The organism is Polynucleobacter sp. MWH-Creno-3A4, assembly GCF_018881885.1.
GTDB lineage: Bacteria > Pseudomonadota > Gammaproteobacteria > Burkholderiales > Burkholderiaceae > Polynucleobacter.
In genome coordinates this window covers 57,672-219,753 of sequence record NZ_JACXSA010000002.1, presented here as the reverse complement: position 1 = coordinate 219,753, position 162,082 = coordinate 57,672, and the positions used below count along the sequence as shown (strand labels likewise).

Below are 162,082 nucleotides of genomic sequence, written 5' to 3'. Positions count from 1 at the left end.
TTTAGTATATAAATCAAGGACTTATGGTCCTTTTTTTATTTCTGTACTATCCTATAGCCCATAAAAATCATATTAAAACTCATTAATTACCGATCCATTTGTTAAGAAACTTATATGGATTAATATAGAAGTGTCTAATCTTGGGTAATACAGTTCATTTATTTTTATGGGTTATTAGGAGGCAATTTCATGATGTGGCTTATACGCAATTCTATTATCGGATCTATTCTGACACTGTGTTTTGGTCAGGATTGGATTGAAAAAAAACCAAAATTAGTAATTTTTGTAAAAATATTCTTTTACGTTATTTATGCTCTAGTTATTTTTTCATTATTTTCCGCTATCTTTAATTAGTTTTTAGGGCGAAAAATTGAAGGTAGGTATGTTTATTTTTATTGCAAGAATATTTTTAGCCTCATTATTTTTAGTATCAAATGTTCATGCGGAGGAATCAGCCCCCAGAGAGCTAAAAGTCCAATTACCTTGGATGCATAATAGTCAATTTACTGGCATGTATGTTGCAGAGTTCCGTAAGCATTTTGAAAATAAAGGCCTTAAGGTTAATTTAATAGAAGGTGGGCCGAATAAGGATTCTGCAACTGAATTGGCTAAAGGAAACGTCGACATATCTATAAATGGCCTTGGCGGCTCCTGGAAGGCAACAAGCAAGGATAATGAGTTAACAAATGTGGCTCAAATCATTACGGGGTCTGCTTTTGTAGTTGTTTGTAGAATCAGCTCTGGAGTCTACGGGCCAAAAGATATTGAGGGAAAAAATATCGGAGTCTGGTCTGAAGATGATAAATTTATTGTTAAGGAGATGATTAAAAAAATTCATCTTCCTTTGGATTCAGTTAATTTTATTCCGCAAAAACCAGATGGTATAGACCTTGTAAATAGAAATGCTGCATGTGTAACAGCTATGGTCTTCGATGAATACTTGAGTATTATCGAGAAAGGCGTTCCATACAGCGATCTTATAGTTATTGATCCAGTATCAATGAAAATACCGTACTTGCTTGATGGTGTTTATGTTAGAACCTCCGACCTAAATTCAGAATCTTTTCGAAATAGCCTTGTTGGCTTTCTTCGCGCCCTTCGGGATGGATGGCGCGAAACCAGAATCGCTCCAACCCTATCCCTTGAGGCGGTAAAAGCTAAATCTTCTAACTTTGACAAGGAGCATGAATTAAAGGGTCTAGAGGCGATGCTGACGATCATTCCAAGTGATCCAAAAAAATTTGGATTATTGGATATAGAGACTTTTGAGGCAGAGTCAGAGCGCTATATAAGAGAAGATAAAAATGGCTTCACACCAAACAATATTTGGACGCATCAAATATGGAATCAACTTCAGGCCGAGGATGGAAACTATCATTTTTTAACTGTTGCAACCAAGTACTATGTTGATCACATATCACATTTATTAATTTTTAAAATATTAGTCTTCTTTGGTGTATTTACTTATGCCCTTTCAGGCGTTCTTGAGGCCGTTAATAGAAATTATGATTTGTGGGGGCGGCTTGTGTTGGCCTTTTTGTCTGGGATTGGTGGAGGAACGATCCGTGATTTGATTATTGGGGGCGACAGGCTGCCTTTTTACTATGTCAAGGATTTCCGTTATCCATTGGGGATTCTAATAGTTGTTTTGGTTACATCTTTGGTCGTTGGAATATATCCCAATGCCTATAAGAGTGAGGCTTTTAAGAAAGTAAAGAAATATTCAGATGTATTTGGATTTTCTGCTTTAGCCGTAGCTGGAACAATATACGCGGTAACATCTGATATGCCTTGGTTTTGGGCTCCAGTTCTCGGCGCACTTACTTGTGCTGGGGGAGGGGTCTTGCGCGATATCGTTATAAATCAGGAGCCCATGACCTTTAAAGGAGTAATTTATGAGGAGACCGCTATCATTGGCGGCTTCTTCATTATCGGTGGACTCTTGGTTGCAAATAATTTTGAACACAGTGCTTTACCTGAATATTTAGTAATATTTTCAGGCATGGTTTTAATTGTTGCATTGCGTTTACTTGTTTATCGCTACCATCTCAGCTACCCAAAGTTTTTGGGGGGAAGAGAAGGGGATGCACATTAATTTTATTTTATATTTTGTGAATTTTTATAGTTTGAGGTCATATGAAATACTGCACAAATTGCGGCCATGAAATTTTGTCGGAGGCAAAATTTTGCATGGGGTGTGGGGTCCCTATTGCCAGCCCTTCCAACAGTGTTCGCCCAAAATCTGTAATGGAAATAGATCCTCAGTTGCCTAAAAAAGGTGGGCTGTTCTCATCATATACAGAGCAAAGCTTAATAAATGATGAAATTATTATATATAGGGCAAAATTGCACTGGGTCATTTATTTAAATGCCTTTTTAATTTTTGTGGCTTCAATTTTTTGTCTTGGCCTAAGTGAAGAGGGCGATGATATTTACGATAATTTAGGTACATCGCTTCTAATCTACACTTTTATTTCTGCGGTTATTACTTTTATCGTCGTCAGAACATCAGAGTTTTTTGTCACAAATATGCGCGTTATTTGCAAAGTTGGATTTATACGACGAAAATCAGTCGAGTTATTTTTAGTTAAGGTTGAAAGCATCTCAGTAGATCAATCAATTCTCGGCCGCATTCTTGGTTACGGATCAGTCACGATTACTGGCACTGGCAATACTCATGACCCATTTAAGATGATTAGCGCCCCCCTAGACTTCAAGCGATATGTTCAAGACCAGGTTGCTAGGCATAATTAGATATCCCATCTGCTACAAAACCCCTTCTTTTTGATAATCAATAATTATTTTTATTTGTTTAAGTCCTAACTGGATGATGCTTATTACCGCAATCCAGGCGATCACTCCTAAGGCAATGTCCTTGATCATAAATTCCATAAAATCCAGATCCCATAGGAAGTGAAGGCCAATAGATAGTAAAAGCAAGCGCATTGGATTTCTGGAGTTTACGGAATAATCTTTTAATTTCCTTTTTTCGCGCATCATCCAAAAAGCTGCTGCCGCGATTGCAGTCCAAAGGATATGTGCAAAGGGTGATAAAAAGCCACGCAAAAAAAGATTGAGAAACATCATTCCGAAATTAAGTGTTTCAGGGTGCTTCAAATCATAGAGGGCATTAAACGCATATCCTGCAGATTCGAACGCTGCAAAACCAGCCCCAACAGCAGCACCGAGCAACAATGCGTTAAGTAAGTAAGGGTATCGCTTTTGGCCCATTTTTTTCATAATAAAAAGTACGCCTGCGAATTTGCCTAATTCTTCAATTATTCCTACGCCAAGTGGGCCCAATAGACCATCTAAACCGGTAATCAGGTAGAGTGCTAAAGTGAATAATATTGCAACAGCCCCGCCAATAAAAACAGCATAAATTGTTTTATATATTGAGATATTTTTGGGTGTATTAAGCTCGAAAAAAAATACAACCATTGAAATTGGTACTGCAAAACTACCTATCATTATTAAGGCTGGTATTAGATTTAAATTTTCAGTGATGTTCCACAAAAACAAAAAAATCATAAATGCAGTTACATAAATAAATAAAAATTTACTAAACATCCAGGGGTGAGGAAGAATTGTCATCGATTCTTCAAGGTGCGGTGTTGTGCTAATGGTTCCCACAGACAAGGCGCTTTCCACCTCATCCTGACTATGCCTTTTGAGAGCATTTGAAAAAAGTTCTTTTATTGAGAATGACTGTATATCGTCAAGCTCTAACTTATTTGTTACTCCGTGGGTGAGCTTACCGACAAAAGTCGTATTTTTTTGAGAGACTCGTATTTCAATTTTATTGCCGCAATTGCCGCAATAACTTTCCTTGATCTGGATTTCGAGCCCGCAATTTTCACAAAAACTCATCAATACACCATTTCATATTCAATTAATCATTTTTTGTGCTTTTATTATGGCCCATTATTAAGGAAATAAATTTCCCCAATCTTTACATTTCACCTATTTCTGGGCCCATAAATCCCCATTTTTGTCCCTTTTATTGCTGTTTTTGGCTATTTGTTGCATTGCCGCAAATAAATGTTGCAGCACAACATATTCTTTTATACAATGGTGCATCGCAACAAATTTTGTACCTCTACTTAAATAAAGGAATCATCATGTTTCAAAATCAATTAAACGATCAAATCGCTCAAGCTCAAGCTAAAGCTGTTGAAAACGCTAAACATTTGGCTCAAGTAGCTGTTGAAAGCGCACAAGAGTTGGCAGAAATCAACCAAGCTGCTGCTAAAGATGCTTTGGCTGCTGCTCAAGATGCAAGCACACAATTGTTAGCTATCAAAGATCCACAGCAATTGACTAAGTTGGCTCAGCCAGAAGTTGCTCAAGAAGCTGCTAAGTACGCTGCTGCTTACCAAGCTAAAGTAAACAAAGTAGTTCGCAATGGCAATAAAGAAGTTGCTCAAGTAGTTGACTCATCTATTGATGATGCACGTGACGACTTAGTGAAGTTCGTTAACGAAGCTACTAAAACAGCTCCTGCTGGTGCTGAAGCTTTTGTATCTGCATTCAAAACTGCATTCGATGCTTCTATTCAACAATTTGATCAAGTTCGCGCATCTGCATCTGATGCATTCGTAAACTTTGAAAAGAGTGTTGATGCTGCATTGTCAAACATTCAAGGTCAATACGCTGCTAAGTCTTCTAAGAAGGCTCCAAAGTTAGCTGCTGAATAAGCTAGTTCGACTGGTATTACCAAAGCCGCCTCCGGGCGGCTTTTTTCATTTCTATTCCCGCTAATTCTCTAATTTCTTGGCCTTAGCCAGATCTAGGGTTATTCCTAATACTATACTTCACAACTTCACAACTTCTGTGGTATAGTCTTTTTACTGGGGGAAGAAATGAAAAGACAAGTACCAAAAACACATCAAGCCTTAGATTGGGTAGGGAAGGGCATGAGTCCTGCTCAGGCAGCAAGAAAGATGGAGATTTCAGAATCCAGTGTGTATGCCGCTCTCAGAAAATCGCGAGCAAAAGAAGTCGGATGCTGTCCAACCTGTGGTCACAAAATTAGGAATTAAGATGAAAAAGTACATATTGGCCGTTGTATCAATTTCTGTTGCAGCAATTGCGTACGCAAATACCGTGACGGATTCTTCTGCACTCGTAAATCAGCAGTGCAAGATTTCTGCTGAGGCGGTATCGACTCTGAAGGGATTGCGTTATGGCAACACTTCAATTCGCAAGGATGTAGCAAGCCTGATTAATCATCATTTAAAGACTCAAGAGAATCGTGACTTGGCGCAAAAGACCTTGAATCTGATGGTGGATGACAAAACAACCGACGTTGCTGCCCTAGAGAATAAGTACTGTTCTTGACGTTTTCTTGGTATTCGTGAGGTGACTCTGACTGCACAATGTCCTGATTGCGGTAATGCGCGTGGATTGTTCAATCATTGCCCGCATTGTGGCTCTGAGATTCAGCCCGATCTCAGTACGGATGTTGTCGAAATCAATATCAAACAGGGTGCCCCAACGGTAGAGGAGGCTCTAGAGCTCTTAACCGAGCACCTACGTCAATGCTCAGAACTTGGTATTAAGGCGATCGTCCTTATTCATGGTTATGGATCCAGTGGAGAGGGTGGCCGGATTAAATGGGCTATTCAGGATGCCCTGGAGAGTAATCGCTATGCAGACCGCGTAACAGAGTATTTCTTTGGGGAAAGGGTGGCTTATGGCACTGACTCCTATCATGCGCTCCTCAAGCGCCGACCTGGCCTAAAACAATATCTCAAGCGCTTCAAGGAGGGTAATACCGGAATGACTGTTTTATTGTTAGGCACGTCACATAGAAATGCTTAGAATAGGTATATATCCATTCAACGAGTATCCAAATGAGTGCTAAAAAGCCAGAACATCACGTAACAGAAGAGGCAGTGAGTCCCGCTGCAGATCAACTGATTGTTGAATTTAAATCCCTCATGGCTGATGCAGAAGCTCTGATACATGCAACTGAAGGTCATGCTGATGGCACACTTAGTTCCATTCGATCAAAAGCACTAGAGACCCTTACTAACGCTAAAGAGAGTCTCTCAGGTATCGAAGGTCAATTAAGCGATAAGGCTAAAGAAGCAGCAGCTAGTGCAGATGATTTTGTACACCGTAAGCCCTGGGAGGCAGTTGGGGTTGCTGCAGGGCTAGGTCTATTAATTGGCCTGCTGATTCATCGTCGCTAAACCAATATGTCCCAAGAAAACCTACTTTCATCTATTAAGAATCTTGCGGCCACTGGCGCATCCATTGCCCAGACTCGACTCGAGCTGCTATCTGTTGATGTGCAAATTGCCCGAAACAAATTCATTAGCCTGTTGGTGATGATTGTGTGCGCTTTATTCTTCCTTTTCTTCGGCTTAGTCATGTTGGCGCTATTTATCGTAATCTACAGCTGGGAGTCTGATCGAATGACTGCCCTCGGCTTGCTTACTGGCGCCTTTATATCCATCGGACTGATCTTGGCAGCCTTAATTACACAATCTTTGCGCACGATGCCCAAGTTATTTGAAGCCTCTATTGCTGAATTGGCTAAGGATCGTGAGGCTCTCTCAAGATGAGTGAGCAGTTAAAAGTGCTAGAGTTGCGCCGCCATCAACTGATGCTGCAGGCTAATAAAGAGCGTAAGGAATTTGGTGAACATTTTGAGCCCTGGGAAAAGCCGCTCTCATGGGCCGATAAGGGTGTTGATGCCATTCAATTTCTGAAAAGTAATCCGATTCTTTGGACTAGTGCATTTGCAGCGCTGGCCCATTACAAACCCAAGTTGGCTGGCAAGGTAATCGCAGTGGGTTGGGGTGCAGTCAAACTGCTCAAGGGTGCAAAGAAGCTTATTTAAGTTCAGCAGGGATCATTCTGTTAACTTGTCAGCACCGATTTGTTACTGATGCCATTTTGGTCAAGTAGTTGTTTCCCATTTAAAAAGCTAATTTCAAGCAAGGTAATTGCGCCACCAACTTGAAATCCTGCACTACGCAATAACTTATCTGCTGCAATGATCGTGCCACCTGTGGCCAGAACATCATCAATAATTAAGACTTTTGCATTAGCAGGTAGGGTGGATTGCTGAATTTCTAGCGAATCAGAACCATACTCCAGGCCATAGAATTCTTTATGGCTTGCCAGGGGGAGCTTATTGGGTTTTCTGGCTAAAGCCAAGCCTTTGTTGGTGACATGCGCTAAGGCTGAGCCAAAAATAAAGCCACGGGATTCAATACCCAAAATATGGGTGTAATCAAAGCCTTGTGCAAGCCCTGCCATTTGGGCAATCGCATTTTGGAAAGCTGCTGGATTAGCTAATAAGGGGGAGATATCTCGAAACATAATTCCCGGTTTTGGGAAGTCAGGCACTCCGGGTAGATAATCTAATAAATTCATGAATGGCAGATATGAAAACAGAATTACTTATTATCACAGCATTAGAATCCGAGCTCAATTCGGATGCTCTTCCAGCAGGCCTAGAGATTATTTACTCTGGAGTTGGAAAAATTAATGCGGCATTGATGACTGCTAAGGCGATTCATCAATTTAATCCAAGCAAAATCATCAATTTTGGTACTGTCGGAAAGATTAACCCCCAGCTCGATGATTTGGTCAGTATCGGAAAAGTGATTCAACGTGACATGATGGCAGAACCTCTAGCGCCGCGCGGGGAAACACCATTCTGTAATCGACCTTCAGAATACCTTTCTACTGGAGAGTATGTATGTGGATCGGGCGACAGCTTTGTTACAGGCAAAGATCCTTGGTTACTTAGCCAGGGAGTGGATGTGGTGGACATGGAGTTATTTGCGATAGCCTACGTTGCCAATCACCACCAGATTCCATGGCACTCCTATAAGTATATTTCTGATGATGCGAATGAGAACTCAGGTGATGTCTGGCATCAAAAGGTAAATCATGGTCAAGAATTATTCTTAAATCAACTCAAGCAAATGTTAAGTTAAGAAGCGAATGGCTGAGATATCTAAGCCCTGGTTAAAGCACTACCCAGAAGGCGTTCCACATGAGATCGCACCGCTAGAACATACTTCGCTGATAGACTTCCTCGATCAATGTCTTGAGCGTTTTAGTAAACGCAAAGCCGTTGAGGCGATGGGTAATTTTTTCTCATACCGAGAGCTCGATAAACTTTCAAAAGACTTTGCCTCGTATCTGCAAACGCTTCACCTAGAAAAGGGTGCAAGGGTGGCATTGATGTACCCCAATGTCATTGAGTATCTGGTTGCCATGATTGGCACACTGCGGGCAGGTTATGTAGTCGTGAATATCAACCCGCTGTACACGGCACGAGAACTTGAAGCTCAGCTAGAAGATAGTGGGGCAGCAGTTCTAGTAATGATGGAGAACTTTGCGCACGTTTATCAACAAATCAAGCCATTAGCTTGCATTCAGAAGGTGATTGTCAGTAGCCCAGGGGACTTAATGGGTTTCAAAGGGCATTTGATTAATTGGATTGCAAGAGACATCAAGAAGCTGATTCCCCCTTGGGAATTTACGCATATTGCATTTAAAGAGGCTCTCAAAACCGGCAGCCAGCATCATTTTATACGGCCCTCTATTGACTTAGATGACATTGCCTTTTTGCAATACACCGGGGGCACGACAGGCACTTCAAAGGGTGCCATCTTGCTTCACAGAAATGTTTTATCCAATGTGATGCAGATAGAGGCTTGGCTTGATCCAGCACTTAAACAAAAACCAGAACAGCAGTTAGTCTTTCTGTGTGCATTACCGATGACCCATATTTTTGCGCTCACTGCATGCGCTATGCTGGGTATTACTAAAGGTGGCTTGCTGGTTTTAGTGTCTAATCCACGCGACATTACTGGCTTTATCAAATTGCTTATCAAGCATCCGAATATTAATATCTTCCCCGGGGTCAATACACTATTTCATGCGTTGATACATCGACCAGAATTTAAGAAGGTCAAGCTACCCCATCTATTAGTCACGATCGGCGGCGGTATGGCTGTGCATCAAAAAACAGCTGATCATTGGCAGGCTCTAACAGGAGTACCCATTGCACAAGGCTACGGCCTCTCAGAAACCTCTCCTGTAGTGTGCGTGAACACGCCTTTGGAGAAGCATTTCACTGGGCATATTGGCATGCCCTTACCCAGTACACAGCTTGCCATTTTGGATGATGACGGAGTTGAGCTCCCACAAGGCGCTCCTGGTGAAATTGCTATTAAAGGCCCTCAAGTGATGGCTGGTTATTGGCATAAGCCCGATGAGACTAAGCACTGCATGACGGCAGATGGATTCTTTAAGTCTGGTGATATTGGACTCATTAGCCCTGAAGGCTACGTCGAAATTGTTGATCGTAAGAAAGACATGATTGTGGTGGCTGGATATAAGGTGTTTCCAAACGATGTGGAGGATCACCTAGTACAAATGAATGGCATTAAAGAGTGCGCTGTGATCGGCGTACCGCATCGCAAATTGGGCGAGATTGTCAAAGCTTATGTGGTGAGAGATAACCACCATCTGACGGAAGCCGATATCTTGCAATACTGCAAAGAGCATATGACGAGCTACAAACGACCCAGAAAAGTGGTCTTCATTAATGAGCTACCAAAATCCATCGTGGGTAAGATCTTGCGCCGAGAGCTTAGAGATCAATAATTCGTGTTCTTAATCCCAACGATATTGCCAAGATACGCCAAGTGCGTTGTAGCTAGTATTGGTATTTGAGTAAACCCCAGTGCTGCCGGTTAAGCGAATTGAGTTATGTTGATTAATGGGATAGGAGAAGGTGCTCCCAAAGCGCCAGTTTTCTTGTGCGCTTCCTGCTGGTAAACCATTGACATATTTTTGCCCCCCAAAGAAGTAGGTGGCATCGCCAGAAATCCAAGCGGTATTGGGAAAGTAATAAATCACATGGGTTTCAGTGGAATAGACTGGATTCTGGGAAAGAGTGTTGCTCCCCAGATAGTTTGTATTGCTCGTAAAAATGGAAGCCATGCCGGCTAATTCAAAACGCCATGGACCGACTGCTTGTGATGCTCCAATGCCAGGCTGTATGACGGAACGATTTCCACCAACATTGACTATCTGATTATTGTTGTACTTCCCCCAAGGAATCGTTGCCGCCAAACTAGCGCCAATAATGAGGTCTTGTTGATAGTTTTTGAAATCATTGAGTGAGAGCGCGGGTGCACCATATAAATTGACTGAGGCCTTGATGACGGGGTCTGAAAGGCCTTCGGCAGACGCATTGATTGCTTGGCCACTGATAGTACCGGTACCCGATAACTCTGAGTAGGGAAGTACAAGGGTCAACCTTCCTGATTGACCGGCAACGTCAATCACATGGGTAAGACTGACTGCTTCAGTGGTTAATGTATAGGAGCCGCTTTTTGCTTGGGCAATGCCGCCAGTGATAAAGCTCATTCCAATGGGAGCATTGGAATACGCACGCGCTTCGATTTCTTGAGCCTGGGAGGAGGTGGATGCTAATCCAATGGCGCAGACCCAAAAAAGATTTCTGAGTAACACGCTAAGGCAGTGCCCCCTAAAAAAACTAATGCTCAACAGATTTCTTTTTACCAAACAAAATGCTCACAGTTGCATTCGAACCTAGAGCCATCTTCATGCCGATGAAAACCAAATATGGCCATACGATCAGCCAATAGACAATAGACATGGCCAATACTTTTAAAGGGTTTCTTTCTCCAAATGCGGAGAGAGAATTAAAAAAGCTCTTACCATGAAATAGACCCTCAACACCAGCTTCAACATAGTTCAGAGCGAGTACCACAATGATGTACAGAAGCGACTCGTAAAATAGCGACTTAATAATGCCATTCGATTTAGTAATGTTGATTGGAAATATGGCTTGTGCAATCAACATAAATTTGGCACAGAGGCCAGCTTTAATCATTGCAATGCCAAAAATGGAGAGTGGTATCGGGCGCTCATCTAGCGTTGTAGCGCCTAAGAAAGCAAGTGCACAAAACCAGGCACCGAAATATAAGGTGAGCGCTAAAGCCTGCTTTGCTTCATTCTCAATCTTCTGTTTGAAGCCTTCAGAATGGCCTGGAGCAGTGCTAGGTGTATTCATAATTAGGCGTTACAGCAAGATTCGCCGCTAGAGCAGGAGGAGCTTACTTCAATAGGAGCAGGCTCTTGGGTGTAGCGTGCAATAAAGGCATGCTTGCTTTTAAGTGGAAGCTTGATCCACACAAAGTGACCAGATCCCGGTGCAACATCAATCGGCTCACCATTGAGATTCCACATGGCGTCTAAGACAATATCTTGATTTCCTTGTGGTTCGATGATTTCGAGTTTGTCACCAATCGCAAAGCGATTTTTGACATCAACTTTGACGCGACCTGTAGCATCAACTTCCAGAGTCTCGCCAACATAGAGGCTTCTACCGGAGAGAGAGTGGCCTCTCATATAGAGCTGGTAATCCTTATCGTGGTGACGCTCATAAAAACCATCGGTGTAACCACGATTAGCTAGACCTTCAAGGTTACCAAGCAGGGTGGTATTAAACGGTTTGCCAGCAACCGCATCATCAATCGCTGAGCGATACGCTTGGCATGTACGAGAGACGTAATAAGGTGACTTGGTGCGACCCTCAATCTTGAAAGAGTCCACACCCATTTTGGTGAGTCGCTCGATATGTTCCACCGCACGCAAATCTTTTGAGTTCATGATGTAAGTGCCATGCTCATCTTCTTCCATTGGCATCAATTCATCAGGCCTTCTGGCTTCTTGAAGTAGCACGACATCACCACTGCTATTTTGCTGCCCAGGCTTCACCTTGTAGTCCCAGCGACAAGCATTGGTGCAAGCACCCTGGTTGGAGTCGCGATGCGACATATAGCCCGATAAGAGGCAGCGGCCAGAGTAGGCAATACATAAGGCCCCATGCACAAATACCTCAAGTTCCATCTCAGGGCAGTCTTGACGAACTTCTTCGATCTCATCAAAAGATAGCTCGCGAGACAAGATGACGCGACTAATTCCAACTGAGCGCCAGAACTTAGCAGATGCACCATTGACAGTATTCGCTTGTACCGATAAATGAATAGGCATATCAGGCCAAGCTTCTCTCGCCATCATGATCAAACCAGGGTCAGACATGATAAGCGCATCGGGTTTTAGTGCAACGACTGGCGACATATCCTTGATATAGGTGCGCGTCTTTGCGCCATGCGGCAATAAGTTAGAAACCAGGTAAAACTTTTTCCCCAATTCATGGGCGGTATCGATGCCTTGTTTGAGCACTTCGATCTTGCCAAAGTCATTATTACGAACCCGCAAGGAATAACGTGGCTGACCAGCATAAATTGCATCTGCTCCGAATTCAAAAGCGGTGCGCAGCATAGCTAGGCTGCCGGCCGGTGCTAAAAGTTCTGGGGTCTTATTCATGGGCTCTATTTTAGTGTGGGGAGGTACTTTCGGGTTGGCTTCAAGTATCAAAGTGTCACAAAAAGAAAAAACCACCTAAAAAGGTGGTTTTCAATGTTTGGCTCCTCGACCTGGGCTCGAACCAGGGACCTACGGATTAACAGTCCGGCGCTCTACCGACTGAGCTATCGAGGAATAAGCCGATATTATAGCAAGATGCGCTCACCTCATCCCACATCCGTACAGATCCCCAAAGTACTGACTATTGCTGGCTCGGACAGTGGCGGCGGGGCAGGCTTACAGGCTGACCTCAAGGTCATTACGGCTCTGGGCGGATTTGGCATGTCGGTGATTACTGCCATTACGGCACAAAATACGCTGGGCGTGACACGGATTCAGGATGTGGATTTGGATGTTGTTGAAGCACAAATGGATGCGGTTTTATTGGACATCGGCGCAGATATTGTCAAGATTGGGATGTTGGCTAGCCCAGAAATCGTGCACACTGTCGCTCAATCTTTACGTCGCCATGGCATCAAACGCATTGTGCTTGACCCTGTATTGCGCGCTACTTCAGGTGCAAGTTTGGGTGGTGATGACACAGCACAAGCGATGATTGCTGAGTTATTTCCGATGGCAACACTGATCACTCCCAATATGGATGAGGCTGCTTTGTTATTAGGTCACGATATTACTGGAGCGAATGATTTCCAATTGGCCGCACAAGAATTACTCGAGATGGGGCCACAAGCGGTGTTGATCAAAGGCGGACATCTGGATGCAACGCATACTCAAATCACAGATTTTCTGTTGTGGAAAACGCTTGAAGATGGACTCGAAGTCATACAATCGAAGGCGTTCAAACACAATCGCGTTGATACACTCAATACCCATGGCACAGGTTGTTCTCTAGCTTCAGCGATTGCAACCTATTTAGCTGATGGTCATGATTTAAGTCATGCAGTGGCAAAGGCGATAGCTTATGTGGAAGCAGGTTTGGAGGCAGGTCGTTTCTTAAGTATTGGCGAGGGTCCAGGACCCCTGTGGCATATGCACGATTTCTACCCAACAGCCTTGCCTGGAGAACCCAAGTCTTAGTTGCGCATTAATTCTTGTAAGTGTTTGACTGCCGCTTTTGGATCTTTAGCTTCAGTGATTGCTCTGACCACTGCGATAGAGCCAACCCCACTTTTGGCTACTGCACGAATACTATCTTTATCAATGCCACCGATGGCGACTAGTGGATAGTGGCTCATGAGTTTGGCATATTGATATAAACGACCTAAGCCTTGTGGGGCAGTGGCCATCTTCTTCAAATTCGTAGGGAAGATTGCGCCCATGGCAATATAGCTCGGGCAAAAACGGTCGGCATAAGTCATCTCAGCATAACCATGCGTGCTCAAGCCTAGCCTTAATCCTGCAGACCGAATTTCTGCAAGGTCAGCTGTCGCTAAATCTTCTTGACCTAAGTGAAGGCCGTAGGCTCCAGCATCAATCGCTTCATCCCAATAGTCATTGATGAATAGCAGGGTCTTGCTTCCCTCAACGGCTTTCACCGCTTCCCGAATTTGCTTGCGGATTTTGGATTTGTCATCTGACTTATAGCGTAACTGTACGGTTGGTAGTTCTGCTTCGACCATGCGCTTGACCCAATCTGCATCAGGCATCACACCATACAAGCCTAAACGCTTGGGACATTCTGCAAAGGCATTGGGGTTCATATTGCGAGTCCATGGCAGTAAATCAAAATGCTCTGGACGATTAGGCCACTTCAGAGCATTAAATCCACCATCACCTTGGGCCATACGTGACCAAGCTTTACCTAGGGTCTTTGCATCAGATTCAATAAACCCCATCTCAATGGCAGCCAGAGCACCAGCGAGCTCGTAATGATCGGCTGCCGCTTCATTATCAACTCTTGGGGGCGGTCTATCTAGAGTAAACCGAGGAATCGGCAGACATAAATCATCATTGCGATGGGCAGCAACAATTTGATCGGCAAGATCGCGAATGAGGCTCATGAGATCAATCTATCGAATGGGGTGAAGTCTGATGCCAAAACGGCGTTCCTACCAGAGGAGTGCTAGCTTGAGCAGACGCTTGTGGTTTCATGGCGCCAGATAGATATGCTGCTCTACCTGCATCAACCGCCATTGCAAACGCTTTTGCCATTACTACAGGATCATCTGCCAGAGCCACAGCCGTATTTAATAAGACGCCATCAAAGCCCCATTCCATGACTGCACAGGCGTGTGATGGCAGTCCTAGACCAGCATCTACAAGTAGCGGAACTCCAAGACGATCGCGCAAGAGTTTCATAGCATAGGGATTCAAAGGCCCTTGGCCAGTACCAATGGGTGCGGCCCATGGCATCACTGCCTGACATCCCACATCGACTAAGCGCTGGCACAAAATGAGATCTTCAGTGCAATAAGGCAAAACCTTGAAACCATCTTTAATTAAAGTCTCCGCAGTTTGGACTAAGCGTAAAGTATCTGGTTGTAAGGTGTAATCGTCACCAATCAGCTCTAACTTAATCCAATCGGTCTCAAATACTTCACGGGCCATCTGCGCAGTTGTAATCACTTCTTGAGGGCTGTGACAACCTGCAGTATTAGGCAAAACAGGTACGGCCATCTTTTTCAAGAGATCCCAAAAGCCACTGTGTGCCTCAGTTGTAGAGCTACCTTGCCGACGCAAGCTCACGGTAATCATCGCTGGATTGGATGCTGAGACAGCGTTCTCCAATACTTGCGGTGAAGGGTAGCGGGACGTACCCAGCAACAAACGACTCGCAAAGCGCTCGCCGTAAAGAATCAAGGAGTCAGTCTCATTGGGATGATTGGATAAAGTTGCTGTCATCAGTTAACCACCAGTAACCGGGGCGATGACTTCAATGTGATCATTCTCATTGAGTGCAAATTCTGCATGCTGAGTCTTGGGAACAAAATGTAAATTGACGGCCACAGCGTAGGGTGGCTTAGCATCAATAAGCGCTAAGGCATCTGAGATCATGCTTCTTTGAGGAAGCTCATATTCCGTTTGATTGACGATTACACGCATACAGCCACTTTCTCTTGCTTGGATTGATAAATCACGCGCAAACCCAACTCTGTTGCGGTATGGCTATCACCTAAAGCAAGAAGCTCTAAGGTGCAATCTAAGATGGCTGGCGAAATCATAAAACCATGACGATATAAGCCGTTGATCATGATCAAATCAGCAAGCCCTGTATCTTTACGAGATTGAATCTCTGGAAGATTATTTTTCAAGGTAGGACGGCATTGAGTCGCCATCTCTAAAATGCGGGCTTCAGCAAATCCACTGTGAACGGTATAGACAGCGCTGAGTAATTCCATGGCCGAGCGCACACTCATCTCTGAACGATCATCAGACTCGATTTCAGTAGCCCCAACGACATAAATATCATTTTCCTTGGGGGCGATATAGATAGGGTAGCGCGGGTGGATAAGGCGGGTTGGCCTTCTCAACTTGACCTCGGGAGCATGCAAGCGAATCACTTCACCCCGTACCCCTCTCAGACTATTGCTTGAATTTACCCAGGCTTCTTTTGCACCTGTGCCGCGACAATCAATCACGGCTCGAAATGAAATATCTTTGCGCAGATCTTCTGGATCAATAGTGGTATTCCAATGGCACTGAACATGCAAATTTTCTAACTCAATGCGTAGTGCATTTAATAGCTGTCGATTATCGAGTTGACCTTCATCAGGTAAATACAAACCCTGTTTAAATCGATTGGCAACACCAGGCTCAAGATTATGGACTGCAGCAGCATCCAGTTTTACGACTGACTTTAGTTGTGCATTGTTGCGACAATTTTTTTCAAGATGGGCCGTAAATCGCTCAGCCTCACTGGCATCTTGATGATGCCAAAGGATTAATGTGCCGTCTTGTTGAAAAAATACGGGAGTTGAGAGCTGTTCAATCAATTCTTTCCAGCGCGGCAGACTATGAATCCCCATGCGCACTACAGAATCTTCGGTAATTGCCGATTCTGCCAGCGGAGCCAGCATGGCTGCGGCAATACGAGCAGCTGACCCGCTCGCATCGCTACTACCTTGCTCAAAAAGATCAATCTGAGCACCTTTCTGAGCAAGAGCAACTGCCAGTAGACGGCCCATTAGACCGCCACCGACAATGGCGTACTTGCTGTTCGAAAAGGTTGCGCTATTCACAATCAACACCAACTCGTTTATTGATAAATCTCGCTGCCACGCTTACGAAACTCGATAGACTTTTCTTCCATCGCTTTCACCACTTCTTTCGGATTACCATCCGCATCTAAAGTTGCAGCATAGTCACGCACTTCTTGGGTGATCTTCATCGAGCAGAACTTCGGTCCGCACATTGAGCAGAAGTGCGCAATCTTGGCGCCTTCTGCTGGCAAAGTAGCGTCGTGATATTCCCGGGCACGTTCAGGATCTAAGCCCAAATTAAATTGGTCTTCCCAGCGGAACTCAAAACGGGCTTTGGAAAGAGCGTTATCACGTACCTGTGCACCCGGCAAACCTTTGGCCAAGTCAGCGCCATGCGCTGCAATCTTGTAAGTAATGATGCCTTCACGGACGTCTTCCTTGTCCGGCAAACCCAAATGTTCCTTAGGGGTGACATAGCACAGCATGGCAGTGCCATACCAACCAATTTGGGCTGCACCAATACCGCTGGTAATGTGATCGTAACCAGGGGCAATGTCTGTAATCAATGGTCCAAGGGTATAAAAGGGAGCTTCCAAACAATGCTTGAGCTCTTCAGTCATATTCTCTTCAATACGCTGCATAGGAACGTGACCAGGACCTTCAATCATCACCTGAACATCGTGTTTCCAAGCTTTAGCAGTCAATTCACCTAAGGTGTGGAGTTCACCAAATTGAGCGGCATCATTCGAATCGGCAATACATCCTGGACGCAATCCATCACCTAAGCTGAAGGACACGTCGTAGGCTTTCATGATCTCGCAGATTTCATCAAACTTGGTGTAGAGGAAGTTTTCCTTATGGTGCGCTAAACACCATTTGGCCATGATGGATCCACCACGAGAAACAATCCCGGTGATACGATCTGCAGTCAGTGGCACATAGCGCAATAGGACGCCTGCGTGAATGGTGAAATAATCCACACCTTGTTCGGCTTGCTCTACTAAAGTATCGCGGAACATTTCCCAAGTCAGGTCTTCAGCAATACCACCGGTTTTATCCAGCGCCTGATAAATAGGAACGGTACCAATTGGAACTGGTGAATTACGAATAATCCACTCACGGGTTTCATGAATATGTTTACCAGTAGAAAGATCCATGATGGTGTCTGCACCCCAACGAATCGACCACACCATCTTTTCCACTTCTTCATTAATCGAGGAGGTAACAGCAGAGTTACCCAAATTGCCGTTAATCTTTACGCGGAAGTTACGACCAATAATCATCGGCTCTAATTCTGGGTGATTGATATTGGCAGGAATAATGGCGCGTCCTGCAGCAATTTCAGAGCATACAAATTCACCAGTAACCTGCTCTGGTAGGTTGGCGCCATAGGACTTGCCGGGATGTTGCTTGAGGAGCTGTTTGTAAGCAGGGTCTTTACGCAGTTGCTCAAGGCCCATGGATTCACGTAGGGCAACGTATTCCATTTCTGGAGTCACAATGCCTTTGCGGGCGTAGTACATTTGACTGACATTGTTGCCCGCTTTAGCAACTCGCGGTGCACTAATATGGGCAAAGCGGAGATTCTGGGTGGTTTCATCTTTAGATCGTGCAACGCCATACTCAGAGCTAGGGCCTGCAAGTTGCATCGTATCGTTGCGTTCTGCAATCCAAGCATCCCGTAATCTTGGCAAACCTTTTTCAAGATTGATCACAATTTCAGGATCACTGTAAGGACCTGACGTGTCATAGACCGGCACAGGAGGATTAGGCATCAACTCCTCACCAACGCGCGTTGGCAATTGCTCAATCATGCGTACGGGCGCTTTGATATCAGGACGTGAACCTTGTAAATAGGTTTTAGTCGAAGCGGGGTAGGCGAACTTTTGACCAAAGTCGCGCTCCAAACTTTTTAAGCTTGGAATTTCATGTTTGACATTTTTATTTGTAGGGTTGCTATTGCTCATGTCCATCTCCGAAAGTTTTAGATGGACGAAACCGGGTGTCGGTCTGATGTAACTCCCCACGCCAGCATTACCTGGATCGGGTTAGAGGGTCTTTCTCAGCGCCTCCAAGCAGCTTCTGCTCAAAAGGGCACCCCTGTTTCATCCTTAATTAGGATTTAACCACGAATTCTGAATTTGGCGCATGACTTCGATCAAGCAGGGCAAAGCCCCTCAGGAAGAGTCAATAAACCTATTTATTGCGCCGCAAAATAAAATCAGCAGTCACAAAAGCGGCATCGCTAGTAAATTCATCGGCCAGAATGCGGGCAGCAGCCTCAGCAAAAGAGATTTCAATAAAGCCGCTGACCTCACCATCATGATTGGTTGGGACAAAATTCTCTGGCAATTCTAGGTCGTAAACAAACAATTGCTCATCATGAAAGCCTCGACCAGGGATTGGTCTTCGCATATGGATTTTGCCCACTGGCTCAACTTGCTCGGCAATATGCAATGGCACTCCTGCCTCTTCCCATAATTCACGTTTCGCACAAACCCATGGGGTTTCATCAGCCGAGATACCGCCAGCTGCAACATTGTCTAGTTGCCCTGGATCAGTCGACTTCGACTCACTACGCCGTCCCAACCAAATGGAGTCAGACTTGGTATAGCCGTTAATGTGCGTTGCCATACTCCGAAATCCAAATGTGCGAAAGGCTGCACGCTCCAGATGGAAGAGTTGATGTCCGTTTTGATCAAGCAAAGCAAATTCTTCGTTGCGCCATCCCGGAATGTAACCGCCTAAACGCATTCTCTCGGCCAATTGATGCAAGCTGATTGAGAGATCATTTGGGCCACTCCCTTCAACCGTCATGCGATCGTTACCTATCGAAATGTGTGCAATCGGGTCATTGCGTAAGGATTCTTGCAGATAGGGAATAAATTCTGGATTTAAGTGACCAATGAGCAGGTCGACCTCGGTACCGCGCGAAAGGTAGAAGGGTAAAAATTCCGATGGGGCAGAGCGAGCCGTGTTTTGGAGCATTTCCTCTAGGGCTGCGAGTGTGCTGGTTGAGAGGCTGGTCATGTGCGCAAGTTTAAGTGAACTTGCTGAACTTAGGGTTTTTGTCAATGATTTCCGACAGAAAATTTCAAGAAGCCATTCAATAAAAATGGCTACGCATCTGCAGCAATTAAAAACACAATTCTTGCTAATTATTTAAGCAAGCCAGGTCACTCCATACAAATCTACGACTTACGAAAACTTTTAAGGATTTATCCACATTGCCTGTGGATAAGTTTTGGTGATTTTGTGGTCCCGCCGACAGGAATCGAACCTGTATCCCACGCTTAGGAGGCATGTGCACTATCCATTGTGCTACGGCGAGTCTAAATAAAAATAAAAGTGTGTTAAAGAAAATGTACAAGCACTACCAACCGCATAATGCCCACACTTGATTGGTAATCGCCAGCATCATATCTGGTGCATAGTACGCAGAAAATATCAGTAGCAAGACAAATAAGGCAAAACTATAAAACACCCAGCGCCATAAAGAAAAGCTTTTTCTCATGCGTGGACTGTTCTCGTGATGGCGCGCTCTTGAACAGGTAGGTTTACCAAGAATGCAAAGACGCCAAGGCCAATAGCAATTTCCCAAACGATCAAATAGGAGCCAGTCCGATCAAATAGGTAACCCCCCAAAAATGCACCACAGAAGCTACCCAGTTGATGCGAAAAGAATATTAAGCCCGAAAGCATCGTGAGGTACTTCACACCAAAGATTTGCGCCACAATGCCGTTTGTTAGGGGAATGGTGGAAAGCCATAGAAAGCCCATGATGGCGGCAAATACATAGGTGCTTAATGGGCTAGGTGGCAGCCAAATAAATGCAGCAATCGCTATAGAGCGGCCAATATATATCCCTGATAGTAAATAGCGTTTTGGAAAGCGCTGACCAAAGATGCCCGCGCTGTAGGTGCCAAAGATATTGAATAGACCAATTAAGGCAAGTGCAGTTGTTGCTACAGCAGGCGCACCCACAGCTGGGTAGTTCGCTGAAAGATCTTTGAGATAGGGTGCTAAATGTACGGCAATGAATACCACCTGAAAGCCACACACAAAATATCCTAAAGTGAGTAGACGAAAACTGGGGTTGCGCAATGCCTCTGCTAAGGCCTGCTGTATTGTTTGATCACCAAGTTGATGGTTGTGGACAAAGTTTTTCTCCCGCAACATAAATGCAGTGGGAATCATGAGACTTGCCATCAGCGCTAATAACAATAGTGCGTCTTGAGCACCAAAGTTACTCAGTAAACCTTGCTCAGCTGGAATCATTAAGAATTGACCAAATGAACCTGCGGCCGCTGCAATGCCCATGGCCCAAACGCGTTTATCAGCTGAAACATTGCGACCCAAAATTCCATAAACAACGCTGTAAGTGGTGGCGGTTTGGGCTAATCCAATCAGCAAACCACCGGCAAGCGTAAAGTTCAAGGCGTCAGTAGAGATCGCCATGCCAGCTAAGCCCAGCGCATAGAGAACACCACCAGCCACCATGATTTTGAAAGCGCCATAGCGATCTGCCAAGGCGCCGGTGATTGGTTGAACTGCTCCCCAAATCAGGTTTTGCAGTGCAATGGTGAGCGCAAAGGTTTCTCGACCCCAGCCGTTGGTCATCGTAATGGGCAAATTAAATAGGCCAAAACCATGGCGTATACCCATCGATAGCGTCACCATCAAGCCGCCATAAATGAGGACTTGTTTCATGGACAGGGATGGTTTTGAGATTGAGTTAGTCATGTTCTAAATCACCCCTTTCGCACGCAATGCATCAATTGCATCACGATCTAGATTGAGGTGATCCATCAAGATTTCCTCGGTGTGCTGTCCAAGCAATGGTGGTGCTAAGCGGACTTCCGTTGGTGTTTTAGAGAATTTCATCGGACTGGTAACCAACTTCAGATCCCCAATGGTTGGATGCATCACCTGTTGCAGAATATTTCTGGCAAGAATTTGTTCGTTTTCAAATACTTCTTTGACATTATTAATGGGGCCACAAGGAACCTTGGCTTGTTCCAATATAGAAATCCATTGGGCTTTAGTTTTTTGGCGAGTCATCTGCTCAAGCAAGGGGACGAGTTGATGGCGATGTTGCACCCGTAGCGGATTTGTGATGAAGAGAGGGTCTTCTGCTAAGTGCGCTTGGCCACCAACAGTCACAAATTGACGGTATTGGCTATCGTTGCCTGCTGCCACAATGATCCAACCATCAGACGTTGGAAAAGTTTGATAGGGAACAATGACAGGAGATGTATTGCCTAAGCGCTTCGGTAGTTGATCTGCAGTCAGGTATGCGCTGGCTACGTTCGCCATCATTGCTACCTGGGTATCGAGCAAAGCCATATCGATAGATTGACCTTCTCCCGTGTGATCGCGATGCACTATGGCTGCAAGAATCGCGGTAGTAGCATACATTCCTGTAAACAGATCGGCGATAGCAACACCAGATTTTTGTGGACTACTGCCAGGAATATCTTCAGCTTCTCCGGTAATGCTCATGATGCCGCCCATACCCTGAGTGATGAAGTCGTATCCAGGACGTTGTGCATACGGTCCGGTTTGACCAAAACCGGTAATTGAGCAAAAGATTAGATTGGGTTTAATCTTTTTGAGACTTTCATAGTCCAAGCCATACTTTACTAAGTCACCAACCTTAAAGTTTTCCAGCACAACGTCAGACTCAAGCACTAGTTGACGAATAATTTCTTGACCTTCGGTAGAACTGATATCTAAGGTGATAGATCGTTTATTACGATTGCTCGAAATAAAGTAGGTAGATTCGGTAGTCTCCTGACCGCTGTCATTTTTAGCAAAAGGAGGTCCCCAGCTACGTGTTTCATCTCCGCTGCCTGGGCGTTCGACTTTAATGACGTCAGCACCCAAATCAGCCAAATTTTGTCCACACCACGGCCCCGCAAGTACCCGGCTTAGGTCTAAAACACGAATATGACTTAAGGCTCCCATGACCTGATTTTGGCATGGATGGCAGGGGATTACGTGAAATTTCGGCTTAGACTTCAGACATGGCTACAATTTCCGCGCATGGCTACTCGTAAAACTTCCGAATACAGTGAATCGTCAATTCAGGTCCTAAAAGGCCTAGAACCAGTCCGTCAACGGCCTGGGATGTACACCCGAACTGATAACCCCTTACATATCATCCAAGAGGTTTTGGATAACGCTTCGGACGAAGCATTGGGTGGTTTCGGTAAGCACATCACTGTCACGATGCATGCCGATGGCAGTGTTAGCGTAGAAGATGATGGCCGCGGTATTCCAGTGGGAATGCACCCGACTGAAAAACTACCCGTAGTGGAGATTGTGTTTACCCAGCTCCATGCTGGCGGTAAGTTTGAAAAAGGCAGTGGTGGAGCTTATGCCTTTTCAGGTGGTTTGCATGGTGTTGGTGTCTCCGTCACTAATGCATTGTCGAAACGATTAGAAGTGACTGTCTGGCGCGATGGTCAAGTTTCAACTCTGACATTTGCAGATGGCAAAGTCATTGAAAAACTTAAGTCTTCTGCCTCTGGCAAAGACGATAAGTCACACGGTACGCGAGTACGTGCGTGGCCAGATGGCAAGTATTTTGATAGCGCCACTATTCCAATGCCGGAATTGATTCGTCTATTACGCTCCAAGGCAGTTTTATTGCCAGGCGTCAAAGTCACCCTGATCCAAGAAAAAACTGGTGATAGTCAAACTTGGCAATATGCCCAAGGTTTGCGTGGCTATTTGAATGAAGCCATTGCACAAGCGGGCCATGGCCCCGAAGTCATTCCCCCATTTGAGGGTGAGCAATATGCCAGCGGGACTGGCGATGATGATTCTTTTGCGGAAGGCGAAGGCGCTGCATGGGTAGTGTGCTGGACTGAAGATGGCGCACCCGTCCGTGAAAGTTACGTCAATTTGATCCCAACACCAGCTGGCGGTACTCATGAGAGCGGATTACGCGAAGGCCTCTTTAATGCCGTGAAAAGCTTTATTGAAATGCACGCCTTACAACCGAAGGGTGTGAAGTTGATGCCGGAAGATGTTTTTGCAAGAGCATCCTTTATTTTGTCGGCTAAAGTGTTGGATCCGCAATTTCAGGGACAGATTAAAGAGCGCTTAAATTCTCGTGATGCTGTGCGCTTAGTTTCCGGCTATGCAAAATCTGCTCTAGAGCTGTGGCTAAATCAACATGTCGATTACGGTCGCAAGTTAGCAGATCTCGTGATCAAGCAAGCCCAAGCACGAACCAGGGCAGGGCAAAAAGTTGAGAAGAAGAAGTCTTCTGGCGTAGCTGTGCTGCCCGGCAAACTCACTGATTGTGAAAGCCAAGATATCTCGATGAATGAGATTTTCTTAGTGGAGGGTGATTCTGCGGGTGGTTCAGCCAAAATGGGGCGCAATAAGGAGTACCAGGCAATCTTGCCATTGCGCGGCAAGGTGCTCAATACTTGGGAAGCCGAGCGAGATCGCCTCTTTGCGAACAATGAAGTCCATGATATTGCCGTTGCCATTGGCGTTGATCCCCATGGTCTCAATGATGATCCTGACCTCTCAAACTTGCGTTACGGCAAGGTGTGCATTCTTTCTGATGCGGACGTTGATGGTGCCCATATTCAGGTACTCCTCCTCACGCTGTTCTATAAGCATTTCCCAAAATTAATTGATTTAGGTCACGTCTATATTTCAAGACCACCACTCTTTCGGGTAGATGCACCTGCACGCGGTAAAAAGCCAGCACAGAAGATCTATGCGCTGGACGCTAGTGAGTTGCAAGCGATTGAAGATAAGCTACGCAAAGATGGCGTGAAAGAGTCTGCCTGGCAAATTTCTCGTTTCAAAGGTTTGGGCGAGATGAGTGCTGAACAATTATGGGACACCACATTAAACCCCGATACCCGTCGTCTCTTGCCAGTTACTTTAGGCTCTTGGACCGAGGATGAGACTTTTAAAACGATGGACATGCTAATGGGCAAATCCGAATCTAGTGCAAGACGCGATTGGCTTGAAGAGCGCGGCAATGAAGTCGAGGCAGATATTTAATGGCAATCAAGAAAACCCCCGGCAAGAATCTCACCACAGAACAAGCCGATTTATTCTCCAGTCCCATTGAAATGGATATTGTTGAAGTGCAAGAGGCACCTTCAAGCAAAATATCCTCCGATTCAAAAGGCGGCAATGGTCCTAAAGATCCCCATGATCCAAAGACTATTGATCTGAATGAAGATAACAAAGATAGTTTGACGCTAGCGGTCTATGCTGAGCGCGCGTATTTAGATTACGCCATTAGCGTTGTCAAAGGCCGTGCTCTGCCTGAGGTTGCCGATGGTCAAAAGCCAGTTCAGCGCCGCATTTTGTTCTCGATGAGTGAGATGGGTTTGCGTGCTGACGCTAAACCGGTCAAGAGTGCGCGAGTCGTTGGAGATGTACTCGGTAAGTTTCATCCGCACGGCGACCAATCCGCATACGATGCATTAGTTCGTTTAGCCCAAAGCTTCTCATTGCGTTATCCACTCATTGATGGCCAAGGAAACTTTGGATCGCGTGATGGTGATGGTGCGGCAGCAATGCGCTACACCGAAGCTCGCCTAACCAAAATTGCAGGTTTGCTGTTAAGTGAAATTGACGAAGGAACAGTGGATTTCGCCGCAAACTACGACGGTTCTTTCCAAGAACCCAAGTTATTGCCAGCACGATTGCCATTTGTTTTACTCAATGGTGCCTCTGGTATTGCAGTGGGTATGGCTACAGAGATTCCATCCCATAACCTTCGTGAAGTTGCCTCTGCTGCGATTGCCTTAATGAAGTCGCCTAAGTTATCTACAGCGGATTTGCTAGCCATCATGCCTGGGCCAGATTATCCAGGCGGTGGACAGATTATTTCCTCAGGCGCTGAGATTGCACAGATCTATGAGACAGGTCGTGGCAGCATTAAAGTGCGCGCTCGTTGGTCAGTAGAAGAGTTGGCCCGTGGTCAATGGCAAATAGTAGTAAACGAATTACCACCAGCTACTTCATCGCAGCGGGTTCTGCAAGAGATTGAGGAAATTACCAATCCAAAAGTGAAGGTTGGTAAAAAGACTCTGACTCCGGAACAAAACAATCTCAAGTCAACTATTTTGAATGTGCTTGATGGCGTTCGCGATGAATCTAGCAAGGATGCTGCGGTTCGTTTGGTATTTGAGCCCAAGAGTAAAAATATTGATGTGAATGAGTTTGTCAACCTCTTATTGGCTCATACCTCACTGGAATGCAATGCGCCAATGAATTTGGTGATGATTGGTAACGATGGTCGCCCGCGACAAAAGGGTCTCAAAGAGATTTTGACTGAGTGGGTAGAGTTCAGGGTTGCTACTGTCACGCGTCGTACCCAATACCGTTTGGGTAAAGTCAAAGACCGCATGCATATTTTAGAAGGGCGTTTAACCGTGCTTCTGAATATTGATAAGGTCATTAAGATCATCCGTAATAGTGATGAGCCCAAAGCTGATCTGATCAAAGAATTTAAACTGAGTGATCGTCAGGCAGAAGACATCTTGGATATTCGCTTGCGTCAGCTGGCCCGTCTTGAAGGTATCAAGATTGAGCAAGAGCTGAAAGAGCTGAAGGCTGAACGTGATGATTTAGAAGGCCTCTTGCAAAGCGACGCAGTACTGCGCAAGCGTATTGTGAAAGAGATTGAATCTGATATGAAGGATTTTGGTGATGAGCGCCGGACCCTCATTCAGGAAGATAAGCGTGCTGTTGCAGAAACCAAAGTCATCGATGAGCCCGTCACAGTGATCGTTTCGCAAAAAGGCTGGGTTCGTGTGCGCCAGGGTCATGAGCACGATCAGACGCAATTCGCCTTTAAAGCTGGTGATGCCATGTATGCCACCTTCGAGGTCCGTACGGTAGATGTCATACAGGGCTTTGGTAGTGATGGTCGTGTGTATACCGTCCCTGTGAGCGAGCTCCCTGGAGCCCGCGGTGATGGTTCGCCATTAACGAGTTTCGTGAACTTAGCCCCTGGCTCACAAATGGTTGCTTACTATGCTGGTCAGATGGATGACTTGGTTTTGTTATCGACTAAAGCGGGTTACGGATTCCTGGCCAATGTCGCAGATATGAGTACCCGCAATAAGGCCGGTAAATCATTCATCAGCGTTGATGCCAAGCATCCAGGTGATGCACCACTGGGCGCCGCCAAGGTGCAAGTGGGCATGAAACAAGTCGCTTGTTTATCTGCGGCGTCTAAATTACTCGTCTTCCCATTGGATGAACTCAAACGTTTACCAACTGGTGGTAAAGGAGTGATTTTGATGGGGCTAGACGATCAAGAATCTCTAGCAAGCGCGATTGCAGTTGGCCCAGATGGCGCTACTTATTCTGGTGCTGGACGCGCTGGTAAGCCCACTGAATTAAGTCTGGATGCTAAGACGCTGAAATCGTTTGCTGGTAATCGAGCTCGTAAAGGACACTTTGTTGAGCCGCGTCTCAAAGACGGCAAACTAACAGCAAACTAAGTTTTCTGAGGAACGCTGATGCCGTATTTCACGGCAATGACTTCTGCCAGAATCGATACAGCGATTTCTGGTGGAGTGAGGGCGCCAATATAAAGTCCAACCGGGCCATATAGTCGATCAAGCTGTTCTGGTGAAAGGTCAAACTCTAAAAGACGCTCTTTGCGTTTTTGAGTATTCTTGCGACTCCCTAAGGCGCCTACATAAAAGGCCGGTGAACGTAGGGCCTCCAGTAAAGCCATATCATCCAGCTTGGGATCATGGGTTAATGCTACGATAGCCGTATGAGAATCTACCCCGATCTCTAGCAATACATCATCTGGCATCCCCTTGATAAAAGTAACGTCACTGCGATTGAGTCCTTCGGCATATTCTTCACGTGGATCAATCACGACGACATCAAAGTCTGATGCAAGCGCAAAATCTGCGGTGTACTGTGACAGTTGCCCGGCGCCAATAATCACCATGCGCCAGCGTGGTCCATAGCTAGTGGTAATCTCATTTTCAGTGCAGATAAATTCATCATGGCGTGATCCGCTCTCGAGGGTGGATTTACCGGTACTTAAATTGACGGTGCGACGGGTGATTTGATGCGCAGATATTTGCTCAAGCAATTTCTCTAAAACAGCCAGCTCTGGTTTTGGTTCGACGAGAAGGCGGAGAGTTCCGCCACACGGTAAGCCAAAGCGAGCTGCTTCTTGTTGACTCACGCCGTAGACCACCATCTGAGGAACATCGCGATTCAAAATTTCCGATTGCACGCGACGGATTAAGTCATCCTCCACACATCCTCCGGAAACGGAGCCTGCTACTTGCCCATCTTCGCGAATAGCTAACCATGAGCCAACGGGGCGGGGTGCCGATCCCCAAGTTTGGACAATGGTCGCAATGGCTACCGGGTGTCCAGACTTAAGCCAAGAGACGGCAGATTGGAGAACGCTAAGGTCGGTACTATTCATGCAAAAGTTCGTCTTTTATTGTTTATTGTTCTAGATTCCTATTTATTATCACTCTAATGACTTCTTTGGGTAAGCCAACACACTCTGTTCCATTGCGTTTAGCTGTTCTCCTTCTGGCAGCGGGAGAGGGAAGTCGCCTGGGTTCGATACCCAAAGGATTGCTGAAAAAAGATGGTCAATCCTTATTGAGGCGCTTCTTTCAGGCCATCAAACCATTTTCCCTTGCTGAGTTTTTGGTAATTACAGGATTTCATGCACCAGCTATTGAATCGGAGTTGGCCTTACTCCAGAATGAAATGAATCTTCATGCATCGGTCATTCGCAATTCACATCCACAGCAAGGCCAATCATCTTCGGTCCGCTTGGGTATTGAATCCCTTCGTGGCGACTACGATGCTTTGCTGATTGCCCTATCTGATCAGCCTGAAATTTCTAATACTGATATCACTGCATTACTGAATCAATTTGAAGGCCGTGATGTAGGGAGCGAAATTATTTTGCCGATCATCGACGGGCAACGTGGCAACCCAGTAGTGTTTTCTAGGAAAGCAATTGGGGAGATATTGGCCGTACCAGGCATGGTCTGCCGAGCCTATATGGATGCACATCCAGAACTAGTTCAAGCCTTTGAAACTCATCGAGCGGCTTATATTTTGGATGTCGATACAGAGGCCGACATCCAAAAACTGAACTTACAGTGCCCTTAAATTTCTGCGATTAATTCAATTTCAACACAGGCACCAAGGGGAATTTGGGCTACCCCAAATGCACTCCGAGCATGTTTGCCTGCATCGCCAAATACTTCAAAGAGCAATTCTGAGCAGCCATTGATGACTAAATGTTGTTCTGTGTAATCAGCGGTAGAGTTCACTAAGCCCATGACTTTGACAATGCGCTTAACTTTATCCAATGATCCCAAGTGATTTTGCAAGGTAGCCATCAAATCAATCGCAATGGATCTCGCGGCAGATTTGCCCGTTTCGGTATCCATATTCTCTCCAAGTTTTCCAACCCATACCTTGCCATCTTTCTTGGCGATATGACCAGACAGAAAAACAGTGTTCCCAGAAGTTGCGGCCATGACGTAGGAAGCAGCAGGAGGGCCTGGAGGGGGTAAGTCAATTCCCAGGGATTTGAGGCGGTCAAGAATGGCGTTGCTCATGATTTTGTGTCCAGATTGGGTAGATCTTGAATCTTACTGGGAAGCGGTTTTCTTCTCTATTTTTTAGTGTTTTCTTGGATTTTTGCCCCAGAAATCCCTAAAGAATGGTGAAGGAACGGTCTCTCCGCTATACTCTTGCAAATTGATTTAAATCAAACTCATTAATAATGATTTCTATGAAAAAACTAACAATTCTTCCTCGATTGCTTATTGCTGGTTTGGCTTTTGCTGCTGTTGCTGCTCAAGCTGATGAGGTGAAGGGCAGTGCTGCTGCTGGTAATGCCAAGGTTTGGCTTTGCACTGGTTGCCACTCCATTCCAGACTATCGTGCTGACTATCCTTTGGTTTACAGAGTGCCAATGCTCGGCGGACAAAACGCTGGTTACATTGCTACAGCATTGGCTGAATACAAGAAGGGTGAGAGAAAACATCCAACGATGCGTTCCATCGCTACAAGCTTGTCAGACCAAGACATGGCTGATATCGGCGAATACTATGCTGCGCAAACTGCCAGCTCACCTAACAACCCATTGAAGTGATATTTAGAGGCATTTTTATGAAAGTCGCACTAGTTACTGCAGTATTGCTATCGAGCATTGGTTTGACGAATGTTGCCATTGCTGCCAATGCAGATAAAGGTCAAGCCCTAGTTGAGAAAGCCAATTGTGCTTCTTGTCATGGCGCTGGTCTGAATGCACCAATTTTGCCTATCTACCCTAAGCTTGCAGGTCAGTATCCAGATTACCTGTATTACGCCCTGAAGGCTTATAAGGTTGGAAATGCCAACGCTCAATTTGGTCGCAATAATGCGGTAATGGGCTCCCAGGTACAGGCATTCTCTGATGCGGACATGCAAGATATCGCCGCATATATTTCTTCGTTGCCTGGAAATTTCGTGATTAAGAAATAAGCACGACAAACCATCTTGATTCAAAGGCTTAGATTAATACTCTAAGCCTTTGTTTTTTATAGGTTTATACCTTATCGTAAAGCCTCTAGGCCTCTGGAAAAGTGCTTCCGCATGGCGGCTTCCGCTGCTAACTCATCACGCTTGAGGATGGCCCTGAGAATCTCACGATGCTCTAGCAGTGAGCTTTGCAGTCTTCCAGTACTCGTTAATGAGTCTTTCCGATGGAGTTTGAGAACTTTTCGTAAGTCTGCAATCACGCCATTCATCCAGCGATTACCTGCAATTTCTTGGATTAGCTCATGAAATTTGCCATTAATTTCAAAAAATTGCTCGATATCACGGTCAGCAGCTGCCTTTTCAAGACGATGGTGCAAATGATCGAGTAGGTTGAGCTGATCCTCGCTTGCTTTTGTAGCAGCCTCGCGAGCGGTTTGGCACTCTAAAAGCGATAGGACAGTGAAAATTTGCTCCAAATCCTCTCGATTGACTTCAGTAACGTAGGCTCCACGACGCATCTTCATCGTGATTAAGCCTTCAGAAGCGAGTACCTTAATGGCTTCTCGCATTGGTGTACGGCTAATGCCAAACTGCTCAGCCAAAGCTTGCTCATCTAGCCAGCTGCCTGGAGCTAGTTGTTTGCTAAAGATTTGCTCCCGTAGCCGGTCAGCCACATCTTCATAAAGGGGTCTGTTAATAAGTTTTGTATTCATAATTATGAATACATGATAGCTAGACAAATGAGCAATAGTCAAGCAAAATTGCGAAATTCGCTAGGAATGCAACAACCCACACCAGGAGTGTTTTGTGAGTTCAGATAACAACAGTTCATCAAAAAATCCATGGCCTGCAGTACCAGATAGCAATTTGGAAGCCTGGAAAAAATCTGCGCAGAAATCTGCGCCCAATGGTGATATCAACAGCTTAGGCTGGAACACCCCAGATGGCATCAAGCTGAAAGCCTTGTATACGTCGGCTGATACTGAGGGTCTGAATTACACGGATACATTGCCAGGATTTGAGCCGTTTGTGCGCGGCCCACAGGCGACGATGTATTCAGTGCGCCCTTGGACGATTCGTCAGTACGCAGGTTTTTCAACGGCACAAGAATCCAATGCGTTTTATCGCAAAGCGCTAGCAGCTGGTGGTCAAGGTGTTTCCGTCGCATTTGACTTAGCAACACATCGCGGCTACGACTCTGATCATCCTCGTGTAACGGGTGATGTGGGTAAAGCAGGTGTAGCGATTGATTCAGTAGAAGACATGAAAATTCTGTTTGATGGCATTCCATTGGACAAAGTTTCTGTTTCTATGACCATGAATGGTGCGGTACTTCCAGTGCTCGCAGGTTACATCGTTGCAGGTGAAGAGCAGGGTGTGAAGCAGGAGCAACTTTCAGGAACTATTCAGAACGATATTCTGAAAGAGTTCATGGTGCGTAACACCTATATTTACCCGCCAGAGCCCTCGATGCGCATTATTGGCGACATCATTGAGTACACCGCAAAACACATGCCCAAATTCAACTCGATTTCGATTTCGGGTTACCACATGCAAGAGGCTGGTGCTAACCAAGTATTGGAATTGGCCTTCACCTTGGCTGATGGTAAGGAGTATGTAAAAACTGCTTTAGCTAAAGGATTGGATGTCGATGGCTTTGCTGGTCGCTTGTCGTTCTTCTTTGCGATTGGTATGAACTTCTATTTAGAGGTCGCAAAATTACGGGCCGCCAGATTATTGTGGTGGCGCATCATGAAGTCATTTGAGCCAAAGAACCCAAAATCGTTGATGTTGCGTACCCATTGCCAAACATCTGGTTGGTCACTAACTGAGCAAGATCCCTATAACAACGTGGTGAGAACAACCGTCGAGGCAATGGCTGCTGTATTTGGTGGCACACAGTCATTACATACGAATTCATTTGATGAGGCAATTGCTTTACCTTCGGAATTCTCTAGCCGCATTGCACGTAATACTCAATTAATTCTTCAAGAAGAAACCCATATCACGAGTGTTATTGATCCTTGGGCTGGCTCTTACATGATGGAGAACCTGACACAGGAAATGGCTGATAAAGCTTGGGAAATCATTCAAGAAGTCGATGCAATGGGCGGCATGACTAAGGCGGTTGAAAGCGGTTGGGCCAAATTGAAGATTGAGGCTGCTGCTGCTGAAAAACAAGCCAAGATCGATTCGGGCTCCGATGTCATTGTGGGTGTCAATAAATACAAACTCGCAAAAGAAGATCTGGTCGATGTCTTGATGATCGATAACGATCGCGTCCGTGACGGTCAGGTTGCTCTTCTTCAAGAGATCAGAGCAAAACGAGATACTAAAAAAGTAGAAGCCGCATTAGATGCACTCACCAAAGCAGCCGAAAGCAATACCGGCAATCTGTTGGAATTAGCTGTGCATGCGATTCGCTTGCGCGCCACGGTTGGTGAGGTTTCTGATGCATTAGAAAAAGTTTACGGGCGCCATCGCGCCGATACTCAAAAGGTGACCGGTGTGTATGCAGCTGCCTATGACTCAGCCGAAGGTTGGGAAAAACTCAAAGAAGAAATTGCGGACTTTGCAAAAGACTTTGGTCGACGCCCACGCGTGATGATTGCCAAGTTAGGTCAAGATGGTCATGACCGAGGCGCTAAAGTCGTAGCAACTGCTTATGCGGACTTAGGCTTTGACGTAGACATTGGACCTTTGTTCCAAACCCCCGAAGAGTGCGCACGCCAAGCTATTGAAAATGACGTGCATGCATTAGGGGTTTCAACTTTGGCTGCAGGCCATAAAACTTTAGTGCCTGCCATCATTGCGGAATTGAAGAAACAAGGATCAGATGACATCATTGTGTTCGTTGGTGGTGTGATTCCACGACAAGACTACGAGTTCCTCTATGAGGCTGGAGTCAAAGGAATCTATGGCCCAGGCACACCGATTCCGGCTTCTGCCAAGGATGTGCTTGAGCAAATCCGCAAATCTGTAAAACCAACTTAATTGCAGATTGCAAAGCATGCTGGAAGCTGCTGACCAGGATTTAGTCAAAGATCTTACGGGTGCACCATCGCCTCAACAGCGTCGTGCATTAGCGAAGATCATTACCTTGCTGGAATCCACTCGGCTAGATCATCGCAAGCGTGCAGACGACGTTCTCAATACCTTGCTGCCAAAGACAGGAAAATCATTTCGCCTTGGGATTTCTGGAGTGCCGGGCGTTGGTAAATCCACGCTCATTGAAACTCTTGGTTTATATCTGATTGAAAAGGGTCATCGTGTTGCTGTCATGGCAATTGACCCATCTTCAAGTCTTTCTGGCGGCTCAATCTTGGGTGATAAAACCCGCATGGAGCGACTCTCAGTCTTAGAAGATGCATTCATTCGACCCAGTCCGTCTTCCGGCACCCTAGGTGGCGTTGCCGAAAAAACTCGCGAAGCGATGCTAGTTGCGGAAGCCGCAGGTTTTGACATCATCATCGTCGAGACTGTTGGCGTGGGTCAAAGTGAAATTGCTGTGGCTGGTATGACCGACATGTTCCTTTTATTGCAATTGCCTAATGCAGGCGATGATCTTCAAGCGATTAAAAAAGGCGTTATGGAAATTGCAGATCTGATTGCAATTAACAAGGTCGACATTGATCCAGATGCAGCGATGCGAGCGCAATTATTTATTACTAGCTCACTCCGCTTACTGGGCTTTCAAGGCAATCCAGACCATGCTTCCCATCACCAAGAATTTTGGCATCCTACCGTCATTACCCTCAGCGCCCTCGAAGGCAAGGGCGTACCTGAGCTGTGGGACAAGGTGAGCCATTTTGAAAAATTACAAAGAGCGAATGGCAAGTTTGAGAGTCGTCGCAAGCAACAAGCTGGTGCATGGATGTGGGATCGCATTGATGCAGGATTAAAAACGGCGTTTCGAAATAATCCAGCAGTCCAGGAGTTATTACCAATCTTAAGTGCACAAGTAAATCAAGGAACTATGGCAGCTTCAGTAGCAGCAAGACGCCTATTGGAGTCCATGGGACATGAATTTTTCTAAGGAGTAGGAAATGAAGGACATCATTCAACAACTAGAAGCTAAGCGCGAACTTGCCCGATTAGGTGGTGGGCAAAAGCGCATTGCGGCTCAACACTCGAAAGGCAAATTGACAGCCCGTGAGCGCATTGAGTTGTTGCTAGATGCTGGCACATTTGAAGAGTGGGATATGTTTGTAGAGCATCGCTGCCACGACTTTGGGATGGCTGAGCAAACTGTTCCAGGTGATGGTGTTGTGACTGGTTATGGAATGATCAACGGCCGCTTGGTGTTTGTGTTCTCCCAGGACTTTACTGTGTTGGGCGGCTCTCTATCAGAAGCCCATGCAGAAAAGATCTGCAAAATCATGGATCAGGCCCTAAAGGTCGGCGCTCCAGTTATTGGATTAAATGACTCTGGTGGTGCTCGTATTCAAGAGGGTGTTGCATCTTTGGGCGGCTATGCAGAAATTTTCCAACGTAACGTGACTGCCTCTGGCGTGATCCCACAGATTTCCTTAATCATGGGACCATCTGCGGGTGGTGCTGTCTATTCACCAGCGTTAACCGACTTCATCTTCATGGTCAAAGATAGTTCCTATATGTTCGTGACTGGTCCAGAGGTTGTCAAAACAGTGACCCATGAAGACGTTACCGCTGAGGAGTTAGGTGGTGCAGTAACGCACTCCACCGTTTCCGGAGTCTGTGATTTAGCGTTTGAGAACGATGTTGATGCCATCATGATGCTGCGTCGCTTCTTTAATTACCTACCGCTTTCGAACCGCGAGAAACCACCGCTCATCAAAGGCGCTAATCGCACAGAAGAGCCCGATTTCTCTTTAGATACCTTAGTGCCATCCAACCCAAATCAGCCTTATGACATGAAAGAGTTGATTGAAAAGATTGTGGACGATGGTGAGTTCTTTGAATTGCAGCCTGACTATGCCAAGAATATTGTGATTGGCTTTGCTCGGATGGAAGGTCGCTCCATTGGTATTGTGGCGAACCAACCATTGGTGTTAGCTGGTTGCTTAGATATCAAGGCCTCCATTAAGGCAGCCCGTTTTGTGCGTTTTTGCGATGCTTTCAATATTCCCGTAGTCACTTTGGTTGACGTTCCAGGATTTATGCCAGGAACTGCTCAAGAGTACGGCGGCATCATTAAACATGGCGCTAAGTTGTTATATGCCTATGCCGATTGCACAGTACCGAAGGTCACTTTGATCACTCGTAAAGCGTATGGTGGTGCCTATGATGTGATGGCATCTAAGCATCTTCGAGGAGATGTGAACTTTGCCTGGCCTTCAGCTGAGATCGCCGTGATGGGTCCTAAAGGCGCAGTAGAAATTATCTTCCGCGAAGAAAAATCTGATCCTGAAAAAATTACTGCCCGTGAAGCAGAGTACAAATCTAAGTTTGCGAATCCATTTGTAGCAGGGCGTCGTGGTTACATCGATGATGTCATCTTGCCGCATGAAACACGTAAACGCATTGCCCGCTCATTGGCAATGTTGAAAGACAAAGACTTGAAGAATCCTGCCCGTAAACACGGCAATATTCCTCTGTAAAGGCGCAAACCCATAATGACTACCACTATGTTTAAGAAAATACTCATTGCTAACCGCGGCGAGATTGCTTGCCGTGTTATGAAAACCGCTAAAAAGATGGGCATCAAGACGGTTGCTGTTTATTCCGAGGCGGACAAAGAAGCGCGTCACGTACAAATGGCTGATGAGGCTGTTTGCATTGGGCTGGCGCCATCAAGGGAATCCTACTTGGTGATGGATCGGATTATTCAAGCTTGTAAAGACACTGGGGCTCAAGCAGTCCACCCTGGATACGGCTTTTTATCTGAAAACGAGCAGTTTGCAAAACGCTGTGAAGAAGAGGGCATTGTCTTTATTGGTCCTAAATATCAGTCGATTGCAGCCATGGGCGACAAAATTGCTTCTAAGAAATTGGCATTAGAGGCAAAAGTGAATACGATCCCTGGCCATAACGAGGCGATCGCCACAACTGAAGAAGCCGTGAAGATTGCTCAAGGCATTGGCTATCCCGTCATGATCAAAGCTTCTGCTGGCGGCGGCGGCAAAGGTTTGCGGGTTGCATTTAATGATAAAGAAGCTGCAGAAGGATTTGTAGCTTGTAAAACAGAAGCTATGAATAGCTTTGGTGATGACCGCATCTTCATCGAAAAGTTTGTTGAAGGCCCACGCCATATTGAAATTCAGGTGTTAGGGGACTCACATGGCAATGTGGTGTACCTCAATGAACGGGATTGCTCGATCCAACGTCGCCATCAAAAGGTGATTGAAGAGGCACCATCCCCATTTATCGATCCCGCCACCCGCAAAGCCATGGGTGAACAAGCAGTTGCCTTGGCAAAAGCCGTGAATTATCAATCTGCGGGTACTGTTGAATTCGTTGTGGGCAAAGATAAGTCCTTCTACTTTCTGGAGATGAATACCCGCTTACAAGTTGAGCATCCCGTAACTGAATCCATTACAGGTTTAGATCTAGTTGAGCAAATGATTCGCGTTGCGGCTGGCGAAAAACTGGCCTTTCAGCAATCTGATGTGAAGCTGGATGGATGGTCTATGGAGTGCCGTATTAATGCGGATGATCCCTTCCGCAACTTCTTGCCATCAACCGGACGTTTAGTGAAGTATCGCCCTCCAGAGTCTGTTCATGGTGTGCGCGTTGACACTGGCGTCTATGAGGGCGGGGAGATTCCGATGTTTTACGACTCCATGATTGCCAAATTGATCGTGCATGGTAAGGATCGCTCTGAGGCAATTGAAAAAATGCGCTCTGCATTAAATGATTTTGTAATTCGGGGTATTCATTCGAATATTCCGTTTCAGGCAGCGTTGTTGCAGCACCCCCGATTCGTCAATGGCGATTTCACTACGGGATTTATTGCTGAAGAATACCCGGAGGGCTTTAAAAAGGATTCAGTTCAACCTGTAGATCCAAAACGTCTCGCTGCTTTAGCGGCATTCATGCGTTATCGCTACCTTGAGCACATCAAGATGATTGATGGTCAATTGGCTGGTCATGAGATGGTGATTGCTAAGAAGTTTGTAGTGGTTACGGGTAAAAAATCGGGCTCTATGAATGACCCCTATGAAGTGCCGGTGCGTATTGAGCTCAAGGATGGCATTTACTCTGTATACATTGACGAAGCAGATGGCGTAAGCCGTTATGACATTGAGAGCAATTGGCGCCCCGGTCAAATTTGCTTGCATGCCACGATTAATCGCAGCAGCAAAGTGACAGCCCAAGTTGAACGAAAAGGCGTGAAGTTCTATTTGGTTCTCGATGGCGCGCAATATGAGTGTATGGTTCTAAGCCCGTTGGGTGCAGAGTTACAACGCCGTATGCCAGTTAAATTGCCACCAGATACCTCAAAATTAGTGATGTCACCAATGCCAGGATTACTTACTAAGATTGCGGTAAAGGTGGGCGAAGCGGTGACTGCTGGGCAAAAATTGGCATCCATCGAGGCAATGAAGATGGAAAACACCTTATCAGCAATACAAGATGGGGTTGTTGCAGAAATTTGTGCCAATGAGGGCGATAGTCTGGCGGTAGATCAATTGATCATTCGCTTCGAATAATTAAAAGGGTTAAAGATGTCTGCTAAGCCATTTAAGATTTTAGGAATTCAGCAAATCGCTATTGGTGGTGAGAGTAAAGAGCGTCTCAAAACGCTTTGGGTTGATCTCTTAGGTTTTGAATATAAAAGCACCTTCGTTTCTGAACGCGAAAACGTGGATGAAGATATCTGTGCAATTGGTAAAGGGCCTCATGAGATTGAGCTTGATTTAATGCAACCGTTTGATGTTGAAAAAAAGCCTGCAGTTCACCAAACCCCCTTAAATCACATAGGCTTATGGGTGGATGATCTTCCCAAGGCGGTAGAGTGGCTAGCAGCTAATGGTTTGCGCTTTGCCCCTGGCGGTATACGCAAGGGTGCTGCTGGCTTTGATATCACTTTTGTACACCCCAAAGGCAACGATGAGTTCCCAATTAGCGGCGAGGGCGTACTAATCGAGCTTGTTCAGGCGCCAGCGGAAGTCATTGCACAATTGAGTTCATAATTTGGACTTGTAAATCACCAAATAAGGCTTAAAGTGGCAAATATACTGGCCATCGACACCTCAACAGCATGGTGTTCGGTGGCTTTATCTTTAGATGGGCAAGCTCCTATACTGCGACACGAATCCGTGTCTGCAGGCGCTAGCCAACTCATCTTGCCTTGGGTTGAGGAGCTCCTTCATTCTTCAAATTCCTCCTTAAAAGCGCTTGATGCGATCGCAGTTGGTATTGGGCCTGGCGCATTTACGGGTGTCAGGCTGGCAGTTGCCACAGCACAAGGCCTAGGAATTTCTCATGCCTTAGCCATACTCCCCGTGATCAGTCTAGATGCAATTGCTGCACAGTTGGTCAGGACTACGACCTTTAAAAAAAGGGCAGCAAATTATTTTGCAATTGCTATTGATGCACGTATGGATGAAATCTATTGGGCCAAGTATGAGCGACCCGTCAACGATTCTGACTTAGCAAAACGGCTCGGCGATATTCACTTGTGTAAGCCAGAGGATATCGATCTACATGAGATTCAATTTTTAGCTGGTAGCGCTCTCAATGCTTACGGTTCAAGAATATTTACCAATGCACCAGCCCCATTTTCTGAGACAGCGCTTGATCGTGAAATTCAATTGAGCGCATTAGGCCTGCTAGATTGTGGGCAGCAGATGCTACTTGCTGGACGACAGTGCGATGTGCGTGATCTTGAGCCTTTGTATGTGCGAGATAAAGTAGCTTTCACTACCTTAGAGCGCCAAGCAGCAGTTAAACCATGAATAAGGGCGTTGCTGAACTATCCTTTATGCCAATGCAGGCACAAGATTTGGATGCAGTTTTAGCAATCGAATCTGTCTCGCATATCCATCCTTGGACTCAAGGCAACTTTGCGGATTCATTAGCTGCTGGTCATTGGGCCTATTGCATACGACCAGAACTTGCACAAGCGATCCAGGGATCTTATCTTGACCCAGAAATTCTTTGGGCCTACTGCATCTTATTTCCTGCTGTCGATGAATTACATCTTCTCAACATTACAGTCTCACCCAAATTGCGCCAATTCGGCTTGGGTTCGAGAATCATGGCTGCTATTGAAGGTGTGGCCGCCCAGCAAAACTTTCCGAGAATCATTTTGGAGGTAAGGCCCTCCAACATCGCAGCTGTCTCGCTTTATCAAAAATTGGGTTACGAGCAAATTGGACTTAGAAAGGGCTACTATCCCGCCGATAGCCAAACTGGCAGCCGAGAAGATGCCTTGGTGATGGCTAAATCGATTAAGCTAGATCTATGAACAATACAAATTCTGCCTTTCTGAAAGAAATGGGTATTAGTGAATGGGTTTCCAGAGATGGTGGCCATGAGCAGCCACAGGCTGAGATTGCACAAGTTTCTGAGAGCTCCCCTCGGTCCCATTGGTGGTTTTTTGGTAGCAAACCTCAAGGCGAAGCAGAAATCTTGTTCCAGAATATCCTGCGTGTTTTAGCATTAAATACGCAGGAATGGTCCTGGAAAAATCCTGCGGACAAGGTCAGTGAGCTATCCGCTCCCGACAATGGTTTACCTTTAGTAGCAATTGCTTTTGGTGGTCCAGCAGCTCAAAAAATCACTGGTGAGCGAGATCCATTGCCGCAATTGCGTGAAACTGTTTTAGCGCTCAATAACGGGGCTGATGACGAGATACCGGTTATTGCAACATTGGATTTGAACCAGCTGGTTTCACAGCCCAAAGATAAGGCACTGCTTTGGCAGGATCTTCTGCTCGCTAAATCAGTGCTGCAGAATATCTAATAAAGCCTTAGAAGATTAATGTTTATGCTCGCCGATAAGGTGCATAGAGTCATACTGAGCTTGATTTCTAGCGTGGCGCTTAATGACAAGCCACATGAGTACGCTGACAACTAAGCCAAAACCAATAATGACAAACGGTACTGGAATATCGAGCCAAATTAATAGAGAGTACATTGCCAACATCATCAAGACAGAGATATTCTCATTAAAGTTTTGTACGGCAATCGAATGACCTGCAGACATGAGTACATGACCGCGATGTTGTAAAAGGGCATTCATAGGCACTACAAAGTAGCCTGCCAACCAACCTACTGCAACCAACAAGAAGTAAGCGGGCAACAAATTCAAATTGACTTTTAGCGCACCAATGGTAAACAGCGTTGTATCGGGGAGCATGTCTGAGTTATACAAAGCCATCACGCAAACTAAGAGACCCATTGCAATACCGTATGGCAAAACATTGAGTGACTTACGCAAAGGCACACGCCAGGCAGCCCAAACTGCCCCACCTGCAACACCCACAGCAGAGATTGCTTGCAAAATTGCACCTTGGGAGAGGTTCATGTGCAAAGCTACTTGAGCCCACTTAATGACAATAAATTGCAAGGTAGCACCAGCGCCCCAGAATAAGGTGGTGACAGCCAATGAGATCTGGCCAAGGCGATCATCCCAAAGTGTTTTAAAGCAAACTGAAAAGTCTTTAATGAGTTCGATAGGATTTGCTCGTTGGGCAACATAGCGAGCTCCGGTATCTGGGATCTTCAAGTTAATCAGTGCGGCAACAACATAAATTCCCATGATGATCAGGATGGCAGATTCAGCAGGGGTATCAATGCCTGTATCAATGGTTGGAAAGTCAATCGATAACAGGCTTTGAGAAACTGTACTGCTGATTAAAACGCCACCTAAAACGGTGCCTAAAATGATTGAGCCTACAGTGAGACCCTCAATCCAACCATTCGCGGCAACCAATTTTTCAGGTGGAAGCAATTCAGTCAAAATGCCGTACTTTGCAGGTGAATAAGCAGCGGCCCCTAAACCGACAATGGCATAAGCCAATAATGGGTGGCTACCAAAGAGCATGACCACACAACCAACAAATTTAATCGTGTTGGTGATGAACATGACATTACCCTTAGGGCGGGAATCGGCAAAGGCGCCTACAAAAGCGGCAAGTACTACATAGGACAATACGAAGAATAATTTGAGTAAAGGGGTCATCCAGGCCGGAGCGTGGAGCTGGGCCAATAGGGCAATAGCTGCAATCAGCAGGGCGTTATCAGCAAGCGACGAAAAAAATTGCGCCGCCATAATGATGTAAAAGCTACGGTTCATTCGTACAATCTAGTCATTCATTCAATTAAAACACGAAAGGGGAGGTGAAGATGGCCAGCACAGCTAATAGCTTGATAAATAGGCCCATTTTGGCATCTATTCACACCGAGGCCTTTCGGCATAATTTAAGCAGAGTTCGGGAGTTAGCTCCAGAGTCCAAGATTTGGTCGGTGATTAAATCGAGGGCCTATGGCCATTCTTTTGAGGCGGCATTGCAGGGACTAGATTCCACCGATGGCTTTGCCCTACTCAATATTCAAAATGCAGTGCGTTTGCGTGAATCTGGCTGGCAGGGTCGTATTTTGCTTTTAGAGGGCTTATTTCATGAAAAGGAATTGGCACTTGCTGAAAAGCTGGCCTGTGATCTAGTGGTTCATTGTGAAGCTCAAGTGCGTTGGTTGGAAGAATATCAAGGCCATAAACCTTTTCATGTTTTCCTAAAAATGAATAGCGGCATGAACCGACTGGGCTTTAAACCTGCTGCTTATCGAGTTGTATTTCATCGGCTTCACGCCATTGGATGCAAGATGCATCACATGACCCATTTTGCCAATGCCGACCAGATTGATCGTCAACCAACCGTAGATGGACAGTTAGAAGTTTTTAATAAAGCGATTGAGGGTTTAGAGGCCCCAACATCCTTAGCTAATTCAGCAGCGATTCTTTGGCATCGCAATGCCTTGGGCGATTGGGTCAGACCTGGAATCATGCTCTACGGCGCTTCACCCACAGGTTTGCATGCCGATATTGAACATTCTCATCTCCAGGCGGTAATGCACTTACATAGTGAAATTATTGACATTCAGGATCTGCAAAAAGGTGATCGTGTGGGTTATGGTGGTCGATATGAAGCTCCAGAACCGATGAAAGTTGGCGTGATCGCATGTGGCTATGCCGATGGTTATCCTCGTCATGCAAAGGATGGCACCCCAGTTTGGGTGAGTGATGGTACTCAGAATGGTGGGGTGATTTGTCCCATTGTTGGTCGTGTATCGATGGATATGCTCACCATTGATTTGCGCAATGCACCCTTTGCTCAGATCAGCAGCCGCGTTGAACTATGGGGGAATCAAGTCCCAGTGGATGACGTTGCTCAGATGAGTGACACCATTGGCTATGAGTTACTGTGCGCTGTAGCGCCCAGAGTCCCCGTCATCATTAAATAAATTAAATACCATTAGGCAAATAAAAACCCCATTCAATTTGAATGGGGTTTAGTTTTTGATGAGCAACTGTTTTACTTATTCCAGAACTGCCACCATCTGCGTTCTTTCTTGACACGCTGTCCAGTCTCTAGCATTTGGCTATCTGGGAAGTTGAGCTTAAAGACTCGGAGAGTGTCGTTGGCCAAATCCGTCATGCCCAATTTTTCATAGGACTTGTACAAAATATAGAGGGCTTCTTCAACTGCTGGTGCACGATCGTAATCACGGATAACGAGCTGCGCACGGTTCGCTGAAGCTAGATAAGCCCCGCGTTGATAGTAGTAGCGTGCCACGATGACATCAGCCTCAGCCAGTGAATTCACAATGTAGCGCATCCGATCTAAGGAGTCAGGAGCGTATTTACTATCTGGGAAGCGCTCCACTACTACCTTAAAGGATTCAAAGGCATCTTTAGCGGCTTGCGGGTCACGCTCACTTAAGTCTTGGCCAGTAAATTTACCCAGCCAGCCCAAGTCATCGTTAAAGGTAATCAAGCCTTTAAGGTAATAGGCGTAATCTAAATTGGGACTGCCTTGATGCAATTTGATAAAGCGATCGATGGCTACCAATGCTTGAGCTTGCTCTTGTGCTTTCCAATAGCAATAAGCAGCATTGATTTGCGCTTGTTGCGAGTAAGGGCCAAATGGGAAACGGGCTTCGAGCTTATCGAAGTATTTACCGCATTTAGCAAAGTCGGCTTCGTTTAATTTATCGGTCGCCTCAGAGTAGAGCTTGGTTTCTGACCAGATATCGGTATCGTCTTTTTGACCATCGCTACCAGCACAGCCAGTGAGCAGCACTAATACAGCGATCGCGGCGAAAAGGAGGGCGCCCAGACTAAAACGGGGAAAAGTCGCTTGCTTTTTTAGAATTGATGGACCAGCAAGCCTTAAACTGGCATCTGATAGTGCGTCGGACAAAACTGAAAGGCTCTTTAAGCGTGGCATTGCCGCAAACTCCTAATTCGAATCCTGTCGATTATATCGATGAAGAGGATTTCATATCCCTAGAAATACCTTTGGAGATGGCGGGTGAACGCCTTGACAAGGTTTTGGCAGGGTCTTTACCGGATTACTCCCGTAATCGTCTCAAGTCTTGGGTCGAGGCAGGGGCAGTCATGGTTGATGGAAAAGTCACAAAAGCCCGGTATTTACTGCGTGGAGGTGAAAGCATCAAGGTATTTCCTCAAGAAATGCCTGAGCAATTTGCTTTCAGCCCAGAAAATATCCCACTAGACGTCGTTTATGAAGATGAGTCGATCATTGTGATCAATAAGCCACCTGGTCTTGTGGTCCATCCTGCAGCTGGCAATTGGACCGGAACGCTACTAAATGGACTCTTATTTCGTTATCCAGAACTGAAGACCTTGCCTAGAGCTGGCATTGTCCATCGTTTAGATAAAGACACTTCAGGATTAATGGTGGTCGCGCGGACTGCCTTGGCCCAAACTTCATTAGTTAGACAGCTTCAGGAAAGAACGGTTGGGCGTCGCTATTTGGCTTGGGTATGGGGGGATGCTCCAAGTCAGGGCAAAGTCTTAGCTTCCGTAGGTAGAGATCAGCGTGATCGCCTCAGAATGGCGGCAGGGAGTGCACAGGGAAAACCGGCAGCTACGCTTTACCGTCGTCTTGCAAAAGGGCTTTTTCAGGAACAGCCAGTGGCACTGCTGGAGTGCCGCTTAGAAACAGGCCGCACCCATCAAATCCGAGTCCACTTGGAATCTTTAGGTTTCCCATTGCTAGGTGATCCCGTTTATCGTAAAAAGACACCTGGAGCTGCTAAGTTATTACCATTTGAGCGACAGGCCTTACATGCTTTTGCTTTGAGTTTGCAGCACCCCGTATCACTAGAGTGGATGACTTGGTTTCGAATGCCCCCTCAAGATTTAATGGATTTGTTGCCGCAAGTCACCATGAGTACAGATGATTTGCCTAAAGAAGAAGCTTTACTCGCATCTTTGCAGAACGAACACAAAGCATGAGTTTTATCAAACCACAATGGCCAGCACCAGCCAATATTCAAACACTAGTAAGCACCAGAAGTGGTGGCATTAGTAATGCGCCCTATGAAACCCTCAATTTGGGTACGCATGTTGGGGATCAGCCCGCAAGAGTGTTGGGGAATCGTCAAATCCTCAGAAAGCATTTACCCCAAGAGCCACTTTGGTTAAATCAAACTCATAGCACCGCAGTCAGTACACCCAGTAGTCGAGCTCAATCACCTAATCAGCCTTTTGAGGCGGATGCCGCAGTAACGAATATTCCGGATGAAGTGCTGGTGATTATGACGGCTGACTGCTTACCTGTTTTGTTCACGAATGCGAATGGATCCATGATTGGTGCTGCTCACGCAGGCTGGCGAGGCTTGCTAGAAGGCGTCTTAGAAGAAACCGTTGGCGCAATGCTCAATCTTGAAATGGGTTCTCGCCCTCAAGATTTAGTGGCATGGCTGGGACCTGCAATTGGCCCTGAATCCTTTGAAGTGGGAGTAGAGGTGCTTGAGCGCTTTCAATCAACTGGGCTACATGATGTCACCCAGTCTTTTATGCCAATTGAAAATAAGCCTGATCAGTATTTGGCGAACATCTATCAACTGGCACGAGATCGTCTAGAAGCTTTAGGTGTGAACGCAATCTTTGGCGGTGATTTATGCACCGTGAAGGACCAGGAACGTTTTTTCTCTTATCGCCGGGATGGAGTAACAGGTCGTTTTACATCCCTGATCTGGATTACTCAATAAGCAATGTCTTCGGGTAATCACTAGCATATTCTGAAGGCTAGGGTTATTGCGTATAACGTTATCAGCACTATAGCTCGAGAATGTCCTTAATTAATTGAAGAGACTACTATGTTTGCAGGCATGAATACGGGTGCAACGCCATCTTTGGCGGCGCACCATATGGCACTGATTCCTCAAGAGCGTTTAGCGGAAATCCAAAAGGAATATTTCGCAGAACTAGCGCATATCGCTACCAATCCAGAAGCCATCGAAGTCAAAGACCGGCGTTTTGCTGGGAAAGCTTGGCATTCTTCTTGGAGCAAGGTGATTGCAGCTACTTACTTGCTCAATTCAAAGCATTTGTTGTCTTTGGCAAAAGCGGTAGAAACCGATGAAAAGACAAAGCAGAAGATTTTGTTCACCACTGAACAGATGATTGATGCACTCTCACCATCAAACTTTATTGCAACAAACCCAGAAGTTCTTGAAAACATTATTAGCACCCAAGGACAATCCATCCAAAAAGGGATTGTGAATTTGCTGGCTGATATGAAAAAGGGTAAGGTCTCACAAACCGATGAAAGCGCTTTTGAAGTTGGTAAAAATATTGCGACAACGGAAGGCTACGTAGTCTTCCGGAACGAGTTGTTCGAGCTCATTCAGTACGCGCCACTGACAGATACAGTCTTCGAGCGCCCCTATTTAATGGTGCCCCCTTGTATTAATAAGTATTACATTTTGGATTTGCAACCAGACAATTCTGTAGTGCGTCATATGGTTGCCCAAGGCCATACTGTGTTCTTGGTTTCTTGGAAGAATCCCGATGCATCCATGGCGCAGGTTAGCTGGGAAGATTATGTTGGTGATGGCGTCATTAAAGCGATTGAGGTAGTTCAAGAAATCAGCAAAGCAAAGCAAATTAATCTTTTAGGATTCTGTGTAGGCGGGACTCTCACTGCCTCTGCTCTTGCTGTGCTGGCAGCACGTAATGAACATCCAGCGGCAAGCCTTACCTTATTCACGACTTTATTAGACTTCACTAATACCGGTATCTTAGATGTCTTCATCGATGAAGGTATGGTCGAGATGCGTGAAAACACTATTGGTGGAAAAAACGGTAAGTGCGGCATGATGTCCGGCCTAGACCTCGGTAATACGTTTTCATTCTTACGCCCCAATGATTTGGTTTGGAACTATGTAGTCGAAAATTATCTGAAGGGTAATTCTCCTCCGCCATTTGATTTGCTTTACTGGAACGGTGACTCAACCAATCTTCCTGGCAATATGTACTGCTGGTACCTACGCCATACCTATTTACAGAATGACTTGGTCAAACCAGGAAAGCTCACGCTTTGTGGGGAAAAGATTGACCTTGGCAAAATAAAATGTCCAGCCTATTTATATGCCTCTCATGAAGACCATATCGTTCCTTGGCAATCGGCTTATGAGTCTACAGAGATTCTGAAAGGTAAAAATCGTTTCGTGCTGGGTGCCTCAGGACACATTGCTGGAGTCATTAATCCGCCAGCAAAGAACAAGCGTTATTACTTTGAAAATAATAAGCTTGCGGAAACCGCAGAAGCTTGGCTTGAAGGCGCAAAACAAATACCAGGCAGTTGGTGGCCTAACTACACCAAATGGCTTGAGCAATTTGGTGGAGAGCGCAAACCAGCCAGTACGACATTTGGTAGCGCGAAATACAAAAAGTTGGAAGCAGCGCCTGGCGTATACGTGAAAGAAAAAGCAGCGCCAGCAATTTAATTCCAGATACAACTAACGAAGCTTATTTAAAGGGGAAAAGAATGTCTCAAAAAGTCGCATACGTAACTGGTGGTATGGGTGGTATCGGTACCGCTATTTGCCAACGCTTGGCAAAAGATGGCTTCAAGGTGATCGCTGGCTGTGGTCCGAACTCACCGCGCAAGGATCGTTGGATTGGAGAGCAAAAGGCTTTGGGTTATGACTTTATTGCTTCCGAAGGCAATGTTTCCGATTGGGACAGTACTGTTGCGGCCTTTGAGAAGGTGAAAGCTGAAGTTGGACGTGTAGATGTACTTGTGAATAACGCTGGTATTACTCGCGACAGTGTATTTCGCAAAATGACTCCAGATGCTTGGAAGGCTGTGATCGACACTAACTTAAATTCCTTATTTAATGTCACCAAGCAGGTAATTGACGGTATGGTGGATAACAACTGGGGCCGCATCATCAATATTTCCTCTGTGAATGGTCAAAAAGGTCAGTTCGGTCAAGCAAACTATTCCACTGCAAAAGCCGGTTTGCACGGCTTTACGATGGCATTGGCTCAAGAAGTGGCCACCAAGGGCGTGACGGTGAACACGGTTTCTCCTGGCTACATCGGTACGGATATGGTGAGAGCGATTCGAGAGGATGTGCTTGAAAAGATTGTTGCTGGTATACCTGTGAAACGTTTGGGTACACCCGAAGAGATCGCTTCTATTTGTTGTTGGATTGCCTCCGAAGATGGTGGCTATGCAACTGGAGCTGACTTCTCGTTAAACGGTGGTATCCATACGGGTTAATGCTGCACCGCAATATTTGCTGGGTACATGAAACACGCGACATAACGTATTTACCTTTCTAGCAAACTAGAGATAAACTACGTTGATGTTGCGTTGCAGTAAAGAGTAAGGAAAATAATGGTTACCCGTACAAAGCGAGCCGGTCAAGATCGACTCATCAAGAAGTATCCGAATCGTCGTCTGTATGACACGCAAACAAGCACCTATGTGACTCTGTCTGACATCAAAGGCTTAGTCATGGCCAATGAAGTCTTTAAGGTGGTTGATGCAAAGACCGATGAGGATTTGACACGCAACATCTTGCTCCAAATTATTCTTGAGGAAGAGGCTGGCGGTGCCCCAGTATTTTCCTCCCAAATGCTTTCTCAAATCATTCGCTTCTATGGCAACTCCATGCAGGGCTTGATGGGTAACTATCTTGAGAAGACCATGCAATCTTTTGTTGATATCCACAATAAATTGGGCGATCAAACAAAGGGTCTTGGTGCTGGCAGCACACCAGAAGCTTGGTCACAAATGCTGAATCTTCAAAATCCTCTCATGCAAGGCTTGATGGGAAATTACATGGAGCAAAGCAAGGACCTATTTGTGAAGATGCAAGAGCAGATGCAAGGCTCACATAATATGTTCGGCTCATTTCCATTTACACCGCAGCCCAATAAAACCGACAAAGAATAGTTGTGGCTGGAAAAATCGGATTTGTCTCCTTAGGGTGCCCTAAGGCCTTAGTAGATTCCGAACTCATTCTCACGCAATTGAGTGCGGAAGGTTACTTAACTGCAAAAGATTATTCTGGCGCAGATTTGGTTGTGGTGAACACTTGTGGCTTTATCGACTCCGCCGTAGAAGAAAGCCTCTCAGCCATTGGTGAGGCACTCGCTGAAAATGGCAAGGTGATTGTGACGGGTTGTTTAGGTGCTCGCAAGAATGCTGATGGTAGCGACCTCATTCAAAGCATTCATCCCAAAGTACTCGCCGTTACAGGCCCACATGCTACTGATGAAGTCATGCAGGCGATTCACTTGCACTTGCCTAAACCTCACGACCCCTTTACTGATTTGCTGCCGCCCACGGGTGTCAAACTGACACCTAAGCATTACGCTTATCTGAAAATTTCTGAGGGTTGCAACCATCGCTGTACTTTCTGCATTATTCCAAACATGCGGGGTGATCTTGTATCTCGGCCTATTGGTGAAGTCTTATTAGAGGCAAAACGATTATTTGAGTCTGGTGTAAAAGAGCTATTAGTCGTATCTCAAGACACTAGTGCTTATGGCGTAGACATCCAATACCGTACTGGGTTTTGGGATGGCAAGCCTGTGAAGACTCGGATGTTTGATTTGGTAAATGCCTTAAATCAAATCGCCCGCGAGCATCAAGCATGGGTGAGGTTGCACTATGTCTATCCCTATCCTCATGTCGATGACATCCTACCGTTGATGGCTGAGTTTTCTGAGTATGGTTATGGGGTCTTGCCTTATTTGGATATTCCCCTGCAGCATGCACATCCAGACGTTCTCAAAAGAATGAAACGTCCTGCCAGTGGTGAAAAAAATCTTGAGCGGATTTTGGCTTGGCGTGCCGCCTGTCCAGACTTAGTCATCCGCAGTACTTTTATTGCCGGTTTTCCGGGTGAGACTCAAGAAGAGTTTGAGTATTTACTCAACTTTTTAGATGAAGCGCAAATTGATCGAGCAGGTTGCTTTGCCTACTCACCAGTTGAGGGTGCCACCGCAAATCAATTAGAGAGCCCCGTTCCTGAGCAGTTACGTGAAGAACGCCGTGCCCAATTTATGGCAAAAGCTGAAGAAATCTCGATTAAACGATTATCCAAAAAGGTTGGAAAACGCATTCAGGTTTTGATCGATAAAGTAGATGAGTCCGGCGGAATTGGCAGAAGCATTGGGGATGCCCCCGAAATTGATGGTTTAGTGCGGGTTTTACCCCCAAATAAGCCTTCAAAACGCTATAGAACAGGAGAAATCATCCGTGTAACGGTGATTAGCTCACAAGGGCATGACCTAATAGCCGAAACTTGACTTATGCAATAAAAATGGAAGTCGTATGATTAAACAGGCCTAATTTGGGCTTAGCTAAGGGGATAGATATGAGTCGTGATGTCGTTGTCTTAAGTGCAGTTCGTTCCGCAATTGGCACCTTTAATGGGTCCCTCAGTAGCTTTGAGCCTTCTGAGCTTGGTGGCATTGTCATGAAAGAGGCGGTTGCTCGTTCAGGTGTAGATCCTGCGCTGATTAATTATGTGACTGTTGGCAATACGATCCCAACAGATAGCCGTTATGCCTATGTAGCACGCGTTGCTGCAATTCAGGCTGGCTTACCAATGGAATCTGTAGCGATGGCTTTGAATCGTTTGTGTAGCTCTGGTTTGCAAGCCATTGTGACAACTGCACAGCAAATCATGCTCGGTGATTGTGATTATGGTGTCGGCGGTGGCGTTGAAGTAATGTCACGCGGCATGTATGGATCTCCTGCAATGCGCAGTGGTGCACGTATGGGCGATACCAAAATGATTGACTTAATGGTGGGCGTGCTGACTGACCCATTTGGTGTTGGTCATATGGGAGTTACTGCGGAAAACTTGGTTGAGAAGTGGAAGTTAACCCGTGAAGAGCAAGATGCTTTAGCGGTTGAGTCACATCGCCGCGCTGCTAATGCGATTAAGGAAGGTCGCTTTAAGTCACAAATCGTTCCAATTACCGTCAAGACTCGTAAGGGTGATGTGGTGTTTGATACGGATGAGCATTGCAAGCCAGATACCACCATGGAAACTTTGGGCAAGATGAAAGCCGTTTTCAAAAAAGAGGGCGGCTCAGTGACTGCAGGTAACGCCTCTGGTATTAATGATGGCGCAGCATTCTTTGTATTGGCTGATGCAGAAACTGCGAAGAAGGCTGGTCATAAACCAATCGCTCGCTTAGTTTCATACGCAGTAGCTGGTGTACCGAATCACATCATGGGCGAAGGTCCAATTCCTGCGACTAAATTGGCTTTAGAACGTGCTGGTTTGAAGTTGGAACAAATGGATGTGATTGAGTCTAACGAAGCCTTTGCTGCACAAGCCTTAGCAGTGACTAAAGGTTTGGGTTTAGATCCAGCAAAAACCAACGTGAATGGTGGTGCAATTGCTTTGGGCCACCCAATTGGATGCTCAGGTGCTGCGATTGCAACTAAAGCCGTGCACGAACTCCAACGCGTTCAAGGTAAATACGCTTTGGTAACGATGTGTATTGGTGGCGGCCAAGGTATTGCAACTATTTTTGAGCGCCTCTAACTAGAACAGCATTAAGGCAGCATCCAAGCCGACGTGGTCAAAAGCTGCGTCGGCTTTTTCTTTCACGATTGGTTTTGCTTGGTAGGCAACGCTAATCCCTGAACCATTCATCATCAATAAATCATTGGCTCCATCGCCCATGGCAATCGCATTGGCTTTAGAGCATCCTAATTCAAGACAGGCTTGATCGAGATAGGCTGCTTTTGCGGCACCATCCACAATCTCGCCCAGCACTTTGCCAGTTAACTTGCCATCAATGATTTCTAGAGTGTTGGCTTGAGCTTGGTGAAAACCAAGTTGCTTGCGTAATTTTTCTGTGAAAAAGGTAAATCCACCAGAAACGAGCAAGGTATAGAGCCCGCGCGCATTAGCACCAGTCAGAAGCTCGGTAGCGCCAGGATTGGCCTGCAATCTTTCGCGATAAACAGCCTCAAGGCAATCAGCTGATACACCTTCAAGCAGACCAACACGTCGACGCAAACTTTCTTTAAAGTCTTTAATTTCACCGCGCATCGTCGCTTCAGTGATTTGCGCTACTGCAGATTTTTTGCCGGTAAAGTCTGCGATTTCATCAATACACTCAATATTGATGAGTGTGGAATCCATATCCATTGCAAGCACTTGAATGTCAGCAGGGTACTTACTTAAAAAACATAGATCCGTATTAAATCTTGCTGCAATGCTGCGCAGCGCTTCTCTTTGTGGAACTTCCAGGAGATCCCGGTATTCCCAGCGCTCCATAAAATAGGGGCCACTGGAAATCTCTCCACCTAAGGAATGAAAGCTTTTGCCATATTGAATGGCCTGGTCTTTGATTTCAAAGACCAGCTTCTCCGCAATGGGGGCTCTTGAGAGGGCTACGATTGTGAACTGAGGCATAGCATCAATCATAATAGGGAATGCTAAGAGGCTTTCGCAGGGCTGAGCATGGCAGATTCATTTAGGCGACGCAGTACTAGGCGAATAGCATCTAAGCGCTGCTCCAGCTTTTCAAATTCTCGATCTTTTTGAGGTAGGATCTTCAGCTTATCTTGCCCGTTGAGCTGAATATGCTTCGAACTCTGAATTAATTGAATAATTTTGAGTGGATCAATTGGCGGATTTGGAATGAATTGAATCTGAATGGAGACCGAAGAGGCGTCAATCTTCTTAATACCAAAGCCCGTCATTTCGAGGCGCAGGCGATGGGTCTCATAGAAAGATTTCGCTTGATCTGGCAAGTCGCCGAAACGATCAACCAATTCTTCCCGTAAGCCCATTAATTCTGAAAAGTCATTGCATCCCGCAAAGCGTTTGTAGAGTGAGAGTCGTTCATGAACGTCAGGGCAATAATCCTCCGGAAGGAGAGCGGGGACGCCCAAATTCACATCGGTCGTTGCTTGGAGAGGCGAGAGCAAATCTGGCTCTTTGCCGCTGCGTAGTGCTTTGACTGCGCGATTAAGCATTTCCGTATATAACTGAAATCCAATTTCATGGATCTCCCCAGATTGTTTATCGCCCAATACCTCACCGGCACCACGAATCTCTAGATCGTGCATCGCCAAGTAAAAACCAGAGCCCAGTTCTTCCATGGCTTGAATCGCGTTTAAGCGCAATTGAGCTTGCTTGCTTAAGGCCTGAGGATCTGGAACGAGGAGATAAGCATACGCTTGGTGATGGGAGCGCCCAACCCGTCCGCGTAATTGATGGAGCTGTGCCAAGCCAAACTTATCAGCACGATGCATGATGATCGTATTAGCAGTTGGTACATCAATACCGGTTTCAATAATCGTCGTGCAGAGCAAGATATTTGTCCGTTGTGTAACAAAATCACGCATGACGGATTCCAACTCGCGTTCATGCATTTGGCCATGGGCAACGCTAATGCGGGCCTCGGGTATCAGTTCTTGAAGTGCATGTTTACGGTTCTGAATGGTTTCTACTTCATTGTGTAGAAAATAGACTTGGCCGCCACGTTTGATTTCTCGCAACACGGCTTCTCGGATCACGCCGTCACCTTCGCGTCGTACAAAGGTCTTAATAGCAAGGCGCTTCTGTGGCGCTGTGGCGATGATGGAGAACTCGCGTAAGCCCTCCATGGCCATGCCGAGGGTTCTGGGGATTGGCGTAGCGGTAAGAGTAAGGATATCAACTTCCGCTCTTAGTGCCTTCAAGGCATCTTTTTGACGAACACCAAAGCGATGTTCTTCATCAACAATAACTAAGCCCAGATTGGCGAACTGAGTTTCTTTAGATAGTAATTTATGGGTGCCGATAATAATATCAGCCTCACCTTTAGCGATTGCTTCAAGAGCAGCATTGATTTCTTTGCTCGTTTTAAAGCGTGAGAGCTCAACGATGCGAACGGGCCAATCGGCAAAGCGATCTTTCCAGGTGGCGACGTGTTGTTCAGCCAGCAAGGTGGTAGGAGCCAAAATAGCGACTTGTTTGCCACCCATTACCGCAACAAAACTTGCTCTCAACGCAACTTCTGTTTTGCCAAAGCCAACGTCGCCACAGACCAAGCGATCCATCGGCGTACCACTAGTCATATCACCAATGACTGCTGCAATAGCATTCGCTTGATCCGGCGTTTCTTCGAAGCCAAAGCTTTCCGCAAAAGCAGCGTAATCATGCGCTGAAAATTCAAAGGCATGACCTTTCCGAATTGCGCGTGCTGCATAGAGGCCCAATAGCTCTGCAGCTGTATCGCGAATCTGTTGAGCAGCCTTGCGTTTGGCTTTGTCCCACTGGCCCGATCCTAGCTGATGCAATGGGGCAGAATCAGGGTCGGATCCTGCATAGCGTGTCACCATTTGCAATTGCTGCACGGGAACGTATAAGGTTGCATCCCCGGCATATTGAAGATGTAGAAACTCTTCAAATATCGGCACTTCCTTAGGTGGAGCTAAATTCAGAAGCACTAAACCTTGATAACGGCCAATGCCATGTTCGGCATGTACAACTGGATCCCCGATCTTTAGTTCCGAGAGGTCCTTAAAGAGCATGTCGGGATCGGTATTCTCTGTCCCTTTAGTTTTGCGTCTTTGCCGAGCCGTTGAGGTAAATAGTTCTGCCTCGGTAACGATAATGAGATTATGGGCGGGCCAAGCAAAACCATTAAATAGGGGTGCTGTTGTCAGGCCAAAGCGAGAGTCACTCTTAATGAAATCAGCAATGCTCTCAAAATTGGCTGGCTTTAATGGATAAAGCGCTTTGCCATCTTGGCCGGTAACAAAATTGCTTTCTTCTAGCAATTGGCGAATGGATTCTTTACGTCCAGCACTATCAGTGCAAATGAGAAGGCGGTAGCTTGTATTGGCGAGCAAAGAACGCAAGCGTGACAATGGATCGGCATCTCGCCTGTGGACTGCAATATCGGGGACGGGTAAAAATTCCGAGCTATCGGAGAGTTCTTTTTCTAAAGCTAAACGGGCATGGGGTTTAATGCTGGTAAAAAACTCATCGACGTTGAGAAATAGTTCTTGAGGCGGAAGAACTGGTCGATCAAGATCATGCTTAAGAAATTCGTAGCGTGAGAGCGTATCTTTCCAAAAACTCCGAATGGATTCATCTATATCGCCTGTGCTCACAATCCAAACGGGATCACCCGATCTAGGGAAATAATCGAAGACGCTTGACTGTTCTGAAAAGAACATCGGCAGGTATGACTCAATACCGGCGCTAGGTATACCAAGATTGGCATCTTTATAAATAGAGCATCGGGTGGGATCGCCTTCAAAAACTTCTCGCCACCGACCCCTAAAAGCAGTGCGTGCTTCATCATTGAATGGAAATTCATGACCCGGGAGGAGGCGTACCTCTTTCACTGGGTAAAGGCTGCGCTGCGTATCGGGATCAAATGAGCGAATTTGTTCTATCTCATCACCAAATAAATCTAGGCGGTAGGGCAGGCTAGACCCCATAGGAAACAAATCAATTAAGCCGCCGCGAATGCTATATTCACCGGGGCGCATGACAGCACTCACGGGGTCATATCCTGCTTGTTGAAGTTGGAGCTTCAGGGCTGCTTCATTAAGCTTATCGCCTTGGCGGAAGAAAAATGTATGTCCGGATAGAAAGCTAGGTGGTCCCAGTCGTTGCAATGCAGTGCTGACAGGTACTAAAACAATATCGCAGCTGCCATTGAGTAACTCATATAGAGTCGCTAATCGTTCAGATACCAAATCTTGGTGTGGTGAAAAATGATCGTAGGGGAGAATTTCCCAATCGGGCAGAAGACGGGTTTTGAGTAAGGGTGCAAAAGCCGGAATCTCTTCGAGCAGTCTTTGGGCCTCTTGCGCTTGAGCACAAAAGATCACCATGACAGAAAAATCTTTACGGTAACGTAGGGCGGTTTCGGCAATGAGGGCTGCATCTGCAGACCCAATCAGCCCTGAAAAGGTAAAGCGCTGCCCAGCCCGTGGAGCGGGTATGGGGGGTACTGGATTTAATGCATCAGACATCTGCGCTCATTATAGAATCAGGCATGAGCTCAGGAAATCAATCTTTGAAGAAATGCCATGCTCTCCTGCCTACTGCGGGAACGGGATCTCGTCTTGGCGGTGAATTGCCTAAGCAATTCCAGGAATTGGCGGGAAAACCGATGCTCGCCTATGCGCTTGATGCATTTCTCCAATCGCCACATATTGAGTCGATTTGGATTGGGGTTTCGCCTGCATTTATCGACAATCCTATTCTGAAGACTTTTAACAGTAGCGCTAAACCGATTCATTTTTTACCTACAGGTGGACCGACTAGGCAGGAAACCGTCAGAAATACTCTGGCTGCTTTGCTCAAAAATGGCATTGCAGCCGACGACTGGGTTCTAGTACATGATGCTGCAAGGCCAGGTATTACACCAGCCCTCATTGAGAAATTAATTCTTGCGGTGCAAGCTTCTGACATTGGTGGCTTATTAGCAATGCGTTTGGCTGACACTTTGAAGCAAGCAGATTTAGATTCTGTGATCGCTGGCAACATCCCCCACGTTGAAAAAACGATTCCACGTGAACATCTTTGGCAAGCGCAAACTCCCCAGATGTTTGGTCTTGCCAAGTTGCACTCAGCCCTAGAGAATGCGATTCGATTGGAGGCCGACGTCACAGATGAAGCCAGTGCCATGGAGTTATCTGGTGTGAAGCCTTTCCTAATCGAGGGTGCTACGCGTAACTTTAAGGTTACGCATCCCGCGGATTGGGAATTGATGCAATTGCTATTACGTACTAGTGCTAAGTAAAGATACTAAAGATACCTATGACACAAACTCATTCTCACGTTCCACAATTTCGTATTGGCCAGGGGTATGACGTTCATGCATTGGTGGCAGAACGCAAACTCATTTTGGCTGGTGTTCACGTGCCTTACGAAAAGGGTTTACTAGGGCACTCTGATGCAGACGCATTACTGCATGCACTAACTGATGCATTGTTAGGCGCTGCTGGCTTAAATGATATTGGTCAATTATTTCCCGATACCGATCCAGAGTTCAAAGACATGGATAGTCGAATATTGCTTCGGGCAGCTCTGCAAAAGGTTCAAGCTGCTGGATTCCAAGTCGGTAATGTGGACGCCACCATCATCTGTCAAAAGCCGAAATTGGCTGGATTTTTGCCCGAAATGGTCAGAAATATCGCCGCCGACCTCTTGGTAACACCAAGCCACGTGAATCTAAAAGCCAAAACCAATGAATCCCTGGGCCATTTAGGTAGGGGTGAGGGCATTGCAGTGCATGCCGTAGCTTTGCTCTACAAGGCCTAAAAGCGCCTCAAAACCCCAAGCATTGTAGAATTACGGTCTTTAGAGTGAAGTTTAAGCTTGGCAGTGTTTGCGGATATTCGCGAGGATGGCGAAATTGGTAGACGCACCAGGTTTAGGTCCTGACGCCAGAAATGGTGTGGGGGTTCGAGTCCCCCTCCTCGCACCACAAGATTGCTACTTGGCTTGGACTTCACATATCCTGATTTCAATTAAGAGACGAGAGTAGCTGTGCAGATAGAAAATTTAGGTTCCTTAGACCGCAAAATGACTTTGGAATTCGCGCGCGCCGATTTGGCAAAAGAGCGTGAAGCCCGTTTGGCAAAAGTTGGTAAGACCATGAAGATGGCCGGCTTCCGTCCTGGCAAGGTGCCTAAAAATATCGTTGAGAAACAATATGGCATGCAAGTAGACTTCGAACTTCAGTTCGATAAAGCCTCAGAGTTGTTTTATGAGCAAAGCAAAAAAGAAGGCATCGCATTAGCAGGCCAGCCACGTCTTGAGCCAAAGAGCGAACTAGATGCAGACAAGATTGTGTTTGACGCTTTCTTTGAAGTGTTGCCAGAAGTCAAGTTGGGCGATTTCTCAAAAGCAGAAGTGACTCAATACACGACAGAAATTGGTGATGCTGAAATCGACCGTGCCATTGATGTATTGCGTAAACAGCAGGTTCACTATCACCCACGTGGTGAGGCCGGCCATCATGGCGATGGTGGCGCTAACACTGCTGCACAAAACGGCGATCAGGTGATCATTGATTTTGTTGGCAAGATTGATGACGTTGAATTTACAGGCGGGAAAGCAGAGAACTTTGAGTATGTATTAGGCGAAGGTCGTATGTTGCCAGAGTTCGAGGCGGCTACTTTAGGTCTCAAAGCAGGCGAGAGCAAATCATTCCCATTAAGTTTTCCTGCCGATTACCACGGTAAAGATGTTGCAGGTAAAACTGCTGAGTTCACTATTACCGTAAAGTCTGTCAATTGGCCGCACATGCCAGTTGTGGATGATGCATTTGCTTTATCCATGGGCGTTACTGAAGGTGGCGTTGCAAAGATGCGCGCTGAAGTAAAAGAGAATTTAGATCGCGAAGTGAAACGTCGCATTACTTCTTTGTTAAAAAATGATGTAATGGAAAAGCTCAATACATTATGTGAGCTTGATGTTCCTAAGTCACTAGTAGCTTCTGAGCAAGAGCGTTTGGTTGAGGGTGCTCGTCAAGACCTCATGCAACGTGGCGTACCCAATGCAAAAGATGCTCCAATTCCTGCGGAGTTATTTGCTGAGCAGGCCTTAAAGCGGGTTCGCTTAGGTTTGATTTTGGGTGATTTAGTGAAGAAGCAAAATTTGGCTGCTACTGCAGATCAAATTAAGGCTGAAATCGATGAACAGGCAGCCACTTATGAAGACCCTAAAGAAGTCGTTCGTTGGTTCTACAGCAATCCAAGCCGTCTCAAGGATATTGAGAATTTAGTACTTGAGGACAATGTGATTAAGCATTTCACCTCACTGGCTAAAGTAAACGACAAAGCTGTGACCTTCGAAGAGCTAAGCAAGCTAAACTAAGATCACTATCAATTCATCAAGAAAAGGGCCTTGCGCAATGAGTCAGAACCATTTTCAGTCTGAAGACCTAGAGCCAAAAGGTTTAGGTTTGGTCCCAATGGTGATTGAAACCTCTGGTAGAGGTGAGCGTGCTTACGATATCTATTCTCGACTTTTAAGAGAACGCGTAGTTTTCTTGGTTGGCGAAGTAAACGATCAAACTGCCAACTTGGTGATTGCACAGTTGCTTTTCTTGGAGAGCGAAAATCCTGATAAAGAAATTTCTCTCTACATCAACTCACCTGGTGGTTCAGTGTCTGCTGGTTTAGCCATTTACGACACTATGCAATTCATCAAGCCACATGTCAGCACCTTGTGTATGGGCATGGCTGCAAGTATGGGCGCATTCTTGTTATGTGCTGGCGAAAAAGGGAAGCGCTACGCCTTGCCAAATTCTCGTGTGATGATTCATCAGCCATTAGGTGGTGCACGTGGTCAAGCATCGGATATCGAAATCCAGGCAAGAGAAATTTTGTACCTCCGCGAGCGCCTGAATAAGATCTTGGCCGATCGCACTGGCCAGTCTATCGAAACGATTGCCAAAGACACTGATCGCGATAACTTCATGTCTGCAGACCAAGCTCGTGAATATGGCTTAATCGATAAAGTTATTGATAAGCGTCCTTAAGACAAGTCGAGATCATTTTGAGCGATAACAATACCAACGCCACATCCGAAAAAGTGTTGTATTGCTCTTTCTGCGGCAAAAGTCAGCATGAAGTGAAGAAGCTGATTGCTGGTCCATCCGTTTTCATTTGTGATGAGTGCATCGACCTTTGCACTGACATTATTCAAGAAGAAATTGCTAAGCTGCCAAAAGGAGAGGGCGACGATGCTTTGCCAACTCCCCACCAAATCCGTGAGAATTTAGATCAGTACGTCATTGGTCAGGATCATGCCAAGAAGACTCTAGCAGTGGCGGTTTACAACCACTACAAACGCTTGCAATACCTACCTAAGCCTAAAAAAGAGAAGGTAGATAAAGATGGCAAGCCAGTAGAGGCGGCTGATAAGAAAGAATCAAAGTTGCCTGCGAAGGCGATGGTTGATGGTGTTGAGTTAGCCAAAAGCAATATTTTGCTTATCGGCCCAACCGGTTCAGGAAAGACGCTTTTAGCGCAGACTCTAGCGCGTATGCTGGATGTTCCATTTGTAATGGCTGATGCAACCACGCTAACTGAGGCTGGCTATGTTGGTGAAGACGTAGAAAATATCATTCAAAAGTTATTGCAAGCCTGTGATTACAACGTTGAAAAAGCGCAGCGCGGTATTGTTTACATTGATGAGATTGATAAGATCTCGCGTAAATCTGACAATCCTTCCATCACACGCGATGTCTCGGGTGAGGGTGTACAGCAAGCACTGCTGAAACTCGTTGAGGGTACTATGGCTTCTGTACCTCCTCAGGGCGGTCGCAAGCATCCCAATCAGGATTTTTTACAGGTTGATACAACTAATATCCTGTTCATTTGTGGTGGCGCATTTGATGGTCTAGAAAAAGTCATTCAACAGCGCACTGCTAAGACTGGAATCGGATTTAATGCTTCAGTTCCCGGCAAAGATGATCGTGGTGTCAGTGATCTGTTAATCGAAGTTGAGCCAGAAGATTTGATTAAATTTGGCTTAATTCCAGAGTTGATTGGCCGTTTGCCGGTAGTGGCAACCTTGGCCCAGTTAGATGAAGAGGCTTTAATTCAAATTCTGACTGAGCCTAAGAATGCGCTGGTCAAACAATATCAAGCCTTACTGACGATGGAAGGTGCTGAGCTAGAGGTTCGTCATGCTGCCCTGGCCGCCATCGCCAAGAAGGCGATTGCCCGTAAAACCGGTGCCCGTGGTCTCAGATCTATCCTTGAGGGCTCCCTCATGGACGTGATGTATGACCTCCCATCTCTGCAAAATGTTCAGAAGGTAGTGATCGACGACAGTAGCATTGCTGAAGGCGGAAAACCCTTGCTAGTCTATAAACAAGATCTAGAACATGCAGATTTGAGCAAAAAAGCCTGATTTCATTGGTTTTTTTGTTAATTTAGGGGCATTTTTGCCCCTTTTTTGTACTTTCCCCCCTTGAATTTTTCAAAATGCTACACATATAGGTAGTATGCTACTTATGAATAATGTCTCTATTTAGTGGTTTGTTATATCTAGAGACTTTTGAGGATTGATTACTTTGGAGGATTTGCCTTATGCCTGGCCACTTATTACTACCCTCTGAACCCATTCAACTACCTTTACTCCCTTTGCGGGATGTAGTTGTGTTCCCTCATATGGTGATCCCTTTATTTGTGGGCCGCCCTAAATCGATCAAAGCGCTTGAAGCTGCGATGGAAACTGGCAAGAATGTATTGCTAGTTGCTCAAAAAACTGCCGCTAAGGATGAGCCAGGCATTGAAGACTTGTACGAAGTTGGTTGTATTGCCAATATTTTGCAAATGCTCAAACTTCCTGATGGCACAGTCAAAGTTTTAGTTGAAGGTGTACAGCGTGCTGAAGTGAGTCAAATTGAAGACAGCATGGGCTACTTCAATTGCGAAGCTACGCCGACTGCCATGGATTCAATCGATGCTCATGAGACAGAGGCTTTGCGCCGTGCCATCATGGCTCAGTTTGATCAATACGTTAAATTAAATAAAAAAGTTCCGCAAGAAATATTGTCTTCATTGGGCGGTATCGATGACCCAAGCCGTTTGGCTGATACCATCTGCGCGCATTTGCCAGTCAAGCTAGAGCAGAAACAACGTTTGCTTGAAATGAATGATGTTGTACAGCGCTTGGAAAGTTTGCTTGCTGATCTTGAAAGTGAAATTGATATTTTGCAAGTAGAGAAACGTATTCGTGGTCGCGTTAAACGTCAGATGGAAAAGAGTCAGCGCGAGTACTACCTGAACGAGCAAGTCAAAGCTATCCAAAAGGAATTGGGCGAGGGTGAAGAGGGTGCCGATCTTGAGGAGCTGGAGAAGCGTATCAAGAGTGCGCGTATGCCTAAGGAGGCTCTCAAGAAAGCCGAATCCGAGTTGAAGAAACTGAAGCTGATGTCGCCAATGTCTGCTGAAGCAACGGTGATTCGTAACTTCATTGATACCTTAGTCAATCTTCCTTGGAAGAAAAAAACCAAGATCAATAATGATCTCACCAATGCCGAGAAAGTATTGGATGAGGATCACTACGGTCTAGATAAAGTCAAAGAACGCATTTTGGAATATCTCGCTGTTCAACAACGAGTAGATCGTGTAAAGGCGCCAATTCTTTGTTTAGTTGGCCCTCCCGGTGTTGGCAAAACCTCTTTAGGTCAATCCATTGCGCGGGCCACCAATCGTAAGTTTGTGCGCATGGCTTTGGGTGGTGTGCGTGACGAGTCTGAGATTCGTGGTCACCGCCGTACCTATATTGGATCCATGCCAGGCAAGATTTTGACTAGCTTGACAAAAGTTGGCGTACGTAATCCTTTGTTCCTGTTGGACGAAGTGGACAAGATGGGTATGGACTTCCGCGGTGATCCTGCCAGTGCATTACTGGAGGTATTGGATCCTGAGCAAAACCACACTTTCCAGGATCACTATGTTGAAGTCGACTTTGATCTCTCGGATGTGATGTTTGTTGCCACTTCAAATTCCTTGAATATTCCCGGCCCACTCCTGGATCGTCTTGAGATTATCCGTTTGGCTGGATATACCGAAGATGAGAAGACTAGTATTGCTGTCAATTATTTAATTCCTAAACAAATCAAAAATAATGGCTTGCAAAAAGGTGAGCTCAAGATTGAAGAGGGTGCGGTCCGCAATATCATTCGCTACTACACCCGTGAGGCTGGTGTTCGCTCTTTAGAAAGAGAAATCAGCAAGATCTGCCGTAAAGTAGTCAAACTCTTGCTCTTGAAGAAAGAGTCTGCACCTGTTGTGGTGAGCGCTGACAATCTTGATAAGTTTTTATCCGTACGCATGTACGACTTTGGTTTGGCTGGTAAAGAGAATCAAGTTGGACAGGTAACTGGTTTGGCTTGGACCGAAGTTGGCGGCGATCTTCTGACAATTGAAGCAGCGGTTATGCCTGGAAAAGGTGTTATTACCCGCACTGGCTCGATCGGTGATGTTATGAAAGAGTCTGTTGAGGCTGCACGCACCGTGGTTCGCTCCAGAGCTAGTCGTTTAGGCATCACGGATGAAGCATTTGAGAAGAAGGATATCCACCTTCACTTCCCTGATGGTGCTACACCAAAAGATGGTCCTTCCGCGGGCATTGCCATTACCACTGCGCTCGTTTCAGTCTTTACCGGCATTCCGATTCGCTCTGATGTTGCGATGACCGGTGAGATTACTTTGCGCGGAGAAGTGCTACCAATCGGCGGTCTAAAAGAAAAGCTACTCGCTGCTCATCGTGGTGGTATCAAGCTTGCTTTGATTCCAGAAGAGAACGTCAAGGATCTGATTGATATTCCCGATAACGTCAAGAATGCCATTGAGATTGTTCCAGTGCGTTGGATTGATAAGGTATTGGAGCTTGCCCTCGAGAGAATGCCGCAAGCCTTACCGGAACCAACTCCCGAAGAGCTGGCCAAAAAGGCTTCTGAGGCTAGTAAGGTGAAGGAAAAAGCGACTTCTGCAGAGGTTCTGAAGCACTAATAAAAGAGGGTATTTCCATCATTTTTGGCGGCTTAAAAGGGCTAGATTTGATGGAAAACCGTTATTTTTCGGGCTTTTAAGGTACAATCTCAGCTGTAATATTTTGGGGCGCTTAGCTCAGTTGGTAGAGCGTCTGCCTTACACGCAGAATGTCGGGAGTTCGAGCCTCTCAGCGCCCACCAAAATTTTTACGCATTCCTTTGCCTGTTTCAAGGCGTTCAAGCCCTCAGATCCTGCCGCCTAGTACACTCACATGGTTGAAATTTATTACTAGCGATCTAATTCATGTTTGATATTGTCCGTAAGCACCAAAAGCTTTTGCAGCTCGTATTGATGCTGTTCATTGTTCCGTCGTTTGCCATGTTCGGAATCTCCAGCTATTCCAGCTTTATGGACAAAGAAACGGACCTAGTTAAAGTAGATGGTCGGCCAATTACCGCGCAAGAAGTTGACAATGCAGCGAAGCGTCAAGCAGAGCGTGTTGGTGGTAATCCCCAAATCGCCCAAAGCCTCCAATTTCGGCAGGCAATCTTAAATGAGTTATTGCAACAACGTATTCTAGGTTTTGCCGTGAATCAATTGCGTCTGCAGGTCGGCAAGGAAGCTTTGATAAAGAGCTTGCAAAACATTCCGCAAATTCGGGCTTTGTATAGACCTGATGGCAGCTTTGATGATGCCCGCTTTAAACAACTCTTGGCAAGCAATGGCTTAAATGAAGAGCAGTTTTATGCCAGCCAAGCGTTTGATATCAAGATTGGTCAGCTGGTCAATTCAGTAGCGCGCACTGAACTTCCCAATCCAAAGTTATCCGAAATTATTTCTACTTTGTATGAAACTGAGCGCCAGGTACAAACATTGTCGTTTGAGGCCAAGAATTACTTATCTAAGGTGAATCCAACGCCAGAGGAGTTACAGGCTTTTTATACCGCCAATACCAAACTCTTTGAAAGCCCTGAATATATCGATATTGAGTACATCGTTCTCAGGGCTGACCCCAAAGAAGATGCAAAGGTCTTTAGTGAGAAAGCAGATCAATTTGCTAACCTGACCTATGACCAGGCTGATAGCCTTAAACCTGCGGCTGATAAGTTGAAGCTGGGCATTCAAACCCAAAAGGGGATTACCCGCTCTGGCGCAGCTGGCCTTTCTAAAGACCATCCTCTAGCCAATCCTAAAGTGGTACAAGCTTTATTTGGCGATGATGCCGTTAAAAATAAACGCAATATTGAAGCGATCCAAGTATCACCAGGTGTTTTGGTCTCGGCTAGAGTAGTTGTTTTCCATCCTGCCCAAACTTTGCCATACAAAGAGGTTGCTGCAGAAGTGAAGCGTCAAGTTAGTCAACGTGCTGCGGAAAAACTTGCTGTTGCATCAGCGGCAGAGCGTTATGCTCAGTTGCAAAAGGATCCCAAGAACGCAACTGGTTTTGCTAATCCAATTTGGGTGTCTCGCAATAAACCTGCAAACTTAGTTGGCGCTGCATTAGATGATGTCATGTCGGCAAATCCTGATCAATTACCTGCATATGTTTCAGTCAATACACCTGGTGTTGGTACAACCTTGTATCGCGTAGATCAAGTTCGTCAACCCGCTGGTGCAGATGCAAAGGTGCACAAAGCTCAAGCCCAGCAAATTCAAGCCCTTGCTGCTCAGGCTGAGTTTGCAGGTTTCATGGCTTACTGGCGCGATACCGCTAAAGTAAAGACAATCAATCCATTAAGGCCGCCATCCACTGGGGCGGGTAGCTAAAACTTTAGCGTTGATGGAGCAGTGATTGATATGGGGCCATTGCGCCCCATACGTTTTTGTAGAGCAGGATCTGGGCTTTTTCATTCGGGTGAATATTGTCTGCCTGAAATAAATCCCTTTGTGTCGCAACCCCAGCCAAAAAGAATGGAATAAGTTCAATATTTTCTTGAGCGGCTAAACGCGGATAAATATCTTTAAATTTCCTTGCATAGTCTTGTCCATAATTTGGTGGTATTTGCATCCCAAATAACATAACCCGTGCGCCAGATAATTTACTAAGCGCTATCATTTTACGAAGATTCGACTCGGTCTGAGTAATGGAGAGCCCGCGTAATGCATCATTTGCCCCCAATTCAATCATGACAATGCCCGGCTTCTCTTGAGTCAATAATTTGGGAAGCCTACTTAGGCCTCCGGCAGTAGTCTCGCCACTAATGCTGGCATTAAAGATGCTCCACGGGCTGCCTTGATCTTGTAGCTGACGCTCTAATATTTTTGCCCAACCAGATCCTCTTTGCAGGCCATATTCGGCTGAGAGGCTATCTCCCATCAGCAATATCGTAGGATTTGCCTTTGCCAGTGTGATGAAAGAAATTAACAGGCAAAATAAGGCCATTGCTATGACATTTTTCACCAGGGTCGACTGAATATTTTGATTCATCTAATACATTGCCTTCAGGCTAGTGTGCTGCCTTATATCGGTTTAACTCCATGGACATTCCAATGAGTGTGCTTAATGCCCATCAATTAAATAAAACGGTCACAGCGAGTGATGGTGTCTTATCTATTTTGCACGACATTTCCTTTTCAATTGAGCAGGGCGAAAGCGTGGCAATTACTGGTAGTTCTGGATCCGGTAAGAGTACTTTATTGAGTCTGTTAGCAGGGCTCGACCTCCCAAGTTCTGGATCCGTCTCTTTGATGGGCCAGGACTTATCTAATCTTAATGAGGATGGCAGGGCAAGCTTAAGGGCCAAGCATGTAGGTTTTGTATTTCAATCTTTCCAGTTGCTATCCCATTTAACAGCCTTAGAGAACGTCATGCTGCCTGCGGAGCTTGCTGGGCTTGCCAATGCAAAACAGGGGGCTCAGTCCTGGCTCGACCGAGTGGGATTGTCAGCACGTTTAAAACACTTTCCTAAAACACTGTCCGGTGGTGAGCAACAGCGTGTGGCTTTGGCTCGTGCATTTATGACAAAACCAGCCATCCTTTTTGCTGACGAACCCACGGGTAGCCTAGACGAGGCTAGTGGAAAACAGGTCATCGAGCTGCTTTTTGAGCTAAATGAAGCCAATCATTCGACCTTAATTTTGGTCACCCACGACCCAGCCTTGGCCAGCCGGTGCCAACGTCAATTACAGCTTCAAGGCGGCAGATTACTGTAGGTAAAACCTTATAATCTAGGGATGTCTTTTTTCCAATTTTTACCCGGCGCCGATGCGCTTTCCCCATTCCGCCAGCAGCGCCTTTTAGCCACTTTATCCTCTCAAGGTATTGAGCTGAAGTCCATTGAAGCGCGGTATCTGCATTTCATATGGTCCGAGGAATCACTTAAGCCCCAGACTCAGGATGTTTTGGCCAGCCTGCTGACCTACGGGGAACCTTTTATCTCCAAGATTGCATCTGGTAAATCTTGGTTTGGAAAAAGATCCGAACAAGATCAAGCAGCGATTGTGATTCCACGCTTCGGAACCGTTTCACCTTGGGCTAGTAAAGCAACTGATATTGCCCAGCAATGCGGCATTCCTGTTTTACGTATTGAGCGCGGTGTGGAGTTTTTCTGGAAAAGTAAAAAAGCTTTAAGTGCAGATCAAGAGCAAGTAGTAATTGCTGCAATTCATGATCGCATGACAGAGACAGTCATAGAGTCAACCGATGAGGCCAATGCCCTCTATCAAACCTTAGCGGATCGTCCTTTAAGCCGTATTCCAGTACTGACCGAGGGGCGGACTGCCTTGGATAAGGCCAATCAAAGCTTAGGTTTGGCTCTATCTGATGATGAGATTGATTATCTGACTGAAAACTTTATTCGTCTTCAGCGAAATCCAAGCGATGTTGAGCTCATGATGTTTGCGCAGGCCAATAGTGAGCATTGCCGTCACAAGATATTTAATTCCAGCTGGACCATTGACGGTGACGATCAAGAACGCTCATTGTTTGCCATGATTCGTAACACCCATCAGCTTCAACCTGAGGGAACTATTGTTGCGTATTCAGATAACTCCGCGGTGATGGTAGGTTGTGAAGCAGAGACTTGGGTTCCTCAAGGCGAGAATCACCGTTACGAAAAAGATACTCGTTTAGTTCATACCTTGATGAAGGTGGAGACCCATAACCATCCAACCGCGATAGCGCCATTTCCTGGCGCTTCTACAGGCGCTGGAGGCGAGATTCGGGATGAAGGTGCCACTGGTGTGGGCGGCCGTCCTAAAGCAGGCTTAACAGGCTTTTCTGTATCAAATCTCAATATTCCGGGTACCGATTTACCTTGGGAAGCGGAGAAGTATGGAAAACCTGATCGGATAGCAACCCCTTTGCAAATCATGATTGAAGGTCCCCTTGGTGGAGCAGCCTTTAACAATGAGTTTGGCCGCCCAATTCTTGGCGGGTACTTTCGCGTCTTTGAGCAAACCTTAGATGGCACACGTCGTGGTTATCACAAGCCTATTATGATTGCCGGCGGTATTGGCAGTATTGATTCGACTCATACTGAAAAGAAGTCTATTCAAGCAGGTCATTTACTAATTCAACTCGGCGGCCCTGGTATGCGTATTGGTATGGGCGGTGCAACTGGTAGCTCTGTTGCTACTGGGACCAATACAGCGGATCTGGATTTTGATTCTGTGCAACGAGGTAACCCAGAAATGGAACGTCGTGCTCAAGAGGTTATCAACGCTTGTCGTGCAATGGGCGACAATAACCCGATTGTTTCGATCCATGATGTTGGTGCGGGCGGTCTATCGAATGCATTCCCTGAACTAGCAGATGGTGCTGGCTTAGGCGCCAAATTTAAATTACGTAACGTTCCACTTGAAGAGAGTGGCATGAGTCCAGCTGAGATTTGGTGTAATGAATCTCAAGAACGCTATGTACTTGCAATAGATGCAAAGGACTTGGATTTATTTAAAGCCCTATGTGAGCGGGAACGCTGCCCATTTGCAGTAGTGGGTGAAGCCACCGCTGAGCGTCAATTGCAACTCAGCGATTCAAAACAAGCGGCAGATTCTGATGAGTCTATGCCAATCGATATGCCAATGGAGGTATTACTTGGTAAGCCTCCTCGTATGCATCGCGATGTGCAACGCGTAGCACAACAATTTACAGAATTAAATGTTACCGATGTCGATCTACCTAATTCCATTGCCTGGGTTTTACAGCAACCAACGGTTGCAAGCAAATCATTCTTAATTACGATTGGTGATCGAACAGTTGGCGGCTTAAATGCACGCGATCAATTTGTTGGTCCTTGGCAAGTGCCAGTGGCCGACTGTGCCGTTACTCTGATGGACTATAAAGGCTATCGCGGTGAAGCCATGAGCATGGGGGAGCGAACCCCAGTAGCAGTGATTGATGCTCCTGCAGCAGCGCGAATGGCTGTGGGTGAGGCCATTACTAATATCCTCGCTGCAGATATACGTTGCCTAGAAGATGTGAAATTGTCTGCCAACTGGATGGCTGCCTGTGGTGCCCCAGGTGAAGATGCAAAACTCTACGACTCAGTAAAAACAGTTGGCATGGAATTATGTCCTGCGCTTGGTATTTCGATACCGGTGGGTAAAGATTCATTGTCAATGTCGACAGCTTGGCAGGATGGCAATGATTCTAAGAAGGTAGTTGCCCCAGTGTCCTTAATCATTTCAGCCTTTGCTGGAGTGCAGGATGCACGTAAAACCCTAACTCCTGAATTAAAGCTCGCAGATCAGGGCGGTGTACTGGATACTGAATTGATTCTTATTGATCTAGGACGCGGCAAGAATCGAATGGCTGGCAGTATTTTGGCGCAAGTTCTAAACCAGTCCGGCAAAGACGCTCCCAATTTAGATCATCCGGAAGATTTGAAGAATTTAGCTGCAGCGATTATTGAACTGCGCAAAGAGGACAAGCTTTTGGCCTACCACGATCGCTCCGACGGTGGATTGTTGGCCTGTGTTGCAGAAATGGCCTTTGCGTCGCACTCTGGTGTCTCTATCAATGTAGACATGATTGCAGTAGATGCTGGCCAAGAACCCGATCATGGCGATGCTAAGAATTGGGCGCAACAAGTATCAGGACGTCGTCACGAACAAACTATGCGTGCCTTATTCAATGAAGAACTTGGTGCCGTCATTCAGGTGCGTCGGGAAGATCGTGATGCAGTGTTTGCGGTACTGCGTAAACTGGGTCTAAGTGCCTTTAGCCATGTAATTGGTAAACCGAATAAGAATGGTCGGATTGAGATCTGGCGTGATGCTAAAAATATCTTTGCGGAACCTCGTGAAATTTTGCAAAAGATGTGGACCAATACAAGCTATCAAATTGCACGCTTACGAGACAATCCTGCCTGTGCCGACAGTGAATTTGCTCTCTTAGACAATATTGCTGATACTGGCATCTTTCCAAAGCTGACCTTTGATGTATCTGAGGATATCGCCGCCCCATATATTCAGAAGAATGCCCGTCCTAAAGTGGCTATCTTGCGAGAGCAGGGCGTGAACTCTCATGTAGAGATGGCCTATGCCGTAAATTGGGCAGGATTTGATAGCTATGACGTGCATATGTCAGATCTTCTGACTGGTAAGGCCAAGCTAGAGGACTTTAGGGGTTTGATAGCTTGCGGCGGTTTTAGTTATGGTGACGTTCTCGGTGCAGGTGAAGGCTGGGCAAAAACTATTCTGTTCAATCAGCAACTACGCGATCAATTCTCCACATTCTTCAATCGCCAAGATAGCTTTGCTCTGGGTGTTTGCAATGGTTGCCAAATGATGAGTAATCTCGCTGGAATTATTCCGGGCGCTCAAACTTGGCCGAAATTTACCCGGAATCAATCAGAACAATATGAAGCGCGTTTGGTCATGGCTGAAGTACTCGCCTCACCATCGATTTTCACTCAAGGTATGGAGGGTAGTCAGTTGCCTATCGCAATTGCACACGGCGAGGGCTTTGCAAATTTCAGTCATCAAGGTGACCTTGAGCAATTAAAAAAGCAGGGACTAGCCAGCTTACGTTTTGTTGATCATCTGGGCAATCCGACCGAAACTTACCCCCTAAATCCCAATGGATCTCCTGGTGGTCTAACTGGAGTTACCACGCCAGACGGTCGCTTTACCGTGATGATGCCCCATCCAGAGCGCGTATTTCGTGCTGTGCAGATGAGTTGGTGTCCACCGGAATGGTTGAAAACACCGGATGGTGCAAGCCCATGGATGCGTTTATTCCGTAATGCTCGCCATTGGGCGAATTAATCGCATGTTGCAACAAGAGATGGAGCCGGTCACTTTTTCAGAAAGCGGTGGGATTCGTTATCTACATTTCGGTAGTGAATTAATTCAAGGGGCGATGCGAATTCGTGACCCCAATGAAATTTATCTCGAATATAACCAACAAATGATGGCCTGGCTCCTGTTCTTGGAGACAAAACCAGGCATGCGAGTAGCACAACTAGGGCTTGGTACAGGTGCCCTCACCAAATTTACCCACCAATATTGCCCAGCAGTGAAATCCACGGTGGTGGAATTAAATCCTGCTGTCATTGTTTCTGCCAGAACCATGTTTTCTGTTCCTGATGATGATCGTAGACTTGAGACTCTTCAGGCTGATGCAAAACAATTTGTAAAAAATCGTCAGTATCGCAATGCATTTGATGCTGTGCAGGTTGATCTCTATGACGCCATCTGTGATGGCCCCGCAGCAAGTACCCTGGAGTTTTATAAGGGCTGTTATGAGATTCTTAGAAGTCCGGGAGTCTTGACGGTTAATTTGTTTTCTCGGCACAAAAGCTTTGACATCAATCTTCAGAATATCTGCGAGGCTTTTGATAATCGCGTGCTCCTGTTTCCAGAATCACACGATTGCAACGTTGTTGCCATCGCCTTTAAGGGGCCTCATCTCGAGGCGGAGTGGCTGGACGTCTCTGCTCGCGCGAAGTTAATCAGAGAGCAGACTGATTTGCCAACTAATAAATGGGTAGCAGGCATTAGTCGTGAAAACGCACGACAAGAATCTAAATTGTCTATCTAGTTATAGATAATAAAAAAGGCGATCCGAAGACCGCCTTTAGCTCAACTAAGAGAATTCTCTTACACAGTCACAGTATCAGCGACATCGCTAAATGATTTGATTTTGTCAAAGTTCATATAGCGATACACTTCAGCAGACTTCGCATTCAGTGACTCTACTTGCTCGAGGTATTCCTTCGGAGTAGGCAAGCGACCCAAGAGTGCAGCGACTGAAGCCAACTCAGCAGAAGCCAAGTACACCCGAGTATCAATACCTAAACGATTTGGGAAGTTGCGTGTAGAGGTGGATACTGCAGTAGAACCTTTGCGGATCTGCGCTTGGTTACCCATACAGAGTGAGCAGCCCGGTGTTTCCATACGTGCACCAGTGCGACCCAAAATGCCGTAGTAGCCTTCTTCTGTCAGAATCATTTGATCCATCTTGGTTGGAGGTGCGATCCACAAACGGGTAGGGATATCTGACTTACCTTCAAGCACCTTACCAGCAGCACGGAAGTGACCGATATTAGTCATACAGGAGCCAATGAAAACCTCATCAATTTTGTCGCCAGCAACTTCTGAGAGGAACTTCACATCATCTGGATCGTTAGGGCAGGCCAAGATTGGCTCTTTAATATCGCTCATATCGATTTCGATGATTTCAGCGTAATCTGCATTCGCATCCGCCTTGAGTAACTCAGGTTTAGCAATCCAAGCTTCCATGGCCTTAATACGGCGACCTAAAGTACGCTTATCTTCATAACCATTAGCAATCATCCACTTCATGAGGGTGATATTGGATCGCATGTATTCAATGATCGGCTCTTTGTTCAACTGAATAGCGCAACCACCAGCAGAACGTTCAGCAGATGCATCCGATAGCTCAAATGCTTGCTCAACTTTCAACTCTGGCAGACCTTCAATTTCTAATATACGTCCAGAGAAAATGTTTTTCTTGCCTTGCTTTTCAACAGTGAGCAGACCCTTTTTGATTGCATACAAAGGAATCGCATTAACCAGGTCACGCAAAGTGATGCCAGGCTGCATTTTTCCTTTGAAGCGCACCAAGACAGACTCAGGCATGTCTAAAGGCATCACGCCTGTTGCAGCAGCAAATGCAACTAAGCCAGAACCCGCAGGAAATGAAATCCCAATTGGGAAGCGAGTATGGCTATCACCGCCTGTGCCACAGGTGTCAGGAAGCAATAAGCGATTCAACCAGCTGTGGATCACACCGTCACCTGGACGCAATGCAACACCGCCACGATTTGTCATGAAGGCTGGCAATTCATGGTGGGTGCGAATATCTACTGGCTTTGGGTAAGCAGAGGTATGGCAGAAAGACTGCATAACGAGGTCTGCAGAAAAGCCTAAACAAGCCAAATCTTTTAACTCATCACGTGTCATTGGACCAGTTGTATCTTGAGATCCAACAGTAGTCATATGTGGCTCGCAATAAGTGCCGGGGCGAACACCTTGGCCTTCTGGCAAACCACAGGCACGACCAACCATCTTCTGTGCCAAGCTAAAGCCCTTCTTGTTATCAGGCGGGCTAACTGGTACACGGAATACGGTAGAGGTTGGCAAGCCAAGGGCTGCACGTGCTTTAGCAGTTAAACCACGACCAACGATCAAAGGAATACGACCGCCAGCGCGAACTTCATCCAAAATCACTGGAGACTTTAGAGAGAAGGAGGCAATTTCTTTGCCATCTTTAAATGCCTTGCCTTCATAAGGGCGCAACTCAATTACATCGCCCATATTCATTTGGTTTACATCAAGCTCAATTGGTAGAGCACCAGCATCTTCCATAGTATTGAAGAAAATTGGAGCAATTTTGGTGCCCAAGCAAACGCCGCCATAGCGCTTATTAGGAACGAATGGAATATCTTCACCAGTCCACCACAACACGGAGTTCGTTGCTGATTTTCTTGAAGAGCCTGTACCGACAACGTCTCCAACGTAAGCAATTTGGTTGCCTTTTTTCTGTAACTCGGCGATTTGCTTCATAGGGCCGCGCACACCGGGCTCATCTGGATCGATGCCAGGACGGGGATTCTTGAGCATGACAGTTGCATGCAAAGGAATGTCTGGACGACTCCAAGCATCAGGGGCTGGAGACAAGTCATCTGTATTTGTCTCGCCTGTTACTTTGAATACTGTTAACTTCATACTTTCTGGAACAGCCGGACGGCTAGTAAACCATTCTGCATCCGCCCAACTCTGTAATACAGACTTTGCGTTTGCATTGCCTTTTTCAGCCATTTCTTGAACGTCATGGAAGTAGTCAAACATCAGCAGGGTTTTCTTCAAAGCTTCTGCTGCAGCAGAACCGCACTCGGAATCGCTCAATAGTTCAACGAGTGGCTTAATGTTGTAACCACCCAGCATGGTTCCCAATAACTCAGTGGCTTTAACGCGGGAAATTAATGGGGATTTTTCTGTGCCCTTGGCAACTGCATCCAAGAATTCCGCTTTTACCTTGGCAGCCTCATCAACACCTGCAGGTACGCGGTTGGTGATGAGTTCAACCAGTTCAGCTTCTTTGCCGGCTGGCGGGTTTACTAGCAGTTTTACTAGTTCAGCAGTTTGATCTTTGCTTAATGGGAGGGCTGGAATACCGAGAGCGGCGCGTTCAGCAACTTGGGCGTTATAGGCTTCTAACATGATGTTTCCTATGAGGTAAAAGTGGTCAATAGATAGGCCAAAAGGGAATTCTCTCCCGTTTTGATGATTATAGTTGGTAAATCAAGTCTTATATAAGAGTTTAAACCCTATAAATTTGGGTTGAAAAGGGGTAAAAAGCAGGTATTTAGACCACTTGCTCCTCTTTTAAGGCCCAAACTAAGGCCAGCACCCAGCCGATTAAAGACCAGCCTAAAAACAGATTTAAGGCAAATATTGCCCCTGTATTAGCCCGTTTCTTATTGAAAGCAATCGCAAATGGGAGGAAATAGAAGAGGGAAAGGACACTAATAAGGATGGCAAAGAGGAGGCGCATGGGATTATTTTGTATCTAAAGAGTACATATTTGAAGGATAAGCTATAGATATAAGCGGATATGAAATTTTCTAGATATCGATCGCTATCGTTATAATTACTTTTTCCAACAGAGCTTAAGCGATGACTAAATACGTTTTTGTCACTGGTGGTGTGGTTTCTTCTTTAGGGAAAGGAATCGCAGCTGCCTCGCTTGCCGCGATTCTTGAATCCCGCGGCCTGAAAGTCACCCTCCTAAAATTAGACCCATACATCAACGTTGATCCAGGAACAATGAGTCCGCTTCAGCATGGCGAAGTCTTCGTCACTGAAGACGGAGCAGAAACCGATTTGGACCTGGGTCACTATGAGCGCTTCGTATCCGCAAAGATGCGTAAGAGCAATAACTTCACTACAGGCCAGATTTATGAGTCTGTTATTAGTAAAGAGCGTCGCGGTGAATACCTCGGAAAAACTGTTCAAGTTATTCCACACATTACCAATGAAATTCAAGCTTTTGTTGAGCGTGGCGCAAAAGCAAGTCATGACGGCCAAGCCGATGTAGCTATTTGTGAGATTGGTGGGACCGTTGGCGATATTGAATCCCTCCCATTCCTAGAGGCCGCAAGGCAGATGAGCCTGCGCTTGCCGGTTCACAGCTGTGCTTTTGTGCACTTAACCTTAGTGCCTTATATCAGCAGTGCCGGTGAATTAAAGACTAAGCCAACTCAACACTCTGTCCAAAAATTGCGTGAGATTGGCATCATGCCGACGGTTTTACTATGTCGCGCTGATCGTCCTATCCCTGAAGATGAACGTGCCAAAATTTCCTTGTTCTCCAATGTGCGTGAAGAGGCTGTGATATCCGTTTGGGATGTCGACACGATCTATAAGATTCCAGAAATGTTGCATGCCCAAGGCATGGATGATTTGATTTGCCGAGAGCTCGATTTAAAAGCCAAGCCAGCAGATCTTGCGGTATGGGCACATCTTGTTTATGAGATGGCTAACCCACAGCATGAAGTGACTATTGGTATGGTTGGCAAATATGTGGAGCTGACTGAATCCTATAAGTCTTTGATTGAAGCCTTGCGCCATGCTGGCATCCATACTCACACTAAAGTGAACATTAATTACATTGATTCAGAAGTAATTGAAAAAGATGGTGTGGATTGCTTAAAAGAACTGGATGCGATTTTAGTTCCTGGGGGCTTTGGTAAGCGCGGGACAGAAGGTAAGATTTCAGCGATTCGCTATGCACGTGAGAATAATGTTCCCTATCTCGGGATTTGCTTAGGCATGCAGTTAGCTGTCATTGAATTTGCTCGACACGTTGCCAATATTGCTCAGGCTAATAGTACCGAGTTTGATCCCTCTGCTGAACATCCAGTGGTTGCACTGATTACAGAATGGATGGATAGAGAAGGGCGTGTTGAGAAACGCACCAATGAATCTGATCTTGGTGGCACCATGCGTTTGGGCTCACAACGCTGCCCAGTCAAGGCGGGTACCTTGGCACATCGCATCTATGGTGCAGAAGTAAATGAACGTCATCGTCACCGCTATGAAGTGAACAATACGTATGTTCCGAAGCTAGAGCAGGCTGGCATGGTGATTTCAGCTAGAACCCCCAATGAGTCATTGCCTGAAATGATGGAATTACCTGAAGCTATGCATCCTTGGTTCTTCGGCGTGCAATTCCACCCAGAATTCACATCAACACCACGCGATGGACACCCTTTGTTCTCAGCCTTTATCAGTGCCGCTTTGGAACATCAACAAGCCGCTTTAAAACAGCCTGCTTAAGGGGGAATTGATGAGCACATTTAAGTTATGTGGTTTCGATGTAGGACTACAACATCGCTTTTTCTTGATTGCTGGCACTTGTGTCATCGAGTCTGAACAATCAGCCATTGATGTCGCTGGTCAATTAAAAGAAATGACTAGCGCACTGAATATCCCATTTATTTATAAATCCTCATTTGATAAAGCCAATCGCTCCTCTGGTACTTCATACCGTGGCCTTGGGATGGAAAAAGGCTTGGAGATTTTGGCTAAGGTTAAAAAAGAACTTGCTGTACCCATTCTCACGGATGTACACGACATAAGTGAGATTGCAGAAGTTGCTAAAGTGGTTGACGTAATTCAGACCCCAGCTTTTTTATGCAGACAAACGGACTTCATTCGCGCCTGTGCGCAGAGCGGTAAGCCAGTGAATTTCAAAAAGGGCCAGTTTCTCTCACCGCACGAAATGCTCAATGTAATAGAAAAAGCGCGTGCTGCTGCAAAAGAAGTAAACCTGCCTGATCAATTTATGGTGTGCGAGCGTGGCGCTTCATTTGGTTATAACAATCTTGTCTCAGATATGCGCAGCCTTGCTATTCTGCGAGAGTCAGGTGCGCCAGTAGTATTTGATGCTACCCATTCTGTTCAGTTACCCGGTGGTCAAGGTACAGCCAGTGGCGGCCAAAGAGAATTTGTACCAGTCTTGGCCAGGGCGGCTGTGGCGGTTGGAGTGAGTGGCCTTTTTATGGAAACCCATCCAGACCCAGCTAAAGCATTATCTGACGGACCTAATGCAGTGCCATTGCATCGCATGAAAGATTTATTAGAGTCGCTGGTTTCTATTGATACCGTGATTAAATCAAGCGGATCATTTTTAGAAGATAGCTTTAAATAACCCATTACATATTGTTTTAAGGAGAGGTGCATGAGCGCCATTGTTGACATCATCGGTAGAGAAGTTTTGGATTCACGCGGTAACCCGACAGTGGAATGCGATGTTTTACTGGAGTCTGGTGTGATGGGGAGAGCAGCAGTGCCCTCCGGCGCCTCTACCGGATCTCGTGAAGCAATTGAATTACGTGATGGCGACAAGTCTCGCTATTTAGGTAAAGGCGTTTTAAAAGCCGTTCAAAATATCAATGTAGAAATTGCAGAAACTATTTTGGGTCTAGATGCTAGTGAACAGGCTTTCTTAGATCACACCCTGATTGAGCTAGATGGCACTCATAACAAAGCGCGGCTTGGTGCCAATGCCACTCTGGCAGTTTCCATGGCAGTGGCAAGAGCGGCTGCTGAAGAGGCAGGCTTACCCCTGTACCGATATTTTGGCGGCTCAGGCGGTATGCAATTACCAGTCCCCATGATGAATATCGTCAACGGTGGAGCGCATGCTAACAACAGTCTTGATATTCAAGAATTTATGATCATGCCTGTTGGTGCAGAAAATTTCCGAGATGCGCTACGCTGTGGCGCTGAGATTTTCCATGAACTCAAAAAGATTTTGGCTGCGCAAGGTATGCCCACGACCGTGGGTGATGAGGGTGGCTTTGCTCCAAACTTTAAGAGCAATCATGAGTGTCTGCAAACTATCATGAAAGCCATTGAGGGCGCAGGATATCAAGCAGGTGAGGACGTCTTACTTGCTTTGGATTGTGCCGCTAGTGAATTTTATAAAGATGGTAAGTACCATTTATCGGGTGAAGGCCTCCAACTTTCTTCTAGCGAGTTCGCGGACTATCTGGGTAACTTGGCAGATCAATTCCCAATCGTCTCCATTGAAGATGGCATGCACGAAGGTGATTGGGATGGATGGGCAGACATTACTCGCAAGCTTGGTAAGAAAATTCAACTGGTTGGTGATGATCTTTTTGTTACCAATACGCGCATTCTTAAAGAAGGTATCGAAAAAGGGATTGCCAATTCGATCTTAATTAAGATCAATCAAATTGGTACTCTGACAGAGACCTTTGCTGCCATTGAGATGGCTAAGCGTGCTAACTACACCTCGGTTATTTCTCATCGCTCTGGTGAAACTGAAGACAGTACTATTGCTGATATCGCGGTGGGTACAAACGCAGGTCAAATCAAGACTGGATCATTGTCACGCTCCGATCGGATTGCCAAGTACAACCAGCTCCTGCGTATCGAAGAAGATTTAGGTGATGTTGCAAGCTATCCAGGCAAGTCTGTTTTTTATAACCTAAAGCGCTAAGCACTTTTCAATATGCGTATTGTTATCTACTCTATGCTGGTATTACTCATCGTAATCCAGTACCCACTGTGGTTGGGTAAGGGTGGATGGCTTAAGGTATACGAGATGGAAAAGCAGGTTGAACTGCAACAAGCAAAAAATAGTTTGCTGGCACTGCGTAACGCCAAACTTGCTGGGGATGTAAAAGATTTAAAGGATGGCACGCGGGCTATCGAAGAGCGTGCAAGAGCCGAGCATGGCCTGATTAAAGAGGGTGAATTCTTTGTCCAGATTCTTCCTGCTGATAAGGCTTCTGCAGTTCCTATCGATGACGGCCTTAAGTCTGTAGCGAACCCAAAGCAATAAGCTCGAACCCTAGTGGCCACTAGATGGTGGCCTGGTGGCATCACTGAGTAAGCTGGTTTTAAACACTTGCAGGCAATCTACTGCATCAAAGCGGTAAGGCTTCGCACAAAACTCACAGATTGTCTCAACACAGCCTTGCTCAGCCAGAATGCTTTTTACCTCTTCCTCGCCAAGCATACGCAATACGTCAGCAACTTTCGTGCGTGAGCAACGACAAGAGAATCGAATTTGGCGAGGTGGAAAACTTCTAACGCCATTTTCGGCAGACTCTTCTAGAAACAAGCGACGGAGAATCACATCGGGTGTTAAGGTGAGCAGTTCCTCATCAGTAATGGTTTCGCCCAATGTTTGAATACGAGACCAACCTTCGGCTGCCGATTGTGGGTCAAGATGCGCATGACCACCAGAGTCTGGGAGTCTTTGCAACAGTAAGCCGCCAACATGACTATCGTTTGAAGCTAGCCAAATGCGGGTCTCTAACTGCTCAGAATTCTGCATATACAGCCCAATGGCCTCTGCAGCACTGGAAACAGGTGTGATTGAGCCATTACGCTCATCTTGAAGGGCCACGATGCCTTGATAGGGGGCTTGCCCTGGTTCCCGATCAGAGGGATCCAAGGTGATAACCAGTCTGCCAGAGTGACTCGCATCTAGAAGCTCACCAAGGCTAGCCTGATCTGAAATTTCGCTTGGATCGACCGAGAGCTTTACCGTGGCACGCATGGATAAGTCTGACTTGCATTCCACCACCAACAATTGAATAGGACCCTTACTTTGAGCTTGAATAATGAGGGTGCCATCAAACTTGAGGCTAGCGCTCAGAAGGGTGGCTGCACCAACAAAATCACCCAGGATGCGACGAACTGCAGGAGGGTCATCACGACGCTCTAAGACAGCCTGCCAAGCGGTACTAATGGACACGATTTCCCCACGTACTGGGGCGCCATCACAGACAAAAACAAGTAATTCATTCATATTGCAAAGTATCCACGTTTTTCTATTTTGCCGTCAATCTGCGCGACCTGAGATAATGCCATTTATGCATATTCGTACTCGTTTTGCCCCCAGTCCCACGGGCTTTATTCATTTGGGAAATCTGCGTAGCGCGCTCTACCCATGGGCTTTTGCACGCCATAATCAAGGCGACTTTATTTTGCGCATTGAAGATACCGATCAGGAGCGCTCTACTCAAGAAGCGGTAGATGTCATTATTGAAGGCATGTCTTGGTTGGGTCTTGATATTGACGAGGGTCCGATCTATCAAATGCAACGCATTGATCGCTACCGTGAGCTTGTTAAACAACTTTTGGACTCTGGTTTTGCTTATCCCTGCTACATGAGCGAGGATGAACTCAATCGCTTGCGCGATCAACAGATGGCCAATAAAGAGAAGCCACGTTACAACGGACTTTGGAGACCAGAGCCTGGCAAAAATTTGCCGCCTATTCCTGAGGGCGTAGAGCCGGTGGTTCGTTTTAAAAATCCACTTGGCGGTTCAGTGATTTGGGATGATGCCGTCAAAGGCAAAATTGAAATCAGCAATGATGAGCTGGACGATCTGGTGATATCGCGTCCAGATGGCACGCCGACTTATAACTTTTGCGTGGTCGTTGACGACCTCGATATGAAGATTACCCATGTGATTCGCGGTGACGACCACGTGAATAACACACCAAGACAGATCAACATCCTTAAGGCTCTCGGCGGAACGCCTCCTATATACGCCCACTTGCCAACAGTATTGAATGACTCCGGCGAGAAAATGAGCAAGCGCAATGGTGCGATGAGTGTTCGAGACTATCAAAAAGCGGGTTACTTACCAGAAGCCATTTTGAATTATTTGGCACGTCTTGGTTGGTCCCATGGGGATGCAGAAGTATTTACTAAGCAGCAATTTGTAGATTGGTTTGACTTAGAGAGCTTAGGCCGTTCGCCTGCACAACACAATCCTGAAAAGTTGCTTTGGTTAAATCACCAATATATTCAACAAGCAGATCCAAAGGTATTGGCTGAAGCAACTAAACCCTTTGCGCATCAAATTGGCATCGATACTGAAAGTGGACCCGATTTTGTTCAAGTAGTGGGTTTACTGAAAGATCGGGCCAATACATTGATCGAGATTGCTGAAGGCGCCAAACTATTTTATTTGCCAGCTCCCAATCATTCTATTCAGGAGATTGAGAAAAATATTCCTGCAGATATCATTCCAGCACTGAAAGATTTCATAGAGGTTTTAGCGCAAACAGAACCTTCAAAAGAGGCTTATGGGGCTGCTATTAAACAGGTTCTTGCAAAACACGGCATCAAAATGCCAGCCCTGGCAATGCCAGTTCGATACGCTTTATTCGCCACCACCCAAACCCCTGCAATTGATTCTGTCTTGCTTGTCTTGGGACGTGATGAAGCAATTAAAAGGCTATCCAAGGTAGTCCAGTAGGCAATTTGCGTATCAGGCCAAAAATAGGCTAAAATCTTGGATTGTTTTGAGTGTCTTGCGGTTTTATTGTGGGATTTCGGGGGTATAGCTCAGCTGGGAGAGCGCTTGCATGGCATGCAAGAGGTCAGCGGTTCGATCCCGCTTATCTCCACCAAGCATTCAAAATAGCCGTATTTTTAGTAGTCCAGGTCCCCATCGTCTAGAGGCCTAGGACATCACCCTTTCACGGTGAGTACGGGGGTTCGAATCCCCCTGGGGACGCCAAATTTTTGGTAGTTGTACTAAGCAGTTGTTGTAATTTGGAGCGGTAGTTCAGTTGGTTAGAATATCTGCCTGTCACGCAGAGGGTCGCGGGTTCGAGTCCCGTCCGTTCCGCCAAGACATTTAAAAGCCCCTTATTGAAGGGGCTTTTTTATTTAATGGCTCTGTCTTATTTGTAGTGAGGTTTAGGTGCTTGTTTATAAAGCGGCATCACAGCCGGCATGAGTTCTGTTAACTGTTCAATTCTCGTTTCACCGGAGGGATGGGTCGACAGAAACTCTGGGGGATTCTTTCCTTCTGTGGCTTTGAGCATTTTCTTCCAAACAATAATGGCTGCCTCGGGGTTGTATCCTGCTCTTGCTGCCAGTTCAAGACCGATAGCATCTGCTTCAGATTCATTTTGTCTGGAGTTGGGTAGCACTAGTGCGTATTGGGCAACTTGATTAGCAGCGCCCGCTATAGCCCCATAACCGGTGGCTGAGACAACATTAAGGGCTACGTTTTGAGCTACTGCTTGCGAAATTCTTTCTCTGCCATGTTCACGCAAGGCATGGGCAATCTCATGTCCCATGATGGCAGCAATCTCATCATCAGTTAAATTGAGCTGTTCAATCAAACCAGTATAAAAAGTGATCTTTCCACCTGGAGCACAAGTCGCATTTAGTATCGGAGCATTAATCAAGCTAAGCTGCCAATTCCATTGGCGAGTGTCATCGCGAAATATTTCCGTTTGAATAATCAAGCGATTAGAAATATATTTCAAGCGATCATACGTGGGCCCAGATGTAATGAGAATATTCTTTTCTCGCGCCTTTTGGTTTTGTTCGTTAAAGCTTGAGGCCGATATGCGGTCTACCTCGGCAGAGGAAACCAGCATGAACTGTGATCGATTGACACCTACTGCCCCTGATCTTGTGGTGTTAGCACAAGCCAGGAGTAGGGTGCAAAGAGCTATGAGAAATGCTAAGCGAATACTAAAAAACTGAAATTGCATTCACCAATCATTATTTCTTGGGTGTTGTGATGGATGCCGCCATTGCGTCGTAGTAGATGACTTTTACCTGCTCACCAACGTTAACGTCTTTTAACAGCTCAGGATTCTTAACAGTCACTGTGGTTACTTTGCCGCTTGGTCCCTTCACTGAAACCAGCTTCTTTTCACGATCCACAGAAATAATGTCGGCAATGATAGTTGTCTTATTAGCAATCTTTTCAGATGGCATTTCATTGGCTTTTGATTGAGTTACTGTGCTGGTCTCAACTTTGCTGCGAATGCCATCACTTTTGGTTTTGATTAGCTCGATCGCTACAGCCAATTCATAGGTGACATTCACACGATCACCTTTTTTGATTTGATCAAAATTCGTAATTTCAGGTCCAGCAACAAACTTAGAAGTACCTTCTTTGTTTTTAAAGGTTAGGGTTCTGGTTTTCTTGTCAATCTTAACCACTTCGCCTTCATAAAGCTGATAGCGGTTTTCTACAGCAGCGGCATCAATCACCATCGGTTTTTGTGATGCAGAATCGGCTGGGGTAGTTTGGGCAAAAGCCAATAATGGAGCGGCTAATAGAGCTGCCAAAACCATGGAAACGGGGGTTAATTTGATATTCATTATTTTCCTTAATTAATTATCAATCCTATCTGTGATATTAGCTCACTTTTATTAATTTTCATCCCAAAAGGGGGCGTTTGGCGCCAAGGACGCATCTCCCCATCTTTGTTAAGATCACCACTTAAATTCAAAACCCAATAAGAGTAATAAATGCCTAAATTTGCAGCCAATCTGACCATGCTTTTTAATGAAGTACCGTTTTTAGATCGTTTTGAACGGGCCTCTAGGGCTGGATTCAAGGCTGTGGAATTTTTGTTCCCCTATGCGTTTTCACCCATAGAAATCAAGGAAAAATTAGAGCGATTCCAACTAAGTCTAGTTCTTCATAACCTACCTGCAGGTGATTGGGATGCTGGCGAGCGGGGCATTGCTTGCCTTCCAGATCGTGTGGAAGAGTTTCGGGCGGGTGTAAGTAAGGCAATTGAATATGCCAAAGTTTTAAACGTTCCTCAACTGAATTGCTTGGCTGGAAAAATCCCAGCAGGCATTGATGATCATTTACTACATCAAACTTTTGTGGATAACCTCAAGTACGCAGCTACTGAGTTGCATAAAGAACATCTCAAATTACTCATCGAGCCCATCAATAACTTTGATATTCCCGGGTTCTTCTTATCCAAAACTCAGCAGGCAATTGATGTTTTAGATGAAGTCGGTGCAGAGAATGCATTTGTTCAATACGATATTTACCATGCGCAACGCATGGAAGGCGAGCTTGCCAATACCATTCAAAAATATCTCAATCGAATCGCTCATATTCAACTCGCTGATAATCCAGGGCGTCATGAGCCAGGCACTGGTGAAATTCACTATCCCTATATATTTCAACTGTTAGACAAAATTGGCTATCAGGGCTGGATTGGCTGTGAATACAAGCCAGCAAGTGCTACTGAGGTTGGGCTGGGCTGGCTTGAAGAATATCAATCATAAAAATTCATATAAAGACATGGAGACAAAATGACTGCAACATTAAAACTCGGGTTTGTTGGACTTGGCATCATGGGGGCACCGATGGCTGGCCATCTGGTGAAGGCAGGTCACGAAGTATTTATTCATACTCGTAGCAAAGTGCCTGCTGACCTTGCTAACTCATCTGCTATTCAATGCGGTAGCCCTCAAGAAGTAGCTGAAAAAGCGGACATCATTTTCACGATGGTTCCAGATACTACTGATGTTGAAAAAGTATTATTCGGAGAGCGGGGTATAGCATCTGGTCTTTCAAAGGGAAAAATTGTGGTCGATATGAGCTCAATTTCTCCCATAGCAACGAAAGAATTTGCTAAGAAAATCAATGCTCTTGCTTGCGATTATTTAGATGCCCCAGTATCCGGCGGTGAAGTTGGCGCTAAAAACGCCACACTCTCGATTATGGTGGGTGGCGATGACTCTGTATTTGAGCGAGTCAAGCCTATTTTTGAGTTGATGGGCAAAAATATCAACCTGGTAGGCGGAAATGGAGATGGTCAAACAGCTAAAGTTGCCAACCAAATCATCGTAGCACTCAATATCGAAGCGGTGGCTGAAGCGCTCTTATTTGCCGCAAAGGCAGGAGCCGATCCTGCTAAGGTACGTCAAGCTTTAATGGGCGGATTTGCCAGCTCTAAGATTTTGGAAGTGCATGGCGAGAGAATGGTCAAGCGCACCTTTGATCCTGGTTTTCGGATTGAGCTGCATCAAAAAGATTTAAATCTTGCACTTAACAGTGCTCGAGCATTAGGGGTGTCATTACCCAATACTGCTACCGCTCAAGAGCTATTTAATTCGTGCTCGGCACACGGGGGAAAAGCCTGGGATCACTCCGCCATGGTCAAGGCTTTGGAAAAACTGGCTAATTTTGAAATTGGTCAAAAGGCTTAAGGGATTATGACTGCAAGCTTACTAGTCTATTTACATGGTTTTAGATCTTCACCGAGATCGAGTAAAGCGGTAATGACAGGCGAGGCTATTAAAGCTTTGTCGAGTCCTGAAAATCCAATTGAATGGTATTGCCCACAATTACTTGCTTCACCCAAAGCAAGTATGGATATGGTTATGCAACATATTGATGCTTCTCATGCAGATAGAGTTGTGGTTATTGGCTCATCCTTGGGTGGTTTTTATGCAAACTTTCTGGCTGAAAAATACGGGTGTAAAGCAGTAGTACTCAACCCTGCGGTTCGTGCTGCCCGTGAACTTGCACCACATGTTGGCTTGATGACCGCTTACGATAGTGATGAGCCTTTCGATTTCAGGCCAGAATATATAGAAGAGTTAAAAGCCCTACAAATTGAACGGATTTCTGATCCCAGTCGCTACTTCTTGATTGCCGCAAAAGGCGATGAACTGTTGGACTGGAAAGAAATGGCCGAGTTTTATCTAGGTGCCTATCAATTGGTCTTGGAAGGCAGTGATCATGGAATCACAGACTACCCTGACCATCTTCCCAAGGTATTGGACTTTATCGCTGCTTAGATGATTGATTGACACAAACTTCTTCTGTAATATTAGTCAAACGATCGATGGCTTTGCCTAGGTCTAGAAAGGAGAGTTTGTGCTGAGCATCTTGAAATTAGACGCTGGTGGGATTCCCCAGGGTTGGGTGAATGCTGAAGAAGCAACAAAACATTACGCCGACAAGAGTGTTATTTGGACGCTAGGCGATCCTATCAAAAAAATGCGTGGCGGTATTTCTAGAGAAAGTGGTTTGCAATCGGTCATTGAGTTGCACTCAATCATTGCGATTAAAGGCAGTGCCAAAATTAATCTCTTTGATGTTGTTCCAGTCATCACTAAGCACAAACTTTTTAAACGAGACCGTGGTCTCTGTGCCTATTGCGGTGATGCGATCCATGAATCTCAAGCTGAAGCTGAACACATCATTCCCAATAGCCGTGGCGGTAAGTATTCTTGGATGAATTTAGTCATTTCTTGCAGACCCTGTAATCAACGTAAAGGTAACCGCACCCCTGAACAAGCAGGCATGGGTTTACTCTACACGCCATACCTTCCAAGCCTATATGAAGACATGATTCTAAAAGGGCGCAATATTCTTGCGGACCAGATGGATTTTCTGGCGGCTAACCTCCCAAAAAATAGTCGCTTACTTGAGGGCTATCTCTGAGTTTTTGGCAAACTCAACTAGAGCAATCGAACGCTGGTAAGTTTGTAGCAAGCAAATCTTGGCGCCTTCTGTTCATTGCGCTGGCACTATCTGTGCTGGGACATCTACTACTGTTCTTTGGTCTGCCGCTTTTCCCATTTGGTTCTTCGGGTGATATACCAGATGACCTCATCATTCGAACTGAGCTCAAGCTTGAGCCTCCCAAAAAAATTCAGATGGCTAAGGCGCCCAAAAAGAAGCTTATTGCCGACGCATCTTCAAAGGGTAAATTAGAAGATCAAAAACTCATTGGTGAGCAGGGTGGCGCAGTTAATCAATCTGGTACGGCTTTTAAGCTGCCAGAGTCTGGAATCATATATTACGATGCCTACCTTGATGGACAACCCATCCAAACCGGGGAAATTGATTGGATTGTTGAGGGTAATAGCTATCGCCTCTATATCAATATCCCTTACGCGTTTGTGGGCCCCTTTGTTTTTGAATCCAGGGGCACTGTAGATGCTTATGGCATTGCACCATCGATATATTGGTCGCAACGGGGAACAAAGCCGCCACGCTACTCACGCTTCGATCGTGATGACAAAGGGGAAGGGCAGATGTTCTTTTCAGAAAAACCTGAATTTACACCCACGATTTTGCCCGGTACTCAAGATCGTTTTAGCCTGATGTTTCAGTTTGCATCTTTGTTAAATGGCGATAGCAAGATTGATGAATCCGGCAGCATTAAAGCCATTCCAGTTGTGGATTACAACACTTTAGAAATGTGGCAATTTAAAAGTTATGGTGAGACTATTTCTGATGCGATACCGAGTTTAGGTAATACAGTGAATCGCCATTACGCCTTAATGCAGCGTGAAAGTGATCCTTATAAGCGGCAAATTGATATTTGGTTAGCCAAAGATTTGGAATGGCTTCCAGGCAGAATCAAATCTCAAGATACAAACGGCAGGGTAGTGGAGTTAATCTTTAAGCAAAAAAGCCCTGTACCGCAAACAATGACGCCTTAAAAGCTCGTTCCTGATTTTGGGTTTTGACTTGGACGATTTAACAATGCGCCCATCATTGAGTACAAGGCCGCTCCAGACATGGATACAGCAAATATCCCAGTAAAGGAAATGATGATTGGCAATATCCTCCAATGCTCTGATAGTTTGTAATCTCCATAACCAACGGTTGTATACATTTCGCCAGCAAAGTAAAACGTTTGGGGATTTGTTGGAAAAACTTTCAATCCAACACAGATATATGTCCACATCACTATCTCACTTAGGTGACTTGCAATTACCAATAGGATGGCGATGAAATATGCAATAAAGCTTCCCCCAGCAACCTTTTTCTTTATCAAGAATTGGTTAATGAAGTGATATGCACCAGCTATAGCTAATACAGCAAAGCCATGAACCGCGAGCATGCCACAGGCAAAAATAACCAATTCCCATATCTTGCCGTTGCCCATATCAATATTGATTTGATGAAATAGGGTGGCAAAACTCGGGAGGTCCGCGTTGCGAAATAAATCCAAAAGGAGCATGGCTAATTACCGAATTTCAATAGACTTGGAATACTAAGAGGACTTAGGGCTCTTTGCCGTTTGTCCAAAAGTTGACATTAGTAGTGTATAGAGTGCCGCCCCTGAAATGGCTATCGCAAATAAGCCTGAAAAAGAGATCAGAATCGGCAAAATTCTCCAACGCTCTCCAATATTGTAGATAGGGTCGTTGTGATCTAAGTTGGTATACATTTCTCCAGCAAAGTAAAAGGTCTTGATAACACCTGAGAAGACGTTGACGCTTACTATTGCATAGGTCCAGATGAATATATCCACTAAGTGGCTTAGCAATATGAGAAGTACCACAATAAAATAAATCAGGATATCGATATTTTTGGTTTTTTCACTTCCATATTTTTTGTTGAAGGCGCTCAAACAACCCATGACAAACAAGACCAACAGACCATGTATCAGCACAACCATTACCGAAACAAAGCTCATCAGCCGGATGCCAAAGTCTGTTAAACCATTCGTAATCTCATAAAACACTGTCAATACATTAGGAAGGGAGTGTAGGTATTCAATCAATTGCTTATCTCTGTTCTGATCAATTTAGTGATTCTATATCTTGTTTGACATAATAATGATTATACGCAAGTAGTCAATCAGGGCTTCGGGAGTTTAGCCTTAGGATCCCTGACATACGGCTTCTTATAAAGCTTTATCCAACGAGACCTCAGCCCATCTCCGATCCAAGGCTTCTCATAAATATCGGCAATATCAATCGCAGTAAAGCCAAGTGAATTGCGCAATTGAATATCAGCGCCTTTATCCAGCAATAATTTAACCATCTGCTCATTACCAGACTGAACAGCCATCATCAAAGGCGTGGTGTCATTGAGGCTTCTAGAGTCAACTATGGCACCTTCGGATAGCAAAAATTCCGCCACAGATACTTGGCCTCTTGCGCTGGCGTAATGAAGCGGCGTCCATGCGATATGGTCAATTGCAGCATGGTTTTTCTCTACCAACCTCTTCACTAGGGGTAAGTTTCCTTGGATTGAGGCAATCATTAACGGGGTTTCACCGTTCTTATTCGATAAATCCACATCAATATTCTGATTGCTTAAGAGTACATCTATAACCTTATCGGAGTTGTCTTTAATGGCTAGAAGCAGCATGGGGTTGCCATTAGAGTCAACGGCATTTGGAGTGACGCCTTTTGCTAGCAATGATCTAACCTCAGAAGCATTGTCAAATTTTGCTGCTTTTACAAAGTCATTTATCTGGTCTGCAGTTTGGCTTAAAGCAGCCTGGCTAAGCACTAAGGAGACAGATACAGTAAGCAATTTATTCAATTGAATTCTCATAAGTATGCTTTATCTAATTGAAAACATTGATAAAAATTCTCAGATGTCTGCTTGGCTAAGGAGTCAATAGAGACACCCTTGAGTTCCGCAATAAATTCGCCAACCTTGGCAACCCAGGCAGGCTCATTTATCTTGCCCCGATAAGGAATGGGCGCCAAATATGGTGAATCGGTTTCAATCAACATCCGGTCCAGAGGCACCTGCTTACAGGTCTCTTGCAAATCCTTGGCACTCTTAAAGGTCACAATTCCTGAAAAGGAGATATAAAACCCCAAATTCATTGCTTCCTTGGCAACAGCTAGGCTTTCAGTGAAGCAGTGCATAACCCCACCTATTTGCTCAGCCCCCTCTTCCTTTAGGATGCGAATAGTGTCTTCTGATGCCGAACGTGTGTGGATGATTAATGGCTTTTGTGACTGAATGGCAGCCTTGATATGGGTTCTGAAACGCTGTCTTTGCCATTCCATTGATTCATAGCTGCGATCACCCATGCGATAGTAATCGAGACCCGTCTCTCCAATGGCGATGATTTTGGAGTGTTTTGAGGCCGTATCAACAAGGAACTCGAGGCTTGGTTCAGGGGTATCTTCGTAATCCGGATGCACACCAACCGATGCATATAAATGCGCATGATCTTGAGCAAGCTTTAAAACATTGGGGAAGTTAGGCAAATTCACTGACACACACAAAGCCTTATTAACCTGGGCATCTTCCATATTCTGGAGCACCTCAGGGAGACGTGACTGGAATTCTGGGAAATCGAGATGGCAATGAGAGTCGATAAACATAAGCTCCCATTTTAGACCGCTCTAAGCCAAATCAGGCCTCAAAGATTTGTTGATATTGAGAAAGCAGCGCTTCGAGCTGGACTCGGTTAGCCAGCGGATGATTTTCATGCCGGCGGGCTTGCAGAAGAGATTTCCAAAAAAGATGCAATTTTGGAATCTTAGTAGATTGGGCTAAGCCTTGAATGGTAGAAAGATGCCTCGGGTAATAACGAGGTGAAGCCCCTTGTGCAACTGACTGCAAATCGGAGACCCAGCGTTGCATGGCAGCTAGCAAATAAGCATATTGAGCTTTATGGGTTTTTTCAGCTGTATCTAGCCAATTGATGCGACCACCTTGCGACATTGCCTGAAGTAAATAGCGTGTTGCCTGAATTGAAATACTCAACTCATCTTTATCGTCTTGATGATGTCTGGCAAGCATTGATTCCAAAACAGCATACGGTGCCCCGCCCTGCTCATCGTAGATCGAATCAATATCACTATCGTTCACCTTCAAACCCTTGACCCCTGCTAACTCAGAGCGCAACCACGACAATCCAATTTCACGATCAGGCCGCGGGGCAGTCAATAAGCGACAGCGGGAACGTATTGTAGGAAGAACGCGATCCACACGATCGGCCAATAGGATAAAAATGGTATTCGCAGGCGGCTCTTCTAAGGACTTCAATAATGTATTGGCAGAATCGGCACGCAGCATTTCAAGGGGGTAAATGAGGATGACTCTATTGCCGCCTCTATGAGAGCCAATGGAGAGGCTTTCAATAGCACTTCGAGTTTCTTCAATGGAAATAACTTTCTTTTCTTTTTTCTCACTAGGTTCACTATCCGAATCCTCCCGCGCAGCCTTAGTCTTTTTGGGTGGCTCATCACTTTCGTAGTTGGCAAAAGGTAAGAATTTTCGGTGAGTTTCGGGCACAAGCGCGATAAAGTCTGGATGATTGCCGGTATTAAACCAATGACAAGCTTCGCATTGCATGCAAGGACGCGCAGCAATATCTTTACTCTCACATAAAAGCGCTTTAGCTAACTCTAGAGCAAAGGTAAATTTACCGATACCGGATTGACCATGCAGCAAGATCGCATTGGGGATATTGTCAAAATCCATGCCATCCCATAATGGTCGCAGCCAAGGTGCCACTTGTTTTTTCCCAGAAAGGGATGAATCCAGCATTTAGATTTCCAATTCCAGATTCTGCAAGCCACTCCAAATGACCTCTGGAGTTTGAGTGGCATCAACCAAATGAAAGCGATGAGGATCTGCTTTAGCACGACGTAAATACTCTTCACGAACTTTCTCAAAAAAATTCAAATCCATCTTTTCAAATTTATCTGGTGCGCGTACTTTGGAACGACGAGCTTCTGCAACTTCACCTGGCAAGTCGAACAGAATCGTTAAATTGGGTTGAAGTAATTGGCCATGAGCTCGCCCTTGTACCCAGCGCTCAAGATCATTTAACTTTTCAAGGCTCAGCCCACGGCCTCCACCCTGATAAGCAAAGCTAGCATCTGTGAATCGATCAGAAATAACAATCTTTCCAGCAATCAGGGCCGGCTCAATAATTTGGGCGATGTGCTCGCGCCGCGCTGCAAACATCAGTAATGCTTCAGTTTCTAAATTCATGGGGGCATCTAGTAACAAAGCTCTTAATTGCTCACCCAATGGAGTTCCGCCAGGCTCTCGAGTCATTACCACCTCACGCTTTGGATAGCGCTCTTGGATTAATTTTTGAAAGGACTCTATATGAGTGCTCTTGCCTGCACCGTCAATGCCTTCAAAACTGATGAAAAATCCTGGATACATTGATGTCATAGTGCTTATTGAGAATGGAGTTTGCGTTGGTATTGGTCTACAGCTGCCTCATGCTCTTTGAGGTTATGAGAAAAGTGACTACTGCCATCTCCCTTGGCAACAAAATAGATTGCATTGCTTTTAGCCGGATGTGCGGCGGCTAGCAAGGATTCCTTACTAGGCATCGCTATTGGAGTTGGTGGTAGACCCTTGCGCATATACGTATTGTAGGCAGTGTCCTTACGTAGATCTGCTTTACGTAAATTTCCGTTAAATTGGGGGCCAATTCCATAAATGACAGTGGGATCAGTTTGCAAGCGCATTCCTCGGTTAAGTCGGTTCGTAAACACTGCAGACACCAAAGCCCTATCGCTGGATCGGCCTGTTTCTTTTTCGATGATGGAGGCCAGAATGAGGAGTTCATAAGGTGTTTTTAGAGGGGAATTTGTCTCCCTCTGAGGCCAGATAGTGGTTAATTGTTTTTGCATGGCTTGAGAGGCTCTGCGATAAATGACGATATCAGACTCATCAGGATCAAATATATAGGTATCTGGCAGAAATAAGCCTTCGTCACTTGGGTAATTTAAGTTGAGGGTTTGTAGGAGCGCTTTTGAGCTCATCCCTTTAGTCTGATGTATTAATTCTGGGTGAGCGTCTATCAGTGCACGCAACTGCCAGATCGTCATACCTGGAATAATTGCAATACTTTCTTTTACCCGATCGCCACGGGCAATCTGCAACAGAATATTTCCTAAACTAGCTCTTGTGGTTAAGAGATAGGTTCCCGGTTTAAGCCTAGCGCCAATAAAAAGCGCTCTAGCACTCAACTGAAATATTGCTGATGGTGTCGATAAGCCCTGCTCACTAAGTTGTGCGGCAATACTTGCAAGACCCGATTGTGCTTGGATTTTGACTTTATAAACTGCAGGATCATTAGTATTGGGGGTGCTCGGCACTACTGGCCATAAGAAGATTGCGCCATAAAGAATCGCTAATCCAGCGATGCCAGCATAGATCCACGTTTTGATAGTAGAGCCAGATGGACTTTTACTGGAGAAAAGGCCGTTCCTCTGAATTTTTCTTCTCATCAGGCTATGATAAAAGGGTCATGATTACAGCCACCCAAAACTCCCAAATATCAGGGTCTTTGCCCTCCTCCCTAACTACCCTGCCTCAATGGGGGCTGATATTTGTGGAGGGAGCAGATGCAGCTAACTTTCTTCAGTCCCAATTGAGTAATTCAGTTTTAGGGCTTAAGCCTACCAAGCCCACTGCTATTGCCCAGTCTCACGAATCCGTCAGACTCGTTGGCTACTGCAATCCCAAAGGCAGATTATTAGCTAGCGCGTGGCTCGGACTATTCCCATCAGGCGATGATTTTGTTGATCGATTCGCTTTATTCATCTCCAAAGACTTGGCCGCTGCTACTGCAAAAAGATTGGCGATGTATGTATTGCGCTCTAAGGTTGTGGTTATCGATGCTTCCTCCAGCTGGAATGTGTCTGGATTTTATGGATCCCCGATAGAAATAGCAGCACTACAGAACAAGGCTGAACAAGTTAGCCTACGGATTCCAGATGTGCTGCTTGACCAGCAAAGCTATGGACGAGTTTTGATCGCTCAGCCAAATCTGAATCCAGATCAAAACGCTAGCGCCAATGATTCTGCATGGAACTATCTCGAGGTGATGAGCGCTATCCCACGTATTGTTTTGGCTACTCAAGAACAGTTTGTGCCGCAAATGATTAATTTTGAATCCGTAGCCGGAGTGGATTTCAAAAAAGGTTGTTACCCAGGTCAAGAAATCGTCGCACGCAGTCAATATCGCGGCGTTATTAAAAGGCGCTTGCAATTGGCGCATATCAACCAAGATATAGCGGTTACATCTATTAAGCCTGGGACAGAGCTTTTTCTCACTCAGGAGCCGGATCAGCCTGCTGGTATGGTGGTTTTATCGGCAAACAATCCTTTTGAGCCAGGAAGAATCGACTTCCAAATCGAGTGCAAGCTAGATGCGCTCGAAACCGGGGAAATTCACCTAGGAAGTACGAATGGACCTGTGTTAAAAATAGATGCATTGCCCTACCCTTTAATAGAAATATAGAGCTCCTTACTCCAAAACCAATATGTGCCTCATCCTTTTTGCCTGGAAATCTCATCCTGACTACCCCTTGGTGGTTGCAGCGAATCGTGATGAATTTTATGAGCGCGATACAGAAGGCATTGCCTGGTGGGATGAACACCCCCATCTATTAGCGGGTAGAGACCGCGCTGATGTTTTGGGTAGTCCTGGAACTTGGCTGGGCTTTACCAAGAGCGGTAAGTTTGCTGCACTAACCAACGTGAGAGCGCCTAGTGAAAAAAATCCAGACTCTCGAACTCGTGGTGAACTCTCTCTCATGTATCTCGCTGGTCAAGCTGCACCAGCGGAATTTATCCAAGAAAATGCCAAGCGCTTTCAGAACTACAACGGCTTTAATCTGCTGATGGCAGATCTGAGTAATCCAGAGAATGCGCAGATGCACTGGGTAAGCAATCGCATGATGCTGGGTCAGAATATTCGACCTCGTAAAGTCTTCCCCCATCAGCCTTTAGAAGCCGGTGTCTACGGGCTTTCGAATGCCATGTTAGATACCCCGTGGCCTAAGGTAAATCATCGCGTAGCCGCTTTTGCGCAGACCTTAGCGATGGATAGCGGGCAACTCAAAAATGCAGATCAATATTTAAAGTTATTAGCAGATACCCACCATGCGAGCGATCATGAATTGCCGAATACTGGCGTTACTCGTGAATGGGAAAAAGCGTTGTCGCCAGCGTTTATTAAAACTGCTTCTTACGGAACCCGTTCAAGCACCATCCTCAGGGTTCGTAAGGATGGTCAATTTGAAATGGTTGAACGCCGCTTTGATGCTACTGGCGCTGTGGGTCACGATGTGATTACAGGCGCCCTCACTGCAGCCCCAGGCTCAAACTTATCAGTTTAAGTTTGGGTTTTAATCGTTCTGTTCGCTGCGTAAATCGTCATTAATCACGCGCTCACCATCAGCATTGCGACTGGCTAGACGTTTAAGGTACTTAAATGTACCGGTTGCCATGCAGCAAACTTCACCTTGATCGTTATAGAGCTTTGCTTCGCAGAAAGCCATGGTTGCTGTGCTTCTGACGGTATCTGCTTTAACACGCAGCACACCATTGGCAGCCTGCATAAAATTATTCTTCAACTCAATGGTAACAACACTACGGTCCGCTGGATCTCCTGATCTAGCGGCCACTGCCATCGCTACATCCATCAGAGTCAATAAAACGCCGCCATGGGCAACCGCCCAAGTATTGGTATGTTCTGGCTTTAAAGCTAAGAGAATCTCACCCTTACCCATTTCAGCGCTAAGACAACGCACACCTAAAAGCTTTAAGAACGGAACGTTTAACTCTTTGCCTAAATTAGCCAACTGAGTCTGGGGATTGATCTGCACTTGTTTATTCATAGGGTTATTTTAGTAGCTTGTACAAGATTTTGGAAATCCACCTAGAATAGTTCACATGGCCTTTCCATTACTCGGCGATGACGCCACTCATGCAGTAAAACCGACCCCTATTCCCGATCCCTATTGGGTTGCATTTTCTACTTCGGCAGCAAAGTTGATCGATCTCCCGCTGGGCTCAAATGATCTTCCAAAAGACTCTGCCTGGTTAGACCTTCTAGCTGGAAATACCCTGGTAACGGATGCCCATAGTTTCCCAAACCCCATTGCTACCGTGTATAGCGGGCACCAGTTTGGCGTTTGGGCAGGTCAACTTGGTGATGGTAGAGCAATTCTTCTGGGGGAAATTTCTGGACAAGAGCTCCAACTTAAAGGCGCGGGCAAAACACGGTATTCCCGTATGGGTGATGGTAGAGCAGTCTTACGTTCATCTATCCGCGAATTTTTATGTAGTGAAGCAATGCATGCTCTAGGCATTCCTACCAGTAGAGCCCTCGCAGTCGTAGGTTCTGATTTACCGGTACGTCGCGAAACAATGGAAACTGCAGCGGTATGCGCAAGATTAGCGCCGAGCTTTATCCGTATTGGTCACTTTGAGCACTACGCATCGAACAATAATATTGTGCGCCTTCAGGAGCTAGCTGATGAGTTAATCAAAGGTCATTATCAAAATGCTAGCGATCACAAAAATCCCTACTTAGAATTATTTAGACAAATCTGCGTACGCAATGCGAAGCTTGTTGCTCAATGGCAGGCAGTAGGTTTTTGTCACGGTGTTCTCAATAGCGACAATATCAGCGTCCTAGGCCTAACGATTGACTATGGTCCTTTTGGTTTCTTAGATCAGTTTCAGATTGACTTCATCTGTAACCATAGCGATCAAGCAGGACGATATGCCTATCACCGCCAACCGCAAATCATGCATTGGAATATGGCTTGTCTAGCGAGCGCCTTCATCCCCCTTCTAGCACTAGAACATTCAGAAGATGAGGCTCAGACTCTACTCGGTGAGGCATTAAGCGAATTTGCAGTGATATATGGACAGACATGGCAGGCACTTTTTAGGGAGAAGTTGGGGCTTTTGACCACCCAAGAAGGTGATACTGACTTAATTGAAAGACTCCTCCAGGCCATGCATGACTCCAAGGTGGACTTCACAAATCTATTTCGCGGACTTTCTTCTGTAAGTGTGCGTAACACAACACAAGATGTCATTTTGCGAGACCATTTCATCGACCGTCAAGCAATTGATCAGTGGTTTAGTGATTACATTGCCCGTCTCAATGCAGAATCCAGCGATGATACTGAGCGTAAGAAAAGAATGGATTCAGTGAATCCAAAATATATTCTGCGCAATTACCTTGCTCAAAAAGCGATCGATAAAGCTCAAGCAAAGGATTTCAGCGAGATAGCAAGCTTATTGAAAGTTCTGGAAAATCCATTCGCCGAACAAGATCAGTATGCAGCCTATGCATTACCACCATCACCAGATTGGCAGTCGGTTGAGATCAGCTGTTCATCATAAAATTATTCTATCTATTGAGCTTAAATCCTATGAAAAAAACAAATCAAGAGTACAAAGAAACATTAAGCGATATTGAATATCGCGTAACGAGAGAAGCTGCCACAGAGAGCCCCTTTTCTGGAAAATATTGGGACCACTGGGATCAAGGCCGCTATACCTGTGTTTGCTGTGGAACCCCCCTCTTTCTTTCTGATACTAAGTTTGATGCCGGATGTGGATGGCCGAGCTATAACCAGCCCGAACAAGAATCTGCGATTAAAGAAATTAAAGATACTAGCCATGGCATGATCCGGACTGAAGTGAGATGCGCCAATTGTGATGCCCATCTCGGACACGTGTTTGATGACGGCCCTCAGCCTACGGGTTTGCGCTATTGCATTAACTCAGCTTCCTTGACATTTGAGCCTAGTGGCAATGCCAAGCCAAGCGATCCGAGTAAATCAGATATCTAAAATAAATAGCTGGATAATGCTCAGATGAAATTTTTATTCGACCTATTCCCCATCATTCTGTTCTTCATCGCCTTTAAATTAGGTGATATCTACACAGCAACTATTGTTGCCATGGTTGCAACCATTGGTCAAATTCTCTGGGTTTACTATCGTCATCGCAAGATTGATGCAATGCAGTGGGTCAGTCTAGGCATGATTTTGGTATTTGGAAGTCTAACTATCTTCCTGCATGACAAAACCTTTATACAGTTAAAACCAACAGCGCTTTATTGGCTGTTTGCTGGAGCTTTATTCGTAAGTGCCCAATTTTTTAATAAGAATTGGATCCAAGTATTGATGGGCAAGCAAGTTACTCTCAAGCCCGCTAGCGCAAGTTCCGTTTGGCATCGCTTAAATATGGCATGGGCAGCCTTCTTTTTCTTGATGGGCGCCCTCAACTTATACATTGCCTTTGAATACTCTGAAGAGACTTGGGTGAACTTTAAATTATTTGGGAGCACAGGATTGCTTGTGGTTTTTGTCATCATCCAGGGCGTTTGGTTGGCCCGACATATGGAGCATCCTACTCAATGAGTATTAATCAGGAGCGTATAAAGCGATTTGAGCAAGATCTTCGCCAGGCCTTTGCTGTTGAGCTTCTGAATATAGAAGATGAGAGTCATCTCCATGCGGGCCATGCTGGAGCGGCTAGCGGTGGTGGACATTTTAAACTCACCATTGTTGCGCCTGAGTTTGCTGGCCTTAATTTAGTAGCGCGGCATCGCTCTATCTATCAGGCCCTAGACTCCCATATTCCAACAGAAATTCATGCCCTGACTATTACAGCCCTGACTCCAGCAGAATATCAAGCTTGATTCTTCAATCTCTTTACATTACTGACCACCTTTAATCACTTTCAAAACTATGTTTAGCCCACGTAAAATTTCAGTTATTAGCACTCTTATCGTCGCTCTCTTTTCAACTAATGTTATGGCTCAAAATGCCGCCATTGTGAATGGAAAAGCGATTCCAAAAGCGCAGCTAGATAAGTTGGTCCAAAAATCTGGACAAGCCGATAATCCTCAAGTTCGTGATCAAGCACGGGAAATGCTGGTAATCCGCGAGTTAATTTTGCAAGAGGCCAATAATCGCGGCGTGATCCAAAAAGAATCTGTACGTGACCAGCTAGAACAAGCCCGTATCGGAGTGTTAGTAGCTGCAGTATTTGAAGATTATGTAGAAAGGGAAGGTGTTGCTGAGGCCGACCTCAAGGCTGCGTATGAAACTGTCAAGAATCAATATGTTGGCAAGGAATACCATGTTGAGCACATCTTGGTAGAGAAAGAATCAGATGCAAAAGCCATCATTATTCAACTGAAGTCCGGTGCCAATTTCGAAGACATTGCCAAAGCGAAGTCAAAAGACCCTGGCTCTGCTAAAAATGGTGGTGATCTTGGTTGGGTATCAGATAAAGCATTGGTTCCGGAGTTCTCAAAAGCCATGGTTCAATTAAAGAACGGTCAAACAACGGATAAACCCGTTAAATCTCAATTTGGATACCATGTCATCAAAGTTGTTGATTCTCGTGACGTGAAGGCGCCAAGTTATGAAGATATGCAAGATCAGTTAAAACAGATGATCATGGCCGATCAAAATTGGCAAAAAGCGAAGTTCACTGAAATGATGCAAAAACTTCGTGCCAAAGCAAAAGTTCAATAAAACCAATTAACTCTTTTGGTGATGACGGGGCTTGAGTTTTTGAATCGCCATCCCCGCTAAACCGCAAGCAAAGGCTGACATCACAAACACGTCTCGCGGCTGAGACAAGTCCCAAATCCAGCCAGCACATAAACCGCCGATCGTTCCGCCCAGGCCATACGATACGGTTGCCATTAAAGCCTGACCTCGAGCTTGTAGTGGGCCAGTAAACCAGCGCTGCAGCAATTTGGTAGCAGCACTATGGTGGGCAGCAAAGGTTCCCGCATGAAGTACTTGTGCAAAGATCAATACTGAGGTGATTGGTAGAAATGCAATCAAAATAAAGCGTACTACGCCAACCCCAAATGCGCCTTGCAAAACGACTTCTGGATCTAAACGACTCAATACTTTACTTTGGAAATAGAAGAAGATCACTTCTGCAAATACACCTAATGCCCAAAACAGACCAATTTGAAACTTGTTGTAGCCCAAGTTAGCAAGGTATAAAGAATAAAAAACATATAAGGCGGCATGAGCAAAAACCATAAAGAAGCCAGATATTAAGAACCACCTGACGTCTGGATTTTTAAGAACACCCCAAAACTCCCCCTTCACCATCACCCGTCGTTCCATTTTGGGTTCGTGCAACAAGAAGGTAACCAAAGCTAGCGCCAGCAAAACAATCGTACCAATCACTGGATATAGTTCAATAGATTTGCGCTGAAATAACTCGCCTGCCGCTAGCACCATAAAGATAAAACCAATGGATCCCCATAGTCGTAAACGACCATAGCGCTTATCAAATGAATTATCTTTAAATAGAGCATGCACTGTAGCGGACTCACCAAGTGGCATCAGACTGCTCAAGATAGTGTGCAGTACAAACATCCAGATGAAGAAGCTGAGGTAGCTGTGAAGAAAATAAATTGCTAGGAAGACAATTGAGGCCAAACAGGCGCAAAAGCGGATGATGCCCACCCGATTAGATAGGAAATCAGAAAGCCAACCCCAGGAAAAAGGGCCTATGATTCGAGTGATCTGCAGCATGGACATCAATACCGCAATCTCAATAACGCTAAAGCCCCGATCCAGGAAAAATAAGCTGGCGTATGGTGACACTAAGCCAACATAGGCAAAATATAAAAAGAAAAAGGACCCGAAGGCCCAGCGCAGAGAAGCCGTCATTGAAGTGAGAAGATCAATCCAATGTTGAACCTGGACGGGCTGCTGGAATCGGCTTAACCGGTAGTGAAACATCCGCGCATTGAGCACGGTGACGCAGCGCATGATCCATCACCACCAGCGCCAACATGGCTTCAGCTATCGGTGTCGCGCGGATACCAACGCAAGGATCATGACGACCTTTAGTTTGAACTGTGATCGGATTGCCATTCAGATCAACAGACTGTTTTGGACTCATGATGCTGGATGTGGGCTTAATGGCGATCGAAACTCGCAAGTCTTGGCCAGTACTGATACCACCTAAGGTGCCGCCAGCATTGTTGCTCGCAAAGCCATCGGGATGCAATTCATCGCCGTGCTCACTGCCTCGCTGTGCAACAGATGCAAAGCCAGAGCCAATTTCAACACCCTTGACTGCGTTGATACCCATCATGGCATGGGCAATATCGGCATCTAATTTATCAAATAGGGGCTCACCTAAGCCAATAGGAACATTGCGAGCACGCACCTCTATCCGCGCACCGCAGGAGTCCCCTGCTTTGCGTAACTCATCCATATAACTTTCTAGCTGTGGAATGATCTGTGCATTGGCGGCAAAGAATGGATTTTGATCAACCTGGGCAAGATCTTCAAATGGAATCTGAACTTCCCCGAGTTGGCTCATATAGCCGTAAAACTCGGTACCGAATTGTTCACGCAACCACTTCTTGGCGATAGCTGCTGCAGCCACGACTGGTGCCGTTAGCCTTGCAGATGAGCGACCACCACCACGTGGGTCACGAAAACCATATTTAAAGTGATAAGCGTAGTCAGCATGTCCAGGGCGAAAGGTCTGCAAGATATCGCCGTAATCTTGACTGCGTTGATCAGTATTGCGAATCAGTAGGCCAATCGGCGCACCCGTAGTCTTGCCTTCAAAAACGCCAGACAAAATTTCTACCTTGTCTTCTTCGCTACGCTGAGTGACATGTCTTGATGTCCCTGGCTTGCGACGATCCAGATCAATCTGCAAATCTGCTTCTGAAAGCAACATCCCTGGAGGGCAACCATCTACAACAGCCCCAATGGCGGGGCCGTGAGATTCACCAAAAGTGGTAACAGTAAAAAGGAGGCCTAAAGTATTTCCTGACATATCGACATTATGTCATCTGTCTGCGCTACAGGGGGCAGAACTGCCGTTTGAAGACTAGTTTGCAGTCTTTTCGGTATCTTCTGGCCAGTCGCGAATATAGGCCTTAAGCATGGTATTTTCAAAATCTTGGGCTTCAACCACCGATTTGGCCACGTCATAAAATGAAATCACGCCCATCAACATTTTGTGATCAACTACCGGCAAATAACGAGCATGATCGACCAACATCATGCGGCGAACATCATCAATCTCGGTTTCCATATTGCAGGTCAAAGGGTTTTGATTCATCACAGTACGAACCTGGAGGCCATCCAATTTTCCCTGATGTTTTGCTAATGCAGCAATCACTTCCCGGAAAGTCAAAATCCCCACCAATTTGTCGTACTCCATCACGACCAAAGAACCAATGTCATGCTCGCTCATGACTAATACTGCTGTTTGAAGAGCAGTCTCTGGGGCAACAGTAAATAAGGTGCTGCCCTTCACACGCAAAATGTCACGAACTTTCATTTGGTCTCCAAAACAATCGAATCTATCTATTACTTCAATATATCCCCAAGCAAGCGGGGAATCAAGGCTTAAAAACCCCCTTTTAGTAACGAATAACCCTAATTACCCCACTGCGGATGCCAGGTAGATTTGCCACCAGAATTGCCCCGGCAAGGGTAATCCACCAAGTCATATAGATCCACAAGAGTCCCAAGGGGAAAATGGCGAAAGCTCCATATACCGTTTTATAGAAGGCAGTGTGCGTAAGAAAGATGGCATAACCAAACTTCATGATTTCAAAACTCAATGCTGCAATCAATGCACCAACAAAAGCATCCGACCAAAGAACATTGGAATACGGCAGAATTTTATAAACCACAGCGTATACACCCACTGCAAGAAAAATTGGCGCTACGGTTGCGGTGAAACGGAAACCAAACGATACCGCTGCAATCCAACCTTCAGAGGCACTAAACAAAATGCCGCTTAAATAAATTCCCAAACCCAGGAGCACTGGACCTAAAAAAGTCGCACAGCTGTAGATGATGATCTTTTTAAGTAGGGGGCGATTTTTCTCAACCTTAAATATTTGGTTAAAGGCGCCCTCAATCACAGATAAAGTCATGATGGTAGTAATCACCAAACCAATCAAGCCAACATAAGTTAGGCCACGTGCCTTAGAAGAAAACTGATCAAGATAAATAAAGACTTGTTGATTAATGCCACCAGGCATGTAGGTATCTAACAACCATGACCTAAATGCATTTTTCACTTGAATCACGCTGGGTAGATAGCCAATGAGAATCGTCGCAATGGTTAACATCGGCACTAAGGCCAAGGTGGTTGTAAATGCCAGGCTAGCTGCAATTTGATTGAGATTGAGGCCGCGATTGCGCTCCAAGAGCTCTTTAACCAGAGCAAGCCATAATTGAGGATTACGAATGAGGCGCATCGCCGTATCATAAGAGAAGAATATGAGCCAACACGATATTTTAGTTTTGTACTACTCCCGCTATGGGGCAACCAAAGAGTTGGCGCGCCTTATTGCCGAGGGCATTGAGAGTGTTCCCGGAGTAAATGCCCGACTGAGAACGGTCCCACCGGTTTCCACTGTCTGTGAATCAACAGAGCCAGCGGTACCTAGCGCTGGCGCACCCTATGTGGAATATGCTGACCTTCAGGACTGTATAGGCCTCGCCTTAGGCTCCCCTACCCGTTTTGGGAATATGGCGGCCCCCATGAAATACTTTTGGGATGGCAGCTCCTCGGAGTGGCTTAACGGTGCGCTGATTGGTAAACCTGCATGCGTCTTCACAAGTACTGGCAGCATGCATGGTGGACAAGAAAGCACCCTCCTGACGATGATGATTCCACTACTTCACCACGGCATGTTCATTGTTGGCCTTCCGTATAGTGAACCCGATTTAATGACTTCAAATACCGGTGGGAGCCCCTATGGCGTTAGTCACTTAGCCCATACTGACGGTAAGGCGCCAATCAGCCCTGAAGAGCAGCGCTTGGCCATAGCGCAAGGCAAGCGTTTGGCGCAAACCGCACTCAAGCTCTTAAAGTGACCCCTATGCTCAAGAAAATACTGGAAAAGAATCCCTACCAACTGCTGGCTACGGCTGCCTTTATAGATTTATTCATCCTCTGTGTTTGTTGGGAATGGTTTATTTCCCCACTGCGCCCGGGCGGCTCTTGGTTGATCCTAAAGGGAATTCCCCTCCTATTTGCCATCCCCGGCATTTGGAAAGGCAGGGTCTATACGATGCAATGGGCTTCAATGCTCATTCTTTTATACATCACAGAAGGTCTAGTTCGCATATTGGAGACCGGCCTCAATTTCTGGATGGCGCTCTTGGAAATCATCCTAGCAAGCACCGCATTTGTTTGCCTTCTCATCTACCTCAAGCCCATCAAAAAAGAGGCTAAAAGTTTGGCAAAAATGAAGGCTCATCAAGAGTAAATGGGCCTAAATTGGCCCATAGCCTCAGTTTGACCCTATTTTTGTAATTATTTTGACATTCCTGTCATCTCTACCGAAATCTGGTGCGTTGTATGCACATGGAGGTGACAAATATGTCAACAAGACTCAAACGTTGGGCCCGTGCAATTCAAGAAATCGACTTGTCCAAAAGGACGCCTGAGGTCGCGATTGGCTATCTAGATAGCAAATATCGTGATATTGCTTGGCGCTACATCCGCATTCTCGGCTTTGAGCGCACGATTAGCTTCATGGCCAGCAATAACTTTCATCCAGAATAAACTTGAATAAATATCCCTAAATAATTGAATTATTTAGGGATTTTGTTTTTTTATGCGTGCTTTGGGGTTCTAAATACCCAAAATACAAGCAGCAATAAGGACAAGAATGCGCATCCACCTGAAAACAGGAATGCCGCAGTTGGGCTGTAGGCCTCATATAAGACCCCAAAAATGAAGGACGCTGGGAGCAACATGATGCCCGAGCACATATTGAACCAGCCAAATGCCCTCCCCGTCAGCCCTGGGGGCGCCAAATCAGCCACCAAAGCCTTTTCAACACCCTCTGTGCCTGCTTTAAAAAGGCCATAGAGCACAAATAGACCGCAAAGCCAACCCAGCGTCAGGCCTGAGTAACCCATTCCGACATAAATCAGGGCATAGATCGCCCAAGCGCAAGCAATAAAGTACTTACGGCTAAATCGATCAGATAGAGCAGATAAAGGGGTTCCGAATACAGCGGTGATCAATGAGATTCCAGCCCAAAGCAAGGGGATTTCTTCTTGAGGCACCCCGAGTTCTCGAGCACGTAATAGCAAAAACATATCTGAGGAGTTGCTTAAGGCAAATAATCCGACCACCAAAATATAGCGCTTGAATTGGGGTGGAAATCCTGCAAGTGACCAAACAAATTTGGTGGGCGCAATGCTGGAGATATTCCGTGCAGGCTCTTTGAGGCATAAAGCCAAAACGACTGTGATCGCACCGGGAATAATTGCCCACATAAATATCTCTCGCAGCGGCATCTGTATTGCGAGCAAATAAGCTGCTAAAAGTGGGCCGATCACTGCGCCGAGGTTATCCATTGAGCGATGCAGGCCAAACGTGATACCGCGTTGATTAGCAGGAACGCTTTCTGCTAATAGCGTATCTCTTGGCGAACTTCTGAGTCCTTTGCCAAGACGGTCAGCAAATCGAATGCACAAGACCCCGAACCAAGAGCCAACAAATGCAATCAAAGGCCTGCCAATAGCAGCCACCGAATAGCCAAACACAATCCAAGGTTTGGTTTTATTGGTTTTATTGACAATGACACCCGAAACCAATTTAAACAGACTCGATGTTGCTTCAGCTACCCCTTCAATTAAGCCAATTGCCTTTGGCCCCGCCATCAATACTGAGGCCAAGTACAGTGGCATTAAGGGATACAGCATTTCACTGGCGGAATCATTGACTAAGCTAATAAGGCCAATCAGCCAGACGCTACGAGGTAATGAAGCAAGGGTTTTAAGCATAAGCATCCAATTTATCATTAATTTTTGGGTCAAATACATTTATGACAATAGGCTCTCATCAGGAAAAAGCTTGATACAGAGGCCAATAAATCGTAGGATGAGTCAAGCATCGGCAAACTCAATCACAGGAAAAATCATGAGTCAAAAGAAATTAGTAAAACAGTTAATGAAAAAACTGGATAAGTTAGAGTCCGATCGCGAAAAATTAATCGATAAGCTGGCTAAGGCACTCGATAAGCTAGAGAAAAAAGAGGCCACTAAAAAGCCAGTTGCAACAAAACCAGCAAGCAAGAAAACAGCAGCGAAAAAGACTGCAGCAAAGAAAGCGCCGAGAAAAAAGCTTGCCACCAAAAAGACGGCTAGAAAGAAGACTGCTGCAAGCCCTGCTTCTGGAGCTGAAGCCTAAGTCGTGAGTAAGGACTCCAAAGATAACCATCAAGCAGAATACGACGCCCAACTTCGGCTACTGCAGATTGAGTTAGTTAAGCTCCAGCGTCAGATTATTGCGGGTGGTTTACGCCTTCTGGTTATTCTGGAAGGCCGAGATACAGCTGGTAAAGATGGCACGATCAAGGTCATCACCGAGCATTTAAGTCCCCGTGAAACCCACATCGTTGCATTGAGCAAGCCCTCCTCTCGTGAAGAAGGCGAATGGTATTTTCAGCGCTACGTAGCGGAGTTGCCTTCTGCTGGTGAGTTCAATATCTTTAATCGCAGCTGGTACAACCGCGCAGGTGTTGAGAAGGTAATGGGTTTTTGCACTGATGCGCAGTACAAGCAGTTCATGGGTTCTGTAAATGAATTTGAGAGCTTGCTGGTTGACTCTGGTATTCAGATCATTAAGTACTACCTTGATATTGATAAAACAGAGCAAGCCGAGCGTTTAGAAAGTAGAAAGACTGATCCTCTCAAGCAATGGAAAATTAGTCCTATCGATGAACAAGCCCAGAAGAAATGGACTGACTACAGCATTGCTCGTGATCTGATGCTATTGCAAACGAGTAGTATTGAAGCGCCTTGGACTGTTGTGAATGCAAACATCAAAAAACATACGCACCTCAATTTAATTGCTGACCTCTTATCTAGAGTGAGCTACCCAGGTAAAGATGAGAAGGTTCTGCAGATTGATCCGGAAATTGTGATGCACTGCCCACCACTGGGTAAAATAGCAGCAAAGGTAGCGCCTTAATACCTTAATCAAGCAAAGAACTTGCGGGCTTCATTTAGCAATTCTTCAGGCAGTTCTTCAGGGATATAGTGGCCACATGGAAGCGCTCTACCAGATACCTCATCTGCGACAGCCTTCCAGTCTGCTAGCGGATGAAAACATTGGTTTACTAAACCATGCTCACCCCAGAGAACACGTAAGGGCATTGTCAATTTCTGACCTGCCGCTCTATCAGCGCGGTCGTGCACTAAATCGATCGAAGCAGCTGCGCGGTAGTCTTCACACATGGCATGCATGCTCTGGGGGTTAGTGGCCCCAGCAAGATATTCAGCCCAACGCGCTGGTGAGAAGATGCCTGTTCCAGCATAACGACCCATATGGTTCTTTAGCCAGAACTCAGGATTGGCTGCAATCATGGTTTCAGGGGTTGGCTCATCCTGAATCAAAAAGAACCAATGCCAGTAGCCTTTAGCAAAGGCCATCGTGGTATTTTCATACATGCACAGTGTGGGCGAGATATCGAGCAACATTAAACGCAAAACACTCTCTGGATAATCCATGGCTAAACGGTGAGAAACCCTGCCACCGCGATCATGTCCTAATAAGAAATATTGTTCGTAACCTAAAGATTGCATGAGAGCATGCTGATCTGCGGCCATCGCTCTCTTTGAATAAGTCGAATGATCTGGTTTACCGTGAGGCTTCGACGACTGCCCATAACCACGCAGATCTGAGGCAATCACGGTGTAGTTTTGGGCTAAGGCGGGAGCAATGAGCTCCCAAATTGCTTTGGTTTGAGGAAAGCCATGCAATAAGAGTAATGGCGGGCCACTACCGCCAACTTGATAAGCAATCTCAATGGCGCCATCTTCAGACTGAACTGTTAGCTGCCCTTCTTTAAATCCAGGAATACAAACGCTCATTGTCTAGCTAGGGTTAGATACTAGTTATTTGCGATTGCTTCAATTTCAGCAACAGTCACATAGCCATTACCTGCAGAATCAATATAGTCAAAGTGATCATAAATTCTGGGCATGCAACCCTTTGCCTCTTCTTTAGTCAACTTACCATCGTGATTCTTATCGCACTTTGCAAAGCGTTGTTTTATTTCTTGATCTTTTGCGGTGTTATCCGCAAACGCTGAGCTCGTACTCATCAAAACAATGGATGCAAACAATACTGCAATCTGTGATGTCATTGTGCGCATAATTAACCTTGCTTATTTTTTCATTGGAGTTGGGTCAGCAGCAGTTTCCAAAGCAGCTAAAACTGCCTTTTTTGCCATTGCTACAAAGGAATCCACCGATCCAGAGCCAGTTCTAAATGATTCACCTTGAACAATAACTAATCCCTCACCTAGCAACTCTTTAGATTGGCTATCGGTAATTTTGCTCTCGATCAATAAGGCTGGAGTTTTAGAATTCACACCACCTGCATAGGCAGCAGCATTAACTGCCAGGCCAATCGGGGTGAAGTTCCACGGTTGTAGGCTATCAGCTGAACTCTCTGCTCCAGTAATGCCAACAGATACTCGTGCAACACCTGGTCCAGGTGCAGTAACAATCTTAATATTGCCACGGGCGTTGACGGCATTCACCATAGAGTCTTGTAATGCAATTTGTGCTTGGCTAATCGATTCAGAACTCACTTGTGCAGTAGCACTTTGATTTAAGAAAATAGGATCTAAAATCACAGCTTTATATTGATTAGGATTTACCCCAGAAATGCGATATCTCCAAATACGTGTATCTGAGAGGCTAGTAGCCATTGGAACTAAGACGTTGTAGTTAGGTAGAAAACCTGACCTTGGCATGGCTTCAGTAGCCAACTTTGGAGCATTGCTACAAGCCATCAAAGTCACCGCAGAAATGGATGCTGCTAAAAGATTCAGTTTTTTCATGTCGCTTCCTAAAAGCTAAGTTGAGGACCAAATTAGTACACTGGATAAATCTGTGTCAGGACATCATAACGAACAATTATTAATCTAAGGGAGGACACGGCATCATGCCGCCCGTTTTTTGATGTAGCTTAGGTTTACAGTCCGTTTGTAAGGTGGGTGCCACAGTTGGAGATGCTTTAGAAGCAGGACTGGAAACGACTTGAGTACTCGCGCCAGTAGGAGTTGTTGTTTCAATGGCGCTTGAGGCAACGGGTGCAGACTTGGGTTTTCGTGGCTCTTCTAAACCAGCGGCCACATAGAATGCTCTATCGGTCCCTGGGCAAGGCATCACTGCTCCAGTTTTAGGATTAACAACGTCCTTGCATTGTGGATTAGCCTCAAGCCTCGCCTCCAGCTTTGCAACAGTGCAAGCTGACAATGCCAGTGCAAGAAGACAAGGAATGCTAGATAAAAAGATAGTCTTATTCATTGAGGCATTCTAAGACAAAGAAAATGCCAATGATGAGGATATTCAGAATTTGGCCTGCCCAGCACGATTCGAACGTGCGACCTACGCCTTAGAAGGGCGTTGCTCTATCCAGCTGAGCTATGGGCAGTTATATGCTGGGTGTAACTAGAACAATAAGGAAAGTGGTCGGAGTACAAGGATTCGAACCTTGGACCCCCTGCTCCCAAAGCAGGTGCGCTACCAGGCTGCGCTACACTCCGACGGAATCGATATTCTACACCGAGAGGCCTATTTGGGGCAAATTCACGGTGTTTTGGGGTATTGCCGCCAGTTTTAGAATACTTTGTTGACTATAGAAATTGATGGGCTATCAAGCCAATCAGTCCTGAACCCAAGATGACGAGAGCGGGATTGATCTTAGTTCTCAGAATGCAATACAGGCTTAGCAATGCCAAGATGATTGTGGTCTCGTCAAAGATTGACGCTTTTGCAACGGCATATACACCTGAAGACATCAAGCCAATCGAGATGGGCTCCAAAGCATTTTGAATTGAGCGTCTCCAAGGACTCTCACCAAAATGTACCCACAAGCGCCCTGCATAGAAGCAAAAAATACTGGAAGGCAGGAAAAAGGAAAGTAAGACAACGCCTGCACCTAGCATCCCAGCAATTTGGAAGCCAATCACCAACACCATCAACATATTGGGCCCAGGTGCTACTTGGCCAATACTATAAATTTGGACAAACTGAGTATGCGTAATATGAAATTGTTGCGCTAATAGGGTTTGCATTTCAGGCAATACTGCTGTTCCCCCTCCGACCGCTAAGAGGGACAGAAGACTGAAAGTCATGGTTAAGTTAAACAATTGACTCATGATGATTTGCTGGGGCGATACAGATAAATTGCAATGGGTGCCATGATCAGCAACACGAGTGGCAAGCTCAACTTAGCAACACTCATCAAGGCAAAGGTAGCCGCAATAATGGCAACAGATTTGATCTTTTTCCAATGATCGCCACCAATGCGATAGGTAATGGCAGTCAATAGGCCACAGGCGCCAGCAGCAATACCCATCAGAATAATATTTGCCAATGGGTGATCTGCATTACTTGCATAGAGGATGCCTAGTGCCATTACAAAAACTGAGCCAGGCAAGATTAAGCCGAGTGTTGCGCTGATTGCACCAGAAACTCCGCGCAGATGATCGCCAGCAAGAACTGCTAGATTAACGGAATTGAGTCCAGGCATTGTTTGGCTAATAGCCAAGAACGCCATGAACTCATCGGGATTGAGCCACTTGGTTCTATCTACTAACAGAATGCGTTCGTAAGCAATAATGCCGCCACCGAAACTGATGGCCCCAATTTGTAAGAAGTTAATAAATATCTTCAATAAGGAGGGGGCCTGAGCTTGAGTAGCAACAGAATCCTGAGCGCTAATCATTCAGGCTTTCCATAAATTAAGGCCGTCTTGGTGCTACCACTTGCCAGCCAGCTATCAAGCTCAAGTTGCAATGCCTTGAAAAACTTGTCAGCGCGCTGATGTGCTTTATCTAGTGCGCGATTTTGATTATTGACGCGATAGGAAAAAGCCAGCTCACCAATAATAGGCTCGCCAACACTTTTCATCCAAATAGCGATCTCACAATGGGCTTGAACACCATCGCCAAAGACCAAGTTACCAAGAGGTAGGCAAGCTTCGAGGATCTTATTGGTTGCACCACCAACAATACGTAATGGCGCAGTCTTATCAATATCTAATGTAGCTAGTCCGGGAAAAAATTTACTGGTACTGATGACAGAGCGCTCAAACAAATCATCTAATGGCACAGCATCCAGAATCGAGTTATTGGAAAAGAGTTGACGTCTACTCCCTACTTTATCTCCACGCAAAATCTCTTCTTTTAAGCGAATACGGTGTTTAATTTTTTTAATGGGGGCTGGATCAAAATCGGATGATTTTGCAATGTCTTCAGATCTGCACTTGAGAGTCACTTCACAGTAATCATCAACCCAAACATTTTGACGAGATTCTCGTACACGCAAAATGATGTTGTTTTGTCTAAAGTCTTGTCCTGGGGTATCGAAAAAATAAATATTTCGCAAGCCGGTTGTTGCGTTGTCTAAATGATAGAAGTTGACCTTGCTCTTGTCGCAAAAGGCCAATATTTGATTACTTAATTTCGTGATATTGCTAAAGCGGTCAAGGCCATTAGGCTTGATTAACAACTTGAATTCACGATTGGTGACGGATGGATGTAGTTTCATCAAATAATCTCTCTTTCAAATGAGAGATTATCACTATCACCAATGCTTAGTAAATTTCTGGAACGTACATCTCTGGTGGGACTGGCCCACGTAGGTAGTCAGGGTTATGCACACGCGCTGGCAAGGTAATTTCAGGGTGTGGAATCTCTTGATAAGGGATCTGGTTAAGCAAGTGACTAATGCAATTTAAACGGGCTTTTTTCTTATCATTTGCAGCTACTACCCACCATGGCGCTTCTGGAATATGGGTATGTTCGAGCATCGTCTCTTTGGCCTTGGTGTAGGCTTCCCACAAACGACGTGACTCCAAATCCATTGGGCTCAATTTCCATTGTTTCAATGGATCATGAATCCGCATCATGAAACGGTTGTATTGCTCTTCATCAGAGATGGAGAACCAATATTTAATCAGGATGGTTCCGGAATTGATAATCATGCGCTCTAAGTCAGGCACCGTTCTCAAGAACTCCATGTACTCTTCATCGGTACAAAATCCCATCACTTTTTCAACGCCAGCACGGTTGTACCAGCTGCGGTCAAATAGAACAATCTCTCCGCCGGCTGGAAGATGGGTAATGTAGCGTTGAAAATACCACTGGGTTTTTTCACGTTCGTTTGGCGCTGGCAAAGCAACTACCTTACACACACGCGGATTAAGGCGCTGGGTAATACGCTTGATCGCACCACCCTTGCCCGCTGAATCTCGGCCTTCAAAGATGACAGCTACTTTTACTTTATTGGCAACAACCCAGTCTTGCAGTTTGACTAGCTCACCCTGCAAGCGAAATAGTTCACGGAAATAGGTATTACGGGGTACAGAAGAATTGCTATCACCATCCGCAGTAAGGCGATCATCATCCATTTCCATCTCGAGCTCTTCATCCATGCTATCCAGAATTTCTTCTTGAGCACGTTGATACCAGTCAGCCATCTCTTTATGCGTTGAACTCATGCGTTACCCCATTTAATGATCTATCTTTTTAGAGTATAGATATGTCACATATATTACAAATTCTCTAATTGCAGTTCTGGCTCAGGTAGCCAGCAATTTCCTCTTGGGAGTGCTGTGATAACCACTTACGATCCTGCATTTGATCTGGACTCCCTACTGCAGGTGGAAAAAACTGCAATTCCACCTTTAGATTGCGATTTTTCAAGATGCTGGCCATAGAACCCAGCAAGCCCATATCACCCACAAATGCTGGCACTTCAGAGTGCTCACCGCTATCTCTATCAAAGTAGGCTAAAGCAAGGGTGCATATCGGAACTTGTGCCAAGACGGCAGCCTCAAATAAATTGGGCTTAAACGTTTGAACAGTCTTGCCAATCGTTGAGGTTCCTTCAGGAAAGATGCAGATGGATTGCTCTTTTAGGGCTGTCGCCATTTCTCCAACCACTTGCCGTGCATGTCTAGAACTATCGCGTCTAATAAAAACAGTACCCAGCTGTTTTGCCATCCAACCAAAAATAGGCCACTTTTCTACTTCAGACTTCGCTACGAACCGGATCGGTTTAAATGAATTAATGACATGAATATCCATCCATGACACATGATTCGATGCTAATAAGTATGAAGTTTGCGGCAATGCCTGTGCATTGCTGACTTGCAATTGAATGCCAAATATTTTTAGTAAGCGTTTAGACCATCTTTGAATATGGGATTTTTTTGTGCCGGGACTAACAAATGGAAATAAGATGAAGAGCGTCAGCACCCCCCTTAAAACGTGTAGCCAAACTACAAACCATGAAAGGATGTAAAGCCATATTGGCGTCTTTACATGGGGGATATGATGGGGAGATGTCATAAATACTATTAATAATGAATATATTGAATGATAAAGGCATCGTCATAAAAATGCCTTAAAAATGTCATGAAGCTTTCATAGAGGCTAGGCCTAATACAAACTCATGATGCATTACAGAGCTATCTGGATTTCAGACGTACACCTCGGAACATCAGGGTGTCAGGCAAACTACCTCCTCGATTTTCTAAAACACAACGAAGCGGATAAGTTCTATCTCGTGGGCGACATTATCGATGGGTGGCGACTCAAAAAATCATTCTACTGGCCACAAGCCCACAACGACGTTGTACAAAAGCTTCTGCGTAAAGCCCGTAAGGGTACTGAGGTGATCTATGTACCCGGTAACCATGATGAGAGTGCACGCCAGTTCTTTGGAATGTCTTTTGGTGATGTGAAAGTCGTTGAGGAATGCATTCACACAACGGTTGATGGTAAAAAATTGTGGGTTACCCACGGCGATCTATTTGATGGTGTGATGCAATACGCCAAGTGGCTAGCGTATGTTGGCGATACCCTCTACTCTTTCATCCTCTACATCAATCGTTATTTCAATATGTTGCGGGTCAAGATGGGTCTGCAGTATTGGTCCCTATCACAGTACCTTAAGCATCAAGTAAAGAACGCGGTGAGTTATATCGCTGACTTTGAGCACATCATGGCCAGAGAAGCTCGCCTACGCGGCTGTGATGGCGTTGTTTGCGGTCATATTCATAAAGCTGAGATTCGTGAAATCGACGGCTTACTCTATTGCAATGATGGCGATTGGGTTGAAAGCCTGACAGCCTTAGTTGAAACCCATACTGGCGAACTCAAAATTATTCATTGGCCCTTTATTAAGGGTGAGCCCGTGGAAACTCCGGAAATTGAATTCCAACCTGCTATTCAACCACTCGTTCAAGAGGCTGCACTATGAAAATTATGATCATCACCGATGCATGGGATCCACAGGTAAATGGTGTTGTCCGCACTTTAAAACAAACACGCGCTGAACTCATTGCAATGGGTCATGAAGTGGAGATGATCACTCCAAATGGTTTTAAATCGATTCCTTGCCCTACTTATCCCGATATCGCCCTGTCCTTATTTCCTGGTAAAGAAGTAGCGCGTCGCATTAAAGAATTCGCACCCGATGCCATGCATATTGCTACAGAAGGCCCCCTAGGCTTATCTGCACGCTCTTATGCCGTGAGAAACAATCTGCCCTTCTCTACTGCGTATCACACCCGCTTCCCAGAATATGTAAAAGCGCGTACCGGCATTCCCCTTGCCATTACTTATGCATTCTTGCGCTGGTTCCATGGTCCATCCATGGCAGTCATGGCTCCAACCATTGTGGTGAAGAATGACTTAGAGAAATATGGCCTGACCAATGTAGTCTTGTGGTCACGCGGTGTGGATTTGGATATCTTCAAGATGCAAGAGTCCAAAGTCTTGAATACTGCACACCCAATCTTCTTATATGTTGGTCGCGTCGCCGTAGAAAAGAATATCAATGCCTTCTTGGAGATTGATCTGCCAGGATCGAAATGGGTGGTTGGTGATGGCCCAGCCATGGCCGGCATCAAAGAAAAGTATCCAGACATTAACTACTTAGGCGTTCTTCAACAGCATGAACTCGCCAAAGTCTACGCAGCCGCTGATGTATTTGTATTCCCAAGCAAAACCGATACTTTTGGCCTCGTTTTGCTCGAAGCCATGGCCTGCGGTACTCCGGTTGCAGCCTATCCAGTGACTGGCCCTATTGACGTTTTGGGCAACTCTACTGCCGGCGCCATGAATGAAGATCTGCGTGAAGCTTGCATTACCGCCCTCAAGATTCCTCGTGAAGAGGCTCGTGCGCACGCAGAAAAATTCTCATGGAGAGCAGCATCAGAACAGTTTGTGCAACATCTCAAACCCGTTCCATCTCCAGATGTGCATGTAACGGCACTCGCTTAAGAAGGCCCTGATTGAATACCCAGTACAACATCAATCAAAATCCTCACAAAGGAAATCGGGGATTAACCAGGGCTTGGCATGCAGCCAAAAACTCTTGGTGCGGTTTGGTTTACGCATTTTTAGAAGAAAGCGCCTTTAGGCAAGAATTAACCTTGTGCGTCTTACTAACGCCAGTGGCTTTTTTGCTTCCAACGACTTTGCTGGAAAAAGCCCTACTGATTTCCTCTTTAATTATGGTTTTGGTGGTGGAATTATTGAATTCTAGTGTGGAGGCGGCAATTGATCGGATCTCCTTCGAGCACCATGATTTATCCAAAAGAGCCAAGGATTTTGGCTCGGCGGCGGTCATGTTAGCCCTCATCATCGCGCTTTTGATGTGGTCTGCGGTGTGTATTCCGATTGTCTTAAAACTGTAATAAATGCCCTCTACGATCTCATAAACAAACACCAAGGCTTACTATGTCCGACATCCCGAACCCAATTGGCGCCTTCGAGATTTTCTCTCTCAGAAAAGAGAAAAAACCCAGAATTTCTAAACTGAATCCTATCAAGAAGCTTTCTAAGAAGTTAACTAAAAAGCTTTTTGGTAAAAAGTTTGCGACCAAAGCCCGCTCTGAATTAACTGCTGTTGAGGTAGCTCCGGTTGTTAGTCAAACAAGCAAAGCAAAACGCCCTGCCTTTCAGATTGAATGGGCGAGCACTCCAAGCGGCATTAAAGAAGCGCAAAGATTGCGCTATAAGGTATTTGCTGAAGAAATGGGTGCAAACCTGTCGCAAAATGCTGAGGGTTTAGACATCGATGAGTTTGATGCCTATTGCGATCACTTATTGATTCGTGATCAAGATACATTAAAAGTGGTTGGTACTTACCGCGTATTGCCGCCACACAAAGCCCAAGAAATTGGTCGCCTCTACTCAGATGCAGAATTTGATCTAAGCCGTTTAGACCACTTGCGTCCAAAGTTGGTTGAGTTAGGTAGATCTTGTGTTCATAAGGACTATCGCTCAGGCGCCGTGATTATGGCCTTGTGGAGTGGCTTAGCCCAATATATGCAGAAGAATGGCTATGAAATCATGCTCGGATGCGCCAGCATTCCGATGGCTGATGGTGGTCACTTTGCAGCCAGTCTCTATAACTCCTTAGATGGCAGCCAAATGGCCCCTACTGAGTTCCATGCCTTCCCACGTTTACCGCTACCTCTGGATAAGCTCAATGGTGGCTTAGATGTAGAAGCCCCACCCTTGATCAAGGGTTACCTAAAGCTTGGTGCGAAGATTTGTAGTGCCCCAGCCTGGGATCCTGATTTCAATACAGCTGACTTGTTAACCATGTTGCGCTTATCTGAAATCAATCCACGCTACGCAAAACACTTCCTAGGTTTGTAATTCTGATTTCTTGAGCAGGCTCTGAGTGCTCAGAGCCTGTTACTTCAGATTGATTTCATAGGTGCGGCCAATCCGGTTCCATTCGGCGGCTTCTTTTAGCAAACTAAATTCGGTCAATGGATGGGTGACAGCCCAATCTCTGGAGAGACTCACCTGGTAAGCGCCATCCTGTTCAGAAACCCTTACATCCGGTAGATCCTCATCACTTCTACCGCGGCAAAGAACCTGAGCTAAGCGCAGGCAAAACAACATGCGCCAATCATGAAAACCAGTATTGTTTGCCAACTTGCCCAATTTGCCGGTATGTCCAATTAGTAGGGCTGCGAGGCGAGCCTGATCATTCTTAGAAAAACCAGGCATATCTGCGTTACCAGCGATATAAGCTGAATGCTTGTGATAGCCATTGTGCGAGATGGATAGGCCAATCTCATGCAGATTTGCAGCCCATTGCAATAAAGCAATGTTGTCTTCCCTGCTTTCCACTTCAGGCTTAGGCAGTTGTTTCAAGAAAGCTGCCGCCAATTTTCCAACACGCGTTGCTTGCTCGCGATCTGCAGCATAGCGTTGCATAAACTGCTCAACAGTGACGTAGCGCATATCGTGATGTTGTGAGCGTCCTAGCAAGTCATAAAGCACACCGGTACGTAATGCCGCATCGGTGACTTCCATCTCCTCGATACCCAGCTCATCAAAGACGGCCAACATAATAGCCAAACCACCTGGCCATACAGCCCTTCTGTCATCCTTGAGACCCAATAACTCCACTTGGCTTACGTGCTCATATTTGAGTAGGTGTTTTTTCATGGCGCGCAAGCCTTCACGCGTAATCAGACCGCTGGTCGTATTGACGCGTCCCATCGTCAAGCCATCACCATGTCCATTGAAATCATTCTCAGCGATAAGTTCAGCAAGGGCCCGCGCTGTACCAGAAGAACCTACGGCCTGCTTCCAGCCGCTCTTGAGATAAGCACCAGAGATCACCTGAATCTCACGTCTAGCGGCTAGCTCTGCCTCTTTAAATGCATGCGCATCCACATTCCCTTTAGGAAAAAAACGCATGCTATGGGAAACGCACCCGATATATAAACTTTCCATCAACTGCGGCTCATAGCCTTTACCGATGATGAACTCTGTGGAGCCACCACCAATGTCGACAACAAGGCGGTTACCTTGCACTGCTGGAACTTCATGGGCGGCGCCGATATAAATAAGACGCGCTTCCTCAACACCCGCAATCACTTCTATCGGAAAGCCTAAGGCTTCTTGCGCTTCATCAACAAATAGTTGTGCATTTTTAGCAACCCTCAATGTATTCGTTGCAACAGCACGGACATTCGCTGGATCAAATCCACGGATGCGTTCGCCAAACCGTCGAATAGCAGTCAATCCCCGTTGATAGGCGTCATTACCTAATAATTTGTTTTCAGTTAAGCCTGCAGCGAGACGGACGGATTCACGCAAAGTATCAATCGGACGAAGTTGAGTGCCCGAAGGAGTGTTGACTGCCTGAGCCACCAACATACGAAAGCTATTTGAGCCCAAATCCACCGCAGCGACTAGGTCGTCAGATTGAATTACAGAATCGCTTGATTGAGTTGCCAAAATATTCCCTGAAATATGCTTACGCTTAGCAAATATGTCTATTTTATGAAAAAACGATGACATATTAGTGAAATTACAGCGTAATCTACAAGGTATATGGCTAGGCGGCTAGGTTTTGTTCAGCGTTTGAGCAATCAACATCGCCAAAGCTGCAAAAAATACAGCAATCGCCAGACTTTGTCTTCAAGATATTGCTGCAAGCACGGCAGCGATAAAGATGCTGAGAAGATCCACGGGGTAGCTCTAGCCTCTCTGAGGCTTGGCAATACGGACAGGTAATCGTGGAATGTTGATTTTCTAATGCGATATTCACATCCGCATTCTGACCTGCAGATATTTCAAGAATATGTCAGTACACCAAAACTATTTACTGCCAAGACCCAAGCTCTGCACCATCACTTTAAAGACTTCAGTGTTATCCATGAAACCTTTAAATTTTTCTGAGCCTGGCCCCATAGCATTAAGCACAGCATCATCAGCGCTATGCACACCTACATCCTGACTTGACGGAAGATTGCCACCAACATGAATGGCATCCTCTTGTAACTGAAGGTATTTTGGATTGGCCACAAACTTACCATCTTCACCTTTAATAGCAGGGACAAAAGTGCCATCTAATTTTGGATGCATCGTTTCATAATGGTCAGGATAGCTGCTGTAGAAAAAAGCCAAACGATTTGAAACGTCTACTTGGTTGGGATAGCCCTGAACATCTGCCTTTGGGTAGTTCGGAAAACCCGCCTCAGCATAGATACCCACCTTTTCACGCAAGGGGCCCGGCTTTTCATCATGGACCACACCGCTGATAGAGCCGCTATGGGTATGATCAGGTGTCACGATGATTAAGGTATCGGGATGAGTTTTTGCAAAATCTTTAGCAACCTGAACGGCATTGCTCAACATGATGGTGTCAAACGCAGCCCTCTCCCAGTCTAAGGGGTGATTGAATTTGTCAATCAAGGCCGCTTCTACCATTAAGAAAAATCCATTGGGATTTCTGGACAGTACTTCGATGGCGGATTGAGTCATCTCCGTGAGATCAGGTTGGTTTGGATACTGAGAGACGGTATTCTTTTTTAAGAAGAAACGGTCGAGAGATCCATCCATATTGTCGGGATGAAAGACGCCAAACAATTTTTGAGTTTTTTTATCCTGTGCAGCTGCGAGCAACTCTTGCTTAGTGAAAACAGTTTGGTAGCCGTCAACCTTAAAGGTCTCCACTAAGTTTTTCTCATCCTTACGTTTTGATCCCTTGGAGGATTGCGGATAAAAATACGCTGAGCCACCACCCAAAATCACTTCTGCCTTGCTAGCCAATAATTGATCTGCAATATATTGCTTATCGGCACGGCGCCGAGTATGAGCAACCATGGCACCAGGGGTTGCATCCTCTAATTCCGCATCAGAGACAATGCCAACAGCCATTTTGGTATTACGCTTTACTAATTCGGAAATCGTTTCTACTTTTGGGTGCGAAAGATTATCGTCGGCTCTAGAGACATATACTCCCATGGCATTGACTGCGGTCTTATGACCCGTGGTGTAAGCACTCATGGAATTAGCTGAGTCCGTAATCAATGAATCCGAGCCAGAGGTCCCAATCATGGCAGTGCTTGGCATATCATCAAAAGCCAATCCTCCTTGATACTTGCCTTGCACGATGCCTTTTGATAGAACACGCGCTGCTGTTCTATTGGCAATCGTCATGCCATCACCAATGAAGAGAATCACATTCTTCACGCGGCGTGGGCCACTTGCATAGACATCCCAAGCTACTTGAATCTGCTCCCGACCGGCACGGGCTACTAGGACATACTTTCCAGCCTTGGTAATTTGCACATCTCGATAAATCAGTGAACTTCCTTTGCCGTTTTCATTGGCAATAAATTGCGGCTTGCTAGTAACGAGTTTGCTTATAGGAGCACCATTGATTTCGATCACCAGATCTTCTGGTTGAACTACATTGTTGAGCTCTACCTTGATATCAAAATGAGATCCAGTAAGAATGGAGGCGCTGTCAATTGGATAGACTGCCGCTGCAAAAATAGTGCCGCCAAAGGTGAAAGCAATAAGAAATAAACTGGTTTTACAAAGCTGATGAATATTCATATCCGAAAAAAGCGCTTAAGTGAGGTCAAACTACAATATCAACAAAGAAGATGTCATCCTTGTGACAAGCAAACACCCAACTACTCTAGCTAGAGGGCAGATTTTCGCTTGGCAACTTTCAGTTTGCCTTTTTTAACTGCTTTGCAAAAGAGTTCATAGTCTTCTTGATTTTGTTTTGCATAAGATCTAGCAAATGCATAAAGCGCTTTATTAAGCTCCTCAGATCTGCCGCAATAGCCGGCAATCACAGCAGCATCGCCTGAGCGAGCATGGCCTAAAGCAAGGGCCCAGCCAAATAATTTGGCGTAATCTGGGAAGTTCTTCAAGGACACGCCCCCCGCCCCGATGTTGATACCGCCTTTCATATCCCGTAGCTGGCGTAAGTAAAAGCCTTGACTTTTGTTGATGTCAAATTGGACAGCACCGTAATTGAGGAAGATGTCAGGGGCACCTTGTAGCAATCGCTGGCCAGCTACCACACGCCGACCCATGTCGCGATAAATGGATTCTCCCAAATAAGGTGTTAGAACAGACTTCTGGGCTTCTTTGTATTGAAGAAATAGTGGATCGTTTGCACTATCACCCTCAAAATATAGAACCATGCAGTTGGTGCCGACACTACCGACACCAACAACTTTGCGAGCATAGTCTTTCAAGTAGTAACGCTCAAACAAGACTTGTCGATCTGCAAGCAAGGTACTGGAATAGTTGAGTAAGGCTTTATCAATCAATGATTCCAAAGGAACGCCGAAGGCTTGTTTCTTAAAGTGCTCAATAAGTGGTGGTCGATTGATAATTTTACGGTCCTTACCTACCAGCGTTGTTAAGCTTTGCAAGACCTGTATATTTCCTTGGCCTTTGGTTTCTTTTAAATACGCATCTAATGTCTTCTGATGTTCTTTATTGAAGTGCCTGCGGATATCCTTCTCACCAATAAATACCTCGGCTAGATCTAGGTAAGGCATCTTGGCATACTCTTCCATCCGCTTTTGATATTCAGAAGTGATGCGATAAACCAATTCTTTGCTCGTTGCCTTACTACCCCCGATGCTTTCAGAGGCAATGACTGCACTAGCAACGAGTCGCTTAATGTCCCACTCCCAGCTACCAGGCAAGGTTTCATCAAAGTCGTTTATACCAAAGACCAAGCGGTGCTCAGCAGTGCCAAATAAACCAAAATTAGATACATGCATATCACCACATAATTGCACCGTAATATTCGTAGTTGGTTGATTGGCTAAGTCCTGAGCCATGATGGCAGCTCCACCACGATAAAAGGTGAACGGCGATTGCACCATGCGCTCGTAGCGAATCGGGATAAGCGATTCAATCCGCTGCTTGGCTTGATTTTCTAAAATGGTGATGGGGTCAACGCGATGTTTAGGTGGTGTGTATATCCCCTGCTCTGCAAAGCTGACTTTTTTGCGCAAGGCTTTGCCATCAGCCATGCGCTTCTCAATACTGGGTCGTGGGTTCTTAAACGACTCTACAGAATGCAGTACGGCATATTGGGGTTTTTTGACTGAAGACATGGGGTTTCTCGACTGGTACTTTAATCTACCAATCTTAATCCCTCTATTACAGAACTGCCTCAGTTACGAGTTGATATAGCTGAGCTTTTCTTGAATATTGGCAGGCAAAGTTGCAAACCAGACACCATCATGGCCAACGGCAGGCAATATTTGACCGTATTCGATCATTTGATTAGGTGAGAGCTCATCGATATAGGCCCAGATTTGATTGCTGGCCAATTTGGTCGTACTTTGAATGGCAATCTCAATCTCGACTAATAGTTGCTTCTTTATTTGCTCGCTTCTTCCCGCACGAATTTGTCCATTAACAAAAATGTGAGCGTCTTCGAGCAATACACCCCCAATGAAGCAATCATGAATATCTAATTCTTTAAAGATGACTTGCGCAAAGTATGCCTCTGCACCAGTAACCTCTGCATGGATTTTGGTAATTGCTTGGGCGATCGTATATTTTTGATGTGTTGAAAGATTCAAGCCTGCGTAATACACACTATAGGTAGCCATATGCTTCCTTCAACAATTCAATTATTTATTCAACTTGTGGTGGATTGCGTGCAACTCATCTTTGATCTGCAAGTCATCTAATTTATCTATCGGCAGATCAAGTAAGAGCTCGATACGGTTACGTAAACCCATTTCTACTTTTCTGAATGCTGCCCACATCGCCTCATCACCCTCGGTGACAGCAGCGGGATCCATAAAACCCCAGTGAGCAGTAGCAGGATGACCCGGCCAGTAAGGACATTCCTCGCCGGCAGCAGAATCACATACAGTAATGATGAAATCCATCGCTGGAGCGCCTGCGAGACCAAATTCATCCCAGCTTTTGCTACGCAACATTTCGAGTGGATACCCCATCTCTTTGGCTAGCTCTCTAGCAATGGGATGAACCTCACCGCGAGGTGAAGAGCCAGCTGAATAGCCAATAAATCGGCCGTGACTTAGCGTAGTTGCTAGCGCCTCACCAAGAATCGATCTGGCAGAATTGCCTGTGCAAAGAAACAGAATGTTGTATGGACGAGTCATATGAATTGGGTATTAAAAATTTTTATATTAAATGATCTCGTCAAGTCGTAAAGAATATTTTTTATCGACTACAAAGGGATTGAGATTGCGATCAATCCCAGGCTTTAGATTGTCTTTGGCGTGATCCTGGGATTCCGTAGTGGGCTTTGCTCCTACTTCATTGCGAAATACATTAGCTAGGTATTGGCTTAGATTGACGTCCATAGCTCCCTTGGATGCTGAAATGGTTGAATATTCCACCATCCTAGGGAGGATTTATTTCAATTTTATTAAGGGGTAAAGGAGTGCCGTAAGACCGAGGATCCCGCGGTCTGAATGCCAATTTCGCCCATCTTACCTAAGCAGCAATGCTGATCAGGTCAGAATGATTAACTGCCTAGGCGGTGTGAGAGATATCGTTTAGCGTAGGCCTTGCGAGCCTCGTACCATGCGTCCCAAATCGATAAGAGTACTTTTTTCATGACAACCCACCATAACAACAGATTGATCTGGACGCCCTCATGTTGTAAAGACGCCGCCACAACTACATCAGTAGTGTTATCTATTGCAATGACAGAGGAAAGACGGTTTTATGACCGATTGATGTAGCTCGGATACACTGGATCTATTAGCTATCTCATAGTGACTAAAGGAAAACCCATGTGTGACTGGACTGTTTGCAGCACGATTGTCTTACGACTCGCTCTAGCCTTATTGGTTGGCACTATCCTGGGTTTAAATCGCTGGATGCACCATAAGTCTGCCGGTATACGGACCCACTCTTTGGTGGCAATTGGCTCAGCATGTGCAGTGATGCTGATCAGTGACTTCGTTCAAGATGACGCTCAGGCTGTTAGCCGAGTTCTTCAGGGCCTTATTACTGGTCTTGGCTTTTTAGGCGCTGGCGTCATTATTCGTGAGCAGCATGCTCAAAAGGTCCATGGTCTGACTACCGCAGCTAGCCTGTGGGCAACTGCCCTGATTGGGGCGGCTTTTGGTGCCGGTCAATTTGCCTTGGGCTTATTAACGCTAGGTGCGATATTGCTCACCTTGGTCCTTGGAGGCCCCCTAGAGAGGCTGATTGCAAGGCTGAATGGGGTCAAAAGAAGCTCAGAAATATCAGGAGATCCGGACTAATCCCCCCCCCTTAAACACCCAAAAAATGGGTTTTGTAATATTAATTTGATAGGATGAGTCATCCAAACAGTGAAAAACTAAGCTTATGAGCGATTATCGATACGAAGATGCAGTAAAACAACTGCAAGAAACAGGCGCCATTGGCCTCGTTGATCTTAAAAGCCTGCCCCATGAAGATCTCGTTGAGTTATTTGAAGAGATCAAGGTTTGGTGCTTATATGCCAGCGGTAAGACTGAAAAGCTTCCAAAAGAATCCAAAAAGAAGAAAAAGAAGAAAAAAGACTAATTTTTCGACTATCCGCCCTATTTGGCTTATTCAGATAGGCGCTCTTTTGGAAAACGCAGCATAAAAGTACTCCCCCTGCCTGGAGTACTCTCAATAATGAGTTGGGCTTGATGACGGCTTGCAATGTGCTTCACAATTGCCAATCCTAGGCCTGTACCACCAGTATCGCGAGAGCGGCTCCTATCCACCCGATAAAAACGCTCAGTCAATCTTGAAATATGTTCAGAAGCAATGCCAGGGCCGGTATCGCTTACAGAGAATTCGCCTTGATCTTGCGCAATCATTTTCCATTTCACGTGAATAGAGCCTGAATCTGGGGTATAGCGAATCGCATTGGATACGAGATTACTAAATGCAGAAAGAATTTCGCGTTCATCACCCAGGATATTGACAGCGGCTGCATTCTCAAAACTAAAAACATGCTTGCCTTGTGAGAGTGCTTCGGCATCATTTCGAAGATAAGCCATAACCGTTTCAAGATTGACTCGGGTACTAACAGCAGGCAATGCATTTGCCTCGAGGTTGGCTAGAGTTAGTAAATCCTCAACCAAACCCTTCATGCGCTGTGCTTGAGACATCATCATCTCAAAGTATTGATCTCGTTGTTCCCTCTCAAGATCTAAAGACTGGACCGTCTCTAGAAAGCCCATCAATACAGTAATTGGGGTTCTCATCTCGTGAGAGACATTGGCCACGAAGTCACGACGCATCGCATCTGCTTTCTGCAAATCGGTCACGTTTTGCACAAGCAATAGGTGGCGATTTTGACCAAATGGAAATACTTGTAGCATTAAACTGAGACTACTGTCAGGACCCATGCGCTCCATGAGCAAGGGTTCTTCAAAATCACGTTTATTTAAATATTGAACAAATTCTGGTCGACGGATTAAGAAATTAATGCGTTGCAATACATCTCTTTTGAAAATTAAACCAAAAAAACGCTCTGCAATTGCATTGCACCATTCAATCTGATCATCTTCATCCAACATCACAATACCGTTAGGTGATGCTTGAAACGCCTCAATGAAGTGATTGTGCTGTTGCTCAATGCTGCGCATTTTTTCTTTTAAGTTTTTCACTAAACGCTGCAACTTGAAAAAAACTTCTTCCCAAAATCCACCAGGAAGCGGCATGAGCTCTACTGAATCTGATTGCACGTATTTACCCAGGCGCGCAAGATTGATGTAGGAATAAATCAATGGAATGGATAAGAATCCAAGACCGACAAAAATAGCCCAAGTTGGCCCAAATTGCTCTAAGGATAAAAAGGCGGCTATCAGTGCTAAAGAAACTAAGAACAGGAAGCGGGCTAAGGCAGAAATCATGGTGCAATCTTAGCCCATCTCAAGACTGCGCTAGAAATTACATAAACAGGCAGCTAAGCCCTTTTTAACTCTCGCTTGGGGTTTTGGTGATCCGGTAACCGCTGCCTCTAACTGTCTCGATATAGTGATCGCAATTAACCGGAGTCAAGGCTGCACGTAAGCGCTTGATATGGACATCTACCGTCCGCTCTTCGATATAGACCTCGTTACCCCAGACGTTATCGAGCAGATTGGTTCTAGAATGTACTCGCTCTGGATTCGACATAAAAAATTGGAGTAAGCGGTATTCAGTGGGTCCAAGGGATACCGGCTTCGGATCGCTATCTGGCCAGATTGCCAAAACACGATGGGAGCTTGGGTCCAATTTCAAAGGTCCAATTGTTAGCGGTCCAGTGTCCTCCACTGGAGTCTGGCGACGTAACAAAGCCTTGACCCGAGCAATCAGCTCTTTCGGTGAAAAAGGCTTAGTGACATAGTCATCAGCACCAGAATCTAGACCCAAGACCTTATCTGCTTCTTCGCTTTTAGCGGTCAGCATCAAAATGGGTAGGCCTCTAGTCCGATCATTGGCACGTAGCTCTTTAGCAAATTGCACGCCAGATTTTCCGGGAAGCATCCAGTCCAAAATAATTAAGCTGGGCAAACGATCTTTCATCAAACTGATCGCAATATCAGTTTGCATGGCCTTTTCAACCTCATAACCAGCATGAGTGAGATTGATAGCAATCAGCTCAGCGATTGATGGCTCATCTTCAACTATTAGTATGCGGTGAGTCATTTGGAGATAAATTGTTAAGGCTTATTGGCTTCGCGCACTAAATCTTCGTGGGGAATGTGACGGACATCAGAGCCCTTTGCAATATAGATCACAAATTCTGCGATGTTCTTTGCATGGTCACCAATACGCTCGATCGCCTTAGCAATGCTCAACATATCGAGACCAGTGCTGATGATATGGGGATCTTCCGCCATATAGGACATCAATTTACGAACAAATCCTCTGAATTCTTCATCGATTTGACGATCCTCAGCAACCACTTCAGCAGCCGCAATAGTGTCGAGACGCGCAAAGGAATCTAAGCTACGACGCAAGGAGTTAATCGCCATCTGACCAGATAAACGAATTTCTGCAACGTTAATGTTGTGTGGTGCACCAGACTGAATCAAATTCTTAGTGCTCTTCGCTACACGCTCGGCCTCATCGCCAGCACGCTCCAGATTGGTAATCGCTTTAGATACCGCCATCACCAAGCGCAAATCACGTGCCGTTGGTTGGCGTTTCGCAATAACTTCTGTACAAGCTAAATCAATTTGAATTTCAAGATCATTCACCAACTTTTCATTCTCGATGACGACATTACAAGTATCGAGATCCATTTGTGTAAATGCACGCATGGCTGTTGAGATCTGTGACTCAACCAATCCACCCATTTCAAGCAAGCGGCTTGAAAGTGCATTTAAATCAGCATCAAATTGTGATGACAGGTGTTTATCAGGCATTTAATGTCTCCAATTAACCGAAACGGCCAGTAATATAGTCTTCTGTTTCTTTACGCTTAGGCTTGATAAAGATTTCATCCGTTTTACCATACTCCACCAAGTTACCGAGGTACATATAGGCGGTGTAATCAGAAACACGGGCAGCCTGCTGCATATTGTGGGTAACAATCGCAATGGTGTATTCGTGCTTGAGCTCATTGATGAGTTCTTCAATTTTGCCAGTAGAAATTGGATCCAATGCTGAAGTAGGCTCATCCAACAAAATCACTGAGGGCTTCACAGCTACACCACGTGCAATACACAGACGTTGTTGTTGACCGCCTGATAGTGACAAACCACTCTGATTCAATTTGTCTTTTGCTTCAGTCCAGAGAGCCGCTTTGTTCAAGGCCCATTCAACACGCTCGTCCATCTCGGAACGGGAGAGTTTTTCATACAAACGCACACCGAAGGCAATGTTTTCATAAATGGACATTGGGAACGGGGTTGGTTTTTGGAAAACCATGCCAATACGGGAACGCAGCAAATTCAAGTCTTGACCTGGGGCTAGGATGTTTTGACCATAAAAATTGATCTCACCTTCAGCGCGCTGACCTGGATAGAGGTCATACATACGGTTTAGGGTACGCAATAAGGTGGATTTACCGCAACCCGATGGTCCGATAAATGCTGTCACTTTACCCTGCTCAATATCCAAGTTAATACCTTTTAAGCCTTGGAATCCACCGTAGTAGAAATTGAGATTACGAACTTCAATCGCATTGATAGCGGCCTGCTCTGAATGTTGATTTGTTGTTTCCACTTTACCCCCTTGACTATCAATCGTATTTAAGTCAAACATTGTTTTCATATTGCTCATCATCCCTGAACCTTCTCACGGAATACGACGCGCGCCAAAATATTTAAGCCGAGAACGGCAAATGTAATTAGTAATGCTCCGCCCCATGCTAGTTCTACCCAGTTGTCATAGGGGCTCATTGCAAATTGGAAAATCACCACTGGCAAGTTCGCCATAGGTGCATTCATATTGGTGGAGAAGAACTGGTTATTCAAAGCCGTGAACAGCAATGGTGCAGTTTCACCACTGACGCGAGCAAGTGCCAATAAGATACCGGTCATCACTCCGCTTTGTGCAGCGCGCAAGGTAATCTTGAAAGCCACTTTCCACTTCGGCGTTCCCAATGCATAAGCTGCTTCACGCAAACTTCCCGGCACCAAGCGCAACATATTTTCAGTTGTGCGAACAACGACAGGAATAGCAATCAAGGCTAGAGCTACAGTACCGGCCCATCCAGAAAAGTGTCTTGCTTGTGCGACGATAAATGCGTAAACGAACAAGCCAATCACAATAGAGGGGGCTGAGAGCATGATGTCTGTAACAAAACGGGTCACCGAAGCAACGCGGCTACGATCGCCATACTCTGATAAATAAAGTCCCGCCAATACACCGACAGGCGTACTGATAAAGGTACAGCAACCCACTAGCAGTAAGCTGCCAACGATTGCATTTGCTAAGCCACCGCCATCAGAGCCTGGGGCTGGGGTGCTTGCTGTAAACAAAGACCAATCCAGAGCTGAGAATCCTTTAAATAAGAGAACGCCCAAAATCCAGAATAGAAAAATCATACCTAGGAGCATTGCCCCCATAGATAAAGTGAGTCCAATCTTATTGGCGCGTTTACGCTTTGCGAAGATTGCTGGGTTGATATTTGAAGTATTGTTCATGTTTTCATCCCTTGCTTCTTCTCCATATTGTTGAGCATCCACTTAGCACATGCCAACACAATGAAAGTAATGATGAAGAGCGCTAAACCCAGCGCGTAGAGTGAAGAAAGGTGATTGCCAGCTTCCGCTTCACCAAATTCGTTTGCCAAAGTTGATGCAATGGATGTGCCTGGAGCAAATAATGAGGCTGATAGACGATGTGCATTACCGATCACGAAAGTGACGGCCATAGTTTCGCCGAGCGCTCTACCAAGGCCCAACATCACACCACCGATAACACCAGCTTTGGTGTAAGGAAGTACAACGTTCTTAACCACTTCCCAAGTTGTGCAACCAATACCGTAGGCAGACTCTTTAAGAACCGGTGGAACGATTTCAAATACGTCACGCATTACAGACGCGATAAAAGGCAGAATCATCATGGCGAGGATTAAGCCAGCACACAAAATACCAATACCGTTGTAAGCACCTGAGAACAGAATGCCCAATCCAGGAATTTGTCCTAAGGTTTCAGCTAGCGCAGGCTGAATATATTCCGCAAACAATGGAGCAAAAATAAACAGGCCAAACATGCCATAGATGATGGATGGCACGGCTGCCAGCAACTCAACTGCTGTACCGAGGGGTCTACGCAATGGTCCTGGACACAGTTCTGTTAAAAATACTGCGATACCAAAGCTCAATGGCACTGCAATCAACAAAGCAATGATTGAGGTCACTACAGTACCGTAGATCGCAATCAAGCCACCAAACTCACCATTCACAATATCCCACTCTTGGGTGAAGAAGAATGCTGGGCCGAAGGTGTGCAATGCAGGCCATGCATTGATTATGAGTGAAATCAAAATGCCCATCAATGCGATTAACACAGATAGAGCAAAGAATTGGGTAATGCCATGAAACAGGAAGTCTTGGACTCGCTGTAATTTAGCAATTCTCAGGGCCTGGGGAGTAGGCGCTGAATGTGACTGCGTGATATCCATCATAGATTAGCTTATTTAAATATTGAAACAGCCCCACAACATTGTGGAGCTGTTTTTAGATCAATGATTAAAGATAAATCATCCAACCTTACTTGGTTGTCACTTTAGTGAATACATTCTTACGAATGAAGTCAGTTGTAGCGTCAGGCATTGGAACATAGTCCAACTCTTCAGCCATCTTCTTACCGTCTTTGAATGCAAATTCAAAGAACTTGATCACTTCAGCAGAGTTTGCTTTGTTTTCTGGCTTCTTGTACATCAAGATAAAAGATGCACCAGTGATTGGCCATGACTTAGCACCAGATGCATTGGTGATGAATGTACCCATACCAGGAATCTTTGACCAATCTGTACCGGCAGCAGCAGCAGCGAAAGTAGCATCATCTGGAGCAACAAAATTACCGTCTTTATTTTTCAAAGAGATGAAAGTCATTTTGTTTTTCTTAGCATAAGCGTACTCAACATAACCGATTGCATTTTTAACGCGCGTTACGTTTGCAGCTACGCCCTCGTTACCTTTACCACCAACAGTGGAAGCAGCAGGCCACTTCACGTTAGCACCAGAACCAACAGCCTCTTTGAACAAAGTGCTGGTTTTAGCCAAGTAGTCAGTAAAGATCGCTGTTGTACCTGAGCCATCGGCACGGGTCACTACAGTAATTGGACCAGAAGGAATCTTTACACCAGGATTCATGATCGCAATACGCTTATCGCTCCAGTCAGAAATAACACCTTGGAAAATATCAGCCAATGTTGGGCCGTCCAATTTGATTTCGCCTGGCTTAACGCCTTCTACGTTAATTACTGGAACAACACCACCGATAATTGCAGGGAATTGAACCAGGCCATCCGCTTCGAGATCTTCAAACTTCACTGGATTATCAGTTGCACCGAAATCTACAGTTTTTGCTTTAATTTGTTTAATACCGCCAGAAGAACCAATGGACTGGTAGTTTAAGTTTGAGCCAGTCTTTGCTTTGAAAGCTTCTGCCCATTTTGCGTAAATTGGGTATGGGAATGTCGCACCGGCACCTGTCATATCTACTGCAAATGCTGCTGGAGCAAGAGAAATAGCGCTAACAACTAGTGCTTTCTTCAAAAAAGATTTCATGAAAAATTGTCCTTGGATGAAAATTTCGCAACATTGCGATAGATGGACAATACGATTTCACTATGACTATTTAGTGACACTAGGTCCATTTTAGATATTTATCTATATAAATCAATGACTTATATAGGTTCTATGACTAAAATTTAGATAATTCTTTTGAGCTTTAAGCCTGCATAAACTGCTGCACCAGCGATTGCCATGAGAACCATAACCTCATAAAAAGACCCTTTTAGACCCGGAAGATCTTCCATATTCATGCCCATCACTCCAGTAATCAAAGTCATCGGCAAGAAGATCACGGTCATAACAGACAAGACCTGCAAGTTTCTAGCATTGAATTCTGCAACGTGGGCAGCCTGTTCATCTTGAAGAACCTTGGCGCGATCGTATAAGCCGTTAATTTCTTGAACTAGATATGTCAAGAGATCAACATCGTCCTGCAGCCTGCCCTTGTCATCATCCGAAAACCAATACGGTAAACGCTTGAGCAATCTATGCAAGGCAATGAGCTCTGGAGAAAAATGCCTACGTAAGCGGCTGCACTGTATACGAATTCTGCCTATGCTCTCATGTTCCGGGAATTCCCTGCCCTTAAGCAAGTTTTCCTCTAAATCATCCATATTGGCTGATAAGTAAACCAATAAAGAACGCAATTGTTCTGCCCGCAAATCTAATAGTTCGTGAAACAGTTCAATAGCCGAAGTTGGGTTGAGTTGACCATTCCTCAGGTCAAAGCGGAGCTTATCGGTAGTTCTTAAGGGGTTATTCCGTAAAGAAATCATCAATCGTGGCGTGATGATGGCCCATAGGGTTCCCAAAGTAGCGTCCGCACTCTCATCACCGAACTCTTGGTGAAAGTCATTCATCACCATCAACAAACAATCGTCTAGCTTTTCAATCCGCTCTATACGGGATAAATTTTCACCCTCATTAATCAGGTCAACGACTCGCTCTGGAACCAGAGTGGTTTTCCCTAACCAGCGTTGAACTTGGGTATTAGATAGATTCAGATGCAGCCAAACTGAGAAGTTTGGATCATTTAACGTAGCTTCGATTTCAAATAAAGGAATCTCATAACCATTCCCCGTAGCTGGCATGGCCCAGGCAAAAACTACTCCTGCAATCGGGAAGGTGGATGGTGTTTGCGTGATTTCCATGCTCAGATTGTAAAACAGGTGTTTCGCTGATTTGAATGGGTATACGCAATTGTCACAATCTAGAGAGAGAATGGGATTCAGGTTCGCAACGATTTACACAAGGTGGAGGTCTCATGAACTATCAGATAATTCCCTTAGAAATGGGCTCCATAGTGGAGCGCCACGTTTTCAAACGTGAAAACAAAGAAATCAAGTGTGGCATGGTGTGGAAGTTAGGTTCAGTGCTTACCAATATCAAGCCAAAGTTTACGAAGGCATATGATCCGGATGTTGGAATCTGCATTCAGGACATTCCCGGTGGAACAATCGGCGAAACTTATGGCGGTGAAAAAGTCATCTATTTTTCTGATACCGTTCAAGAAGATGAACAAGACGAACTCACCGATATTTTTTACGGCATCTCCAAGAAATACTCTAAAGGGTATGCTGATGTATTCCAAGATCTCGGCTGGACCGAGGTGAGTGCAGAATCCTATATTTTCGGAGAGTTAGAAGTTAAAGAGCTCAGCAATGCACTAAATGACTATAAATGAATATTCGACGCCATAAACTGATCTTTCTTGGCCTGATCTTTGGATATGCCTGCACTAGCTTTGCCCAAAGCTTTAAGTTTGTGGCCATTGGGGATATGCCATACAACCCACCCAAAGACTATGTACGTTACGAAAGATTGATTACTGAAATCAATCGACTAAAACCCAGTTTCACCCTCTTTATTGGTGATACGAAATCTGGATCATCCAATTGCAGCGATGAATTTAACCAGCTCGTTAAAAATTACTTCAATCAATTTAATGGGCCCCTAATCTATAGCGTTGGTGACAACGAATGGACAGATTGCCACAGACCACTTGCGGGCTCATATGATCCACTAGAGCGCTTAGCAAGGCTACGTCAGACATTCTTTCAAAATAAGATGAGTCTTGGCAAGCAAGCATTGCAACTCACCAGGCAATCTGACCTTGATCCGCAATACAGCAAGTTTGTTGAAAATTCATCATTCGTAAAAAATGGTGTGCTCTTCGTTAACGTACATATTCCCGGATCAAATAATAATTTTGAACGAGATGAGGCTGCAAAAGCAGAGTATCGCGAACGCAATCAAGCCAATCTGAGCTGGATCAAGCGAGCATTTGAACTCGCCTCAACCAATCAATATGTTGGCTTAATCTTTTTCTATCAAGCCGATATGTTCTATACCGGCAAAGAGCCAATAGATCCTGAAAGTGGCTATCGCGATACTCTATTCAGCTTAAGTAAGCATGCAGAGGAATTGAAAAAGCCAATACTGCTGATCCACGGTGATAGCCATCGACTCATCATTGATCAACCTTTAAAAACCCCTGATCAGAAACATGCTCTCGAAAATGTGCTGCGACTCCAAGTGATGGGTGCGGAACTCATTCAAGGTGTTGAAATTGAAGTAGACCCAAAGTCAGAGCAACCATTTAGCTTCACACCTATTCTGCTCAAGCAGAATATGCTTCACCCTAGCCCTTAACACCCATTTCATCTTGAATGAAGGAACACACCTTCAGATCGAATGGCGCTGGATGTCCAGCTCCAGGAACTTCGCAAGTATTGAGATTACGTAATAGCGCGATTGCTTCCTTAACGCGGCGTCTAGTGCAGATCTTTGATTCACCTCCATAAATCAGTCCGACTTTGCCTTTATAGCCTTCAAGGACGTCATGGAAGTTCATACCCCAAATATCTGCGCGATAAGAAAGATCAAAATGGGTGGGTAATTGCACATCCGCGATCGCCCGTTGGTCAACGCTCAGTTCATGCGCCAAATCACGTATCTCTGCGTACCCCGCTTCATTGTGCATAGACTTATATAGAGAATACAGAGATGTCCAATTGACCGTAAGCGCGATGTCGTTCAGGATAATTTCATAAATCTTGCTTTTAAAGCGCTGAGCTAAATACATGGCGAGCACACCGCCCATACTTGTTCCCAAAATAGTCAAGCGAACTTTTTTATCGCCCTTCACAAAAATTTTGGATTCTAAAAACTGGATGATGTCTGTTAAGTAAATCGACATTTTGTATTGCTCATGCGCAGCAAGGGAATCAGATTCACCGCGTCCAGAGAAGTCGATACTAATCACTTTACATTCAGAAAACCGTAAAAAATAGGCGTGCAGTACGTTAAAAGAGCGCTTCGTTTCGAGGAGCCCAGGCAAACATAACAACACCTTGTTTGCATCTAGGTTTCCAGAAACAGTATAGGCAATACGTCTGGATGAACCTTCAGATTGTGTTACAAAAAATTCAGTAGTGGGCAATACTGGAGACCAATGTGGGTCTGCAATGGGTTGATCTTCCTCTATATCTATCTGAGGTTCCACTGGTGGAAGATTGATCTCAGTGATGATACTGTTGTCTACCGGGATATAAGACTCTTTCGGTACTTCTATAGCGCGCTGTGCTTGACCACTCAATAAATGTTTAAAAAAATCGTAAAGATGTTTGGGCATTAGGCTTCGGTGTTTAAAAAAATAGCAGTAAGGCTGACAAGACCACTATATGCCTAATTGATGACAGTATGGTAATTAAAGAGGGATCGCTAAACCTCAATACTCATTAATTGATAAAGGTGAATTTAGTTGACTTTTCAGTCATTACTTTGGCCCAATCTTTAAAACCAAAATTAACTTTCATTAAAGCGCAGGTTGGCATCGCAACTGATTCGCCAGCAAGGTGTGTTGCAAGATCAATCAAGCTAGGGTTGTGCCCAACAATCATCAGCTCGTCGTACTTCTTACTAGCCCGCGAAATGTATTCAAGCAAAGTATTGGAATCAGCTCCATATAGGAGAGGATCAATTAAAAAATTACTCCCCTTCATATTTAAATGGTTAATGATGATTTGAGCTGTGGTGATTGCACGAATTGCTGGACTGGTAACAATGAGATCGAAATGAGCGCCCTTTTTATGCAACTTATTACTGAGCTTACTGGCGTCCTTTAGTCCACTCTCCGATAAAGGTCTGTCCTGATCAGGTAGATCAATTCCGCCAGTGATTGCTTTGGCATGTCGTAACAAAAATAAAGTTTTGGTACCCAACGTTTAGCATGCCAATCATTAGTGGAATGAGAGGAAATCTATTTTTCTTTCTTCTCTTTGCCAAGCTTTTCAAGCTTGCCATTGCCGTAGGTACACCAGTAACGAATGTCATCCCCCAGCGTATCAATTTCTTTTCGTGAGAGCTGACGATATTCAGTCAAGTCGAGCATCCCTGTTTTGCGTAACTTCTTCAAAATGTCGTTATATAAACTCATATTGCTTACCCTAGATTTATTTAGAAAGTGAATCCCCCAGTATTCGGGTTCAGGAAGCCTCTAATTGACGACTTTAGGCAGAAATCGTGACAGATTAATGACTATAAGGAAATCGGACTCTAAATGCAATTGTGAGTCGCTATATACAAGCCTGCATCCTCCTCATCGGTCTGAAGCGAGAAATCTAGATGTCGCATCAGGGCAAGCATGTCATGATTCTCTTTAACAACATAGCCGTAAATTTCTGTTAAACCATTCAACTTGGCAGAATGCATGATGGCATGCATTAAATGGGAGCCAATACCCTCATGGTGATAATCATCGCTTACCGATAATGAGAATTCCCCTTTTGTAGCATTAAGGTCTTGAATATACCTTGCGATTCCCACTAGACTTTCTGGTTGATTTTCTTTTTTAACAATTGCAACTAATGCAAAATTATCAGGCGAGCTTGCATGAATAATTTGAATTAACAACTCCTCTGGTAGTGTCGACATAGCATGGGCATAGCGAAAATATCGACTCTTTGAAGATAAGTGGTCAAAAAGATCCAATACTGAATCGCGATCATCCAAGGAGATTGGCCTAATTAAACATATACCTCCATGGGTCAAAGGCCATTTTTCCATAAGTGCTGCATCCATTACTTATTGCCTTGTAATTCGTTCATAAAAATAAAATGAAATTCATCTAAATACGACTTTTCATGGCTACATACTCGCCTACTCTATTCATACTACCCCCATCGCATATCAATTTCAAAGATGACAAATAGATGTCAGTTTCATGACAAGTAATAAGGATTCTGCAGTGCTGATATCCCTATTAATAAATTGTCATATTTGCTTGCTAATCTAGAGTTCTACTTATGGGATATGAAGTGGAATTCTGCCGTTACTGCGTGCGAACAGTTTGTGCTAACAGCCCATAGGTAACCAATTTCTAATGTTCTCGAGGTCTTTATGAGTAAAGAACACCACGACAATGCGCAAGTAGAGCAAAAAGTGGATTCCCAATGGGATTCCAAATCTCTTGTGCAAAAAAGATTAATCTGGCAACACTTGGCTCAAAAGAAGATTAAGAAAGCCCTTCGATCAAAGCTTTGGCCCGGTAAGGCGCGTGACTAAAGTTTGGAAAACTCAGGCGGTCGGTACTAAATCTGCAATGCTCTTAGCTGAACTCATTGCCAATTGGGCATCTTGAGTCTCTACCATGATGCGTAATAAGGGTTCAGTCCCCGATGCCCGAATTAACACTCGACCGATATTCTGTAAGCTCGCTTCTACTGTAGCAATTTGCTGCAATAGTTGTGAATCTTGCTTCCAATCGTATCCTGGTTTGAACTTCACGTTGAGTAGAACCTGCGGAAAGACATTTACCTTATCTAGTAATTGTGCGAGGCTCTTTTTGTTTTGGCTCATGGCCGCCAAGATTTGTAAAGCTGCAATCGTGCCATCACCAGTAGAGTGCTGATCTAAGCAAAGCAAATGACCAGAACCTTCTCCGCCAATGATCCAGCCCTTTTGCTTTAAAAGCTCTAAGACATAGCGATCGCCAACATTGGCACGCTCAAATCCAATACCAAGATCTTTAATGGCATTTTCCACAGCCAAGTTCGTCATCAAGGTGCCAACTGCACCACCGATTTTTTGGCCTCTATCAAGACGATCTTTAGCGAGAACATAAAGCAGTTCATCGCCATTAAATAAACGTCCACTGGCATCTACCATTTGTAAACGGTCGGCATCCCCATCTAATGCAATTCCAAGATCAGCATTCTCTTCTTTGACTTTAGCAATCAGTGCTGCCGGCGCTGTTGCACCGCAGCCGTCATTGATATTTCTGCCATCGGGTTGGACACCAATCGAAATGACTTCTGCCCCCAACTCATGAAACACATGCGGTGCAGTGTGATACGCGGCACCATTGGCGCAATCTACAACTAGCTTGAGACCCTTAAGATTAAGATCTCCCGGGAAGGTTGATTTACAAAACTCGATATAGCGACCGGCTGCATCATCTAGTCGATACGCTTTGCCCAACTCCTCAGCACTGACACAACCCATGGGTTTCTCTAGTTCAGCTTCAATAGCTAGCTCAAAATCATCATCGAGCTTATCGCCATTGGAAGAGAAAAACTTGATGCCATTGTCCTGGTAAGGATTGTGTGATGCTGAAATCACTACCCCTGCAGTTAAGCGAAGTGCCTTAGTAAGGTAAGCAACTCCCGGTGTAGGCATCGGTCCGCACAGCATGACATCAACACCAGCAGCTGCAAATCCTGCCTCCAATGCGGCCTCTAATAGGTATCCTGAGATGCGGGTATCTTTGCCAATAAGCACTTTGCAACGCTCGCCAGCTTTAGCATTACGCGACAACACAATACCTGCGGCATAACCTAAGCGGGTCATAAATTCAGGAACGATGGGAAACTTCCCAACTTCACCCCGAATGCCATCCGTACCAAAGTATTGTTTTTTCATAATGATGATTATAAAACTCTGCTGCCTGGGCTCAATCAGCCTGCACAGCCTCCCATAGTTTTAGAGAATCTACCGTTTCAGGGACATCATGAACACGGATAATTTTGGCACCTCGATCAGCCGCCATAATGGCTGCGGCGACACTAGGAGCTAGTCGGTCTTGGGTTTCTTTCCCAGTTAATTTACCGATCATTGATTTACGTGAGATACCCGCCAATACCGGGAAACCCAATTTAGAAAATGCAGCAAAGCGAGCCAACATCTCCAGATTGTGATCAAGACGCTTTCCAAAACCAAATCCTGGATCTAGAGCAATGCGATTGGGGGCAATTCCGTTGTCAATCAATAACTGTGCCCGCTCTTTTAAGAAGAGCGAGACTTCTTCAATCACATTCGAATATTCTGGATTAAATTGCATCGTGAGTGGATCGCGTTGCATGTGCATTAGCACCACTCCACAATCTTGGTTAGCGGCTACTGCCTCAACAGCACCATCTTGTCTCAAAGCCCAAATATCATTCACACAATCAACGCCGGCTTTAAGCGCCTGGCGCATCGTTTCTGCTTTATAGGTATCAATGGATAGTGGCTTGCCACAATCTCTGAGCCCTTCAATGACAGGCATCACTCGATCTAACTCTTCTTGCAAGCTGACAGGTTCAGCACCTGGACGAGTGGATTCACCACCAATATCAATGAGATCAACGCCATCGGCAATCATGCGCTCAGCTTGAGCAATTGCATCAGTTGCAGACCTGTATTTACCGCCATCAGAAAATGAATCTGGAGTCGCGTTCAAAATGCCCATCACGATGGGACGCTTACGGTTGGCCAGATCAAAAAGAAAACGCCCACAACGCCATGTTGTGGGCACTCCTTGCATGCCTTGCTGGATCATGACACTCCGTGGCGCTTAGGCCGTAGCAGGTGCACTGCCAGCAGCTGGGCCAGTAGTACCAGCAGAATTACCAAACTGGGTTGCTGGTGGTGGCTTAGGTGTACGCGGTGGACGACCTTCCATAATGTCGTTGATCTGCTCCGCATCAATGGTTTCCCATTCAAGCAATGCAGCAACCATCGCTTCAACCTTGTCGCGGTTTTGCTCCAAGATAGACTTTGCTAAAGCATATTGGCTATCAATCAACATCCGAATTTCGGCATCAACTTTTTGCTGAGTTAATTCAGAGACAGTTTTGGTGCTGTTACGGCCAAAAATGCTTTCTGATTCTGTATCAACGTATACCATGGTACCGAGACTGTCGCTCATTCCATAGCGTGTCACCATGTCGCGCGCCATTTTGGTAGCACGCTCAAAGTCATTTGAGGCACCTGTACTCATTGAGTGCAAGAACACTTCTTCAGCAGCACGACCGCCAAACAGAATTGCTAACTCTTCCAACATGCGATCTTTATAAAGATTCACACGATCGAATTCTGGTAATTGCCAAGTTACACCCAATGCCATACCGCGAGGCATGATGGTGACTTTATGTACTGGGTCAGCTTTAGGAAGAACCTTGGCCACGACAGCGTGTCCAGACTCATGGTAGGCGGTGTTACGACGCTCTTCTTCACGCATCACTGCAGACTTACGCTCAGGACCCATATAGATCTTGTCCTTAGCATCTTCAAAGTCCTTCATATCGACTGCACGCTTATTACGGCGGGCTGCAAATAATGCAGATTCATTTACGAGGTTTGCCAAATCGGCACCAGAAAATCCTGGAGTACCACGTGCCAATACTGCAGCATTCACATCTGGATCAATCGGAACTTTGCGCATATGTACTTGCAGAATCTGTTCGCGACCACGGATGTCAGGCAAGCCAACGTGCACTTGTCTATCAAAACGTCCTGGGCGTAATAGTGCTTTATCTAGCACATCGGAGCGATTGGTTGCAGCAACCACGATCACGCCACTATTGCTCTCAAAGCCATCCATCTCCACTAACATTTGATTGAGAGTTTGTTCACGTTCATCATTACCGCCGCCCATACCGGCACCACGATGACGGCCAACAGCATCGATCTCATCAATAAAGATGATGCAAGGAGAATTTTTCTTGGCGTTTTCAAACATATCACGCACACGAGATGCACCTACGCCCACAAACATCTCTACGAAATCAGAGCCGGAGATTGAAAAGAATGGAACCTTCGCTTCGCCTGCAATCGCACGCGCCAAAAGAGTCTTACCTGTACCTGGAGGGCCTACAAGCAATACGCCATGAGGAATACGTCCGCCAAGTTTTTGGAACTTCTGAGGATCTTTTAAGAAATCGACTAACTCATAAACTTCTTCTTTTGCCTCATCGCAGCCTGCAACATCAGCAAAGGTCACGGTATTACTGTTCTCATCAATGAGACGGGCTTTGGATTTGCCAAAGGAGAATGCTCCGCCTTTGCCGCCACCTTGCATTTGGCGCATCATGAAAAACCAGAAACCAATGATCAATAAAGTGGGTCCAAGGTAGTACAAAGCAGAAACCAACATATTGGGTTCATCTTCTGCTTTACCGGTTACCTGTACACCGTATTTCATCAAGTCACCAACCATCCAGATATCGCCTGGAGAGATGATGGAGTATTTATTGCCATCAGCAGGAGTGACCTGCAAAGTACGACCCTGCACATCAACACGCTTCACTTTGCCTGCTTTGGCGTCATCCATAAATTGCGAATATGTGACTTGAGTCTGGTCCTTGGGCTTATCGAACTGCTTAAAAACAGTGAAAAGCACTAAGCCCACGATGAGCCACACGCCGATTTTTTGGAACATATTGCTGTTCAAATTGATTCCTTTTCTGGATTCATCCAGGTGTTAAAGCGGATTGCTATCTCTAAGTATTTGATTCTACTACCACCCTTTTTCAAGAGCGAATGGCATATTTATTTCATAAACCCCTATTTCTAGAGGGTATTAAGGTGATTTTGGTAAATTTTTTGCCAGTTTTTGCTTATTTAGGTGGCTTGAGATTCCTACCCAACAAGAAAATCTCTGAAGAACGGGCTCTAGAAGCTTTTGGCTTACGAGAGGCAACGGTTTTAAAGACCTTCTTGAAGGACTCCACAATCTGGCTATAACCACTGCCGTTGAAGCACTTAATCAATAATGCGCCTTCTGGCTTCAGGTGGGCTTGCGCAAATTCGAGAGCAATTTCAGCAAGAAAAGCCATTCTGGCAGCATCGGCAACGCCAACGCCTGATAAGTTAGGGGCCATATCCGAAAGTACCAAATCTACCTTGCCATCGGCATCTTTCGGAAGTAAAGCTTCTAATGCAGCGAGACCCTCCTCTTCCCGAAAGTCCCCTTGAATAAAACTGACATCAGCAATGTCTTCCATCGGCAGAATATCAATAGCAATAATTTGCCCATCTGGCTTACCAGACTCAATCTTCGGATTATGTTTACCGAGCTCAGTTAAGCGATTACGAGCGTATTGAGACCAGCTTCCAGGGGCACTCCCAAGGTCAACAATGGTCATGCCCGCTTGTATGAGATGGTCTTGCTCATCAATTTCGCTCAGCTTATAAACTGCACGTGCGCGATAGCCCTCTTTCTGGGCCATCTTCACATAAGGATCGGTTAGGTGATCCTGCAACCAACTTTTATTAAATTTATTCTTTGCCACAACTTACCCACTTTCGCCCTACATTTTCCTAGTTTCTGCGTCCTAAAGCAAAAGGAATTGACATAAAACAGCTCAAATCCCTTGTAAATAGGCGTATTTAGTCATCAATGCTCTATCATCAAGCCCATGACTGCACTTACCATTACCCCCGCACAAAGAAAATCCCTTAAAGCTGATGCCCATGATCTCAGCCCTGTTGTCATGGTTGGCGGAGATGGCTTAACACCTGCCGTAATTAAAGAGGCAAAACTCGCAATCAATCACCATGGTCTCATTAAGATTCGGGTCTTCGGCGATGACCGTGAAGCACGCATTGCAATTTATGAAGAGCTCTGCGACAAGCTAGATGCTGCTCCAGTACAGCACATTGGTAAGTTGCTAGTACTGTGGAAACCAAAAGATATGGTCGATGCAGCGTTTGCCAATTTAGATCGCTCAAAAAAACAAACCAAAAAATCCTTACAAGCACCACGCACCAAGCGCCAGCCTAATCGTGCTCCAGCGAAGTCTGGTGTGAGAACTAGCACTTCAGATAGATCTGAGCGTCGCTCTGCTTCTAATAAAGCACCATTTGCACGCGCTGCTGCTGTGAAAACGGCTACACCGAAGAAACGCGTTTTACGCTCAGAGGCTGCAGAATCCAAGATTGGTTGGTCATCCCCCGGCTATCGTAAGGCTGCTGCCGCACCAGCACCCATTAAACGCAAGAAGGTGCGCATGGCAAGCAATAAGAAGAAATCACTTGGCTCCTAATGAGATTTGAAGTGAAGTGAATAACGCCGCTAGTCGGCGTTTTTTATTGCACTGGCTTTCCAAATTAAAGCCAGTCCCAGCAAGGCTTCGATTAAATAGATAGTGCTTGATACGCCATGCAATCTTGAAAATAAAATGGCATTGCTAGACTCCCGAACAGATATGCCTAGATACAAAGCTTGATCACGCAAAGAATTCATCCAAGGGATCAGAATGAAGGCGGCAGCAACTGCACAGGCAAGCATGCCCAACAGAATCCAGCGAATTACACGAAAACGATTTAAGCCCTGTCGCACTAGATAATTCGCCATGACCATGAGGAAGGTGCTGAGGAAGACTCCAAGATAGGCTTGAGTCTTAAAAAGACTCGCAGCTACAAAGCCGGCAACTTGTCGATCCCCTAAAGATGAAAACAGAAGTGGAACCACTAAAAGGCCAATGGTAATGAAGCTACCAACCCAAAGCCCAGAAATACACTGAAATACTCGCTGGGTACGCTGGTACGACATTAGATGTAGCGTACCGCCAGGATTTCGACTTCGCGATTACCACCAGGTGCTTGGACTGCTACTACATCGCCCTCTTCTTTGCCAATCAAGGCGCGAGCAATGGGGGAGCTAATGGAGATTTTGCTTGAAGCAATATCGGCCTCGTCATCACCTACGATTTGATAGGTGAGCTTGGTACCATCCTCGAGATCTTCTAGATCAACCGTTGCACCAAATACAATGCGGCCAGAAACATCAAGGCTAGCAGGATCAATGATTTGCGCAGCAGACAATTTACCTTCTAGCTCTTGAATACGGCCTTCAATGAAGCCCTGCTTTTCTTTAGCAGCATCATACTCTGCGTTCTCAGAGAGATCGCCCTGGGCACGCGCCTCAGAGATAGCATTGATCACTGCTGGACGCTCAACATGCTTTAAACGATGCAGCTCCTCTTTGAGAAGTTCTGCACCGCGTTTGGTAATGGGAATTGTGCTCATACAACTAACCTAACTTAATTACTTGCGCTCAATTGCGCGTACAAAAGGTAATTTTAGATTAAATGAGCGCCCGATGTAAGGTTTGCAGTGAATAAACCTCTAAAGACTCTTTGCTGCCATTTTGAGAAGCCAGCAATCCATCCATGACCGCACGTGCTGCACTAATGGTTGTGTAATAAGTTACGCCATTAGCCTGGGCACTAGTCCGGATAGATCGAGAATCTGCAATCGCAGTACGGGTTTCATCCACAGTCGTAAATACTAAGGAAATTTCACCATTTTTAATGAAATCAACAATGTGTGGACGACCATCTTTGACCTTATTCACTAGGCGAATCGGTAAACCAGCTGCCTCAATTGCTGCAGCAGTACCCTTGGTTGCCACCATCGGAAAGCCCAATTGGTGCAAGAGTTTTGCCACTTCAACGGCCTTGGGCTTATCGCTATCTTTCACGGTCAAGAGTACTGTTCCACTTTTAGGTAGTTTGATGCCGGCACCCAATTGTGATTTGAATAGCGCTTCACCAAAGGTTTTACCAACGCCCATCACTTCGCCAGTTGAGCGCATCTCTGGCCCCAAGATTGGATCAATGCCTGGGAACTTATTAAATGGAAATACCGCTTCTTTTACAGAGAAATAAGGCGGCTTCACTTCAAGCTGGATACCTTGCTGTGCAAGTGTTTGGCCAACCATGCAACGCGCTGCAATCTTTGCGAGCTGTAAACCCGTCGCTTTAGAAACGAATGGCACAGTGCGAGATGCACGGGGATTAACCTCTAGAACGTAGATGACATCTTTACCATCGACATTCTGGATAGCAAACTGCACATTCATCAAGCCAATAACATTCAGTCCTTTAGCCATCGCAGCGGTTTGGCGCTTGATCTCTTCTACGGTTTCATCCGATAAGGAATACGGCGGCAATGAACAGGCAGAGTCGCCAGAGTGAACCCCAGCTTGCTCAATATGCTCCATCACACCACCAATAAATACTTTGCTGCCATCGCTGATGCAATCCACATCACACTCAATCGCATCGTTCAAGAAACGATCTAGCAGTACAGGTGAATCATGTGACACTTTGACCGCTTCACGCATATAACGTTCAAGGTCACGACCATCATGCACAATTTCCATGGCGCGACCGCCCAATACATAGGAAGGACGCACTACTAATGGGTAGCCAATCTCTTCAGCAAGCTTGAGAGCTTCATCTTCAGCGCGGGCAGTTCTGTTTGGTGGCTGACGTAGACCGAGGTCTTGCAAGAGTTTTTGGAAACGCTCGCGATCTTCCGCGGCATCAATCATATCTGGTGAAGTACCGATAATTGGCACGCCATTGCGCTCTAAATCTAGAGCAAGTTTCAACGGTGTTTGACCGCCGTATTGAACGATCACGCCCTTGGGCTTTTCCTTCGCCACAATTTCCAAAACATCTTCGAGCGTCAGCGGCTCAAAATAAAGACGATCAGATGTATCGTAATCGGTAGAAACAGTTTCAGGATTACAGTTCACCATGATGGTTTCGTAACCATCATCACGCATTGCGAGAGCAGCGTGAACACAGCAATAATCGAACTCAATCCCTTGACCAATACGGTTAGGACCACCGCCCAAGACCATGATCTTCTCTTTATTGGTCGGACGGGATTCACATTCGCCATGTTCAGCCTCATAGGTTGAATACATATAGGCGGTATTGGTAGAGAATTCAGCAGCGCAGGTGTCGACCCGTTTGTAAACTGGGGTGACTTTTAAGCGATGGCGTGCAGCTCGTACAGAAGATGCATCAACACCAAGCAATTTAGCCAAACGGCGATCCGAGAAACCTTTTTGTTTCACAAAGCGCAACTCTTGAGCAGAAAGACTATCAATCTTACGTTGCTTAAGCTCAGTCTCAATGGTGATCAGCTCTTCAATTTGCTCTAAGAACCAGGGGTCGACCTTGGTCTCGTTATAAATTTCATCTAAACCCATGCCCATACGAAAGGCATCTGCTAAGTACCAAATACGGTCTGGGCCTGGTTCATTGATCTCGTTAATGATGTCATCGAGGTCGGTTGAAACTTCATCTAAACCATCAACGCCAACCTCTAAGCCGCGCAGTGCCTTTTGGAATGACTCTTGGAAAGTGCGGCCGATAGCCATCACTTCGCCAACAGATTTCATTTGTGTTGTTAAACGAGAATCCGCTTGTGGAAACTTTTCAAAGGCAAAGCGTGGAATCTTAGTCACCACGTAGTCGATTGAAGGCTCAAACGATGCAGGCGTTGCCCCACCAGTGATGTCATTCTTAAGTTCATCTAAGGTGTAGCCCACAGCCAGCTTAGCTGCAATCTTAGCAATAGGGAAACCAGTTGCCTTGGAGGCTAATGCTGATGAACGGGATACACGAGGGTTCATTTCAATCACGATCATGCGACCATCTACTGGATTGATCGAGAACTGTACGTTAGATCCGCCAGTGTCAACACCAATTTCACGGAGAACAGCAATCGATGCATTCCGCATGATTTGATATTCTTTATCGGTCAAAGTTTGCGCAGGCGCTACTGTAATCGAGTCGCCAGTGTGCACTCCCATTGGGTCTAAGTTTTCGATCGAGCAAACAATGATGCAGTTGTCATTGCGATCACGTACTACTTCCATCTCAAACTCTTTCCAACCCAAAAGAGACTCTTCAATCAAGAGTTCGCGGGTTGGAGATAAATCTAGACCCCGTTTACAGATTTCTTCAAACTCTTCGCGGTTATATGCAATACCGCCGCCAGATCCCCCCATGGTGAAAGAAGGTCGAATAACGACTGGGAAACCAGAGCTACCAGTCTCTTGCTGAATACGTTGCTGCACTTCATGGGCCTCGTTCATAGAATGCGCAATTCCTGACTTTGCAGAACCCAAACCAATCTTGGTCATCGCATCTTTAAATTTCTGACGATCTTCTGCTTTATCAATGGCCTCTGGTGATGCACCAATCAACTCGCAGCCATATTTTTCAAGAACACCATGACGATGTAAATCTAGGGCGCAGTTCAAGGCGGTTTGTCCACCCATCGTTGGCAAAATCGCATCCGGTTTTTCTGCAGCAATAATGCGCTCAACAACTTCCCAGGTAATCGGCTCGATGTAAGTGACATCAGCCATTTCTGGGTCGGTCATGATGGTTGCAGGATTACTATTGACTAAGATCACTTTGTAACCTTCATCACGCAATGCTTTACATGCTTGCGCGCCGGAGTAGTCAAACTCACAAGCTTGTCCAATCACAATTGGACCAGCCCCAATAATCAGAATGCTCTTAATGTCGCTACGCTTAGGCATTATTTGCCCTCCTTCTTGCTGGCAGCATTCATGAGCTCCACAAAACGATCAAATAAATAGGCAATGTCATGAGGACCTGGAGAAGCCTCTGGGTGGCCTTGGAAACACAGTGCTGGCTTGTCATTCCAAGCCAAACCTTGCAAGGAGCCATCGAATAAGGAAACATGAGTTACGCGAATATTGCTGGGTAATGTATTTGCATCAACCGCAAAACCGTGATTTTGCGACGTAATCGCCACACGCCCTGTATCTAAATCTTTAACTGGATGATTTGCACCATGGTGACCAAACTTCATTTTTAGAGTTTTGGCGCCAGCAGCAAGACCCATGATTTGGTGACCCAAGCAAATGCCAAATGTTGGCACACCCTTTTCAATAATCTCTTTTGCAGCAGCAATGGCGTAATCACAAGGACCAGGATCTCCAGGGCCGTTTGAGAAAAATACGCCATCCGGATTCATGGCTAACACTTCTGCAGCGCTAGTTTGAGCAGGTACTACAGTGAGCTCACAACCACGCTCTGTGAGCATGCGCAAAATGTTGCGTTTCACACCAAAGTCATAGGCAACTACTTTTTTAATTGACTTAGATCTGTCTAAAGTTCTGTATGCAGGTTTGCCATCAGGACCATGTAAATCCCATTCAGCCTCGCGCCATTCATAAGGGGCTTTAGTGGTAACCACTTTGGCCAGGTCTAAACCGGCCATACCTGGAAAAGCTTTAGCCAATTCCAAGGCTTGTTTACCGAGTGTTGCAAAGTCATCACCATTTTTTCCAGCAACAATAGCACCTGATTGGGCGCCGGTATCGCGCAAGATGCGGGTTAATTTACGAGTATCGATTCCCGCAATACCGACTACACCAGATTTTGTGAGGTAATCATCGAGCGTCCCCTCTGCGCGGAAATTGGAGATGCGTTTAGGCAGGTCCTTAATGACTAGTCCCGCTGCATGAATTTGATCAGACTCTGCGTCTTGAGGATTGACACCGACATTGCCAATATGGGGATAAGTTAAGGTCACAATTTGACGGCAATAACTTGGGTCGGTGATGATTTCTTGATAACCGGTTAAGGCGGTGTTGAACACGACTTCGCCAGCAGTTTCACCTGCTGCGCCAATGCTGTAACCAGGAAACAATGTGCCGTCGGCTAGGGCCAACACGGCGGGAGGAAAAGAAGGAAGCAAGGGTGACAAACCATCTCCAGTCCCTGCTCCATCCGACGCTCAAAACCCCCAAAAAGACCAACCCGGGGTTTGTTTATGCGGGAGGTGAGTGTCTTTAAGCGCTAGGGTATTTAATTAGTTTCGAACCCTGTAATCATACCATTTTCATGCCCCAAATGCTGAGAAACCTTGCTCTACAGGCTTCTAGAGGGGATAGCCTCCTCTGACGACAAGCCAGGAGGAGGCATTTCTGAGGGGCTTTAAACCTGAGCACCCTGTTCGATGATGGTTTTAATTTGCGCCAATACAGCCTGGTCTTCCATAGTGCTGATATCTCCAGGATCACGACCTTCAGCAACAGCTTGCAAAGCACGACGTACGATCTTGCCTGAACGCGTCTTAGGTAATGCGGTAACTATATAGACCCGACCAGGACGAGCAATAGCACCCAGTTGGCTATCTACTGTCTTCATACACTCTTTTTCTAAGTTGTCTGCTTTGCTTGCATCCTTTGGAATAACAAATGCAATTGCTGCCTGACCTTTGAGTTTGTCTTCGATGCCTACTACCGCTACCTCAGAAACATTTGGATGACTCGAGATACTTTCTTCAATCTCCCGTGTTCCAAGGCGGTGTCCTGCAACGTTAATCACGTCGTCAGTACGCCCCAAAATAAAGAAGTACCCGTCTTGATCCTTGATACCCCAGTCAAATGTAGAGTAGATCAACTTCCCTGGAATAGTTTCCCAGTAAGTGCTGATAAAACGTTTGTCGTCACCCCAAATAGTTTGCATACAACCAGGAGGCAAAGGGCCTTCAATGGCAATGACCCCTTTTTGATCAGGGCCCAATTCAGCTGAAGTAGCATCATCAAGCAACTTCATGTTGTAACCAAAAGATGGCACCCCAGGAGAGCCAAACTTGTGTGGCATGACCTCTACACCCCGTTGGATAGCCAAAATTGGCCAGCCAGTTTCTGTCTGCCAATAGTTATCAACAACCGGCTTCTTAATCGCATCATGAATCCAACTCGCAGTTGGCTCATCTAGAGGTTCACCTGCTAAGAACAGTAAGCGCAAAGAGGAAAGATCATATTTCGTTAAGAAAGCAGGATCTTGTTTTTTAAGAACACGGACTGCAGTAGGAGCAGAAAACATCACCGAGACTTTGTATTTTTCAACCAGCTCCCACCAAATGCCTGCATCAGGACGCAAGGGCGTACCTTCATACATGATGGTCGCCATACCAGTCAGTAGCGGCGCATAAATAATGTAGCTATGACCAACTACCCAGCCAATATCCGAAGTGCAGAACATGGTTTCACCAGCATTGCCAGTAAAGATGTGTTTCATGGTGGAGGCAAGTGCAACTGCATAGCCACCGGTATCGCGCTGAACACCCTTCGGCTTGCCGGTGGTGCCCGAGGTATACAGAATGTATGAGGGATGGGTTGCATCCACCCACTCAATCGGCACAATATCGTTCAAATGTTTTTGACGCTCAGTGGCGTAATCCAAATCTCGCCCTGCCACTGTCGTAAATTCAGTTAAGCCGCGATTCACTATCAGAACCTTCTCTGGCTTATAGCTAGCCAAAGTAATTGCCTCATCTAGGAGAGGCTTATAGGGAACCGCTTTACCGCCACGAGCGCCCGCTTCTGCAGTCACAATCATTTTTGGTTTGGCATCATCAATTCTGGAAGCCAAGCTATGGGAAGCAAAGCCACCAAATACAACTGAGTGAATTGCACCAATACGCGCACAAGCAAGCATTGCGAAACAAGCTTCTGCAATCATGGGCATGTAGATGAGGACACGATCACCCTTTTGAATGCCATTGGCTTTATAGATGGCTGCCATCCGATTCACTTCTTCGTACAGCTCTTGATAGGTATAGGCCTTCTCAATATTGGTTTCTGTAGAAACCGCAACTAAGGCAATTTGATTCGGGCGCTCTTTTGCATGACGATCGACCGCGTTGTAGCAAAGATTGGTGAGGCCGCCCTCAAACCATTTTGCAAATGGAGGATTGTCGTAATTGAGAACTTTATTAAATGGCTTTTCCCAGTGAATTAATTTTGCCTGCTCACCCCAGAAACCATCTGGATCTTTAATGGAGCGTTCATGCTGTGCTTTATAGGACATGGTCAACCTAATAAAAAGTTACTGAAATTACGGGTTTTTGGCGGCTCCTTTATTGCTTGAAGCGGCTGAATTACCATTTTTCGCAGATTTTGCAAGTCCTGTCGATGCGGATTTATGCTGAGATGCAGCATTATTTGCAGAAGAATTACCCTTAGCAGCAAGCTTGGGGGCTACACATTTGCTATTTTTGCTGGCCTTAGCCCCCTTAACTGGTTTGGGGCATTTGGGCGCTGGTGGAGGTGGCTTCTCCAAGCTGAGGCTGGCATTGTCAGCCATGGCACTCGGAACATCGCCAGCACGATGACTGGTTTTAGGTATCAAAACTGTGGAGCCTGACTTAATTCGCATTCCCTTGGGTATGCCGTTAATCTGCCGCAAAGTATCTACGTCTACACCTAAAGTTTTGGCTGCCTGGTCAACAGATTCTGTTTTAACTACCTTGACGGCCGTCCATGATGAAAGTGGCTTAGTGTAGTTTTTCAGGTTTGCTTGAAAAATTTCCGCATGAGCAAAAGGCAGGAGAATTTGCTGATTGGCATTGCTCAGTATCACCGGCTTATTAAATGAGGGGTTCAAACTCTGAAATTCATCTGGGGGAATTTCTGCTAGTTTGATCACCAAGGCAACATCGATGTCATTGCCCACATCTACGGCTACAAAGTATGGGTGATTCTCGAGCTCTGGCAGCACAATTCCATAAGACTGGGGATCAAGAACGATTTGGCGATAGGCCATCAACTTGGGAACGTAATTACGTGTTTCACGAGGCAGAGTCAGGCTCTCATAATCAGTTGGTAATCCAGCAGCGATATTGCGTTTTTGTGCTTTGACTATATTGCCAGCGCCCCAGTTGTAAGCCGCTAGAGCAAGCTCCCAGCTACCAAACTGGTTATTCAAGCGCTGTAAGTAATCAAGCGCTGCGTCAGTGGACTGCACAACATCGCGACGTTCATCCCGAAACACATTTTGGGTCAACCGAAAGTCTTTCCCCGTTGCCGGCATAAATTGCCACAAGCCTACTGCTTTGGCATTCGATTTCGCAGTCGTTACAAAAGCACTTTCAACAAATGGTAGGAGCGCAATCTCTGTCGGCATATTCCGTGCGTTTACTTCTTGGACGATATAAAAGAGATAGCGTGAAGAGCGTGTCATAGAGCGGTTAACGTAATCTGGTCGGGAGCTTAACCATCTCACCTGCTCTATCTCCAGCGGCGTATTCATCGGCTCCATCTGAAAGCCATCGCGTATGCGGATCCATAGGTTATCCGAGGGAGCGTAGATCTTGCTGACGGATTGATTCTTGAGGTTTACACGGGTAGCCCTAGAAGCTTTAGAGTTCGCTTTGGCAGGTGTATCCGAAGACCAGTCGCCAGTACTTGCACAACCTGAAAGTAGCGCAATGATCAACATTGCGACAGCAAGAAGGCGCATTAAAACCGGTCTTTCCAAGCCCTAATCACTGCCAATACATGGGCAGGAGTGGGCAAATCGTTTTCGCCAGAAACTTCTTTTGCCTTAGCAATCACATCTGCTTGATCGCAGCGCATAAAAGGGTTTACTTGCAATTCCTGGCCAATTGTTGTTGGTAGTGTTGGCAAGTGTTGAGCGCGCAGGGCTTTTGCTTCATCAGCCCAAGAGAGAAGATTCAGATTATTTGGCTCAACCGCTAAAGCAAACCGGATATTGGATAAGGTGTACTCATGGGCACAGAACACCAGAGTATTTTTGGGTAACGCTGCAAACTTTGCCAACGATTGAGACATCTGAGTAGGCGTACCCTCAAACAGCCGACCACAACCGGATGCAAATAAGGTATCGCCACAAAAGAGCATCGGCTCAAGCACGTTGGCCTGCATGTTTGCAAAATACGCGATATGACTTAATGTATGTCCAGGAACCTCAAATACTTTGAGGCTGATGCGTGGCACAGCAATCTCAATCTTGTCGCCTTCCATTGCGACTTCGGTTCGCCCAGGAATATCGTTACCAGCAGGTCCGTATACCGGAATAGACGCTCCAAAACAGTCCAATAGAGTCAGAATACCGCCAGTATGGTCTGCATGGTGATGGGTGATCAAAAGTCCAGTCAGGGTGAGCTGATTTTGCAAAAGATACTCAATGACTGGGGAGGCATCGCCTGGATCGACGACCAAGGCAGAGTGTCCATCGTGGATGCACCAGATGTAGTTGTCATCAAAAGCCGGGATGGGCCAAACTTGCAATAAAGTATTCTTATCCATAGACCGATGATACCAACCCCACCTATCCCCTCGCAGATGCCTACGCCCCCATGGAGTTCATGGGAGAAATGGCTGGAATCCCCACCAGGACGCTATGTGCTGGGTTGGGAGCAAAAATGCTGCGATCAAATCGTAGCAGATGTTTTTGGCTTTCATGCGGTGCAAATTGGTATGCCGCAAATCAATACCTTAAACGAAAACCGTATGCCTCTCCAAGCGCTTTTAATGCATACGCAAGATAGTCACCAATACGCCGCTCGTTTTAATTGGCATCTCATTGAAGGCAATTACGAAGAACTTCCTTTTGCAAGCGAAAGTTTGGATTTAGTGGTGCTTCCTCACGTTCTCGAGTTTGCCGCCGATCCCCATCAAATCCTGCGTGAAGTCGATCGTGTATTGCGTCCTGAAGGAAGGTTGATCATTTCTGGATTCAATCCGGCCAGCTTGTGGGGTGCTCGTCAATACTTAAGCAGACTTATTGGCAATCCTTACCTTCCTCGAGATGGTCAATTCATTAGCCTCATCCGCGTAAAAGACTGGCTACAACTGCTCAATTTCTCTTTAGACCGGGGTCATTTTGGTTGTTACAAGTTTCCCCTCCAAGGCCAATCCTCTATGGCCCGAATGGATTTCCTAGAATCCATGGGCAATCGTTGGTGGCCAATATTTGGCGCAGTGTTCTTGCTCTCTGCTATTAAACGTCAGCAAGGTATGCGCTTGGTTGGTCAAATAACGCCGGTTCGCATCCCCGCCATTCAACAACTCAGCCCAGCGGCAGAGCGTCAGCAACTCAAAAAAATGCATGACACAGTAAATTAAGACATGACTCAACATCAATCTAGCCAAACTCCCCATATCGTCATTTATACGGATGGTGCCTGCAAAGGTAACCCAGGACCCGGTGGTTGGGGCGCAGTCTTGCGTTCGGGGGCCCATGAAAAACATCTTCATGGCGGAGTAAAACTCACCACTAATAATCGCATGGAGATTAGCGCAGTGATATTTGCCTTGCGCGCACTAAAGCAACGTAGCACCGTTGAGTTATGGACTGACTCTCAATATGTCCAAAAAGGGGTCACGGAGTGGCTTGAGGGCTGGAAAAAACGTGGCTGGAAAACGGCCAGCAAAGATCCCGTGAAAAACGCGGATCTATGGCAGGAATTGGACGCCCTGCTACCCAACCATGATATTTCCTGGCACTGGGTTCGGGGCCATAACGGTCATCCTGGCAATGAGCTAGCCGACCTCTTAGCCAATAAAGGGGTTGAGGAGTTTCTAGGCTAGTGACTATAGAGGCCTAAGGGCGCTATTTTGACGCTCTTGTGAGAGAATGAGCAGGATAAAAATGCCTCAAAACAGCACTAGAAACGTACCAGCAACCCATAAAACCTAGAAAACGAGACTGTGTCAAAAATCGAATCCTCTCTCGACCAATTGTTTGCCAAATTAGTGCAGATCAAAAATATTGGTAAAGCGCGTCTATGCACACTGTGGAAACAGTACTCTCCGCATCTCAGTAAATTAAAAACGATTGATTACGCGACCGCAAAAAGCTTTGTCATTCAATTTAAGTGGCGCATTTTGCTAGTACTGATCGTTTTATATGTGGGCGGCAAAACATATGACTATTTTTTTCCCTCTTCCAATAAGTCTGGTGGTCCAGTCACGGTAAGCTCCATCGTAGTTGAGAAAAGAGATGTGCCATTGATCATTGACGCCACTGGCACTATCGTCTCAGCAAGCATTGTGGATATTCGCCCAATGGTGACAAATACCGTTGCCAAAATTGAAGTGAAAGATGGTCAAGAAGTTAAAGCGGGTGATCTCCTATTTACGCTAGATGATCGCAACGACAAAGCCAATTACGAAAAGCTCAAAGCTCTGGCTGATGATGCTCAAAAGCAATATCTGCGCGCCAAAGAATTGGTTGCCAAGAACTTTATCTCTAAAGCAGGTCTCGAAACCACCCTCGCCAATTCCAAGTCTGCCCAGGCCGCAGGAAGGGCCGCTGAAGTGCAGCTGTCGTTTGATTACATCCGTTCTCCGATTGATGGACGTGCCGGCATTGTCAATGTGTTCCCAGGATCATTAGTACAAGCGAGCAACGTTGTATCAACTGCAACCAACTCCACTGCCACCTCTAGTGTTGGCTCGATGGTGACCATTACCCAGTTAAACCCAATCAACGTGCAATTCGTGATTCCGGAGAAAGATATTCCGATCATGCTCGAGAACCAACTCGATGGCGATGCAATGGCTGTAAAAGTGACTGTTGGTGAAAGCGGTCAAAAGACCTATAACGGCAAAGTCCTTGTGATCGATAACCAAGTCGATCCTTCTATTGCCGCAGTGCGTGTCAAAGCGCAAATCCCTAATGACGATAAAACGCTTCTCCCAGGTCAATTTGCCCGCGTCTCTTTAATTGCAAATACCTTGAAAGATGCCTTATCCATTCCATCGCAAGCGGTAGTCATTAATCCACGAGGTAAGTTGGTTTATGTCATCGATAAGGATGGTAAAGCAGTCTCCAAGCCAGTGAAGGTGGTATATGAGTATCAAGGGTCTTCTGTTGTCACTGGTATAGAAGCTGGCGATAGAGTGGTAGTCGAAGGTAAGCAGAACTTACGCCCTGGCAGCAAAGTTCGTGAAGCAAAATCCGGTACACCTTTAACCCCTAGCACCACTCAAAAATGACACTCTCAGAGTTATGCATACGACGCCCCGTCATGACGGTGTTGCTGTCGGTCGCAACGGTGATTGCAGGTGCAGTAGCCTATATCAATATTCCTGTAGCTGCCCTTCCTAGCTTTAATACACCGGTAATTTCGGTGAGCGCTTCATTGCCAGGCGCCTCTCCAGAGAATATGGCTGCTTCGGTAGCACTGCCGCTTGAAAAAGAATTCTCAACGATTGATGGCATCTCCGTCATTAGCTCTACAAACTCTTTGGGTAGCACTAGCATTACTCTAGAGTTTAATAACGACCGTGATATCGACAAAGCAGCAGTCGATGTTCAAGCAGCCCTCTTGCGCGCGCAGAAACGTTTACCGATTGAAATGACGGTACCGCCCTCCTATCGCAAGATTAATCCCGCAGATACCCCAGTTTTAGTAGTGCGCATGAGCTCACCCTCTATCAGCCTCTCTGAAATCAATCAATATGCAGAAAACTTAGTCTCTCCCAATTTATCCACCATTAGTGGTGTAGCCCAAGTTCTCGTTTATGGTGCAAAACGCTACGCAGTTCGCATTCAAGTCCATCCAGATGCTTTAGCCAATCGCAATCTAACGATTGATGACATTGCGGTTGCTGTAAATAAGGCGAACTCCAATAGTCCAGTGGGCGTATTGGATGGTCCCCGCCAGTCCATAACGATTTATGCCAATCCCCAGTTAGTACAAGCCCAAGAGTTTGGGAATCTCATCATCAGCCAAAAAAATGGTTTACCGATTTACCTCAGAGATGTTGCTGAGGTCATTGAATCCTATGAGGATGTTAAAACTTTAGCTAGCTCCAATGGTGAACGTTCAATTGCTGTTGCGATCCTTCGTCAACCTGGAGCCAATACGGTTGAGGTAGTGAAGGCTGTTAAGCAATTACTCCCTCAACTACAAAAACAAATGCCTGAGTCAATCAAACTCACTTTACTAAATGACCGCTCGATTTCTATCATTGAAGCAATCCATGACGTTAATGTGACCCTTGCGCTCACAGTTTTATTAGTGGTCTTGGTGATCTTTTTATTCTTAAAGCATCTTGCTGCAACGATTATTCCTTCGATTAGCTTGCCGATATCCTTAATTGGCGCATTTTTCTTGTTGTACTTTCTCGGCTACAGCTTAGACAATATCTCGTTGTTAGGCATCACGCTGGCAGTAGGCTTGGTGGTCGACGATGCGATTGTGGTTCTTGAAAACATCATGCGCTATGTTGAACAAGGCATGGATCCACTGAAGGCATCACTAAAAGGTAGCAAAGAGGTTGGCTTTACCATCATCTCAATCTCCCTCTCTTTGGTGGCTGTGTTCATTCCGCTTTTCTTTATGCCAGGACCGATTGGACTCTTGTTTAGAGAATTTGCTGTTGTGGTGTCTCTCTCTATTTTGGTTTCTGCAGTTGCATCACTCACAATTGTTCCCATGTTGTGTAGCCGCTTCTTACCAAAGCCAGGTACGCATCCTAAAGAATATGCTATCAACCGAAAGTTTGATCGTGCATTTGATTGGATGCTGAAAACCTATATTCATTACCTGGACCTGGCACTCAAAAATCGTAAATGGGTCTTATGGGGTGCGATCTCCACCTTTGTGATCACAGTTGTATTGTTTGTAAACAGTCCTAAGGGCTTTTTTCCCGAAGAAGACATTGGGCAGATCTTAGCTACTACTGAAGCCTCAGAAGACATCTCCTTTAAGGCCATGCTGGCATTGCAAGATCAAGCTGCTGAACTCGTCAATACCGATCCAAATGTAGAAAACTCGATCTCTGTCATTGGTGGCGGTGCAAGCTCAGGCTACAACACGGGACGAATATTTATCATCCTAAAACCTAAGGGTGAGCGCCAAAAAATGGCTCAGGTAATGGAAGGCCTGCGTAACAAGTTCAAAGAAATTCCAGGTCTACAGGTGTATATGCGTCCTGTGCAAAACTTGCAGCTAGGTGGCAAGAGCAGCAAGAGTCGCTATCAATTTACCCTGCAAAGTGTTGGCTTTGAGGGTGTGAATGAATGGGCAGATAAGCTCATGCAAAAAATGCGCACCGACCCAATGTTCAGAGACGTTACGAGTGACTCTCAGCTTAAGGGCTTAAACATCAAAATTAATATTGATCGAGAAAAAGCAGCTAGTGCTGGTGTGAGTATTGCTGATATTCGGACAGCGCTCTACTCTGCCTATGGAGAAAAACAGGTTTCAACCATCTATACGCCTGTGAATACCTATTACGTCATCCTAGAAGCTGCTCCAGAAGATCGTCAATATGAAGCAGATCTCAATAAGATCTTTGTTCGTGGTCGTGCGACTGACAAGCTCATTCCGCTCTCTAGTCTAGCGAGCTACACTAGGACTGTAGGACCTACCGCTGTGAACCATCAAGGGCAAATTCCGGCAGTGACCATCTCATTCAATCTAGCGCCTGATATTTTCCTGGGTGATGCAACCAAGAAAATCGAGGAATACACTAAATTAATTGACTTACCAGCCTCCATCATCACGAGTTATGGTGGTGATGCAGCGGTCTTTAAGAGCAATCAGTCTGGTCAGTTAATCTTGATCTTCTCTGCTCTTGGCGTGATCTACATTTTGCTAGGTGTTTTGTATGAGAGCTATATTCACCCATTAACTATTCTGGCTGGCTTACCCTCTGCAGCTATTGGTGCAATTTTGGCGCTACGCATATTCGGGTTTGAGCTAACCATCATTGCTTCGATTGGAATCCTATTGCTCATTGGTATTGTGAAGAAGAATGCGATTTTGATGATTGACTTTGCATTAGAAGCACAGCGTACACAAGGTCTTTCACCAGAAAAAGCGATTCGAGAAGCCTGTATTTTGCGTTTCCGCCCAATTATGATGACCACCTTTGCCGCGCTGATGGGCGCCATTCCTATTGCATTTGGACTGGGTGCTGGTGCTGAGTTGCGCCAACCATTGGGCATTAGCGTTGCAGGCGGACTCATCTTCTCGCAATTTGTAACACTCATCATTACTCCTGTGATCTACCTGTATCTCGATAAATATGCAGGTACCGGCCCCATGGAAATTCCACCATCTGTTCTTGAGGGAACCTAATGCGCCAAGTCATTCTCGATACTGAAACTACTGGACTGAATCCCGCTACTGGCGATCGCATTATTGAAATTGGTTGCGTGGAAATGGTTGGGCGTCGCCTCACGGATCGGACTTTTCATTACTACATTAATCCAGAGCGCGATATTGATGCAGGTGCTTTTGCAGTACACGGACTATCCAGAGAGTTTTTATCGGATAAACCAGTCTTTGGAAATATCGTTGAACAGTTAATTGAATTTGTAGATGGCGCTGAAATTGTCATTCATAACGCGGCCTTTGACTTGGGCTTCCTTGATAATGAATTTGCTCTGCTCAAGCGCCCGCCTTTTCGGAATCTTGCCTCCAAAATTACCGATACCTTGCTAGATGCACGGCAGATGTTTCCAGGTAAGCGCAATTCTTTAGATGCCCTATGTGAGCGTTTTTCCATTAGCAATCAACATCGCACCTTGCACGGCGCGCTCTTAGACGCTCAGCTTCTTGCTGAAGTTTATGTAGCAATGACAAGAGGACAAGAAGATCTCTCTATTGACTTGATTGATTACACCGTTGGCGCAGATGCCTCTGGTCATGCCAAGCCATTACCAACCGATCTGAAAATCATGGCTGCTAGCGATGATGAGCTAGAGCAACATGAAATGATCCTTGCCGAAATAGCCAAGGCGAGTAAAAAAGACCCTGTCTGGAGTGCGTCTAGCAATGCCTAAAGGCAACTACTCCTTCAGCATATTTAGATAGAGCTCCTCAAGATCTTTTACATACTGATGGGTATTAAACAAAGGGGCATTAAGCCGATTTGACTCTTGTTTTAAGCGGAGTTGCTTCAATACATCAGGATTTCTCGCAAGCTGTAGCGCTTTTTCGCGATACTCAGCATCCGTATTGACTACTAATTCTTGCATACCTAATGCATTAAGCTGACTAGCGGCAACACGGCTTGCAAAAGTATCGCCAATTTTCGTTAGTACTGGAACACCGGCCCATAGAGCATCAGCTGCAGTAGTATGGGCATTAAAGCGAGGGGTATCTAGGAAAAGGTCGATTAATCTCAAGCGACTCAGGTGGTCAGCCCTACTTGGAACGCGATCAGCAAAAATAATTCGGGCTGGATCAATGCCTATATCTTGAGCACTTGTTTGCAAATTGATGATTGCTAGTTCAGAAGGTTTTGTTAGCCATAAAACACTATTTGGCGTTTCTGCTAGTAGATCCATCCATAACGCAAAAATTTGCGGTGTAATTTTGTAAGGGTTATTGAAGCAAGAATATATAAAACCAGCTTCAGGGAGTCCCTGGCTTTGTCTTGTGGGTAAAGCGCCAAACTCATCTCGAGAAATCTTTGTATCAGCCGGGAAAAATGAATGCGGAAGATAGGCCAACTTTTCAGAATAGTATTCCTGTTGATCCTCTGGAACTACTATCTGATCGGCAAGTAAATAATCATAAAAACTGGCGCCAGTAGTACCTGCATAACCAAGGTAACTCAGCTGCACCGGCGCAATTCTTCGAGCAAAAATGCCAGTTCTAGCTCCAGCAGTATGGCCATTCAGATCAATCGCTATATCGAGATCATGCTCCATTATTAATTGATGAGCATCTGCATCATTAATTCCAAAAATATCATATGAAGAATCAAAAGCATTTGTTAAGGCAATTTCAAGAGAGTCTTGGACCCTTTTATTTAGAAAGTATCCTGAAACATGAAATTTAGAGCGGTCATGATACGGAAGCAAATTGTCCATCAAAATACCAACCGGATGATTTTTAAAATCTGTAGAAAAATATCCAATGCGAATTTTTTCATCTTTAGCTCGAGCCGGTATTAAGGGCCGTGTTGCGTTGATTACAGGAATGCGATTATGAATAAAAATTCCAGCAGCCTGTTTCTGTAATGCTGAGCCAGCTTCAGTCTGAAGCATGATAAATGGAGGAACTGCAGCTTTCCCCGCAGCGACCTCCTTCAATGCTAGAGTGCTTTGCTCTTCATTATTTGCCCAATCACAATGAAGAGATAAAGAATTTAGTAATTGACCCAGTAAAAACGGTAATTGAGGTTTAATTTCAAATGCTCGTAAATAATGTTTCAAAGCAAGCTCACCATGCTTTAATTCTGTTAAAGCATTTGCCTTGTTATACCAAGCCTCCCCATAATTTTGATCTATTGCGAGGGCTTTGTCATGAGATTCGCACGCCTCAGCAAACCGGCCCAAGTCAAATAATGCATTACCAAGATTTGTCCAAGCCTCAGCATAGTTAGGATTCTCATTCAAAGCTTTTTGAAAGCAACTTATTGCTTCATCTGGTCGCCCTTGATCTGCCAACAAATTACCTCGATTAGACCAAGCTAGAAAATATTTCGGATCTATTTGAAGCGCTTTATCGTAACAAAGGGTTGCTTTTTCATACTGACGTAGCTTTCCATACGCAGTGCCCATATCAGTCAAGATAGAAGCATTATGAGGAGCTAATGTATTAAGTTTTTCAAATGTTTTAGCAGCATCCTGAAAACGCTCAGCTGCATACTGTGCTTTGGCTAAATTCGTTAGTAGATCTTGATTTTTAGAGTCAATGGATGCAGCTCTAGCCAGTGGGTCTATCGCCTCAATAAATCGTCCTTGCATTGCCATTGCCAAGCCCTGAACCTGAAGCGTAGTTACATCCTTTGGGTTGATGCGAAGAATGGCTCGAGCAATGCGCTCGGCAGAATCAAGCCGCTGCTCCTGAAACTCCTGAAGCATTCTTTGGAGCATTGGTGTGTAGGGTTGAGCCATGCTTTATTGAGTCATTACATTAGATCGCCGCGGCAATCGCCTTACCCAGTTCATCAGTCTTGGCATTGCCACCCAAATCTGGGGTTAATGGAGCTTGTCCTGGGCCTGAGGCAAGTACTTTCTCGATGGCTGTAAAAATTGCCTTGCCTGCCTCTGGATAACCAAGATGATCTAGCATCATCGCCCCACTCCAAATTTGGCCAATGGGATTGGCAATCATCTTGCCGTAAATATCCGGTGCGGAACCATGTACTGGCTCAAATAATGATGGGAACTTCCCTTCTGGATTAATACTTCCGGATGGTGCCACTGCAATCGTACCAGTGCATGCTGGACCCAAGTCCGACAGAATGTCGCCAAAAAGATTACTGGCAACCACTACATCGAAGCGATCTGGATTCATGACAAAGTGAGCAGCCAAAATATCAATGTGATATTTATCGGTTCGCACATCAGGAAATTTCTTTGACATCGCCTCAACACGCTCATCCCAATATGGCATTGTTATTGCAATACCATTTGATTTGGTTGCTGATGTGAGATGCTTCTTTGGACGGCTTTGAGCTAAATCAAAGGCATATTTCAGAATTCGGTCGACGCCGTGTCTGGTAAATACGGACTCCTGGACAACAAACTCACGGTCTGTGTCTGGAAACATCTTGCCGCCAACGCTGGAGTATTCGCCTTCGGTATTTTCACGTACCACGAAAAAATCGATATCTCCAGGCTTACGATTGGCTAGTGGGCAAGGTACACCAGGCAATAGGCGTACAGGACGTAAGTTGACATATTGGTCAAAGCCACGGCGGAACTGAATCAAGCTACCCCAAAGCGATACATGATCAGGCAAGATATCGGGCATACCCACTGCGCCAAAAAAGATGGCATCGTACTTCATCAAAGTATCAAACCAATCATCCGGCATCATCTTGCCATGTTTTAAATAGTAGTCGCAGCTTGCAAAATCAAAATGATCGAACTGCATACCTAAATTAAATTTGCGATTGGCTGCCTCTAGTGCGCGGACACCCTCAGGCATCACTTCTTTTCCGATACCATCGCCTGGAATAACGGCAATTTTTGGATTCTTAAAGATTTTTTTTGCGTTCATAGTTTTATGTCTCCAAAAAATAATGTTTCTAATTAAATGTATTAACTAATCGCTCGACGAATATCATCTGTAGTTTTGCTGCCCTTGCCAACAGACTCACTATCGTGATTGCTCGTATTTTCAATAGTCTCCAGCGCCGCCTCTTCCATCCTAATATTATCCTTCGGACAAATCGGCGCGCCATAACTCGCCCACTTCTTTAGTAAAGTGACCTCATAACCACATTGACCGCACTTAGCTTTACTTCTGCTTGCATTGCTCGGTCTTGGTGGAGGAAAAACAATAGCCTGATGTGGATAAGGACCCAGCTCCTGACTAATCATCATCAGCTTCACAGTCAATTCTTCGGTAGCATGCGCCATCCTAGCTGGCCCCTCAAGGCCGACTGTTTGTGCAATCCCCTTGAAATCCTCTCCATGACCACTAAAGCAGTCATCTACAGCATGACACAGCTCATGCACCAAGGTATCCAATAATTGAACGGGATCATCTAACTTAGGAGAAATAAAAATCTCATTCACCCCTCCGCCTGAACGCTCACGAGGCCAACATTGACCTAAGGTCGTGCGAGGACTGCTGGAGGCAGGGAACCCGCAAGAGACTCTCACTGGCGGTATGGCGTACCCTGCTTTAGAAAACACGGGTTCAAGATGCTTAACAGCATCCTCAAGCCATGCTTCTCGTACTGAATGTTGCTTCATATTGTGTTAACTATCTAATCGAAAAAACGTAAATATCGATGATACGACATCGACTCCTGGGCTTTGCTTGACCAGAACTTAATCCAAAGTGATGTGCGCGGCTTTGATTGCTTTGCTCCAATAGGGCAACTCTTTCTTTAGCAAAGCATCTGTTGCTGTGGGATTGAGATAGCGTAGTTCCACGCCAGCAGCATCTGCACGCTCCTTCACTTCTGGGAGCCCCAAACTTTGCTTCACGGAGTCCGTTAACTTGGCAATAACCCGGGCTGGAGTTCCTGCGGGGGCATACAAAGCTACCCAGGACTCCAATTGAAATGTGGGTAAACCAGCCTCTATGGTAGTGGGTACATTTGGCATGCCTGGATGACGAGTTTTACCAGTAACAGCTAAACCTTTGAGTTTGCCGCTTTGGATATGCTGCATCAGCGAAGGTGGCGTGGAAATAAATACTTGAACTTGACCGGCAAGGACATCCTGGATCGCTGCACCAGATCCTTTGTATGGCACATGGACCATATCAACCCCGGTTGTTTGCTTAAAGATCTCAGTACCAACATGGGAGACAGAACCATTGCCTTGCGAAGCATAATTTAACTTGCCGGGATTGGCTTTTGCGTAAGCAATAAACTCAGTTAGGTTATTGACTGGCACAGATGGATGCACTGCAATCACATTCGTAGAGACTGTTAATAAAGCTACTGGTGAAAAATCTTTAATTGGATCCCAGGGCAATTTATCCATTAATGCTGGATTACCTACGTGATAGCC

At 45.5% G+C, this 162,082-nt stretch carries 162 protein-coding genes, 9 tRNA genes and 1 riboswitch (1 of these 172 running past the window's edge); of the genes, 85 read left to right on the top strand and 86 right to left on the bottom strand.

Translation table 11 applies throughout. The features are described 5' to 3' along the window. The first annotated feature begins 382 nt into the window (after positions 1 to 382). Together IEN92_RS08620 and IEN92_RS08615 are read left to right on the top strand one after the other, a co-directional pair. A complete protein-coding gene (locus IEN92_RS08620) occupies positions 383 to 2,095 on the top strand; it encodes a TRIC cation channel family protein (RefSeq protein WP_216162726.1) in 1,713 nt (570 codons plus the stop codon). A gap of 41 nt (positions 2,096 to 2,136) precedes the next feature. After that, positions 2,137 to 2,754 (top strand): PH domain-containing protein, encoded by a 618-nt coding sequence (locus IEN92_RS08615; RefSeq protein WP_216162785.1) that lies wholly within the window; start codon positions 2,137 to 2,139, stop codon positions 2,752 to 2,754. Positions 2,755 to 2,766: 12 nt separating this feature from the next. On the opposite strand, the gene IEN92_RS08610 is transcribed toward IEN92_RS08615, so the two are convergent. Then, a complete protein-coding gene (locus IEN92_RS08610) occupies positions 2,767 to 3,870 on the bottom strand; it encodes a PrsW family intramembrane metalloprotease (protein ID WP_216162723.1) in 1,104 nt (367 codons plus the stop codon). A gap of 251 nt (positions 3,871 to 4,121) precedes the next feature. Between IEN92_RS08610 and IEN92_RS08605 the strand changes: the two genes are divergently transcribed. The 7 genes from IEN92_RS08605 (at position 4,122) to IEN92_RS08575 (ending at position 6,850) form a co-directional block, all read left to right on the top strand. Then, a complete protein-coding gene (locus IEN92_RS08605; RefSeq protein ID WP_216162720.1) occupies positions 4,122 to 4,697 on the top strand; it encodes a phasin family protein in 576 nt (191 codons plus the stop codon). 165 nt (positions 4,698 to 4,862) lie between these two features. After that, positions 4,863 to 5,042, top strand: a complete 180-nt coding sequence (locus tag IEN92_RS08600; RefSeq protein ID WP_215376498.1) for a hypothetical protein — start codon at positions 4,863 to 4,865, stop codon at positions 5,040 to 5,042. Between the two features lies 1 nt (position 5,043). Beyond that, positions 5,044 to 5,340 (top strand): hypothetical protein, encoded by a 297-nt coding sequence (locus tag IEN92_RS08595; RefSeq protein ID WP_216162717.1) that lies wholly within the window; start codon positions 5,044 to 5,046, stop codon positions 5,338 to 5,340. Positions 5,341 to 5,361: 21 nt separating this feature from the next. Continuing rightward, the gene (locus tag IEN92_RS08590) at positions 5,362 to 5,823 is read left to right on the top strand and encodes a Smr/MutS family protein (protein WP_216162714.1); all 462 of its coding nucleotides are present in this window, start codon (positions 5,362 to 5,364) and stop codon (positions 5,821 to 5,823) included. Positions 5,824 to 5,855: 32 nt separating this feature from the next. Further along, positions 5,856 to 6,197 carry a YqjD family protein gene (locus IEN92_RS08585; RefSeq protein ID WP_216162711.1) on the top strand — a complete coding sequence of 114 codons (342 nt, stop codon included), beginning with the start codon at positions 5,856 to 5,858 and terminating at the stop codon, positions 6,195 to 6,197. A 6-nt stretch (positions 6,198 to 6,203) separates the two neighbouring features. Then, positions 6,204 to 6,572: a phage holin family protein gene (locus tag IEN92_RS08580; RefSeq protein WP_216162708.1), complete on the top strand. Its 369-nt coding sequence runs from the start codon at positions 6,204 to 6,206 to the stop codon at positions 6,570 to 6,572. Continuing rightward, positions 6,569 to 6,850: a YqjK-like family protein gene (locus tag IEN92_RS08575; RefSeq protein WP_216162705.1), complete on the top strand. Its 282-nt coding sequence runs from the start codon at positions 6,569 to 6,571 to the stop codon at positions 6,848 to 6,850. The genes IEN92_RS08580 and IEN92_RS08575 overlap by 4 nt, the downstream gene beginning before the upstream one ends. Before the next feature lie 20 nt (positions 6,851 to 6,870). On the opposite strand, the gene IEN92_RS08570 is transcribed toward IEN92_RS08575, so the two are convergent. Further along, a complete protein-coding gene (locus IEN92_RS08570; protein WP_215376515.1) occupies positions 6,871 to 7,389 on the bottom strand; it encodes an adenine phosphoribosyltransferase in 519 nt (172 codons plus the stop codon). A 2-nt stretch (positions 7,390 to 7,391) separates the two neighbouring features. Here IEN92_RS08570 and IEN92_RS08565 point away from each other — a divergent pair, with 2 nt between their 5' ends. Continuing rightward, positions 7,392 to 7,958, top strand: a complete 567-nt coding sequence (locus IEN92_RS08565; protein WP_370623918.1) for a 5'-methylthioadenosine nucleosidase — start codon at positions 7,392 to 7,394, stop codon at positions 7,956 to 7,958. Between the two features lie 16 nt (positions 7,959 to 7,974). Next, complete coding sequence (locus IEN92_RS08560) at positions 7,975 to 9,639, top strand: AMP-binding protein (protein WP_216162779.1); 1,665 nt, start codon at positions 7,975 to 7,977, stop codon at positions 9,637 to 9,639. A 9-nt stretch (positions 9,640 to 9,648) separates the two neighbouring features. Here the strand turns inward: IEN92_RS08560 and IEN92_RS08555 are convergent, their stop codons facing one another. The 4 genes from IEN92_RS08555 to IEN92_RS08540 all read right to left on the bottom strand — a co-directional run bounded on the left by IEN92_RS08555 (position 9,649) and on the right by IEN92_RS08540 (position 12,570). Next, positions 9,649 to 10,512: a transporter gene (locus tag IEN92_RS08555; protein WP_216162702.1), complete on the bottom strand. Its 864-nt coding sequence runs from the start codon at positions 10,510 to 10,512 to the stop codon at positions 9,649 to 9,651. A gap of 25 nt (positions 10,513 to 10,537) precedes the next feature. After that, on the bottom strand, positions 10,538 to 11,077 hold the full coding sequence (locus IEN92_RS08550) for a hypothetical protein (protein WP_215376520.1): 540 nt from the start codon (positions 11,075 to 11,077) through the stop codon (positions 10,538 to 10,540). Positions 11,078 to 11,079: 2 nt separating this feature from the next. Continuing rightward, positions 11,080 to 12,396, bottom strand: a complete 1,317-nt coding sequence (locus IEN92_RS08545; protein WP_216162699.1) for a U32 family peptidase — start codon at positions 12,394 to 12,396, stop codon at positions 11,080 to 11,082. Positions 12,397 to 12,494: 98 nt separating this feature from the next. After that, positions 12,495 to 12,570 (bottom strand) — tRNA-Asn (locus IEN92_RS08540). A gap of 21 nt (positions 12,571 to 12,591) precedes the next feature. Between IEN92_RS08540 and thiD the strand changes: the two genes are divergently transcribed. Continuing rightward, positions 12,592 to 13,473: a bifunctional hydroxymethylpyrimidine kinase/phosphomethylpyrimidine kinase gene (thiD, locus tag IEN92_RS08535; protein WP_216162697.1), complete on the top strand. Its 882-nt coding sequence runs from the start codon at positions 12,592 to 12,594 to the stop codon at positions 13,471 to 13,473. Here the strand turns inward: thiD and thiE are convergent. From thiE to IEN92_RS08490, 9 genes are all read right to left on the bottom strand, one after another. Beyond that, positions 13,470 to 14,396 carry a thiamine phosphate synthase gene (gene thiE / locus IEN92_RS08530; protein WP_216162695.1) on the bottom strand — a complete coding sequence of 309 codons (927 nt, stop codon included), beginning with the start codon at positions 14,394 to 14,396 and terminating at the stop codon, positions 13,470 to 13,472. The two genes, thiD and thiE, sit on opposite strands and share 4 nt — an antisense overlap. Positions 14,397 to 14,400: 4 nt before the next feature. Further along, positions 14,401 to 15,237, bottom strand: a complete 837-nt coding sequence (locus IEN92_RS08525) for a thiazole synthase (RefSeq protein ID WP_216162692.1) — start codon at positions 15,235 to 15,237, stop codon at positions 14,401 to 14,403. Between the two features lie 3 nt (positions 15,238 to 15,240). Beyond that, a complete protein-coding gene (thiS, locus tag IEN92_RS08520; RefSeq protein WP_215376534.1) occupies positions 15,241 to 15,438 on the bottom strand; it encodes a sulfur carrier protein ThiS in 198 nt (65 codons plus the stop codon). After that, complete coding sequence (locus tag IEN92_RS08515) at positions 15,429 to 16,580, bottom strand: FAD-dependent oxidoreductase (protein ID WP_370623917.1); 1,152 nt, start codon at positions 16,578 to 16,580, stop codon at positions 15,429 to 15,431. Before IEN92_RS08515 ends, thiS begins: the two co-directional genes overlap by 10 nt. A gap of 11 nt (positions 16,581 to 16,591) precedes the next feature. Further along, positions 16,592 to 18,502 (bottom strand): phosphomethylpyrimidine synthase ThiC, encoded by a 1,911-nt coding sequence (thiC, locus tag IEN92_RS08510; RefSeq protein WP_255539822.1) that lies wholly within the window; start codon positions 18,500 to 18,502, stop codon positions 16,592 to 16,594. Between the two features lie 36 nt (positions 18,503 to 18,538). Continuing rightward, a riboswitch (TPP riboswitch) is annotated at positions 18,539 to 18,647 on the bottom strand. Between the two features lie 84 nt (positions 18,648 to 18,731). Next, positions 18,732 to 19,565, bottom strand: a complete 834-nt coding sequence (locus IEN92_RS08505; RefSeq protein WP_216162689.1) for an NUDIX hydrolase family protein — start codon at positions 19,563 to 19,565, stop codon at positions 18,732 to 18,734. Positions 19,566 to 19,791: 226 nt separating this feature from the next. Next, positions 19,792 to 19,866, bottom strand: a tRNA-Arg gene (locus tag IEN92_RS08500). A 179-nt stretch (positions 19,867 to 20,045) separates the two neighbouring features. Beyond that, positions 20,046 to 21,278: an MFS transporter gene (locus IEN92_RS08495; RefSeq protein WP_215376540.1), complete on the bottom strand. Its 1,233-nt coding sequence runs from the start codon at positions 21,276 to 21,278 to the stop codon at positions 20,046 to 20,048. A 3-nt stretch (positions 21,279 to 21,281) separates the two neighbouring features. Next, the gene (locus tag IEN92_RS08490) at positions 21,282 to 22,502 is read right to left on the bottom strand and encodes a CaiB/BaiF CoA-transferase family protein (protein ID WP_215376542.1); all 1,221 of its coding nucleotides are present in this window, start codon (positions 22,500 to 22,502) and stop codon (positions 21,282 to 21,284) included. A gap of 78 nt (positions 22,503 to 22,580) precedes the next feature. On the opposite strand from IEN92_RS08490, the gene IEN92_RS08485 reads away from it, so the two are divergent. Both IEN92_RS08485 and parC read left to right on the top strand, forming a co-directional pair. Beyond that, positions 22,581 to 24,569, top strand: coding sequence for a DNA topoisomerase IV subunit B (locus IEN92_RS08485; protein WP_216162686.1), 1,989 nt, complete (start codon positions 22,581 to 22,583; stop codon positions 24,567 to 24,569). 71 nt (positions 24,570 to 24,640) lie between these two features. Beyond that, positions 24,641 to 27,031 carry a DNA topoisomerase IV subunit A gene (gene parC, locus IEN92_RS08480; RefSeq protein WP_255539826.1) on the top strand — a complete coding sequence of 797 codons (2,391 nt, stop codon included), beginning with the start codon at positions 24,641 to 24,643 and terminating at the stop codon, positions 27,029 to 27,031. On the opposite strand, the gene IEN92_RS08475 is transcribed toward parC, so the two are convergent. Next, positions 27,028 to 27,987 carry an XdhC family protein gene (locus IEN92_RS08475; protein ID WP_216162684.1) on the bottom strand — a complete coding sequence of 320 codons (960 nt, stop codon included), beginning with the start codon at positions 27,985 to 27,987 and terminating at the stop codon, positions 27,028 to 27,030. The genes parC and IEN92_RS08475 overlap by 4 nt on opposite strands. Before the next feature lie 56 nt (positions 27,988 to 28,043). Here IEN92_RS08475 and IEN92_RS08470 point away from each other — a divergent pair, with 56 nt between their 5' ends. Then, a complete protein-coding gene (locus IEN92_RS08470; protein ID WP_216162681.1) occupies positions 28,044 to 28,694 on the top strand; it encodes an NTP transferase domain-containing protein in 651 nt (216 codons plus the stop codon). Here IEN92_RS08470 and IEN92_RS08465 read toward each other — a convergent pair. Next, positions 28,691 to 29,149 carry a RidA family protein gene (locus IEN92_RS08465; RefSeq protein WP_216162679.1) on the bottom strand — a complete coding sequence of 153 codons (459 nt, stop codon included), beginning with the start codon at positions 29,147 to 29,149 and terminating at the stop codon, positions 28,691 to 28,693. The two genes, IEN92_RS08470 and IEN92_RS08465, sit on opposite strands and share 4 nt — an antisense overlap. 176 nt (positions 29,150 to 29,325) lie before the next feature. Between IEN92_RS08465 and IEN92_RS08460 the strand changes: the two genes are divergently transcribed. Together IEN92_RS08460 and IEN92_RS08455 are read left to right on the top strand one after the other, a co-directional pair. Then, entirely contained in the window at positions 29,326 to 29,688 is a 363-nt protein-coding gene (locus tag IEN92_RS08460; protein WP_216162674.1) for a cytochrome c, read from the top strand. A 17-nt stretch (positions 29,689 to 29,705) separates the two neighbouring features. Then, on the top strand, positions 29,706 to 30,059 hold the full coding sequence (locus tag IEN92_RS08455) for a cytochrome c (RefSeq protein WP_215376559.1): 354 nt from the start codon (positions 29,706 to 29,708) through the stop codon (positions 30,057 to 30,059). Positions 30,060 to 30,130: 71 nt separating this feature from the next. On the opposite strand, the gene IEN92_RS08450 is transcribed toward IEN92_RS08455, so the two are convergent. Then, a complete protein-coding gene (locus IEN92_RS08450) occupies positions 30,131 to 30,769 on the bottom strand; it encodes a GntR family transcriptional regulator (RefSeq protein WP_215376562.1) in 639 nt (212 codons plus the stop codon). A gap of 94 nt (positions 30,770 to 30,863) precedes the next feature. Between IEN92_RS08450 and scpA the strand changes: the two genes are divergently transcribed. Genes scpA through IEN92_RS08410 form a run of 8 tightly spaced genes read left to right on the top strand, consistent with a single transcriptional unit; the run spans position 30,864 to position 39,944 of the window. Beyond that, complete coding sequence (scpA, locus tag IEN92_RS08445; RefSeq protein ID WP_216162672.1) at positions 30,864 to 33,050, top strand: methylmalonyl-CoA mutase; 2,187 nt, start codon at positions 30,864 to 30,866, stop codon at positions 33,048 to 33,050. A gap of 16 nt (positions 33,051 to 33,066) precedes the next feature. Further along, entirely contained in the window at positions 33,067 to 34,092 is a 1,026-nt protein-coding gene (gene meaB / locus IEN92_RS08440) for a methylmalonyl Co-A mutase-associated GTPase MeaB (protein ID WP_215376567.1), read from the top strand. Positions 34,093 to 34,102: 10 nt separating this feature from the next. Then, the gene (locus IEN92_RS08435; protein WP_215376570.1) at positions 34,103 to 35,635 is read left to right on the top strand and encodes an acyl-CoA carboxylase subunit beta; all 1,533 of its coding nucleotides are present in this window, start codon (positions 34,103 to 34,105) and stop codon (positions 35,633 to 35,635) included. Positions 35,636 to 35,650: 15 nt separating this feature from the next. Continuing rightward, entirely contained in the window at positions 35,651 to 37,687 is a 2,037-nt protein-coding gene (accC, locus tag IEN92_RS08430; RefSeq protein WP_216162668.1) for an acetyl-CoA carboxylase biotin carboxylase subunit, read from the top strand. Between the two features lie 15 nt (positions 37,688 to 37,702). Continuing rightward, positions 37,703 to 38,170, top strand: a complete 468-nt coding sequence (locus IEN92_RS08425; protein ID WP_216162665.1) for a VOC family protein — start codon at positions 37,703 to 37,705, stop codon at positions 38,168 to 38,170. 33 nt (positions 38,171 to 38,203) lie between these two features. Beyond that, positions 38,204 to 38,935, top strand: a complete 732-nt coding sequence (gene tsaB / locus IEN92_RS08420; protein WP_370623916.1) for a tRNA (adenosine(37)-N6)-threonylcarbamoyltransferase complex dimerization subunit type 1 TsaB — start codon at positions 38,204 to 38,206, stop codon at positions 38,933 to 38,935. Continuing rightward, the gene (gene rimI, locus IEN92_RS08415; RefSeq protein WP_216162662.1) at positions 38,932 to 39,447 is read left to right on the top strand and encodes a ribosomal protein S18-alanine N-acetyltransferase; all 516 of its coding nucleotides are present in this window, start codon (positions 38,932 to 38,934) and stop codon (positions 39,445 to 39,447) included. Before tsaB ends, rimI begins: the two co-directional genes overlap by 4 nt. Then, a complete protein-coding gene (locus IEN92_RS08410; RefSeq protein ID WP_216162659.1) occupies positions 39,444 to 39,944 on the top strand; it encodes a DNA polymerase III subunit psi in 501 nt (166 codons plus the stop codon). Before rimI ends, IEN92_RS08410 begins: the two co-directional genes overlap by 4 nt. 15 nt (positions 39,945 to 39,959) lie before the next feature. Here IEN92_RS08410 and lplT read toward each other — a convergent pair whose 3' ends face one another. Then, positions 39,960 to 41,279 (bottom strand): lysophospholipid transporter LplT, encoded by a 1,320-nt coding sequence (gene lplT / locus IEN92_RS08405; protein ID WP_216162656.1) that lies wholly within the window; start codon positions 41,277 to 41,279, stop codon positions 39,960 to 39,962. A 50-nt stretch (positions 41,280 to 41,329) separates the two neighbouring features. On the opposite strand from lplT, the gene alr reads away from it, so the two are divergent. Beyond that, positions 41,330 to 42,445, top strand: coding sequence for an alanine racemase (alr, locus tag IEN92_RS08400; protein WP_216863960.1), 1,116 nt, complete (start codon positions 41,330 to 41,332; stop codon positions 42,443 to 42,445). 71 nt (positions 42,446 to 42,516) lie between these two features. On the opposite strand, the gene IEN92_RS08395 is transcribed toward alr, so the two are convergent. Further along, positions 42,517 to 43,404, bottom strand: coding sequence for an outer membrane protein assembly factor BamD (locus tag IEN92_RS08395; protein WP_251366809.1), 888 nt, complete (start codon positions 43,402 to 43,404; stop codon positions 42,517 to 42,519). 20 nt (positions 43,405 to 43,424) lie between these two features. Here IEN92_RS08395 and IEN92_RS08390 point away from each other — a divergent pair, with 20 nt between their 5' ends. From IEN92_RS08390 to IEN92_RS08360, 7 genes are all read left to right on the top strand, one after another. Next, positions 43,425 to 44,465, top strand: coding sequence for an RluA family pseudouridine synthase (locus IEN92_RS08390; RefSeq protein ID WP_370623915.1), 1,041 nt, complete (start codon positions 43,425 to 43,427; stop codon positions 44,463 to 44,465). After that, on the top strand, positions 44,462 to 45,223 hold the full coding sequence (pgeF, locus tag IEN92_RS08385; protein WP_216162653.1) for a peptidoglycan editing factor PgeF: 762 nt from the start codon (positions 44,462 to 44,464) through the stop codon (positions 45,221 to 45,223). The genes IEN92_RS08390 and pgeF overlap by 4 nt, the downstream gene beginning before the upstream one ends. Before the next feature lie 108 nt (positions 45,224 to 45,331). Beyond that, the gene (phaC, locus tag IEN92_RS08380; RefSeq protein ID WP_216162650.1) at positions 45,332 to 46,963 is read left to right on the top strand and encodes a class I poly(R)-hydroxyalkanoic acid synthase; all 1,632 of its coding nucleotides are present in this window, start codon (positions 45,332 to 45,334) and stop codon (positions 46,961 to 46,963) included. Positions 46,964 to 47,004: 41 nt separating this feature from the next. Next, the gene (locus IEN92_RS08375; RefSeq protein WP_215376594.1) at positions 47,005 to 47,745 is read left to right on the top strand and encodes a 3-ketoacyl-ACP reductase; all 741 of its coding nucleotides are present in this window, start codon (positions 47,005 to 47,007) and stop codon (positions 47,743 to 47,745) included. A gap of 117 nt (positions 47,746 to 47,862) precedes the next feature. Beyond that, positions 47,863 to 48,423 (top strand): polyhydroxyalkanoate synthesis repressor PhaR, encoded by a 561-nt coding sequence (phaR, locus tag IEN92_RS08370; protein WP_215376597.1) that lies wholly within the window; start codon positions 47,863 to 47,865, stop codon positions 48,421 to 48,423. A 2-nt stretch (positions 48,424 to 48,425) separates the two neighbouring features. After that, positions 48,426 to 49,784, top strand: coding sequence for a 30S ribosomal protein S12 methylthiotransferase RimO (gene rimO / locus IEN92_RS08365; protein ID WP_216162647.1), 1,359 nt, complete (start codon positions 48,426 to 48,428; stop codon positions 49,782 to 49,784). A gap of 68 nt (positions 49,785 to 49,852) precedes the next feature. Then, on the top strand, positions 49,853 to 51,037 hold the full coding sequence (locus IEN92_RS08360; protein WP_215376603.1) for an acetyl-CoA C-acyltransferase family protein: 1,185 nt from the start codon (positions 49,853 to 49,855) through the stop codon (positions 51,035 to 51,037). On the opposite strand, the gene serB is transcribed toward IEN92_RS08360, so the two are convergent. Both serB and mfd read right to left on the bottom strand, forming a co-directional pair. Then, positions 51,038 to 51,928 (bottom strand): phosphoserine phosphatase SerB, encoded by an 891-nt coding sequence (gene serB / locus IEN92_RS08355; protein ID WP_255539819.1) that lies wholly within the window; start codon positions 51,926 to 51,928, stop codon positions 51,038 to 51,040. Between the two features lie 11 nt (positions 51,929 to 51,939). Continuing rightward, the gene (mfd, locus tag IEN92_RS08350) at positions 51,940 to 55,482 is read right to left on the bottom strand and encodes a transcription-repair coupling factor (RefSeq protein WP_216162644.1); all 3,543 of its coding nucleotides are present in this window, start codon (positions 55,480 to 55,482) and stop codon (positions 51,940 to 51,942) included. A 23-nt stretch (positions 55,483 to 55,505) separates the two neighbouring features. On the opposite strand from mfd, the gene ispD reads away from it, so the two are divergent. The 9 genes from ispD (at position 55,506) to IEN92_RS08305 (ending at position 64,743) form a co-directional block, all read left to right on the top strand. Then, the gene (ispD, locus tag IEN92_RS08345) at positions 55,506 to 56,255 is read left to right on the top strand and encodes a 2-C-methyl-D-erythritol 4-phosphate cytidylyltransferase (RefSeq protein WP_216162641.1); all 750 of its coding nucleotides are present in this window, start codon (positions 55,506 to 55,508) and stop codon (positions 56,253 to 56,255) included. Between the two features lie 17 nt (positions 56,256 to 56,272). Beyond that, complete coding sequence (gene ispF, locus IEN92_RS08340) at positions 56,273 to 56,776, top strand: 2-C-methyl-D-erythritol 2,4-cyclodiphosphate synthase (protein ID WP_216162638.1); 504 nt, start codon at positions 56,273 to 56,275, stop codon at positions 56,774 to 56,776. Positions 56,777 to 56,855: 79 nt separating this feature from the next. Continuing rightward, positions 56,856 to 56,942: transfer RNA gene (locus IEN92_RS08335), tRNA-Leu, on the top strand. Between the two features lie 62 nt (positions 56,943 to 57,004). Continuing rightward, the gene (gene tig, locus IEN92_RS08330) at positions 57,005 to 58,336 is read left to right on the top strand and encodes a trigger factor (RefSeq protein ID WP_216162635.1); all 1,332 of its coding nucleotides are present in this window, start codon (positions 57,005 to 57,007) and stop codon (positions 58,334 to 58,336) included. A 37-nt stretch (positions 58,337 to 58,373) separates the two neighbouring features. Then, positions 58,374 to 59,003 carry an ATP-dependent Clp endopeptidase proteolytic subunit ClpP gene (clpP, locus tag IEN92_RS08325; RefSeq protein ID WP_216162632.1) on the top strand — a complete coding sequence of 210 codons (630 nt, stop codon included), beginning with the start codon at positions 58,374 to 58,376 and terminating at the stop codon, positions 59,001 to 59,003. Positions 59,004 to 59,020: 17 nt separating this feature from the next. Then, positions 59,021 to 60,382 carry an ATP-dependent Clp protease ATP-binding subunit ClpX gene (clpX, locus tag IEN92_RS08320; RefSeq protein WP_216162629.1) on the top strand — a complete coding sequence of 454 codons (1,362 nt, stop codon included), beginning with the start codon at positions 59,021 to 59,023 and terminating at the stop codon, positions 60,380 to 60,382. A gap of 179 nt (positions 60,383 to 60,561) precedes the next feature. Continuing rightward, positions 60,562 to 62,994: an endopeptidase La gene (lon, locus tag IEN92_RS08315; RefSeq protein WP_216162626.1), complete on the top strand. Its 2,433-nt coding sequence runs from the start codon at positions 60,562 to 60,564 to the stop codon at positions 62,992 to 62,994. 106 nt (positions 62,995 to 63,100) lie between these two features. Continuing rightward, a tRNA-Val gene (locus tag IEN92_RS08310) sits at positions 63,101 to 63,176 on the top strand. A 103-nt stretch (positions 63,177 to 63,279) separates the two neighbouring features. Further along, positions 63,280 to 64,743 carry a peptidylprolyl isomerase gene (locus IEN92_RS08305; RefSeq protein WP_216162623.1) on the top strand — a complete coding sequence of 488 codons (1,464 nt, stop codon included), beginning with the start codon at positions 63,280 to 63,282 and terminating at the stop codon, positions 64,741 to 64,743. 4 nt (positions 64,744 to 64,747) lie between these two features. Here the strand turns inward: IEN92_RS08305 and IEN92_RS08300 are convergent, their stop codons facing one another. After that, positions 64,748 to 65,404 (bottom strand): arylesterase, encoded by a 657-nt coding sequence (locus IEN92_RS08300; RefSeq protein ID WP_215376628.1) that lies wholly within the window; start codon positions 65,402 to 65,404, stop codon positions 64,748 to 64,750. Positions 65,405 to 65,466: 62 nt separating this feature from the next. Between IEN92_RS08300 and IEN92_RS08295 the strand changes: the two genes are divergently transcribed. From IEN92_RS08295 to IEN92_RS08285, 3 genes are read left to right on the top strand one after another with little or no spacing between them, the layout of a single operon-like run. Next, positions 65,467 to 66,129 (top strand): ABC transporter ATP-binding protein, encoded by a 663-nt coding sequence (locus IEN92_RS08295; protein ID WP_251366799.1) that lies wholly within the window; start codon positions 65,467 to 65,469, stop codon positions 66,127 to 66,129. A 21-nt stretch (positions 66,130 to 66,150) separates the two neighbouring features. Further along, positions 66,151 to 70,185 (top strand): phosphoribosylformylglycinamidine synthase, encoded by a 4,035-nt coding sequence (purL, locus tag IEN92_RS08290; RefSeq protein ID WP_216162620.1) that lies wholly within the window; start codon positions 66,151 to 66,153, stop codon positions 70,183 to 70,185. Beyond that, positions 70,130 to 70,960 carry a spermidine synthase gene (locus IEN92_RS08285; protein ID WP_255539818.1) on the top strand — a complete coding sequence of 277 codons (831 nt, stop codon included), beginning with the start codon at positions 70,130 to 70,132 and terminating at the stop codon, positions 70,958 to 70,960. The genes purL and IEN92_RS08285 overlap by 56 nt, the downstream gene beginning before the upstream one ends. 59 nt (positions 70,961 to 71,019) lie before the next feature. Here the strand turns inward: IEN92_RS08285 and IEN92_RS08280 are convergent, their stop codons facing one another. After that, positions 71,020 to 73,605 carry a bifunctional aconitate hydratase 2/2-methylisocitrate dehydratase gene (locus IEN92_RS08280; RefSeq protein ID WP_216162617.1) on the bottom strand — a complete coding sequence of 862 codons (2,586 nt, stop codon included), beginning with the start codon at positions 73,603 to 73,605 and terminating at the stop codon, positions 71,020 to 71,022. A gap of 145 nt (positions 73,606 to 73,750) precedes the next feature. Then, on the bottom strand, positions 73,751 to 73,939 hold the full coding sequence (locus tag IEN92_RS08275; protein WP_216162614.1) for a superinfection immunity protein: 189 nt from the start codon (positions 73,937 to 73,939) through the stop codon (positions 73,751 to 73,753). 122 nt (positions 73,940 to 74,061) lie between these two features. Between IEN92_RS08275 and IEN92_RS08270 the strand changes: the two genes are divergently transcribed. From IEN92_RS08270 to ftsB, 4 genes are read left to right on the top strand one after another with little or no spacing between them, the layout of a single operon-like run. Then, positions 74,062 to 75,723, top strand: coding sequence for a CTP synthase (locus tag IEN92_RS08270; RefSeq protein ID WP_216162611.1), 1,662 nt, complete (start codon positions 74,062 to 74,064; stop codon positions 75,721 to 75,723). Positions 75,724 to 75,733: 10 nt separating this feature from the next. Continuing rightward, complete coding sequence (gene kdsA, locus IEN92_RS08265) at positions 75,734 to 76,597, top strand: 3-deoxy-8-phosphooctulonate synthase (RefSeq protein WP_216162608.1); 864 nt, start codon at positions 75,734 to 75,736, stop codon at positions 76,595 to 76,597. 30 nt (positions 76,598 to 76,627) lie between these two features. Continuing rightward, a complete protein-coding gene (gene eno / locus IEN92_RS08260) occupies positions 76,628 to 77,914 on the top strand; it encodes a phosphopyruvate hydratase (RefSeq protein ID WP_216162605.1) in 1,287 nt (428 codons plus the stop codon). A gap of 12 nt (positions 77,915 to 77,926) precedes the next feature. Further along, on the top strand, positions 77,927 to 78,259 hold the full coding sequence (gene ftsB, locus IEN92_RS08255; protein WP_216162602.1) for a cell division protein FtsB: 333 nt from the start codon (positions 77,927 to 77,929) through the stop codon (positions 78,257 to 78,259). Positions 78,260 to 78,268: 9 nt separating this feature from the next. Here the strand turns inward: ftsB and IEN92_RS08250 are convergent, their stop codons facing one another. After that, a complete protein-coding gene (locus tag IEN92_RS08250) occupies positions 78,269 to 79,234 on the bottom strand; it encodes an Hsp33 family molecular chaperone HslO (protein WP_216162599.1) in 966 nt (321 codons plus the stop codon). Positions 79,235 to 79,289: 55 nt separating this feature from the next. Here IEN92_RS08250 and gltX point away from each other — a divergent pair, with 55 nt between their 5' ends. From gltX to IEN92_RS08230, 4 genes are all read left to right on the top strand, one after another. Beyond that, positions 79,290 to 80,696: a glutamate--tRNA ligase gene (gltX, locus tag IEN92_RS08245; protein ID WP_216162596.1), complete on the top strand. Its 1,407-nt coding sequence runs from the start codon at positions 79,290 to 79,292 to the stop codon at positions 80,694 to 80,696. Positions 80,697 to 80,774: 78 nt separating this feature from the next. Continuing rightward, positions 80,775 to 80,850: transfer RNA gene (locus IEN92_RS08240), tRNA-Ala, on the top strand. Between the two features lie 34 nt (positions 80,851 to 80,884). Then, positions 80,885 to 80,960, top strand: a tRNA-Glu gene (locus IEN92_RS08235). A 37-nt stretch (positions 80,961 to 80,997) separates the two neighbouring features. Further along, a tRNA-Asp gene (locus IEN92_RS08230) sits at positions 80,998 to 81,074 on the top strand. Between the two features lie 52 nt (positions 81,075 to 81,126). On the opposite strand, the gene IEN92_RS08225 is transcribed toward IEN92_RS08230, so the two are convergent. Both IEN92_RS08225 and IEN92_RS08220 read right to left on the bottom strand, forming a co-directional pair. Continuing rightward, positions 81,127 to 81,834, bottom strand: coding sequence for a M48 family metallopeptidase (locus IEN92_RS08225; RefSeq protein WP_216162593.1), 708 nt, complete (start codon positions 81,832 to 81,834; stop codon positions 81,127 to 81,129). A gap of 127 nt (positions 81,835 to 81,961) precedes the next feature. Continuing rightward, complete coding sequence (locus IEN92_RS08220) at positions 81,962 to 82,570, bottom strand: hypothetical protein (RefSeq protein WP_216162590.1); 609 nt, start codon at positions 82,568 to 82,570, stop codon at positions 81,962 to 81,964. A 150-nt stretch (positions 82,571 to 82,720) separates the two neighbouring features. Here IEN92_RS08220 and hyi point away from each other — a divergent pair, with 150 nt between their 5' ends. From hyi to IEN92_RS08195, 5 genes are all read left to right on the top strand, one after another. After that, positions 82,721 to 83,500, top strand: coding sequence for a hydroxypyruvate isomerase (hyi, locus tag IEN92_RS08215; protein ID WP_215376665.1), 780 nt, complete (start codon positions 82,721 to 82,723; stop codon positions 83,498 to 83,500). A gap of 27 nt (positions 83,501 to 83,527) precedes the next feature. Continuing rightward, the gene (gene glxR, locus IEN92_RS08210) at positions 83,528 to 84,427 is read left to right on the top strand and encodes a 2-hydroxy-3-oxopropionate reductase (protein ID WP_216162586.1); all 900 of its coding nucleotides are present in this window, start codon (positions 83,528 to 83,530) and stop codon (positions 84,425 to 84,427) included. Positions 84,428 to 84,433: 6 nt separating this feature from the next. Continuing rightward, positions 84,434 to 85,021, top strand: a complete 588-nt coding sequence (locus IEN92_RS08205; protein WP_216162583.1) for a YqiA/YcfP family alpha/beta fold hydrolase — start codon at positions 84,434 to 84,436, stop codon at positions 85,019 to 85,021. 79 nt (positions 85,022 to 85,100) lie between these two features. Continuing rightward, on the top strand, positions 85,101 to 85,670 hold the full coding sequence (locus IEN92_RS08200; RefSeq protein ID WP_370623912.1) for an HNH endonuclease: 570 nt from the start codon (positions 85,101 to 85,103) through the stop codon (positions 85,668 to 85,670). A gap of 92 nt (positions 85,671 to 85,762) precedes the next feature. Continuing rightward, on the top strand, positions 85,763 to 86,677 hold the full coding sequence (locus tag IEN92_RS08195; RefSeq protein ID WP_370623911.1) for a DUF3108 domain-containing protein: 915 nt from the start codon (positions 85,763 to 85,765) through the stop codon (positions 86,675 to 86,677). Here IEN92_RS08195 and IEN92_RS08190 read toward each other — a convergent pair. The 7 genes from IEN92_RS08190 to mltG form a co-directional block, all read right to left on the bottom strand. Then, a complete protein-coding gene (locus IEN92_RS08190; protein ID WP_216162579.1) occupies positions 86,674 to 87,201 on the bottom strand; it encodes an ion channel in 528 nt (175 codons plus the stop codon). The genes IEN92_RS08195 and IEN92_RS08190 overlap by 4 nt on opposite strands. 33 nt (positions 87,202 to 87,234) lie before the next feature. Beyond that, entirely contained in the window at positions 87,235 to 87,747 is a 513-nt protein-coding gene (locus tag IEN92_RS08185) for a hypothetical protein (protein WP_216162577.1), read from the bottom strand. Between the two features lie 77 nt (positions 87,748 to 87,824). Next, positions 87,825 to 88,529, bottom strand: a complete 705-nt coding sequence (locus tag IEN92_RS08180) for an ankyrin repeat domain-containing protein (protein ID WP_216162576.1) — start codon at positions 88,527 to 88,529, stop codon at positions 87,825 to 87,827. Continuing rightward, positions 88,526 to 89,317 carry a TatD family hydrolase gene (locus IEN92_RS08175; protein WP_216162574.1) on the bottom strand — a complete coding sequence of 264 codons (792 nt, stop codon included), beginning with the start codon at positions 89,315 to 89,317 and terminating at the stop codon, positions 88,526 to 88,528. The genes IEN92_RS08180 and IEN92_RS08175 overlap by 4 nt, the downstream gene beginning before the upstream one ends. A gap of 31 nt (positions 89,318 to 89,348) precedes the next feature. After that, entirely contained in the window at positions 89,349 to 90,488 is a 1,140-nt protein-coding gene (locus tag IEN92_RS08170; RefSeq protein ID WP_216162572.1) for a DNA polymerase III subunit delta' C-terminal domain-containing protein, read from the bottom strand. Then, positions 90,489 to 91,118: a dTMP kinase gene (tmk, locus tag IEN92_RS08165; protein WP_216162749.1), complete on the bottom strand. Its 630-nt coding sequence runs from the start codon at positions 91,116 to 91,118 to the stop codon at positions 90,489 to 90,491. It lies immediately after the preceding gene. A gap of 14 nt (positions 91,119 to 91,132) precedes the next feature. Beyond that, positions 91,133 to 92,194 carry an endolytic transglycosylase MltG gene (mltG, locus tag IEN92_RS08160; protein WP_216162570.1) on the bottom strand — a complete coding sequence of 354 codons (1,062 nt, stop codon included), beginning with the start codon at positions 92,192 to 92,194 and terminating at the stop codon, positions 91,133 to 91,135. Between the two features lie 143 nt (positions 92,195 to 92,337). Here mltG and IEN92_RS08155 point away from each other — a divergent pair, with 143 nt between their 5' ends. Beyond that, a complete protein-coding gene (locus tag IEN92_RS08155; protein WP_255539817.1) occupies positions 92,338 to 93,210 on the top strand; it encodes a folate-binding protein YgfZ in 873 nt (290 codons plus the stop codon). Positions 93,211 to 93,232: 22 nt separating this feature from the next. After that, positions 93,233 to 94,090, top strand: a complete 858-nt coding sequence (locus IEN92_RS08150) for an NRDE family protein (protein WP_216162566.1) — start codon at positions 93,233 to 93,235, stop codon at positions 94,088 to 94,090. A gap of 9 nt (positions 94,091 to 94,099) precedes the next feature. Here the strand turns inward: IEN92_RS08150 and IEN92_RS08145 are convergent, their stop codons facing one another. Further along, a complete protein-coding gene (locus tag IEN92_RS08145; RefSeq protein WP_216162563.1) occupies positions 94,100 to 94,591 on the bottom strand; it encodes a PaaI family thioesterase in 492 nt (163 codons plus the stop codon). Positions 94,592 to 94,646: 55 nt separating this feature from the next. On the opposite strand from IEN92_RS08145, the gene IEN92_RS08140 reads away from it, so the two are divergent. The 5 genes from IEN92_RS08140 to IEN92_RS08120 all read left to right on the top strand — a co-directional run bounded on the left by IEN92_RS08140 (position 94,647) and on the right by IEN92_RS08120 (position 98,263). Beyond that, entirely contained in the window at positions 94,647 to 96,113 is a 1,467-nt protein-coding gene (locus IEN92_RS08140) for a YdiU family protein (protein ID WP_216162560.1), read from the top strand. A 29-nt stretch (positions 96,114 to 96,142) separates the two neighbouring features. Beyond that, complete coding sequence (gene msrB / locus IEN92_RS08135) at positions 96,143 to 96,565, top strand: peptide-methionine (R)-S-oxide reductase MsrB (RefSeq protein WP_215373095.1); 423 nt, start codon at positions 96,143 to 96,145, stop codon at positions 96,563 to 96,565. Positions 96,566 to 96,589: 24 nt separating this feature from the next. After that, positions 96,590 to 97,138 carry a septation protein A gene (locus IEN92_RS08130; RefSeq protein ID WP_216162557.1) on the top strand — a complete coding sequence of 183 codons (549 nt, stop codon included), beginning with the start codon at positions 96,590 to 96,592 and terminating at the stop codon, positions 97,136 to 97,138. Then, positions 97,135 to 97,419 carry a BolA family transcriptional regulator gene (locus IEN92_RS08125; RefSeq protein ID WP_215373100.1) on the top strand — a complete coding sequence of 95 codons (285 nt, stop codon included), beginning with the start codon at positions 97,135 to 97,137 and terminating at the stop codon, positions 97,417 to 97,419. The genes IEN92_RS08130 and IEN92_RS08125 overlap by 4 nt, the downstream gene beginning before the upstream one ends. A gap of 115 nt (positions 97,420 to 97,534) precedes the next feature. Further along, the gene (locus IEN92_RS08120) at positions 97,535 to 98,263 is read left to right on the top strand and encodes a peptidylprolyl isomerase (protein ID WP_216162555.1); all 729 of its coding nucleotides are present in this window, start codon (positions 97,535 to 97,537) and stop codon (positions 98,261 to 98,263) included. A gap of 6 nt (positions 98,264 to 98,269) precedes the next feature. On the opposite strand, the gene IEN92_RS08115 is transcribed toward IEN92_RS08120, so the two are convergent. The 4 genes from IEN92_RS08115 to IEN92_RS08100 form a co-directional block, all read right to left on the bottom strand. After that, the gene (locus tag IEN92_RS08115; protein ID WP_251366708.1) at positions 98,270 to 99,529 is read right to left on the bottom strand and encodes an MFS transporter; all 1,260 of its coding nucleotides are present in this window, start codon (positions 99,527 to 99,529) and stop codon (positions 98,270 to 98,272) included. Then, positions 99,441 to 100,556: a chorismate synthase gene (gene aroC, locus IEN92_RS08110; protein WP_215373105.1), complete on the bottom strand. Its 1,116-nt coding sequence runs from the start codon at positions 100,554 to 100,556 to the stop codon at positions 99,441 to 99,443. Before aroC ends, IEN92_RS08115 begins: the two co-directional genes overlap by 89 nt. A gap of 54 nt (positions 100,557 to 100,610) precedes the next feature. Next, on the bottom strand, positions 100,611 to 101,066 hold the full coding sequence (locus IEN92_RS08105; RefSeq protein ID WP_215373108.1) for a CBS domain-containing protein: 456 nt from the start codon (positions 101,064 to 101,066) through the stop codon (positions 100,611 to 100,613). A gap of 82 nt (positions 101,067 to 101,148) precedes the next feature. After that, positions 101,149 to 101,997, bottom strand: coding sequence for a YhjD/YihY/BrkB family envelope integrity protein (locus tag IEN92_RS08100; RefSeq protein WP_215373113.1), 849 nt, complete (start codon positions 101,995 to 101,997; stop codon positions 101,149 to 101,151). A 22-nt stretch (positions 101,998 to 102,019) separates the two neighbouring features. Between IEN92_RS08100 and wrbA the strand changes: the two genes are divergently transcribed. From wrbA to IEN92_RS08085, 3 genes are all read left to right on the top strand, one after another. After that, a complete protein-coding gene (wrbA, locus tag IEN92_RS08095) occupies positions 102,020 to 102,619 on the top strand; it encodes an NAD(P)H:quinone oxidoreductase (RefSeq protein ID WP_216162552.1) in 600 nt (199 codons plus the stop codon). 5 nt (positions 102,620 to 102,624) lie between these two features. After that, a complete protein-coding gene (locus tag IEN92_RS08090) occupies positions 102,625 to 103,014 on the top strand; it encodes a DUF2069 domain-containing protein (protein WP_216162549.1) in 390 nt (129 codons plus the stop codon). Between the two features lie 113 nt (positions 103,015 to 103,127). After that, positions 103,128 to 103,313, top strand: a complete 186-nt coding sequence (locus IEN92_RS08085) for a hypothetical protein (RefSeq protein WP_087909997.1) — start codon at positions 103,128 to 103,130, stop codon at positions 103,311 to 103,313. Positions 103,314 to 103,363: 50 nt separating this feature from the next. On the opposite strand, the gene IEN92_RS08080 is transcribed toward IEN92_RS08085, so the two are convergent. Next, positions 103,364 to 104,545 carry an MFS transporter gene (locus tag IEN92_RS08080; protein ID WP_216162547.1) on the bottom strand — a complete coding sequence of 394 codons (1,182 nt, stop codon included), beginning with the start codon at positions 104,543 to 104,545 and terminating at the stop codon, positions 103,364 to 103,366. A gap of 136 nt (positions 104,546 to 104,681) precedes the next feature. Between IEN92_RS08080 and IEN92_RS08075 the strand changes: the two genes are divergently transcribed. Both IEN92_RS08075 and ppk2 (IEN92_RS08070) read left to right on the top strand, forming a co-directional pair. Next, the gene (locus IEN92_RS08075) at positions 104,682 to 104,951 is read left to right on the top strand and encodes a serine/threonine protein kinase (RefSeq protein WP_216162544.1); all 270 of its coding nucleotides are present in this window, start codon (positions 104,682 to 104,684) and stop codon (positions 104,949 to 104,951) included. A gap of 3 nt (positions 104,952 to 104,954) precedes the next feature. After that, positions 104,955 to 105,734, top strand: a complete 780-nt coding sequence (gene ppk2, locus IEN92_RS08070) for a polyphosphate kinase 2 (RefSeq protein ID WP_216162542.1) — start codon at positions 104,955 to 104,957, stop codon at positions 105,732 to 105,734. A gap of 8 nt (positions 105,735 to 105,742) precedes the next feature. Here the strand turns inward: ppk2 (IEN92_RS08070) and IEN92_RS08065 are convergent, their stop codons facing one another. The 11 genes from IEN92_RS08065 to IEN92_RS08015 form a co-directional block, all read right to left on the bottom strand. Then, positions 105,743 to 106,636, bottom strand: coding sequence for an alpha/beta hydrolase (locus tag IEN92_RS08065; protein WP_216162539.1), 894 nt, complete (start codon positions 106,634 to 106,636; stop codon positions 105,743 to 105,745). A gap of 20 nt (positions 106,637 to 106,656) precedes the next feature. Beyond that, positions 106,657 to 106,911 carry an EF-hand domain-containing protein gene (locus IEN92_RS08060; protein ID WP_255539816.1) on the bottom strand — a complete coding sequence of 85 codons (255 nt, stop codon included), beginning with the start codon at positions 106,909 to 106,911 and terminating at the stop codon, positions 106,657 to 106,659. A gap of 21 nt (positions 106,912 to 106,932) precedes the next feature. Next, positions 106,933 to 107,613 carry a DUF3313 domain-containing protein gene (locus tag IEN92_RS08055; RefSeq protein WP_216162533.1) on the bottom strand — a complete coding sequence of 227 codons (681 nt, stop codon included), beginning with the start codon at positions 107,611 to 107,613 and terminating at the stop codon, positions 106,933 to 106,935. Positions 107,614 to 107,692: 79 nt separating this feature from the next. Further along, complete coding sequence (locus tag IEN92_RS08050) at positions 107,693 to 108,082, bottom strand: hypothetical protein (RefSeq protein WP_216162530.1); 390 nt, start codon at positions 108,080 to 108,082, stop codon at positions 107,693 to 107,695. Between the two features lie 50 nt (positions 108,083 to 108,132). After that, positions 108,133 to 108,209, bottom strand: a tRNA-Arg gene (locus tag IEN92_RS08045). A 35-nt stretch (positions 108,210 to 108,244) separates the two neighbouring features. Further along, positions 108,245 to 108,321: transfer RNA gene (locus IEN92_RS08040), tRNA-Pro, on the bottom strand. 90 nt (positions 108,322 to 108,411) lie between these two features. Further along, positions 108,412 to 108,936, bottom strand: coding sequence for a chromate transporter (locus IEN92_RS08035; protein ID WP_216162527.1), 525 nt, complete (start codon positions 108,934 to 108,936; stop codon positions 108,412 to 108,414). After that, complete coding sequence (locus IEN92_RS08030; RefSeq protein ID WP_216162524.1) at positions 108,933 to 109,505, bottom strand: chromate transporter; 573 nt, start codon at positions 109,503 to 109,505, stop codon at positions 108,933 to 108,935. Before IEN92_RS08030 ends, IEN92_RS08035 begins: the two co-directional genes overlap by 4 nt. Continuing rightward, a complete protein-coding gene (locus IEN92_RS08025) occupies positions 109,502 to 110,329 on the bottom strand; it encodes a hypothetical protein (RefSeq protein ID WP_215373157.1) in 828 nt (275 codons plus the stop codon). The genes IEN92_RS08030 and IEN92_RS08025 overlap by 4 nt, the downstream gene beginning before the upstream one ends. 46 nt (positions 110,330 to 110,375) lie before the next feature. Next, entirely contained in the window at positions 110,376 to 111,281 is a 906-nt protein-coding gene (gene ppk2, locus IEN92_RS08020) for a polyphosphate kinase 2 (RefSeq protein ID WP_216162521.1), read from the bottom strand. 64 nt (positions 111,282 to 111,345) lie between these two features. Beyond that, complete coding sequence (locus IEN92_RS08015; RefSeq protein WP_216162518.1) at positions 111,346 to 112,134, bottom strand: 1-acyl-sn-glycerol-3-phosphate acyltransferase; 789 nt, start codon at positions 112,132 to 112,134, stop codon at positions 111,346 to 111,348. 106 nt (positions 112,135 to 112,240) lie between these two features. On the opposite strand from IEN92_RS08015, the gene IEN92_RS08010 reads away from it, so the two are divergent. The 4 genes from IEN92_RS08010 to IEN92_RS07995 are packed head-to-tail and all read left to right on the top strand — an operon-like array spanning position 112,241 to position 115,458. Next, positions 112,241 to 113,047, top strand: a complete 807-nt coding sequence (locus IEN92_RS08010; protein ID WP_216162746.1) for a UDP-2,3-diacylglucosamine diphosphatase — start codon at positions 112,241 to 112,243, stop codon at positions 113,045 to 113,047. After that, on the top strand, positions 113,044 to 114,072 hold the full coding sequence (locus IEN92_RS08005; protein WP_215373163.1) for a glycosyltransferase family 1 protein: 1,029 nt from the start codon (positions 113,044 to 113,046) through the stop codon (positions 114,070 to 114,072). The genes IEN92_RS08010 and IEN92_RS08005 overlap by 4 nt, the downstream gene beginning before the upstream one ends. Before the next feature lie 11 nt (positions 114,073 to 114,083). Beyond that, positions 114,084 to 114,488: a diacylglycerol kinase gene (locus tag IEN92_RS08000; protein ID WP_216162515.1), complete on the top strand. Its 405-nt coding sequence runs from the start codon at positions 114,084 to 114,086 to the stop codon at positions 114,486 to 114,488. A gap of 43 nt (positions 114,489 to 114,531) precedes the next feature. Then, entirely contained in the window at positions 114,532 to 115,458 is a 927-nt protein-coding gene (locus tag IEN92_RS07995) for a GNAT family N-acetyltransferase (RefSeq protein WP_255539815.1), read from the top strand. 39 nt (positions 115,459 to 115,497) lie between these two features. Here IEN92_RS07995 and ppx read toward each other — a convergent pair whose 3' ends face one another. The 7 genes from ppx to IEN92_RS07960 all read right to left on the bottom strand — a co-directional run bounded on the left by ppx (position 115,498) and on the right by IEN92_RS07960 (position 121,931). Beyond that, on the bottom strand, positions 115,498 to 117,060 hold the full coding sequence (gene ppx / locus IEN92_RS07990) for an exopolyphosphatase (RefSeq protein WP_255539814.1): 1,563 nt from the start codon (positions 117,058 to 117,060) through the stop codon (positions 115,498 to 115,500). 100 nt (positions 117,061 to 117,160) lie between these two features. Continuing rightward, the gene (locus IEN92_RS07985; protein ID WP_216863958.1) at positions 117,161 to 117,373 is read right to left on the bottom strand and encodes a GDCCVxC domain-containing (seleno)protein; all 213 of its coding nucleotides are present in this window, start codon (positions 117,371 to 117,373) and stop codon (positions 117,161 to 117,163) included. A gap of 50 nt (positions 117,374 to 117,423) precedes the next feature. After that, a complete protein-coding gene (locus tag IEN92_RS07980) occupies positions 117,424 to 119,169 on the bottom strand; it encodes an alkaline phosphatase (protein ID WP_216162509.1) in 1,746 nt (581 codons plus the stop codon). 89 nt (positions 119,170 to 119,258) lie between these two features. Beyond that, positions 119,259 to 120,701, bottom strand: a complete 1,443-nt coding sequence (locus tag IEN92_RS07975) for a DUF2252 domain-containing protein (RefSeq protein WP_216162507.1) — start codon at positions 120,699 to 120,701, stop codon at positions 119,259 to 119,261. A gap of 63 nt (positions 120,702 to 120,764) precedes the next feature. After that, complete coding sequence (locus tag IEN92_RS07970; RefSeq protein ID WP_215373176.1) at positions 120,765 to 121,205, bottom strand: tautomerase family protein; 441 nt, start codon at positions 121,203 to 121,205, stop codon at positions 120,765 to 120,767. Positions 121,206 to 121,226: 21 nt separating this feature from the next. Then, positions 121,227 to 121,727, bottom strand: a complete 501-nt coding sequence (locus IEN92_RS07965) for an arsenate reductase ArsC (RefSeq protein ID WP_216162504.1) — start codon at positions 121,725 to 121,727, stop codon at positions 121,227 to 121,229. Positions 121,728 to 121,754: 27 nt separating this feature from the next. Further along, the gene (locus IEN92_RS07960; protein ID WP_216162501.1) at positions 121,755 to 121,931 is read right to left on the bottom strand and encodes a hypothetical protein; all 177 of its coding nucleotides are present in this window, start codon (positions 121,929 to 121,931) and stop codon (positions 121,755 to 121,757) included. Between the two features lie 435 nt (positions 121,932 to 122,366). On the opposite strand from IEN92_RS07960, the gene IEN92_RS07955 reads away from it, so the two are divergent. Further along, the gene (locus IEN92_RS07955) at positions 122,367 to 122,843 is read left to right on the top strand and encodes an MgtC/SapB family protein (protein ID WP_216162498.1); all 477 of its coding nucleotides are present in this window, start codon (positions 122,367 to 122,369) and stop codon (positions 122,841 to 122,843) included. 85 nt (positions 122,844 to 122,928) lie between these two features. After that, complete coding sequence (locus IEN92_RS07950) at positions 122,929 to 123,129, top strand: hypothetical protein (RefSeq protein WP_216162496.1); 201 nt, start codon at positions 122,929 to 122,931, stop codon at positions 123,127 to 123,129. Between the two features lie 26 nt (positions 123,130 to 123,155). On the opposite strand, the gene phoR is transcribed toward IEN92_RS07950, so the two are convergent. The 8 genes from phoR to IEN92_RS07910 all read right to left on the bottom strand — a co-directional run bounded on the left by phoR (position 123,156) and on the right by IEN92_RS07910 (position 130,930). Further along, positions 123,156 to 124,454 (bottom strand): phosphate regulon sensor histidine kinase PhoR, encoded by a 1,299-nt coding sequence (gene phoR, locus IEN92_RS07945; protein WP_216162493.1) that lies wholly within the window; start codon positions 124,452 to 124,454, stop codon positions 123,156 to 123,158. Between the two features lie 64 nt (positions 124,455 to 124,518). Further along, a complete protein-coding gene (gene phoB, locus IEN92_RS07940) occupies positions 124,519 to 125,232 on the bottom strand; it encodes a phosphate regulon transcriptional regulator PhoB (protein WP_215373186.1) in 714 nt (237 codons plus the stop codon). Positions 125,233 to 125,246: 14 nt separating this feature from the next. Further along, positions 125,247 to 125,954 carry a phosphate signaling complex protein PhoU gene (phoU, locus tag IEN92_RS07935; RefSeq protein WP_216162490.1) on the bottom strand — a complete coding sequence of 236 codons (708 nt, stop codon included), beginning with the start codon at positions 125,952 to 125,954 and terminating at the stop codon, positions 125,247 to 125,249. Between the two features lie 13 nt (positions 125,955 to 125,967). After that, entirely contained in the window at positions 125,968 to 126,804 is an 837-nt protein-coding gene (gene pstB, locus IEN92_RS07930) for a phosphate ABC transporter ATP-binding protein PstB (RefSeq protein WP_216863957.1), read from the bottom strand. Positions 126,805 to 126,812: 8 nt separating this feature from the next. Beyond that, positions 126,813 to 127,679 carry a phosphate ABC transporter permease PstA gene (gene pstA / locus IEN92_RS07925; RefSeq protein ID WP_215373190.1) on the bottom strand — a complete coding sequence of 289 codons (867 nt, stop codon included), beginning with the start codon at positions 127,677 to 127,679 and terminating at the stop codon, positions 126,813 to 126,815. Then, a complete protein-coding gene (gene pstC / locus IEN92_RS07920; protein WP_370623910.1) occupies positions 127,676 to 128,665 on the bottom strand; it encodes a phosphate ABC transporter permease subunit PstC in 990 nt (329 codons plus the stop codon). Before pstC ends, pstA begins: the two co-directional genes overlap by 4 nt. A gap of 85 nt (positions 128,666 to 128,750) precedes the next feature. Next, entirely contained in the window at positions 128,751 to 129,773 is a 1,023-nt protein-coding gene (pstS, locus tag IEN92_RS07915) for a phosphate ABC transporter substrate-binding protein PstS (protein WP_216162487.1), read from the bottom strand. 143 nt (positions 129,774 to 129,916) lie between these two features. Beyond that, the gene (locus IEN92_RS07910) at positions 129,917 to 130,930 is read right to left on the bottom strand and encodes a CorA family divalent cation transporter (RefSeq protein ID WP_216162484.1); all 1,014 of its coding nucleotides are present in this window, start codon (positions 130,928 to 130,930) and stop codon (positions 129,917 to 129,919) included. Between the two features lie 113 nt (positions 130,931 to 131,043). Here IEN92_RS07910 and IEN92_RS07905 point away from each other — a divergent pair, with 113 nt between their 5' ends. Together IEN92_RS07905 and IEN92_RS07900 are read left to right on the top strand one after the other, a co-directional pair. Next, the gene (locus IEN92_RS07905; RefSeq protein ID WP_216162481.1) at positions 131,044 to 131,463 is read left to right on the top strand and encodes a hypothetical protein; all 420 of its coding nucleotides are present in this window, start codon (positions 131,044 to 131,046) and stop codon (positions 131,461 to 131,463) included. Further along, positions 131,460 to 132,431, top strand: a complete 972-nt coding sequence (locus IEN92_RS07900; RefSeq protein WP_216162478.1) for a hypothetical protein — start codon at positions 131,460 to 131,462, stop codon at positions 132,429 to 132,431. The genes IEN92_RS07905 and IEN92_RS07900 overlap by 4 nt, the downstream gene beginning before the upstream one ends. Here IEN92_RS07900 and IEN92_RS07895 read toward each other — a convergent pair. From IEN92_RS07895 to IEN92_RS07880, 4 genes are all read right to left on the bottom strand, one after another. Then, a complete protein-coding gene (locus IEN92_RS07895) occupies positions 132,421 to 133,413 on the bottom strand; it encodes an alpha/beta fold hydrolase (RefSeq protein ID WP_216162475.1) in 993 nt (330 codons plus the stop codon). The genes IEN92_RS07900 and IEN92_RS07895 overlap by 11 nt on opposite strands. 106 nt (positions 133,414 to 133,519) lie before the next feature. Beyond that, positions 133,520 to 133,981, bottom strand: a complete 462-nt coding sequence (locus IEN92_RS07890; RefSeq protein ID WP_216162472.1) for a histidine phosphatase family protein — start codon at positions 133,979 to 133,981, stop codon at positions 133,520 to 133,522. A 59-nt stretch (positions 133,982 to 134,040) separates the two neighbouring features. Next, the gene (locus IEN92_RS07885) at positions 134,041 to 134,217 is read right to left on the bottom strand and encodes a hypothetical protein (RefSeq protein ID WP_215373204.1); all 177 of its coding nucleotides are present in this window, start codon (positions 134,215 to 134,217) and stop codon (positions 134,041 to 134,043) included. 119 nt (positions 134,218 to 134,336) lie between these two features. Then, positions 134,337 to 134,861: a GNAT family N-acetyltransferase gene (locus IEN92_RS07880; protein WP_216162469.1), complete on the bottom strand. Its 525-nt coding sequence runs from the start codon at positions 134,859 to 134,861 to the stop codon at positions 134,337 to 134,339. 318 nt (positions 134,862 to 135,179) lie between these two features. Between IEN92_RS07880 and IEN92_RS07875 the strand changes: the two genes are divergently transcribed. Continuing rightward, on the top strand, positions 135,180 to 135,344 hold the full coding sequence (locus IEN92_RS07875; protein WP_215373208.1) for a hypothetical protein: 165 nt from the start codon (positions 135,180 to 135,182) through the stop codon (positions 135,342 to 135,344). A gap of 12 nt (positions 135,345 to 135,356) precedes the next feature. Here IEN92_RS07875 and glmM read toward each other — a convergent pair whose 3' ends face one another. From glmM to IEN92_RS07855, 4 genes are all read right to left on the bottom strand, one after another. After that, positions 135,357 to 136,700 (bottom strand): phosphoglucosamine mutase, encoded by a 1,344-nt coding sequence (gene glmM, locus IEN92_RS07870; protein ID WP_216162466.1) that lies wholly within the window; start codon positions 136,698 to 136,700, stop codon positions 135,357 to 135,359. Positions 136,701 to 136,731: 31 nt separating this feature from the next. Next, the gene (folP, locus tag IEN92_RS07865) at positions 136,732 to 137,598 is read right to left on the bottom strand and encodes a dihydropteroate synthase (RefSeq protein WP_255539813.1); all 867 of its coding nucleotides are present in this window, start codon (positions 137,596 to 137,598) and stop codon (positions 136,732 to 136,734) included. Between the two features lie 15 nt (positions 137,599 to 137,613). After that, positions 137,614 to 139,491: an ATP-dependent zinc metalloprotease FtsH gene (gene ftsH / locus IEN92_RS07860; protein WP_216162463.1), complete on the bottom strand. Its 1,878-nt coding sequence runs from the start codon at positions 139,489 to 139,491 to the stop codon at positions 137,614 to 137,616. Between the two features lie 166 nt (positions 139,492 to 139,657). Then, positions 139,658 to 140,332: an RlmE family RNA methyltransferase gene (locus IEN92_RS07855; protein ID WP_215373214.1), complete on the bottom strand. Its 675-nt coding sequence runs from the start codon at positions 140,330 to 140,332 to the stop codon at positions 139,658 to 139,660. Positions 140,333 to 140,458: 126 nt separating this feature from the next. Here IEN92_RS07855 and IEN92_RS07850 point away from each other — a divergent pair, with 126 nt between their 5' ends. Further along, positions 140,459 to 141,085 carry a YhbY family RNA-binding protein gene (locus IEN92_RS07850; protein ID WP_216162460.1) on the top strand — a complete coding sequence of 209 codons (627 nt, stop codon included), beginning with the start codon at positions 140,459 to 140,461 and terminating at the stop codon, positions 141,083 to 141,085. A gap of 29 nt (positions 141,086 to 141,114) precedes the next feature. On the opposite strand, the gene IEN92_RS07845 is transcribed toward IEN92_RS07850, so the two are convergent. From IEN92_RS07845 to gloB, 7 genes are all read right to left on the bottom strand, one after another. Then, complete coding sequence (locus tag IEN92_RS07845) at positions 141,115 to 141,594, bottom strand: DUF4149 domain-containing protein (protein ID WP_216162457.1); 480 nt, start codon at positions 141,592 to 141,594, stop codon at positions 141,115 to 141,117. Next, positions 141,594 to 142,070, bottom strand: a complete 477-nt coding sequence (gene greA / locus IEN92_RS07840; protein WP_215373218.1) for a transcription elongation factor GreA — start codon at positions 142,068 to 142,070, stop codon at positions 141,594 to 141,596. The genes IEN92_RS07845 and greA overlap by 1 nt, the downstream gene beginning before the upstream one ends. Before the next feature lie 58 nt (positions 142,071 to 142,128). Then, positions 142,129 to 145,392, bottom strand: coding sequence for a carbamoyl-phosphate synthase large subunit (carB, locus tag IEN92_RS07835; protein ID WP_216162454.1), 3,264 nt, complete (start codon positions 145,390 to 145,392; stop codon positions 142,129 to 142,131). Next, complete coding sequence (carA, locus tag IEN92_RS07830; RefSeq protein ID WP_216162451.1) at positions 145,392 to 146,579, bottom strand: glutamine-hydrolyzing carbamoyl-phosphate synthase small subunit; 1,188 nt, start codon at positions 146,577 to 146,579, stop codon at positions 145,392 to 145,394. The genes carB and carA overlap by 1 nt, the downstream gene beginning before the upstream one ends. A 239-nt stretch (positions 146,580 to 146,818) precedes the next feature. Then, positions 146,819 to 148,702 carry a propionate--CoA ligase gene (locus tag IEN92_RS07825; protein WP_216162448.1) on the bottom strand — a complete coding sequence of 628 codons (1,884 nt, stop codon included), beginning with the start codon at positions 148,700 to 148,702 and terminating at the stop codon, positions 146,819 to 146,821. 27 nt (positions 148,703 to 148,729) lie between these two features. Further along, positions 148,730 to 150,133 (bottom strand): transglycosylase SLT domain-containing protein, encoded by a 1,404-nt coding sequence (locus tag IEN92_RS07820; RefSeq protein WP_216162445.1) that lies wholly within the window; start codon positions 150,131 to 150,133, stop codon positions 148,730 to 148,732. Next, positions 150,133 to 150,942, bottom strand: coding sequence for a hydroxyacylglutathione hydrolase (gene gloB, locus IEN92_RS07815; RefSeq protein WP_216162442.1), 810 nt, complete (start codon positions 150,940 to 150,942; stop codon positions 150,133 to 150,135). Before gloB ends, IEN92_RS07820 begins: the two co-directional genes overlap by 1 nt. A gap of 36 nt (positions 150,943 to 150,978) precedes the next feature. On the opposite strand from gloB, the gene IEN92_RS07810 reads away from it, so the two are divergent. The 5 genes from IEN92_RS07810 (at position 150,979) to dnaQ (ending at position 157,438) form a co-directional block, all read left to right on the top strand. Then, positions 150,979 to 151,761, top strand: a complete 783-nt coding sequence (locus IEN92_RS07810; protein ID WP_255539811.1) for a class I SAM-dependent methyltransferase — start codon at positions 150,979 to 150,981, stop codon at positions 151,759 to 151,761. Between the two features lie 3 nt (positions 151,762 to 151,764). After that, positions 151,765 to 152,226 (top strand): ribonuclease HI, encoded by a 462-nt coding sequence (gene rnhA, locus IEN92_RS07805; RefSeq protein WP_216162436.1) that lies wholly within the window; start codon positions 151,765 to 151,767, stop codon positions 152,224 to 152,226. Between the two features lie 120 nt (positions 152,227 to 152,346). Next, positions 152,347 to 153,636: an efflux RND transporter periplasmic adaptor subunit gene (locus IEN92_RS07800; RefSeq protein WP_216162433.1), complete on the top strand. Its 1,290-nt coding sequence runs from the start codon at positions 152,347 to 152,349 to the stop codon at positions 153,634 to 153,636. After that, complete coding sequence (locus IEN92_RS07795) at positions 153,633 to 156,731, top strand: efflux RND transporter permease subunit (protein ID WP_216162430.1); 3,099 nt, start codon at positions 153,633 to 153,635, stop codon at positions 156,729 to 156,731. The genes IEN92_RS07800 and IEN92_RS07795 overlap by 4 nt, the downstream gene beginning before the upstream one ends. Beyond that, positions 156,731 to 157,438 carry a DNA polymerase III subunit epsilon gene (gene dnaQ / locus IEN92_RS07790; RefSeq protein WP_216162426.1) on the top strand — a complete coding sequence of 236 codons (708 nt, stop codon included), beginning with the start codon at positions 156,731 to 156,733 and terminating at the stop codon, positions 157,436 to 157,438. Before IEN92_RS07795 ends, dnaQ begins: the two co-directional genes overlap by 1 nt. 6 nt (positions 157,439 to 157,444) lie before the next feature. On the opposite strand, the gene IEN92_RS07785 is transcribed toward dnaQ, so the two are convergent. The 4 genes from IEN92_RS07785 to IEN92_RS07770 form a co-directional block, all read right to left on the bottom strand. Then, positions 157,445 to 159,502 carry a glycosyltransferase family 41 protein gene (locus tag IEN92_RS07785; RefSeq protein ID WP_216162423.1) on the bottom strand — a complete coding sequence of 686 codons (2,058 nt, stop codon included), beginning with the start codon at positions 159,500 to 159,502 and terminating at the stop codon, positions 157,445 to 157,447. Positions 159,503 to 159,521: 19 nt separating this feature from the next. Continuing rightward, positions 159,522 to 160,613: a tartrate dehydrogenase gene (locus IEN92_RS07780; RefSeq protein ID WP_216863956.1), complete on the bottom strand. Its 1,092-nt coding sequence runs from the start codon at positions 160,611 to 160,613 to the stop codon at positions 159,522 to 159,524. A gap of 41 nt (positions 160,614 to 160,654) precedes the next feature. Continuing rightward, positions 160,655 to 161,314, bottom strand: coding sequence for a SprT family zinc-dependent metalloprotease (locus IEN92_RS07775; RefSeq protein WP_215373232.1), 660 nt, complete (start codon positions 161,312 to 161,314; stop codon positions 160,655 to 160,657). Positions 161,315 to 161,392: 78 nt separating this feature from the next. After that, positions 161,393 to 162,082, bottom strand: the 3' portion of a protein-coding gene (locus IEN92_RS07770; protein ID WP_216162420.1) for a tripartite tricarboxylate transporter substrate binding protein. The gene runs 288 nt beyond the window's last position; only the last 690 of its 978 coding nucleotides appear in the window; its start codon lies off the right edge, out of view — the gene reads right to left on this strand; its stop codon occupies positions 161,393 to 161,395.

Coding starts and splice junctions, on each gene's coding strand:
- IEN92_RS08580 (WP_216162708.1), top strand. CDS start 6,204: ATGTCCCAAGAAAACCTACTTTCATCTATTAAGAATCTTGCGGCCACT.
- IEN92_RS08205 (WP_216162583.1), top strand. CDS start 84,434: ATGACTGCAAGCTTACTAGTCTATTTACATGGTTTTAGATCTTCACCG.
- mfd (WP_216162644.1), bottom strand. CDS start 55,482: ATGTCTGATGCATTAAATCCAGTACCCCCCATACCCGCTCCACGGGCT.
- pstS (WP_216162487.1), bottom strand. CDS start 129,773: ATGAAATCTTTTTTGAAGAAAGCACTAGTTGTTAGCGCTATTTCTCTT.
- IEN92_RS08375 (WP_215376594.1), top strand. CDS start 47,005: ATGTCTCAAAAAGTCGCATACGTAACTGGTGGTATGGGTGGTATCGGT.
- IEN92_RS08285 (WP_255539818.1), top strand. CDS start 70,130: ATGGTGCAAGCCCATGGATGCGTTTATTCCGTAATGCTCGCCATTGGG.
- IEN92_RS08410 (WP_216162659.1), top strand. CDS start 39,444: ATGAACAATACAAATTCTGCCTTTCTGAAAGAAATGGGTATTAGTGAA.
- phaR (WP_215376597.1), top strand. CDS start 47,863: ATGGTTACCCGTACAAAGCGAGCCGGTCAAGATCGACTCATCAAGAAG.
- folP (WP_255539813.1), bottom strand. CDS start 137,598: ATGATCCAGCAAGGCATGCAAGGAGTGCCCACAACATGGCGTTGTGGG.
- IEN92_RS08015 (WP_216162518.1), bottom strand. CDS start 112,134: ATGACATCTCCCCATCATATCCCCCATGTAAAGACGCCAATATGGCTT.
- thiC (WP_255539822.1), bottom strand. CDS start 18,502: ATGAGCAATAGCAACCCTACAAATAAAAATGTCAAACATGAAATTCCA.
- glmM (WP_216162466.1), bottom strand. CDS start 136,700: ATGAAAAAACAATACTTTGGTACGGATGGCATTCGGGGTGAAGTTGGG.
- IEN92_RS08100 (WP_215373113.1), bottom strand. CDS start 101,997: ATGCGCCTCATTCGTAATCCTCAATTATGGCTTGCTCTGGTTAAAGAG.
- IEN92_RS08180 (WP_216162576.1), bottom strand. CDS start 88,529: ATGAGAATTCAATTGAATAAATTGCTTACTGTATCTGTCTCCTTAGTG.
- purL (WP_216162620.1), top strand. CDS start 66,151: ATGTCTTTTTTCCAATTTTTACCCGGCGCCGATGCGCTTTCCCCATTC.
- IEN92_RS08065 (WP_216162539.1), bottom strand. CDS start 106,636: ATGAGCGTTTGTATTCCTGGATTTAAAGAAGGGCAGCTAACAGTTCAG.
- IEN92_RS08080 (WP_216162547.1), bottom strand. CDS start 104,545: ATGCTTAAAACCCTTGCTTCATTACCTCGTAGCGTCTGGCTGATTGGC.
- gltX (WP_216162596.1), top strand. CDS start 79,290: ATGCCATTTATGCATATTCGTACTCGTTTTGCCCCCAGTCCCACGGGC.
- IEN92_RS08545 (WP_216162699.1), bottom strand. CDS start 12,396: ATGAATAAGACCCCAGAACTTTTAGCACCGGCCGGCAGCCTAGCTATG.
- IEN92_RS07775 (WP_215373232.1), bottom strand. CDS start 161,314: ATGAAGCAACATTCAGTACGAGAAGCATGGCTTGAGGATGCTGTTAAG.
- pgeF (WP_216162653.1), top strand. CDS start 44,462: ATGAGTTTTATCAAACCACAATGGCCAGCACCAGCCAATATTCAAACA.
- IEN92_RS07850 (WP_216162460.1), top strand. CDS start 140,459: ATGACTGCACTTACCATTACCCCCGCACAAAGAAAATCCCTTAAAGCT.
- IEN92_RS07950 (WP_216162496.1), top strand. CDS start 122,929: ATGAGCGATTATCGATACGAAGATGCAGTAAAACAACTGCAAGAAACA.
- IEN92_RS08050 (WP_216162530.1), bottom strand. CDS start 108,082: ATGAATAAGACTATCTTTTTATCTAGCATTCCTTGTCTTCTTGCACTG.
- ispD (WP_216162641.1), top strand. CDS start 55,506: ATGAGCTCAGGAAATCAATCTTTGAAGAAATGCCATGCTCTCCTGCCT.
- IEN92_RS08435 (WP_215376570.1), top strand. CDS start 34,103: ATGAAGGACATCATTCAACAACTAGAAGCTAAGCGCGAACTTGCCCGA.
- serB (WP_255539819.1), bottom strand. CDS start 51,928: ATGATTGATGCTATGCCTCAGTTCACAATCGTAGCCCTCTCAAGAGCC.
- IEN92_RS07810 (WP_255539811.1), top strand. CDS start 150,979: ATGCCTACGCCCCCATGGAGTTCATGGGAGAAATGGCTGGAATCCCCA.
- thiE (WP_216162695.1), bottom strand. CDS start 14,396: ATGAGCCTCATTCGCGATCTTGCCGATCAAATTGTTGCTGCCCATCGC.
- IEN92_RS08055 (WP_216162533.1), bottom strand. CDS start 107,613: ATGAAAAAACTGAATCTTTTAGCAGCATCCATTTCTGCGGTGACTTTG.
- rimI (WP_216162662.1), top strand. CDS start 38,932: ATGAATAAGGGCGTTGCTGAACTATCCTTTATGCCAATGCAGGCACAA.
- IEN92_RS08470 (WP_216162681.1), top strand. CDS start 28,044: ATGACTTCTTTGGGTAAGCCAACACACTCTGTTCCATTGCGTTTAGCT.
- IEN92_RS07910 (WP_216162484.1), bottom strand. CDS start 130,930: ATGGAAATCACGCAAACACCATCCACCTTCCCGATTGCAGGAGTAGTT.
- IEN92_RS08220 (WP_216162590.1), bottom strand. CDS start 82,570: ATGAATATCAAATTAACCCCCGTTTCCATGGTTTTGGCAGCTCTATTA.
- IEN92_RS08475 (WP_216162684.1), bottom strand. CDS start 27,987: ATGAATAGTACCGACCTTAGCGTTCTCCAATCTGCCGTCTCTTGGCTT.
- rnhA (WP_216162436.1), top strand. CDS start 151,765: ATGACTCAACATCAATCTAGCCAAACTCCCCATATCGTCATTTATACG.
- thiD (WP_216162697.1), top strand. CDS start 12,592: ATGCGCTCACCTCATCCCACATCCGTACAGATCCCCAAAGTACTGACT.
- parC (WP_255539826.1), top strand. CDS start 24,641: ATGGATATTGTTGAAGTGCAAGAGGCACCTTCAAGCAAAATATCCTCC.
- IEN92_RS07795 (WP_216162430.1), top strand. CDS start 153,633: ATGACACTCTCAGAGTTATGCATACGACGCCCCGTCATGACGGTGTTG.
- IEN92_RS08005 (WP_215373163.1), top strand. CDS start 113,044: ATGAAAATTATGATCATCACCGATGCATGGGATCCACAGGTAAATGGT.
- gloB (WP_216162442.1), bottom strand. CDS start 150,942: ATGGATAAGAATACTTTATTGCAAGTTTGGCCCATCCCGGCTTTTGAT.
- IEN92_RS07995 (WP_255539815.1), top strand. CDS start 114,532: ATGTCCGACATCCCGAACCCAATTGGCGCCTTCGAGATTTTCTCTCTC.
- IEN92_RS07780 (WP_216863956.1), bottom strand. CDS start 160,613: ATGAACGCAAAAAAAATCTTTAAGAATCCAAAAATTGCCGTTATTCCA.
- pstC (WP_370623910.1), bottom strand. CDS start 128,665: ATGATGGATATCACGCAGTCACATTCAGCGCCTACTCCCCAGGCCCTG.
- IEN92_RS08280 (WP_216162617.1), bottom strand. CDS start 73,605: ATGTTAGAAGCCTATAACGCCCAAGTTGCTGAACGCGCCGCTCTCGGT.
- IEN92_RS08525 (WP_216162692.1), bottom strand. CDS start 15,237: ATGACAGCAACTTTATCCAATCATCCCAATGAGACTGACTCCTTGATT.
- IEN92_RS08035 (WP_216162527.1), bottom strand. CDS start 108,936: ATGAGTCAATTGTTTAACTTAACCATGACTTTCAGTCTTCTGTCCCTC.
- IEN92_RS08585 (WP_216162711.1), top strand. CDS start 5,856: ATGAGTGCTAAAAAGCCAGAACATCACGTAACAGAAGAGGCAGTGAGT.
- IEN92_RS07970 (WP_215373176.1), bottom strand. CDS start 121,205: ATGGCTACCTATAGTGTGTATTACGCAGGCTTGAATCTTTCAACACAT.
- IEN92_RS07845 (WP_216162457.1), bottom strand. CDS start 141,594: ATGTCGTACCAGCGTACCCAGCGAGTATTTCAGTGTATTTCTGGGCTT.
- pstA (WP_215373190.1), bottom strand. CDS start 127,679: ATGAACAATACTTCAAATATCAACCCAGCAATCTTCGCAAAGCGTAAA.
- IEN92_RS08170 (WP_216162572.1), bottom strand. CDS start 90,488: ATGCTGGATTCATCCCTTTCTGGGAAAAAACAAGTGGCACCTTGGCTG.
- phoU (WP_216162490.1), bottom strand. CDS start 125,954: ATGCCTGATAAACACCTGTCATCACAATTTGATGCTGATTTAAATGCA.
- wrbA (WP_216162552.1), top strand. CDS start 102,020: ATGAGCCAACACGATATTTTAGTTTTGTACTACTCCCGCTATGGGGCA.
- carB (WP_216162454.1), bottom strand. CDS start 145,392: ATGCCTAAGCGTAGCGACATTAAGAGCATTCTGATTATTGGGGCTGGT.
- dnaQ (WP_216162426.1), top strand. CDS start 156,731: ATGCGCCAAGTCATTCTCGATACTGAAACTACTGGACTGAATCCCGCT.
- IEN92_RS08270 (WP_216162611.1), top strand. CDS start 74,062: ATGACTAAATACGTTTTTGTCACTGGTGGTGTGGTTTCTTCTTTAGGG.
- IEN92_RS08120 (WP_216162555.1), top strand. CDS start 97,535: ATGGCTCAAAATGCCGCCATTGTGAATGGAAAAGCGATTCCAAAAGCG.
- IEN92_RS08465 (WP_216162679.1), bottom strand. CDS start 29,149: ATGAGCAACGCCATTCTTGACCGCCTCAAATCCCTGGGAATTGACTTA.
- IEN92_RS08115 (WP_251366708.1), bottom strand. CDS start 99,529: ATGCGCTGCGTCACCGTGCTCAATGCGCGGATGTTTCACTACCGGTTA.
- IEN92_RS08105 (WP_215373108.1), bottom strand. CDS start 101,066: ATGAAAGTTCGTGACATTTTGCGTGTGAAGGGCAGCACCTTATTTACT.
- IEN92_RS08060 (WP_255539816.1), bottom strand. CDS start 106,911: ATGACATCACAGATTGCAGTATTGTTTGCATCCATTGTTTTGATGAGT.
- phoR (WP_216162493.1), bottom strand. CDS start 124,454: ATGATTTCTGCCTTAGCCCGCTTCCTGTTCTTAGTTTCTTTAGCACTG.
- IEN92_RS08495 (WP_215376540.1), bottom strand. CDS start 21,278: ATGACTAACTCAATCTCAAAACCATCCCTGTCCATGAAACAAGTCCTC.
- eno (WP_216162605.1), top strand. CDS start 76,628: ATGAGCGCCATTGTTGACATCATCGGTAGAGAAGTTTTGGATTCACGC.
- IEN92_RS08305 (WP_216162623.1), top strand. CDS start 63,280: ATGTTTGATATTGTCCGTAAGCACCAAAAGCTTTTGCAGCTCGTATTG.
- IEN92_RS08605 (WP_216162720.1), top strand. CDS start 4,122: ATGTTTCAAAATCAATTAAACGATCAAATCGCTCAAGCTCAAGCTAAA.
- IEN92_RS08615 (WP_216162785.1), top strand. CDS start 2,137: ATGAAATACTGCACAAATTGCGGCCATGAAATTTTGTCGGAGGCAAAA.
- IEN92_RS08425 (WP_216162665.1), top strand. CDS start 37,703: ATGTCTGCTAAGCCATTTAAGATTTTAGGAATTCAGCAAATCGCTATT.
- IEN92_RS08130 (WP_216162557.1), top strand. CDS start 96,590: ATGAAATTTTTATTCGACCTATTCCCCATCATTCTGTTCTTCATCGCC.
- IEN92_RS08075 (WP_216162544.1), top strand. CDS start 104,682: ATGAGTCAAAAGAAATTAGTAAAACAGTTAATGAAAAAACTGGATAAG.
- IEN92_RS08250 (WP_216162599.1), bottom strand. CDS start 79,234: ATGAATGAATTACTTGTTTTTGTCTGTGATGGCGCCCCAGTACGTGGG.
- IEN92_RS08010 (WP_216162746.1), top strand. CDS start 112,241: ATGCATTACAGAGCTATCTGGATTTCAGACGTACACCTCGGAACATCA.
- mltG (WP_216162570.1), bottom strand. CDS start 92,194: ATGAGAAGAAAAATTCAGAGGAACGGCCTTTTCTCCAGTAAAAGTCCA.
- IEN92_RS08450 (WP_215376562.1), bottom strand. CDS start 30,769: ATGAATACAAAACTTATTAACAGACCCCTTTATGAAGATGTGGCTGAC.
- ispF (WP_216162638.1), top strand. CDS start 56,273: ATGACACAAACTCATTCTCACGTTCCACAATTTCGTATTGGCCAGGGG.
- IEN92_RS08570 (WP_215376515.1), bottom strand. CDS start 7,389: ATGAATTTATTAGATTATCTACCCGGAGTGCCTGACTTCCCAAAACCG.
- IEN92_RS08030 (WP_216162524.1), bottom strand. CDS start 109,505: ATGATTAGCGCTCAGGATTCTGTTGCTACTCAAGCTCAGGCCCCCTCC.
- IEN92_RS08145 (WP_216162563.1), bottom strand. CDS start 94,591: ATGAATAAACAAGTGCAGATCAATCCCCAGACTCAGTTGGCTAATTTA.
- IEN92_RS08550 (WP_215376520.1), bottom strand. CDS start 11,077: ATGAATACACCTAGCACTGCTCCAGGCCATTCTGAAGGCTTCAAACAG.
- aroC (WP_215373105.1), bottom strand. CDS start 100,556: ATGTCAGGAAATACTTTAGGCCTCCTTTTTACTGTTACCACTTTTGGT.
- IEN92_RS08140 (WP_216162560.1), top strand. CDS start 94,647: ATGGCCTTTCCATTACTCGGCGATGACGCCACTCATGCAGTAAAACCG.
- IEN92_RS07900 (WP_216162478.1), top strand. CDS start 131,460: ATGAATATTCGACGCCATAAACTGATCTTTCTTGGCCTGATCTTTGGA.
- IEN92_RS08460 (WP_216162674.1), top strand. CDS start 29,326: ATGAAAAAACTAACAATTCTTCCTCGATTGCTTATTGCTGGTTTGGCT.
- IEN92_RS07880 (WP_216162469.1), bottom strand. CDS start 134,861: ATGGATGCAGCACTTATGGAAAAATGGCCTTTGACCCATGGAGGTATA.
- greA (WP_215373218.1), bottom strand. CDS start 142,070: ATGAGCACAATTCCCATTACCAAACGCGGTGCAGAACTTCTCAAAGAG.
- IEN92_RS08575 (WP_216162705.1), top strand. CDS start 6,569: ATGAGTGAGCAGTTAAAAGTGCTAGAGTTGCGCCGCCATCAACTGATG.
- IEN92_RS08455 (WP_215376559.1), top strand. CDS start 29,706: ATGAAAGTCGCACTAGTTACTGCAGTATTGCTATCGAGCATTGGTTTG.
- tmk (WP_216162749.1), bottom strand. CDS start 91,118: ATGTATCCAGGATTTTTCATCAGTTTTGAAGGCATTGACGGTGCAGGC.
- ppk2 (WP_216162521.1), bottom strand. CDS start 111,281: ATGAGTTCAACGCATAAAGAGATGGCTGACTGGTATCAACGTGCTCAA.
- phaC (WP_216162650.1), top strand. CDS start 45,332: ATGTTTGCAGGCATGAATACGGGTGCAACGCCATCTTTGGCGGCGCAC.
- IEN92_RS08610 (WP_216162723.1), bottom strand. CDS start 3,870: ATGAGTTTTTGTGAAAATTGCGGGCTCGAAATCCAGATCAAGGAAAGT.
- IEN92_RS08090 (WP_216162549.1), top strand. CDS start 102,625: ATGCTCAAGAAAATACTGGAAAAGAATCCCTACCAACTGCTGGCTACG.
- pstB (WP_216863957.1), bottom strand. CDS start 126,804: ATGAAAACAATGTTTGACTTAAATACGATTGATAGTCAAGGGGGTAAA.
- msrB (WP_215373095.1), top strand. CDS start 96,143: ATGAAAAAAACAAATCAAGAGTACAAAGAAACATTAAGCGATATTGAA.
- IEN92_RS07820 (WP_216162445.1), bottom strand. CDS start 150,133: ATGCGCCTTCTTGCTGTCGCAATGTTGATCATTGCGCTACTTTCAGGT.
- IEN92_RS08295 (WP_251366799.1), top strand. CDS start 65,467: ATGAGTGTGCTTAATGCCCATCAATTAAATAAAACGGTCACAGCGAGT.
- IEN92_RS08150 (WP_216162566.1), top strand. CDS start 93,233: ATGTGCCTCATCCTTTTTGCCTGGAAATCTCATCCTGACTACCCCTTG.
- IEN92_RS08600 (WP_215376498.1), top strand. CDS start 4,863: ATGAAAAGACAAGTACCAAAAACACATCAAGCCTTAGATTGGGTAGGG.
- IEN92_RS07965 (WP_216162504.1), bottom strand. CDS start 121,727: ATGACTCGTCCATACAACATTCTGTTTCTTTGCACAGGCAATTCTGCC.
- IEN92_RS08275 (WP_216162614.1), bottom strand. CDS start 73,939: ATGCGCCTCCTCTTTGCCATCCTTATTAGTGTCCTTTCCCTCTTCTAT.
- IEN92_RS07895 (WP_216162475.1), bottom strand. CDS start 133,413: ATGCCCAAACATCTTTACGATTTTTTTAAACATTTATTGAGTGGTCAA.
- hyi (WP_215376665.1), top strand. CDS start 82,721: ATGCCTAAATTTGCAGCCAATCTGACCATGCTTTTTAATGAAGTACCG.
- clpP (WP_216162632.1), top strand. CDS start 58,374: ATGAGTCAGAACCATTTTCAGTCTGAAGACCTAGAGCCAAAAGGTTTA.
- meaB (WP_215376567.1), top strand. CDS start 33,067: ATGCTGGAAGCTGCTGACCAGGATTTAGTCAAAGATCTTACGGGTGCA.
- IEN92_RS08085 (WP_087909997.1), top strand. CDS start 103,128: ATGTCAACAAGACTCAAACGTTGGGCCCGTGCAATTCAAGAAATCGAC.
- IEN92_RS08620 (WP_216162726.1), top strand. CDS start 383: ATGTTTATTTTTATTGCAAGAATATTTTTAGCCTCATTATTTTTAGTA.
- phoB (WP_215373186.1), bottom strand. CDS start 125,232: ATGACTCACCGCATACTAATAGTTGAAGATGAGCCATCAATCGCTGAG.
- IEN92_RS08490 (WP_215376542.1), bottom strand. CDS start 22,502: ATGGGAGCCTTAAGTCATATTCGTGTTTTAGACCTAAGCCGGGTACTT.
- IEN92_RS08565 (WP_370623918.1), top strand. CDS start 7,392: ATGGCAGATATGAAAACAGAATTACTTATTATCACAGCATTAGAATCC.
- IEN92_RS08190 (WP_216162579.1), bottom strand. CDS start 87,201: ATGCTCCTTTTGGATTTATTTCGCAACGCGGACCTCCCGAGTTTTGCC.
- ftsB (WP_216162602.1), top strand. CDS start 77,927: ATGCGTATTGTTATCTACTCTATGCTGGTATTACTCATCGTAATCCAG.
- IEN92_RS07975 (WP_216162507.1), bottom strand. CDS start 120,701: ATGTCTTCAGTCAAAAAACCCCAATATGCCGTACTGCATTCTGTAGAG.
- IEN92_RS08360 (WP_215376603.1), top strand. CDS start 49,853: ATGAGTCGTGATGTCGTTGTCTTAAGTGCAGTTCGTTCCGCAATTGGC.
- IEN92_RS07875 (WP_215373208.1), top strand. CDS start 135,180: ATGAGTAAAGAACACCACGACAATGCGCAAGTAGAGCAAAAAGTGGAT.
- IEN92_RS07885 (WP_215373204.1), bottom strand. CDS start 134,217: ATGAGTTTATATAACGACATTTTGAAGAAGTTACGCAAAACAGGGATG.
- lon (WP_216162626.1), top strand. CDS start 60,562: ATGCCTGGCCACTTATTACTACCCTCTGAACCCATTCAACTACCTTTA.
- IEN92_RS08505 (WP_216162689.1), bottom strand. CDS start 19,565: ATGACCAGCCTCTCAACCAGCACACTCGCAGCCCTAGAGGAAATGCTC.
- alr (WP_216863960.1), top strand. CDS start 41,330: ATGGCCAGCACAGCTAATAGCTTGATAAATAGGCCCATTTTGGCATCT.
- IEN92_RS08300 (WP_215376628.1), bottom strand. CDS start 65,404: ATGAATCAAAATATTCAGTCGACCCTGGTGAAAAATGTCATAGCAATG.
- IEN92_RS07955 (WP_216162498.1), top strand. CDS start 122,367: ATGTGTGACTGGACTGTTTGCAGCACGATTGTCTTACGACTCGCTCTA.
- IEN92_RS08225 (WP_216162593.1), bottom strand. CDS start 81,834: ATGCTGGTTTCCTCTGCCGAGGTAGACCGCATATCGGCCTCAAGCTTT.
- IEN92_RS08125 (WP_215373100.1), top strand. CDS start 97,135: ATGAGTATTAATCAGGAGCGTATAAAGCGATTTGAGCAAGATCTTCGC.
- IEN92_RS07960 (WP_216162501.1), bottom strand. CDS start 121,931: ATGGACGTCAATCTAAGCCAATACCTAGCTAATGTATTTCGCAATGAA.
- IEN92_RS08175 (WP_216162574.1), bottom strand. CDS start 89,317: ATGTTTATCGACTCTCATTGCCATCTCGATTTCCCAGAATTCCAGTCA.
- IEN92_RS07785 (WP_216162423.1), bottom strand. CDS start 159,502: ATGGCTCAACCCTACACACCAATGCTCCAAAGAATGCTTCAGGAGTTT.
- kdsA (WP_216162608.1), top strand. CDS start 75,734: ATGAGCACATTTAAGTTATGTGGTTTCGATGTAGGACTACAACATCGC.
- IEN92_RS08485 (WP_216162686.1), top strand. CDS start 22,581: ATGGCTACTCGTAAAACTTCCGAATACAGTGAATCGTCAATTCAGGTC.
- IEN92_RS07825 (WP_216162448.1), bottom strand. CDS start 148,702: ATGTCCTATAAAGCACAGCATGAACGCTCCATTAAAGATCCAGATGGT.
- lplT (WP_216162656.1), bottom strand. CDS start 41,279: ATGAACCGTAGCTTTTACATCATTATGGCGGCGCAATTTTTTTCGTCG.
- thiS (WP_215376534.1), bottom strand. CDS start 15,438: ATGCGTGTAATCGTCAATCAAACGGAATATGAGCTTCCTCAAAGAAGC.
- IEN92_RS08025 (WP_215373157.1), bottom strand. CDS start 110,329: ATGAAACTACATCCATCCGTCACCAATCGTGAATTCAAGTTGTTAATC.
- accC (WP_216162668.1), top strand. CDS start 35,651: ATGACTACCACTATGTTTAAGAAAATACTCATTGCTAACCGCGGCGAG.
- glxR (WP_216162586.1), top strand. CDS start 83,528: ATGACTGCAACATTAAAACTCGGGTTTGTTGGACTTGGCATCATGGGG.
- IEN92_RS07980 (WP_216162509.1), bottom strand. CDS start 119,169: ATGAATATTCATCAGCTTTGTAAAACCAGTTTATTTCTTATTGCTTTC.
- IEN92_RS08595 (WP_216162717.1), top strand. CDS start 5,044: ATGAAAAAGTACATATTGGCCGTTGTATCAATTTCTGTTGCAGCAATT.
- IEN92_RS07905 (WP_216162481.1), top strand. CDS start 131,044: ATGAACTATCAGATAATTCCCTTAGAAATGGGCTCCATAGTGGAGCGC.